Origin of the sequence: Corynebacterium lujinxingii, from assembly GCF_014490555.1 — a bacterium.
Classification (GTDB): Bacteria; Actinomycetota; Actinomycetes; order Mycobacteriales; family Mycobacteriaceae; genus Corynebacterium; species Corynebacterium lujinxingii.
This window is the reverse complement of sequence record NZ_CP061032.1, coordinates 171,316-395,319: the sequence shown is the minus strand read 5'-3', so window position 1 is coordinate 395,319 and position 224,004 is coordinate 171,316. Positions and strand designations below refer to the sequence as shown.

The following is a 224,004-nucleotide window of genomic DNA, read 5'->3' as shown; positions in this document are numbered from 1 at the left end:
GTAGCAAAACGGCGAACGCCGCCGCCCACGAGGTGGGACAGCGGCGTTCGGTAAGTAAGCCAGCGATTAACGCTTGGAGTACTGCGGTGCGCGACGGGCCTTGTGCAGACCTGCCTTCTTGCGCTCGACGGCACGTGCGTCACGGGTGAGCAGGCCAGCCTTCTTCAGGGTGGTGCGCTCAGCCGGGTTGTAGACGTTGAGTGCGCGAGCGATCGCCAGGCGCAGAGCACCGGACTGGCCGGTCGGGCCGCCGCCGGAGATGTTTGCCTTGATGTCGAACTGGCCCTCGCGCTCGAGCAGGGTCAGCGGGGTGAGGATGTCCTGCTGGTGCAGCTTGTTCGGGAAGTAGTCCTCGAACTCGCGGCCGTTGACAGTGATCTTGCCCTCGCCCTCGACGACGGTCACGCGGGCAATGGCGCGCTTACGGCGGCCGACGGTCTGGATCGGGCCCTCGTGCAGCGGGGCGACCTCGGCGGTCTCCTCGGTGGCCTCAGCCTCGGGAGCGATCGCGTCACCGATGGTGTAGTTGAACTCCTCGGTGGCTGCGGTTGCGGCGTCGACGTCGGTGTCGGCGGCGATGTTGTCGTAGTTGTTCGGCTCGGTCATTACTGTGCCACCTGCTTAAACTCGTAGGTTTCCGGCTTCTGAGCAGCGTACGGGTGCTCGGAGCCGACGAAGACGTGCAGCTTCTTGATGGACTGGCGGGAGAGCTTGTTGTGCGGCATCATGCCCTTCACAGCTTCCTCGATCACGCGGTCCGGACGCTCGTCCAGGGCGCGGCCCAGGGTCATGGACTTCAGACCACCCGGGTAACCGGAGTGGCGGTAACGCATCTCGCGCTCGCGCTTGTTGGAGGAGATGTGGATCTTGTCGGCGTTGATCACGATCACGTGGTCGCCGGTGTCGACGTTCGGTGCGAACTGCGGCTTGTGCTTACCGCGCAGCAGGTCCGCTGCGGTGGAAGCAAGCTTGCCCAGCACCACGTCGGTTGCGTCGATGACGTACCAGTTACGGGTCACGTCACCGCTCTTCGGGTGGTAAGTAGACATGCATGACTCCTTAAAGTCTGTCTAGATGGCTGCCGGCCAATCTTCGTATGTACCTCGACGGTTCCGGCGGCCGGTGGAGACCCGAAACGCGCGTCAGTGGCGACACACAAGGATCAAAGCCTACGCGACGGCGCGGGCAAAACAAAAACGCCTCCGCAGGTGTTCCCCTTGACACCTGCGGAGGCGTTTTCTTCCCCCGAGTCCCCCTTTTTTGTTGTTGCGCCGGGGTGGGTTTACCGCGCCCTATCCCCCGATGGTCGGTAAATGGATCCCCAACGCAAGATTGTTGTTAGCCCCAGCTGTTCGCGGCGGCGTTGTTGACGGCGAGCATGGTGGAGTTGCCGTCTTCCACGGTTTGCGCGATCTGGGTGAGGATCTGGTTCAGATCCTCGGCCGCTTGGTCCCACTTGGCCTGGTGGGCCTGGTAGGCGGTGGCGGCGGTGCCTTCCCAAGTCTGCGCCATGGGCTGGAGCATCTGTTTGAGTTCGGCCAAATCGCCGTTGATGCGCGACGCGGAAGCGCGCATGTCCTCGGATGCACCGGCGATCTGGGCGAAGTCGTATTTAATCTGCATGGTTTCCCCTTTTGTTTAGAGTGCGAGCCCGCCAGCGAGCTGGCGGAGGCTGTCGGTGTTGGTGGCGTCGGTGGACTCGTAGTGCTTCGCGTTGTCGCGGATGTTCGCGGCAATTGCGGTGAGTGCCTCGGACAACCGTTTTTGGGCGTCGTCGTAACGCACCATCAGCTCGTCGAAGCTGCGCTGCGCGTTGCCGACCCAGAAGTTGCGGGTGGACTCGGCCACCTGCTGGATGCGGTCGATTTCGCGGTTGACGTCGGCGTTGGTGTCGTCGGTGCGGTCGGCAGCGGCGCGCATGACCTCGGCTTCGGTTGCGAACTGCTCCATGGTTTTCCCCCTCGTGTGGTGTGCAAAGTGCGGGCAGTGTGTTTTTTCTGCCCATGTATTGGACTGACAAAGTGGCCGTTCGGTTCCCTCGAACCGGAAACTTTTTTAAGTTGGCAGGTCAGCCCCCTGATATTCGGCGGATTCCATGGCCATGCGGCACGTCGCTCGCTGGACGTTGGTGGGTTCGGCGCGCGTGTGGCAGCCGACGAAGAGTTGCGTCTGCCCGTGCGGCCATGTTTTCCATAGCGCTTGGGAGCCGTCGCTGGCGCGTTCGAGGTAGGTCACAGCGGTGCCATCCGTATCGACGAGTTCAGTTTCCGGGTCGGCCTCAATATCGGCGAGCAGTTGCTCCGCCATGGTTTGCGCGGGCAGTTGGTAAAGGTGCTCGACGGCGATGTGCAGGCGGAAGTTCGGGTCTTCGCCGGTGGCGCGCCAGGTGCCGTCGTCGGCTTCGAGCGCGAACCCGGCGGGCAGTTCGACCCGCAGGCCGTCTTGTTCGAGCATGACAGTCTGCGGGGCCGCTTCGATTGCCGACGACACCACCTCCGGGACGGGTCGCGCTTCCGTTTCCGGTTGGGCTTCCGCTTCGGTTTTGGCTTCGGCTTCGACTTCGGCCGGAGCGTCGTCGCCGCCGCGGACGGTGAAGTAGATCGCGCCGGCAACCACGGCGGCCACCACCGCGACGATGACGGCGACGACCCACACCGACCCGTTGGATTCGTGTTCGACGGGTGGGAAGGAGTCGGTGGGTGGGTCGTCGGCAAGCGGTGCGGGCGCGGTGTCGAGGATGTCGGTGGTTAAGTCGATGTCGTAGTCGGCGAGCGCGTACTCGAGTTCGCGCAGCCGCACCTGGTCCGCGCTGATGTGCACGGCGGCGCCGGCCGGGTTGGGACCGAGCACGGTTTTGATGGTGCCGGCGATTTCGCGGCTGCTTGGCGTGTCGAAGCGGTGCACGTTGGCGGCGCCGGTGAACACGGTTGAGGCGTCGGTGGCGGTGATGCGCAGATCGGTCATGGTTGCTCCTGAAGTTGCGGCAGTTGGATGCTGCCTTTCGGCTCGCCTTGGACAAGAGTTGCGCGGCCTGGCGGCAGGGGCGCGGGACGCACGCCGAAGATGGACCCCTCGTCGCGTGTGCCGTCCATGACCAAAACGTCCGGGTGCAGGTCCTTCACGGCGGTCAAAAATGGGGCGAACAGAGCGCGCGAGATGCCACCGAATTTGCGGGCGGCGACGATGTGCAGGCCGATGTCGCGGGCGTGCGGGATGAGGTCCAATAGCGGGCGTAGGGGTTCTTCGCCGACGAGGTCGAGGTCGTCGATAAGCAAGTAGAGCTCCGGGCCCTGCCACCAGGAGCGCTCCGCCAGTTGCGCAGGCGTGACGTCCGCGCCGGGCAGCCGCAAGGTCAGCGTGGTGGCCAGGGCGCGCACGGCGTCGGTGATCGCGCTCGACGACGCCGCATACGCCGCCACCATGTCCTCGTTCGGCCGGCCAAGGTGCGCGCGGCGCGGGTCGCAGATGATCATGCGGGCGGCGGCGCGGTCCATCGCACCCACGGCCGCGATTGCGCTGGCGATAAACGTCGACTTGCCCGCCCCGCCGGCGCCAATCGCGAGCACGTGCCCGGTGGAGTAGAGCGGCGCCAGGTCGGGACCGCCGACGCCGAGTGGCACACGCGCGCCGTCGATAAGCGAGTGCGCGTCGACGACCTCCGGCAGCACGCGCAACCTTGGCACCGGCGGCTGCGCGGCAACCTGGCTGGCGATGTACGCGACGTCCTCCGCCGTGGTCAGCGCGATCTGCATGACCTTGCCGTCCGGGGTCAGCGCCCGCCCTGGCACGGCATCGAGACGTTCTTGGGCCTTGCGGTCGATCAGCGAATCCATCGGTTCCGTCAGCCGCATCTCGATGCGCGTGCCGATCAGGTCGCGCACGTTCGCGCGCACCGCGCTCCACCGCTGCGTGGTCAGCACGAGGTGCACGCCCGCGGCCGGTCCCTCGGAGGCGATGCGGGCGAGCGGGTCGCGCAGATCCTCCAGTTTCGAGTCGTTGGCCACCAGCGCGTGCCACCCGTCGACTACGAGCACGGTCGCGCGACCGGGGTTGTCGAGCAGCCCCAGCACTTCGTCGATTACGCGCCGCGTGCGCTCCTCGTCCTTCGCTGCCGCCACGCCCGCCACGTGCGGCAGCGCCGCGAGATCCGCGTAGTCTCCCCCGCCGGCGTCGATGATGTACACCGCAATCTCGTCGGTGGTGTTCGTGAGCGCTAGCTTTGCGACGAACGACCGCACCGCCATCGATTTACCCGTCTGCGGCCCGCCCGCGATCGCGACATGGCCGCCGGCGACGGCGAGGTCGATGGCGAAGGGTGTTTGGAGTTGGCGGTAGGGCTCGTCGACAAGCGCGATGGCGTCGTCGTCAAGCGAAGACAGCGCGAGCGCGGCGGAAAGCGGCGGCAGCCACACTTGGTGGGCGCGCATACCGCGGACTTCGGCGACCTCGCGGGCCTTGTCCACCACAGCGTCGAACAGGGTGGTCGAGTAGTCGGTGTCGGTCACGGTCGCCGGCTCGATCTCGACCTCGTCGCCGGTGAACAGGCGCACCCCCGGCGCGTCGGCGGGATGCGAAAGCACCTGCCGGGTCAGCGGCCCGGAGACGTACGCGGCGCGGAAGCGCGTCAGCTCCATGCCGGATTTGAGGTAGCCGGAGCCGGGTTCGCTGGGCAGTTCGTACGCGTCGGGCACCCCGAGGACCTGACGCGACTCGCCCGCCGAGAAGGTCTTCAGACCGATGCGGTACGACAGGTGCGAATCCAGCCCGCGCAGCTTGCCTTCCTCCAGCCGCTGGGAGGCGAGCAGCAGGTGCACGCCGAGCGAGCGGCCGAGGCGGCCCACCGCGACGAACAGGTCCGCAAAATGCGGGTGCTGGGACAACAGCTCGGAGAACTCGTCGACGATGATCACCAGCGCCGGCAGCGTATGCCCGGCGCTGGTGTAGTCGGTGATGTTGGCGAAGTTACCGGCCGCGCGCAGCAGTTCCTGGCGCCGGTTGAGCTCGCCGGAGATGGCGTCGTACATGCGCTCGACCAGCACGGCTTCGTCTTCCAGGTTGGTGATCACCGCGCTGGTGTGCGGCAGGCCCTCGCAGCCGAGGAACGTCGCGCCGCCCTTGAAGTCGACCAGCACCAGGTTCAACTCGTCCGGCGAGTGGGTGGCGGCAAGTGCCACGACCAACTCTTTGAGCAGTTCCGACTTGCCGGACCCGGTCGCACCGATGCACAGCCCGTGCGGGCCCATGCCGCCGTGCGCGGACTCCTTTAAGTCGAGGTAGACCGCCTGCCCGTCGGGGGTTGCCCCGATGGGCACGGCGAGTTTGTTGCGCACCCCGGGCCACATCGTGGTCGCATCCAGCGCGTCCAAGTCCGCGATGCCGAGCATGGAAAGCAGGTCGCCAGTGTCGTCGCCGGCGTGGTCCGGTCGTCGATAAAAGCCTAAGTGCCGCGCGATGAACTCGGCTTCGGCGTCGGTGAGCGCGTCCGGCACCCCGAGGCGCTCGGTGCCCTGCTCGGTCACGGCGTCGAGGGTGTCGGTGCAGATGAGGTGGAACGCGTCCGGGTCGACGAAGTAGTGCTCGTCCGGGTGGATCGTGATCACGCAGTCGGCGTCGGGGTTGGGATGCGTTTGCGTGGTGGCGTCGACAAGCGCGACGCGGAAGCTGGCATGGTCGGCGCGGGCGTGCGGCAGCCACTTCGCCCAGTCGAACGGCGCGTCCACGGATACCAGCTCCGGGCCGTGGAAAAACGCGAGCTGGGCCACGATCGAGCGCGCCACGTCCAGTGCGCCGGGCCCGGCCAGCGTAACGGCGGGAAACGCGTCGAGTTGCACCACGATCGGCATGCCGGGCACGGTGCTCACCGCGGCGACGGTGCGGCGCAGACTCACCGCACACACCGGGTCAAGGTCCTCTGGGCTGCCCGGATCATCCACCTCGACCGGGGTGCACAGCGCGCCGGTGCCGGTGCCGAGGCGCACCGTGAGCGCCATTGACGACGACGCCACACGCTCCCACACCCGCTCTACCGGCGTCGCCGCAACGAGGTCGGTGGGCGCGGGGTGCAAGGCGGTGGCGTGTTCGCGCTGCAGTTGCGCATTGTCGCGGGCTTTGCGCGCAAGGGCGTCGAGGTGGCGCAGGTAGACCCGGCGCGTCTCGTCGATGTCGCCTTTGTTGTCCTGCGGGTTGACCATCCCGAGCAGCCCGAACAGCATCATCAGCGGGAAGATGAGCATCATGGGGCTCACGGCTCGGCCGGACATCATCATCAGCACCATCACCGCGCCGACGGCGACGACCATGATCACCGGCAGCAGAATCTTCATCACCGGCTGCGCCTGCGGTTTCTGTGCTGCGGGCACCGGTTCGGCGCGCAACTGTCCGGCCGGCGGCGCGGGCACGTCGGTGGTTCCCGCGGTCGGCGCGAGCACCGGGTCGTAGTCGAGACCGAGCATGAGTGGTTGTCCCCCCTGGTATCCCCGCCGTTCCCCCGAACCGCGGTTGTTGCATGCGCAGTGTAGACCAGCGCCACCGCCCGCGCGCGTCGAGTGGACGAGGCCGGCGTGCTGGGTCATACTGTCGGGGTCACGCGCGGCGATGGGGGCCGCGCATGAGACGAGGGGGAAAATTTTGGTTGCCACTTCGGCGCACCACATTGTGCGCGTCACCGTGCGCGTGTCCGTCGCCGCGTTTCACCGCGACATCGACGTCACGCTGCCGACGTCGTCCACGTTCGCGGAGGCGCTGCCGGAACTCGCGCGGTTAGTCGAGCTGCCGCAAATCCACCGCCCGTGGGAGATCTCCACGCCCGGCGGCGCGCCGTTAGACATGCACGCGCCGCTGTATACGCAAAAGCTTCACGACGGCGCCGTGATCGTGTTGCGCCCCAAAGAACCCGTCGCCCCGCCGGTGGTGCGCGACGCCGCCGACGCACTCGCGCACGCAGGCGAGTCGGCCCGCAACGTGCGGGGCTTGGACACCGCGGCGACATACGCGGGGTTGGTGTGCATCGGGGTGCTGGCCGGCATCTTCGCGCCGGTACCCGTGACGTTCGCGCTCGTCGCGGCGGTGGCGCTGACCCTAGCGGCGGTGAGCCGGAGCCAGGCGGTGTTTTTCGCCGCCCCCGTGTGCGCGGCGGTCGCGGCGGCCGCCTGGGTGGCCGGGCCTAGCGCGGATTGGCACGGCGCAGACCCCGCAATCGGCGCGCTGGCCGGGGTGCTCGCCGCGCTGGTCGTGGTGGGTCTCGGCGTCGCGCTGCGCATCACCGGGGCGGCGCTGACCGCGTTTTTCGCCACCACGGGTGTGCTCGGCGCGGCCGGTGCGCTCGGTGCGTGGTTGCCCGGCCCGCTCGCCCCGGCCGCGTTGACCGTGCTCACTGGTGTGTTCGCCGTCGCGGCCACGCCGGGTGTGGCCACGCGCGCGGCAGGCCTGACCGTTGCGCGCGTGCCCACCGCCGGCGAGGAGTTCGACCGCTCCGACGCCTACCAACCCGACGTCGACGCGCGAAGCCACACCGCCGCCACCGTCGCCGGCGCGATCTCCGCTGGCATCGCCGCCGCGACCATCCCTGCACTGCTCGCCCTCTCGGCCCGCGGCAGCGCGTGGACGTTCGTGTTTTGCCTCTGCGTCGCCGGCGCGCTGATCATCTACGCCTCGCGCCACCACTGGGCACTCGCACGCGCGTGTTTAACGGCGGTGGCGTTGGTGGCGGTGGTGGGGTCGTCGATAAGCATTTCGCGTATCGACGACGCGCACCCCGCCCTCATCACCTGCGCCGCACTCATCACACTCGCGGCCGCGACGACGGTGCTGTGGGCCAAGCGGGTGCCGGACCTCGAGCCGACGACGGTGGTGTGGTTCGAACGCGCCGAAATCGCCGCGATCATCGCCGTCATCCCGCTCGCGGTGCACCTGACCGGGCTGTTCGACCTGATCCGGGGGCTGTGACATGCGCGCCCTGTTGCCGCTGGCGCTGCTCGCGCTGCCAGTCGTTGCCGCGCCCGCGTCCGCCCAAGACATCGCCTGCGCGGTGCCTTCCGTGGTGCAGGCCCCTGCGGAAACCCCGCCCGAACTGGCCGAACTACGCCGCTTCGCCACCGGCGCCGGGGTGCGCGTGGCCGTGATCGACACCGGCGTCGCCCCGCACCCGGAACTGCGGCACCTTCGCCCCGGTGCGGATTACGTCGCCGACGACGCGCTTTTCGACTGCGACAGCCACGGCACCGTCGTCGCCGGCATCATCGCAGGCAACACGCTCGGCATCGCGCCGGGGGCGGAAATTATCTCGGTGCGGCAGACCTCCGCGCACTACCGCGGCGCCGAGGGGGAATCCGTCGCCGGAGACCTCGCAACACTTACCGACGCCATCAACAACGCCCTCGACGAAGGCGCGCACGTGCTCAACCTGTCCGTCGTCTCCTGCGTGGAGTCGGGGCTGGCCGAGCGCATCGACACCCGCGCTCTCAACGCGGCGCTCACCCGCGCCGAGCGTGACGGCGCCGTCGTCGTCGCAGCAGCCGGCAACACGGGCGCGGACTGCGAACCGGGATTTACCGTCATCCCGGCCAACGCCACGACCGTGCTCGCCGTCGGCGCCCGGGAAGATGCTCACACTATCGCCGGATACTCCATGGCAGCCGACCTATCCGCGCCAGGGCACGTGCCGTACGCACTCGCCTCCGCCGGCGGCGGGTGGGCGGACGGCACACACACCCGCGACGGCACGCGGCCGTACGCCGGCACGAGTTTCGCCGCACCGGTGGTCAGCGCCTCTGCGGCGCTGTTGCTGCAGCGCTACCCCGGCATCACACCTGCGCGCGTACGCGAACTGATCTACGCCGCGGCCGAGCACGGCGGCGGCGCAATCGACCCGGCAGATGTGGTGAGCCAACTCCACCCCGACGAGCCCACCCCGCGTGCGACGCTGACAATCGCGCCACAGTCCAACGAAGCTTCGCACACCGCCGCCCGCTTCGGCACCGTCGCGCTCGGGGTGATCGCGCTCGCCGCCTTGTGCGCGGTGGCGGTTAGTACGTCGCCGTCAGCGCGGCGTCGCGGGTGAGTTCCTCGCCTTCGGGCAACAGGCTCACAATCTCCCACGGCACGCGCTCCACGTGCACCGCGCCGACCGTGGCCAGCGCCTCCGCGTCCGGCGCCCGGTGGCGCAACCCGTTGCCGGCGACGACGTGGAAGCCGTGGCCGGAGTCCACGCCGACGGAACCGTCGCGAAGCCCCGCGAAGTGGGTCGCCACCGACGCGCCGGAAAGCGCAATCGCTTTCACATCCGCCGCCTGCACCGCCGCGCCGCGGTCCTGATTGACGCACACCGGTGCCGACTCCGGATCGAGCCACCGCGGCCGGCGCTCCGGCAGCGCAAGCCCCATGTCGCCGTCCTGGTACGTGGCCAACTGGGTGCGCGCAACCTGGCGGCGCTGCGCACCTGCGTCCAACAGCACCGCGCGCTGCACGTCCGTGACCGGCTGCACCCGGCCGTTCGACAGCGCCCAAGCGCCGGCGTCAGTGTCCAGCACCTCCGGCAGCGGTGTCGGCAGGGCCACCGGCGGCAACTCCTTCAGCGCAGTGAGCACCGGCACCGGCGGCGACCACACCGGGGTGGTGTGCGTGATCCCCAGCGCGCGGCGCACCACCCGGCCCGTCGCGGAGGTGGCGTCCGGCAACATCTGGCGGCCCTGCCCGGTGACCACCCACTGGCGGGTGCCGTCGGTGGCGAGCACGGCGTCGTCGTCAAGCAAAGGCTCCTGCGCCTCACCCGCGATCACCGTGACCCGGTCGCCCGCAACGCACACGGACCACGCCGCCTCCGCAGCGCGCTCCGGGGCGAACATCGCGGGTGCGGCGACAATCCCCACCGGCACCCCGCGCGGCATCGCAGCGAGGTGCTCATCGCCCACCCGCGCCGGATCCGCGGCCGTGCCGGTAATCAGGCGGGCCGACGCGAGGTTGGTCACCGGGTGCACCGCGTCGTTGACGCGCACGTACAGCGACCCGTCCGCCGCACGCAGAATCGGCGCATCGCCCGGATCCGCGTTCGGGCGCATCCACGCAAACAACCCCATCACCGCCGCGATCATCACCACCGCGGCCACCCCGAACACGGTGGCGCGGCGTCGCGACGACAACGGGTCATGAATCATCCGGATATCGCCGAACAGAAGGCCGTGTTCCATCCGACGGCGCATGAACTGGTGCCCTGAAACCTGGGCACGCGTAGTGGGCAAAAGTTTTGCCATGATTTCCCCTCCCCCGAGTAGAACCGGGTTCGAGGCTACCCCGCCGGGCGGAAACCTGCAGCGCTACTGCCAGGCGTCGTCGAGCTCGAAGAGCTCGTCCGAGCCGTGCTCCGCCCCGTCGGACTGCATGTCGCGCAGCTCGGCATCCGTAAACGCGCTGTTGACCGCAAACACTGCAGTGGAACCCTTGCGGAACACCGGCGTGACGCCGTTAGAGGCCCAAAATGCGCGCAGCAGCTCGTACTGCGGTTTCTGCCCCGGCCAGAACGACGCCGGACTGAGCACGAAAAACCGCACATCCAGGTCCTCGATCGCCTGCTCGACGGGGCCGTTGTGGCCCTCACCGATGAAGTCAGCGTGGGAGAACAACGTCTGGTGTGCCGAACCGTCGCCGCCGGCCGGCCACAAGTAGTGGCGTGCAATCGAGGGCAGGCCGTTGTAGGCGTACATCCACGAATACCCGTCGGCCGGATCGCCCATGATGGTGCCCTCCCACGCTGCGGGCTGCTTAGCGAGCCAGTCGAAGGCCTGCAGGTCGTCGGCACTGACCATGCGGCCGTTGTCGCGGGCGTCGGTAAACGCGTGCTTGGCGCCGTCCGCGGTGTGGGCGCGCACCTGCGGCGCCGCCGTCGCCCCGACGATTACGGCGAGCAACACCGACGCCACCGCCGACACGCGCTGACCTTTGCCGGAGCGCGCGGCCAACGGCGCCAGCGTGACCAACCGGATCATCGCGGCCACGGCGATCGCGGCGGCGGCCCACACGCACATCACCACCGGCATGACCAAGCGGTGGCCGGTGTTGTAGTGCAGGTTGCCCACCGCAGCGAGGATGTCGCCGAATGCGTTGTCGAACGGCTCCAGCGCGTTGGCCGTCACCGCAAGCGAGATGAGGTACAGCAGCAGCGGCCACACCTGGCCGCGCCACAGCACGAGCACGAGCGCACCGGCGCCGGCCAGCCACAGCATCACGGTCGGGTCGAAGTCGGGGAAGAACTCGGCGACGTGGCGGGTGTCCATCGAAAACGCGCTGCCCCATGCGCTGTTGCCCAGGGTTTCCTTCGGCGACCACGAGGCGACCTCGCCAGCCTGGGTGGACCCGGCGAGCACCTGCGGAATGAACGCCAAGGCGGCCCCCGCGGCCGGCAGTGCGAGCCACAGCGAGTCCGACACGCGCGAACGCACCGGCCGCACGAGCAGCGAAGTCGCCCACGCCAGCACTACCCCGAGCACCACGATCGTCACCGCGGACGGGTGGACGCACAGCAGTCCGAGGAACCCGGCCGCGGCAGGCAACGCGGCGGCATGTCGCACGGGCACCGAAAGGAATTGCCAAATCACAATCCCGGTCAGCGCCACCGCGAGCAGATACGGCCACATGCCGACGAAATCCGGCACCCACAGCAGCTGCGGTGCGCCGTAGCAGAACACCGCCGCAAGCCCCGCCGCGATCTGCGCGGTCACCCCGCGCGAGCGCACGAACACGAACACGAGGCATGCCATGGTCAACGGCAGCGCAATACCGGGCAGCACGATCGAGGCGATGTTCACCGCGCGGATCGGCTCCAGCCCGGCGGCCTCGCCGAACAGGGCGGTGCCGGCGTGGAAGGCGGACGGGTAGAGCAGTTTCGCGTGCGTTTCCACGTTCTGCAGCTCGCCCATGCGTGTCGACGACGCCACGCCCTCGTCCATCACAAACCGCACCAGGTTCGCATGCCACTGCGTATCCCACCCTTGGACGATGTTGTCGGCGCCGTTTGGCAGCCGCGCCAACCAGCGCAGCCGATCCGTAATCGACATCGCCGCGCCGGTGACCACACCGGCCGCCGGGATGATCCACGAGACCCAGTCAGCCTGTCCCGGAAAGAGCGCGCGGCGCCACGGCACCGCCCCGCCGCGTCTGGCTTTGCGGGCGAACAGGTAGCGCCACCCCGCGGCGACCGCCAGCGCCAGCACCATACTGACGCCGAACGTCCAGAGGTTGAACGGTGCTGACGTGACTCCCCACATCCAGGCAGACAAGCCGATGATGCCGAAGGTCACCGGCAGCGCGCTCGCTATAGCCGCCGGCAGGCGCAACCCCGCCACCCAGGACACGGCAAGCCCCGGGAGCAGGAAAAACACGACACAAAACCATGCTGCGGTCGCTGTGGTCATGACACCTCCCGGTTCGTTTTCGACCCAAGCATGCTACATCTCGCGCTTGGCTCGGGTCGCTTCGGCGCGCGCCGCGAGTTGATCCGCCGGCGGGTATTCCACCCCCACCAGCGTGAGTCCGCGGGCGGGTGCGAGGGGCACTTCGGGGGCGCGGGCGTCGCGAAGCAACAGCCCGTTAGGCCACGATGCTTGACGACGACCCTCCCCCACCGTCAGGCACGTCGCCACCAGCGCGCGCACCATGTTCCAGCAAAACGCGTCGGCGGTGATGCGCGCCTCATAGATATGCGGCGAGACCCGCGCCCAGTCGAAGCTGTGCACGTCGCGGATGGTGGTCGCGTGCTCCTTAGGGCGGCAGAACGCGGCGAAGTTGTGCAGCCCCACTAGCGCGTCCGCGCAGGCCTGCGTGGCCTCCAGGTCGACTGGTTTCGGCCACACCGCGGTGTCCCGCGCCCGGGTGGGCAGCGCCCCCGCTGGGTGGGTGGTCACCCGGTAGACGTAGGTGCGGGTCAGCGCAGAAAACCGCGCGTCGAACCCTTCCGGCGCCTCTTCCACTGCGAACACCCGGACGTCTTCTGGGAGCAGTTTTGCTAATCGACGAACCAACCGCCCCGGATCCCCCTCTATCGAGCGTTGCTCAAGCGACGCGGGATGCACATCGGCGTGGGCGACCTGGCCCGAGGCGTGCACGCCTGCGTCGGTGCGACCGGCGACGGTGAGCGTGATGTCGTCGCGAAGCACGAGGCTCAGCGCCTCCTCGATCGTCTGCTGGACGGTCCTGATGCCGCCTTTCTGACGCGCCCAACCGTGGAAATCGGTACCGTCGTATGCGATGTCAAGGCGCAGGCGCATCGTGTCCATGGCGGTTGATTCTATCGGCACACGGCAAAACGCCCAGCCACACGGTGTGACTGGGCGTTGTTGCGCGGAAAACGAGCGGTTTACTTCTCGTCCTCTGCGGTCTCCTCTGCCGGAGCCTCTGCAGCCTCGGTAGCCTCCTCAGCCTTGGCCTCCTCGGCCTGGCGGGATGCTGCGGCGCGGGCTGCGCGGGTCGCCTCAGACGACACGGTCTCCTCGAGCACCAGGGAAATCTGGGTCATCGGAGCGTTGTCGCCGGAGCGGTTCGGAAGCTTGATGGAGCGGGTGTAGCCGCCATCGCGGTTCTCGAACTTCGGCGCGAGCTCGTTGAACAGGTAGGTGACGACCTCCTTGTTCGGCAGCTCAGCGAGGACTGCGCGGCGGTCTGCCACGGTGCCCTTCTTCGCCTTGGTGATCAGCTTCTCAGCGTACGGACGCAGGGTGCGGGCCTTTGCGTCCGTGGTCTTGATGGAGCCGTTCTCGAACAGGGACTGCGCCAGGTTGGCCAGAATGTGCTTCTGGTGCGAGGCGGACCCTCCGAGACGGGCACCCTTCTTCGGGGTAGGCATATTCGTACTCCTCGTATGCGGTTAGTTGAGCGCGTGCTCTGGGGTGTTACTCGGTCTCGTCCGCGCTGGGATCCACGAAGTCGCCGGTCTCGGCGTCGTAGCCCTCAAGCTGGGTCGGATCGAAATCTTCCGGAGCATCCTTCAATGTCAGGCCCAGGTTGGCGAGCTTGATCTTGACCTCGTTGATCGACTTCTGGCCGAAGTTGCGGATATCCAGCAGGTCGCTTTCGGTGCACTCTGCGAGTTCACCGACGGTGTGGATCTCCTGACGCTTCAGGCAGTTGTAGGAACGCACGGAGAAGTTCAGGTCCTCGATCGGCGTGGAGTACGCGGCGATGTACTCGGACTCCTGCGCCGACGGGCCGATCTCGATGCCCTCCGCCGCGGTGTTGAGCTCGCGCGCCAGGCCGAAGAGCTCCACCAGGGTGGAACCCGCCGACGCGAGTGCGTCGCGTGCGGTCATCGAGTTCTTGGTCTCGACGTCGATGATGAGCTTGTCAAAGTCGGTGCGCTGCTCGACACGGGTCGCCTCAACCTTGTAGGCGACACGGGTAACCGGCGAGTAGATCTGGTCGACCGGGATACGGCCGGCCTCACCACCGGAGTTCGGCATGGCCGGGACGTAACCGCGGCCGCGCTCGACAACAAGCTCCATCTCCAGGCGAGCCTGCTCATTGAGGGAGGCGATGTGCAGATCCGGGTTGTGGATCTCCACGCCGGCCGGCGGCTCGATGTCGCCGGCGGTGACGTCGCCCGGGCCTTCGACAGCAAGCGTCATGACGACCGGCTCGTCAAAGTCAGACGACAAGACGATGTCCTTGATGTTGAGGATGATCTCCGAGACATTCTCCTTGACACCGTTGATCGTGGTGAACTCGTGGAGCACACCATCGATCTTGATGGAGGTCACGGCCGCGCCCGGGATGGACGACAGCAGCGTGCGGCGCAGGGAGTTGCCCAGGGTGTAACCGAAACCAGGCTCGAGCGGCTCGATGACGAACTTCGAGCGGTTGGTGTCGATGTACTCCTCGGTCAATTCAGGACGCTGTGAGATGAGCATGAACTTCTCCTTTGGCTCCCGCTATATGAAGCCGGTAGGGACGGATGTGAAAGATTCCGAACACCGTGGACGGTGCGCGGGGTGAAGCAAGTGGAAGCTTACTTCGAGTAGAGCTCGACGATGAGCTGCTCCTGCAGCGGCACCTCGATCTGAGCGCGCTCGGGCAGCTGGTGCACGAGGATGCGCAGGGTGTCCGGAACGACCTGCAGCCAAGCCGGAACGACGGCGTCCAGGAGGTTGTCCTGGGCCTCTTCGAACCACAGCATGTTGCGGGACTTGTCGCGGACATCGATGATGTCGTACTGCGTAACCGCGAACGACGGGACGTCAATCTTCTTGCCGTTGACGGTGAAGTGGCCGTGGGAGACCAGCTGACGTGCCTGGCGGCGGGTCTTGGCCAGACCGGCGCGGTAGACGACGTTATCCAGACGCGACTCCAGGAGGATCAGCAGGTTGTCGCCGGTCTTGCCCGGGCGACGGTTCGCCTCTTCGTAGTAGCGGCGGAACTGCTTCTCCATGACGCCGTAGGTGAAGCGAGCCTTCTGCTTCTCCTGCAGCTGGAGCAGGTACTCGGACTCCTTGATGCGAGCGCGGCCAGCCTGCCCCGGGGGGTACGGGCGACGCTCGAAGGACATGTCGCCGCCGACGAGGTCGACGCGGAGGCGACGGGACTTACGGGTAGCAGGGCCGGTGTAACGAGCCATGTCTCTTTACCTCTTTTCCTTTCAGCCTTAAACGCGACGACGCTTCGGCGGACGGCAGCCGTTGAACGGCTGGGGCGTCACGTCGGAGATCGAGGACACCTCCAGGCCGGCAGCCTGGAGCGAACGGATAGCGGTCTCGCGGCCGGAGCCCGGACCCTTGACGAAAACGTCAACCTTCTTCATGCCGTGGTCCATTGCCTTGCGGGCAGCGTTCTCGGCAGCCATCTGGGCAGCGAACGGCGTGGACTTACGGGAGCCCTTGAAGCCGACGTGGCCAGAGGACGCCCAGGAGATCACGTTGCCCTGCGGGTCCGTGATGGACACGATGGTGTTGTTGAAGGTGGACTTGATGTAAGCGTGGCCTGCGGCCACGTTCTTCTTTACGGTACGGCGTCCACGACGCGCACCGGAACGAGTCTGAGCAGCCATAGGTTACTTCTTCTTTCCTGCGATGGTCTTCTTCGGGCCCTTGCGGGTGCGTGCGTTGGTCTTGGTGCGCTGACCGCGAACCGGCAGACCACGACGGTGGCGCATGCCCTGGTAGGTGCCAATTTCGATCTTGCGGCGGATGTCAGCCTGCACCTCGCGGCGCAGATCGCCCTCCACGGTGTAGGAGTTCTCGATCGCGTCACGCAGAGCGGAGAGCTGGTCGTCGGAAAGATCGTCGGTGCGCAGGTCCGGAGAAATGCCCGTCTTCTCGAGCAGTTCCTTGGATCGGGTTGCGCCGATGCCGTAGATGTAGGTGAGAGCGATCTCCATGCGCTTGTTGCGCGGGAGATCAACACCAGCTAGACGTGCCATAAGGTACGTGCCTTTCGGGTTGTTACGGTGGTTTTCTCCCCACCCGTCCACGCCAGCCAACGCTTTATCCGGGCCGTGCCGGAGGATGGGTTGGGATTCACGCGGCTCCAGCCACCGTGGCCGGAGGTAGTCGACCCGCCTTGTCGGTAGGTCTGGGTGAGGAGGCTTAAATGCTTACTTGTAGCGGTAAGTGATACGCCCGCGGTCCAGGTCGTACGGGGAAAGCTCCACGACGACGCGGTCCTCAGGGAGGATGCGGATGTAGTGCTGGCGCATCTTGCCACTGATGTGGGCGAGAACTTCGTGCCCGTTGTCCAACTCGACACGGAACATCGCGTTCTTCAGGGGCTCGATAATGCGGCCCTCAACCTCGATTGCGCCTTCTTTTGCCATACACTCCACTTCCTACACTGCCCGCAAAAGCGCAGGCAGATAACGTTTTCTTACCGTTCCAAACGGTGCCTACCACGTATTTGTGGCAACACCGTTTGATCACTGTAGTGTTTCACCTGCGAAAACGCAAAAGGCCCCAGCGATGAAGCTGGGGCCGGAGCGGACAGGGTTAGAACACGTAGACCTTGTCGCCGACCTGCAGGTCGTTGAAGTAGCGCTGCGCGTCCTGGCGGTAAAGGTGGATGCACCCAGCGGACGGCACGTACGGGTCGTCCTGGTGGAACGCGATACCGTTATTGGTGAAGTACACGGAGTACGGCATAGGGGCATTGTTGAACTCGTAAGAGATTTCGTCTTTGACCTTGCGGTTGACGTAGTGCGTGCCCTTCGGCGTTTCCTGTCCCGGGCGACCGGAGCTGATCTGGACCGGGCCGTAGTAGATAACGCCGTTGTTCTGCAGCCAGGACTTTTGGTTGGTCAGATCAACGCACGCCTTCGCGTCAGCCGGGCACGGGTTCGCCGGGCGCTGCGCCGGCGCGGGCTTCGGAGCCGGCTTCGGCTTCGGCTTGGGCTTGGGCTTAGGGGTCTTCTCGGCGATAAGGCCGGGGAAGAAGACCTCGACGATTTCGTCGATACGCTTCTTCGCCTGCGCGGGCAGATCCGGGTTGATCGTTGCCAGGTTATCGGCCTGCTTGCGCAGGTTGTTGCGCACGTCCCAGGCGGTGTTGCGGGCGGACTTGTCCAGGTTGGCAAACGCCGCGTTGGCCTGGGTGGACAGCGCGTCGAGGCTGGAGGTGGCCACCGGGTTCTGGGCGGGCGCGGCGTTCGCAGTCACCGGAGCGGCGAGCGTTGCGACGACACCGAGACCGGCGGCGAGCGTAGTTGCGCGTCGCTTCAGCGGCGACTGCTTTGCGTGGCGGGGGCGGTAAGACATGGCGGAAGTATAACCCCACCGCCATGCAATGCACGACAACGCGCCAGGGGTTTATGCGCGAGGTGTCAGGATTCGCGGACCATCAGCGGTTGCTGCAACGGTGTGTTCCCAGTGGGAGGCCGGGGCGCCGTCGAGGGTGATCACAGTCCAGTCGTCGGCAAGCACCTGCGTGTCATAGCCGCCGCCGAGGATGAGCATGGGCTCGATCGCGAGAACCGATCCTTCCTGGATGCGCGGCCCGCGGTTCGGCTTGCCCTCGTTGGCTAGAAACGGCTCCTCGTGCATCGTGCGGCCGATGCCGTGGCCGCCGTAGCCGTCGACGATGCCGAGCTCCACCCCGAAGCGCTCTTCGGCGGCGTAGGTCGCCTGCTCGAGCGCGTGGGAGACGTCGGTGAGCTTGTTGCCCGGCACCATCGCTTTCAGTCCTTCGGCAAGCACCCACTCGGTCGCACGATTCAGCGCGTCGACCTCCGGGGCCAACTCTCCGATGCCGAACGACCAGGCGCTGTCCCCCACCCAGCCGTCGAGGGTCGCGCCACAGTCGATGGAGACCAGGTCGCCCTCGCCAAGCACGACGCTTGTCGACGGAATCCCGTGCACCACAACGTCATTCACCGACGCGCAGATCGACGCCGGGAACCCCTCATAACCGAGAAACGTCGGCACCGCGCCGTGGTCGCGGATCACGGTTTCAGCCACCTTGTCCAGATCGAGCGTGGTTGCGCCCGGTTTCGCTACCGCGCGCACTTCCCGCAGCGCAGTGCCGACGATGCGGCCGGCAGCCTCCATCGCGTTGAGTTCCTCGGCGGTTTTCGCCGCGATTTTGCGTTTCCGGAATGCCATGGCGGGTGTGTCTCCTTGCAGGGGTTCGTCGAAAAGCAAATGCGAAAGGCCGGTGCGAACACCGGCCTTGAAGCGCGAAGCGGGCTTACTTGCCCAGCTTGTCCATCGCGCGCTGGTTGATCTCTTCGACGTCGCCCACGGCGTCGATGGAGATGATCTCGTCGCCGTAGTGCTCGATGAGCGGGGCGGTTTCGTCGCGGTAGACGCCCAGGCGGGTGCGGATGGTCTCCTCGTTGTCGTCGGCACGGCCACGGGCGAGCATGCGCTCAACCACGACGTCCTCGTCGACCACGAAGTTCAGCACACCGTCGAGCTTCTCGCCGCGCTTTTCCAGCAGCTCGGTGAGGATCTCAGCCTGCTCCACCGTGCGCGGGAAGCCGTCGAGCAGGAAGCCGTTCTTCGCGTCGTCCTGATTCAGACGGTCCTCCACCATGCGGGCGGTGACGTCGGTGGGCACAAGCTTGCCGGCGTCGATGTAGCTCTTCGCCTCAACGCCGAGCGGGGTGCCCTCGCCGATGTTGGCGCGGAAGAGGTCGCCGGTGGAGATGTGCGGAACGCCGAGCTTGTCGGACAGGATCGCAGCCTGGGTGCCCTTGCCGGCACCGGGAGGGCCAAGGAGAACGAGACGCATTATCGCAAAAGTCCTTCGTAGTTGGATTGCAGGAGCTGGGATTCAATTTGCTTGACCGTGGTCAGGGCCACGGAAACCATAATCAGGATCGCCGTACCGCCGAACGCGCTCATGCCCATCCGGCCAGAGCCGGTGATGCCGGCGTCCATGGCCAGGTTCGGCAGGACCGCGATCATCGCGAGGTAGATCGAGCCGACGAACAGCAGGCGGTTCATCACGAACGCCAGGTACTCAGCCGTCGGGCGGCCCGGGCGGATACCCGGGATGAAGCCGCCGTACTTCTTCATGTTTTCCGCCTGCTCGATCGGGTCGTACTGGATCGAGACGTAGAAGTAGGAGAAGAAGATGATCATGACCACGTAGGTCAGGATGTACTGCCACGAACCCGGGTTCTGCAGCCACGCCATGACGTGGTTCATCCACCAGTTGTCCGGCGGGGTCGGGTTGTTCATGGTGACGATCTGCGTGATCAGTACCGGCACGTACATCAGCGACGACGCGAAGATGACCGGGATGACGCCGGCCTGGTTGACCTTCAGCGGCAGGTAGGTCGAGGACCCGCCGTACTGGCGGCGGCCCACCATGCGCTTGGCGTACTGCACCGGGATGCGGCGCTGGCCCTGCTCGATGAAGACGATGCCGACCACCAGCGCAATCAACGCCAAGACCACGAGGGTCAGCGTCAGGCCGCCGGAGTTCTGCAGGATGAACGCGCCCTCGGACGGGATCTGGGTGGCGATACCCGCGAAGATGAGCAGGGACATACCGTTGCCCACGCCCTTTTCGGTGATGATCTCGCCGAGCCACATGATCAGCACCGCACCGGAGGTCATGACGACGACCATCATGAGGAGCGTCCAGATGTTGCGGTCGTCGACAAGCACCGGGGTGCCCTCGCCAAGCAGCTGCTCGCGGTCCGCGAGTGCGACGATGCCGGCGGACTGCAGCAGCGCCAACGCCACCGTGAGGTAGCGGGTGTACTGCGTCATCTTCGCCTGGCCGGCCTGGCCTTCCTTCTTCAGCTCCTCAAAGCGCGGGATAACCACGGTGAGCAGCTGCACGATAATCGACGCGGTGATGTAGGGCATGATGCCGATCGCGAAGATGGACAGCTGCAGAAGCGCGCCGCCGGAGAACAGGCCGATGATGGAGAACATCGTCGCGCTGTCGCCCTGGGCCACCTCCTCGAGTCGCTGGTTGATCAACGCGTAATCAACACCCGGGGAGGGAATCTGCGCACCTACGCGGTAGAGGAACATCAGCGCAAGAGTGATCAGGATCTTCTTGCGAAGGTCAGGATCCTTGAACGCCTGAGCAATTGCGGACACATAGCCTCCTGGCTTCCACCCCGCAGCGGGCGAAAGGTAGTGGACAGTGCAGCGTCGACTCGTGCATGAGGGCACACAAAACGGGCCGTCGCCGTGTTTGACCCCACTACCCTACCAGCCGGGCTTAAAAAGTTGATATTCAAGGTGCGTTTGGGCATTGCTTAACGACGAAAACCCCCGCACCGGACTCGAAAGTCTGGTACGGGGGTTTCGTCGATTAGCGAAAGCGCTTACGCCTCCGGGGTCTCCTCGTTCTTCGCGCGCTTGGAGAACTCCTCAGCCTTGGCGGAACCGCCAGCGGCCTCGAGCTTCTCAGCGGCGGACTTGGAGAACTTGTTCGCGGTGACGTTGAGAGCAACGGTGATGTCGCCCTCGCCGAGAACCTTCACCGGCTGCTTCGGGCGCACAAGGCCCTTAGCGGCGATGTCGGCAACGGTGATGTCGCCGCCCTGCGGGAATGCCTCCGCGAGGTCCGCGACGTTGACCACCTGGTACTCAACGCGGTTCGGGTTCTTGAAGCCCTTGAGCTTCGGCAGACGCATGTGCAGCGGCATCTGGCCACCCTCGAAAGCAGCGGAAACCTGCTTGCGAGCCTTGGTGCCCTTCGTACCGCGGCCGGCGGTCTTGCCCTTGGAAGCCTCACCGCGGCCGACGCGGGTCTTGGCCTTGTTGGCGCCCTGTGCCGGGCGCAGATCATGGAGCTTGATGATGTCAGCCATGTTGTATCTACTCCCCTGCAACTTCTTCAACGGTGACGAGGTGGCGCACCTTGAGGATCTGGCCGCGGGTAGCGGCGTTGTCCTGCTTGACCACAGACTGGCCGATCTTGCGCAGACCGAGAGCCTCGAGGTTCTTGCGGGTCGCCGGCTTCTCGCCGACCTTGCCGTGGTGCAACGTAATCTTCAGTGCCATTGTGCTTAGGCCTCCTGTCCTGCGCGTGCGCGCAGCATACGTGCCGGAGCAACGTCCTCGACGGCCTTGCCGCGCTTCGCAGCGACCTCTTCGGGGCGCACGAGCTGCTTGAGGCCTGCAACGGTGGCCTGAACCACGTTGAGGGCGTTGTCGGAGCCGAGGGACTTCGCCAGGATGTCCTGGATACCAGCGGCCTCGAGCACCGGGCGGACTGCGCCACCGGCGATAACACCGGTACCCGGAGCAGCCGGGCGGAGCATGACGATGCCGGCAGCCTCTTCGGCCTGGACCGGGTGCGGAATGGTGCCGCCGATCATCGGGACGCGGAAGAAGTTCTTGCGAGCCTCTTCGGCACCTTTCTGGATTGCGGCCGGGACTTCCTTCGCCTTGCCGTAGCCGACGCCGACCATGCCCTCACCGTCGCCGACGACGACGAGTGCGGTGAAGGACATGTTGCGGCCGCCCTTGACGGTCTTGGCAACACGGTTGATGGTGATGACGCGCTCGATGTACTTATCGCGCTCGTCGTTCTGGTTGCGACGGTCGTCGCGACGGCCACGGCCGCCGCGGTTACCGCGGTCGTTGTTGTTCTGGTTGTCGGCGGAGCGCCCGCCGTCACGCCGTTCACGTTCGGCCATTACGCGATCCTTCCGTTGATGGTGATGTTTGCCGTGATCATTAGAACTTCAGACCACCTTCACGAGCAGCGTCCGCCAGGGCCGCGACGCGGCCGTGGTACTTGTAGCCGCCACGGTCGAAGACGATCTCCTCGATGCCTGCTGCCTTGGCGCGCTCAGCAACGAGCTGGCCAACCTTTGCGGCCTTGTCCTTCTTGTCGCCCTCCAGGTTGCGCACGTCCGGCTCGATGGACGACGCGGAAACCAGGGTGTGGCCTGCGAGGTCGTCGATGACCTGGACGTGGATGTGGCGAGACGAGCGGTGCACAACGAGACGCGGGGTCTCCGGGGTGCCGCGCAGGGTCTTGCGGATGCGGTTGTGGCGACGTGCGCGGGCCTCGCGGCGGCGGGACGAGATGTCCTTGCCCACCGGGGTGCGCTTGGTGTTCTCTGCAGAATTGCTCATGATTACTTACCCGTCTTTCCGACCTTGCGGCGGACCTGCTCGCCGGCGTAACGGATGCCCTTACCCTTGTACGGGTCATCCTTACGCAGACGGCGGATGTTTGCCGCAATCTGGCCAACCTGCTGCTTGTCAGTGCCTTCGATGGCGAACTTGGTGTTGCCGTCGACGGAGAACGTGACGCCTTCCGGCGCCTCGATCAGGATCGGGTGCGAGTAGCCGAGGGCGAACTCGAGGTCCTTGCCCTTCTGCTGCACGCGGTAGCCGACGCCGAAGATCTCCATGTTGATCTTGTAGCCCTCGGTCACGCCGATCACGAGGTTGTTGATCAGCGAGCGGGTCAGGCCGTGCAGCGAGCGGTTCTCTCGGTGGTCGTCCGGACGGGACACCACGACTTCGTTCTCCTCAACGGAAGCCGTGATCGGCTCCGGCATGTTCAGGTCCTTGGTACCCTTCGGGCCCTTGACCTCAACGTGCTGGCCGTCGATCTTGACCTCAACGTTGTTCGGGATAGCGATGGGTGCGTTACCTACACGCGACATAAGTCTTTCAACCTCCCTTTACCAGACGTAAGCGAGGACTTCCCCGCCTACACCCTTCTCTTGAGCCTGGCGGTCGGTGAGCAGGCCGTAGGACGTGGAGATGATTGCCACGCCCAGGCCACCGAGCACCTGAGGCAGGTCGTTGGACTTGGCGTACACGCGCAGGCCCGGCTTGGACACGCGGCGCAGACCAGCGATGGAAGACTCGCGGGTCGGGCCGTACTTGAGGTTGAGCGTCAGCGACTTGCCGACCTTCTCGTCCTCAACTTTGTAGTCTTCGATGTAGCCTTCCTGCTTCAAGATCTCAGCGATAGCCGCCTTGATCTTGGACGAAGGCATAGACACGACGTCGTGCTGCGCAGTTGTTGCGTTGCGCACGCGCGACAGCATGTCCGCGATCGGATCAGTCATGGTCATGGTGGTGACCGTTCCCTTTCTCGTTACGGTTCCCCTTCCACCGGGTGACCTGCGACGCTCGGAATAACTCCGGAGCGTTTTCGGTCGCGTTTTCCGCGTGGTCTCTCGGGGGCTACTCACGCTGCCCATGCTCAATAGCGTGGGCCGCTCGCCGCCTCCCTTGCACGCGGTCCGCATCTTGGCGGGGGGCCTGCAACAAAGTTGGATGTTCAGATGTACTTCTCGGCTTGAGCACGCCGAACACTCGGCGCACAAGTCCGACCGAATAACCTACCTGCTCAATCCCCCAGCGCCAAATTGCTTATCGACGACCCCTCGCCCCGTCAGAACGGCAGCGCCGGTCTCGCCTGCACCCGCGTTTGCCCCAGGTCCGAGTTCTCCCCCGCCGCGTGCCCGCTTAAGTACGCATCCGGGTCGAAGGACCGGTTCGTTGCGTGCGGGGAGAGAATATAGCCCTGTTCCTCGACGAACTTGGCGCGGGCTTGCTCGGCCTTGGCGGCGTCGTCGATAAGCACGAGCGCGTATTCGCCGTCTTCCTGCCCAGCATTGTTTTCGGCTTTGGTCAGACGTGCCGCGATGCTGGACGCGAACCCCTCCATGAATGATCGGCGCATCACCACCGTGGACTCGGCGAAACTCGTCGCGCGGATCTTTTGGGATTCAGCGAGCATCACCGGCAGCAGCAGCGCGTAAAGCAAGTCGACGCGATCCAGGTGCCGCTCGAGGCCGAAGATAACGGCGTCTTTGACCCGCGTGGAGTTGTACACCCGCTGCGTGAACCCGGTGCAGTGCAAGGCCCCGGAGATGGCATGCAGCAACGTCGCCTGCATGTCGGTGTACGCCCCGCGGAAGTCGTACTCACGTTTGCCCAGGGCGTCCCCAGCATCCGGGTTACCTAAATCGCGTTCGTCGTAGCCGTACTGCGCCATGAGCTCGAAGGCCCGGGCGTAGAATGCGTCGCCTTCCGGCGTGCCCTCCCTGTCGGCGGCCTGGTTGAGCAGTTTCTGCACTCGTTGTTTGATCTTGTCTTCGGTACGCATCGGACGCACCCACCCCTTCCCCAATATGTTTTCGGATGTGTGCCTGTAGTTATAACCAACCGCCACGACACGACCCATCAAACTTGTGGAATTTCGGTTTTGCCCCCTGTGGATAACCACTATCGTCACAGGTAAGCAGGCTGCGGGTTTGGATATCGTCGGCAAGCGCTAGCATCGTTGCAATGAGCCGGACCAAGCGCAGCTTCGCTGTAACCAAGATTGCCGCCGACGGCACCCGCGACACCCGCGCGGGACAGGTGGAGGCCGAAGAGCCACTAGAGATCCGCGCCGGCGGACGTGAGATCGCCCACTTGTTGCGCACCCCGGGCCACGACATCGAACTCGCCCACGGCGTGCTACTCACGCAGGGGCTTATCGGAGGCGCAAACGACGTCGTCACCGCCCGTTACTGCGAAGGCGCGGTCGGCGGAGAGAACACCTACAACCTACTCGACATCGATCTCGCGCGCCCCACCACCGCCCCGCAGTTCATCGACCCGATCCCCGCGCAGGCCTGCGGGATCTCCGCCGAACAGCGGGTGCGTGAACTCGCCGTGCGGCTCAACGTGCGTGTCGAGTTCGCGCCAATTGACCCGGATGAGGTGTTTGCGGTGCCGGGGGTCGTCGCTAAGCATCGCTCCCGCGACCTGATCACCGCTGTCGCCGGCGATATCGCGCGCCAAGACATCAACCCCGTCAACGCGGTACAGAAAATCTCCGGGCGATTGCTTATCGACGACACCCTTCCCGCCAACCGCACCCTCACCCTGGACACTCGCGTGACCTTTGAAGTGATGCGCGCCGCGGCGGCCGCCGGGTTTACCGCGGTGGCTACGACAAAGGACGTGACCTCCATGGCGGTGCAACTCGCGCGGGAGACGAACACCGTGCTCATCGGCGATATCACCGCGGAGCGTTTCAGCGTCTATTCCGGCGCCTAACCAGCCCCCTTACCGCTGTCTTGCGGTATTCGACAAACGAAAGCGCCCCCGGTTCAAGAAGAACCAGGGGCGCCTGAACGCAAGCCGAAGCTTAAGCGCGCTTCATCTTGCCGTCCTTGTCCGCGAACGGGAAGCCGAGGTGCGTCAGCAGAGCGCGACCCTCGTCGTCGTTCGTGGCGGTGGTCACGAGCGTGATGTCCATGCCGCGCACGCGATCGATCTTGTCGATGTCAATCTCGTAGAACATGGTCTGCTCGGACAGGCCGAAGGTGTAGTTACCGTTGCCGTCGAACTGCTTGTCGTTCAGACCGCGGAAGTCGCGAATACGCGGCAGCGCCACGGTCAGCAGACGATCCAGGAACTCCCACATGCGGTCGCCGCGCAGGGTCACCTTCGCGCCGATCGGCATGCCTTCGCGGAGCTTGAAGTTCGCGATGGACTTCTTCGCGCGACGCAGCTGCGGCTTCTGGCCGGTGATCGCGGTCAGGTCCTCGAGCGCGCCGTTGATCACCTTGGAGTCGCGGGCAGCGTCGCCCACACCCATGTTGACGACGATTTTGGTCAGGCCCGGGATCTGCATGACGTTCTCGTAGGAGAACTGGTCGTTGAGCTTGGTGCGGATCTCGTCCTGGTAACGGGTCTTCAGGCGGGGGGTGTAGTTCTGAATGCTCTCAGTCATTAGATGTCCTTCCCGTTCGACTTGGCCACGCGGACCTTCTTGCCGTTCTCGTCGAAGCGGTAGCCGACGCGGGTCGGCTTGCCGTCGGAGTCCAGGATCATCACGTTGGACACGTGGATCGGAGCTTCCTGGCTGACAATGCCGCCGGACTCTGCGCCGCGCTCGTTGTAGGAGTTTGCGACGTGCTTCTTGATGCGGTTAACACCCTCGACGAGGACCTTGTCACGCTGCGGGTACGCCTCGATGACGCGACCCTGAGCGCCCTTGTCCTTGCCGGCGATGACCTGCACCATATCGCCCTTCTTGATCTTCATACTTAGATCACCTCCGGTGCGAGAGACACAATCTTCATGAAGCGCTTGTCGCGCAGCTCACGAGCGACCGGGCCAAAGATGCGGGTGCCGCGCGGCTCGGTGTCGTTCTTGATGATCACGGCAGCGTTCTCGCCGAACGAGATGTAGGAGCCGTCCGGGCGACGGGTCTCCTTCTTCGCACGGACGATGACAGCCTTGACGACCTCGCCCTCCTTGACGTTGCCACCCGGGGTGGCTTCCTTCACGGAGGCGACGATCGTGTCGCCGATGCCGGCGAAGCGTCGAACGGAGCCACCGAGGACGCGGATGCACTGAATTTCGCGTGCACCCGTGTTGTCGGCGACCTTCAGACGCGATTCTTGCTGAATCACAGTTGGTCTCCTGACCTGGTTCAATGTGCGCCAGATTTCCGTCCTGTACGCACGTGGTCAATGTTCACTGTGCCTATTGCTTATCGACGAACCGTTGACGGTCGAAGGGTCTCGGACACTCCACTCGGAAACGCGTGTCGCGCCCGACCAGCAGTAGACAACTGGAGTATTCAATCACGGAGCTCGAGCTTTCACCAAATCTGCGCTGCGCTGCAGCTTTAACCCTGTGAAAATGGACACACTTCGCGCTATAGAAATTAAAAGTGCAGGTCAAAGGGCTGTACAAAACTTGTCTATATTTCGCCCTAAGGTATTACCTCTTGTACATTGAGTCTCGTGAGTTTTTACGAAGCCGCCCCAAGGGCCATCCTGAATAAGACCGAGCTCTTTGCCAAAGAGCCAGCTCGCATCGCGATCCGTGCCATCATGGCCGGTGTTTACCTCGGCATCATGACCGCCTTCGCTCTGGCGACCGCAGAGTTGCTGGAAGGGTACGCACCCGGCTGGGGAAGGTACGCGTTCGCCGCGATCTTCGCCTCAACCCTCTACATCATTATCGTGCTCCAAGGTGAGCTAGCCACCGGCAACATGATGTTCATGACGTACGGCGCCATCCACAAGAAGGTGAGCCCGTGGACGGGGTTCCTGCTTGTCCTATACGTCACCATCTTCAACTTCATCGGTGCCATCGTCATCTCGTGGCTGATTTCCCGCACCACGATGGGCCAGGCTGTGGACGTGGACGGGTTCTTGCACACGTTGCTTGTCGCCAAGTTGGCGAAGCCGAGCTCGACCCTGTTCGTCGAGGCCATTCTGGCCAACATGGTCGTGAACATCGCCTTCATGCTGTCCACCCAGGCGGGCCAGGACTACAGCGCCAAGCTCTGGGGCGTCATCATTGTCATTCCTTCGTTCGCAACTATGAGCTACGAGCACTCGATCGCTAACTTCATCCTGACCGCCCTGGGCGGCTTCTCCATCGGCCCGGAGCACATCGAGGGCTTCACCAACTGGAACGTCATCCGCAACTGGGTGATCGTTTGGCTGGGTAACTTTGTCGGCGGCGGTTTCATCATGGGCGGCATTTACGGCTGGCTCAACCGCACTAAGACCAGCTACAAGGATTAATCACCCCGGCAGAGACTGTTTCTGCCAAAATGAGACGGGTGAATACCCAAGCACCCGATGTCCTTCAAGCAGTCCGCAGTGTCCGCGACTTTGTCGCGGACACTTCTTTGCCTGTAGACGTCGCGCCGGATGCCCGCGCGATTGTCAACCAGTTGGACGACTACGTCCTGCCGCGTCTGGCAAATCTTGACGCGCCGCTGCTCGCCGTGATCGGCGGCTCCACCGGCTCCGGCAAGTCCACGCTCGTCAACGCGCTTTTGCGCGAGCGGGTCTCCAACCCGGGCGTGATCCGCCCCACCACACGCCAGCCGGTGCTCGTAGCCAACCCGGCCGACACCGAATGGTTTAACTCACCCCACGTCCTGCCTGGATTGACACGCTCCCACGGGGCGGGCAACGAGCAGTCGACGACGCTGCGTGTCGTCGATACGCAAAGCGTCCCTGAGGGGCTTGCGCTTCTCGACGCCCCCGATTTCGACTCCATCGACGACCAGAACCGCGCCCTAGCGTCCCAGCTACTGGCCGCTGCGGATCTGTGGATCTTCGTCACCACCCCTGCGCGTTACGCCGACCAGCTGGTCTGGAACTTCCTCAACGACGCTGCCGGACGCGGCATCGAGGTTGTGGTCGTACTCAACCGCCTCGACGAGAAGGCTGCGGAAACTGTGCCGGACGACCTGCGCCGCATGATGAACGACGCTGGCCTCACCGACGCCACCGTGTTCACCGTGCCATTCGTCGCGGATCTCGGCGGCGAAAACACAAGCGAATTCCTTGGCGACGAGCTCGTCGCTCCCCTGCGCGACTACCTGACCACGCTTGCCGACGACACCGTCGCCCGCCGCGACGTCGCCGGCAAAACCGTCGCAGGGGCGGTGCAGTCTGCGTTGTCGCGGGTGGACGCGCTCGTCGTCAGGCGTGAGCGCCAGGAAGCGTTTGCCAACCAACTCGACGAATCAATCCACGAGTTCTACACCGCCGCCAACCGGCAGGTCATCGACGCCACCTCCGACGGGCAGCTGCTGCGCTCCGAGGTGATGGACCGGTGGCAGGACGTCATCGGCACCTCGGATGTGTTCCGCGGTTTCGAACGCTGGTTCTCCAGCGCCGTGGACAAGGTGGGCAGCTTTTTCACCGGTCAGCCCGCACCGCTGCGTGAGGTGGAAACCGAGATCGAGTCCGGCCTACACGCGGTGATCGTGGACGCCGCCGAAACTGCCGCGGCGCGCGCCTGGTCGCACACGGGCGCCGTCGCCCCGGAGTTGCGTGGCGGCGCCGACCCCGCGCTCGCGCGCGCCAGCGCCGACATCTCCGAGCAGGCCGCGAAACTCGTTCGAGACTGGCAGGCTGCGCTGGTCGATCGCATCCAAGGCACTGCCGGCGACAAGCGACAGCGCGCCCGCATCATGTCGTTTGGCCTCAACGTGGTCACCGTCGCGCTCATGCTCACGGTGTTCGCCTCCACCGCGGGCCTGACCGGCGGCGAGGTCGCCATCGCCGGCGGCTCCGCCGTCCTCGGCCAGAAGTTGTTGGAGACCATTTTCGGTGAGGACACCGTGCGCCGCATGGTCGCCGACGCCCGCGCCGACTTGAATGAGCGCCTCGGCGAGCTGTTCGCCGCGGAGCGTGACCGCTACCACGTGTTCACCGATCCGCTGCTTGACGGCGCCAGTGCGGAGCAGATCCGCGAGGCATCCGACGAGGCACGCCGTGCGGTGGATGCGAAGCTGCTGGGGGTCGTCGATAAGCAAGCGCCCACGCGTATCGACGACACCAGCACCGAAGAGAGCTTCAACAACGGCACCCTGCGCGGCCTGTTCGACCAGCTGCGCGGCACGTTCGGGAAGGGGCCAGACAATGTTTAGGAAGAAGCCCAACCTGAACGAGCGCCTCGATGCGCTGGAGGACGCCGCGCGCATTGGGGAGCCCTACCTGACCGACGAGCACCGCGAACGCCTCGAACGCGTGGCCACTGCGGGGGCCGAACGCCGCGCCCTGTCCGCCGAGCACACCGTCGTGGGCTTTTTCGGCGCGACCGGCTCTGGCAAAACCTCGCTGTTCAACGCGGTTGTCGGCGAGGACCTGGGCAAAGCCGCCGCGCGCCGCCCGACGACGTCCTCTCCCCTGGCGGCGATCTGGCACCCGGATGGATCCGAGGAGCTGCTCGATTGGCTCGGTGTGGAAGACCGCCGGGAACGCCAAGGCGAGTTCGCGAAGAACGCCGGCCCGCTGATCCTGCTGGACCTGCCCGACTTCGACTCAGTCGAGGCGTCGAACCGCGCGGTCGCGGAACGCCTCGCCGGCCAGGTGGACGTGCTTGTGTGGGTGTCCGACCCGGAGAAGTACGCCGACAGCGTCATCCACGACCAGTTCATCCGCCCGCACGCGAACCATTCCGCGGTCACGCTCGCGGTGCTGAACAAGTCGGACCTGTTGGCGGAGCGCGACATCGACACCGTCGCCGACTCCTACGCGGGCTTGCTTCGCGACGACGGCCTCACCAACGTCCAAGTCGTCGCCACCTCCACCCTCACTGGGGCGGGTATCGACGACCTGCGCGGCGCCATCGCGCGTGTCGCCAAGGCGCACAACGCGCAGACCGCCCGTATCGAGGCGGACATCGTCTCCGTCACCGAGCGCTACACCGGCGCCAAGGGTGGGGGCGGCGTGGACAAGCACGCCAAGCGCGACCTCGACGCCGCGCTGACCAAAGCCGCCGGCGCCGACCGGATCGCCGAGATCACCGCCGCGGCCTACCGCAAGCGGCTGCGCCAGCGCACTGGGTGGCTGTTGACCTCCTGGATCACCCGCTTCAAGCCCGACCCGCTGCGCCGGCTGGGCCTACGCGAAGAAGCCGACGAACTCGGTGTGCACCGCACCTCCATGCCGGAACTCGACGCCGCATCGAAGGCCGTGGCGAACACCGGTGTGCGCAACTACGCAGCTGCCGTCGGCGAGGGCCTGCCCCACGAGTGGTCCGCAGCCGTTGCCGACCGTTCGGAGAAGATCTCCGCCGCCCTACCCGCCGAGCTCGACCGCGCCGTGGCTCGGGCGAAACTGCCTGCAGAACCGTCGAAGGGCTGGTCGATCCTCACCGTGTTCCAATGGTTCGCCCTGCTCGCGGCGCTTATCGGCGTGCTGTGGTACCTGCTCGTCGCGTTCGTGCCGGGCGTGCTCACCCCAGTCCTCGGGACCGATCTCGTGCCGGACGTGGAGGGCTGGCCGCTACCGACGTTGCTCATCATGGCCGGACTGCTCATCGGCATCCTTATCGGACTCATCACCGCGGTGTTCGGCGGCGCGCTAGGTTCCGGGGTGAAGCGCCGGACCCGGTCGGCGATCCAGAAGGAAGTTGCCTCCGCCTCCGAGACAACCGTGGTCGAACCGCTGTTGGCCATCCGCGAGGATTACTCCCGCTTCGCCGAACGCATCGCCGTCGCCGCTGGCTAACTTCCGGGTAGCGTCGGGCCCATGGCACGTATCCCGAGAGTCCTGTCCATCGCCGGCACCGACCCCACAGGCGGCGCCGGTATTCAAGCGGATTTGAAGTCCATCGCGGCGGCCGGCGGCTTCGGCATGTGCGTGGTCACCGCCCTCGTCGCCCAGAACACCCAGGGTGTGCGCGAAATCCACACCCCTCCACAATCGTTTCTGCGCGCGCAGCTAGACGCGGTATTCGACGACGTCACCGTCGACGCCGTGAAAATCGGCATGCTCGGCGACGTGGATACCACCACCACGGTTTCCGACTTCCTCTCCTCCCACGACGTGCCCGTCGTCGTGGTGGACCCGGTGATGGTGGCGACCTCCGGCGACCGCCTGCTCACCGAGGACGCCGAGGAGGCGCTTCGCGGACTCATCCGCGACCACGCCACCGTGGTCACCCCGAACATTCCGGAACTTGCGGTGCTCACCGGCGAAAACCCCGCCGCCACGTTCGAGGAGGCGCTTGAGCAGGGGCGTCGCTACGCAGCGAGTGCGAATGTCGCCGTGCTGGTCAAGGGTGGTCACCTCACCGGCGAGCACGCTTCCAACGCGCTTGTCACCCCCGCAGGCGACGTGCATACCGCCGAAGTGCCTCGCGTATCGACGAAAAACACCCACGGCACCGGCTGCTCCCTCTCCTCTGCACTAGCCACGCGCCTGGTGACCGACAGTGACATTGCCGCCGTCGAGTGGGCGTCCGACTGGTTACACGAGGCTATTGCGCACGCCGACGAGCTCGAAGTGGGACAGGGCCACGGCCCGGTGCACCACTTCCACCGGCTCTACCGCCTCGCCGACGGAGTATAGACCGCCGCAGGTGCGAATCGTCTAGCAGCTGAAGCACAGCACTAGACGATCCCGCCTCTACTGACAATCATTTCCATCATCACCTGCGGAAACGCGAGCGCAACAGCCTGATCGTCTAGCACCGCCGGTGCAGGTGCTAGACCATCACCTACACTATGCGGAGGCGGCCCGCCAAAGCGCAGACAACGGCGCAATTGTCTGCTTGGACCCGAACCTGCGCCCCGCATTCATGTCGGAGAAACACAGGCTGTTTCTACGGGGGCTGATGGAATCAGTGACGGTGCTGAAACTGTCGGACGAGGAGGTCGACCTTCTTGGCGACACCTCACACGTCCCCGTCGTTGTCACCACCATGGGCGGCAACGGCATTCAGGTGCGCGCCCCCTTCGGCACCGTTGAAGTCGCCGCACCAGCCGTCGACGTCGCGGACACAATCGGCGCCGGCGACACCGTAATGGCCGCGCTAGTGCACCAATTCGACACGCGTGGCCTCGACCGGGGGGCTGCTTGCACTCGGCGAGGACGAATGGCACGACATCCTCGACTTCGCCGCCCGCGCCGCGGCGATCACCGTCTCGCGCACGGGTGCGGACACGCCGTACTTGCACGAGCTGGGGTAGACGACTCGCGCCCACGACGAATCGTCTAGCAACGAGCGTGCCGTCCTAGACGAACCGCTCCTTACTGCTAATCGTTTCCAATATCACCTGGCGAAATGCATCAGCGCAACGGTGATGGTCTAGCTCCGCTCGAGGCGAAGCTAGACCATTGACTACTCCACCGTGACGGACTTGGCCAGGTTGCGCGGCTGGTCCACGTTCAAACCGCGGGCCTCAGCGACGGCGCAGGCGAAGATCTGCAGAGGGATCGTCGCCAAGAGCGGCTGCAACAAGCCCGGGGACTCCGGGATGCGAATGACGTGGTTGGCAAACTGCTCCACATCCTCGTCACCGTCTTCCGCGATCACGATGGTCACCGCACCGCGGGCGCGCACCTCCTGAATGTTCGAGACGACCTTGGCGTGCAGGTTGTTGCGCGACTTCTTCGACGGCACGATCACAAACACCGGCTGGCCCTCCTCCACGAGCGCGATCGGGCCGTGCTTCAACTCGCCGGCGGCGAAGCCCTCGGAGTGCAGGTACGCAACCTCCTTGAGCTTCAGCGCGCCCTCGAGCGCGACCGGGAAACCGACGTGGCGGCCGAGGAAGAGCACGGACTTCGCGTCCGCCATGTCCTGGCCGAGCTGCTTGACCTGGCCTTCGTTGTCCAGCACGCGCTGGATCTTGTCCGGCATCGCCTCGAGCTCGGTGATGATCTGGCGGATCTCGTCGGCGTACTTGTTGCCACGCACCTGTGCCAGGTACAGCGCGAGCAAGTAGGCAGCGACGATCTGGGAGATGAACGCCTTCGTCGACGCCACCGCGATCTCCGGGCCGGCGTAGGTGTACAGCGACGCGTCAGCCTCGCGCGGAATCGAAGAGCCGACGGTGTTGCAGATCGCAACAACCTTCGCGCCCTGCTCGCGCGCGTGACGCACCGCCATGAGCGTGTCCATCGTCTCGCCGGACTGCGACACGGCGACGACCAGGGTTTGCTCGTTGACAATCGGGTCGCGGTAGCGGAACTCGTGCGCGAGCTCGACTTCCGTCGGGATACGGCACCAGTGCTCGATGGCGTAGCGCGCCACCTGGCCCGCGTACGAGGCGGTGCCGCAGGCGACGATGATGATTTTGTTGATGGAGCGCAACGTGGATTCGTCGATACGCAGCTCGTCGAGTACCAGCTTGCCGTTTTCGTCGAAACGCCCGTACAGGGTGTCGCGCACGGCGGACGGCTGGTCGTGGATCTCCTTTTCCATAAACGAGTTGTAGCCGCCCTTCTCCGCGGCGGTGACATCCCACTCGACGGTGAACGGCTTCGCCTCAGCCGGGGTGCCGTCAAAATCGATGACGTCGTAGCCGTCTGCGGTCAGAGTGACAATCTGGCCGTTGTCCATCTCAACCGCGTCGCGGGTGAATTCGATGAAGCCTGCGACGTCGGAGCTGAGGAAGTTCTCGCCCTCCCCCACGCCGATGACCAGCGGGGAGTTCCAACGCGCGGCGACGATGCGGTCCGGGTGGTCCGCGTGGATAGCCAGCAGCGTGAACGCACCCTCGAGGCGGTTCGCGGTCAACTGCATCGCGCGAGTGAGGTCGCCGTCAGCCTCAGTATCGTAGATGTCCAACAGCAGCGTGCCAGCAACCTCGGTGTCGGTCTCGGACTTGAACTCGTAGCCCTTATCGACGAGCTCCGCCTTGAGATGAGCGAAGTTTTCGATGATGCCGTTGTGCACCACCGCCAGGCGCCCATTGCCGACGACATGCGGGTGCGCGTTGGCGTCCGTCGGGCCCCCGTGCGTCGCCCACCGGGTGTGCCCGATGCCCAGGTTGGAAGCCGACAACGGGTTGTTGGCAATCTCGGCCTCCAGGTCCGCCACTTTGCCGGCCTTCTTGCGGCACTGCACGGCGCCGTCGTCGACGACCGCCACACCGGCGGAGTCATACCCGCGGTACTCCAGGCGTCGAAGCCCCTCGACAATCACATTTTTCGCGTCGCGCTCGGCAGCTCCGGCGCCTACGTATCCCACGATTCCACACATGGGAAAAATCGTACGCCTGCAGAACCCCGCGAGAAAAGCTGCGCTGTCAGTCCTCGAGCGTAATGTCGCCTGACTCCGCGATTGTCACCGGGTAGGTGCGAATCGACACGCTATCGCCCTGCAACGACTCGCCCGAATCCAAGTAGAACTTCTGCTTCAGTAGCGGCGATGCAATCGTGGGGCGTCCCTCGACATCCCCCACAATGCCGCGGGACAACACACCTGCGCCGGTGTACGGGTCAACGTTGTCCACTGCAAACACCTGCTCGCCGTCGTTGGTATCCACCCGGAAGATGGCAGCCTGGCGGTTTTCGGACAGCAACGCGGCTACGCCGACGCCCTCGGTGAGGTCCGAGAGCTTGCACACGGTAATAGACATCTTTTGTCTCCTTTTTCGCTACGGGGCTCGTTACCGGGCGCCCACGACCGGCGTCATGAGCGGAACCTTTCGGCCGCCCTGTGGGTGCTCCTCGAACTGTACGGTCGGGTCCGGCGTGTCGGGGGCGTTGACGAAGCTGACGAAGCGCTTCAGCTTCTCCGGATCCTCGAGCACATCCTTCCACTCGTCGGAGTAGTTCGTCACATGGTGCTTCATGAACTGCTCCAAATCGTCGACGATACCCAGAGAGTCGTCCACCACGACATCACGCACGTGGTCCAACCCGCCTTCGATCTCCGCCTGCCATGCAGCGGTGCGCTGGAGGCGATCAGCGGTGCGGATGTAGAACGACAGGTAGCGGTCGATGTAGCGCAGCAGGGTTTCGTCGTCAAGGTCCTTCGCCAGCAGCTCAGCCTGGCGCGGCGTCGCGCCGCCGTTACCGCCGACGTAGAGGTTCCAGCCGGTCTCGGTTGCAATCACGCCGACGTCCTTGCCGCGGGCTTCCGCACACTCGCGAGCGCAACCCGAGACACCCATCTTGATTTTGTGCGGGCTGCGCAGACCGCGGTAGCGCAGCTCGAGGCGCACCGCCATCGCCACCGAATCCTGCTGGCCGTAGCGGCACCAGTCGGTGCCAACGCACGACTTCACAGCGCGCAGCGACTTGCCGTAGGCCTGGCCGGACTCCATGCCGACAGCGATCAGGCGACGCCAAATCTCCGGCAGGTCTTCAGCGCGCGCACCGAACATCGCGATACGCTGCGCACCCGTGACCTTGAGGTAAAGATCGAAGTCCTCTGCGATGCGGCCAATTTCGACCAGCTGCTCCGCGGTGACATTGCCGGCGGGCTGGCGCGGAATGACAGAGTAGGTGCCGTTTTTCTGCATGTTGCCCAGCATGCGGTCGTTCGTGTCCTGAAGACCAGCGTTGCGGCCCTCGAGCACGTGCTGTTCCGTGTGCATCGAGGCGACGATGTTGGAAAACGTCGGCTTGCACACCTCGCAGCCGCGGCCTTCTCCGAAGCGCGCGATGAACTCGTCGAAGTCCGTGATGCCGGTGGACTGCGCGATCTCGAACAGCTCAGCGCGCGACTGCGGGAAGTGCTCGCACACTGCCTTCGACTGCTCGATGCCCTCGCCTTCCAGGATGCCCTTCAGCATGGGGATGCACGAGCCGCAGGACGTGCCCGCGCGGGTGGCGCCCATGATGGTCTCCACCGAGTGGCAGCCCTGACCGATGGCGTCGCGTATCTGGCCCTTGCTCACGTTGTTGCAGGAGCAGATCTGCGTCGAATCCGGCAAGTCGCTCGCGCCGATCGCCGAGGAGCCAGCGCCGGATTCAGGCGCGATGAGACTCACCGGATCACCAGGCAACTCGCTGCCGACCATCGGGCGCAGCAGCGAGTAGCTCGACGCCTCACCGACGAGGATGCCGCCGAGCAGTCGCTTTCCCTCGGAGTCGAGGATCAGCTTCTTGTACACACCGGACACCGGGTCCTGGATGTGCAGTTCTTTGCGTCCCTCAAGCTCTGAGAACGCGTCGCCGAACGAAGCCACATCCACGCCCATGAGCTTCAGCTTGGTGGACATGTCCGGATCCTCGAAGTCGTCGACCGGCTCGCCAGCTAGGCGCGCAGCCGTTATCTCCGCCATGGTGTAGCCGGGTGCGACCAGTCCGTACGTCTTGCCGTCCACGGCCGCGCATTCGCCAATCGCGGAAATGTGGTCGATCGACGTGCGGCACTGCCGGTCCGTCAGGAATCCGCCTCGGCCACCCAGCTCCAGCCCAGCATCTGGGCCCAGAGAGTCGCGCGGGCGAACACCGGCGGAGAAGATCACCAGATCCGTCTCCAGCTCGCCCTCGTCGCCCATGTCGAGCATGACCGCGCCCGCTTTGCTTGACGACGACTCAATCGCCCGGGTCACAGCACCAACGTGAATGTCAACGCCCATCGCCCGGATCGCCTGCGAGAGCATCTCGCCGCCGGCGTCGTCAACCTGCAACGGCATCAGCCGCGGCGCCATCTCGACAACGTGGGTCTTCGCCCCCATCGCCTGGGTTGCACCTGCAGCCTCCAGACCGAGGAGACCGCCGCCGACGACCACCGCGGTGACGTCACCGTGCTGCTCCTTCGCCTGCTCGATCGCCTCGCGGATGCCGTCCATGTCATCCAGCGTGCGGTACACGTGCACTTGGTCCAGGTCGTTGCCCGGCAGGCGCGGGACAAACGGGCGCGAACCCGTAGCCAACACCAGTTCGCCGTATGCGTAGACCGCGCCGTCCTCCAGCACGATCTCCTGGACGTCGGGCTTGATGGACACCACGCGCCCCGGGGTGACGGTCACATTGTCCGGTAACTGGTCCAAGTAGAGGTCTTCGCGGTTCCAGCTGCCGACATAGGAGGAGAGCTGGACGCGGTCGTAGGCGTAATCCTCCGTCTCCCGGTTGATGATGGTGATATCGAGGTCAGGACGTCGCTCTGCGAGCTCTTCGGCGAAGCGATGGCCTACCATGCCGAAGCCGACAACCACCACGTCGCTGCGATGCAAACTATTCGTCATACTTTTGGACTATAGCGGTCACTCGCTTGAGCTGAACCCCTATTTTGTAGTGGTCTTAACCACAACAAAAACCGCCCCGGGCTGGAAACCAGTCCGGGGCGGTATGTCGTCGAAAAGCGACTTGCGTTTAGCGAGCCTTCTCGATGATCTCAACGAGACGGAAGTGCTTGTCCTTGGACAGCGGACGCGTCTCTTCGATGCGGACGAGATCGCCGATGCCGGCGGTGTTGTTCTCGTCGTGTGCCTTCACGCGGGTCGTTGTACGGACGATCTTGCCGTACAGCGGGTGGGACTTGCGGTCCTCAACCTCGACTACGATCGTCTTGTCCATCTTGTCGGACACGACGTAGCCACGACGGCGCTTCTGCACAGCCTTGGTGTTCTCAGTCACGTTTGCCTCACTCATGGTTATGCCTCAGCTCCCGTGGACTCGGGGACGACGGACAGGCCAAGCTCGCGCTCGCGCAGCACCGTGTAGATGCGAGCGATGTCGCGCTTCACGGTGGAGATGCGGCGGTTGTTGGTCAGCTGGCCGGTCGCGAGCTGGAAGCGCAGGTTGAACAGCTCTTCCTTCGCCTCGCTGAGGCGTGCCTTCAGCTCGTCGTCGTTGAGCTCGCGGAACTCGGATGCGGGGGTACCGTTAGCCATTAGAACTGGTCCTCCTTCTTGATCACGCGGACCTTGCACGGCAGCTTCGCACCGGCGCGGCGCAGAGCCTCAATGGCAGTTTCCTCGTTGGGGTAGGACATTTCGAACAGGATGCGGCCAGGCTTGACGTTGGCCACCCACTTCTCCACCGGGCCCTTACCGGAACCCATACGCACGCCGAGCGGCTTCTGGGTCAGCGGACGATCCGGGAAGATGTTGATCCAGACCTTGCCACCACGCTTGACGTGGCGGTTGATGGCGATACGAGCGGACTCGATCTGGCGGTTGGTGATGTACGCCGGCTCCAGAGCCTGCAAACCGTAGTCGCCGAAGTTGATCTTGTTGCCACCCTTGGACACGCCGGAACGGTTCGGGCGGTGCTGGCGGCGGTACTTCACGCGCTTAGGGATGAGCATGAATTAGCCCTCCTTCTTCTGCTCTGCCGCCCGGCGACGCTGGCCGCCGCGGCGCGGGCGACGGTCGCCACGCCCGCGACGGTCGTTGCTCGGTGCGTTGAGCTCGGACTCGCGGACGCCACCGACGACGTCACCCTTGTAGATCCACACCTTGACGCCGATGACGCCGAAGGTGGTGTGTGCTTCTGCAGTGCCGTAGTCGATCTCCGCGCGCAGCGTGTGCAGCGGAACGCGACCCTCGTGGTAGCGCTCGACACGGGACATCTCGGCGCCGCCAAGGCGACCGGACGTCATAACCTTGATGCCCTTGACCTGCGGGTTACGCATAGCCGACTGGATAGCCTTACGCATGGCGCGACGGAACGCGACACGGTTGACCAGCTGCTCGGCGATGGACTGAGCAACCAGGGTGGCGTCTGCGTCGACGTTCTTCACCTCGAGGATGTTCAGTGCAACCATCTTGCCGGTCAGCTTCTCCAGCTCACGGCGGATGCGGTCAGCCTCAGCGCCGCGACGGCCGATAACGATGCCCGGACGAGCGGTGTGGATGTCCACACGCACGCGGTCACGGGTGCGCTCGATGACAATGTCAGAGATGCCGGCGCGCTCGACGTTCTTCTCGAGCCACTCACGGATCTTGATGTCCTCGGCGACGTAGTCGGCGTAGTTCTTGTCGGCGTACCAGTGGGACTTCCAGTCGGAAGTGATACCCAGGCGCAGGCCGTGCGGGTGAATCTTCTGGCCCATTAGTTGGCCCCTTCCTTGGACTCGACAACAACGGTGATGTGGGAGGTGCGCTTCCGGATCTGGAAGGCACGGCCCTGTGCGCGCGGCTGGTAGCGGCGCATGGTCGGACCCTCGTTTGCGTAGCACTCGGAGATGACGAGCGTGCGCGGGTCCAGGCCGAAGTTGTTCTCGGCGTTCGCTGCTGCGGATGCAACAACCTTCGCAACGTCCTTCGACGCACCCTGCGGGGCGTACTTCAGGATGGCGAGTGCCTCAGCAACAGACTTGTTGCGGATGAGGGCAAGCACGCGGCGGGCCTTCATCGGGGAGACGCGAACGAACTTGGCAGTCGCGGATGCAGTGGTGATTGTGTCAGCCATTGCTTATCGACGTCCCTTCTCTGCCTTGACGTGACCCTTAAAGGTCTTGGTGGGTGCAAACTCGCCGAGCTTGTGACCGACCATGGACTCGTCGACAAACACCGGGACGTGCTTCCGGCCGTCGTGGACGGCGAAGGTGTGGCCGATGAAATCGGGGAGAATGGTCGAGCGGCGGGACCAGGTCTTAATGACCTGCTTGGTGCCGGCCTCGTTCTGAGCATCCACCTTGTTGAGGAGGTGCTCATCGACGAACGGGCCCTTCTTCAGGCTGCGTGGCATGTCTGTTTACCTCCTCTTAGCGCTTCTTCGAGCGACGACGTCGCACGATCATGTTGTTGGAATAGCGGTTCGGGTTGCGGGTGCGGCCTTCCTTCTGGCCCCACGGCGAGACCGGGTGACGACCACCGGAGGTCTTGCCCTCGCCACCACCGTGCGGGTGGTCGACCGGGTTCATGACCACACCACGCACGGTCGGGCGCCAGCCCTTCCAGCGCATACGGCCGGCCTTACCCCAGCGGATGTTGATCTGGTCCGCGTTGCCGACCTCACCGACGGTCGCGCGGCAGCGGATGTCCACGCGGCGGATTTCGGAAGACGGCATACGCAGCACTGCGTAGTTGCCTTCCTTACCCAGCAGCTGGATGGACGTGCCGGCGGAGCGGGCGAGCTTCGCACCAGCGCCCGGCTTGAGCTCCACAGCGTGGATGGTCGTACCGGTCGGGATGTTGCGCAGCGGCAGGTTGTTGCCAACCTTGATGTCCGCGTTCGGGCCGGCCTCAACGACGGTGCCCTGCTTCAGGCCCTTCGGGGCGATGATGTAGCGCTTCTCGCCGTCGTAGTAGTGCAGCAGCGCGATGTTCGCGGTGCGGTTCGGGTCGTACTCGATGTGAGCGACCTTGGCCAGCACGCCGTCCTTGTCGGAACGGCGGAAGTCGATGACGCGCCAGCGACGCTTGTGGCCGCCGCCGCGGTGACGGGTCGTGATGTGGCCGTGAGAGTTACGGCCGCCCTTCTTCGGGAGCGGGCGCAGCAGCGTCTTCTCCGGGGTCGAGCGAGTGATCTCGTCGAACGCGGAAACGGAGCTGGCACGGCGACCCGGAGTTGTCGGCTTGTACTTACGAATAGCCATAGTGGTTCCTTTTCTATCGTCTCTTCAGCGAGCCGCTTACGCGGTCGCACCGCCGAAGATGTCGATGGAGTCGCTGCCCTCGCGGAGAGTGACGTAGGCGCGCTTGGTGTCCTTGCGCTTACCGAAACCGGTGCGGGAGCGCTTGCGCTTGCCCTCGCGGTTGACGGTGTTCACCGAAGCGACGTCGACGCCGAAGATCTCTTCCACGGCAATCTTGATCTGGGTCTTGTTCGCGGACGGGGACACGTAGAAGGTGTACGTGTTCTGCTCCATCAGGCCGTAGCTCTTCTCGGAGAGCACCGGAGCGATGATGATGTCGCGCGGGTTAGCGAACTTTGCCATTTACTTCTCCTCCTCCGCAGCGGCGACAAGCGCGTTGCCGCGGTTGATGAAGGTGTGGAGTGCCTCGACCGAGAAGACGACGTCGTCTGCGTAGAGCACGTCGTACGCGTTCAGCTGCGCCGGCTCAATGACACGGACGCCCGGCAGGTTCCTTGCGGACAGACGGGAATTCTGGTCATCACGGCCGATCACGAGCAGAACAGACTGACGGTCAGTGAGGCGCTCGATGAATGCGCGCGCGGACTTCGTCGACGGGGTCTGGCCCGGGACGAGATCCTCCACAACGTGGATGCGCTCGTTCTGTGCACGGTTGGTCAAGGCGCCAGCGAGGGCAGCCTTGATCATCTTCTTCGGGGTGCGCTGTGCGTAGGAACGCGGCTGCGGACCATGCACGGTGCCACCACCGGTGTAGTGCGGCGCACGGATCGAGCCCTGACGGGCGCGACCGGTGCCCTTCTGGCGGAACGGTTTCTTGCCGCCGCCGGAAACCATGCCGCGGGTCTTCGTTGCGTGGGTGCCCTGGCGAGCAGCAGCAAGCTGTGCATTCACAACCTGGTGCATGAGCGCCACGGAAGCCTCGCGGTCGAAGTACTCGGCCGGCAGGTCAACAGAGCCCTTGGTGGCTCCGTCTGCGGTGTGGACGTCAAGCGTCAGCTTCGTCATGCGTGAGCACCGCCCTTCACTGCGGTCTTGACGGTAACAACGGAACCCTTCGCGCCCGGGATGGCGCCCTTGATCAGGATGAGGTTGTTGTCGCCGTCGATGCGTTGGATCTTCAGGTTCTGGGTGGTAACGCGGTTACCGCCCATACGGCCAGCCATGCGGGTGCCCTTGAACACGCGACCCGGGGTCGCGCAGCCACCGATGGAACCCACGCGGCGGTGGGCGGCCTGGTTACCGTGAGCGGCACCCTGGCCTGCAAAGCCGTGGCGCTTCATGGCGCCGGCGTAGCCGTGGCCCTTGGTGGTGCCGGCAACGTCGACGAAGGTGTCGCCCTCGAAGATCGTCGCGTCGAACTCCTGGCCGATCTCGTACGCCGAGGTGTCATCCATGCGGATCTCAGCGACGAAACGGCGCGGGTTGACGCCGGCCTTCTTGAAGTGGCCAGCCTGCGGCTTGTTTGCCTTACGGGGATCGATGTCGCCGTAGGCGATCTGGATGGCGGAGTAGCCATCAGTCTCAGGGGTGCGGATCTGGGTGACAACGCACGGCCCAGCCTCGACGACGGTCACCGGGATAACACGGTTCTCCTCGTCGAAGATCTGGGTCATGCCGAGCTTCTTGCCCAGAATGCCCTTGATCTGGTTGTCAGACATGTCTTAGTTCTCCACTACTTACGTTGGGGATTGCTCTACTGGATGTTCACGTCGACGCTGGCCGGAAGGTCGATGCGCATGAGCGCGTCCACCGTCTTCGGCGTCGGGTCGAGAATGTCGATGAGGCGCTTGTGAGTGCGCATCTCGAAGTGCTCGCGAGAATCCTTGTACTTGTGGGGAGAACGAATCACGGCGTACACGTTCTTCTGGGTTGGCAACGGCACCGGGCCAACGACGCGGGCACCCGTGCGGGTGACCGTCTCGACAATCTTCTTCGCGGATGCGTCGATCGCCTCGTGGTCGTAGGCCTTCAGCCTGATGCGGATCTTCTGTCCCGCCACGCTTACCTCTTCCTCGCATCCCCACGTTCAACTCTCGCTTCGCTCGACGTTGAACGAAGTGAAACGAGAGAGAAGCGGTGGGGTTTGTAGCTTCTAGTTTCTCTATAACGTTGTCCGGGCTGGGCCCTTGGCTCAACGCCAGTGTCGTTTCTGACTGCCATGACACATCCGGAAGGTGAAAGCCGCGCAAAAAACGCGTCGACGCTCAGTGCTTCCGCCGGTGCACGTTGGCCTGCGACATGGTGTCGTCGTCAAGCAATATGCACGGGTGTCAGACTCGGAAGGGTGCGTGACCCTCGCGTACTGCCGCTGTTTATTTGCCATGGCCCTTCACCGGTCTTCCGGTTGGAAGTGTCATGTTTGCCGAGCCACCGACCAGCTCGCGCCGGCCCATGTCAAGGCAACCCGGGTATTAAAACACAAGGTAGTTTCCAGCGCAAGCCCGCTTGACGACGACAACCTGTGTACCCTTGTTCAATGAACCGTGCGCGTCATCTATATAGGCGCACTCGGTAGTACAAACTCACCGCTAGAAAGGACCGTCATGGCCGACAACAACGCAAACAACACCAACAAGAACGCGACCGAGAACACCCCGGCAACCTCCTCCACCGCTGTTGAGCCGGAGCAGCTGCGTCCGCGCAACGAGAACCTGGAGACCGACCACGGCTCCACCGTCATCGACGACAACGTTGTGGGCAAGATCGCCGGCATCGCCGCCCGCGAGGTGTCCGGCGTGCACAACCTCGGTGGCGGCGCTGCCCGCATGTGGGGTGCCGTGCGTGAGTCCCTGACCTCGTCGACCAACGTCCAGCAGGGCGTTAACGTCGCCGTCGAGGAGGGCCACGCCTCCGTCGCTGTTGCCATCATCGCTGAGTACGGTGTCGCCATCCACGAGCTGGCAAACGCGATCCGTGAGAACATCACCGTCGCCATCACCCGCATGACCGGCCTGATCGTCGACCGCGTCGACGTCACCGTCCACGATGTGCACCTGCCGGAGCAGGAGAACGCCGGTGAGAACTACGACGAGGCGAACGGCAACTACCAGGCCGTGAACCAGCCGATCAACCAGCAGATCCAGTAGCCATGGCGAACACCCCCGTTACCCGAGAGGTTGCGGAGGGCGTACGCGACGCGGTCCTGGCCGTCGACGGGGTTGCGTCCCTGCACGGCGGCCGCGTCGGCGAAATCGCGACCTACCTACCGCACCAGCGCATCGAGGGTATCAAGTCCGCGTTGCGCGACGGCAAGGACGGTCTCGAAGTCCACTTCACGTTCGACGTGTCCTCCGGGCGGGATGTCCGCCAGGTGGCTGAGGATGTCCGCGCCGCGGCCCTCGGCGCGTCGGAAGCGCAGTTTGTGGACGTCGTCGCCGGCGACGCGCAGTAGCGGCCCTTCCGGTCGCCACGGCCCACGCCCCCGCACCCGCACCCCAAACCGAAACGTGGTTTCACAATGAATCTCTTTGCTAACAAGGCACTGACCGGCATCCTCACTGGCATTGTCGTCGCCTTCTTCGTCACCTTCGGCGGCTGGGCAGGCCTGCTCTGGCTGCTGCTCTTCACCGTCATCGGCGGTGTCGTCGGAGCGCAGCTCGACGGCCGCGTCGACCTCGCCAGCATCATCGGCAACGGAACAGGCCGGAGCAGCAGCTAATGGACACTTCCTTCTACCACGTCAGCGAACGCACCATTGAGCGCGTGGCGGAAGTGGCGGCTGCGGCCGTACCGGGCACCCGCACCATCGACGCGAAACTCGCCGGCCTCGCCGGACGCAGCTTCCCGCGCATTGAGGTGCGCATCGACCGGAACAGCGGCACCGCAGCCGTCGACGCCGAAATTGCGACGTCGTACCCGGCGCCCGTCGCCGCGATTACCGATGCTGTGCGCGCGACGATCATCGCCCACATCCGCACACTTGCGGGCTTGGATGTCTCGCGCGTGAACGTCACCGTGGCCAACGTCGAATCGCTCGGCGCCGGTACCCGCGTGAGCTGGGAGGAAGTTGCCTCCCACGACGCGTTCGTCATCCCGGAGGACATCGAGGTCCACCCCTCCGAGGTCACCCACCCTGTGACTAAAGAGCGCCAGGAGCTCGACCCGGTTGTCGCGCGTTCGCTTGTCGACGACATGCGTAGCGTGGTCACACCCGCTCCCCCGAGCGTGTACAGCCCGGAACAGCCGGCCCCTGTCACGGTCTCCAGTGTGGACACGCCCGAGCCACTCGAACCGTTCTCCCCGCATACCCCTGCGCCCCAGGCGCTGGCGGAAGTACGCGCGTACCCCACCGAGGCCCGCGTCCCGTTCCCGCCCGAACCTGTAAACCCCTGGGCGCCGGAGTCCCGCGACTTCATCCCGCGCCAGCCCGAACTGCCGCCTCTGCAGTCGCTCGCACCAGTCTCGGTCGAGCGCGCCGCCCGGCCGCGAAAGGTCGAGGCACCGTGGCGCAAGCCGCTGCGCGAGATCACCGTCAACCGCAAGCCGCTGAAACCGGTGACGGTGAACCGCTTCGTGCCGCCAGCAAACGCCGTTGCGCCCGCCCCGCAGCCGGTGATCCGCCCCGCCGCGCCCGCACCGAAGCCGCTTAAACAGATCAAGATTGAACCGGTGGTGAAGTACTATGACCGAGCCGACTAACGCCCGCCCCGTCGGGCCGCACCCCGGCGACGAGCCACTGGGCAACCCAATCTCGCGCTGGCTCGCGGTGCTGACCAGCCTGCTGCTTATCGCGCTCGCCGGTATCGGCGCCCGCGACCTTTGGTACAACTACTACGAAAACGAGTCGCCGAGCGACTCCTGGCTCGGCCAGACCTTCGAGTTTTTGGGCACGTTCACGTCCGAGATCCTCGCCGTTGTCATCGCCTGCGCGCTTATCCTGCTCGGCCTCTGGCTCATCGTGGTGTCGTTCACCCGCCGCCCCCGCAGGTTCGTGCGCGTGAACTCGCCCGTGTCCATCTGGACTCGGCCCGTGGACATCGCGCGCAAGTCCACCCGCACTGTGCACGGCGACCTCGGCGGCGAGCAGGTGCGGTCGAAGGCGACGCGCAAGGCAGTCAAGGTCGAGGTTGCCGATGACGGCTCCGGACCAGCACTGCAAGAACGCATTACCCGGTCGCTGAACAACGAATTGAAGAGCCTGGCGAACCCGCCCGCGGTCTCCGTGAAGATGACGCCCAAGCCGGCCCCGCAGCAACCGCAGCCGGCACCGCAGGCGCCGTCGACGGGGACTCAGCCCGAGCCACACACCATGGAGGTGCCGCGATGACCAAAACCTTGAGTTTCTTCAACCGGCTCACCACATTCCTGCTTGGACTCTTGCTCGTGTTCGTCGGTCTCTTTCCCATCGCCGAGTACTGGGATGTCCCCTACCTCAGCGACTTCATCGAAACCGTCAACCGCAGTCGCCTCGCGGACCTGCCCTACGAGGGCTGGTACGTCAAGGCGCTGATCGGCGCGTCGATCGTTCTGCTGATCATCGGACTGTGGATTCTACTCGCCAACATCAGCTCGCGAGCATTCTCCAATGGCAACATCGTCCCGGCGGACGCCACCCACGGCGACACGGTGATCAACGTCCAGCGTGTCTCTGAGGCCGCCTGCGACACCCTCCAGGGTCTCGACGAGGTACTGCACGCCGACAGCCGCGTCGCAACCGTGATCAACCGTCCGACCGCCACGTTCACGGTCACGGCGAACCCGTCGTACCCGCTCGAGGATGTCATCCGCATCATCGAGGCGGCCGACGACGACTTCCGCATGGCGAGCCACACGATGGACATCGACACCGTGTGGAAGCTCCAGTTCGACCGCGTAACCGCCTAGCGCGAGTCAACCCCCTCGAGCGGTAGCACCCGCTCAACACGCCCCACCGTCACCGACGCAGCACCCGACGGTGGGGCGATTCTCATGTCTTCCCCCGGCTCACAGGCCAGGATGCGATCCCAGGCGTACACCGCCTCGCCGACGTTACGACGATGCTGCGACCACACCCTGATGCGCTGCCCCACCACTGCGCGCGAGCCTTCGTCAAACAGCACGCACCAACGCGAAGCCCCAAGTTCACCTCGCGTCAACCCAGTGAGCGCGTTGCCCACCTCGAAGCGGCTCAGCAAACTCACCACGCCGAGCCGGTGCTCCACCCCGGCCTCGTCAGTGATCACGAGCGGCAAACCAGGACCCGTTTTGCGTATCGACGACGCCCTCCACACCGACGGCATACGCCCCGGCGCCGAAGCACTGCGGACGACGACGAATCCGTCCACGAGCGTGACCAGCTGCTCGGGTGCGATGGTGGTGGCGGTGATAGGGCCGGCGGTGTCGTCGATAAGCGCGGGGTGCTCGTGAAGGAGGCCGTCGATGACTGCCTCTGCTTCCTCGTCCGGCGTCGACCAGGACACGCCGCGATGCTGCAGAACAGCGATCAACTGGCCCAGGCTAAGGTCAGGCTGGCCCTCCCAGAGATCCTGAAGGCTGGCGAGCAGGCGCGGGATTCTTGTTGGGTCTTCCACCCGTATGAGCCTAACCAGCGGAAGTTGCGCATGCGAAAAGCCGCCCTTCCCGGGCGGGAAGAGCGGCTTTATCCGACTGCGTCAGATCAGACTCGAATTAGTCGAGGATCTTGGTGACGCGGCCAGCGCCGACGGTGCGGGAGCCCTCGCGGATAGCGAAGCGCAGGCCCTCGTCCATTGCGACCGGCTGGATGAGCTCGACGGACATTTCGACGTTGTCGCCCGGCATGACCATCTCGGTGCCCTCCGGCAGCTTCACAACACCGGTGACGTCGGTGGTGCGGAAGTAGAACTGCGGACGGTAGTTGTCGAAGAACGGGGTGTGACGGCCACCCTCGTCCTTGGACAGGACGTAGACGGAGCCCTCGAACTTGGAGTGCGGGGTGTACGCGCCCGGTGCGATGACGACCTGGCCGCGCTCGACGTCCTCGCGCTTCAGACCACGGAGCAGCAGTGCAGCGTTGTCGCCAGCCTCAGCGGTGTCGAGAAGCTTGTTGAACATCTCGATGGAGGTGACGGTGGTCTTCTGGGACTTGTCGCGAATACCGATGATCTCGACCTCGTCGTTGAGGTTGAGCACGCCACGCTCCACACGACCGGTAACCACGGTACCGCGGCCGGAAATGGTGAAGATGTCCTCGATCGGCATCAGGAACGGCTTGTCGGTCTCGCGCTCCGGATCCGGGATGGAGTCGTCGCAAGCCTGCATGAGGTCGAGAACCGACTGAACCCACTTCTCGTCGCCCTCGAGAGCCTTCAGAGCAGAGATGTGAACGATCGGAGCGTCCTCGTCGTAGTCCTGCTCAGCAAGAAGCTCACGGACCTCCATCTCGACGAGCTCGATGATCTCTTCGTCATCGACCATGTCGCACTTGTTCAGCGCAACCAGGATGTACGGAACGCCAACCTGGCGAGCCAGCAGCACGTGCTCGCGGGTCTGCGGCATCGGGCCGTCGGTAGCGGCAACCACGAGGATCGCGCCGTCCATCTGAGCAGCACCGGTAATCATGTTCTTGATGTAGTCGGCGTGGCCCGGGGCGTCAACGTGTGCGTAGTGGCGCTTCGGGGTGTTGTACTCCACGTGGGAGATGTTGATGGTGATGCCACGCTCGCGCTCCTCCGGAGCCTTATCGATGGAGTCGAAGGCGAAAGCCTTGTTCTCCTCCGGGTAAGCGTCAGCCAGCACCTTGGTGATAGCGGCGGTGGTGGTGGTCTTGCCGTGGTCGACGTGACCGATGGTGCCGATGTTCACGTGCGGCTTAGAGCGCTCGAACTTTTCCTTTGCCACTGTTGTCCTCCTGGACTTCATGGTGGCTACGACCTTCGCAGCCACGTGGTTTACATACGCCCCGACCCGTGCCCTACACGGAACACGGAAACGGGAGCCATTTCACAATGTGCCAGTTACAAGATCCTAGGTTCAGGAAGGCCGTTTTTCAAACTGGCCGATCCGCCTCCCCGGACCAACCTTGGGAGTAACGGCCGACTCGGACAACGCGTCGAAGCTTCGCTGCCCCAGTCCGACCGCTACCCCGCAGGGTTCCTCCCGGTTGCTGGCCGCTGGCACGCGACCGGCGGGAGGGTTTACGGCTTAGGCGCCAGCGCCGCCGTTTCGCTTCTCGACGATCTCCTGCGCGACGCTCTGCGGAACCTCAGCGTAGGAATCGAAGACCATGGTGAAGTTAGCGCGACCCGCGGTCGAGGAACGCAGGTCACCGATGTAGCCGAACATCTCGGACAGCGGGACCTTCGCACGGACGACCTTCGCGCCGGAGCGGTCCTCCATGGCGTAGACCTGGCCACGACGGGAGCTGATGTCACCGTTGACGGTGCCCATGTACTCCTCCGGGGTCACGACCTCAACGGCCATGACCGGCTCGAGCAGAACCGGCTTCGCCTTGGCGACAGCTTCCTTCAGCACCTGGGAACCAGCGAGCTTGAACGCCATCTCCGAAGAGTCGACGTCGTGGTACGCGCCGTCTTCCAGGGTGGCCTTGATGTTCACCAGCGGGTAGCCGGCAAGGAAGCCGTACTGCATTGCGTCCTGGATACCAGCGTCGACGGACGGGATGTACTCCTTCGGTACGCGACCACCGGTGACGGCGTTCTCGAACTTGTAGGTTGCGGACTCGCCGTCTTCCAGCGTCTCCGGGTCGACCTCGTACGGCTCGATGGTAACGATTACCTTTGCGAACTGGCCGGAACCACCGGTCTGCTTCTTGTGCGTGTAGTCGAGGGACTCGACCTTCTTGCGAATAGTCTCGCGGTACGCAACTTGCGGGGAACCGATGTTCGCCTCGACCTTGAACTCACGCTTCATGCGGTCGACCAGGACGTCGAGGTGGAGCTCGCCCATGCCGCCGATGACGGTCTGGCCGGTCTCCTCGTCGAGCTGGACGGTGAAGGTCGGGTCCTCCTCGGCGAGCTTCTGAATAGCGGTGCCGAGCTTCTCCTGGTCAGCCTTGGTCTTCGGCTCGATGGCCACCTGGATAACCGGGTCCGGGAAGTCCATGGACTCGAGGATGATCGGGTGATCCGGGTTGCACAGCGTGTCACCCGTGGTGGTTTCCTTCAGGCCGATGAACGCGTAAATGTTACCGGCGTCGGCGTGCTCGACCGGGTTCTCCTTGTTCGCGTGCATCTGGAAGAGCTTGCCCACGCGCTCCTTCTTGGACTTCGTGGAGTTGAGCATCTGCTCGCCCGGGATCGCCTGGCCGGAGTAGACGCGCACGTAGGTGAGCTTGCCGAAGAACGGGTGCACGGCGATCTTGAACGCCAGTGCGGAGAACGGCTCATCGACGGACGGCTTGCGGGTCAGATCCTCGGTGCCGTCAACGTTGGTGCCGTGCACCTCGCCGATGTCCAGCGGGCTCGGCAGGTAGTCAACGACAGCGTCAAGGAGCGGCTCAACGCCCTTGTTGCGGTAAGCGGTACCGCAGTACACCGGGTAGATCTCGGAGTTGACGGTCAGCTTGCGGATCGCGCCCTTGATCTCCTCGATGGTGAGCTCTTCGCCACCGAAGTACTTCTCCATGAGCTCTTCGTCGGACTCAGCCACGGTCTCGAGCAGCTTCTCGCGGTACTCGTCTGCGAGCTCCTTGAGGTCCTCCGGGATCTCCTCGATTTGAGGCGGGGTGCCGGTCTCGACCTTGCCCGGCCACAGCATGGCCTTCATCTCGAGCAGGTCGACAACGCCGTCGAAGTTGTCCTCGGCGCCGATCGGGATCTGCATAACCAACGGCTTGGCGCCGAGGCGGTCGACGATGGTGCCGACGGTGTAGAAGAAGTCAGCACCGAGCTTGTCCATCTTGTTGACGAAGCAGATACGCGGAACGTCGTACTTCGCAGCCTGACGCCACACCTGCTCGGACTGCGGCTCCACGCCCTCCTTGCCGTCGAACACGGCAACTGCGCCATCGAGCACGCGCAGGGAGCGCTCCACCTCGACGGTGAAGTCCACGTGACCCGGGGTGTCGATGATGTTGATCTGGTTGTTGTTCCAGAAGCAGGTCACCGCGGCGGAGGTAATGGTGATGCCACGCTCCTTCTCCTGCTCCATCCAGTCGGTGGTCGCGCCGCCGTCGTGGGTCTCGCCAACCTTGCGGTTGAGACCCGTGTAGAAGAGGATGCGCTCGGTGGTGGTGGTCTTACCGGCGTCAATGTGGGCCATGATGCCGATGTTGCGGACCTTGTTCAGATCCTTAAGCACTTCTTGTGCCACGTTTATTACCCCAACTTAAAGTCGTCGACGCCTAGTGGCGCCTGTGTCGGTCAGTTGTCCTTTGTCAATTCTGCCACTTCGTTACCCAAATGGCAGCGCGAGGCTGTGCTTATCGACGAAAAACCCCGAAAAGGCTTCGCCCCAAACCGGGGCCGATATGCAATTTCGGGGTTCGCCGACGAGCAACTCGCTTCCAGCTCCTACCAGCGGTAGTGGGCGAAGGCGCGGTTGGCCTCGGCCATCTTGTGGATGTCCTCGCGACGCTTCACGGAGGCACCGAGACCGTTGGACGCATCCAGGATCTCGTTGGCGAGACGCTCGATCATCGAGTTCTCGCGACGCTGGCGGGTGAAGGTGACCAGCCAACGCAGCGCGAGGGTGGTGGCGCGAGCCGGCTTCACGTCGACCGGGACCTGGTAGGTCGCACCGCCGACGCGGCGGGAGCGGACCTCAAGGTCCGGGCGGACGTTGCCGATGGCCTTCTCGAGGGTGCCCACCGGGTCAGTGCCGGTCTTCTCGCGGCAGATCTCGAGAGCGCCGTAGACGATGCGCTCTGCGGTGGACTTCTTGCCGTCCTGCAGGACCTTGTTCACAAGCTGGGTGACCAGCTCAGAGTCGTAAACCGGATCCTTGACGATGGGACGCTTCGGTGCTTGCTGCTTACGCATTGTTTACTGTCCCTTCTTCGCGCCGTAACGGGAGCGAGCCTGCTTGCGGTCCTTGACGCCCTGGGTATCCAGCGCGCCGCGGACGATCTTGTAGCGGACACCCGGAAGGTCCTTCACACGGCCGCCGCGCACGAGCACCATGGAGTGCTCCTGCAGGTTGTGGCCTTCGCCCGGGATGTAGGCCGAAACCTCGATACCGGAGGTCAGGCGGACACGCGCGACCTTACGCAGAGCGGAGTTCGGCTTCTTCGGGGTGGTGGTGTACACGCGGGTGCACACGCCGCGGCGCTGCGGGGAGCCCTTCAGCGCAGCGGTTGCCACCTTGGTGGACTTATCGTGGCGGCCCTTGCGGACCAGCTGCTGAATAGTAGGCATTCAAGCCCTTTCTGGTTGCGCGTCCCGCCCACACGTGGCCATACATGCAAAAATAGGGGCTCTTCTTCGGGGCCCTGCCGTTTGCATGAACTACCTTGTGAACGAGTCGCATGGAGTTCGTCGTACTTCGCTGCCGTAAATTACGGGCGAAACCTCGCCAAACTTACAACATCACGCGAGCCACACGCAAATCCCGTCTAGTCTAAAGGCTATGAGCGAGTCCAACCTGCCCCGCAAACGCGTGACCAACGCCGAGCGCGACCGCGCCGCCTCCCTGCTTCACGACGCCTTCGCCGACGGCCAGATCACCATCACCGAATTCGACGAGCGCTCCCGCGCGCTCTACGCCGCGACTTTTTCCGACGAGTTGCCCGCGCTTATCGACGACCTCTCCCCCGTCGAACACCCCACCGCACCGACCTGCGCTGAAGACCCGGTCACTGGCGAACGCGGAGGCTCAGCGTTCTCGCTAGCCGTGATGGGCGGCAGCGAACGCACCGGTCAGTGGCTGATCGCTCCCACGCACACCACATTAACGGTCATGGGCGGCACGGTCCTCGATTTGCGCGAGGCTCGACTCGCCTCGGAAACCACGGTCATCAACGCGCTCGCCGTCATGGGTGGTGTGGACATCATCGTGCCGGAGAACGTGCGCGTCGTAAATTCCGGAATCGGCATCATGGGCGGGTTCGGCACCGAGGATCACCCGTCCTGCGCCGTATCCCAGTCGGACGTGCCTGCCGACGCCCCAGTCGTGCATGTGCGCGGGCTTGCGCTCATGGGCGGAGTGGGCGTCATCCGAGCAGCGCACGGCGCACATGTGGAATAGAAAAGGCCCGGCCTTCCCGCAAAGTGAACTGCTCCCCACTAGTTGGACTGAGAAATCAGTTACCGACTAGTGGGGAGTAGTTTTCTGTGAGGGCACGAAGTTCGCTGAGTGAGCATCAGCGCGAGCAGTTGGTTGAACTGTTTGAGCAAGGTATGGGCTATCAAGCCGCTGCGAATGCTCTTGGTGTCTCCAAATATGCCGCCCGTAAGTTCTATCGTCGGTTTAAGCTGCATGGCAGGCTATGTCTTGTGGAGAAACCGACTAAGCAGCAGTATTCGTTCGATATCAAAAAGGAAGTTGTCCAACGCCACCTTGCTGGTGAGACAGCGATGGATCTTGCGCGCGAATTTGGACTGTCATCAGAGCAGCTGGTCAGCGGGTGGTCATTGAAATGGCGCAAAGGTGGCGATGAGGCACTAAAACCGAAGCCGAAGGGCAGGCCCAAAGGCTCGGTCACGCCGAAGCCGCTCTCGGAGGAAGCGAAGCTGCGTCGCCAGATCGCACGGTTGGAAGCGGAAAACGCATATCTAAAAAAATTGCGGGACTTGAGGAATCAGGGACGCGCCTGAAAGTCCAGGCGATTGTCATCCTCAAGTCACAGCATCGTCTGCAATATCTTTTGGATGCGGCAGGCATACCGAGATCGACGTTCTTCTACCACCAGAAACGACTCAGCGAGCCGGATAAGCACGCTGCGCTCAAAGCCGCGATCCGGGAAAGCTTCGAGCGTAACAAGCATCGCTACGGCTACCGACGAGTGCTGCTTGACCTACGCAACCAGGGCTGGGTGGTCAACCACAAACTCGTCTACAAACTCATGTGCGAGATGGGACTTCGAGCCAAGATCCGCCAGCCCAGGTCATATGTTTCCTACACCGGGACGATCAGCCACATTGCCGACAACACACTTGACCGCAAGTTCACCCCAGATAAGCCGAATACTGTCTTTGTCAGCGACGTCACCGAGTTCAGGGTCGCAGGCCGCAAGGTCTACCTGTCACCGGTGATGGATCTGTTCGACCGTTCAATCGTTGCCCACACCGTGGCCACATCGCCGTCGACAGCGTTTACCGCCGATTCTTTAGCCAAGATGATTAAAACGTGTGCGCCTGAACCTGGGTGGATGATGCACACCGATCAAGGTTTCCAGTACCAGCATTCGTCCTGGCGCAACCTGATTCATGACAACGGTGGTGTGCAGTCGATGTCGCGTAAAGGCAACTGTTACGACAACGCGGTCATGGAGAATTTCTTCGGGCATTTGAAAACCGAGATGTACCACGGAGAAGTCTTCGCCACCGTCGCAGAGTTCAACCAGGCGATCGACGAGTACATCCAGTGGTACAACACCGAACGCATCCAACAACGACTCAAGGGCCTGACCCCGATGCAATATCGGAATCAGACCCTTGAAGACCTAACCGCCTAGAGTTAAACCGGTCCAACTTTCGGGGGCCAGTTCAAAGGGAGGCCGGGCCTTTTTAAAAGCAGACCTAGCTAAAGCCAGAACGCTGGGGCTGCTTTAGAGCTCCTCGTAGCCGAACTCGTCCATCGGCACGGATGCGCCGGTGAACTCGCCGTAGCCTTCGTCGCCGTAGATGGAGTCGCCGAAGGTCGGGATGGCATACGCCGCGGAGCGCGCCGCCTCGGTCGGCTTGACCTGGATATTGCGGTAACGGGAGATACCCGTACCGGCCGGGATCAACTTACCGATGATCACGTTCTCCTTCAGGCCGATGAGCTTGTCGGAGCGCTTGTTGATCGCGGCGTCGGTAAGCACGCGGGTGGTCTCCTGGAAGGAGGCCGCCGACAGCCAGGACTCGGTAGCAAGCGAGGCCTTGGTGATACCCATGATCTCGGAGCGCATCTCGGCCGGCTCGCCACCGTCTGCCACTGCTGCGGCGTTGACCTGGCGTGCCTCCGACAGATCCACGAGCGTGCCCGGGAGGAACTCGGTTGCGCCCGAGTCGATCACGGTGCCGCGACGCAGCATCTGGCGGATGATGATCTCGATGTGCTTGTCGTGGATGGACACACCCTGGGTGCGGTAGACAGCCTGGACCTCGTCGATAAGGTGCTTCTCCACACCGCGGCGGCCGAGGACCTCGAGCACGTCGTGCGGGTCAGCCGCACCGCGCAGCAGACGCTCGCCAACCTCGACGTGGTCGCCCTCGCGCAGGCCGCGCTCGATCATGGCGTCCGGGTTGGACTCCATCGGGCGGCGCACCTGGGCCAGGCCCTGGCGCTTGGACAGCTTCTCGTAGACCACGTCGTCGGAGCCGTCGTCCGGGTGGATGGTCAGGGTCCAGAAGTTGCCCTCGTCCTCCAGCGAGATCGTGCCCGCAACGGACGCGATCGGGGCGCGGTTCTTCGGCACGCGGGCCTCGAACAGCTCCTGGACACGCGGCAGGCCGCCGGTAATGTCGCCGCCGACACCACCCTGGTGGAACGTACGCATGGTCAGCTGGGTACCCGGCTCACCAATGGACTGGGCAGCCACGATACCGACAGCCTCGCCGATATCGACGAGCTGGCCGGACGCCATGGACTTGCCGTAGCACTTCGCGCACACACCAGTCGGGGTCTGGCAGGTCAGCACGGAGCGGACCTTGATCTCGGCGACACCGGCGTTCACGAGGTCGTCGATACGCTCCTCGCTCAGCTCGGTGCCCGCCTCGAGGATGACGTTGCCGTCGGCGTCCTTCACGTCGGCCGCGACAACACGGCCGGACACGGAGGTCTCGACCAGGTCGTGGCGGACGAACTTGCCGCCGACCTCGTCAGCAACCGGAACCTTGACGCCCTGGCGGGTGCCGCAGTCCTCTTCGCGGACGATGACGTCCTGTGCCACGTCCACCAGACGACGGGTGAGGTAGCCGGAGTCCGCGGTACGAAGCGCGGTATCGGCCAGGCCCTTGCGGGAACCGTGGGAGTTGTTGAAGTACTCCATCACGGACAGGCCCTCGCGGAAGGAGGTCTTGATCGGGCGGGTGATGTACTCACCACGCGAGTTCACGACCATGCCCTTCATGCCGGCCAAGGTCCAGATCTGGCGCATGTTACCGGCAGCACCGGACTTCACGATCATCGGAATCGGGTTGTCGTCCGGGTACAGGTCCTCGACAGCCTGACCAACCTTGTTGGTGGCGTCCTGCCACAGCTCGACCAGACGGTCGTAGCGGTTTTCCTCGGTCAGCGCACCCTTCTCCCAGAACTTGCGCTCGATGGCCTCGGCTTCCTTCTCGTATTGCTCGAGGACTTCGGTCTTGTTCGGGAGGATGAGCACGTCGGCCATGGAGATGGTCACGCCGGAACGCGTGGCCCAGTAGAAGCCGGCGTCCTTCATCTTGTCCAGCACCTGGGCGACGGTGATCATCGGGTACTTCTCCACCATCGACTGGATGATGTCGCCGAGCAGCACCTTGCCGCCGCCACCGCCCTTACGGACCATGGCGCCTTCCTGATACGGGAAGTTGAACGGCAGCAGCTCGTTGAACATGATGCGGCCGAGGGTCGTCTCGGTCGTCCACGCCTGGCCCTTCGACCAGCCGTCCGGGAACTGCTCTGCCTCGATCTCCGGCGTCGGACGCAGGTGGTCGATGCGCACCTGGATCGGCGCCTGCAGGCCGAGCACGCCCAGGTCGTAGGCCATGATGGCCTCGCGGTAGGACGAGTAGACACCACGTGCCGGGCCGTTCTCGTCGGCCGGGGCGTAGGCGCCCTCGCCGCCGATCTCCTGCGGGCCCTTCAGCATGGTCAGGAAGTACAGGCCGGTGACCATGTCCAGGCGCGGCATGGCCAGCGGCTTGCCGGACGCCGGGGACAGGATGTTGTTCGACGACAGCATGAGCACGCGGGCCTCAGCCTGCGCCTCGGCGGACAGCGGCAGGTGGACTGCCATCTGGTCGCCGTCGAAGTCGGCGTTGAACGCCTCACAGGCCAGCGGGTGCAGCTGGATGGCCTTACCCTCGACCAGCTTCGGCTCGAAAGCCTGGATGCCGAGGCGGTGCAGCGTCGGTGCGCGGTTGAGCAGCACTGGGTGCTCCGAAATCGCCTCTTCCAGCACGTCCCACACCTCGGGGCGCTGGCGCTCCACCATGCGCTTCGCGGACTTGATGTTCTGCGCGTAGTCGTTGTCCACTAGGCGCTTCATCACGAACGGCTTGAACAGCTCGAGCGCCATACGCTTCGGCAGACCGCACTCGTGCAGCTGCAGCTGCGGGCCGACGATAATCACAGAACGGCCGGAGTAGTCCACACGCTTACCCAGCAGGTTCTGGCGGAAGCGGCCCTGCTTGCCCTTGAGCAGGTCGGACAGGGACTTCAGCGGGCGGGTGCCCGGGCCGGTGACTGGACGGCCGCGGCGGCCGTTGTCGAACAGTGCGTCGACGGACTCCTGCAGCATGCGCTTCTCGTTGTTCACGATGATCTCGGGGGCGCCGAGGTCGATCATGCGCTTGAGACGGTTGTTGCGGTTGATCACGCGACGGTACAGGTCGTTCAGGTCGGAGGTGGCGAAGCGGCCACCGTCGAGCTGGACCATCGGGCGCAGTTCTGGCGGGATGACCGGGATCGCGTCCAGGATCATGCCGGCCGGGTCGTTGCCGGAGCGCTGGAACGCTGCGACGACGCGCAGGCGCTTCAGCGCGCGGACCTTCTTCTGGCCCTTGCCCTCGGCGATGATGCCGCGCAGCTCCTCGGCCTCGGCGTCGAGGTCGAAGTTGCGAATCAGGGTCTGGATGGCCTCTGCACCCATGCCGCCGGTGAAGTAGTCCTCGTAGCGGTCGACGAGCTCCTCGTAGAGGTTTTCGTCGATGATCATCTGCTTCGGGGCGAGCTTCTGGAAGGTGGTCCAGATCTCGTCGAGACGCTCAACCTCGCGCTCGCCTGCCTCGCGCAGGTGCTGCATCTCCTTGTCGGCCGCGTTCTGCACCTTCTTGCGGGCGGCAGCGGTCGCGCCGGAGGCCTCGAGCTCGGCGAGGTCCTCCTCGAGTTTCTGGGCGCGGTCGGCGATCTCGGAGTTGGTGTCGTCTTCGACTTCCTTCTTCTCCATCAACATCTCCGCCTCGAGGGTGGACATGTCGTTGTGGCGCGCCTCGTCGTCGACGGACGTGACGATGTTCGCCGCGAAGTAGATGATGCGCTCGAGGTCCTTCGGAGCCAGGTCGAGCAGGTAGCCGAGACGGGACGGCACACCCTTGAAGTACCAAATGTGCGTCACCGGGGCGGCGAGCTCGATGTGTCCCATGCGCTCGCGGCGCACCTTGGACTTGGTCACCTCGACGCCACAGCGCTCGCAGATGATGCCCTTGTAACGGACACGCTTGTACTTGCCGCAGGCGCACTCCCAGTCGCGGGTGGGGCCGAAGATGCGCTCGCAGAACAGGCCGTCCTTTTCCGGCTTGAGCGTGCGGTAGTTAATGGTTTCAGGCTTCTTGACCTCACCGTGGGACCAACGGCGGATGTCGTCGGCGGTGGCCAGGCCGATGCGAAGCTCATCGAAGAGGTTTACGTCAAACACGTAAAAGTTCCTTTTCTTTCAGTGGTTGGGCTAATGCGTTCGTTTGGTCGTCGTGAAGCGAGTGCTTGACGACGACCACCTGGCGCCTTAAGCAGTATCCGCCGCTGCACCCTCGTCGCGGGACAGGTTGATGCCGAGCGAGGAGCCTGCCTGATCGAACTCGTCGTCGTCGCCGTCGAGCTCCATCGGGGTGCCGTCGGTGGAGAGCACCTCCACGTTCAGGCACAGGGACTGCAGCTCCTTGAGCAACACCTTGAAGGACTCCGGGATGCCCGGATCCGGGATGTTGTCTCCCTTGACGATCGCCTCGTAGACCTTCACGCGGCCGACCACGTCGTCCGACTTGATGGTCAGCAGCTCCTGCAGGGTGTAAGCGGCGCCGTACGCCTGCATTGCCCACACCTCCATCTCGCCGAAGCGCTGGCCGCCGAACTGGGCCTTACCGCCCAGCGGCTGCTGCGTAATCATGGAGTACGGGCCGGTGGAACGGGCGTGGATCTTCTCGTCGACGAGGTGGTGCAGCTTCAGCATGTACATGTAGCCGACCGAAATCGGGTACTTGTACGGCTCGCCGGAGCGGCCGTCGAACAGCGTCGTCTTGCCCTCGCCGTCGACCATGACGTCGCCGTCGCGGTTCGGCTTGGAGTTCGCCAAAAGGCCAGCGATCTCGTCGTTGGTCGCGCCGTCGAACACCGGGGTTGCGGTGAGCGAATCCGCCGGCACATCGTAGAGGTGCTCCGGCAGGGTCTCCAGCAGCTTGGCGTTTGCCGGATCGTCCGGGTTGACGGTCCAGCCGGCCTTGGCCAGCCAGCCGAGGTGGATCTCCAGGACCTGACCGATGTTCATACGACGCGGCACACCGTGGGTGTTCAGAATGATGTCCACCGGAGTGCCGTCAGCCATGAACGGCATGTCCTCCTGCGGCAGGATCTTGCCCACGACACCCTTGTTGCCGTGGCGGCCGGCCATCTTATCGCCGTCCTGGATCTTGCGCTTCTGAGCCACGTACACGCGGATCATCTCGTTGACACCCGGGGACAGATCGTCATCATCCTCGCGGGAGAAGCGGCGCACGGCAATGACCTTGCCCTGCTCGCCGTGCGGCACCTTCAGGGAGGTGTCGCGGACCTCACGGGCCTTCTCGCCGAAGATGGCGCGCAGCAGGCGCTCCTCCGGGGTCAGCTCGGTCTCGCCCTTCGGGGTGACCTTGCCGACGAGGATGTCGCCGTCGCGCACGTCAGCACCGATGCGGATGATGCCGCGCTCGTCGAGGTCCTTGAGCACGTCCTCGGAGACGTTCGGGATCTCGCGGGTGATTTCCTCGGCACCGAGCTTGGTGTCGCGGGCGTCGATCTCGTGCTCCTCAATGTGCACGGAGGTGAGGATGTCCTCCTCCACCACGCGCTGGTTGAGGATGATGGCGTCCTCGTAGTTGTGGCCTTCCCACGGCATGAACGCAACCAGCAGGTTGCGGCCGAGCGCCATCTCGCCGTCCTTGGTGCCCGGGCCGTCGGCGATGACCTGGCCGGCCTCGACGCGGTCGCCAGCAGACACGATCGGGGTCTGGTTGTAGCAGGTGCCCTGGTTGGTGCGCTCGAAGGTGCGCAACATGTAGGTGTCGCGGCCGCCCTCATCGTCCATGACGGTGATGAAGTCGCCGGTGACGTTCTCGATCACACCGGCCTTCTTGGAGATGACGGTGTCACCGGCGTCGTACGCGGCGCGCTGCTCCATGCCGGTGGCCACGTACGCGGACTCGGCGCGCAGCAGCGGCACAGCCTGCTTCTGCATGTTCGCGCCCATCAGCGCACGGTTCGCGTCGTCGTGCTCGAGGAACGGAATCATCGCCGTTGCAACAGAAACCATCTGGCGCGGGGAGATGTCGAGGTAGTCCACGCCCTGCGGGCCGACGACGCCGATGTCGCCGTCCTTGAGGCGGACCTCGATGCGCTCACCGGTGAGGTTGTTGTCCTTGTCCAGCGGGGTGGCCGCCTGCGCGATGGCGTAGCGGTCCTCCTCGTCGGCGGTGAGGTAGTCAATCTGGCCGGTCAGCTTGCCGTCGTTGACCTTCTGGTACGGCGTTTCGATGAAGCCGAACGGGTTGACACGGGCGTAAGTCGCCAGCGCGCCGATCAGGCCAATGTTCGGGCCTTCCGGGGTCTCGATCGGGCACATGCGGCCGTAGTGCGACGGGTGCACGTCTCGCACCTCGATGCCGGCGCGCTCACGCGACAGGCCGCCCGGGCCAAGCGCGGACAGGCGGCGCTTGTGGGTCAGGCCGGACAGGGAGTTGTTCTGGTCCATGAACTGCGACAGCTGCGAGGTACCGAAGAACTCGCGGATTGCTGCCGAAACCGGACGCACGTTGATCAGCGACGTCGGGGTGATGGACTCCGCGTCCTGGGTCGTCATGCGCTCGCGCACGACGCGCTCCATGCGCGACAAGCCGACACGGACCTGGTTCTGGATCAGCTCGCCGACGGTACGCAGGCGACGGTTGCCGAAGTGGTCGATGTCGTCGGTGTTGATCGGGATGATCTCGCCCTCCGGGGAGGTCATCTCGGTCTCGCCGGCGTGCAGGCGCACGAGGTACTCGAGCGTGGTGGCGATGTCCTCTTCGGTCAGCGTCATCAGACCGTCGTGGTCGCCGCCGAGGCCCAGCTTGCGGTTGACCTTGTAGCGGCCCACGCGGGCCAGGTCGTAGCGCTTGGCCTTGAAGAAGGAGTTCTCCAGCAGGGACTGCGCAAGATCGCGCGTCGGCTGCTCGCCCGGGCGCTGCTTGCGGTAGATCTCCAGCAGCGCCTCGTCGGTGTTGGACACACCGTCGTTTTCCAGGGTGGACATCATGATCTCGGAGAAGCCGAAGCGCTCCGTGATCTGCTCGGTGGTCCAACCGAGCGCCTTGAGCAGCACGGTGACCGGCTGGCGGCGCTTGCGGTCGATGCGCACACCGACGGTGTCACGCTTGTCCACGTCGAACTCGAGCCACGCGCCACGCGACGGGATGACCTTCACGGAGTGCAGCGGGCGCTCCGTGGACTTGTCGATGGTCTCGTCGAAGTACACGCCCGGAGAGCGCACCAGCTGGGAGACAACGACACGCTCGGTGCCGTTGACAATGAAGGTGCCCTTGTCCGTCATCAGCGGGAAGTCGCCGATGAACACGGTCTGGGACTTGATCTCCTGCGTGTCGTTGTTAATGAACTCCGCGGTGACGTACAGCGGCGCGGAGTAGTTGATGTCCTTGTCCTTGCACTCGTCGATCGTGTACTTCACGTCTTCGAAGCGCGGCTCGGACAGCGTCAGGCTCATGTTGCCGGAGTAGTCCTCGATCGGGGAGATCTCCTCGAGGATGTCCTCCAGGCCGGACGTGATGCGCGCATCATCGCCGCGGTTGGCCTGCTCGCGCTCGCGCCACTCTTGCGTGCCGACGAGCCACGCAAACGATTCGAGCTGCACATCTAAAAGCCCCGGGACGGTGATGGGCTCGTTGATCTTCGCGAACGAGTAACGTTCCGGAGCCCCCGGGATTTCAGCCATATTCATGGTCTGGTCTGAGACTGCCAAGTTGGGTCCTTCCAGCACCTCTGGCGGATGCCACCGGACCACGTCTGGCTTCGCGGCCCAGCAGCATTTCCGCAGGATAAGTTAGCATTTGGTCTGCTTCGGAAGATCCGCCCCCAGAGACAACAAAATCACCTTGTCAAATCGGAAAATTGCTATCCGTTGCACAAGGTTTCAATGACGTACTGGAGACGGCTTCCAGCGCAACGAGCAAGCTTATACAACAGCTCATAGTTTGTAAAGGCCTAGAAATCGGCCAATGACTCCCCCGTGTTACAACTCGCGGGCGAACCGGTGCCGTCTGGTGCCTGCGTCCAAGTTGCTGCCGGAAGCCTACCACTTCAACGGCGAAACTCGTCAACCGCGACGCGCCGGACGCCGCATCGGGCGCAGCGCCACAATGAGCCCGATGAGCGCTATCACTGCCCCGGCACCGGCGACGCTCCACCACAGCACCTTGTTGGTCCACCGCGGCTGTGCATCGGCCACACGCTGGGCAAATTCGGTGATCTGCGCTTCGTCCATCTGCCCGTCGTAGGTCACGATGTTTCGCACGCCGCGGCCGTCAGCGTCGGCGTAGTAGTCGTCGACACGCTCGTTGATCCCGACGACGACGCCGGTTTGCTCGTCGACAAGCAACTCGCGCTCAGCAGCGTGAGTGAGAAAGGTGCGCTCGCCGTCGATGGTGAGCGTGTTGCGCGGATCGGCGTAGCGCTGCGCGATGTTCGTCGGCGCGATCGTCTGCTGGTAGCGGTTGACGGTGCGCCCGCCGATCTCTTGTGTATCGACGAACCGCGCCGGCGCCGTGTCCCGCAATACCGGATCGAACACGTCCACGTCCGTCTCAGGTGCGGGCGACGGGAATTTCAGCCAGGCGCCGTCCACCGGCACCTCAGCGGCGGGCATGCCGAAGATGACCTGGGCCTGTGCAGGTCCGACAGCCCCGCCGCTGATCCGATCCATCTCGTACGACCAGGTGGTGGCGGAAAGCAGGTTGTCAAAGTCGCCGGCGGCCTCGCCTGCGCGCACGGTGTCGCCGATGCGCACCGCCGCCACGTCGTCGCTGGCCGGCTCCATGATCTCCATGTGCAGCTGGCGCGTCACCGGTGCAGGCTTGCCGTCGCGGGTGCCGTCCGGGTCTTCGATGGTCCAGGTGGCCTGGCCGAGGCCGAGCGGGAGCCGCTCGTTGGACAGCAGCACGTTCGGTGCGAGCAAACCCGCGACCAGAAGTGCGACGCCGCTGCCTGCGACGAGCGCTGCGATGGGACGGGGTGTGGCTGGCATGGTGCGCAAGCTTAGCGCAGGCGCCGGCGCGCGAAATCCATCACGCCACCGACGGTCACCCCGCGCATGCGTGTGACGTTACGCGGCTCGGTGAACTTCGTGATGCCGTGCTCGCCGTGGCGCCGCCCCGCCCCGGACTGTTTCCAACCGCCCATCGGCGCGCCCATTGCCGACCACGCCGGCGCGTACCCGTCGTTGATGTTCACGGTGCCGGCCTCAAGGCGTTTTGCTAATCGACGACCCGTCGCCGCCGACGCCCACACCGACGCATTGAGCCCGTACTCGGTGTCGTTCGCCTTTTCCACGGCCTGATCGAGCGAGTCCACCACCTCGATATAAACGACCGGTCCGAACACCTCCTGGGTATACAACGCAGCGTCGGCCGGCACATCCGTCAAGATGGTCGGCTCGAAAAACGTCTCGCCGGTGCGATGTCCACCGGTCAGGGCGCGGGCGCCGTGGGTGAGGGCGTCGTCGACAAGCATCGCAATTTTGTCGGTGTGCTCCTTCGAGATCTGCGAGCCCATGTCGATCCCCCAGTCGCGGCCCGCGCCGACGCGCATCTGAGTAGTGCGGTCGACAAAGCCAGCGATGAAGTCGTCCGCAACCGCCCGGTGCACGTAGATGCGCTCAATGGAGATGCACAGTTGCCCGGAGTTGGAGAAGCACGCGTGCGTCGCCGCGTTGATCGCGCGCTCGAGCGGGGCGTCGTCGGCGACGATCATCGGGTTTTTGCCGCCGAGCTCCATCGAGTAGTCGATCAGCCGCTCCCCCGCCTGCGCCGCCAGCTTCTTACCCGTCGCGGTGGAGCCGGTGAACATGAGGAAATCGCACTGGCGCACAATCGCCTGCCCCACCTCCGCGCCGCTGCCCGGCACGACGATGAACACATCCTCCGGCAGCCCCGCCTCGCGCAGCAGCTCGGCGGCGCGAAGCGCAGACAGCGGCGTTTGTGAATCCGGCTTCACCACCACCGCGTTGCCCGCGATCAGCGCCGGCACCGCATCCGACACCGCAAGCGCGAGCGGGTAGTTAAACGGCGCGATCACCCCCACCACGCCTTTCGGCGGGCGCTGCTCTCTTGTCGACGACACCAGCGGCAACGCCGTAAACCTCCCGCGCGTCCGCGTCGCTTTCGGCCCAGTCTGCGCGTAGTACAGGCTGGTCAGCGCGACATCCATGACCTCTTCCAGCGCGCTCGCCCGGTTCTTGCCGTTCTCACTCTGGATGAGGTCCAAGAGCTCGTCTCGCTTATCGACGACCACCTTTGCAAACCGCCGCAGCACCCGCGCCCGCTTCCGCGCCGGAAGCGCCGCCCACTGCCGTTGCGCCCCACGCGCCCGCGCAAACGCCTCATCGACGTCCGCTGCCGTTGCCTGCTGCACCTCGCCCACCGTCTCGCCGGTCGCCGGGTTGGTCACTGTGATCGTCGCCATGGAGCCAAGACTAAACCCCCGCCCGCCGGTTGGTACCGGCGGGCGGGGGTGTCGTCGTCAAGCAAAAGCTCTTACTTGAGGGTGACCTTTGCGCCAGCCTCCTCGAGCTTGGTCTTGGCAGCCTCGGCGTCGTCCTTGTTGGCGCCCTCGAGGATTGCCTTCGGAGCACCCTCGACCATTTCCTTGGCGTCCTTCAGGCCCAGGCCCGGAACCAGCTCGCGGACAACCTTGATCACGCCGATCTTCTTGTCGCCAGCGTCCTCGAGAACGACGTCGAACTCGTCCTTCTCCTCAGCGGCAGCCTCGCCGCCAGCGGCCGGAGCGCCTGCAGCGACAGCAGCAACCGGAGCGGCTGCGGTCACGTCGAAGACCTCCTCGAACTCCTTGAGGAACTCGGAGAGCTCGATGAGGGTCATTTCCTTGAACTGCTCAATGAGCTCGTCCTTGGAGAGCTTAGCCATGATGGCATCCTTTCTGTTGGTGGGCGCTTAGCGCCCGGGTGTAAAAGTTTGTTTATGCGGCTTCCTGCTTGTCCTGCAGCGCAGCGACAAGGCGGGCCGTCTTGGAGGCCGGAGCCTGGAACAGGCCGGCAGCCTTTGCCAGAGAACCCTCGAATGCGCCGGCGATCTTCGCCAGGGTGGTCTCGCGGTTGTCCATCTCGGCCAGCGCGTCGATCTGGGAAGCGTCCAGGACGTTGCCGTCCATGAAGCCGCCCTTGATCACGAACGCGTCGTGGTCCTTGTTGAACTTCTTCATCACCTTCGCAGCGTCGACAGCAGCGTCGCCCTTGATGAAGGCAACGGCGGTCGGGCCGGTGAGAAGATCATCGAGACCCTCGATACCCTGCTCGTTCGCAGCGATCTTGATGAGGGTGTTCTTGGCGACGTGGTACTCGACATCGAAGCCCATATCGCCGCGCAGCTGCTGGAGCTGGCCGACGGTCAGGCCACGGTACTCGGTCAGCACGAGGGAATCCGCCTCAGCGAACTTCTCCTTCAGAGCTGCAAGTTCCGCAGTGTTCTTCGGGTTTGCCATGACACACGCCTCCTTCCGATACTTCATGTCGTTCAATCCGCCCGGGGCACTCATGAAAAATACCCCGTGCAGAAGGCACGGGGCAGACGCAGCGTCTGGCCTCGTTTCTCCTGCGTGGGTCGATCCCTTTCCAGGGATACCTTCGACTCCCTTCCGGGAGCGACCGACGGTCTTCGGTGAAACTTGAGGTCGGCCGTGTTACGGGCCGTTCAAACTTCGGTTGGGTATGTTAGCCCGTGATTGTGCGCCTTCCAAATCGCGGCGTGATCTGTGGATAACTTTCGGTTGATGTAGGGCGGGTTATCCACAGTTTTTCGGTAGGGTCTTGTGCTTTGGGGTGGGGTGTTTAGTCTCTGGGGCATGAATTCGTTTGCAGCACTCGTGGAGGCGATGTCGGCGTCGGCGTTAGAGACGCTGGCCGGCTTCGACCTCGACATTGCGCTAGCCGCAGGCTTCGCCCCGGACCGGGCGCGGGCGTTATCGCGGCTGCAGGCGGTGTATTTCGGGCCCACGAAGTTCACCCGTAAACAGCGTGAGGCGCGATCGCGTGCGAGCGGGTTTTCGTTGGATGAGTTGCTGCTGATTGAACGCCGCATCGCGAAGGTGTCGGATGTGGCCGCGCGGTGGGGGCTGCGGCTGGCGCTGTTGGAGGTTGAGGGCGGCTACCGGGCGATCGAGCAGGCGGCGCGCGATCTGGTGCCTTCCGATGATTCACCTGCGGCGGATGCGGCGAAGTTTGGCCCTGCCCGCGGCGGGAAGAAGACGCTGCATTTAACCCTCGACGAACGGGAGATCACCGATATCGAGTACGCGGGTCGGCAGGGTATCGACCCCGCGAAGCCGGCCGCGGAGCAGATCGCGCGAAACCTGGCGTCGATCTTTTTCGGCGGTGGCGGGGTGGCGCGCGCGGTGCCGCGGCCGATCCTCGCGGTGGGGCTGCCGGACTTTGTGCGGATTATGGCCGGCGAGGGCGACGACGTCGTGTTGGCGTTGTCGGATGGGACGACGATGACGGGTGCGGAGTTTTTAGCGGCCCAGTTCGGCGACATCCTCGAGGTGGCCGCGTTTCACCCGGAGGCCGGGGCGGTGAATTTGTACCGGACCGAGCGGCGGGCGAATAAGAAGCAGCGCGATTTGGCGAAGATGGTCTCGCCGGTGTGCGCCTTCCCCGGCTGCCGGCACGGGGCGGATGCTTGCGAGTTGCATCACGTCACCGCGTGGAAACACGGTGGGGAAACCAACATGGATAATTTGGCGCCGCTGTGCCGGTATCACAACCGCATCAACGACGATGACCCGTGGCGGAAGAAGCGCGGCCGGATCGTGATGATCCGGGGCGCCCCAGTATGGATCTCACCCCGCGGCTACCCGGTGAAAAACACCAACCACGGGGTGATGGACAAACTATTTGGGCACGAAAAAGCGCCCCGGCACTAGGTGGTGCGCTAGGCCGAGGCGCTCAATCAGAGGTGGGAACTAGTCCTTCTTGGCGTAGTTCTTCTCCACAGAGGTGTCCACCGGGACGCCCGGACCCTGGGTCGCGGCGACGGTGATCTTCTTCAGGTAAACACCCTTGGCCGATGCCGGCTTGAGGCGGATGACCTCGTCCAAGAGTGCGCCGTAGTTCTCGGCGAGCTGCTCCGGGGTGAAGGATGCCTTGCCGATGATGGCGTGCAGGTTCGACGCCTTGTCGACGCGGAAAGCGATCTTGCCGCCCTTGGAGTCCTGGATCGCCTTAGCGACGTCCGGGGTGACGGTGCCGGTCTTCGGGTTCGGCATCAGACCACGCGGGCCGAGCACGCGGGCGACGCGGCCGACCTTGGCCATCTGGTCCGGCGTCGCAATGGCGACGTCGAAGTCGAGCTGGCCGGCGTTGATCTGCTCGATGAGCTCGTCGGTGCCGACGATGTCAGCGCCTGCTTCCTTCGCCTTGGTCGCGTTCTCACCCTCGGCGAAGACGGCGACGCGGACGGTCTTACCGGTGCCGTGCGGCAGGTTGACGGTGCCGCGGACCAGCTGGTCAGCCTTGCGCGGGTCGACGGACAGGCGCATTGCAACGTCGATGGTCGCGTCGTACTTGTCGGAGGAGGTCTCCTTCGCGAGGGTGACCGCATCCAGCGGGTGGTAGAACGCGTCGCGGTCGACCTTGGCGAGCTGCTCGATGTAACGCTTGGACTTCTTAGCCATGTTGGATTCCTTTCAGGAGTTGTGGTTTGCGGGCCTGGCTAAAGGCCCTTCCACGTGAAGCGGAAAACCGCTCTTACTTCTCGACGTCAATACCCATGGAACGGGCGGTACCAGCGATAATCGCGGCGCCAGCCTCGATGTCGCGGGCGTTGAGGTCGTTCTTCTTGGTCTCGGCGATCTCCTTGCACTGCTCCCAGGTGACCTTGCCCACCTTGTCGGTGTGCGGGACGCCCGAGCCCTTCTGCAGGCCAGCGGCCTTGAGCAGCAGGGACGCAGCCGGCGGGGACTTCAGGATGAAGTCGAATGAGCGGTCTTCGTAGACCGTGATCTCCACCGGGATGATGTTGCCGCGCATGGACTCGGTTGCGGCGTTGTACGCCTTGGTGAACTCGACGATGTTCACGCCGTGCGCACCAAGCGCCGGGCCGACCGGCGGAGCCGGGTTCGCCATGCCTGCTTCGATCTGAAGCTTGATCAGGCCAGTGACCTTCTTCTTAGCCATCGCAATTACCTCCTAGATACAGCCTGCACCGCCGCGATGAACAGCGGTAAGGCTTCCGGATGCCGGGGATAAATCCAGCCACCGGGGATAGAGAAACGAAAACGTCGCGTGTGCGAACACACGCGACGGGTTAGGTTACGCGAAGGGGTCGTCGAGAAGCAAAAAGCTCCTACATGATCCGTTCGATCTGGTCGGCGGTCAGCTCCACCGGGGTCTCGCGGCCGAAGATGGACACGAGTGCCTCGATCTTGCCGGTCTCCGGGTCGATCGCGTTGATCGTCGCGGACACGGACGCCAGCGCGCCGGACAGGATGGTGACGGCCTCGCCGACCTTGTAATCGTGCGCGACCTGCTTCGGGGTGTCCTCCTCCGGCATCGCCACGACGGTCTCGCCGTCGGCGTTGACCTCCGGCTTGGTGCCCGTGGCGGCGGACTTAGGCAGCAGGAACTTCGCCACGTCGCGGTGCTTGACCGGGGTCGCGTTGCCCTCGTTGCCGACGAACGACGTCACACCCGGGGTCTCGCGGACCACCGACCAGGCGGCATCGTTCATGTCCATGCGCACCAGCACGTAACCCGGCAGCAGCTTGCGCTTGACCAGCTTGTTCTTGCCGTCCTTGTTCTTCTCCAGCGCCTGCTCGATCGGCACGACAACTTCGTAGATGGAGTCTTCCACCTCGAGGGTCTGGGAGCGCATCTCGAGGTTGGTCTTCACCTTGTTCTCGTAGCCCGAGTAGGACTGGATGATGTACCAGTCGCCCGGCTGCTTCTTCAGCTCGCGGGTGTACTCGCGCAGGCGGCGGCGGTACTCGCCGTCGTCGTCGGCTTCGGCGTTCTCGGCACCCTCGTTACCTTCAGCCGCGTTCTCCGCCTCTGCTGCGATGTCGAGGTCGGTCTCCTGGACCGGCTCCTCGGGAAGTTCGGAAGCGTAGGAGGCGCTACTGTCAGTCTCCTCGTCGGAGGAGTCACCGCCCTCTTTGCCGGCCGGGTCGTCGTCGCCGCCGTTGAGTGCCGGGTCGGTGGACGGCTGCACGGGGGCGCCCTCGTCGATCATTTCCTGCTCGTTGTTCTCGATTGCGCCGGTGACGTCTTTGTTCGCCTCAGTCATGTCTATCTCCTCACGCGGGTAAAAATTCTGCGCCCCAGGGTACCGGGGCAAAAAGTATCCCGCCTTCCTCGGTGTCCGAGGCGGCGGGAAACGTTACGCGTGAAATTGTACTTACCGGATGAGGATCCAGCGAATCGCTATGGAGGCCAGCGCGTCGGTACCCCACACGAAGATGGTGAGGATGATCAGGAACGCGAAGACGATGAGCGTGTAGTTGAGCATCTGCTTGCCGGTCGGCCAGATGACTTTGCCCATCTCGGAGACGACTTCGCCCGGGAAGGCGGTGATGTTGCCGGACTTTTCGTCGTCTGCGTCGGTCTGGGCGGGGGTGCGCTTCGCTTCGTACCCCTCGGAGGATACGGGTGAAACCCCGCGCAGCTGACGCTTTCCGGTCGGCTGTGCCGGGTTCTGGCCGTTGGGGTTAGTCACGAAAACTCCTCCACGTTGATTTGGCAGGGGCGACAGGACTCGAACCTGCAACCTACGGTTTTGGAGACCGTTGCGCTACCAATTGCGCCACGCCCCTAGGGCACCGCGGTACGCAGTGCGCCTAACCCTACCACGGGCCCTTGCGGTCCCCGTTTGAGGTGAGTAGCGATGGAGAGAATTGAACTCTCGACACAGCGATTATGAGTCGCTTGCTCTACCACTGAGCTACACCGCCATGTGTTTGCCTAAGCAAACAACAGAGCCCCCTGACAGAATCGAACTGTCGACCTTTTCCTTACCATGGAAACGCTCTGCCGACTGAGCTAAGGGGGCACAGCCTCGTTGTTGTGGATCTTCGCTTTCGCTCTGACCCGCTCCGTTGAAGCCTTGAGAAGATTAACCCGATCGCGTTTATAAACACAAATCGCCTGGTTGATACCGCTTTTCGCGAGTGCTTAACGACGACTACAACGCCCCGAAACACAACACCCCGCACCAGGCATCCGGCAACGGCAAAACCCCGCCCATTCCGGTGTGGAATCGACGGGGTTCGTCTGTGCCAGGTAGAAGATTCGAACTTCTGAAGGCGAATGCCGGCGGATTTACAGTCCGCTCCCTTTGGCCGCTCGGGCAACCTGGCGCGCACGTTCAAAGTGCGGGATTTACTCTACAACACCGCACCGCATTCAAAGCAAATCGGCAGGTTATCCCACACGATCGACGGTCAGGCGGGTCATGGTGCGCAGGGCCTCGCGAGCGGGGATGTCCGGCAGCGCGTCGAGTTCGCGCTCGACGGTTGCCAGGTAGCCGCGTGCGGTCTCGAGCGCGCGCTCGCGCCCGCGCGTCTGGCTGAGCAGGTCGAGGGCACGGTCGACGTCGGTGTCGTCGGTAAGCGGGCCCGTGAGCAGGCCGCGAAGCGCCTCGCCGGCTGGGGAGTCCTCCTCGAGCGCGTACAGCACGGGCAGGGTAAACACGCCTTCGCGAAGGTCGGTGCCGGGGGTCTTTCCGGATTGATCGGGGTCGGAGAAGATGTCGATGATGTCGTCGACGATCTGGAAGACCATGCCCACCGCGTCGCCGATCCGCGCGCAACGCTGGACCACCTCGTCGGACGCGCCGGAATGCCGCGCGCCCAGGTAGGCAGCGGACGCGATGAGCACGCCGGTTTTCTCGTCGATGACCTTCAGGTAGTGCTCCACCGGGTCGGAACCTTCCGCGCCGACGGTTTCGCGCATCTGGCCGGTGACCAGCTCCTCGAAGGTGTCGGCGAAATGCGCCACGGTGTCCAAGTCCATGCGGCTCATCAGCCGCGAAGCGTGGGCGAACAAGATGTCTCCGGCCAAGATGGCCACGGTGTTCGTCCAGCGCGCGTTGGCGGATTCGACGCCGCGGCGGCGCTCGGCTTCGTCCATCACGTCGTCGTGGTAGAGCGTGGCCAGGTGCACCATTTCGGTCACGGTCGCGCCGCGGATCACGTTCTCTGCGCGCGGGTCGGGCCCGAATTCGCTGCACAGCAGCGCCATCATGGGCCGGAAGCGCTTGCCACCGGCTTCGGCGAGGTGTGTGACTTTGTCGGTGAGGAACTTCTCGCCGCGCGAGAGTTCCGCCATCAGCAGGTCCTCCACCGCCTCCAGCCCGGAGTTGAGCCGGGCGTTGAGTGCGTCGTCGCCAAGGTCCAGCTTGAATCCGTGGCGCGGTGACGGGGTGGTGCCGTACGTCATCTATAACGTCCTTGCAGGTTGGAGGGGCACATGGATAACGCACTAACCGTAGCCCAAGACACCTGCCCTCTGCAGCAGCGGGTGGCGCTGGCACAATGTGCGGGGTGAGTGAGTATTTCGACCTCGTCGTTGTGGGCGCAGGCCCCGCCGGTTCGGCCGCCGCGATCGCCGCCCAGCGCGCCGGTTTGGACACATTGCTTCTCGACGCTCAGTCCCCCAACCGCGACAAAACCTGCGGCGACGGACTGACCCCGCGCGCCGTGGAGACGCTGCGCGCGCTCGATTTGGAGGTGCCTGCCTACCGCAACAAGGGGCTGAAACTGCACGGCTACGGCGGCCACGTCGAGGCGCCTTGGCCGCGCGGGGAGGGCTCCGCGTCGCCGCGTGCGGTGTTCGACGCGATGCTTGTCGACGACGCACGCGCCGCCGGCGCCACCGTCCGCCAACACTGCGCCGCCACCGGCGTGCAGTTCGACCGCGGCTCGATCTCCGCGGTGGAGACCGACCAGGGCGCGGTGCGCGCGAGGTGGGTCGTGGTGGCCGACGGGGTGCGCTCCCCCTTCGGCAAACTGTTGGGCCGGAAATGGCACAAGGGCGAGGTGTTCGGCATCGCGGCGCGCTCGTACTGCGACTCGCCGTTTTCATCGGAGCCGTGGATGCATTCGCACGTGGAGCTGCGCGACGCCGAAGGTGCGATTCAACCGGGTTACGGCTGGATCTTCCCGCTTGGCGACGGCACGGTGAACCTCGGCTGCGGCGCACTCTCCACGGACAAACGCCCGGCGAAGGTGAACACCAAGAAGTTGCTCGCCGAGTACGCCGCCCAGCAGCGCGACGCGTGGGGGCTCGGGCCCGAGCAGCACGTGACGTCGGCGCTGCTGCCGATGGGCGGGGCGGTATCGAACGTCGCGGGGCCGAACTGGGCGCTGATCGGCGACGCCGCCGCGTGCGTGAACCCGCTCAACGGCGAGGGCATCGACTACGGGCTGGAAACCGCCGTGCTCGCCGTCGAGCTCATCGCCGCAGAAAAGGACCTGACCTTAGCGTGGCCGGCGCTTCTGCGCGAGCACTACGGCGAGGCGTTCACGCTTGCGCGCACCCTGGCACGGCTGCTGACCTACCCGCAGTTTCTGCCGCTGGCCGGCCCGGTCGCGCTGCGCGGCATCGGCGGGCGCTACCTCATGCCGGCCGCGGCACGGCTGATGGGCAACCTTGTGCTTGACAGCGACCGCGACCTCGTCGCACGCGCCTGGCGCGCCGCGGGCCGTGCGGTGCCGAAACAGGCACCGCTGTGGGATGTGGCCTAAGCGGGCTTAACCGCGCTGTGCAGCGCCACGATGCCGGCGGTCAGATCCTGCCAGCCGGCGTTTTCCCAACCGTTGGCGTTGATCGCCGCGGCGAGCTCCTCCTGGTTGGGCCATGCGCGGATGGATTCGGCGAGGTATTCGTAGGCCTCCGCGTTGGAGGAAAACACCTTTGCCAGCGCCGGCACGGCACGTGGCAGGTATTCCTTGTACAGGGTGCGGAAACCGGGGATGACGGGGGTGGAGAACTCGTTGACTGCCAGGCGCCCGCCAGGCTTGGTCACACGCGCCATTTCACGCAGGCCGGCCTCGAAGTCGTGCACGTTGCGCAGGCCGTAGGAGATGGTCACCGCGTCGAAGGTGTTGTCGGCAAACGGGAGATACATCGCGTCGCCAACCACCTTGGGTACGTCGCGGTCCTTACCGGCGGCAAGCATGCCCTGGGAGAAGTCGCACGCCACAACCCACGCGCCAGATTTGCCCAGTTCGACGGTGGATACGGCGGTGCCTGCGGCGAGGTCGAGCACCTTCTCCCCTGGTTTGAGTTCGAGGCGTTCGCGGGTGCGTCGTCGCCAGTATTTGTCCAGCCCGAACGACAACACGGTGTTGGTCTTGTCGTAGTTCTTTCCGACGTCGTCGAACATTCCGGCAACGTCGAAGGGCTTTTTCTCCAGATCCGCCTTGGCCATGGTGGGCAAGTCTACTTCGCCACCCACAAAAGTAGGCTGTACGGCCATGCCCCAGTTGCAAGTTCGGTGACACGAACTTTATTATTCGCCAACATGGACACGCGGGTAGTGTGCTCCTTCTCCCGATTCCCCAACGCAAAGGAACCACATGATGAAAACCAAGGTGCTTGCGCTCGTCGCTACGGCTGCTCTCTCCCTCGGCCTGGCGAGCTGCTCTGAAGAAAGCACGGACGCAGCAGGCAGCTCGGACACCCCTGTTGTGCTCACAACGTTCACGGTGATCCAAGACATCGCTGCGAATGTTGCTGGCGATCACCTCCAGGTGGAGTCCATCACCAAGCCGGGTGCGGAGATCCACGGCTACGAGCCCACCCCCGGCGACATTTCCCGCGCCGCCGATGCGGACCTGATTTTGGATAACGGCATGAACCTGGAGAACTGGTTCGCCCAGTTCGTCGCCGACCTGGACGTGCCCCACGTCGTGGTCAGCGAAGGTGTCGACCCGATCGACATCGCCGAGGACGCCTACGCCGGCAAGCCCAACCCGCACGCGTGGATGAGCCCGGTGAACGTGCAGAAGTACGTGGACAACATCGTCGACGCGTTCAGCGAACTCGACCCCGAGCACGCCGCGGATTTCAAGGCCAACGGCGAAACATACAAGCAGGAACTGCAGGCTGTGCAAGACGAGCTGGAAACCAAGCTCGCCGCTGTCCCCGACAAGCAGCGCGCCTTGGTCACCTGCGAAGGTGCGTTCTCCTATCTGGCTCGCGACGCGAAGTTGACCGAGCGCTACATCTGGCCGGTCAATGCTGAGCAGGAAGCTACCCCGCAGCAGATCGCCGGCGCGATCGAGTTTGTGAAGGAAAACAACGTCCCGTCTGTGTTCTGTGAATCCACGGTCTCTAACGCGCCGATGATGCAGGTCGTGAAGGCCACCGGCGCGGAGTACGGCGGCACCCTCTACGTCGATTCGCTTTCTGAGGAAAACGGTCCGGTGCCGACCTACCTGGATCTGATTCGCCACGACACGAAGGTGATCATCGACGGTTTGAACGGGGGCAAGCAGTGATCCCCGCAATCGCGGTTGACGATGTTGCGGTGCGCTACGGCGACGTCGTCGCGCTCGACGGCGCAACTTTGAGCGTCCAACCAGGCCGTATCTGTGGGCTGATCGGGATGAACGGCGCGGGCAAATCCACGCTACTCAAGGCGATCATGGGGTTGGTCAAGCCGGATCGCGGCACGGTTCGTATCAACGGCATCGACCCTCTGCGTGCTCGCAAGACGCAGGTGTTGGGCTACGTCCCGCAGAGCGAGGAAGTGGACTGGCAGTTCCCGGTCACAGTGCGTGATGTGGTCATGATGGGCCGCTACGGCCACATGGGCTTTACCCGCCACGCGCGTGCGGAGGACATTGCGGCTGTGGATCGCGCGCTTGAGCGCACCCACCTTGAGTCGTTCGCAGACCGCCAGATCGGTCAGCTTTCGGGTGGCCAGAAGAAGCGTGCCTTCATCGCCCGCGGTATCGCTCAGGGTGCGAGCATCATGCTTCTCGACGAACCCTTCGCCGGCGTGGACAAACACTCCGAGGCCACCATCACTGAGCTGCTGCGTGACCTCGCGGCAGAAGGCACCACTATTTTTGTGGTGACGCACGACCTGGTTGCCTTGCCCCAGCTCGCGCCGGAGACAGTGCTGTTGAACCGCCGGGTGTTGATGCACGCCCCGACTGAAGTGGTGTTAGAGCCGGACAATTTGGTACAGGGCTTCGGTATGGGGGTGTCAGCATGATTGCGCTGCTTACGGAGCCGTTTGGGTACGAGTTCATGATGCGTGCGCTTGCGACCTCGCTGGTGGCGTCGATTGTCTGCGCGCTGTTGTCGTGCTGGCTGGTGTTGGTTGGCTGGTCGCTGATGGGCGATGCGGTAAGCCACGCTGTCCTGCCCGGCGTGGTGCTGGCCTACATTCTGGGCGTGCCGTTTGCCGTCGGCGCGGTGGTGTTCGGGTTCCTTGCGGTGGCACTGATCGGGCTGGTGCGCGATACGTCCCGGGTGAAGGAGGATGCGGCCATTGGCATTGTGTTCACCACCATGTTCGCGCTGGGGCTCGTGCTCATTTCGGTAACCCCTTCGCACACGGATCTGAACCACATCATCTTCGGCAATCTGCTTGGTGTGTCCCGTGGGGACCTGCTGCAGGTGGCCATCCTGGGAGCGATCGTGTTGAGCGTGCTGGTGCTCAAGCGGCGCGACTTCACCCTCTACGCGTTCGATCCCACCCATGCACACGCGATTGGGTTGAATCCGCGTCTGCTCGGTGCGGCACTGCTGGCGCTCCTGGCACTGACGTCCGTTGTGGCGCTACAGGCTGTGGGTGTGATCCTGGTGGTGGCGATGCTGATCATCCCGGGTGCGACCGCCTACCTGCTCACCAACAAGTTCGGCACAATGCTCATCATCGCCCCGACCATGTCGGCGGCGTGTGCAATCGTGGGGTTGTACTGCTCCTACTACCTAGACACAGCCTCTGGCGGCATGATTGTGCTCGCCCAGGGTGTGGTGTTTGCCGTGGTATATCTGTTCGGCCCGCATGGGGTGCTGCGCGGTCGTCGTTACGCATCTACGCGCACGAAGACGGAATCTGTGGCTTCCTCGCCGAGCGGAACCGCCTCCGCTGCACCGGCCAACCGGACCGCGACCGCGCCGGAGTAAGGAGCGCCCTCGCCCACCTCGAGGGTTGCGCCGACGACGAGCCCGTGACTGTCGAAGAATTGCAGCAGTTTCGGGTCGTCGTCGGCAATGCGTTCAATCGTGGCCTTCTGCCCCGGCTGCACGCCGGTCAGTGGGACGGCCTCGGGGGCATCAACACGCCCGCTGGCTGAGGGGATGGGGTCACCGTGGGGGTCGCGGGTGGGATGGTCAAGAAACGCGTCGATGCGCTCCACCATGAAGTCACTTACAGAGTGCTCGAGGTTCTCAGCCTCGTCGTGCACTTGGTCCCAGGTGTAGCCGAGGGCTTCCACCAAAAACGTTTCAATGAGGCGGTGGCGGCGGATCATCGCCACCGCATACGTGTGGCCGAGTTCGGTCAGTTCGATCGTGCCGTAAGGCTTGTGTGCGACGAGCCCTTGCTCGCCAAGTTTGCGCACCCCGTCCGACACTGTGGACTTACGCAGCCCAAGGTGCTTTGCCACTGACGACGACGTCACCGGCGCATCCGACCACTCCGACAGGGCCCAAATGCCCTTGAGGTAATTCTGAGTGCTGGTAGACAGGTCGCCGACAGACATGCCCGTCAGTCTACTTTGCGCTTCACCGGTACCCAGCGAGGCAGTGCGACATCGCGGCCGAACAGGTGAATCACCTTGCGCTCGTAAGAGTCGAGGACCTCCGTGTAGTAGCCGAGGAGTTGCTGCCCAAGCGCCTCCCAGGTTTTGTCGGCCACGGACTCCCGGGCGGTGGTGGTGAGTTCGGCGTGGCGGGTGTCGTCGAGAAGCCAGCGCGCCGCGTCCGGCAGATCGGCGGTGAACGTGTCCACGTCGAGCAGGATGCCGTTGTAGCGCTCCTGGATCAGGTCGATGGGGCCGCCGGCGCGAGGGCCGATCGTGGGCACGCCGGACGCTTGGGCCTCCTGGATGGCCTGGCAGAACGTCTCGAACTCGCCGGTATGCACGAACAGGTCGAGCGACGCGTAGGCGCGGGCTAACTCCTCTCCGGACAGCGGGCCGGTAAACACGGCGCCCGGCAGCGCCTCTTCCAGCGCGTCACGCTCCGGACCGCCGCCGACAATGACCAGCTGGATCGACGGGTCCCCCACCAACGGGGCCAGGCGGTCGACGGACTTCTCCGCGGCGAGACGGCCGACGAAGCCGACGATCTTCTTCGCGCCGGTGGGATCCCACGCGCGGCGGAGGACGTCGGAACGCTTCGACGGGTGGAACAACTCGGCGTCCACGCCGCGGCCCCAATGGCGGACGTTTTTGATGTTGTGGCCCTCGAGCTCGCGGATCGCCTCCGACGACGGTGCAAGCGTCATCTCGCACATGTTGTGGATGGTGCGCGTCCAGTCCCAGGCGATGGAGGCAAGCGTGGAGACGTGGTATTTCGTGGCAAAGCCCGCAACGTCGGTCTGGTACAGCCCCACCGCCGGCACCCCCAGCTGGCGAGCGGAAAACGCGCCCGCGCCGCCGAGGACGAACGGGCTCGCCAGGTGGATGATGTCCGGTTTGAACCGCGCGAGCGCGTTGGTGACTGTGGTCGTCGGCACGCCGACCGGCAGCGAATCCACCAGCGGGATCATCACGGTGGGCACGCGGACGATCTCAAAGCCTTGGTACTCCGGGATCTCCACCTGGAAGTCGCGGGCGCCGGGTGCGACGACGATCGCCTCGTGACCTTCGGCCTTGAGGTGCTCGAGCACGCGCAGCACCGAGTTGGTCACACCGTTGACGTTAGGCAGAAATGATTCCGCGACGATTCCTACTCGCATATCACCGCACCTAACCACGTGTTGTGAAACTTGCCTCGAATTCCGGTTGAACCGGACGTGAACTTTTTACGGCACCCACCTGCCTACCGCGAACCAGGCCAGCGCGGCGATGAGCGTCGACACCGCCAGCACGGATAGCGCCGGGATGAGCGATAGTGCCCACCCGCGGCCCTCCACCTTGACCAGTTCGTTGTTCTGCTTCGCGTACGTCACCCACACCTGCTGGCCCGGGCCGAGGCCGGTCGGGTACAAGACGCCGTCGCGTGGGGAGACGAGCCTGCCGTCTTCGGTTTCGTAGTCGATGTAGGTGCGCAGCCAGGTCTGGTCGGTGACGGTGGCGATGCCGCGGCCGGGGTCGGCGTGGATTGTGGCGTCGTGAAGCGCAGGGCCCGCCACCATCGCCACAGAGCCGAGCACGGCGCAGGCGTAGAGCGCCATCACACCCTGGTGGGCACGCCTGCGCCACTGCAGCATTACTTTGCCAGCCTCTGCGCCAGCGCACGGCGCGTCTCACGGGTGGTCACGGCTTCGACGACGGTGATGCCGTCCGGCTGCGCCTCCAGCTCGAGCAGCACCTCGTTGAGTTCCGCGAGCGTTTCAGCACGCCGGTAGTTCGCACCGTACGCGAGCGCTTGCTTTTCGACGACCACCCCATGCGGCGTCCCAAACACCCGCTCGAACACGTCGCGCACCGGCTCGGAGCCCGGCTCGAGGGCTTCGAAGATGCCGCCGCCGTCGTCGTTGGCCACCACGATGGTGAGGTTGCCGGGGCGCGGCTCGTCGGGCCCGATGAGCAGGCCGTTGATGTCGTGCAAAAACGTCAGATCCCCCATCAACGCGACGGTGCGCGGGGCGCGGATCTCGTCGGGGCGCAACGCTTGGGCGGCCAGCGCCACGCCGACGGCCTGGGAGACGGTGCCGTCGATGCCGGCGGCGCCACGGGCCGAGTAAGTGTCCACGCCGTCGAACGGCATGCCGACAAAGGACGCGTCGCGCACCGGGTTCGACGAGCCGAGCACGACCGTGTCGCCCACCGCCAGGGTGTCGCACACGGCGGCGGCGACGTGCAGGCCGGTGAACCCGAACTCCTTGTCCGCGAGCGCCTGGCGCACGGTGTCGGCACCGACCTCGCCGGCGGCCTCGCAGACCTTGATCCAGGTGTCGGTCGGCTGGCCGGTGGCGTTGACACGCGAGCCGCGCTTGTCCGGCTGACCGGTAAACGTCTCGGTGCGCGAGATGCCGATGACCTCGATGTCCGGGTCCGCCAGCAGCGCCATCACGTCGCGGTGCAGCGTCGGGTGGCCGACCACGACCACCTGGTCCGGCTTCGTGGAGGCGGCGAAGTCGCCCCCGTCGTGGGAAATGGCCACCCGCGACTGGGCGAAAAATCGCGCGGCGAGCGGGTGCACCTGGTGGAACGGGGTCGGCGCGGTCGGCTCAGCGATGGTGGGCACGTGCTCAAGCCCCGGCACGTCCCAGGCTTCGTCGCCGGCGATAACCAACGTGTCGCGGGTCAGGTCGATGTCCACCGCGCCGGCGCCTTCCCCGTCGGCGCCCGAGCGTGCGAGGGCGTCGACGCCTGCGAGCACGCCCGGCCCCACCCGGCGCGGGCTCCCCACCTGCTCCGGCAGCGCCTCGGGCACGAGCGGGGTGTCTAGCGCGACGTTGACGTGCACCTGGCCGGCGGCAAACGAGACCGCCTCGGCTTCCTCGACGCTGGTGACCTGCTGGGTCTCGGCGTAGCCGGCGAAGATACCCTGCTGCCAAATGGTCTGCGAGGCACCCGTGCCTACGAGCCGCTCGGGGCGGTCGGCGCTGACCACCGCAAGCGGGGTGTGGGACATGTGCGCTTCGATCAGCGCCGGGTACGCGTTGGCCACGGCGGTGCCGGAGGTCATCACCACGGCGACGTGGCGGCGCTGCACGCGTGCGAGGCCGAGTGCGGTGAAGGCGGCGGAACGTTCGTCGATACGCATGTGCACCGTGATGTCGCGGCGCGCGAGCAGCGCGTACGCCAGCGGGGAGTTGCGCGAGCCCGGGCTCATCACCACGTCGGTGCAATGCTTAGCGACGACCCCAGCCACCGCATGAGCTACTTCCATCGCCTGCATCTACTGCTCCTGGAGGTATTCGTCCGCGCCTTCGCGGAGCTGGTCGAGAATGTCGCGGGCTTCGTCGCGGATGTCGCGTGGGAGATCTTCGCCGGTGGGCACCGGTTCGGTCGGTGGCAGCGACGCGGTCGGGTCCTCGCGGTCGCGGAAGATCGACGGCATCTTCGTCGTCGTTTCCGTTGACGTCTCCGTTTCCGTGGTGGTCTGGGTGACCGTCTCGGTCAGCGGGGGTTTGTCCGCCTCGGCCGCCGCGCCGCGCCACAGCGTGAACAGCACGACCGCGGCGATGAACGACAACGCCGCGAACACACCGAGTGCGATCGACGCAGCGTTGGAGCCTTTCGGCGGCTCCGGAGCGTACTGGGGTTGCGGGGCGTACTGGGGCTGGTCGTAGCCCTGGTCGTAGGCGTAGTCCTGCTCGTAGTACTGCGGTTCGGACTGGTCCGGGAAGTACTGCTGGGGGCGCTGGCGCTGCGGCTCGTCGCCCGGCCTGCCGTACTGTCGCGTCTCGTTATCCATGGTGCACACACTAGCGCGCCCCGCCGGGAAGACCGGCGGGGCGTCGTCGTCAAGCGAAATGCTCCTAGAGCACCAGACCGAACACTGGGACTGCGATGAAGTAGGTGGCCAGCGAGATCAGCACCATGGCGATCGCGTTGAGCCAGATGCCACCCTTGATCATCTCGCCCATGGTGACGTAGCCGGACGAGTACGCGATCGCGTTCGGCGGGGTCGCCACCGGCAGCATGAACGCGCAGGTGGCGGCCAGCGCGACCGGAATGGCCAGCAGCAGCACGTTCATGTCGGTGGCGTCCGTCAGGCCGATGCCCACGGCCACGCCGCCCATGATCGGCAGGAACGTCGCCGCCGTCGCCGTGTTCGAGGTCAACTCGGTGAGCAGCAGCACGAGCGCGCCGACCGCGAAGATGAGCAGGAAGATCGGCAGCCCCGCCAGGCCCTTGGCCTGCTCACCGATCCACAGCGACAGGCCGGTAGCGGTAAACATGGCCGACAGACTCAGGCCGCCGCCAAAGAGCAACAGCACGTCCCACGGCATGTCGTTGGCGGTCTCCCAATCCAGCAGGCGTTTGCCGTTCGCTGCGCCCGGCACGATGAACATGAGCAGGCCCGCAATGATGCCGACGACCGCGTCGTCGTACGGGAAGTCCCAGCCGTAGGCGTTAATCCCCAGCGGGATGAAGATCCAGCACAGCGCAGCGACGAGGAAGATCACGCCGACCGCGACCTGTGGGAAGGTCCAGCCGCCGAGCTTCTTCAGCTCGTCGTCGATGAGCTCTTTGCCGCCCGGGATCTGGTCGATCTCCGGCTTGAACACGGTGATCAGCACCCACCAGGCGACGAATGTGAACACGATAGCCACCGGCATGCCCACCAGCATCCACTCGCCGAAGCCGATGGTGATGTCGTGCGCCTCTTCCATGTAGCCCTTCAGCAGCGCGTTCGGCGGGGTGCCGATAAGCGTGCCCAGCGAGCCGATCGACGCCGAGTACGCGATGGCGAGCATGAGCGCGGTTGCAAACTTCTTCTGGTTTTCCATGCCGCCGACAGTGTCCGCGGTCAGCATGAGCACAGAGGTGCCGATCGGCAGCATGACCACGGCCGTCGCCGTGTTGGACACCCACATGGACATGAATCCGGTGGCGAGCATGAACCCCAAAATGATGCGCTTCGGGGAGGTGCCGACTAGCTTGACGACGACCAACGCCAGCCGCCGGTGCAAATTCCAGCGCTGCAGCCCCAGCGCCATAAGGAAGCCACCCATGAACAGGAAGATCGTGGCGGACGCGTACGGCGAGGAGACGTCTTTGAACGGGGCAACGCCGGCGATCGGGAAGATCGCGATCGGCAGCAGCGCGGTGGCGGCCAGCGGGATCGCCTCCGTCATCCACCACGCGCCCATCAGCACGGTCACGGCCGCGACGATGCGCATCGTGTCCGCGGAGTACTCCACCCCCTCCTTCGCGCCCGGGGACTGCGCGACAGTGTCGGCGGCACCGGATGGGAAGAAGAAGTACACCAGCAGCGCGAGTGCGACGCCGGCGATCAGTCCGATGAGTTGGCGGCGCCACTCGCCTGGCTCTGGCGCCTTCGCCTTGTCGCCGTCGGACAACGCGGCGGAATCGTGGATCACGGGAGTTGACATGGCCGAAAGGTTAGCGGACTGCCCCCGGTTCCCACATCAAAACCCAAGGATTGTTATGCGAGTACACCCATACAGGCCTGGACCCGCGCAAACCACCAGTCCTTGCGATCGCCCGGCGCGCGCAGTTCGTGGAGCCGTTCCGGGTCAGGCGTGGTGCGGGTGATTGCCATGCGGCCGTCAACGATGGGGCGCGGCGCGGCGACATCCTCGACGAACAGGCGTTGGGTGGCCAGGCCCGCCGCGCGCGAGCCGGTGAGTTTCGCGGCGATCAGCCCCGCGTCCATGCCGACGGCGGTGTCCAGGGCGCTCGCGACAGTGACGTCGAGGTGGAGATCGCCCGCGATACGCCGCAGGTTCGCCACCCCGCCGAGTGGCGCGACCTTGCACACTGCCACGTCGGCGGCGTCGAGTTCTGCCACGCGGTACGGGTCGGCGGCGCGGCGGATTGACTCGTCCGCGGCGATCGGCGTGCTCACGCGACGCCGCACCTCCGCCAACTCCTCCACCGTGGCGCAGGGCTGTTCGATGTACTCCAGCTCCCCCAACTTTTCGGCTGCCTCGACGGCCTGGTCGACGCTCCAGCCCCGGTTGGCGTCCACGCGAAGCGTTGCGTCGGGGCGCAGTCTGCGGACTGCTTGGACGCGGCGGATGTCGTCGTCAAGCGACTGCGACGGCTCCGCGACCTTGATCTTGAACGTTGTCACTCCGGGATAGCGCGCGAGGACCGGCTCGACGTCGGCGACCGCGGGGATGGTGCCGTTGACCTCGACGTCGCCGTGTGCTTCGGGCAGGCCCGTGAACGCAGCCTCGAGCCCGGCGCGCAACCACGCGGCGGACTCGCGCGCGTCGTATTCGAGGAAGGGGGAGAACTCGCCCCAGCCGGCGGGGCCGTCGATAAGCAACGCTTCGCGGGTGGTCACACCGCGGAATTTCACGGCCATGGGCAGCGCGACAACATGGGCGCGTTCGAGAATCTCGTCGACGGTGGGGGTCATGGGGCAAAGTGTAGGCATGAGTTACTCCACCGCCCAGCCCTTCGACCCCAGCCAATGGCGCGAGGTCGAGGGCTTCGATTTCACCGACATCACCTACCACCGCCACGTGGGTACATCGCGTGCCGACGGCACCGTGCGCATCGCCTTCGACCGCCCCGAGGTGCGCAACGCGTTTCGCCCCCACACCGTCGACGAGCTCTACCAGGCGTTGGATCACGCCCGGCGCTCCCCCGACGTCGGCGTGGTGCTGCTCACCGGCAACGGACCTTCTGAAAAAGACGGCGGCTGGGCGTTTTGCTCTGGCGGCGACCAGCGCATCCGTGGCCGCTCCGGCTACCAGTACGCCGGCGGCGAGACCGCGGAGACCGTCGATACCGCGCGCGTGAAAGCCGAGGGCGGACGCCTGCACATTTTGGAGGTGCAGCGACTGATCCGCACGATGCCGAAGGTAGTCATCGCGGTGGTGAACGGCTGGGCGGCCGGCGGCGGGCACTCGCTGCACGTGGTGTGCGACATGACCATCGCCTCGCGCGAGGAAGCCCGGTTCAAGCAGACCGACGCCGACGTGGGCTCCTTCGACGCCGGCTACGGCTCGGCGTATTTGGCCAAGATGGTCGGCCAGAAGTTCGCCCGCGAGATCTTCTTTTTGGGCCGCACCTACTCGGCGGAGGAGATGCAGCGCATGGGTGCGGTGAACATTGTCGCGTCGCATGCTGCTTTGGAAGAGGAAGCCATCCAGGTCGCCCGCGAGATCAACGGCAAGTCCCCCACCGCCCAGCGAATGCTGAAGTTCGCGTTCAACCTTGTCGACGACGGCCTCATGGGCCAGCAAGTCTTCGCCGGAGAAGCCACCCGCCTGGCGTACATGACCGACGAGGCCGTCGAGGGCCGCGACTCGTTTTTGGAAAAACGCCCGCCACGCTGGGACGACTTCCCGTTCTACTACTAGGTGGGGTTTCGCCGGTGGGGTCTTGCCTGCCCGCTCCCCCGCCCGCCAAAATAGTTCCCCGGCCGGGAACTTTCTTGGGTTTCCACCCCGGCCACGAGGATGTTTCCGCAGGTCGCCCTTCCCGGCAGGCAAAATAGTTCCCGCTTTCGGCGAAACTCCGGGAACTTTTTCGTCATCAGCACCCGCCACTGACAGATCACGGCGGAATCTGTCAGGCGGCCGGCGGGGTAAGGCGGGACCTACTTGTTCAGGCCGGGGATCTTGGGCAGGTCCGGCACGTTGAATCCGGCAGTCTTCAGCAGAGCGAATAGGGCCCCGAGTGCGGTGAGGACGGCGGCGATGATGCCGATGACCTCGGCAAGTTTGGCGTCAACAGTCGCCGGCCGCTCAGGCGCAGGCGTATCCGGGTCCGGGTTCGAAGGATCGGTCGGAGTCGGCGCAGGATCAGCCGGATTACCAGGCAACGTGTTCGCCAGCGCAGGCGGAGTAGGCAGGTCCACGTTCTGCATCGGGAAGATGACGTGGGTGGTGCCCTCGTTGCACTTCTGAGCCTGCATGAGTGGGTAGTGGAACCCGGATTCGAGCGCGTCGAAGGCCTGGGCGAAGTAAGTTGCAGACATGTTGGAGGCGAACGCGGAGCGTTTCCAGTCCGGCATGTGGTTGAGGAAGCGGGCGGTGTTGGCGCCGGTGCGGCCGAATTCGTAATCCGGGCCAAGGTCGTTGGCCTTAGGCACGGAGCCGTCGATGCCGATGTACCAGCCAGCCGAGCCCTTCAAAGAAGTGCCGGCTGGTGAGAGCGGGATCTGGGCGCCTTCCTTCATGTCCAGGTAGAAGTCGGCGTCGGTATATACCAGGCCCAACTTCGCCAGCTTCGCCTTTGTGGCTGCACGGGCGGCGTTGTAGTCGGGGCGGGCCCCGGGCTCGTCGTTTGCCAGGCGGATTTCCTGGGCGGTGGTGATGGCCGGTTGGGTGAGGTGGTCGTCGCCAAGCGGTTTGAGCCCCTCGAAAGTGGCCTCGAACGCTTCGGCGACGGCGACGGCGTACATGCCGTGCGTGAGCGTTTTCGCGATGCGTTCGGCTTGCCAGGCGGGGCCGCGTTCGGCGTCGTTGAGGGTGACGCGACACTGGTTTTGGTCGGTGGGGGTCAGCGTGGCGGCGTGGGTTGTCGGGACTGTGGCGGTGAAGGCGGTCGCCGCGGCGACGGCCGATGCGATGAACTTCTTCATGGTTGTTATATCGGCAACATCACAGACAGCTGTTACACATCGCGGCCGTCGCACCACCCCGAAACGCACCGGCTACTCTCGTACCCCGTGACCAACCTCCTCGAACTTTTCTCCGTCGACCCCGCGAACCCGCTGGCCATCATGCCTGCGCTCGAGGAGGCCCTGACCGGCCAGCGCGCGCTGTTGCCGGTACCGGCCAACGACCCGGCGCGCACGAACCTGCTGCGCAACACGCTTGAGCCCGGCTCGCCTATCGACGACGACATCGCCCTGGTCGTCTCCACCTCCGGCTCCACCGGCAAACCGAAGGGAGCGATGCTCACCCCGGCCAACCTCATCTCCAGCGCGGATGCCACGCACCAGGCGCTCGGCGGGGAGGGCCAGTGGCTGCTTGCCATGCCCGCGGCATACATCGCGGGCCTGCAGGTGCTCGTGCGCAGCATGGTCGCCGGTGTCGAGCCCGCAACCATCGATCTGACCCGCGGGTTCAACGTCGCGGAGTTTGCTGAGCGCGCCAAAGAACTGGCCACGACCGGCGAGCGCACCTACACCGCCCTGACCCCGATGCAGCTGGCCAAAGCCACCTCCACGCTCAAGGGCATCGACGCGCTGCGCACGTTTTCCGCGGTGCTCGTCGGCGGCGCCGCCACCAACCCGCGCCTTTTGGAATCGGCGGCGAAGCTGCGCATCAACGTGATCACCACCTACGGCTCCAGCGAAACCTCCGGTGGCTGCGTGTACGACGGCCGCCCCATCGCCGGCGCGCGCGTGAAAATCGTCGACGGCCGCATCCACCTCGGCGGCCCGATGGTCGCCCGCGGATACCGCCAGCTCGACTCCCCCGACCTCAAGGACGGCTGGTTCCGCACCTCGGACGCAGGTTCGCTTATCGACGACCACCTCACCGTCCACGGCCGCATCGACAACATCATCGACTCCGGCGGCCTCAAACTCCACCCCGAAGTTCTGGAGACGTTTTTGCTCAAGGTGGGTGGGGTGACGGGCGCGTGTGTCGTCGGCAAGCAAGACGCCCGCTTCGGCGAACGCATCTGCGCTGCGTACACCGGGTCCGCGACTGTTGCCGACATTATGGACGCCTTCGACAACGCCGAGGACGCCGGCGAGATCGCGCGCTGGCAGGTGCCGAAAGAGGTCAAGGTCGTGCCGGCGCTGCCGCAGTTGGGACCGGGCAAAGTCGACCGGGCGGCGGTGCGGGAACTTTTTTAGGCGGCTGTCGTCTACCCCGCTGCCAACTCCGACGCCCGCTGGTACGACACTCCCAGCACCTGCCCCATCTCGCGCAAGGTGAACCCCTCTGCCTTCAGCTTGCGCGCCAACGCAGACCTCGCGGCGGTAGCCTCATCCGAGGCTGCCTTCGCTTTCACGCCAAGGTCGTCGGCACGCTTCCGCAGCGACTCGACCTCCGCGGACAGGATTGGCACAACCTTGATGTCGAACTCACCTAGCTTCAGCCCGGACTGAAACGCGATAGCCTCTGCGACCTCGTCTGCGGCACGATCGAGCCTCCGCGTCTGCGACACCACCCCAAGTTCGTCGCACTCGAGCACCCATGCGCCACTTGCTCCACGCTCTGCGGTAACTGTGAACACCCTCATCTCCACCACCCTTTACCTAGCTCCTCTTCGAATTGATCAAAGAACTTACGCGCTGTGAGATCGTCAATTTCACGGTGCCGTCCGAGAGTCCGAGTCGTGCTCCCGACGCGAAACGCGTCGTGTTTCCTGAGTGCGATTGCTTCAAATTCCAGGCCACGCCGTTGCGCCTCTTTACGCAACTTCTTTATTACTGCAGAACGCTGCACACTTCAATCCCCCATTGCACTATCTTGTCAACCACGAATTGACAACTCGTTGAGCCCTACATCTGTTAGACGTCACAACCCACCCGCCGGTTCCATCGAACATTCGCTCGCCTGACCCTAACCCGTGTCGGCGCGTGCCCTAGGTTCAAAGGCAGCAACGACGAAGCACAGAAGGAGCAGTAATGGACCGGCAGCCAGGGTTTGCGGTGGTCGATCTGGAAACGACGGGGTTCAGCAACACGGACCGTATCGTGGAGATTGGCGTGGTGCTGCTGCGCCCCGACCTCACGGTGGAGCGCACGTGGGAGACACTCATCCAGCCGGGGTGCGACATTCCGAACAGTTACATCCACAAGATCACGGCGACTGATGTAGTGGATGCGCCCGCCTTCCGCGAGGTCGCCGCATACCTCGGCTCCCTGCTCAACGATCGCATCTTGGTGGCGCACAACGCTGCGTTCGAGCGCCGCTTCTTGACAAACGAGTTCGCCCGAGCGGGTGCGGAGGACGGCATGCGCGAATGGCTGGACACGATGCGCCTGACCAAGCAGCACCTGGGGGTGGGCAGGCTCAGCGAGGCGCTGACGATTGCAGGGATCCACAACCGGTTGGCGCATTCCGCGCTTGCCGACGCCCAAGCCACCGCCGATCTGTTGTCCTACCTTCATACGAACTATCGCGCGGTGATCGCCAACGTCCCACCGGCGCTGTTTACCACCCCGGCAGCTGAAGTCCAGGTGCTCCCCCGCGGTGGAGCGGCCTCGTGGGCGGGGCAGCTCTCACGCACCTTGCCGACGACCGGCACCAAGGACGAAGCCGCGTACCGCGCGGAACTGACCCGCGCGCTTATCGACCGCACAATTTCCCGCACCGAGATACGCCAACTCGAACACACCGCCATCGCAGCGGGCTTGAGCGCCGACGATGTGGACGCCATCAACGAGGAGTTCACTCGCCAACTCGCCGTCGAAGCCTGGTCCGACGGCGTGATCTCCGACGACGAGCGCACCACCCTGCTCAACATCGCCCAAGCACTCGGCGTGGAGCCCGTACTCGTGCGTTCGCTTCTCGACGACCCCGTCACCGGCCCCACCCCATCCAACTTCACACTGCGCCCCGGCGACCGCATCGCGCTCACCGGCGCGATGGACATCCCGCAGGAAGAGTGGGCTTACCGCGCCACCGCCGCCGGTCTGGACGTGGGCGACGTGACAAAGAAGTGTGCTCTGCTGGTTGCCGCCAACCCCGACTCCATGAGCGGCAAGGCGCAAAAGGCACGCAAGTACGACATCCCGATCGTCGGTGAGACGACGTTCGCGCAGCTCCTGAGCGCGATCGACCATAACTCCGTTACAGAGGAATCTTCGGAACAAGTTGAAGACAACACCGAGTACGAGGCGCCAGAGCAGTTCTCCTGGCTCTCACCGGAACACGTTCGAACGACTGGCACATCCACCTCGCGCATCGCGGCAGCCTGGATCGCGCTGCACCCGACTAAGCCGCTGCACGAGATGGCGGACAACCTCCAGCCCCACCACGTCCCCGAAGTCACAGGCAGGGGCATCGACCGCTACCTGGCCGTGTGGAGCCTCGAACACCCCGAGATGCTGCACGCCAGCGCGGACGATCTGCTCGACCTGCCCGGCGTCGGCCCGAAACGCCGCAGCCAGCTGGTGGAGATGGTGGTGGACCTCGCCGCGGACGGTGTCCCCGACGACGTCGCAGCCACCGAGCCAGCCTTCACGCAGCCGTCGCCCAATCCGGTTGCCGCACCCCGACCAGTAGCGGATCCGCCCGCGCAGGCGCCTACCGCCCCGACTCCGGAAGAACTCCTCGCCGCAGCCAACGCCCCGCACTACACCCCAGCGCCGGTGCAATCCTCCTGGCATGCTCCGGCTCCGGCGGAACCTGCTCCCGTGCCGGTGAAACGGCCAAACGCCGCAAAGGTGTTCAAGTGGTCCGCGGGCCTCGGCGTGGCCTGCTTCTTTCTGTTCGGCCTGTGCATTGAAACCTTCGACCCAGACGCCGAGTCCTTCATCGCTGGCGTCTTCGTCATGGGTGTTCTTCTCAGCGGGCTTACCGCGGCGATCTCGGGTGTGATGGCGCTGATCAACCTTATACGAGGAAAATAAACACCCCTGAAGGCCAAACTGCCGAGGTTTGTGGGCACAATAATGCCTATGTCCTCTTTCAGCGAAGTCCTCGACCAGCTCCGTGAGAACCAGCCCCAGGGCAAGTACGGGATTGCGTTTGAAAAGTTGATGGCCAATTTCCTTTAAGCAACATCGTGAACTACCAGCTCCAATCTGTCGGAAACCTTGTAGTTGGCGACCTCAGCCCGCGAGAACATGTACCGCCCTAGGTTGAGCCGCAAGAAGTTGATCAGAGCGGAATGGGAGAACTCGTTGTCAGGCACTGCAAGGCGGAACAGGCATAGTTCCTAAGCGTTCGTCTACCCGGGTGTGTGTTGGTGTTCGACCTCGGCGCAGGTCGAGCGGAACCAGCTGTCGCGCGATGCGCGGACAGCGGGATAATCAGCTGTTCGCCTGAACCCAAGATGCCTGCGTCCTCCGGGCTCTATTTACAGCTGCTCGAGGATTCTGAAGAACTGCGAGCTGGTGTACGCACCTTCCAGCGGAGTGACACCGTCTTGGAAGACCATGTAGTAACGAAACTTCTCGCCAGCCATGGACGCCCACTTAGTACCCAATCGAACCTTGCGACGAGAGTCATCGTTCTTCAGCTGTGTGCCCTTTGGTTCTACGATCACGATGGTTCCCCTGGTGGTCATGACGATGAAGTCTGGGTAATGGTTGATCGGGCCGTTGATGCAGAAGCCCTTGCGATCGATGTTGCGGTGCCACCACCGGACATTGTCCAGACCCGAGAAACGACCAGCGAACTCCATTTCGTCGTTGTTCATCCGGTCTTCGGCCTCATAAAGCGATCCACCAATCAGTGAGCTGGACTGTACAGGTTGAATCACGGATGGGAACGTGAATGACGGCCCGACGCCAATGTGGCGAGTTTCGATGTCCTGGTAGAACTTCTTGAACTTGTGCTCTTCAAGCAGGCCTCGGATCTTCACCCGAATCTTCTCAGCCACCGCACCTGGATGCTCCTGGTAGGTCAGCAACTCTTCAGCCCCGAAATTGCCGGTGACCCGCTCAATGTAGCTGCGAAGATCCAAGTCACCCACCGAGTTGATCGGCTTGAGTCGCTCATAAATAGCTCCGGCAGCGTTGTGCTTTTGCGTCTCGACACTGAGCTTGCTGAAATGCTCACGCATGAATCTCTGATCAGCTGCCGTCATGCGGAAAGCACGCGGAACGTCGGACTTCTTTCTAACATCGATGCGATACATCTGCTCGTCAGCAGTACTCAGATCAAGGCCAGTGTCCTTATCCTGCAGTGTGAAGCTTACTGCCAGCGCATCGTTGTGCAGCAAGTCCACGCCTTCTGCCCCTGTGGAGAACAACGCAGAAGGAGGGGTCTGGATGAAGAATTGCGGCAACTTCAACCCGGCGACTTCTTCTCGGAATTCTTCGAACATCTGAGCCGTATTCACAGCCCCCTCCAAATCTGCTGGAACGAAACCGCCGCCAAGCTCGGCAGCTTTTTCGGCTTCCTTCTCGTAATCGGAGCCCTTTTGCTGCGCTTGATCCAGCATTCCAGCAAGACCTGTCGAACCAGAGGTTGAACTCGTAAGCTCGGTTGCCGTCGTGCCACGCTCCTCAAGACCGGTTGCCACCTCGGTCTCGTCGAAGTCCAAAAACTCCGCAGGCTCCTCATCACCAGAGTCACCGGTATCTGAAGTTGTTGTAGCGGCGGACGGTGGTCCGGGCGGGTTCGTGATATCGAGTTGGGCTTCGTCGACTGCACGGAAGTCCCGCTTGCTAAACCCTGCACTGTTCAGCCCAGCGACGATCTGGTCGAGAGTGGATTTGAAGTCATTCGACGACGTCAGCACGTAGCTCATGTTCAACAGCTGGTTTCGTTGCCGGGCAGCGTGAGGCTGGCGAAGCACACGTCCAAGAATCTGCTCGACTTCCACTTGACTGGTCTTATTCGCCAGCGATGCCAGGATGTAGGCGAAGGGACAATCCCAGCCCTCTTTCAGCGCGTTGACCGTAATGATGAATCGGATCTCACACTCGGAACTCAGCAAATCAACACCCTTGAGCTCGTCGATGTTTGCGGTCTTGATCGCAATCTGGGGTTCAGGGATGCCCACCGCTACCAGCTTCTCCCGCAAACGCTCAAACGAGGTCGCATCCTCACCCGTCTTCGGCTGAGCCTGGAACAACACGATCGGACGAATGTAGCGCCCACCCATTTCCTGTTGCTGGCGGGCTGCCGCCTCAAGCGACTGGCGCAAGTCGATCGCATCAGTGATGACCTCGGCCTGTGAAGTCCGGTTATAGGCAATCACAGGCAGCTTGACCATGTTCTCGTTTTTCAACGCCAACGCATCAACATAGGAGATGATGTTCGCCTGCTTCTTCGGCGTTGCGGTCAGATCAAGAATGAACGCCGGGTTGAAATTCACCAGCATCTCGGTGCTCAAGTTACTGGTAGCGTGATGAGACTCGTCAACGATCACCACCGGGTTGAGCTGGTTGATTACCTGGAACAGGGCTGTCTCATCCGCGTTCTCGATTGGCTGCTCCGGCGCACCCAACGCGGTCGCAAACGGCGCCAGATTCCCATTAGCCTGATATGCCTTGCGGCCCTCCTTGTTAGCGGAACGGAAGGAGTCATATGACAGCACCATCACCGACAATTGCTCGGCCACGGTGGCTGGACTGAAGTTCTGGCCCGCGAGTAGTTCTTCTTTGGAATACACCTCCACCCGGCTACCAAAATCAGCATTCAATCGTTGGCGGTACGGGTGCGACGGATTTTTCAGCGTTTCAAGCGTCTGCGTCAAAATCGCATCGGAGGGCACCAACCACACCACCACCTGGCGACGCACCGGTGGTAACGCAGCAAAGATCGGCTTCACCGAGGCACACGCAAGGTATGTCTTACCGCCACCGGTGGGCACCTTGTAACACACGTGTGGAACACCATCGATGATGTTCTGGTATCCCTGAATCCCATCCTGCCCCACGGGGATCTGTCGGGACTCCCAGTAAGCACTAAAGGCTCGGCCCAACGATGATTGTTCGTTGAGCTGGTCGAGGTAATCCATAAGGTCGGCGATCACCCGTTTTTGATACTTTTTCAGTTCCATAACAACTCTGCTCCTGTCACAAGCGGGTGATGTCCCGAGGGATCTTCTTGAATGTGATGTTGTGCTTGACCAGATCTTGCTCGGTCAACAAGCAGGTGTCGGCATAAATCACGTATGACTCTGCCTCGCAACCAGCGGGGATTGACGAAAGATACACCCGATCCAATACAGTGAGAGCGCCACCATCGAAAGCGAAGAAGAACGATGTGTTGTTGCTAGAGCGGCCTAGGTAATCCGCGTGTTCCTGTCTAGCTTCGGGGCGGTATGCCTCACCGGTCTCCGTGAACCAGATGTACTCACGCACGCGTTCCAACGGAACCTCATGGTTCAGATTCCCTTCAACGAGTAGGGGCGCGCCCAGCTCATAGAATGAGAAACTGCCTCCCGTTCCCTCCACGCGCTTCTTGCCCTCGCCGTATCCATCGATCACGCGTTTCACTCGCCCAGCGGTAATCGACTCTGCGTATTCCCCCAGCTCTACAAGAATGAACGAGCGATGCGACCTTTCCTCCTTGTTCACCTTCAGAACCGCATGCGCTGTTGTTCCCGACCCGGCGAAGGAGTCAAGAATGATGCCGTTAGTGTTTTCATGGAGTAGAACGATCCATTCCACCAAGCTTAGTGGCTTGGGTGTGTCAAATTCCTTTGAACCAAAAAGCGATTTAATCAACGTCGTTGCATCCGCATTGGTTCCATAGCCGTCAAGCCACGTATTCCACCCGAAAGCTTTCTTGGCATCACGAATTTTTTCATACGGAACCCATCGCGCCGTCTCTCCCTCGACAACCACACCATCGTCGTAAGAGGTTTGCTCCCAATGTGCAACTTCCGGATCTAAAAGCAGCTCTTGCATAACGGGATTGCTCAACCCCCAACGCCACCTACCTTCGGTGCCATCGTTCTTAATTGGAGTAACAACCGTGCCGTCGGGAGCAGTAATTTCAAACCACATACTTGGACGATCCCCTCTATCCGATTTAGAGCCCCATTTACGCAGCTCCCGCCCTTTTCGGTACGGCCCCCGTGAATCCTTGAGATCGAGCTTGCCTACCGACTTTTCTTCTTTGACGAGCGCTGATTGATCGCCCTTACTGTAGAAGAGAAGATACTCATGCCCTGTCCTGAGAGCCTTCTTGCCTTTTCCTCCGCTAGGTTCTGAGCGCACCGGAGCGCAGGCAAGCCGGTTCATTGAGCCGAATATCTCATCCATGATACAACCCAAATTAGTGAGTTCATTGTCATCAATTGACACAGCAATGAGACCATCCTGCTTTAGGAGTCGGTGAAGCAGGCGCAGGCGCGGGTACATCATGCACAGCCACTTGTCGTGGCGGCTCAGATCCTCACCTTCCTTTCCGACGACTTCACCGAGCCATTTTCTGATGCGCGGGTCATTTACTGAGTCGTTGTAAACCCATTGCTCTTCACCCGTGTTGTATGGCGGATCGATATATATGCAGTCGATCTTTCCTTCGTACTTCGGCAAAAGTGCTTTGAGCGCCTCAAGGTTGTCACCGTGGATGATCATGTTGTTGGAGCCGTTGTCGGTCTCGTGCTGTCCGTCCTCGTCAAAGGAGTACTGGCGGTCGAGCACCCGGAAAGGCACGTCAAGGTGGTGGGTGATGACTTTGTCTTTACCAACCCAAGTCAGTTCAGGCATGCAGATTCCTTTCGCCGCGTCCAGTGAGGTGCTCGTCATCGGCTGCACCGCCGGAGCGCACCCATTCGTCTATATCGCTTAGTTTGATTTTCAGTTGTCTGCCTACTTTGTAAGCAGACATGTTTCGTTTTCCAACCCACCGGGCAATCGTCTCACAGCGTGCTCCCAAGTGTTCTTGAACGTCTTTCATTGTGACCCATGGCTCGATGTTGCCTGTCATTCCCACCTCTACTGCTCGTAGCGTTCGGGTTAGCTACCGTCGCTACCACGTCGAACTGTGGCCGTTCACTGAGAAAACAGTCCTCGCCGTTTTCGTTATACATGCGCCATTACTGGTCGCCCGGGTCAAGTCCCGTGTAGTGGTGTAGGGCACGGCAGACGGAGGGAAATGCTATGGTGCGTTCCTCTCTGTTGCGGGTCCCATAAACAGTCCCAGAAGTCCCACTTTCTACATCCTTGACGCGTAGGAAGTCCTTTTTCTGCCGAGTCTCATACAGGCGTGAGTAGATCACAGGTCAGGCGAAGAAGGATCGAAGCCATTACCCCACAAGACCCGACGTCAAAGCTCACGAACACGCACTATCCGTGCGTTGCCAGTCGAGCAGATGAAAAGGTGATGGCGGTGGCGAAGAACAGTAAGCAGATCTCGCGTCGAGTGGCTCGCAAGGCCTCGGACGCTCTGCGTGATTGTCACTCGTCTGCCAGGACAAAGTACCTCGCAGGCTCGGCCTTTTAGCAGACCCGCCTATCGAAGATATCGCAGGTAATTAGCCCGCCCGGCTTCGCTTGTATACCCCTCCAGAACTCGTGCACTCCTGATTGTAAGGACCCTCTTTTTCTCGCTAGTGGGATTTGTTCGGCAAGCGCTCGACAGGTCACCTGACCGCCCCATAAGGGCCCTGTTTATGAAAACAGGCAATCACCTGTCCGAACGCGACCGGACCGCTACCGCACTCCCGGACGCGGGGTTGACGATCACAGCACGCATATGTGCCGGCTTCGAGGCCGATACCGGTTTTCACCACTACATGTTTGATGTAGCAGTAGCTGCTAGTTGGGATTAGGCCAGTTCGTCGTCCTCGAAAAAGTCGTCGTTGATTTCGTAGAGCGTGAATTCGTGAGCCTTATGTACAGCTACTCCGTAGGAAAGCATCAACGAAGTGAGCTTGATGCCGTCGATCAGCACAATCTTGCCGTGCCGGTAGCCTGCTGCGGTCTTTTCTGCTGCAGGCTGGAACGAGGAGGTTGTGATGAAGACACCCAGGTTCGCGCCTTTGGCATCGAGTGAACCGATAAAGTTCCGTACTTCGGGCTCGCCGACTTTGTTTGAGTCCGCGTATCGCTTAGCTTGGATATAAATATTCGTCAATCCCAGGGCATCTTGGCGGATGACCCCATCGATGCCACCATCGCGCGTACGACCCACGTGCTTTTTCTCCCCGTGCGTACCGCCGTAGCCCATCGCCCACAACACATCGATGACCGCGCGCTCGAAGAACTCCGGAGATGACTCTTGGAGCCTTTTACGCAGTTTGGTTTCCGTCTGGGCGTTAAACGTACGTTCACCAGCGGTGAGGGATTCGACCGGGTCAACCAAATCTTCACTACTAGGGCTAATGCTAGGAACAGTATCGTCTGCGCGACGACGCTGGGAGATCTCTTCCTGATAGGCCCGCCACACCCGCCATTCCAACATGTCCTTCTCGGAATATTCATTTAAAGAACGCTGATCAACCTCCTTGCCATCGTCGGTGATGCGGTAGTGACCACGCCGTGGCCGCTCGAGCAGCCCTGCTTGAGTCAGAGCGGAACAGGCCCAGTGGATGCGGTTAATGTAACGGTGCTGACCCGAGGCGATCCGCTCGCTGCGAACCTCCTGGGGCAGCTCCATGTGATTGGCGACCATCTCGCAAACGTCCCTGACAGCGTGTTCCTCGCCATTGTTCAGTGCCCGTAGAACAATTGGACGGAACCGGTCAATTGTTGGGGTGTTGTCAATCGTCATCGCCACGCGTCGCCTTCATTTTCGACATCAATCAAATCCTATTGATTCTAACGAGCACTTTTGGTGCGCCTGTGACTTCGACAACCTCGCCCCCAAACAACCTAGCCATGACCATGATCGGCCCCAACAAGCGCTACTACGCCACCAACACCGAAGAAGGAGAAGCATGCAAAGTTGGTGAAGTAACCGGTAGTCACGTTGTTCTAGTGGTTCGCAGCCATAGGCACCATCTCGTTCCTGTCGTACAGATTGCGCCGAAAAACCTTCATCCAAGATGGTCAGTCGCCTTTCACGACGATTCTCGCCATTGGATTCTTCCTTGGCTTGGTCACTGCCGTATGAGCACGGGTCTATTTGGTTGTGCGAAGATTTTCACGGAAATAGTCGACTAGCTGCAATGAATCCTCGAGCATCTCGGTGCGCGATCTCGCTTTCACCCGGTTGCGTCCCTTAGTGTGGTGTAACGCTTGCTGATGGTGGGCCCTTGAAAATACAAGGGCGGCCATCGTCAGTAACCTTTCGACTCAACTACCACATCTCACCGAAAAGCACATGACGATGACCGCTGCTCCGCATTCTATCGACCCGACAACCTATCTGGATGATCTGCTCGCCCAAGCCTCCCCGGATTTGATGCGGCAGATGCTGCAAGGGTTTATCAACCAGATCCTCTCCGCCCAGGCCGATACCGTCTGCGGGGCTGAGTACGGCGTTGCTTCCACCGAGCGGGTCAACCACCGCAACGGGTACCGCCACCGCGACCTCGACACCCGTGTCGGCACGATCGACGTGGCAGTGCCGAAGCTGCGCCACGGCGCGTTCTTCCCGGACTGGCTACTCGAGCGCCGCTCACGAGCCGAACGGGCACTATCGACTGTGATCGCGACGTGCTATCTCAAAGGGGTCTCCACCCGCCGAATGAACGACCTGGTGGCAACCCTTGGGATTTCCAACATGTCGAAATCGCAAGTCTCGCGCATGTCGGAAGAACTCGACGAGATGATCGCAGACTTCAAAAACCGCCCCCTGGATCCCGGCGGGTACGCCTACCTGTCGTGCGACGCGCTGACGATCAAGGTGCGTGAAGGCGGCCGGGTGGTCAAATGCTCCGTGCTGCTAGCTACCGGGGTCAACGCCGACGGCTACCGCGAAATGCTCGGCATGCACGTCGCCACCGCGGAATCCAACGCGTCGTGGAAAGGCTTCTTCCAAGACCTGAAAGCCCGCGGGCTTCGAGGTGTCTTCCTTATCACCAGTGATGCTCATGAGGGCATTCAGCATGCGATATCTGAGGTGCTGCCGGATGCGTCGTGGCAGCGGTGTCGTACCCATTTCGCGAAAAACCTCTACGAGAAAGTCCCGAAAACCCAGTGGCCGATGGTCTTAAGCGAAGTTCCAGACGATCTTCCAGCAACCCGACGCTCAATCCACCTGGGGACAAGCCCGCGAAGTCGTTGACTTGTTGGAGCCGAAGTTCCCCCAGGTTGCGGCGTATCTGGAGGAATCACTCGATGAGGTGTTGGCGTTTACCGCAGCGCCGAAACCAGTCTGGACGAAGGTGTGGTCCAATAACCCCACCGAGCGGTTAAACCGTGAGATCCGCCGGCGCACCGACGTTGTGGGTATCTTCCCGAACCGCGAATCCATCATCCGGCTTGTTGGCGCCGTCCTTGCCGAGCAACACGACGATTGGATCCAGCAAAAACGCTACATGTCACTATCTGCACTCGAACAGACCAAACACCTCATGCACCACCCAGGAGACGACCATGGCGACCACCACCAGCTAACCGCCTAACAAAACCCCCAACTTCATACCGAGCCGAAAGCACAAACGGCTACACCACTACACGGGACTTGACCTTTCACCCCCGTGTGCCGCCCTTACCAAAACACAATATTCGCCATTTTGTTCGAAGTCTGAGTTGTCGTGTCGGCCCGCTGCGTAATGTCACACCAGGTACTTGCCCATGACGGCCAATTGCTGGCAGAAAGGACCTCGGAATGATAGAGCGCGACTACGTTGAAAAAGTCATGAAAACGTGGAATCCCCACGTCCCCGACAGTGAAGTCGAGTCCACATACAAATACATGCAGGAGGAGTGGCAGGAACACGTAAAGCACTCGCTGCAGTCCAAGATGGAAGAGTACGAAGCTGCGGGAATTCCTCCAGGGCCGGCGATCGAACAACTCGAAGGCGCATTCATCGAGAAAGCAGCCCTCAAGTCCGTCATCGACATCCATCTGGGCGAATACCTCGAAGAGATTGAAAAAACGCCGTCGGGGACACAACCGCGACTACTACGCACACCTCTGGACCATTCAAGATCCAGACGGCTGGAGGAAAACACCCTGGGAGACGGACATCAACCCACAACTTGCCGTTGCGTTGATACAGAGTTTTCCCGAGGAGGGGCCCGAATTCTATGTCTTCACAGCAGCCCGGATCGAGCGTGAGCTCTATGAGACGGGTGAGATGCCCGAAATCAGCGAGACCTTTCTGGAGGAAGTTCGCGAAGCAATCGCGGAGTGGGAGGCCGCAGGTGCCCCACGGGAGAGGCTCTCGTTCGCAGACGTGCGCGTCTAGCCACGGGAGGAAATGCTCGAAGGCCTTGGGCTGCCCCTGCTTGGTCACGTTCCAGCGGACGCCGAAGAGGTAGTCCCTGGTTGAGGCGGGGCTCGTTACGCTCCGCGAGCTTCGTCGATGAGGCGGAGAAGCTTACTCACAGGGATTGAGGCTTCACTCTCAACCAGAGCATTCGCTCCAGCTTCGAGAAATCTGCGAAGCACATCATTGGTAGAAACACCTTCAGCAGCCGCAATCTCACGCGCGCCCCTGAGCACACGGTTGGGCATGCTCACCGTGAATGCAACTGTGGCGTCCGGGTCGGCCACATCGCCGAGATCCACGCGTTCGGCATCTTCCATGAGCGCAGATGTGTCGTTGTTGTCGTAGTAGGAACGTATATCTTCCAGTTTTTGTTCGTTCATCGTTACCCCTTTTATCGGAACCGCCGGATTTCCTGCACCGTCTTGTCACGCGAAGTCACTATATAGGCCCTTCCGTCTTCGGCTTCGGCCATAGCTACGAAGAGATACCGGCCAGCATCGGTTTGCCCATAAGACAGACACGTGCCTTCCCGCCCATTCAACAACAGATTGCTAAGTAGCCATGTTTGGCTCCCTCTAAGAGTCAGGTGTGACGTGAATTCCAGCAAGCCACGCGTATGACCGCGTCGGACTCGCATGTATACGCCGTTGATTCTGTAAGAATCCGAACAGCGTGCACGATCACCGTTGCAAATCGGGGGCGCAGTGGTATATAGTTGGTGGCGATAGATCCCCGGTCAGGCCTCTTTCCCTTTGCGGGCAATGCACAAATGACCGGGGCCTTTCTCTTTCTATGGAGGCATGCCCGTTGCCGAAAAATTGGCTGAGCTACGACCAACAAGTAGATCTACTCAGCCAGCGTGGTATGCGCGTAGATGACAACGTCGCAGCAAGCGAGTTCCTATCGAGGGTCAATTACTACCGTTTCTCTGGGTTCTTTCGGCATTGGCAGCATGACCCAGCAAAAGGCGACAATCGATTCTTTGAAGGCACTTCATTCGACGATATTCGTTCGCTTTACGATTCCGAGCAAGAACTTGCGAGCGTTTGTGATGAACTGCTGCACCCTCTGGAGATTCTTCTCCGCACCAAGTTCGCTTATGCCTATGGTCGACATGTTGGGGTAACCGGAATGTTCGCTCGCGGTGAGGGGTTTACTCAATCGCCCCAACAGGACGCTGAACGCGTCGAAGAGCACGCGCTTTCCAACCTAGATCGCAGCAAAGAAGCTTTCGTCGCTCACTACCGCGATGACGTCAAACAAGGTCGCACTTACAAGCCTGAAGCCTATGACCGAATGCCGATATGGGTTGCTGTGGAGGCATTCTCATTTGGAACCTTGTCTCGTCTCATAGAGGCTTCCGGAGACTCTGGCGTACTCGACCACATCGCAGACTCGATGAATACATCGCGCAAATTGCTGCCCGGCCAGGTCAAGTCATTCGTATACTTACGTAACCGAGTAGCCCACTGCGCTCAGCTATGGAACCATCGTGTGCTTGATGTTCCCGGTCTACAACCGAAAACTTCAAGACGAATCAAGCGCACTTACCGCAACTTCTCGGATCACTCGGTTTACAAAATCCTTGTTGCTCTTGACGACGTCGCTACCCGTTCAGGCATTTCGACCAACTGGCTAGAAGACACAATCGAGCCGCTATTGGACAACCACCCGTTGCTCGCGAAAGGAATCACCCAACCGGCGCGATACGGGGAAATGCCCTCTAACACCCTTATCGACTAGTCCTTTGTGTCCTCGAACGTGGTCAGCAGCCCTACCCCTGCTTGGTCACGTTCCAGCGGATGCCGAACTTGTCCTCCACCACGCCGAAGTGGTCGCCCCACGGCGCGAGGGCGAAGGGCATGACGGCGTTGCCGCCGTCGTCGGCAAGCGTTGCGTAGAGCGCCTCACCTTCCTCCGGCGTCTCCACGTACGCGGTGAAGCCGAAGTCGCCCCGGTTGAGGCTGGTTTCATTGCGCTCGAGGTCGTCTCCGCCCGAAATGGAAAACGGACCGGTAAGCGTGGCGTGGGCGATAGCCTCGCACGGCGGGTCGAAGGGGAACTTCACCCCTTGATCCAGCTGTTCGCCGTAGGTGAGCAGCTCAAGATCGCCGCCGAAGACGGATTGGTAGAACTCCAGCACCTCGCGTGCGTTGCCGGGGAAAGAAACATAGAGCTGTGTCGTCGTTGCCATGTGCGCCGAATCTAACAGGACATGAGAAACACCCGCCGACGCTCGACGGGTGTTTGGGTGGAGACAACCTACGCGGTCTTCTCCTTCGAACGGTCGAAGGCCAGCAGAATCAGGCCAACGACGATCCAGCTGCACAGGACGATCCAGGAACCCTGCGCGTCCGCGCCGTCGAAGAAGCTCAGCGAGCGCACGAGGTAGCCGGTCGCACCAATCGGCATGAGCTGGCCCAGTGCGGACCAGCCGGCCGGCAGCAGCCATGGGCCTGTGGCCAGGCCGGCCAGCGGGTTAGCCACAAAGATGGTCAGCACCGCGCCGAGGCCAGCACCCGGCACGCCAAGAAGTGCGCCAAGACCGGCGGTGACCGACGAGGTTGCGGCGATGCCGGCAGCGATAGCCAGCCACTCCATGCCCACGCTGCCGCTGAGCGAGCCGTAGATGCCGTGCAGCATCCAAACCGCAACACCCGCGCCGAGGATGGACACACCCGTGATGACTGCGACCTTCGACCACTTGCGGCCACGAAGCAGCACGGTTGCAAGCATTCCGGAGATCACGCCACCGAACGCGAGCGGCAGGCCGAGCAACGCGAGGCCCTGGGCCTGCGGGTCATCCTCGGTCGTGGGGGCGAGATCCTCGGTCTCCACCGGCATGCCGGAGGACTGCATGTTCTGGGCAAGGCCATTGAGCATCTGCACGTACGGTGCACCGTTACCGGAAGCGGTGTAGACCGTGGCGCTGCCCTGCCCGATTGCGATCGCGCCGACCGCGTCGCGGTTTCGCACCATATCTTCAGCCTCGTCCTGTGAGCTCACCACGACGAAGTCCGGGTGCTCCTCCTGCTGCTCCGCCTGAGCACGCAGCTTCTCAACGACCGGCTCCGGCCCCGCCACTGCCACCGGCACCCCGTCCGGGCCGGAGGCGAAGGTGGGCGCAAGAAACGCCCACAGCATGAGGCCGAGGATTATCGGCAGGCCCAAAATCAGGGCGATGGTCTTTTTCACGGTGCTGTTGGTGTTGTTGATGCGGCTGCCATCGGTGGTGGCGGTTTCCTGTTGCACCACGGTTGTGCTCATCGTTTCCTCCAAGTGGAACAGACTGTTTCGCTTTTACGAAGTGGATCATATTGTTTCATTTTTCGGTTGTCAAGGGTAAAGTGCCGGATATGCGAAAAGATGCTGCTGAAAACCACAAAGCGCTTGTAGAGGCGGCCACGACGCTCATTGCCCAGATGGGGCCGAAGGTCTCGCTGCGCACCATTGCGAAGGAAGCAGAGGTGGGTGTTGCCACCGCGAGCCGCCACTTCCCTACCAAGGATGACCTCTACCGCGCGGTGCTGGAAAACATCATCGACAAGATGCGCGCGATCGTAGACAAGCACGTTCCCCGCCTCCCCGGCGCCCCCGAGGCGACGTGGCGCTGCGCCATCACTGAGATGGTGGACAACGGCTTCCCTGCCGTCGGCCAAGAATTCCTGCCCGTGTTCGCACCCCACATGGGCCAAGAGGAACGAAACATACTGATAGAAAAGGTAAAAGCCCTCTACCGTCCCCTCCTCACGGAGGCGAAAAAGTACGGGCTGTGCCCCGGCGACCTCGACGTCCTAGACTTCCATTTCGGCATCATCACACTGTCGCGGCCGCTGCCAACCATCGCAGAAGAGGTGTTCGCCCGTAGCAGGGGGTGGCTCGTAGACGTGTTTATCGACGGGCTGCGGGCGCAGGCCGAAGGGTCACAAAGCAACCACTCACAAAGCACAATCGTGTAATTCGTGCCACAATGCGGCGGTGTGAGGATCGAGAAGCAACGCTCCCGAAAACCGTCCAGCAATCCGAAGTACGCAACCTCCCCCTCCACCACCCACTACCGCGGCACGTCGCCGGCACGCATGCAGGCGTCACGGTTCCGCAATAAGCAGCGCATCCCGATGACTCCGGCGTATTAAAGGCCGTTACAGGAGTTCGTCGATAAGCGAGCGCACGCGAGTGTCGATGTCATCGCGCACGAGACGCATGCGCTGCATGCCTTCGATGCCGCGGAGCGAGGGTTCGTCGGTAAGCCAGCGTTCCAGCGTGCCGCGGGCGTCGTCGGGCATGTCCACCTGTTCGTCTTCGCCGAGCACCACAACGCGATCAACGCTGCGCAGCAGGTCAGGATCGATGGATTTAGGAGTGCCGTGCGACATGTCGGCGCCGGCCTCTGCGATCGCCTCGACCGATTCCTGGTTCAGTGACGTACCAGGTTTGGTCCCGGCGGAGTGAATGCTGAGCTGGCTGCCTGCGTGCTTCTCGGCGAGCGCCGCCGCCATCTGGGACTTTCCGCCGTTGCCGACGCAAACAAACAACACGCTGGGTTTCATGTGAAGCTCCTTTGAGGTGGAAGGGTTGGGTCACCCGGGAACAGTTTCGGCCCGATCCCCCGCATGAGGTAGACGAGGCCGACGAGGACGGGGATCTCGATAAGCGGCCCGATCGTGCCCGCCAGCGCCTGGGCGGAGGTGGCGCCGAACGTGCCGATGGCCACCGCGATGGCCAACTCGAAGTTGTTGCCCGCCGCGGTAAAAGACACGGACGCGGACTGGGCGTAACCCATTCCGGACGCTTTGGACACTACAAGCGCGATGGCGAACATGCCGACGAAGTAGCACAGGAGCGGAATGGCGACTCGAGCCACCGTCCACGGCTGGGAGAGAATCTGGTCGCCTTGCAACGAGAAGAGCAGGACGATTGTGTACAGCAGGCCGATCAGCGCGAGCGGGGAGATCCGGGGCAGGAAGGTGTTTTCGTACCAGTCGCGGCCCTTGGTGCGCTCACCGATGATGCGAGACAGCAGCCCGGCGAGCAGCGGGATACCCAAAAAGACCAGCACGGAGGACACGATCGCCCAGAAGGAGAACTCCACCGAGGTGGTCTCCAACCCCAGCCAGGCGGGCAGGATTTGCAGGTAGAACCAGCCGAGTACCCCGAACATGAGGACTTGGAACACCGAGTTGATGGCGACGAGCACTGCGGTAGCTTCGCGGTCGGCGCAAGACAGGTCCGACCACACCAGCACCATAGCGATGCAGCGGGCGAGACCGACGATGATCAAACCGGTGCGCAGCTCCGGGGCGTCCGGCAGGAAGATCCAGGCGAGCGCGAACATGAACGCGGGGCCGACAATCCAGTTCAAGATGATGGAAACTGTCATTAACCGCTTGTCGGTGGCAATCTCGCGGGTCTTGTCGTAGCGCACCTTGGCCAAAGGCGGGTACATCATCACCAGGAGGCCGAGCGCGATCGGAAGCGAGATGCTTCCGACTTCGAGACTCTCAAGTGCGCCCGAAAGCCCCGGCACCGCTCGGCCGAGGGCGAGACCCGCCGCCATGGCGAGCATGATCCACACCGGCAGGAAGCGGTCAAGAAACGACATACGCTCTACCGGCTGAGAGGTTGTGTCTTCCATCTGGAATCCTTATCTATTGACAGCATTCAAAACGAACACTAAACAGCATATTTATCACTGTCAATATGACGAGGTAGGAAGAATGAACGATTACGTCGCCACCACAGAAAACACCGGCCTCGACTGCTGCTCGCTGGGCTCCGGCTTGCTCTCCGAAGACGACGCGACGCGTTACGCGGACCTGTTCAAAGTTTTAGCGGACCCCGGCCGGCTACAACTTCTCTCCAGAATCGCCGAAGAGGGCTGCGAGCCGATGAGCGTGGGCGAACTCACGCAACGCTCCGGGCTAAGCCAACCGACAGTTTCCCACCACCTCAAAATGCTTACCGAGGCCGGCCTCCTAGAAAAGAGCCGCCAGGGCAGGACGGTCATACACCGGCTGCGCCCGGAGCTATTCGCGGAACTTCGCGCCGTGCTGCAGATGGACTGAGACTAACGGGCGCAGACCCCGTTACTCCGCGGCGCGTAGCTTGGCCACGTCCTCAGCTGAATACGTCGCCGCAATCTGGGTGTCGTTACCGCCGGAGAGGTTCACGCGCGATAGCCGCACGCGCTGCGACCCTGGTACCAGGGGGAACGACGCCGGCCGGTCTTCGACCTGCTTGACGCGGTACCCGGCGCGCAGCGCGCAGTGGTTGAGCCAGACGTCGTCGGCACGCGGTGCGACGTCCAGAAAATCGGTGCCGCGCGAGGAGACGAACTCGACCATGCCGGGCGGGTAGAGCACGCCGTCGACGCCGGTGGCGAAGTTGAGGTGCGACGGTGTTGTGGTCCGCACGGGGCGCCATTTTTTGTAGGGGGCGATGGTGTCGTCGTTAAGCATGATGCGATGGGCGCGGAATGCGGTGACGTGTGATGCGTCGGCGGCGGCGAGGAGGGTTTCAGCGAAGTCGCGCGGGTAGAGCACGTCGTCGTCGACGGTGATTACGCTGTGGCCGGGGAACTTGCGGAAGGTGCCGAAGTATTTGGTGTGCGGGCCGTAGCCGCCGGGGGATTCGTGGATTTGTAGGCCGCGGTCCACAAGCCCGCGAAGGGCGCTCGGCCAGGCAGCGTGGTAGTCGACGGGGTCGAGCCAGAGGTGCACCGGAAGACGCAGCGTGCCGACGAGCAGGGAGGCGATCGCCGTGGACGCGGACTTCAACCGAGTGCCGTGGGTGGTGAGCGAAATGACGGTCTCGCCCGTTTCGGGAAAGGCGGCGTCGGCGTTTTTGGCGGCATGCTGCAGCACCGGAAGGCGCACGAATGCCCCCGTGGCGGCGACACCCTGGCGCACGGCGTAGTCGATCCACATGGCGAATAACCCTAGCCCACGGCCGGTGGAGGGTGCATGATGGAGACCATGACTGACACTGGGACTGAAACCGCCCCGTTCCACCACTGGTGGCATGCCGCCCGCCCCCACACCTGGCCCAACGCGTTCGCGCCCGTCATCGCCGGCACCGGCGCCGCCGCCTCGTACGGGCAGGCGCACATCGGTCACGCCGTCCTCGCGCTGATTGTGGCGTGGGCGCTGATCATCGGCGTGAACTTTGCCAACGATTACTCGGACGGCATCCGCGGCACGGACAAGGACCGCACCGGCCCGACGCGCCTGACCGCGTCGGGGCTTGCCGAGCCGGAGCAGGTGAAACTCGCCGCGTTCGCGTGCTTCGGCGTGGCGGCGCTATTCGGCATCATCCTGTCGGTGGTCTCCGGCGCGTGGTGGCTCATCCTGGTCGGTGCGCTGTGCATCGCGGCAGCGTGGTTTTACACCGGCGGCGAAAGCCCCTACGGCTACTCCGGGTTGGGCGAGGTGTCCGTGTTCATCTTCTTTGGACTCGTCGCGGTGATGGGCACGGAGTTCACTCAGTCCGGGTTCGTGTCCTGGGAGGGTTTCCTGTGCGCGATTGCTGTCGGCGCGATCTCGGCGTCGGTGAATCTGGCCAACAACATCCGCGACATCCCCACAGATAAAGAGGCCGGTAAGAACACGCTCGCAGTCAGGCTTGGCGACGACCACTCGCGCCGCCTGTTCACCGCCCTGACCTTTGCCCCGTTCGCGGTTTCCATCCTGCTGGCGGTCTCCGCCACCCCGGCGCTGGCCGCGTTTGCCGCGCTGCCGTTCGCGGTGGCGTCTGTATTGAAGGTCCGCGGCGGCGCTTCCGGGAAGGAGCTCATCCCGGTGCTGGGTATGAACGGCAAGGCGATGTTGATCTGGTCCGTGGTCACTGCGCTTGCCATGGCGTGGGTGGGCTGGCAGATCTTCGGCGGCGCCGGCGGGCCAGTACCGTACACCTCCTAGACCGATTGGTCTTGATTTAACGGACAGATGAGTTTATTCTTCGGCTCAGCGTAAAACCTGATGAAAGGAACGACCATGCTGAAGAAGCTCACCGCCATCACCGCGGCAGCCGCGCTTACCCTGGGCCTTGCCGCCTGCTCCGAGGATTCCGCGGACACCAACGCCGCGGCCGACGGCGACCTGCAGACCATCCGCGTCGCCACCTCCCCTGGCCCGTACTCGGAGCTGTTTACCGACGCCGTCGGCCCGATCCTGGAGAACGAGGGCTACGAGGTGAAGTACCAGTCGTTCACCGACCTCACCCAGGCAGACACCGCGCTCAACGAGGGCTCGGCGGACCTGAACGTGGACCAGCACACCGGCTGGATGAACGTGTTTAACGAGGAAAAGGGCGGCAACCTCGCCTCTATTACTGAGGTCCCGACCGTTCCGGCCGGTCTGTACTCCGACAAATACACGGACCTTGAAGAGGTCGCCGACGGCCAGAAGGTGGGTATCCCGCAGGACGGCTCCAACAAGTCCCGCGCGCTGCACCTGCTGGTGGACGCTGGCTGGATCACCCTGAACGACCCGGACGCCGACCTGGTGGCCGAGGCCGACATCAAGGACAACCCGCACAACCTGGAGATCGTGGCCATGGACTCGGGCAACCTGTCGCGTTCCCTGCCGGACCTGGACTGGGCCGTGATCCCGGGCTCGATGTCCTACTCCGCGGGTCTTGACCCGAAGCTGCAGGTCTTCCAGGAGAACCTGCGCCCGGAGCTCATCCTCGTGGCTGTGACCACCGAGGACAAGAAGGACCAGCCGTGGGCTCAGGCTGTGGCGGACGCGTACCGTTCGGACGAGTTCAAGCAGTACTTCGACGAGCACAACGAGAACAACTACTGGTTCCTCCCGGATTCCCTGAAGTAGCCCGATTGCCAGAAAGGTTCGCATGACCACATCCACCGGCCGCGGCAACGCTGTTGTCTTCGACGGCGTGACCAAGGTCTTCGACACCGGAGACTCGTCCTTTACCGCACTCGACGACATCACGTTCGCGGTGCCGGAGGGCGGCATCTCCGGCGTGGTCGGCACCTCTGGCGCCGGCAAGTCCACCCTGATCCGCACGGTCAACGGGCTGGAAACCCCGACCGAGGGCACCGTGGAAGTCCTCGGTGAAGAGCCGGCGAAACTCAACCCCAAGCAACTTCGCGACCTGCGCCGCAAGGTGTCCATGGTCTTCCAGAACTACAACCTGCTGGAAACCAAGACGGTCGCGGAGAACGTCGCCACGCCCCTGCTGCTTTCCAAAACGCCGAAGGCGGAGGCGAACAAGCGCGTCGCCGAGGTCCTCGAGATGGTGGGCCTTTCCGACCGCGCCGGCCACAAACCGCGCCAACTTTCCGGCGGCCAGCGCCAACGCGTGGGCATTGCGCGTGCGCTGGTGACCAATCCGAGCATTTTGCTTTGCGACGAACCCACCTCCGCCCTCGATCCCCTCACCACCACCCAGATCCTGGAGCTGCTGCGCAAGATCAACGCGGACCTCGGCGTGACCATCTTGTTGATCACGCACCAGATGGACGTGGTGGCACGCCTGGCCGACGAGGTCGCGGTGCTCTCCGGCGGCCGGCTCGTGGAATCGGGCCCCGTCGCCGAAGTGTTCGCCGACCCGCAGGACCCGCTGACCAAACAGTTCGTGGAGACGGTCGTGCAGCGCGAGATCCCCGACAACGTGCGCGAGACCATCCGCACCGGCGGCTTCGACCGTGTGGTGCAACTGGTGCACACCGGTGACGCGGCGCAGCAGGTGTTCACCGGTCTCGTCGGCAAGTTCGGCGTCGATGCGCAACTGCTCGCATCCTCCGGCGCGGAACTTGCGGAGACCACCGTGGGCACAACCTTGATCGGCCTACGCGGCAGCGAGACGAGCGCGGCCGCGGACTGGCTGGCATCCCTGGACGGCGTAACTGTCAACGAGGTGGAGGCGTAAATGGATCAGCTCAACTCCTGGTGGCGCGACACCACAGGCTCGCGCGTGACCCCGTCGATGTACCTCGACTCCTTCGGCGAGACGGTGTACATGGTGGGCATCTCCCTGTTCATCGGCGCGCTCGTCGGCATCCCGCTCGCGCTCGCGCTGGTGATCACCCGCCCGGGCGGGCTGCGCCCGAACAAGTTCATTTACGGCATCTTGAACGTCGCGGTGAACATCATCCGATCGCTGCCGTTCATCATCCTGCTCGTGGCCATCTCGCCGTTTACCCGCTCGATTGCGGGCACGGCCATCGGCACCACGGCGGCGCTGGTGCCGTTGACGCTGTACATCGCCCCGTTTATCGCCCGACTTATCGAGCAATCCCTGCTCGAGGTCAACCCCGGCATCACCGAAGCCGCCGAGTCCATGGGCGCAAACATGTGGCAGACCATCCGCCACTTCCTGCTGCCCGAGGCGAAATCCTCGATCATCCTCGCCGTGACCACGGCCACGGTCGGCCTCATCTCGGCGACCGCCATGGCCGGCACGATCGGCGGCGGCGGCGTGGGCGATCTCGCGATCTCCTACGGCTACCAGCAGTTCGACTCCGTGGCCATGCTTACCACCGTGATCATCCTGATCATCGTAGTCCAAGCGATCCAGTCGCTGGGCAACTCCCTGGCACACAGGGCCCGAGCCTAAGGCCCGCGCTTAGACTGCAGGCATGCTCGACGTCCTCACCGGCTTCGCCATCATTTTCACCGTCATCGCGGCGGGGTGGTGGCTCGCGCATAAGGGCGTCATCGGCCCGGGCGAGGCGCGCCTGCAGCTCAACCGCATTGCATTCCACGTGGCCACCCCGGCGCTGATCTTCTCGTCGGTGGCCGTCTCCGACACGGACGCGTTCTTCTCCCCGGTCATCCTCGTCATCGCGGTGGCCACGGTGCTGACCATGCTCATCTACTGGGCAATCAGCGCCGTGTGGTTCAAGCAGGACGCGGCGGAAACGATGGCGGGTGCGGCGTCGTCGAGTTACTACAACTCCGTCAACATCGGCCTGCCGATCGCCACCTACGTGCTCGGCGACCCGACCTACGTCATCCCCGCGCTCGTGCTGCAGATGGCGGTGCTCTCCCCCATCGTGATCGCTGGCCTGGACCGCGGCGCCTCCGGGTTCGTCAAGTCCGTCCTCTCGGGCCTGACCGCACCCGTGGTGGTCGCGGCGTTCGCGGGCTTCGCCGTCTCCGCAGCCTCCTGGCAGGTCCCCGAACCCGTCCTTGCACCCCTGGAAATCCTCGGCGGCGCCTCCATTCCGCTGATTCTCATGAGCTTCGGCGCGTCGCTGACCGGCGAGAGAGTCCTGCAAAGCCACCGCTTGCCGACGACCACCGCCACCGCCCTCAAACTCATCGGGATGCCTGCCGTTGCGTGGGTCGTCGCAAAGCTACTGCACCTCGGACCCGAGGAGACCTACGCGGCGCTCATCCTGTGCGCGCTGCCGACCGCGCAGAACGTGTACAACTACGCGGCGACGTACCGCTCCGGCGAAGTGATCTGCCGCGACACCGTCTTCCTCACCACCTTCCTCGCGCTGCCGGCGATGCTGCTCATCGCCGGGGTCTTCTAGCTGTACTGACCTCAAACGTTGGTCAATCGTGAAAACCCAGTGCAACCAGCCGTCGAGCTCGCCGCGGTAGCAAAGCGGTGGAGAGGCGTGAGGATGATGTTGGCGTGTCTTAGGTCTCTCATGCCTCGGCCAGCGTCTTCTGTGGCATCTTGAGTTGACCCAGGGCTAGGAGCAGTGCTGCCGTGGCCAGTGGCACCAGGCCGGCGGTGATGAACAGAGTTCTGGAGTCGATGAAGCGGCTGAAGAGTCCGGTGAGGGCGATGGACAGAGGCATGAAGGCGATGGAAATGAAGAAGTCGAGGCTGGCGACCCTGCCGAGCACCTCCAAGGGGACGTGCTCTTGAAGCACTGTTCCCCAGATGACCATCCCGATCCCGATCAGCGCCCCGTAGAACGCGAGTCCTGCACCGATGGCCCACGGATTGCTGGTGAGCGCCGGGATGGACAAGGGCAGACATCCGAGCGCCCAGACGCCGACCATTGCGGGCAGGAAGCGTTCCGGTGTGCGCCACGACCCCGCCAGCAGGGAGCCCACCAACCCGCCCGCGCCGAGGGCAGCCAGGACGGCCCCGTAGAGGGCAGGTCCATTGTCATGCGAGGAGCGCATAAGAGCGGGTAGGAGGACTTCGAGTGGTCCGGTCACGACCAGTCCCATGACGGCCGCGAACAGGACACTGGAGCGAACCCAGCGTGTGCGGGAAACATAGCGGAAGCCATCGAGCAGATCGGTGATCGGTGAGTCGGCCGCAGCGTCGGCATCGGCCTCCGTTTCGGCGCGGGTGGGGGTGGGAAGCCGCAGGGCCGCGAGCAGGCCAAGTCCGATTGCTGCTGCGATGAGGTACCCGCCAGCGGCGGGCATGCTTGCGCCGATGAGCGCTCCGACGACAGCGGGCGCAAGTGCCTGCCCGACCAAGGGACGGGTGGCGCCTTCGAGGCCGTTGACGGCCATGAGATCGTCGCTATCCACCAGGACTGGCACCAGTGCCGTGTAGGCGGGGAAGAAGAAGGCGGTTGAAGCGCCACTGATGAACGCGGAGACCGCGAGCATCCAGAAGGTGACAAAGTCGAGGATTGCTGCTGTGGACGTCGCGGTCGCGATGGCGAGATTCAGGGCGAGCACACCCACGATGACGGATTTGTTGGGGAACCGGTCGGCAATTACGCCAGCTGGGAGGGATCCCGCAAGCAGGCCGATGCCGCTCCAGGCCACGACACCCGACAAGGTGGCTGGCGTGGCGCCCAGGTCGAGGGTCTGCATGGTCAGGTAGAGGGCCCAGGCGCCCTGGGCGAAGATGGTCAGCACCATCGCTGCGAACAACTGGCGGTACGTGGGGATGGTCAAGGGGTGAAGCGGGTTCATGGCATGTCCTTCAAGTCAAGGTTCAGATGGGGCCAGTCGGAAAAGTCGTGGAGCATCTGCCGGTCATGGGTGGCGACGATCACCGCGCAGGAGGCCTGTTGGAGCTCGGTGGTGATGTCGTCGACGAGGTTCGATGACAGATGATTGGTGGGTTCGTCCAGGAGCAGCAGGTCTGGGTCCTGTGCCAGACACATGGCCAGGTGAAGTCGGCGTTGCTGTCCTTGCGACAGGCGCCCCACGGGCGTGTTGGTTGCAGAGGCCTCGAGCAGCCCGAGCGAGCCGAGAGTAGGCGCCTGAGATCGGCGGCCCAGCTTGGTTAGGTACGCCTCGTAGAACTCGTGTGCGGGGCTGGAGTGATCCCAGTCGGAGACCTCTTGAGACAGCAGAGTGATGCGTGCTCTCGGGTTCACTCGCACATGTCCCGTGGTGGGGGCCAGACGCTGTGCAAGAACTGCCAACAAGGTGGACTTTCCCGCGCCGTTTGGTCCGGTGACCACCAACCGGTCACCGCCGTTCACGTCAACCGACACCGGAGTGTCCAACCGGTCCTTCACAGTAACTTCGGTGGCGTTCATGATGCTCTGCCCGGCACGAGTTGTCGAGGCGGGCCACGCTAGACGCAGTGGCGGTGCCGGCACGTCGATCTCATGACGTTTCAGGTCTTCTATACGTCGGTTGAAGGCTTGGACCACTCCAGCAGCGCGTGTGGCGCGTTGGTGCTTGCCTGTGCCCTTGTCAGGTCTCCATCCCCCCTGAGACAGGCGGGAGCGTGCCTCGGCTGCAGCGCGTGTCAGTTCATTGTGCCGGGCGACCTGGGCGGCGTGGTCCTGTTCCCACACGAGGCGTTCTCGTCGGCGGCCTTCAATCCAGCCTTGGTAGCCGCCCGAGTAGGTTCGCGGCACGCCATCTCGGGTCGGGTCGAGATCCAGGAAGGTAGTCGCCACATCACGCAGCAGAGCGCGGTCGTGACTGACCAGAGCCAGGCCACCGGGGTGATCACGCAGTCGTTCGGTTAGGAAGGACAGTCCTGCAGCGTCGAGGTGGTTCGTGGGCTCGTCCAGCAGGAGCAGGTCAGGGGTCGATCCAAGTGCGACGGCAAGCCGGACCCGGTACCGTTGCCCGACCGACAAGGTCGACAGTATGCGAGCGCGGTCGCTGCAAGCGTCAAGGCCTGCAAGTGCGATGTCCACGCGCCTTTCTGCATCCCAGGCATCCAATAGCGTGGCGGTCTCGAGCGCTGCGGAATAGGCATCGGCCGCGTCGTTTCCTGCGGCGAGTGCTGCGCTCGCCACGTCGAGTGCCTCAAGTGCAGCCCTGGAGGGAGCTGTCGCTTCGGCGATGAGATCGCCGACGGTGCGGTTGCCTTCAGTGGGCATGTCCTGCTTGACCAGGACGAGGGAACCCATCTGGGTCACTACTCCCGAGTCAGGGGTCAGGAGCCCCGCCAAGATATGGAGCAAGGTGGTCTTACCACGGCCGTTGTCGCCGACGATCGCCAGGCGTGAGCCGGCGGAGACGGTGACATCCAGCCCGTTCAGGAGGTGCCTGTCTCCCAAGGTGATGTGGATTGATTCGGCACGGATGTGTGCGACTGGCCCGCGGGGCGTTCCGTTCCACACACATGACCGCAAGGTTGGTGTGATTGGCATTTCGTACTCTCAGCTCGTCATGGAGCCGGGCAGCATCAAATGACCGCCCGGCAGATGGCCAGGACGGCAGACGAGAGATCAGAAGGGGTCCCGCCGCCGTCAGCGGGCGGAACGCAGCTTCATGGAAGCGATGCCTGAGTACATGAGGCAGAGTTTACCCAGCGTGGCGGATCTCGGCCAATTAACGTCTCCGGTCAATACGTCTAGTCCGCTTGACGCACCCGAGTGCGGTGGTTCACACTTTGGCAATGAAGAAGTCCAGGAAGGCAGCCGTTTCGGCGTTATGCCTTGTTGCAGCGGTGTTGGGCGGATGCTCGTCGACAGGCGGGGCGCCCCGGAGTGAGGGCGGGGGTGCCACCGCCGGCGGCGTGGACACCCCGCGATACGTCGTGGCCATGGTCACCCACGGCGCCCCCGGCGATACCTACTGGGACCTCGTGCGCAAGGGCGCCGAAGACGCAGCGAAGAAAGACAACATCGAGCTGCGCTACTCCTCCGACCCGCAGGCACCCAACCAGGCCAACTTCATCCGCTCCGCCGTCGACGCCGGCGTGGACGGCATCGCTGTGACCATGCCGAACGCCGAGGCCATCGGACCCGCCGCGCAAAACGCCGTCAACCACGGCATTCCTGTCGTGGGCTTGAACGCCGGCATGACCGCCTACCAGGACTACGGCATGACCGGCTTTTTCGGCCAGGACGAGACTGTGGCCGGCCGCGCAGCTGGCGAACGGTTGAAGGACGAGGGCAACAAGCGCGTGCTGTGCGTCGTCCACGAGCAGGGCAACTCCTCGCAGGAGGCGCGCTGCGCCGGCGTGCGCGAGGGCCTAGGCGGCGAGGTGGATCTGCTCTACGTTAACGGCCAGGATCTCACCTCGGTGCAGTCCACCATCACGTCGAAGCTGTCGCAGGATCGCGGCTTCGACACCGTCTTCGCCCTGCAGGCGCCGGTGGCCATGCGCGCGGTGGAGTCGGTGCAACAATCCGGCTCCGAGGCGCAGGTCGCCACCTTTGACACCAACGCCGAGCTCGTCGATGCGATCTCCGACGGCCGCGTCGCGTGGGCTGTGGACCAGCAGCCGTATCTGCAGGGCTACCTCGCAGTGGACTCCCTGTGGCTGGCGAAACGCAACGGCGCTACCTTGGGTGGCGGACGCCCGGTGTACACGGGCCCGTCCTTCGTGGATCAGACCAACGTGGACACAATCGAAGAAGCCGCGAAGGCAGGTATGCGATGAGTAGTACGGTCACTGAGCCCTCCGGCGACGACCGGCTGCGCACCCACACCGGGCTGGCGAAACTTATCCGCCGGCCCGAATTCGCGTCCCTGCTCGGCTTCATCGCCATCTTCGCGTTCTTCCTCGTCGTCGCTCCTGCGTTCCGCTCCTTCGAGGCGTTTTCGACCACCCTGTATGCGTCGTCGACGCTCGGCATCGTCGCGCTCGCCGTGGGGCTGCTCATGATCGGCGGGGAGTTCGACCTCTCCTCCGGCGTGTCAGTGACCACCGCCGCGCTCGCCGCGACGATGCTGAACTACAACCTGCACCTCAACTCGTGGGTCGGTGCGTTTCTAGCACTCGGCATATCGCTTGCGATCGGCGCGGTCAACGGCTTTTTAGTCACCCGCACCGGCATCGACTCATTTCTGATCACCCTGGCGGCTTTCCTCATGCTGCAGGGGTTAAACCTCGCGGTGACCAAACTCGTCACCGGCCAGGTGGCTACCCCCACCATCGCCGACATGGAAGGCTTCCCCTCGGCCCACGCCGTGTTCGCCGGCACCTTCACCATCGGCGGGGTGACCTTCAACGTCACGGTGCTGTGGTGGATTCTGTTCGTCGCCGTCGCCTCCTACGTGCTCTTCCGCACCAAACTGGGCAACTGGATCACCGCAGTCGGCGGCGACCAGGACGCAGCCCGCGCCGTCGGCGTGCCCGTGCGCCGCGTGAAGATCCTGCTGTTCATGGGCGTCGGCTTCGCCGCGTGGTTCGTAGGCATGCACACGCTGTTCGCGTTCGACTCCATCCAGGCCGGCCAAGGCGTGGGCAACGAGTTCCTCTACATCATCGCCGCGGTCATCGGAGGCTGCGCCATGACGGGCGGGCGTGGCACCGCGATCGGCACCGCCATCGGCGCGCTGATCTTCGGCCTAACCAACCAAGGCATCGTCTACGCCGGCTGGAACCCAGACTGGTTCAAGTTCTTCCTCGGTGCGACGCTGCTCGTCGCCGTGTTCACCAACACGTCCTTCGCCAAATTCACTAAGGGGCGCTAGTGGCCGTCATCCAACTTCGCGACATCACCAAGTCCTACGGCAGCTTCAACGCCCTGCGCGGGGTCAACCTCACCGTGCGCGAAGGGGAAGTCACCTGCGTGCTCGGCGACAATGGCGCCGGCAAATCCACCCTGATCAAAATCCTTGCCGGCCTGCACCAGCCCACCTCGGGCGAGTTGCTTATCGACGACTCCCCCACCACCTTCACCACCCCCCGCGACGCCATCGACGCCGGGATCGCTACCGTGCACCAGACCCTCGCGATCGTCGACGAGCTAAGCGTCTGGCGCAACTTCTTCCTCGGGCAGGAACTCACCGGCCGGTTCGGCAGGCTGCGCGAGGACGAGATGAAGCGGATCTGCGCCGAACAACTGCGCGAGATGGGCATCGACATCCCCGACGTGGACGTCGATGCCGGCAACCTCTCCGGCGGCCAGCGCCAAGTCGTCGCCATTGCCCGCGCCGTCTACTTCGGCGCCCGGGTGCTCATCCTCGACGAGCCAACCGCGGCGCTTGGCGTAAAACAATCCGGCGTGGTCCTGCGCTTCGTCGCCGCCGCGCGCGACCGGGGCATCGCCGTCGTGTTGGTCACCCACAACCCCCACCACGCCTACCTGGTGGGCGACCACTTCACCATCTTGAAACTCGGCCGCCAGGAGCTCGATGCCCCGCGTGCCGACGTCACCCTCGAGGAATTGACCCACCAAATGGCCGGCGGCGGCGAACTGGAGGCCTTAAGTCACGAGTTGGGCCGGCGGTAGCTCGTCGTCAAGCACTACCGCTCCGCGAGCTCGCTTTGGATCCAATCCTTGCGCTGGTCGCGTTGGCGCTTGAGCTCTGCCACCGCCTCGTTCGCCTCGATGCGGCGGCGCTTGAATACCAGCATCGACAGCGGGAACGCCACAATCAACGCCAACAGCGCAGACATAATCACCGGCACCGGCGCACCGATCAGCATGGCGAACCCCTGGATCACCACAGTCAGCCCAATAAACAGCAGCAGACGGTACAGGCCGTAGATCGCGACCGCTTTCGTCGCCCGCGACTTCGCCTGGGCATCCACCTGCGGAGAAGTTTCCTCATTCACATGGCTAACCCTAACCGGCGCATTAGTATGTTTAAAACCATGGGACGACTACTTCTCCTCGCTTTAATCATCCTGGCCGCCGTGCTCATGTGGCGCGCCTTCGGCCCCGGTTCCGCGCAGCGCTACGGCACCCAGCGCGGGGTGCAAGAGTCCCAGAAGCCGGTGATCAAGGGCCCTGACGACGACGAGGAATTCCTCTGGAACATCGAGAAGAACCGGTTCAAGGAGCGCCGCGCGCGCGAAGAGGCCGAGCGCAAGCGCCGGGAGGATGAGGAACGACGCCGGCGCCGCGGGGAACTGGACTAGGGCGCCTCTCCCGACCCCTTCCAGCGCAAAAAGTTCCCCGGCCGGGAACTTTCTTGAATTCAGCGGGGCGACCTGGTGTGATTTCCCCAGTTCGGCGTGGACCGGAGGCAAAATAGTTCCCGCTTTCCGGCGCCGGTGTGGAACTTTTTAGCGTGACCGCCCCGTACGCTGACAAACCACTTGACACAAAGCGAATGTGTCATTGTCCTGGGGATTTAGGGGCCGATTGGCGGATTCCGGCGGAAAGTGTCAGGAATCGGCCTCCAGGACGACCTTCAGCCCCAAGGTGTTGGCCACGGCGACGACTTTTTCCCAGCGCACCCCTGCCCCGCCGTGCTCAATGGTGTGCAGTGTCGAGCGGGACACCCCGGCGGTATCGGCGACTTCTTGTTGGAGACGGTCGGTGTCGCGTCGTCGGGAGGCAATCTGCTCGCCGAGCGCGATGAGCACCGGGTCGTCGCTGGCCGGTTTGCCCTGCTTGTGGCGGGGTTTGCGCTGTGGGCCGCTCATCGGGAGGCCTCCGCTTCCAAGATCGTGGGTAGCTTTTCGGACCAAGCGAGGGAGTCGCGCACACCGTCGACAACGTCGAGTTCGGCCTTCCAACCCAGCACAGATAACGCCTTGTCGGTGCGGGTGGCGCAGCCGACGACGTCGCCGGGGCGGGCGGGGCCGGTGCGCACGGTCAGCGGCGTGCCGGTGGCTTCGCCGAAGGCGTCGGCGAGCTCGAAAACGGTGGTGCCGCGGCCGGTGCCGAGGTTGATCACGTCGTAGCCGGTGGAGATGGTGTCGAACCGCTCAAGGCACGCCACGTGCGCGCGGGCGAGGTCCCACACGTGGATGTAGTCGCGCAGGCCGGACCCGTCGCGGGTGGGCCACCCCGTGCCGGTGACGGTAAACGGCTCGCCGGCGGCGTGCGCGGAGATCATCTTGCCCAGCGCGTGGGTGGGCGCCGGGTTTTGCAGCCCGGTGCGCAAGGCGGGATCGGCGCCGATCGGGTTGAAGTAGCGCAGGGCGATGGCGTTGAGGCGGCCGGTTAAGGAGGCGTCGGCAAGCACGCGCTCCAGCAGCCACTTCGACGCGGCGTAGGGGCTTTGCGGGGCGACGGGGCTGGTTTCGTCCACCATGGAGTCGGGGCCGGGCTCGTACATCGAAGCCGTCGACGACAGGATGAACCGCCGCACCCCGAACCGGTCCATGGCGCGCAGCAGCGTGATCGCCTTGCCCAGGTTGTTGTCGTAGTAGTCCAGCGGCTGCTCCACCGACTCCGGCACGATAATCTTCGCGGCGCAGTGCACCACGGCGAAGATGTCCGGGTGGTCGGTAAAGACTCGCTCGAGCAGCTCAACGTTGGCCACGTCGCCTTCGTAGCACTCAAAGCGCTCGCCGAAGACGTGGAGGCCGGTGGAGAAGTCGTCGAGAATCACCGGGGTGATGCCGGCATCCGCGCAACACGACGCGATGGTGGAACCGATATAGCCGGCCCCACCCGTGATCAGGACTTTCACTAGTTAAGCCCCGCGTAGGAGTGCAGGCCGGCAATGACGGTGTTCACGTACGTCATGTTGAAGATGGTCATCAGCATCGCGAACACGTTGATCCAGGCCGCCGCGGTGGATTTCCAGCCGGCGGTGGCGCGGGCGTGGAGGTACGCGGCGTAGAGGATCCAGGTGATCATGGACACGGTTTCCTTCGCGTCCCAACCCCAGAAGCGGCCCCAGGCCACCTCGGCCCAAATGGCGCCGAAGACGATGCCGATGCCGAACAGCGGCAGGGTGACCACCGCGGTTTTGTAGGCGATCTGGTCGAGTGTCTTCGCGCTCGGCAGCGGTCGTGCGATCGCGCCGAAGAAACCGTGCTCCTCGCCGCGCGGCTGCCACATGCGCAGCAGGTACAAAAGCGCGAACACACCGGAGACCAGACCCACGGACGCGCCGATGGACACCGAGGAGACGTGCACCGGCAGCCAGTAGGACTGCAGCGCGGGCACGACGGGCGCGGCCTGCATGTGGAACACGGTGGAATTCAAGAACATCGCGACAACCATCGGGAACAGCAGCCACGGCCAGATGGTTTGCCAGCCCTTGCGCTGCACCACCACGGCGGCCACGACCATGATCACGGCGGTCATGAACAGGATGTATTCGTACAGGTTGCCCAGCGGGAAGCGCTTCGCGCCGAGTCCGCGGGTGACAAACGCCACCACGTGTAGCGCGACGCCCACCCACACGAGCGCCTGGGTCATGCCGGCCCATTTGCGGGCGGAGGCGACGCGCGCGGTGTACTCGGGGTCGTCGTGAAGCGATTGCTTATCGACGACATCGGGGCCGCCCGCGCCCACCAACACTTTCTTTTCCGCCAGGGCTTCCCGGCGGGCATCGATGATTGCCGTGACGCGGCCGTAGTAGATGAACGACATAATCAGCGCCACGATGTACACGATGAAGGCGGTGCGGAACGTCAGGTCCGACAGCTCCGCCATGGTGGTGTTGACAAGCATGGGTCTTAACCTACTCCACCGGCCCCCTGTTATCCAAGGTCATAGGGGTCGAATTCCTCTTCGTCGTCGCGACGGTCGAGGTGGGTGTCGTCGTGAAGAAGCTCCGCTGCGATCTCGTCGAACTCGCGGCCCCAGCCGGCGCGGTCGGTGCGGGCCAGGCCGGCGATCTCCACGAGTGTGTGGCCGGGGGTGTCGGCGGGGCGCAGGCGCACCCAGATGCGGCGGCGTTTGATCGCGAGCGAGCCGGCGAGCGCGAGCAGCATGATCGTTGTGGCCACCAGTGCCCACACCTGCGTCGGGTCGTGCGAGATTTGGTAGTTGGCGTACTCGGCGGCGCCGTCGAAACGCACCTTCACCTCGCCGTCGCCGGTGTCCACGGTGGCCTCCGACCCGGGGGTGAGTTGGACGCGGGTGACCTTCTGCAGCAGGCCTTCGGCGACAAGCGCCTGGTCGAGCGTGAAGATGTTCTGCGGCCGGCCGGTATCCAAGCCGGCGTCGCCGACGTAGACGTCGACGGAGATCGCCGGGTCGTCCATCGTCGGGAACGCAGACTGCAGCTGGTCGCCGTTCGGGCCGGTCCAGTCGGCCGTGGGCGCGAAGTTGCCCTCGATGGCGATCTGGTTCTCGCGGCGCTCCGCCAGGTCCGGGTACATGCCGGCCGGCGGGTCGAAACGCATCACGCCGGAGGACAGGAACGTGGTCACATCGGTGGGCCTAAATTGCACCATCTGGGTGCGGGTCTCCCCGTTCGGCCAGATGATGGTGATCTGCGGGGCGAAGCCGTGGCCCTGAAGGTAGATGCGGTCGCCGCCTAAGCGCAGCGGGCTGTTGACCTGCAGGCTGGCGTGGTCCCACTCGTCCTGCGGGCGGTTCACGTCGTCGGTGTAGGTGACATCGGAGCTGAACTCGTTGGCCTGGCCGTTGTTGAGGTACTTGGCCTTGAAGTCTTGGGATTCGAAGCAGAACGGGGTCAGGCCGGTCCCGTCGAAAAACGGCCCGGCGCGGAAGACGTCGAAGTTGGCGGGCGAGGTGTTGCAGAACACGCGCGATTGCTCAACGGGGATGGCGTTTTCGGATTCGGAGTTGGTGACCACAATCGCCTGCCCCTCGTAGAACACCATGCGGCCGGCGGCGAAGGTGACGATCATGCCGACGATGCCGATGTGGAAAATCAGGTTCATCAGCTCGCGGGTGTAGCCACGCTCCGCGGAGATGGAGTACACGCCTGCGCGGTCCTCGTCCGGTTTGTAGGAGGCGGTGTGCCAGCGTTTCAACACCGAGCGCACTCGCTTATCGACGACCTCCCGCTCCCCGTCAACCTCCCCCTCCGCATGCATGGGCATGCGGGTGAGGTAGCGCGGCGCGCGGGTCGGCTTGGCGTTGTAGGCGCGCCAGTGGTCGATGGAGCGCGGGATGATGCAGCCGATCAGGGAGATCATCAGCAGCATGACGATGGCAACGAACCAGGTGGAGCTGAACACGTCGAAGAGTTGCAGCCGGTCGTAGATCGGGCCCATCGCCGGGTTGGCGCGCAGGTAGTCGTCGACCAAGGAGGCGCTGACCTGGCGCTGCGGCAGCAGGGCGCCCGGCACGGACGCGAGCGCGAGGATGAACAGCAGGATCAGCGCGGTGCGCATGCTGGTGAGCCAGTGCCACGCCTTGCGCAGCCAGGTCTGTGCCGTCTTCATTTAGATGATCACCCCTCCGAATCCGTCGACCAGCTCGCGGCTCCAACCGATGAACAGGTCCCAGGCGCCGGTGAGCAGCATGATGCCGACAGCGATCATGGCGATGCCGCCGGCGATCTGGATGCCGCGCGAGTGGCGGCGCAGCACGTCGATGCTGCGCACGGCTTTTGACGAGCCGAGCGCGACCAGCAGAAACGGTAGGCCCAGCCCGATGCAGTACGCGATAACGAGCACCACGCCGCGCACCGCGGTAAAGCCCTGGGTGCCCACGGACACCGAGATGATCGAGGCGAGCGTCGGGCCGAGGCACGGCGTCCACCCGAGCGCGAAAATCCCGCCGAGCAGCGGCGCGCCGAAGATGGTGGTCCATTTCTTCGGGCTCATGCGGGTGTCGCGCTGCAGCGCGGGCACGGCCCCCATGAACACCAGGCCCATGAGGATGGTGACCACCCCGCCGATGCGGGTGAGTGTTTGCGCGTTGAGCTGGATCGCGCTGACCGCGCCGAACACGGTGACGGTGGCCAGCACGAACACGACGGTGAACCCGGCGATGAACAACATCGCGGCACCGGCGACGGCCCAGTGCTTTCGGGAGACGCGGGGTCCGTCGTCGTCAAGCGTCATCTCGCCCCCGACGACACCGGTGAGATAGGAGATGTAGCCCGGCACCAGCGGGATCACGCACGGCGAGGCGAAGGAAACGAGCCCGGCGAGTGCGGCTGCGAGTAGTCCGAGCAGCAGCGGGCCGTCGGCGACGAGATCGGCAAACCCCACCTACGCCTCCCCGGCGAGGCGGTCGACTACCTCGATCAGGTCGTCTGCGGTGATCTCACGCAGGAACACCGCGGCCGGGCGGTGCTGTTTATCCAGCACGATCGTCGTCGGGATCACCGAGGACGGCACGCCGCCAAGCGAGGCCGCGGTCTTAAACGGCGGGTCGTAAATGGACGGGTAGGTCACGCCGTTGTCTTTGACGAAGTCCCGGGCAATTTCCGCGTTGCTGTCGCGCACGTTGATGCCCAGCACGGTGCCGTCGCCCTGAGCCTGCAGGCGCTCGTGGACTGCTTGCAGGTCGTCCACCTCCGCACGGCACGGCGCGCACCACTGACCCCAGGCGTTGAGCACCACGATCTGGCCCGCAAAGTCCGACAGCGCGATGGTCTTATCCGGCTCCATGAGCGACTCGCCCTCGAAACCGGCAAGCGGCTGGCGATCGGCCTCGTCGTAGGTGATCTCGGTCTGCCCGCCCGGGGAGTGGAACGAGAAGGTGCCGCCCTGGTCCGTCGATGCGTTGGAACACGCTGACACAGCCAACGCTGCCGCGCAGCACACCGCGGCGACGAGCTTTCGCTTCTCGGTCATACCTTTTTAAATCTCCTGGGCTGGGGTGTTGTACGCCCAGTCAACAACACGGCCGCCTTCAAACACAAGTGACGTCACGCTGGCCAGGTCGCACTTGCGGCTCATGTGCGCCAGCGGCTTGCCCTGAACCTGGCGCTGCACCATGACGATGGGCAACTGGTGGCTCACCAGCACCGCCTCATGGCCGTCGGCGATGTCGCGGGCGTCGATCAAGGCGCCCCACATGCGCTCGAGGATCTCGTCGTAGGACTCACCCCAGCTGGGTTTAAGCGGGTTGGTCATGTGCCGCCAGCGGATCGGGTTGGCCAGCTGGGTGCGCAAACCCTTGGTGCGCAGGCCTTCGAAGGTGTTACCGGCCTCGATGATGTCGTCGCAGGTCTGCAGTTCGCAGCCGGTGACCTCCGCGATCGGGTAGGCGGTCTCCTGCGCGCGCTCCAGCGGGCTCGCCGCCAGGTAGGTCACGTCGCGGCCCTCGAAGAATTGAGAGGTCACCCGCGCCATGGACTGCCCGCGCGACGACAGGTGGTAGCCCGGCATGCGCCCGTAGAGGATCCTCTGCGGGTTGAACACCTCGCCGTGGCGCACGAGGTGCACCGTGGTGCGGGCGGCACCGCCCGGGTTCAGCGCATCGCTCACGGGTTACGCCTCCGCCTGCGCTGCGGCCTTGGCGGCCACGGCCAGTGCGTCCTCGATACGGCCGAAGTCCTCGTCGGTCAGCGCCGTGGAGACGAACCAGGTCTCGAACGCGCTCGGCGGGGCGTAGACGCCGTTGTCCAGCAGCGCGTGGAAGAACGGGGCGTAGCGGAAGGTGTCCGCGGCCTGCATGTCGGCGAAGTTGTGGCCCTCGCCCTCGGCAAAGCGGACAGACAGCATTGTCGCGGCGCGCTGGATGTGGTGGGCGACGCCTTCACGGGTCAGCGCATCGTCGACAAGCTGCGCCAGCGTGTCGGCGTTGCGCTGGAGCACCGGGTAGATGGTTTCGTCAGCAAGCTTGAGTGATGCCAGACCCGACGCCATCGCCACCGGGTTACCGGACAGCGTGCCTGCCTGATAGACGGGTCCGTTCGGAGCGAGGTGCTCCATGATGTCGCGGCGGCCACCGAACGCCGCCGCCGGCAGGCCGCCGGAGACGACCTTGCCAAACGTGGTCAGGTCCCCCGCGACGTGATCCACGCCGTACCAACCGGAGTAGGAGGTGCGGAAGCCGGTCATCACTTCGTCGATAATGAGCAGCGCCCCGTTGAGATGCGCGACCTCTTTCAGGCGCCCGTTGAAGTCGTTCTGCGGCGCGACGGTGCCCATGTTGCCGGCGGCTGCCTCGGTGATCACTGCGGCGATCTCGCCTTCGTTCTCGCGGAACGCGCGCTCGACGGCCTCGATGTCGTTGTACGGCACGACGATCGTGTCCGCGGCCTGCGCGCCGGTCACGCCCGGGGAATCCGGGAGGGAAAACGTCGCGATGCCGGAACCAGCGCTGGCCAGCAGTGCGTCGACGTGGCCGTGGTAGCAGCCCTCGAACTTGATGATCTTCGACCGGCCCGTGAATCCGCGCGCCAGCCGCACCGCGGACATGGTCGCCTCGGTACCGGAGTTGACCATGCGCACCTCGTCGACAGACGTGCGGGCCACGATGTGCTCGGCGATCTCAATCTCCGCCTCCGTCGGCGCACCGAAGCTTAAGCCCTTGACCAGGGCTTTCTCCACGGCTTCGACGATCTGCGGGTGCGCGTTGCCGTGCACCATCGGGCCCCAGGAGCAGACGAGGTCGACATAGGAGTTGCCGTCGACGTCGATAAGTTTCGAGCCGTGCGCGCTCTCGATAAAGCGGGTCTGGCCGCCGACCGAGCCGAAGCCGCGCACCGGGGAGTTCACACCGCCCGGGGTATACCGTTGTGCACGCTCGAACAATTCGGCCGAGCGCTGGGTGTTGCCTGAAGTCGGGTTCTGCGAAGTCATGGTTGTCTATCGTAGGCCATATGAATATCGCGTTTTTAGGCCTCGGCCGCATGGGAACTGAGCTCGCGCTCAAGCTTGTCGACGACCACACCCTCACCGTCTGGAACCGCACCGCCTCCAAGACCGAACCGCTGGTGGAACGCGGCGCAACGGCTGCCAGCTCGCCCGCCGAGGCGGTTGCGGGCGCCGACCTTGTCATCACTTCCCTGTTCGGCCCGGACACGGTGCGCGAGGTCGTCATCGAGCCCGGGCTGATCCCTGACGGCGTGACCTGGGCCGATGCCACCACGATCTCCCCCGCCGACGCCGCCGAGTTTGCAGACGCCGTGCCCGGCTACGTCCACACCCCGGTCGTCGGTTCGCTGCCGCCCGCCCGCGCCGGCAAGTTGGGCGTCTACGTCGGCGGTGCCGATGCTTCTCGACGATCCCACGTCGCCGACGTCGTCGCCCCCTGGGCCGCCGCCAACCCGGAGCGTCTCAAAGTGGTCGACACCGCCGCCGCAGCCGCCACCGGAAAGCTCCTGGCCAATCTCGCCCTGGCCGTGACCATCGAGGGGTTCAAGGAGGCATTGGTGTTGGGCGAATCCCAGGGGTTGTCGGAGGAGCAGGTTGTGGACATGCTCGGCTCCACCGGCCTGGAATTCATTGTGAACATGAAGGCGCCGTTCTTGCTCGGCGAGCGCTCCACTTCCCCCGGCGACTTCACCGCCGACGCCATCGCCAAGGACGCGAGGTTGATGCTCGACTCTGCCGACCAGGACCTGCCGGCCGTCGCCGCGGCGCTCGCGTCGCTGGAGCAACAGCAGGATGCCGGCCGCGGCGACGAGGACTTCTCCACCGTCGTGGTCAACCGGGACTAGCGCCCCTGGCCCGCCTAGCCGGCCGAAAAAGTTCCCGGCCGGGGAACTTTCTTCACTACATCGCGCCACCTCGGCTGCGTTTCCCCAGGTCGTCGGCGAGTAGAACCAAAAAAGTTCCACACCTTCTCGCACCAGTGTGGAACTATTTTGCGGACCCAGTCCCCGGCTACTTACCTGCCTCGAGTTCGTTGCCCACGGCCTCGGCGGCGGACTTTTTCTTCGACTGGTTCCTGAAGATGCCGACAAACACCACCACGAGCAGCGCAATCGCGACCCAGTTGGCCACCTTCGCGTACTGGTCCAACACGTCCACGACTGGCTCGCCGATCCACCAGCCCAAACCAAGGTAGAGGAACGACCAGATGGTCTTTGAGATGAAGTTCAGCACCATGAACTTCCACAGCGGCATACCGGAGATGCCCATGAACACGAACACCACAAAGGCGATCGGCAGCGGGATGGGCACATAGGCCAGGAAGATGCCCACCCAGCCGAGTTTGATCGCCCAGGATTCCACGCGCGCGATATTCTTCGCGGTCCGTTTCGAGTTCGCAGCCTGGACGTCCAAGATGCCGCGGCCCCACAGTTTGCCGGCCCACCAGTAGATCCAGTCGAACTTGATGTTCACGAGCGAACCGATGAGCAGGTAGATCAACCAATAGGGCGCCTCCCCCACCGCCGCCAACGCGCCGGTAGACGCGGCACCCACGCGCGAGCCGGTCAGCGCCAGCAGCACCGGCGGGTGCAGGCCGAGCAGCCAGGCACGCAGCGGGATCATCGCTAGGCCGAAGATGCCGACGAAACCGAACCAGCCAAGGCACCAGTAGTCAGCCTTGGTGGGCTTGCCGTTCCACGGCAGGCCTTCTTCTTCCCACCATTCCTTCTCGGCGGCTTCGGCGGTGCCGCGCTCGTTGGCGTGTTGCTCCATAGGTGTTCAACCTAGCGGACAAGACACTTTTGCCCCTAGCCGCATGTCGCGCGCGGTTGCTAGCATTATGACTGCATCAATGCGGGATGAGGGGAGAGATCATGACGACGATCGATAAGGGAACCGAAACTCGCTCGGTGAAGCGGACGGCGACCACAGTTGCAGAGAAGCCGGCAAAGACCGCCACGCTCACCATTCGAGGGGTGGATGAAAGGGTACGGCGCAAGATCAAGCTTCAAGCGAGCATGAACGGTCGATCTATGGAGGCGGAAATCCGGCATATCTTGGAAGAAGCCGTCCGCCCAGTAAACGTAGGTCTCGAGTTCTACCAGCTCGGCCGAGATTTTGGCGGATTGGATGACTTCGCAGATGCCGTGGATGAGGTTATCGCTGCGCGTCGTGGCGGTCGATGATGATCGTTCTCGACACGAACGTTGTTTCAGAACTGAGTCGCAAGAATCCGGACGGAAACGTCATACGTTGGGCCACCAATGCAAATGCCCAACAGTTCATTACCGCGATCACGGTCGGCGAAATTGTTCGTGGCGTGAAACGTCTACCAGATGGTTCACGTCGAAACGAGATTCAGCACGCTGTCTTCTGGCAGCTATCCAACTTCGAGTACCGACGCGGCATTCTCCCTTTCGGCACCGAGGCTGCCTGGGAGTACGGCGAGATAGTAACCACCCGCAGCGCCATGGGGCGACCCATCCACGACGCGGATGCGATGATCGCCGCGATTTGCCGCGCCCACGACGCGCCACTCGCCACGCGCAACCAGAAGGACTTCGAGGGCGCGGGCGTCGAACTCATCGACCCGTGGGCTTAGAGCAGTTGCTTGGCGACGACACGCGCGTCCGCCACTACAGCCGGCACGCCCACGCCGCTGGCCCAGGCGCCGGTGACGGAGATGCCGGCGACGTCGTCGAGAAGTGAGCGCACGGCGGCGACGGTGTCTAGGTGGTGTTCGTCGAAACGCGGAAGCCCGCCGAACCAGCGCTGCACGTAGATCTCCTCAAGGCCTGCCTCGCGGCCGTCGAAGCCGGTGACGGTTTTGAGGTCGTCGAGGGCCCAGTCGACGAGGTCGTCCTCGGTCGCGGTGAGTGCGATGTTGTCGCCGAAGCGGCCGAAACTTGCGCGCACGAGCGCCCCGCCGCGCTCGGCGAGGTGCGGCCACTTACGCGACGACAGGGTAAACGCCTTCGCCTTCACGTCCTCGGCGCCGTTTGCGACGAGCACGCCGGAGTTTTCCGGCAGCCCCTCGTCGGTGGCGAACCGCATGCCGACGACCGCAGAGTTGGCCAGTTGCACCGTCTGCAGCTTCTCCGCAGCCTCAGGTGCGATCTCCTTGAGCAGCAGCGCCGCGGTCGGTGCGGGCACTGCGAGGATGACGTGGTCGTAGACGGTGTCCTCGCCGCCCTTGATCCGGAAACCCTCGCCTTCGCGGCTTATCGACGACACAAACGCGTCGATGTATATATCCGCCCCCGACTTCTCCGCCAGCGTTTCGTAGAGCTCCTGGTAGCCGTTGCGGAACGCGTTGAACACCGCGCCCTGACCGGTTGGCATCTCCTTACGGGAGCGCTCCAGGTTGGCGATGGCGGTGGACAGGTGCACGGTGCGGTCGCCGGCCTCGGCCAGCCGGTCGAGCTCGGCGGCGAGTTGCGGGATGGTGGCGCGCACGCCGAGGTCGTCGGCGGTGCAGGAGTACACCCCGCCAAGCAGGGCGGAGACGATGTTGTCCACCACCTCGTCGCCGTAACGGTCGCGCACAAGCTTGCCGGCGTTCATGTCGCCGCCGGTGTCCCAGGTGAAGCCCGCGCGGTTGGCTTCGTCGTCGATACGCTGCGCGGTCTCGTCGCTGACTAGGTGCTTGACCGTTTCCGAGTGGGATGGGATGCCCATCACGCCGCCGGTGGGCAGGCCGCGGGCTTCGCCGTCGACCCAGACCAGCGAGCGCAGGCCGGACGGCTCGACCAGGGAGTCGCCGACGCCGACCTCGGTGAAAAACTCCACGGCATCCTTGCGTCGTGCCATGAACGCTTCGGCGCCCATGTCGGTCGGGCCGGCCTCGAACGCGACGGTGTAAAGCTTGCCGCCGAGGCGGTCGGTCGCCTCGTAGACGTCGACCTTGTTGCCAGAGTTGCGCAGTTCGTAGGCGGCGGTCAGCCCTGCCAGGCCTGCGCCGATGATCGCGATGTTCATTAGTGCTCCTCGTGGATGATCGCCACGGCTTCGGTGACCGCGTCCGCATCGGTGGTGGGCAGCACGCCGTGGCCCAGGTTGAAGATGTGCCCCGTTGCGTCGCCGGCTTCGATCGCGCGGGCGGCCTCAGCCTTGATGCGGGCGACCTCGCCGCGCACCACACCCGTGCCGGCGAACAGCAGCGCCGGATCCAGGTTGCCCTGCAGCACGCGCGGAGAGGCGAAACGCTTCGCCGCCGTGTCCAGCGGCACGCGCCAGTCCACGCCCATGACCTCGCTGCCAGCCTCGGACATCGCGCCGAGCAGCTCGCCGGTGGAAACGCCGAAGTGGATGCGCGGAATCTCGTCGGCGACGGTTTCCAGGATCTCGACCGAGTACGGCAGGACGAATTCGCGGTAATCGGCCTCGGTGAGGAAGCCGGCCCAGGAATCGAAGAGCTGCATCGCGTCGATGCCGGCCTCGACCTGGGTGTTCAGAAACGCCGTGATCGTCGGCACGAGGCGGCGCATCAGCGCATGCCAGGTCTCCGGATCAGCGTGCATCATCGCCTTGGTTGTTTCGTGGTTCTTGCTCGGTCCGCCCTCGATGAGGTAGCTGGCCAGGGTGAACGGTGCGCCGACGAAGCCGATGAGTGCCTGGGTGTCGGTCAACTCGTCCAGGATGATGCGGATGCCGTCGGCGACTTCGGTGACGGTGTCGTCGAGAAGCGGCAAGTTGTCCACGTCGGCACGGGAGCGGATGGGGGTGTCCATCACGGGGCCGCGGCCCGGCACGATCGCCACGCCCACGCCTGCGGCCTTGAGCGGGACGACGATGTCGGAAAACAGGATCGCGGCGTCAACGTCGTGGCGGCGCACCGGTTGCAGCGTGATTTCCGCGAGCAGCTCCGGCATGAAGCAGGAATCCAGCATCGGGATGCCCTCGCGCACCTTGCGGTACTCCGGTAAGGAGCGGCCAGCCTGGCGCATGAACCACACCGGGGTGCGGGACGGGGTGCGGCCGTGGGCGGCCTCGAGAAGCGGGGCGTTGGCGAGGTCGCGTCTAGTCATGGTCCCCTACCCTACCGGCGAAAACCCTAAATCTTGAACCTGCGGGCCCGGCGCGACTTCGCCTCGATGAACAGCGAGCTGCCGAGCATGAGCAGTGTCGCGCCCACCGGTGGAAGCACACCTGCAGCGGCGAGCACGATCGCGGCGGCGTTGTAGATGCCTGCGAAGGCGAGGTTGCTGCTGGCGATGCGCTTGATGCGCCGTGCGTGTTCGATCAGTTGCGGCACGGACATGACGTCTTCCCGGATGAGCACCACTTCGGCGTCATCGCTCCAGCGTGGCTCCTTGGAGCCGAACAGGTCGTCTTCGGCGAAGAGGAGGCCGGAGTCGGCTACGCGTAGCGACGGCAGCACCGATGCGTCCCCAATCATCGCCACATTCGCGCCCTGGGTGTGCAGGGAGCGCACCGCGTGGGGCTTGTCGGGGCTGCGGATGCCGGCGAGCACGTGGGAGATGCCAAGGAAGTCCGCGAAGCGGCGCGCCACCGGGTAGGTGTCGCGGGTGAGCATGACTGTTTCCACGCCCATGGATTCGAGGCGGTCGATGGCCTCGATGGCGTCGTCTTTGGCCGGATCGTACAAGGTGATCACGCCGCGGTCCTTGCCGCCCCAGCGCACTACGACTGGGGTGCCGCCGGTGGTCGCCGCGACAGAGAGTTTGCCGCGCAGCTGCGACAGGTTGGTCGGGCGCCACAGCGAGGCCGTGAACGTTTCGCTGCGCGCGTTGTCACCGTTGCCCCAGGTTGCTGTGATCGGGCCGCGGAACTCACCGTCGGGTGAGCATGTGTCACCGGACGCTTCAATCCAGTCCGGCACGCACGGGTCCCCGGAACGGGAGTCGCGGGCGGCACGGGCGGCTTTCACGATCGCCTTCGAGGCGGGGTGGTCCGAATCCGCCGACAACACACCGGCAATGCGGATGACCAATTCGCTGCTTTCCCCGGTCACCGCGGTGACGGTCTCCACGTGCATTTCCGGCTTCACCAGCGTGCCAACCCGGTTGAACACCGCGGTATCGGTGTCGGCCAGGGTGCGCAGCGCGTTGCCGTCGCGCACGAGCATGCCGTTCCGCACCGCGGCATCTAAGCCTTGGCGCATCGCGAGTGCCGGGGAGATTGCGAGACTCACCGGCGCCACAACCACCAGGATCGCCAGCGCCGTGGACACTGCAGTATTGATGTTGCCGGTAAACAGCAGCCACAGGCCGAAGTCCAGCAGCGCGATCACGTAGGCGAACGGGATGAGCAGGCCCGCGGTACGGGTGGAGACCATGGTGGCCGCGTTTTGGTAGCGGGAGGCGTCGTCAAGCCAGCGCTGCACCGCGGTCAAAAGCGTAGTGTGGCCGACGCGGTTGGCGCGCACCTTGATCTTGCCTTGCGCCAGCACCGATCCCGCGGTGACCACGGAGCCGACCTTAAGCACGTCGTCGCGGTGCGTATCGACGAGCTCCGCACCGATATGGCCCGAGCCACCCACCACTTCTCCGTCGACCGGAATGATCTGGCCCGCGGTGAGCACCACGTCGTCCCCGCGGCGGATCTCGGTGGCGGGCAGTTCTTCCGGCGATGGGCCGTGGCGCTTATCGCGGTGGTCGACCTTGTACACATCGTCTTGGCTGGGCCTGCGCGCCTCCAGCTCCTCGCGCAGGTCGGTGCGCACCCACATGGACGCGTACCGGCCGGCCAAGAGCAACAGCGTCACCGCGCAGGAGACCTCGAAGTAGAGCTCGGGCCCGTCCGACATGCGTAGAGGCACCCAACTTCCGGACGTGGTGAAGTCCAAGTCCCCGGCTTCGGTGAACAGCAGCATGGCGAACGACCACACGTACGAGGCCAAAATGGCGATCGAACTCGCGCCGTCGAGCGCCGGCATGCCACGGCGGACACCGCCTGCCATCGCACGGTGGAACGGGGAAGCGCACCACAGCGCCACCGGGGTGGTCAGCGCGAGGCACACCCACTGCCAGCCCGGGAAATCCAGCCGCGGGATGTAGGTGAGCAGCAGCACCGGGATGGTGAGCAAGAACGCCACCCACAGCCGTGTCGGGGTAACCAGGTCGCGGGCGGTAAACAACACGTCGCCCTCGCGGCGGGAGCGGCGCGTCGACGGGCGCACGAACCCCTGCGCGCGGGCGATGAGGTTGGCTTCCTCGTTGCGACGGTGCTTCGCCCGTCGCGGCATCGGGTGCTCCTGCCAGTAGCGGCCGTGCGCGCGGCGCTGCAGGGTGGAATCGGTCACTATAGCCCCGACGCCGAATTGTTCGATGGTTTCCGTGATCACGCCGAGCGGGGTGCTCGCCGGGGCGGTCACCCACGCCATACGCGTGGGATACACCAGGCGTGCGGACACGCCGGGCAGCGCCTCGAGCGCCTCTTCGATATCGATCAGTTGCGGGCCGTCTTCCAGCCCGGAAAGTTCGAAGGCGTAGGAGGCGTTGGGGCGCACCAGTTCGCCGTCGAGGTCGCGCTTCGCCGTGTTCGGGTCGATGCCGGCTTCGCGCGCGGCGTGCCGGGCCTCCTCGATGCACGCCTCAAGCCCGTCGTGGGATTGCACCTACTTCACGCCTTTCCACACATCGCCGCTGCGCGTATCGACGAACGCGTTCGCATCCGGGCGGAATGCGAAGAACAGGGCGAACACCAGCGCAACGACCACCGCGATGGAGGCCCAGCCGGCAACGCCGACGAAGAAGCCAGCGAGGTTCACAAACACAGCGCAGGCGGTGACGATGCCGGCGACACGGCGTGCTGTTTTCGACCCGCGCGAAAAATACGAGGCTGCCCCCGACAGGACCAGGCCCAAGATGATGTTGCTCCAGGCGAGAATCCGCAGGTTGGACGCGAAGCGCTCGACCAGGTCCTCGTCGGCGCCTTCAATCATCCAGGTGTCCGGCAGTCTGTCCGGCACACCGTTGGCCAGCGACACGAACCCGATGACAAGCATGAGCACGGCGGCGGCCAGGGCCAGGTAGTAGCCGATGCGCAGCGAGCGCGGCCACTGCGGGCCGACTTCGCCGGAAAAACGCCGGTTTCTATCATCCGGGTCCGAAACCATCGTGGGGAACATGCCTGCCATGGTGTTTACGGCTCCTTTTTCGCCTGCGGTTCAACCCAGTCCACGGAAGCTTTATCCGTGGAATACACGATGCCAAGTATGCCCGCCACGCCCAAAATGATCTGGACAACGCCGTCGATGCCGTAGAACACCACCGGGATTGCGGTGGACGCCGGCTGCATCATGAACAACGTGAGCATGCGGATGGCAAAAAACGCGGCGAAAATCTGCAGCAGCCGGCGCGCGTTAGCGGCCCACGAGCCCTGGGTTTTCACCGCGCGCAGCGCGAAGACGAAGAGCAGCAGCACCGCTAACTGGATCAGCCCCATGAACACGATGGCGCCGTAGACGCCCATGTTGAGCAGGCCGTCGGACACCTCGTCTCCGCTCGCCTTCGCCTGCTCCTTGGCCGCCTCGCGCAGCGGCGCAGGGTCGGCGAAGGAGAACACGACGGTGAGGATCTGGTGAATCAGCTCGCCGATGAGCATGACAGCCCAGCAGCGCACCATCAAACGCACCGGCTCCGGCGGGCCGGACGGCTTCTTAACGCCCTCGGCGACAGCGTCGGTGTCGACGTGGCTCGGGCTTTGCGGGTTGACCGGCGGGAGGCTAACCATTGAGCTGCTTTGCTGCTTCGATGGCGTAGTAGGTCAGAATCTGGTCGGCGCCGGCGCGCTTGATGGACACCAGCGACTCCATCATCGTCTCCTCGAAATCGATCCAGCCGTTCGCGCCGGCCGCCTTCATCATCGCGTACTCGCCGGAGACCTGGTAGGCCGCCACCGGCACCGGGGAGGTTTCCGCGACCTTGGCCAGCACGTCCAGGTACGGCAACGCGGGCTTGACCATGACGATGTCGGCACCTTCCGCGATGTCCAGTTCGGTCTCCAGCAGGGATTCGCGCACGTTGGCCGGGTCCTGCTGGTAGGTGCGGCGGTCGCCCTTGAGCGAGGAGCCGACGGCGTCGCGGAACGGGCCGAAGAACTTCGAGGCGTACTTCGCTGAGTAAGCCATGATGACCACGTCGTCGAAGCCCTCGTTATCGAGCGCCTTGCGGATCTGGCCAATCTGGCCATCCATCATGCCAGACGGGCTGACCATGTGCGCACCGGCGCGGGCCTGGGACACGGCCATGTCGCAGTACAGCTTGATGGTCTCATCGTTGTCCACATACTCGTTGCCGCGCGAATCGGTCCTGATCACACCGCAGTGGCCGTGGTCGGTGAACTCGTCGAGGCACGTATCCGCGATGATGACCAGGTCGTCACCGAACTCGTCGCGAAGCGCCGCGATCCCGCGGTTCAAAATGCCGTCCTCGGCCCAGGCCACGGAGCCGGTGGCGTCCTTGTCTTCCTCCAGAGGCACACCGAACAGGTCGATGGCCTTCACGCCGGCGTCGAGCGCCTCGTGACAAATGGTTTTCAGGGAATCTTCGGTGTGCTGGTACACCCCCGGCATCGAGGTGATCTCGCGCGGGGCGTCGAGGCCGTCCGCGATAAACAGCGGGAGGATGAAGTCGGCCGGGTGCAGCCTCGTCTCCGCCGTCAGGGTGCGAAGCGCCGGGTTCTGGCGCAGTCGTCGGGGTCGTCGGGTGAGCTCAAAATCTGCCATGCGCCACATCTTAGAACGCTGCCCCGACACGACCCCAGCCGTGCCGGTTACTCCCCGGCAGCTGCCTTGCTTTTCGACGACGCCGACGCCGCCGTTTTACGACGCTTCTTGCGCGGCGGCGGCAACTGGCCGGCCGCGCGTAGGCCTGCGACGTGCTCGGCCAGCGCGTCGACCAGCGACGGGATGTCGGCGACCTCGGGCACGACGTCGACACGCAAGCCCTGTTCGCGCGCTTCCGTCTCAGTCACCGGGCCGATGCACGCGATGATCGTGCGCGAGTGCGGCTTGCCGGCGATGCCTACAAGGTTCTTCACCGTGGACGGCGAGGTGAAGCACACCGCGTCGAACCCGCCGGATTTGATCATGTCGCGCGTTTCCGGCGGTGGCGGGGCGGCACGCACGGTGCGGTAGGCGACGACGTCGTCAACCTCCCAGCCCTTCTCCTGAAGCCCGTCGACCAGCACGTCCGAGCCCAAGTCGGCGCGCGGCAGCAGCACGCGGCCCACCGGGTCGATGTCTTCGACGTACTCCGGGAAGATCTCCGCCAGGCCGGCCGCGTTCTGCTTCGTGCGGTGCGGGATGAGTTCTGCCTGCATGCCGCGGGCACGCAGCGCGTCGGCGGTCTTCTGCCCCACCGCGCCCAGGTGCACACCTGCGAACGAGCGGGCGTCCAGGCCCAGTTCCTCAAACTTGCTCCACACCGACTCAACCGCGTTGACGGAGGTGAACAGAATCCAGCGGTAGCGGCCCTCGACGATGCCCTTGATCGCGCGGTCCATCTGGGCGGGATTGCGCGGCGGCTCGAGCGAGATCGTCGGCACCGACTGCGGAATCGCGCCGTACTGCGTCAGGCGCGCGTTCATCGGACCGGCCTGTTCCTTCGCGCGCGGCACGAGCACGCGCCAGCCGTACAGAGGCCGGTTTTCCCACCAGGAGTACTTCGAGCGGTCGTCGGCAACCGTGCCGAGCGTGACCACCAGCGGGCCTTCCAGATCCGCGTCCAGCTTGCCCAGGGTCTGCAGCGTCGCGTCGAACGTGCGCTGCAGGCGGGTCGTGCCGTTGGTGGTGATCGTCACCGCGGTGGAGCCCTGGAAGCCGCGCTCCATCAGCTCGGAGGCCATCTCGTCTAGTTGCTCCTGGGAGGCCTGGAACACCAGCGGCTGCGGAGCTGCCGCCAGCTGGTCCCAGTCGACCGGGCCGTTCGCCAAGTCTGCCTCGGTGTAGGTCGAACCGAGCGCGATGCCGGCGAACGACGGCACCGTCGACGGCAGCGACATGCCCGGGACCACGTGGAACTCGAAGCCGGCCTCGGCGACGGCGGAGATTTCCTCCATCACCGCGTCGCGGGTCAGCGGGTTGCCGCACACGAGCCGGATGACGTCGCCGTCACCAGCTTCGCCGTCCTCGATGGACTGCGCCGCATCCTCGAGTGCTTTTCGCACCTTGTCGACGATCCCCTCACCCGAGAGTTCAACCTCTTCGATCTCGGCTGCGGTCGGGTCGTCCGGTTTTGGCGGTTTGCGCCGTGCACCTGCGGCTTTCGCGTCCGCACACATTTGCTCGTACACGGCTTTTGCCTCGTCGAGCTTGGCCTGTGGCACCGGAAGCGCCGAGCCGACGACGGTTCGGACCCCCGCCGACACCTCCGGGTCGACGAGTGCGATAGCGTTAGCTTCCATCACCTCGCGGGCGCGGACGGTGAGCAACTCCGGGTTGCCGGGTCCAGCGCCCACGAAGATCACCTTCCCCGGCTGGGGGGTGTGAGAGGGCAATGTCATAGAGGAATCTCTTCTAGGCACAAATAACGTCCCCCGCGCATGCGGACGCCGCTTGGCGACCCCTTGCGCGGAGGGAATCGAACGTATGGTATCTACACCATAAAAGGGATGTGCCCCAGAACAAAACCACCGCTAGTCCATGAGCTCGGCGGCACCGCGCTCAAGCAGCGCCTCGGCTGCGCGGCGGCCCACGTCCTCCGGGTCAGTGCCGGTGACGTCTTCCACGATCTGACGCGATCCGTCCAGCGCAAACACGCCGGCGCGCAGCTCGATTGCACCATCGTTGACGCGGGACATCGCTGCAACGGGTGCGGTGCAGCCGGCTTCGAGCACGGCGAGCACGGTGCGCTCGGCGCGGGCTTGGACGGTGGCGGTGTCGTCGATAAGCGTCGCAATGGCTGCGCGGGTGTCCTCGTCCCCTGCCCGGCACTCGACCGCAAGCGCCCCCTGCGCAGGTGCCGGGACGAAGCGCTCCGGGTCGAACACCTCGGTCGGGCGGTCGCCGTAGCCGCCGCGGACCAGACCCGCGTACGCCAGCACGATGGCGTCCAGCTCGCCGGATTCGACGTAGCTCATGCGGCGCTCGATATTGCCGCGTAGCGGGCGAATGTCCAGGTCGGGGCGCATCGCGCGCAGCTGCGAGATACGCCGCGGCGCAGATGTTCCCACGCGCGCGCCTTCGGGCAGGTCGGCGAGTGTGAACCCGTCGCGGGCGATGAGCGCCTCGCGGTTGTCCTCGCGCTCGGGCACGATCAAGTACGAGCGCGGCTCGTCGGCAGTCGGCAGGTCCTTAAAGGAGTGCACCGCCACGTCGACCTCGCCCTTGAACAGGGCGTCGCGCAGCGCGGAGGTGAACACGCCGACGCCGATGCGCTCCACCGGGGCCTGCGACAGGTCGCCCGGCGTGACCACAATTTCCAGCTCCGCCGGGTATCCGGCGTCCTTCAACGCGTCGCGCACATGCCCCGCCTGCGTGGTGGCCAGGTTCGACCCGCGAGTTCCAACTTTGAGCATCTACTTCTCCTTACCGCGCAATTCCTCGGGCAACGGGAGGCGCTGCGCCTCCACCGACACCGCAGGCTGGTCCAGCCCGAACAGCTCGGTTACCGCTTCTTCCACGCTCACCGTCTCAGATGCGGCGGCGAGCTCCTTGATCTTCACCGTCGGCGCGTGCAGCAGCTTGTCGACGACACGCCGTACCGTCCGCTCCACCTGCTCGAAGTCCTCTTCGGCCATGTCCGGCAGGCGGGTGCGTAGTTTCTGCAGCTCCTGGCCGGAGATCTCCGCGGCGTTGCGACGCAGCCGCGTCACCGCAGGGGCCACCCCGCGAACGCGCTGTTCGGAGGAAAAGAGCTTGACCTCTTCGTCAATGATGTCCCCCGCCTCGCGCAGCGCACGGGAATCCTCGGTGCCGGCGTTGCGGATGTGCTCGTGCAACGACTCGATGTTGACCAGGTGCACGCCCTCGATATCGGTCACGGCGTCGTCGATGTCGCGCGGCAGCGACAGGTCCGCCAGCATGACCGGGCCGGCGATGTCGGCCGGGGTGACGGTGTACTCGTCGGACGCGGTCGCCGAGACGACGATGTCCACCCCGCCCATCGCTTCGGTGCGGTCGGCGAAGTCGACCACCTCGGCCGGCACGCCCGCCTCGATGGAGTGCTGGGCGAGCCGCTCCGCGCGGTCGCGGGTGCGGTTCGCGATGACCAGCGAGTCCACGCCGCGTTTGCCCAGGTGCGTCGCCGCAAGCGAGCTCATCGCACCCGCACCCAAGACCAGGGCTTTCTTGCCGGAAAAGTCCGGCACGCCCATGACGTCCATCGCCTCGTCGAGCGCCGCGGTGACCATGGACGCACCGGAGTCGTCGATACCCGTCTCCGAGTGCACGCGCTTGCCGGTGTGCAGCGCCATCTGCGCCAGCGAGTGCAGGTTCGGCCCCACTGTGCCGCGCTCCACCGCGTCCACGTAGGCGGAACGCACCTGGCCGATGATCTGCTGCTCTCCCACCACCATGGAGTCCAGCCCCGAGGCGACGGTGAACATGTGCTCCGCGGCGGCGTCGGAGTAGCGCACGTACAGGTAGCGGCGCAGCTCGGTGACGCCCACCCCGGAAATCTCCGTCAGCACCGCCAGCACGTCCTCCACACCTGCGTGGAACGCGTTGGCCACCACGTAGACCTCTAAGCGGTTGCAGGTGGAGATGACCATCGCCTCCGACAGGGAGGGCCGCGCAACCAGCGCCGCGGCCGTGCCGTGCTGCACGTCGGCGTCCATGCTGAGCCGTTCTAGCAGGGCCACAGGAGCAGACCTGTGGGACATCCCCACAACAAGAACACTCACAAATTCCTCCAGTCCGGCTCGAAAATCAAACTAAAGGATAGCCCCCTAGCGCAGAAGTTCCGCTTCGAGGTCGTTGTTGTCCACTTCCCAGCAGGCGAACTCCTCGCCGTCAATGACGACCACCGGCACGCGGTCGCCGTATTCGGCTGCATTGTCGGGGTCCGCGTCGACGTCGACAAGCACAAGCTCCGCGCCGCACCGTTCCACCACGGGTGCGATCTGAGCTGCGACCCGCTCGCAGGATCCGCACGTTTCGCGCACCATCAGTTCGACCATTTTCATCCCCGCTCCTCCGTGTCTTACGGCGTTGTACGATTGCTCACGCTAACACCGCCAGCGGAAGGGGCCCGATCGACATGTCAGAACAGCGGGAATTCCTCGCACAATGGTCCGTCTCGCAGGGCAACCTGCGACGCTTTCTTGAGGACCTCGCGTTGCCCCCGCTTGACGACGACGCCCAGCGCACCGCAGGCCAAGCCGCCGCAGCCGCCGCTGTAGAAGAAACCTTCGGCATCGCAATGGAGGACTTCGCCCTCGGCGTGGACTCCGTCGGTGGCGCGTTCAAGACCGCGGGCCGCCACAAGATCACCCCGCCGGACCCGTCGGTCCCCCAGGACACTGAAGCCGCGGCGTTTTTCGACATCGACAACACGCTCATCCAGGGCTCCTCGCTCATCCTGCTCGCCCAGGGGCTGTTTACTAAGCGCTTTATCACCCTGCGCGAACTCGCCCCGGCGCTGTGGAAACAGATCCGCTTCCGTGTGTCCGGCTCCGAGAACGCCGACGACATTGCCCAGGGCCGCGAGCAGGCGCTTGCCGTGGTCAAGGGCAAAAGTGTCGACGAGCTCAAGGAGGCCTGCCAGGAGATCGTCGACAAGCAGATGCTCAACAAGTCCTATTCGGACGTCATCGAACTGGCCTCCATGCACATCGCCGCCGGCCAACAAGTCTGGTTGGTTTCCGCCACCCCGGTCCAAATCGGCCAAGCACTTGCGGAAACTCTTGGGTTTACCGGCGCACTGGGCACCGTGGCCGAAGAAGAGGACGGCAAGTTCACCGGCCGCCTCGTCGGTGACATCCTCCACGGCCCCGGCAAGAAACACGCCGTGGCCGCCCTGGCCGCGCTGCAGCAACTCGACCTGAAGCAGTGCACCGCCTACTCCGACAGCATCAATGACCTCCCCATGCTGGAGATGGTCGGCTCCCCCGTCGCGGTAAACCCGGACCGTGCGCTGCGCCGCCACGCGAAAGCCCAAGGCTGGGCCATCCGCGACTACCGTCCGGTGCGCCGCGCCGTACGCCTGTCCGCCCTGCCGGTACTGGGTGCCGCGGGCGCGTTTTCTTTGTGGCGGTTGTGGAGCAAGCGGCAGGACAGGACTCACCATGCCTGATGCGTTTGCCCTGCGCACCCCGCGGCTTGAGTTGTCGGTGCCGACACATGCGGATATCGATGCCATTTTTGCGATTCACTCAGATCCCCGCACCTACGAGCACCGACCCGAGCTGACAATGAAGACCCGCGATGAGGCTGTCGAGCTTGCGCGCGCGTGGCAGAACAATTGGGCCGATCAGCAATTGGGCTACTACACAGTGCGCACCCTCGACGGCGCGACCATTGGCTTTACCGGGGTAAGGCACAGCGAGGAAGCCGACGAAGAAGTCCTGAACCTCTACTATCGGTTCGCACCCGAATCGCAAGGCCAGGGCTACGCCAAGGAAGCCGCAGCCGCCGCGATTGCCAGTGCCCGCGAGCGCTTCCCGACGCTCCCCATCGTTGCCATCATCGACCCAGCGAATCAGGCATCGATTGGCCTGGCGGTGCGGCTCGGACTACAGCACGTCCCTGGAGCAGGCTTTCCCGATGATTACGAGGTGTACCGACTTTCCTAGGTGGGAAAGTCGGCGTTGGTTGGGACTGTTCGGCCTCAGCCACGCCACGGCTCCAATGCCTTGATCGGGTAGCGCTCATCAACGGCAAAGCGTTGACACACCACTCGGGTGTCGTCGCTAATTTCGAGTTCCCCGATGTACTCCACAAATTCTGGCGAGTGCCAATACCGTTCATGTCCGATGCGCCATTCCCTGGCATCCGCGTAGCCCTCCCCTTCGGCGATGGCATGCTCGTCACTCACGTCCACCAGCCGACAAACCTGCACGTCGGTCGTACGAATGACGCACACCACGTTGTCATGTGAGTCAAGGACGGCCTCGAGGGAGCCCACTACCTCGAGTGGCCGATACAGGCTAAAACCAGAACTCGGGAAGCAAAAAGCCCGCCTCCCAAAACGGAGGCGGGCAACGCTTGGCTTACTTGCCGAGCTTACGACGCTGCACACGAGTGCGGCGGAGCATCTTGCGGTGCTTCTTCTTCGACATGCGCTTGCGGCGCTTCTTAATCACTGAACCCATGAGGTTTCCTCTTTTCTAACGTTGAGTACGACCGTACGTGGCCGGCGCGACCGCTCGCGCGGCCCCGGAGAAGGTGCACACTCCACCAGGTGGCGGCCGACCTGAACACGCCAATCATACAGGCGGGCATACCCCCGGCCAAAAATGCGAAGTGCCCGCCTCCTCCCGAATAGCGGGCGGGGACGGGCACCGAGCGGCTGGTTTACCCCACGTCGTAGACGGAGGACTCCAGGTATTCGTTCACCGCGTTCTCGTTGACACGGAACGAACGGCCTACGCGGACGGCAGGCAGTTCACCGGAGTGAACGAGGCGGTAGACGGTCATCTTGGAAACGCGCATGATCTCCGCGACCTCGGCAACCGTCAGGAACTTTCCTTTATCTTCATTAACCACTTATTCATACCTCTCGGCACGCAAACGCGCTGCAGGCTTCCCCTCCCGCAGGACGAACACGCACGTGCTTGAACCACCCTAACGTGAAAAGTGGGCAGAGTGCGACTTATGAGAAGAATTTTTTCAGTGTGCAGGTAGTGAACTCACAGCGACGGGTGTGACGAGTGTGACTACTCGCCGAGCTCGGCGGAACGGCGCGCGCACGCCTCCATCGCACGGTAGAACGCACCCCGCAGACCGGACTCCTCCAGCTCGCGGATCGCACGCGCAGTGGTACCTGCGGGCGAGGAGACCTTCGCGCGCAGATCCACCGGGTTGTCCGCGTCGTCGAGCATGGCGCCGGCGCCGGCTGCGGTGGTCGTCGCCAAGCGTTGCGCTAGATCGCGCGGGAGGCCAAGCGAGACTGCGGCATCCACCATCGCCTCGGTGACCAAAAAGAAGTACGCCGGTCCGGAGCCGGACACCGCGGTCACGGCGTCCATCTGGGACTCCTGAACCACGACGACCTCGCCGGCGGCCGCGAGCAGTTCCTCGACTGCCTCGCGCTGCTCGTCCTCAACGAAACGCCCGTACGCCACCGCAAGCACACCTTTACCCACCAGCATGGGGGTATTCGGCATCACGCGCGCGATCGGGGCACCCGCGGAGGCGACGGCCTCATCCATCGCGGCGAGCGTCACGCCCGCGGCCATGGACACGAGCACCGGCGTGTCGTCGGAATCGGCGAAGCCTTCGCTGACCTCCTCGATCACGTCGAGAAGCCCAGCCGGCTTCACGCATAGAAACACCACGTCGCAGTTCTGCACGGCCTCGTGGTTGTCACTGGTGGTGCGCACGCCGTAGCGCTCACGCAGCTCCGCGCTGCGCTCCGGCGAGCGGTTGGTGGCGATGATCTTTTCCGGGTCGAACCCCGACTTCACAAGGCCGGACAGGAGTGCTTCGCCGATGTTGCCGGCGCCGATGACCGCTACGCGACGCATTTAAATCAGCGCCGGTCCGAACGCCATCACGGCCGCGGCGAGGCCCGCGAGCACCATGTTCAACCCGTCGCGGCCAGTGCGCATCGCACGCACGCCCAGCACGACACCAACGACCGCAACCACCGCGAGCAGCGCGGCGATGACCGTCATCACGTTCGCCCACAGCCACTTGAACGCGAGGAAGCCGAGCATACCGAGCGCAACCCCCAGCCCCACGAGCAGCACCATGAGGATCGGGTTGACGGAGGCCTCCTCGACCTCGATGTCGCGCCCATCCTCGTCGAAGGTGTCCAGATCCGCCTCGCGCTTATCGACGACATCCTCGCGCACCGGCTCATCCACCAGCACAGTCGTATCCGCTTCAGCCGCCGGTTTCTGCTCAGCCGCCGGCTTCTGCTCAGGCGCTGGCTTCTGTACCGGGGCCGACGTCTGTACCGGCTTGGGCGCTGCAGGCGCTGCGTCCTCGCGCACGACCGGGATGACGTTCGTGTCGTCGTCAACCGGGCGGGGCGCATCGGTCTTCGTGATGGCCTCGGTACGCTCGGCCTTCGGCTCCACCGGCTCGTCGGCGGGCTTGGTCGGGACAACCTTGACCGACGCGGCCTCCTGCTTCGGAGCCTCCTGCTTCGGGGCGGGCTTTTTTACCGGTTCTTCGGCGGGCGCGTCGATGGGCACGCTGGAGTGCTTCACCTCGGTCGGCTTGACCTCGACCTTCTTGAAGGAGTCGGTCAGTTCCGCAACGGACACACCGCCGTCTTCGAGGCTGCGGCGGCGCCGCGGGCGGCGCGCAGCGGAGGGGTTTTCCTTCTCCGCACGGGCGAGAAGCTCGGCAACCGTGAGCTGCTTGTCGGCCATTTAGTCGTCGTCTCCTTCATCGGCGTTCAGGTCGCCCTGGTCGATTCGTTTCAGAATTACGCCTTCGCGCAAAGCCCACGGGCAGATCTCCAACTTATCAACATTCAACGCGCGCATCGCTGCTTCAGCGACCAGCGCGCCGGCGACGATCTGGTGGGAGCGGTCCGAGTTGATGCCCTCGAGCTCCGCGCGGTCGGCTGCCGTCATACGCGAGATGAACGCGATGAGCTGGCGCAGGCCCGGCGCGGTGAGCGTGCGCTTGACAAACGGGCCGGCCGACGACGGCGCGGCACCGGTCAACCGGGCCAGGGAGCGGAACGTCTTCGACGTGCCCACCGCCAGGCCGTGCTCGCCGAGCGCCTTGAACTCCTCGGCCGGGCCGGCGAGTTCAGCGTCGATGTAGTCGCGCAGCATGTTGATCTTCTTGCGCTCCGGCGGGTCGGTGTCGAACCACTCGTGGGTCAACCGGCCCGCACCCAAGTCGAGCGAGACGGCGAGGTCCGGCATTTCCTCGGTGCCGGAGGAGATCTCTAGTGAGCCGCCGCCGATGTCGAAGTTGGTGATGCGGCCGGCGGACCAGCCGTGCCAGCGGCGCGCCGCCAAAAACGTCAGGCGCGCTTCTTCTTCGCCGGGCAGGATGCGCAGATCCACCCCGGTTTTCTTCTTTACCTGCTTGAGTACGTCGTTAGCATTGGTCGCGGAACGCACCGCGGAGGTGGCGAAGGCGAGCATTTCCTCGCATTTGAGGTTGCTTGCCAGATCGGAGGCCTCCTGTACGGCGTCGACAAGTTTGTCGATGCCCTTCGGCTCGATGTTGCCCTTCTTGTCCACCAGCTCGACGAGCCGGAGCGGTTGCTTCCAGTCGCTCATCGGGGTGGGGCGGGCACCACCGTACGCATCGACCGCCACAAGGTGGACGGTGTTGCTGCCGACGTCTAATACACCTAATCGCACTACCACAGGGTAACGGGTCTACGGTGTCCAAGTGTGAATCAACCAGCCCCGAAACAGGTTTTTCTCGGCTTTCCCACGGATTCCCCGGCGGGACGCTCCATCATTTCCGGGCGTGAAGTAGCCCCAGATTTCCCCCGCGAATGGTTCGAATTCGTCGACCCGGATGACCCAGAGCGCATCTTTTCCATCGACCTGACCTGGGTGGAGTCGACCTGGTCGTGCCGGTTCGGCACCTCTCAGTGCTTAGGTATCGACGAATCCAACCAGGCGGTCGGCTGCTGCATCCACGGCGCCTACATTGCCGACGATGAGGATCGCGACACCGTCTACAACGCGGTGGCGCAAATGCCCCCGAAATACTGGCAGCTGCGCCCCGCGGAGACCGACGCCTTCTTCAAAGCGGCCGACCCGACGTGGCTCGAGCCGTGGCTGGAGTGGGACGAGGAGGTCGACGAGGCCTTGGAGCCGGAGACTGACGACGAGGACGCCGGCCCCCACATCAAGACGAAAGTCGTCGACGGCGCATGCATTTTCGCCAACCGCCCCGGCCACCCGACCGGCCCGGGGTGTGCGCTGCATCAGTGGGCGATGGCAGAGGGCCGCAACATCGTCGGTTCGAAGCCGGAAGTGTGCTGGCAGGTGCCGTTTTCCCGCGAGGACGAATGGCAGGAGCGCAGCGACGGCCAGGAGATTTTGCGCACCACCATCGGCGAGTACGACCGCCGCCAGTGGGGCGGCGGGGGCGAAGACTTCGATTGGTGGTGCACCGGTGCGCCGGAGTGCCACACGCCCAACGGCGGCACGCTGGAGCCGATCTGGAAGTCGATGAAAGACGAGTTAACCGCGTTGATTGGCGAGACGGCATACGGTGTCGTCGCTAAGCACTGCGAGACACGGGCGGAACTGCCGCGCGAAGCGAAAGCCACCCACCCGGCGGCGGATCAGGCCTCGAACTTGTAGCCCAGCCCGCGCACGGTGACCAGCTGGGTGGGCCGGGACGGCTGCTCCTCGATCTTGGTGCGCAGGCGCTTGACGTGCACGTCGAGGGTTTTGGTGTCACCGACGTAATCGGCGCCCCAAATGCGGTCGATCAACTGGCCGCGGGTGAGCACGCGCCCGACGTTGCGCATGAGGTACTCGAGCAGGTCGAACTCTTTAAGCGGCATGGGCACCGGCTGGCCGTCGACAAGCACGGTGTGGCGCTCGACATCCATAGTCACGCGCCCGCCCTGGAGCAGTTGGTCGTCCGCCTCCTCCACGACCTCGGTTTCCGGGCCGCGGCGCAGCACCGCGCGGATGCGGGCGACGAGCTCGCGGGTGGAATACGGCTTGGTCACGTAATCGTCCGCGCCGAGCTCTAAGCCCACAACCTTGTCAATCTCGCTGTCGCGTGCGGTGACCATGATGATCGGCACAGACGACTCGGCGCGCAGCTTCTTGCACACCTCGGTGCCGCTCATGCCCGGCAGCATGAGGTCGAGCAGAACAAGGTCGATATTCTCGGTATCGAACATCTGCAGAGCAGTCTGGCCGTCGGGCGCGACCTTGGCCTCGAAGCCCTCCTTACGCAGGAGAAAGGCCAACGGGTCCGATAAAGACTCCTCGTCCTCGACGATGAGAATGGTCGTCACTGCTCCTCAATTTCCTTTCTGCCGTCAGCGGCGCGGGCGGTTTCCGGATCAAAGATCGGCAATTCGATGGTGAAGGTCGAGCCCGTCCCGGGACGCGACCACAACTTGATCGTACCGCCATGGTTCGCCACCACATGCTTCACAATGGCCAATCCGAGCCCGGTGCCGCCGGTGGAGCGCGAGCGCGCCTTGTCCACGCGGTAGAACCGCTCGAAGACGCGCTTCTGATCCTCCGGTGCGATGCCGATACCGCGGTCGGTGACACGGATGAGCACCGCCTTGTCGCGCACGGTTTTCTGCGACACGCTCACCGGTTTGCCGTTGGGCGAGTAGTTAATCGCGTTGGAGATCAGGTTGGCCACCGCCACGGTGAGCATGGCCCTATCCCCCATCACGCGCAGGCCGCTCGGCTCGCCCCGGTTGATCTCGATGTCCCGGTTTTCGGCGGTGACGTGGTTGCGGGTGATCGCCTCGTCGATGATGTCGTCGACACGCACCGGCGCCATATCGGGTAACGCCTCGGCGCCCTGGAGCTTCGACAGCGCGATTAGGTCCGTGATCATCTCGCCCATCCGGTGCGACTCTTTGTGCAGCTTCTCGCCGAAGTAGACCACCATTTCCGGGTCGGTGGGGTCTTGCAGCAACGCCTCGGCGAGCAGCGAAATGCCGCCCACCGGGGTTTTGAGCTCGTGGGAGACGTTGGCCACGAAGTCGCGCCGCGCCGATTCCATGCGCACATTCTCGGACTCGTCGGAGCCGTAGATGATGGCGTAGGAATTGTCCGTCAGCGTCAGCGGGGCGATGACCGCGCGCACGTTGCGGATGCGGTTTCCGGTGGTGCGCTGCGGCAACACCAGGTCGATCACGCGCTGCTCGGTGTCGTCGAGCACCTGTTCCGCCACCTCGAACACGCGCGGGTTGACGGTGCCGTCGTGCACGAGTGACATGTCATGGGCCCGCGCGTTGGACATGAGCACCTTGCCGGAGCGGCCCACCACCACGATGCCGGTCGGCGAGCCCTGCGTGACCAGGTGCAGCACCTGGCTGATCGTGTTCACACCGGAGTCCTCGCCGCCGTCGACCGCACGGTTGCGGGCACGCCAGCGAAGGGCACGCTGGCCGAGCAGCACGGCGGGCACCGTCAGCGCGGCGCCGAGGAAAAACGCGAGGACCGGCGACACAGTAAAGTGGCTACTTCTGGCCCTGGTTCGCCACTGCGGCAGCACCGGCTGCGGCAGCCTCCGGGTCGAGGTAGGTTCCGCCCGGGTTGAGCACACGGCCGCGTTCGCCGATCTCGTAGACCAGCGGCATGCCTGTCGGGATGTTCAGCCCTGCGATGTCCTCGTCGGAGATGCCGTCGAGGTACTTCACCAGCGCGCGAAGCGAGTTGCCGTGGGCTGCAATCATGACGTTTTTGCCCTGCAGCACCTGCGGCAGGATCGCGTCTTCGTAGTACGGCTGGAAGCGGCGCACGACATCCTGCAGGCACTCGGTGCGGGGCACCTCCGGCAGGAAGGCGTAGCGCGGGTCGTTCGTCTGCGCGTACTCGTTGTCGGTGTCAATGGCCGGCGGCGGAGTGTCGTAGGAGCGGCGCCATTCCATGAACTGGTCTTCGCCGTACTGCTCGCGGATCTCCGCCTTGTTCAGGCCCTGCAGCTTGCCGTAGTGGCGCTCGTTGAGGCGCCAGTTGCGGACGACCGGGATCCAGTGGCGGTCCGCGGCGTTGAGCGCGATGTTGGCGGTGCGGATCGCGCGGCGCAGCAGCGAGGTGAACACGATGTCCGGCAGCACATCCTTCTCGGCGATGAGCTTGCCGGCATTGACGGCTTCACGCTCGCCTTGCTCGGTGAGGTCCACATCCACCCAGCCGGTGAACTGGTTGGATTTGTTCCACTCACTTTGGCCGTGACGTACGAGAATCAACTTTCCGTTACCCATACTGTCCAGCATGCCACGGATGGGGTTTAGTGTCGTGGGCATGCTTAAGGTTTTTCGCTTCGTCGCCGCGGCCGCGATGGCCGTCGCGCTCACCCCTGCCCCATCCGCCGCCGCTGCCCCCGCGCTCGCCGCACCCGGCGCGCCCATTGCCACGCTTTTCGACGACACCACGTCATTTACTCACACCGGCCGCTGCACCCAGGGTCCCGCGGGCACGGTGCGCACCCCGGACGGGAAGACAAAGCAGGTCATGATCACCGCGGCGCACTGCTTCGAGGTGAAGGGCGAGACAGTGCTGCCGGTGGTCTACGCGCCGGTGCACCGCAACGGCAAGGTCACCTACCCACGCGTGGGCGAGATCGACACCCAGCGTACCGAGTTTCCGCTGGGTAACGGTGAGTTAATGGACTTTTACCGCATCATCGACGAGCCCGATTGGGCCATGATCCGCCTCGACCAGGGCGTGGAGGCGTCCACCTGGTCGACGTCCCGCAGCCAGTGGGGCGGCGCCGCCTCGCCGGCGGTGGCGATCACCGGCGTGAAGGACTACCCGTCGCTGGGCAACCAGTTGATCGCCTTCGACAACTTCGGTCAGCCGATCTGCAAGGACGGCATGCGCACGGGCCGGTCGTGCGGCACGCAGGTGGCGCGTACCCAGAACTTCGTGTGGCACGTCGGGTTGGATTTCGCCTCGGGCGATTCGGGCGGCATCAACTACGACCCGCGCACCGGCGAGGCGGTGGGGCTCAGCGTCATCGGCTTCGGTCCGATCGGCAACTCGCAGCAGGTCGACCGCGCGCTCGAACAGGCCTACGACATCCCGGACGGCCAGGTGAACCAGGCCTTCACCCCCGCCCCGAAGGCGCAGCGCGCGGAGTTTGCCACGCTGCGCGACGAGATCGCGCAGGAAAACCCGGCGGCGGCAGACCGCCCGGCACCGGCGCCGAGCAAGTACCACCGGCTGAACGACGCGGTCGGTGCGGCGCAGGCCGACGCGGCCCGGCTCGCCGGCGAGGCGGGGCAGTTGCCGAAGGCGGACAATCCGGTTGCGGCGGCGCAAGACCTGGCGGGGCGCGCGAATGCGGCGGCACGCGGGCACGCCGGAGAAATCCGCTCCGCAATCGACGCCTTCGTGAAATAACCCACGCCGCCACCCCCGGTCTGAGCGTGCTGGCGGGGTTAGACTCGAAGTATGCGAACACCTGCATTTTTCGCCGCCGGCGCGCTACTGCTCGGCCTTGCAGCCGCCCCTACCCAGGCGGCCTCGCCCGCGCTCGTCGCCCCCGGCGCGCCGTTTCGCACCTTTCCTGCCGACCCGCCGACCACACGGGAACTGCCCACCGGCGAGCACATCAAGATCCCGCCGACCGCCAACGCCATGGACTGCTCGCAAGGCCCCGCCGGCACCGTGCGCGGCACACGGGTCATGCTCACCGCCTCACATTGCGTGAACACGCTGCCCGGCTTTCCGGAGATCACCGGCGAATTTTCGGTCCCCGTCGGCGACGGCTACACGCGCATTGGCACGCGTGAGGCGTCGAACCATGTACCGCTGGAAGCCATGCTGATTTTCAACCCGCTCGCCGCCGCGCGCACTGCGGACTGGGGCATTGTGCGTATCGACGACACCGTCACCGACACCAACCTGTCCCACTCCCACGACGCCGCCGGGCACACCCGCGGCAACCCGGTGAAACTCACCGGCATCCGCGACTTCCGCACGCTGCGCCCGGGCGAGGTGTCGGTGGACAACTTCGGCCAGCCGATTTGCAAGGACGGTGCCACCACCGGGCGCACGTGCGCCACCCAGATCGGGCGCAGCCGCAACGCGGTGTACTCGTGGAACCTCGGATATAAGCCAGGCGATTCCGGCGGCGTGAACTTCGACCCACGCGACGGCGCCGTTATCGGCATCTCCTCGATGGCCGTGGGACCGGTGGGCAAAGCGCAGCCGGCCGACCGCATCATCGAAGACGCCTACGGCGTACCGGACGGCCAGGTCAACGAGGTATTCAAGGTCACCGAATCCTCCGCCCCGCGCGCCGAGTTCACCCCGTCCGGTGTGGAGGAGCAGCGTGTCGATGACGAGATCCGCCGCCTCAACCCCGGTTACGAGCCACTCGAGCCGCGCGCGGAATTCCGCAAGGCCGTTGGCGCGGCCCAGCGCGATGCGCGCCACCTCGCTGACAAGGCCGTGCGCGGCCAGTTCAACCGCACCGAGGTCGAGCAGGCCGTGGACCACCACACTGAAGAGCTCACGTTCTGGGGCAGCGGCGTGATCGCCGAAAACCTCAACGAGGCGCTCGGCCGCTAGTTGCCGCCGGCGTTCCGTGCCGCGCCGCAGGGCACGTAGCCGTCGAGTGTGGCGGCGTAGACCTCGGCTAACTGCTCGGCCGACGCGGCCCAACTGAACCGTCCCGCGTGTTCGACTGCGGTTTCGCCCATCTGGATACGCGTGGGGTCGTCGATAAGCAGCTGCTCGAGCGCGTCCGCCCAACTCTCTGGCACGTGACCGTCGACAAGCAGACCCGTTTCGCCGTCGACGACAGCCAGCGGCAGCCCGCCCACCTTCGCCGCGACGACCGGGGTGCCGGTGGCCTGCGCTTCCACGGCGACGAGCCCGAAGCTTTCGTTGTAACTCGGCACCGCGACGATGTCCGCAGCCTGGTAGATGCTGACCAGCTCCTCCGGCGGGCGCGGGCCCAAAAAGCGCGTGATCCGGCGCAACCCCTCCTCGTCGGCAATCTCGCGGTAGCGCTCCACCGACGAGCCGGCTCCGCTCGCCCCGCCACAGATGATTACGCGCAGCGGGCCGTCGACACGGCCGCGGCGCACAACCTCGCCCATCGCGCGCAGCAGCACGTGTGGGCCCTTGAAATCCTGCAGGCGACCGACGAACGCCACCACCTTCGCGTGCAGTGGGATGCCCAGGTGGCGCCGCGCGAGCTCGGTGTTGCGGTTCGTACCCGGGGTGAACAGTTCCGTGTCCGCGCCCGGGCTGACGACGGAGATCTTCCCGGGGTTGACGTCGTAAAACCGAGCCAGCTCCGCGGTTTCATCCTCGGTGTTGACCACGAGCGACTCCGCGTTATCCACGAGTTGCTGCTCGCAGATACGCCGCGCCTCCGACTCCGAACTGCCGACCCCGTAGGCGTTTTTCACCGCCGCCCACGTATGCCCGGTGTGCACGAGCGGCACACCGGCGAGATCCGCGAGCAACCACCCCACCTGGCCAGAGAGCCAGTAGTGGGAGTGGATCAGGTCGTAATGCTCGTCGTTCGCGCGCGTGAACTGCACCACCCCACCGGCAAAGGCGGCGAGCTGGGTGGGCAGATCCTCTTTTTCCAGCCCCTCATACGGGCCAGCGACGACGTTGACCACCCGGTAGCCCGGCTCCACCTCCACGATCTCACCCTGACTCGGACGGGTGGCGCGGGTGAACACGTCCACCGTCGTGCCCTGCCGCGCCAACTGGGTGGCGATGTTGTGGACGTAAACGTTCATGCCGCCCGCATCACCGGTCCCCGGCTGCTCGAGCGGGGAGGTGTGCATGGAAATCATGGCGACGCGCATACGCGCCAGACTACCGCGCGGCTACTCCGCGGTCAGGGCGCCTGCTTCTTCCCGTGCGTCCTCCTCCGCGAAGCGCTTCAACAGCTCCTTCAACCGTGTGCGCGTTCCGTCATCCTGCACACGCGCACGACGGAGCAACTCGCGGTCAGCGACCTGTTCGATCTCCTCCAACAGCAGCAGATCTTCCACTGGGACAATCGCTGCAGCGGACTTTCCATTCCGCGTGATGAGCACCCTTTCGCCCGCGTAGTTTGCGCGGTCGACCGTCTCCCCGAGTCGGCCCCGCAGATCGGCCAGTGCTATCGCCTCACCTGAGTTGCCCACAATGCCACCTTCCCTAAACTTCAATGTGTACAGTTTGTACATACTGTACACTTTTTTGCGGAGGGGTCAATGCAATACCGAATCGAGCTGACCAACCAGGCCGGTCGCGACCTTAAGAAAATAAGACGCGGTGACCGAGCGAATTTCGAACGAATCGTAGGCGCACTGCAGAGCCTCGCTCGAAACCCGTTTCCGACCGGCTGCGTCCGGCTGACCGGGCATAACGACTTTCGTATCCGCGTCGGTGGATTCCGGATCATCTACTCGGTAGACCAAGACGTTGTCATCATCGAGGTCCTCCGCATCGCCCCTCGTGGTGAGGTCTACAGAGGATTTTGACCGTGATTAATGCGCGGCGTGGCGGTGCCAGGCACCGAAGTCCTGCGCCACCGTGGCCGCGAGATACTGATAGGCCTTCAACGTCGCGGGAGCCATGCGTTCCAAGTCGACGACCGCACCTTCTGCCAGGTGGCGGTCGTACGGAATGGTGTGCACGGCTCGGGTGCGTGACGCGAAGTGCTCGGCGACTTTCTCCATATCGATCGTCGGTTTACCCGGCGCGGACGCGGACACCACCACGACGGCGTTTGCCGCCAGTTGGTCGTAGCCGTGCAGGTTGAGCCAGTCCAGGGTGGCGGATGCCGATTGCGCGCCGTCAAGAGCTGGAGAGGTGACCAGCACGAGCGCGTTGGCCAGGTCGAGCACACCCGCCATCGCGGAGTGCATCAGGCCAGTGCCGCAGTCGGTGAGGATGACGTTGTAGTGGTGCTGCAGGATGTCGATTGCACGGCGGTAGTCCGCCTCCGAGAACGCCTCCGACACGGCCGGGTCGCGCTCGGACCCGATGACCTCGAGACGCGAGGCGGCCTGGTTGGTAAAGGCGCGCACCTGCGGGTAGCGGTGTGTTTCAGGAGCGTGCAGCAGGTCCCTAATGGTCGCCGGCGGCGCGGTCGCGGCGCGCTGAGCCAACGTCCCTAAGTCCGGGTTGGCGTCGATGGCGATCACACGGTCGCCGCGGGTTTGCGCGAACACGCCGCCGAGCGCGACCGTGGTCGTCGTCTTACCCACCCCACCTTTCAAGCTCATCACCGCGATGCGGTAGTCGCCGCGAAGTGGTGCGCGGATGGCGTCGATAAGCTGCTGCTCCTCGAGTTCTTTGCGGGAGCCGCCCGGATTGATCCGGCCGCGGGTGGCGGTGTGGACGAATTTGCGCCAACCCTGCTTCGGCGGCGACTTCACCGGGTCCACCAGGTTGGTCTGGTCGAGCACGGCAGGCGGAGTCAGTTCGAGCTCCGGCATGGCGGCGTCGTGGAACGTGGTCATGAAATCCCCCAAAAATCCCCCGATTGATGTTCGGCGGCCAGTGTAAAGCAACTCGCGGGCCCGTGCAGTGCAACACAACCTACGGTTCGCAATCCGCCGCCGCGAGGTCCGCGACACCCTGCTCGAGCTCCTTACGCAACCGTAGGTTTGGGCGTAGGGTGGTGCGCATGACTTCCACCGCCAACGTCAACGAAGAAAAGCCCTGGCTGCGCTACTACCCCGAATGGACCGCCCACTCACTGGAGTACGGCGGGAAGACGCTCGGCGAGCTTTACGACGACAACCTCGCCGCCAACGGCAACAACGTGGCTACCCGGTTTTTCGGCCGCACCCAGACGTTTTCCGAGCTCGACCGCGAGGTGCGCCGCGCCGCCGCCGGCCTGAAAGCCTTCGGTGTGCGCCCCGGTGACCGCGTGGCCATCATGCTGCCGAACTGCCCCCAGCACGTCGCCGCGTTCTTCGCGGTGCAAAAAATCGGCGCAATCGCCGTGGAGCACAACCCGCTCTACACCGCCCACGAGCTGCGCCCGCAGTTCATCGACCACGGCGCGCGCGTGGCCATCGTGTGGGATAAAACCGCCGACACCTTGGAAAAACTGCGCGCCGACACCCCGCTGGAGACCGTGGTCAGCGTGAACATGACCAAGGCGATGCCGCGCGTCCAGCAACTTGCGCTGCGCATTCCGCTTCCGAAGATCCTCGAGACCCGCGCCGCGCTGACCGGACCGAGCAAGCACACCGTGCCGTGGGAGGTGCTGACGAGTTCCGCCATCGGCGGCTTCGGCAGCGACCTGGAAGCCCCAGAGGACATCACTCCGGAAAGCACTGCGGTGATCCTCTACACCTCCGGCACAACGGGCACCCCGAAGGGCGCGGCGCTGTCGCACTCGAACCTCATCGCCAACCCGCTGCAGGGCCAGGCCTGGGTGAAGGAACTGCAGCAGGGCAACCAACGCATGCTGGCCACCCTGCCGTTCTTCCACGCCTACGGCCTGACGTTCTCACTGACGCTGACGGTGCTCATCGGCTCCGAACTCGTGTTGCTGCCGGCACCGAAGATGGATTTGATCATGCAGGCGGTGAAGAAGACCCCGCCGACGTTCGTGCCGGGCGTGCCCACCGTATTCGAGCGCATGCTCAAGGCCGCGAAGAAGAAAAACGTCGACCTGTCGAAGGTGCAGATCGGCTTCTCCGGCGCCTCGTCGCTGCCGAAGGAAATCATCGAGGAATGGGAGCAGTCCACCGGCGGCCACCTCGTCGAGGGGTACGGCCTGACCGAGACCTCCCCGATCATCGTGGGTAACCCGGAATCAGCCGACCGCCGCCCCGGCTACATCGGCATCCCGTTCCCGGACACGCAGATCCGCATCGTCAACCCCGACAACCCGGACGAGGACATGCCGTTCGGCGAGACCGGCGAGATCCTAGTCAAAGGGCCGCAGGTGTTCAGCGGCTACTTCAACAACCCGGAGGCCACCGAGAAGGTCTTCCACGACGGCTGGTTCCGCACCGGCGACATGGGTGTCATGGAGGAGGACGGCTTTATCAAGCTCGTCTCCCGCATCAAGGAGCTCATCATCACCGGCGGGTTCAACGTCTACCCGGCGGAGGTCGAGGAGGTCATCCGCACCCACAAGGACGTCGCGGATGTCGCCGTGGTGGGCCGCCCGCGTTCCGACGGCTCCGAGGACGTCGTCGCCTGCGTCGTGCTCAACGACGGCGCAGCCCTCGACCCGGACGGTCTCAAAGAGTTCGCGCGCGAGAACCTCACCCGCTACAAGGTGCCCCGCACCTTCTACCACTTCGACGAACTGTCGAAGGACCAGATGGGCAAGATCCGCCGCCGCGAGGTGCGCGACGACCTGCTGGAAAAACTCGCGGAGTCTTAGAGTCCCACCCAGACCGGCTCGGGGTGCAGCTCAACGCCGAATTGCTTCTCGACGACCCCTTGCACCCGCCGGGCCAACGCGGCGATGTCGTCCGCCGTTGCCGCGCCGCGGTTGGTCAGGGCGAGGGTGTGCTTCGTCGATAGGCGAGCCGGCGCATCCTCGCCGGGGAAGCCGCGGTGGCATCCGGCGCGCTCGATAAGCCACGCAGCCGACAGTTTCACCTGACCGTCACCGGCGGCAAAGCGCGGCATGCGGTCCTCGCCGACTATCGCCTCAATGTCGTCGGCGAGTGCGGCCGGCACCACGGGGTTAGTGAAAAACGACCCGGCCGACCAGGTGTCGTGGTCGGCGGAATCTAGCACCATGCCCTTCGCCCGGCGCGTCTCAAGTACCGATTCGCGCGCCTCGGCCAGCGAGACACGCTCGCCGCCTAAGTGCCGCAGCGGGATCGACTGCTCTGTCTTCTCCAGCTCCAGCTCGATTTCTAGCACCACGGCTCGCGAGGTGAACTTCAAATTCGAGTACCGATACGCCAAATCCAGCGACGACGCCGGCACCCACTCGTCCGTCTCCGTCTCGCGGTTGTACAGCCGCACGCGGGTCAGCACGTCCGCGATCTCCGAGCCGTATGCGCCGACATTTTGCACCGGGGTCGCACCCGCCGATCCCGGGATGCCGGACAGCGCCTCGATACCGCCGAGGCCGTGCTCCACCGCGAAGGCGACCACGTTGTCCCAGACGGTGCCGGCTTGGATGCGCAACGTGATGTCGTCGACAAGCGAAATGCCCGTGTTACGCACCAGCACGGCCGTAAGATCCAGCGCACCTTCCGCGACGAGCAGGTTGGAGCCGCCGCCGACGATGATCAGTGGGGTGCCGGCGGCGTCGAGACGCGCGACGGTTGCCGCGAGCGCTTCAGCCGTGGTGCACTCGACAATGTCGGCCGGGGTGCCGCCGACGCGCAGCGTGGTCAGGGAGGCGAATGATGGGGTTGACACGCCAACAACGGTAGTCTGTCCCCCATGACTGCACGTAGTGAGATCACCGTGACCATCAACCAGCCGATCGAAAAGGTCGCGCAGGCGTACGCCACCCGCGAGTACTGGGAGTACATCGCGGAGAAGCTCTCCCCCGAGCCGGGCGAGCTCCACGAGTTCGCGGACAACACCGCGACCCTGTTCGAGATCCTGCCGACCTCCATCCTCCCGCCGGCCGCGCAGGCGATGGTGTCCCAGGACCTGAAGTTGAAGCGCGTGGTCACCGTCGGCGATCTCGACGGCGACAGCGCCAAGCACACCATGACCGGCGACGTGAAGGGCACCCCGGTGTCGCTCGGTGCCGAGTACACCGCCACCCGCGACGGTGAGGCCACGAAGCTCGACTACGAGCTCGAAGCCAAGGTCGACATCCCGTTCATGGGCGCCGCACTCGAGCCGAAGGTGGCCGAAGCGCTCGAGGAGATCGTCGAAAACGAGGCGAAGCTCACCGACCAGTGGATTAGCGAGAACCTCTAATTCCCCACTACCACAACCTGCGCGCCACCCCGGGCGCGGGAAAACCCTACGGGGTGATCACCCGCGGCACCACCGGGTTCAACCGGCTGCGCAGGTCAGACCGCTGGACCCGCTACAACCCGCGGGTCCAGTGTCTTTTGCGCTCCGTGCCTTCCCCGTTGGCGGTCGATGTGGGCTACGGCGCGTCGCACACCACCACCGTCGAATGGGCGCGTTGGCTGCGCGAAATCCACCACGGCATCGAAGTCGTGGGGCTAGAGATCGACCCCGCCCGCGTCCTGCCGCCGCGCGACGGGGTGCGCTTCGAACTCGGCGGCTTCGAACTCGCCGGCTACCGCCCCCACCTCGTTCGCGCCTTCAACGTGCTGCGCCAGTACGACGTCGACCAAGTTGCCGACGTGTGGGACACCGTCTGCTCGCGCCTCGCCCCCGGCGGGTTGTTCATCGAAGGCACCTGCGACGAGGTGGGTCGTCGTTGCGCATGGTTGCTTCTCGACGGCACCGGCCCCCGCTCCCTCACCCTGTCCTGGGACCCCCACCACACCCCCACCCCGTCCGATGTGGCGGAGCGGCTGCCAAAAGCGCTGATCCACCGCAACGTCCCCGGCGAGGCCATCCACGCGTTTTTATCCGACGCCGACGCCGCCTGGGAGCGCGCCGCCGGCTGGGCACCCCACGGGCCTCGCGTGCGGTGGCGGCACGCGCTTGCCGACTTGGCCGCGGACTGGCCGGTGACACCCCAGCGTCGGCGGCTCAGCGACAACACGGTGACCGTCGAGTGGTCTGCAATCGCTCCAAGTTCCTAGACTGTTCCGCATGAGCAAAGCCTGGAAAGTCACACTCTCCATCATCGCCGGAGTACTGCTCCTGTTCGCCATCGCGGAAGGCGGCATCCGCGCGTTCATTTCCCACCAGGTCACCTCGCAAGCCCCCGAGGGCACATCGGTGTCCTTCGGCGCGAAGCCGGTCACCCTGGGGCTGCTCGGCGGCAAGTTCCCCCACATGACGGTCGACCAGCAGTCGACGCTGGTCGTCGACGGCAACCAGTTCACCGGCAACCCGGCCGCAGTTGTTGAGATGGACAACGTGCGCGTCGCCGGCAACGATCCGGTGGCCGAAGAGCTACACATGACCACCACGCTGCCCAACGAATACGTGCGCGCGATGCTCAACCAGCAGCTCGAGGAGCAGATCGGCGACCAGGGCTTTTTGTCCAACCTGATTACCGTCAGTGCCGTCACCGCCAACCCGGAGAAGGAAACCTTCACCATCGAGTTCACCGGCGGACTCGCGGGCATCGAGCTACGCCCGACGATGCGCGACGGCCAGCTTGCGCTGGAGGCAGAAAACACCGCGCTGTTCGGCTTCGACCTGCCGGACGAAGTGGCCAACGCGGTCAGCGACGCCCTGTCCCAGGGCGTCGAGGGAAACACGGTGGGCACCATGCGTGTCGACGACTTCCAGGTCGTCCCCGGCGGCATTCAAATCACGCTCGCCGGCACCGATGTGAACTTCAACGAGTTGCAGATGATGACCGAGCAGCCGCAGCAGGTCGAAACCCGCAGCAGCTAACCCCCGTGTCGCGGCTGGTTCTGCCTACCAGCCGCCGTTGCCGTCGAGAATGTCCGCGATCTGCGGGCGGACATCGAAGTAGTAGATGCCGATCGCCACTGCCCCGATCCAGGCGATAAATGGCAAGCCGAGCGCGGCGGCGATCGAGGCGATGACAAGGATGCCGAGCCACGCGCCCTTCGACTGGCGGCCGGCAGCCTCGAACGCGTCGGAGCGGGTCATGCCGACCATGACGGCCGCCGCGATACCGGCGAGCCCCACCGCGAGCATCAGCACCTGCCCCGTCAGCGCGGGGATGCGCATGATGGTGACGAGCTGCTCGACGGAAGCGGTATCCATATCCAAACCTTCTAGTTCGCGGTGGTGCCGGAGCCGGGCTGATTGTCCGACTCGATAATTTCGCCGTCGATGATATCGCCGTCGGCGGTGGAGTTGGAGACCTGGTCCTGGATGCGCGCCACGAGCTCCTCAAAGCGAGCACGGATCTCGGAGACCACACCCTGCGCCTCAGCGTTGCCGGATGTATCGGTCTTGGCCAGGCGGTCGTTGAAGTTCGCGCGAGCCTCGTTGATCTTCGCGGTCACGGTCTCCTTCAGGTCGTCGGTGAACTGCAGGTCGCGCTCGCGCAGGGAGTTGAGCAGCTTCTCCGCCTCTTCGGTGAAGCTGGTGGCGGCGCTGCGCACCTCGCCCTCGGTGGTCGCGGAATCAAAGTTCGCGCGTGCCTCATCAGAAGTGGACTTGAAACGGTCCGTCAGGTCACCCGCGACCTTGCCCAGCGCGGCACCGATGGACGAGCCGGCCATCAGCAGCGCTTCGCCTGCATCGCGCAGGTTGTCGCGGACCTCGTTGTTGTTGTTCGCGGTGTTGTCAGTCATGGTTTGCACCTTTCATTTAAAAGAACAGCAGTTGTGTCACAGTGTAAATAACCAGGCCCGCAAGCGCACCGACCACGGTGCCGTTCAAACGGATGAACTGCAGGTCCTTGCCCACCATCAACTCAATTTTCTCCGCGGCCTCCTCGCCGTCCCAGCGTTGGATGGTCTCCGCGATAATGCCCACGATCTGGTCCGCACCGTTTTCTGCGGCGTAGTGCGTGACCTTCTCCAGGCGACGCTCGGCGTCGGCGCGCACCGCCGGATCGTCGCGAAGCTTGGCTCCCCACTCAACCGAGGCCTCCGCCACTTTGCGACGAAGCGTGCTCGCTGGATCCGACGCCGCCTCCACCAGCGAGCTCGACACCTGCTCCCAAATCCCGGCGGAGGCCGAGCGCACCGCATTCGACGCCATGATGTCGCCCTTGAGCGCCTCCACCCGCGAGATCATCTCCCCGTCGAACTGCAGGTCTTGGGCGAACTGGTTGATCTGGCGGCGCACCGCGCGGCGGGCCTCATGGTCGTCGTCGGCATCCACATCCGCCATAAACGACACCAGCTCGTCGTAGACACGCTGGCCGACCAGGTCTTTGGCAAATTGGGGTGCCCAGCGGGGCATGCGTTCGTCGATAAGCGAAACGACCGTGCCCTCCATTCCGTCGACCTTGCGACGCGCCCACGAGACAATGTCGTCGACAACCGGCTCCACCTTGCCGTCCGCGATCAATCCCTCGAGCGCCCGGCCGAGCGGCGGCGCCCAGATCGGGTCCGCGAACCGGTCGACCACTTGCGTGTCGATGAACGCCTCCGCCTCACGCGTGTCGATGCCTTCGACCATGCGCACCGTGAACGCGCCCACTTCCTCGCTGACGCGCCCCGCGTTTGCCGGCTGCGCCATCCAGCTGCCCACCCGCTCCGGGATGCCGGCCTCCATCACCTTCTGCGTGATCGTGCGGGCGTTGAGGAAGTTCTCGCTGACGAACTCGCTGAGCGCGTCCGCCACCTGGTCCTTCTTGTTCGGGATGATCGCCGTGTGCGGGATCGGAATCCCCATCGGGTACTTAAACAGCGCAGTAACGGCGAACCAGTCCGCCAAACCGCCGACCATGCCAGCCTCCGCGGCGGCGCGCACGTAGCCGATCCACGCAGCCGATGCACCGCGCGACTGCGCCCACGAGCACGCCAAGAAGATCACGGCCATGACGCCGAGCAGGCTGGTCACCGCGATCTTGTGGTTGCGCAAGACCCGGCGGCGCTCCGCCTCGTTGGACGGTGTGGGCATGAGCTGATCTGTCATACCCCCGATTAAAGCAGCCGCCCCGACACGGGCATGAAAAATGCCCCCTCCGCTGGTGGAGAGGGCACTTGACGACGACCGCTAGTTCACGCGGCCGGTGCGCTTACGGTACGCCTTGTAGTCTTTGCGGCCGATCACGATGAGGATCGCGCCGACCACAGCGGTGATGACCGCCTCAGCGATACCGAGGATCAGCAGGCGCTGTGCCAGATCGTGCGTCTGCGAGCCGAAGCCATACGCCATCGCGCCAGCGCCCCACACTGCCAGGCCAATGCCGAACAGGGTGGACAGGATCAGACCCATCGCAACCCAGGTCGGGACGCGGTTGAGCGACGAGTGCGGCGCACCCAGCGAAACCGGGTCGTAGCCGTCGATATACGTATCTTCAATCCTCGCCTGGTACTCAGGGAAGGACTCGTTGCGGATGTCTGCAACTGCGTGGGAACCCATTATCTTGCTTCCTTCTTTTGCTGCGGGAACTGCCGGAACTCCAATGACTTGGAGTATACGGCAGGCCTAGTCGTCGCCGCCCTTGAAGGCAGCACGGGCACGCTCGGCGTTGATCGCGCCGACCGCATCCAGCGGGATGCCAGCCGGGCACACGTCCGCGCACTCGCCGTACAGCGAGCAGTGGCCGAAGTTGGTCTCCAACTCGTCGACCATGTTGCGCGCACGGCGGGAACGCTCCTGCTTACCCAACGGCAGCAGCTTCAGGTGCTTGAGCTTCGCGCCGGTGAACAGGTGCGCCGCACCGTTCGGGCACGCAGCCACACATGCGCCACAGCCGATGCAGGCCGCGTAATCCAAAGCGGTTTCCGCGTCGTGGTGGTTGACAGCTAGCGTGTCCGCGTCCGGCGCGGTACCAGCGTTGACGGACACGTAGCCGCCCTGCTGCATCACGCGGTCCAGCGCGGAACGATCCACGGTGAGGTCCTTGATCACCGGGAACGCGCCGGAGCGGAACGGCTCAATCTTCAGGGTGTCGCCGTCCTTGTAGTTGAACAGGCGCTGCAGACAGGCCGTGGTGTTCTCGCCGGCGCCGTGCGGGCGGCCGTTGACGGTCACGCCGCAGGTGCCGCAGATGCCCTCACGGCAGTCGGATGCGAAGACGAACGGCTCTTTGCCCTCTTCGACGTAGTTGTTGTTGACGTGGTCGAGCAACTCCAGGATGGACATCTGCTCTACAGCGTCGTCGACCTGGACGGTCTCGAAGCTGCCCTCAGTGTCAGGACCAGCCTGGCGCCAGATTTCAAGTGTCAGTTTCATTACTTGTAGTTCCTTGCCATCAGCGGGATCGAATCGAAGTACAGGGGTTCAGCGTGGCGGATGAACTGGCCGTCGCCAGCCGGCTCCCACGCGGAGACGAAGCACCAGTTGTCGTCGTCACGCTCTGCCTCGCCGTCGTCGGTGAGGTGATCCATACGGTAGTGCGCACCGCAGGACTCGTCGCGGTCGAGCGCGTCGACGCACATGAGCTCGCCCAGGTTGATGTAGTCGACGAGGCGGAGCGCAGCCTCGAGCGTCTGGTTCATGTCGTTCGGGGAACCCGGGATGTTGATGTTGGTCCAGAAGTCCTCGCGCAGGGCGCGGATCTTCTTGATGCCCTCCTCCAGGCCCTCGACGGTGCGGGACACACCGCAGTGCTCGTAGAGGATGTCGCCCAGCTTCTCGTGGAAGTACTCCGGACCGTGCGGATCCGGGCCATTGATCGACATGATGCGCTCGATACGGTCGGTGACCGCCGCGACGACGTCCTGCGCCTCGCGGGAATCCTCCGCCAGCTTCTCCTCGCCGAGGTGGTCGGCGAGGTAATTCGGCACCGTGAACGGCAGGGTGAACCAGCCGTCGACGGACGCGGACAGCAGCGAGTTCGCGCCCAGGCGGTTCGCGCCGTGGTAGGTCCAGGAGCACTCGCCGGCGGCGAACAGGCCGTCGATCGAGGTCATTTCGTTGAAGTCGGTCCACAGGCCGCCCATGGTGAAGTGGACGGTCGGTGCGATACGCATCGGCACCTCGTACGGGTTCTCACCGGTGGAGTCCTCGTACATCTCGAACAGGTTGGAGTAGCGCTCGCGGATCGTGTCCTCACCGAGACGCTCAATCGCCTCTTTGAAGTCCAGGTACGCCGAATTGTGCAGCGGGCCCACGCCGTAGCCGGCGTTGAGCTGCTGGGAGATCGCACGCGATGCGACGTCGCGCGGCACCAGGTTGCCGAAGGCCGGGTAGCGGCGCTCCAGGAAGTAGTCGCGCTCCTCTTCCGGGATGGTGTTCGGGTCGCGGTCGTCGCCCTTTTCCTTCGGGGTCCAGATGCGGCCGTCGTTACGCAGCGACTCGGACATCAGCGTCGTCTTCGCCTGCCACTTCGCGTTGACCGGAAGGCCGGTCGGGTGGAACTGCACGAAGCACGGGGACGCGAGGTAGGCGCCACGCTCGTACGCGCGCATCATGGCGGACGAGTTGGAGTTCTTCGCCAGCGTCGTCTTGTGGTACACGTTGCCGTACCCGCCGGTAGCGAGGATGACAGCGTGGCCGGTAAACGGCGTGATCTCACCGTTGATGAGGTTACGGGTCACAATACCCTCGCAGTGCTTCTTGCCGTCCTTTTCGGTGATGATCAGATCCATCAGGTCGTGGTGGGTGAAAATCTCCACGTTGCCCAGGTGGATCTGGCGCTGCAGCGCCGACGCGGTGGACAGCTGCAGCTGCTGACCTGTTTGGCCGCGGGTGTAGTAGGTGCGGGAGACCTGCACACCGCCGAAGGAGCGGGTGGCCAGGGTACCGCCGTACTCGCGGGCGAACGGAGCGCCGATCGCGTTCATGTGGTCGATCACGCGGACCGACTCAATGGCCAGGCGCCAGCAGTCGGACTCGCGGCAGCGGTAGTCGCCACCCTTCACGGTGTCCTTGGTGTGGCGGTAGGCGCCGTCGTTATCCACCTTCTTGCCACGGGCGGAGTTCACGCCGCCCTGGGCTGCAATGGAGTGCGCACGACGCGGTGCGTCGTGGTAGGTGAAGGACTTGACGTTGTAGCCCAGCTCGCCAAGAGCCGCGGCTGCGGCACCGCCGGATAGGCCGGTGCCGACGACGAGAACGGTGAACTTGCGGCGGTTCAGCGGCGAGACCAGGTTCATGTGGTCCTTGTGGTGCTGCCACATGTCCTTCATTCGCACTTCGTCGCGGTTCGGCTCAGCAGAGTCGAGGATCTCACCCGGGGTCACGCCAGCGACGGCGGACTCCGGCTGGCGGAACGCCTGCGGCTGGGCGCTGCCGTTGGCAGTGGTCTCGGTGGACGCCTGCTCGCCGTGAGAGCCCTTATTCGAGGAAATAGAGGTAGTCATAATGTTTCTCCTATTTAGCCATTACCGGGCGAAGTCCGGGACCCAGCCGGCCGCCAGCGCGATCGGCATGATGACGTTTCCGGCGACGACGATGAACGGGAGGATGTACGCGAGCACGACCATCAGGCCCTCGCCGCGCTTGCCCAACCAACCAAGGTCGGACACGGCGAGGTAGATGCCGTGGGTCAGGTGCAGCAGCAGCGCCAGGTTAGCGACGACGTAGATCAGCGTGACCCACCAGCGACCCGGGCCGAAGGTGGCCAACAGGTTGTTGCGCACCGCACCGTGGACAAACTCGTCGGAGGCGACAGCCTCGCCGAGGGTGAGGTCCAGGATGTGGAACACGATGAACAGCAGCAGAATGATGCCGGTGACCAGCATCGCGCGGGTGGCGGTGGACTGCCAGCCGCCCATCAGGTTCGTGCGCTTGAAGCGGCCACGGGACGTGTTCGAGCGTGCGCGCAGCGCGAACGCGCCCCACACGTGGAGCACGAGGCAGACGAGCAGCACGATGCGGACGATCCACAGGAAGCCCTCGCGCGGGAACAGCGGCTCGCCGATCGTGCGGAGGAACTCGCCGTAGTCGTCGATCGGCGCGGAGCCGTCGGCAGCCAGCGGCATAAAGATCTTCAGGTTGCCCACCATGTGGCCGAGCACGAAGAGACCGAAGATGAGGCCGGTGATGGCCATGGTCAGCTTGATGGCCCATGTCGGGAAGGACGGCCGCTCGCGCAGCGGCTTCTCAGTAATTTTTCCGTGACGAATGGCTTCACGGTCTGCGTTTTGTACAGTCATGGCACCTCCAGTGTCGCTAATACTCTATGAGACGTTGGACGCTTCCACACACTCAAATTGCAGGCCCGTACGTGTTTTGCCAAGTTTCAACCGCGGCTTGACCCCTCTCCCCAGCACGCTCGGCATGTGTGACCTTTCCCACTCGAAGTTGAATATGGCGAATATCCAACAGTTTTTACCCCTTTAAGTGTCAATCTTTGGTTGGTTAGTTTCACCTAACTGCCGGCTCCGGCCGAAGTCTGTACGCTGGCACCCATGGCTATTGATAAGAACACCGAAAACTCCGCTACCCGCCAGATCGACGCCCCCGCGGCCGCGATCTTCGACATCCTTTCCAACCCGCAGCGCCATGCCGAGACCGACGACTCCGGCATGGTCGTCTCCGCCGACCAGGGCGAGCGTCTGAAGGAGGTTGGCGACACCTTCACCATGAACATGACCAAGGAGGACGGCGACTACCAGACCGTCAACGAGGTCTTCGCCCTCCAGCCGGACCGCATCATCGGCTGGAAGAACCTGGAAAACACCACCGCGGAGGTCAAGGTCGGCGCGAAGTGGCTCTACGAGCTCGAGCCGATCGACGCCGATAACACCACCGTGAAGCTGACCTACCAGCGCGACGAGCTGGAGGAGAACCTGCTGTCCATGACCGAGAAGTTCGACGACGAGTTCCTGGCCAAGTCCCTCGACTCCCTCGCCGCAGCTGTCGCGGGCACCGACAACCCGACCCAGAAGCACTAGTCGCTTAACGACGACTCCACGCGGCGCCCCGCCTGACGGGGCGCCGCGTTCTGATTTTTGCCGATCGTCTAGCTACCTCGGCAGCACAACCAGACGATCAACGCACCTCGCCGGCGTTTTCCCAGGTGATAACGCAACCCATGTTCAATATGGTGCGGATCGTCTAGTGGTTGCTAGACGATCCGCACCCAACATGAAAAAGGGCGCGACCGAACCGGTCGCGCCCCTATTTGCGTCGATCAATTAGAGGTTGATCATGTGGCCCTCGACGCCGTGGGAGATCTCCTTGAGCACCTCCGACAGGGTCGGGTGAATGTGGATGGAGCGTGCGATCTCACCTGCGGTCAGATCGAAGCGCTGTGCAAGCACAACCTCCGGTATGAGCTCGGAGACGTTCGCGCCGACGAGGTGGCAGCCCAAGATTTCGCCGAACTCCGCATCGGCGACGAGCTTGCCAAAGCCAGCGGTCTCCGCCAAGCCCACTGCCTTGCCGTTCGCGGAGAACGGGAAGGTGGCAACCTTGATGTCCTTGTCCGGCCACTTCTCCTTCGCCTGCTCCTCGGTGTAGCCCATGGAGGCTACCTGCGGGTTACAGAAGGTGGCGCGCGGGGTCATCATGTAGTCCTCGATCTCGAGGGTCTCCGCGTCCGCGATGGTCTCGGCGGCGATGATGCCCTGGGCCTCAGCGACGTGAGCGAGCTGGAGCTTCGCGGTGACGTCGCCGATGGCGTAGATGCCGTCGACGTTGGTGCGCATGCGCTCGTCGATAGCAATGGCGCCGCGGTCGGTCAGCTCGACGCCGGTGTTCTCCAGGCCGTAGCCCTCGGTGCGCGGAGCGAAGCCCACGGAGATCATCACACGGTCCGCGGTGAGGGTCTCAACGTCGTCGGAGCCGTTCTTCTTCACGTCCACCTCGACGGAGTCGCCGTTGTCGCGCACCTCGGTGGTGGCGTGGCCGGTCAGCAGCTTCACGCCGAGCTTCTTGTAAGCCTTGGCGATCTCCTTTGAAACGTCCTTGTCCTCGTTCGGCAGGACGCGGTCCATGTACTCGATGACCGTGACGTCGACGCCGTAGTTGGACAGCACGTACGCGAACTCCATGCCGATGGCGCCAGCGCCGACGATGACCATCTTCTCCGGTGCCTCCGGGTTGAGGATCTGCTCTTCGTAGGAGACGACGTTCTCGGAAAGTTCGATGCCCGGCAGGGTGCGCACGACCGCGCCGGTGGCGATGATGCAGTCGTCGAAGGTGACGGTCATGCCCTTGTCGTCGCCCTCGGTGATCTCGATGGTCTTGGCGTCCTTGAACGAGCCCAGGCCGTTGATCTCCTTGATCTTGTTCTTCTTCATCAAGTAGTGCACGCCACCGACGATCTTCTCGGAGACCTTGCGGGAGCGCTTTTGGGCGTCCGTGTAATCGAACTCCACGTCACCCTTGATGCCGAAGGTCTTCGCGTCGTGGTTGAAGATCTCCGCGACCTCTGCGTTCTTAATCAGAGACTTCGACGGGATGCAGCCCACGTTCAGGCACACACCGCCCCAGTACTGCTTCTCGATGACAGCCACTTTCTTACCAAGCTGAGCTGCACGGATAGCGGCAACGTAGCCACCGGGGCCCGCGCCGAGGACAACAACGTCAAAATGTTCTTTACTCACAATGCATAGTGTACGTGGCCGTCTGGCAAAATGTGGCGGAGGTTCTCCCATAGTTTTCAGGAAAGCGAGTTCAGTCCAGTGAAACTCACCCGTCCGGCGATCGCCGTCGCTGCCGCGGCCCTTGTCGCGGCAGGCTCGATTCCCGTCGTCCACCACGTCTCCGCCTCAGGCGAGGACGCTCCCGCCGTGCTGAGCGCGGCGCAGTCCACGGTGCAGTCGTCGCTGCCGGAGGCGACGACCGAAACCACCGCGCCGACCGAGACCTCGACCGAGCCCTCCCTTAGCGAAACCACCACTTCGGGGGAGACGACGACTTCGGTGCTGGAGTCGTCGACAAGCGTTGCGACGACTGAACCCGCCCCCGAAGGGGCCAGCAAGCCGATCCCCGAGAACGCGGACCTGACCGTCGACGACGCCGACAACACCTCCGGCGCCACCGGCAACACGGTCCTCGAACTGGGCGACGCGCCGAGGGCCATGGGCGGCAAGAACCAGCGCTGGGTGGGCATCCTCCAGCGCGCACAGTCACAGTGGCCGAACGCTGCGGTTCGCGTGCACTCCGAGTCGATGGGCCGCGACATCCCGGTCGCCGTCTTCTTCGCGCAGGACGCACAGGGCAAGCGCGTGGACAACGCGCCGACGGTCTACCTGCTCAACGGCGCAGGCGGCTCCGAGCAGGACACCGACTGGGTCTCGCAGTCGTACAAGGAGCTCTACGAAACGTACGGCCATTCCGGCGCAAACGTGGTCATCCCGATGGAGGGCGCGTTTTCCTACTACGTCGACTGGGCAGCTGAGCCGCCAGTGGAGGAAGGCCACCTCTTCTACAAGGGCAAGCAGATGTGGTCGACGTTCCTTGCCGACGAACTGCCGAACGCCATCGAGCCGTACATGAACGCCGACCGCGAGCGTCGCGGCATCGCCGGCCTGTCGATGGCGGCGACGTCGGTGCTGCTGCTCGCCGAGCACAACCCGGGCTTCTACGACGCCGTCGGATCCTTCTCCGGTTGCGCGGCGACGTCCACGCCGATCCCGAACTTCTTCGTCCAGCTCACCGTCGACCGCGGCGCGCCGGGCAAGATGACGCCGGAGCACATCTTCGGTCCGATGGGGTCCGACTACAACCGCCACTACGACGCGCTGGTCAACGCGCCGAAGCTGGCCGGCACGGGCACGAAGCTCTACGTCTCCACCGGCACCGGCCTGGCGGCTGAGACGGATATGCCGGGCACGCTAGCGAAGCGCTTCGAGGACGCCGGCCTGAACTCGTCCGACGCGTTTATCAAGGGCTCCGCAAATGCAGCGACGCTCATCCTTGAAGGCGGCGCGATCGAGGCCGCTATGAACTCCTGCACCCACGACCTGCTAGTCAAGCTGCGCGCAAACGGCGCGGAAGTCGAGCACGCTGAGCTGCGCAACGTGGGCACCCACGCGTGGCCGGTGTGGCGCGACGACCTGAAGAAGTCCTACGACACCGTGTTCAAGTCCGCACTGGGCCTGTAACGCGGATATGAAAAAGGGGCGCCGGGTGCGCCCCTTTTTTGCTGTCCTGGTTAGAACATGCCCAGGCCGTAGGCGATTGTCGACGACATCGACGAGCCGGTGTGGATGAGGTAGCCCAGTGCCTCGTTGATCTGCAGCTGGATGGTCTCAATCGGGTTCATGGCGGTTTCCTTTCAGAACGTGCAACTGCTGTAACAATAACCACAGCTTTAACGTATGTAACGTACAATGACGCTTCGAATGTCGTCAGACAGCATAACTTCGTTACAGAAACGGGACTTTATGAAGTCGTTGAAGAAAGCAGCACTTGCCGCGCTGACCGCACTCACCGTCGCCTGCGGCACCACCCCGGCCATCGCCCAGCCGGCCGGCGTGGTCAAAAGCTGGAACGCGCCCGCCACCCCGCCGATCTCGCCGGCCACCGGCCAGCCGCAGAAGTGGGTCGAACAGGTCGACCACAACAACGTGCTGTCCTACAACGTCTACTCGCCGTCGATGCGACGCGACATCCCGATTGCTGTCATCCCGGCCACGGACCGCGCCGGCAAGCGCGTGTCGGGCGCACCGACGCTGTACCTGCTCAACGGCGCCGGCGGCGCGGAGCAGAACCAGGACTGGCTGACCCTGCACACCACGAAGGACTACTTCAGGGGCAAGCGCGTCAACGTGGTCATCCCGCAGGCCGGTGCGTTTTCCTATTACACCGACTGGGTGGCCCCCAACGTGCGCTCCATGTATCTAAACGGCCCGCAGAAGTGGGAGACCTTCCTTACCCACGAGCTGCCCGGCCCGATCGAGCGCACCCTCGGCGCGAACAGGAACCGCGCGATCGCCGGCTTTTCCATGTCCGGCACCTCCGCGCTCGTGCTGCCGGAGCACAACCCGGGCATGTACAAGGCGGCGGCGTCGTTTTCCGGCTGCGCGGCAACGTCCACCCCGGCCGGCTACAACTTCGCGCGCTTGACCGTGAACCGCGCCTCCAGTGTGCCGGACTTCAAGACCGTCACCCCGGAGATGATGTGGGGTCCGATGGGCGGCAAGTACAACCGCTGGAACGACGCCCTGCTGAACGCGGAGAAACTGCGCGGCACGAAACTCTACGTCTCCTCCGGCACCGGCCTGGCCGGCCGCCCGGACCAGGTGAGCTACCTGCTCGGCATCGGCGCCCCGGAACCGGCCGCGCACCTCGGCGCGGCAACGCTGCAGATCGAAGGCGGCGTGATCGAAGCCGCGATCAACTCCTGCACCCACGACTTGAAGGCCAAGCTCGACGGCCTCAAGATCCCGGCGCACTTCGAACTCCGCAACGTGGGCACCCACTCCTGGCCGTACTGGCGCGACGACCTGGATAAGGCCTGGCGCACCACGATCGCACCGGCACTCGGGGTCTAGGAGCACCCAGGGGTAGACTTCCCCGCGATGAGAAACCTCCGACTGCGCTCCACCCCAATCCCCGGCACCCGCGACCGCTACACGGGCGTGGAGTTCAACCTGGGGTTCCACGTCACGCACTACGACCTGGACTTCCACTACATCGTTAACCCGAACCGTCTCAACGCGACGGCGACGCTGACGATGACCACCTGGCGCGCGCTGAACCACCTGACGCTGGATATGGCGCAGGGGTTGGCGGCGCGGCGCGTGGAGTCGTCGTTAAGCATCGGCGTGAAGCGCTTCCGCCAATCCGGCGGGAAACTGCGCATCACGTTCAACGAGGAAATCCCGGTAGACACCGAGTTCACGCTCACCATCCGCTACGGCGGCAACCCGCGCCCGCGGCGCACCGCGTGGGGCGAACTCGGCTGGGAGGAACTGGACAACGGCGCGCTCACCGCGAACCAGCCCAACGGCGCGCCGACGTGGTTTCCTTGCGACGACACCCCGGACGAGAAAGCGACGTACAACTTCCGCGTGCGCACCGACCGGGACTACACGGCGGTAGCGAATACCACCTCACGGCCCATGCCGACGTACCTGGCGACGATCCAGGTCGGCCAGTTCCGCCACGTCTCGCTCGGGCGCAACACGTCGGCGTGGCTACCCGGCCCAAACGTGGGCGATCTGTCGAAGCAGCAGGCGATGCTCGATTACTTCGAGACCGTCTTCGGCCCCTACCCGTTTGAGGACTACCAGGTGGTCGTGCACGAGGACCCGCTGGAGATCCCGCTCGAGGCGCAGGGGCTGTCGATTTTCGGCGTCAACCACCTGCACAATAACGAGCGTCTGATCGCGCACGAGTTGGCGCACCAATGGTTCGGCAACTCGCTCGGCATCGCGCAGTGGGAGGACATCTGGCTCAACGAGGGCTTCGCCTGCTACGCGGAGTGGCTGTGGGCCGATTTCGCGGGCCGGAAACCGGTCGACGTCTCCGTGCGCGAGCACTACGCCAAGATCACCCCGATGCGGTTCACGCTCGCGGACCCGGGCCCGCGCGACATGTTCGACGACCGCGTGTACAAGCGCGGCGCGATCACGCTGCATGCTTTACGACGATCCGTCGGCGACGAAACCTTCTTCAACGCAGTGCGCGATTACGTGGCGACGAACGCACATGGCGTCGTGGAAACCTTCGACCTGGTCAACGCGTTCAAGCGCCACGGCGCGGACATCTCGCCGATTTTGGACGCGTGGACGCAGCACCGCGAACTCCCGGTGTGCCCGTGAAGCACCTGTCGCTGGCGACGGTGTTCGCCGCGGTCAGCGGGCTGGTCGTCGTCTGGGTCGCCGGCTGGGCGCTCGATGTGGAGACCAGCTACCGCTACTTCCTCGCCTATTGGGGGCTGTTTTTCGCCTGCACCGGCGTAATCGACGGCATCACGCACGAAACGACCCGCGCCGTCGCCGCGTCGCGCACCGACGGCAAACAGGGGCGGGCGAACCCGTGGCGGCTCGGCGCGACGCTCGGCGGCGTGGCACTCGCGCTGGTGGCGGTGTGCGGGTTGTTCTTCATGGGCGCGATCGTCCCGCCCGATCCGTCGGCGGCGACGGCGCTGCTCGCGTTCGGCCTGTTGTCCTACGCGTTCCAGGCGGTGCTTTCCGGGGTGCTCTCCGGCGCGGGCCTGTGGAGCCGCTACGCCGCCCTGGTCGCGCTGGATTCCGGCGTGCGCCTCGTGCTGGCGCTGCTCACGCTCGCGCTTGGCGGGGGGCTGCGCGAGTTTCTGCTCATCACCGTCATCGGCGCACTGAGCTGGATTGCAATCCTCGCCGCCGCCCCGGTGCGCGTCACCCTCGACGTCGACCGCGCCACGTTCGTCCGCCGCGTCGTGTCCGCCATGGCCGCCTCCGGCGCCTCCGCCGCGCTCATTACCGGGTTTCCCACCGCCGTGAGCGCCGCGTTTCCCGACGACCCGGAAACATCGCTCACCGTCGCCGCCATCGCGAACGCCGTGATGCTCACGCGCGCGCCGGTGCTCATGCCGCTGCAGCGTTTTCAGTCGGCGTTGGTGGTGCGGTTCGTCGAGAAGCGGGAGCGCATCTACGCAGCGCTGGCCGCCCCGATCGGTGCGGTGCTCACGCTCGGTGTGGTCGGGTTCGCGGCGGCGTGGCTGATCGGCCCGTGGATTCTGCGGCTCGCGTTCAAACCGGAATTGTTCGTCGCCGGCCTCACGCTGGGCCTGCTCACGTTCGCGTCGGCGTTTATGGGCATGCTCATGATCACCGGCGTGGCAGTGCTGGCGCTGGAAAAGCACGCGTTTTATGTCGCGGGGTGGGTCGTCGCTACGCTTACCGCGTTCGCCGTGCTCTTTCTCGCGCCGTGGGGTGTGGCCACCGCCGTTATCGTCGCGCTGTTCGCCGGCCCGATCGCCGGTGCGCTCGTCCACCTCGCCGGCCTTGTAAAGTAGCCGGATATGGAGTCTTTGCTGGTCACCGGTGGCGCCGGTTTCATCGGGTCGAACTTCGCGCGCATGGCGTCCGAGCGCTACCGCGTAATCGTCGTGGACAAGCTCACCTACGCCGGCAACCGCGCCAACGTGCCGGAGGGCGTCGAGTTCGTCGAGGGGGACATCTGCGAGCAGTCGCTTATCGACGACCTCGTCAACCGCACCGACGCCACCATCCACTTCGCCGCCGAATCGCACAACGACAACTCGCTGCGGGACCCGTCCGCGTTCGTGCAGTCCAACGTCGTGGGCACGTTCACGCTGCTCGAGGCGGTGCGCAAGTTTGAAAAGCGCCTGCACCACATCTCCACCGACGAGGTCTTCGGCGACTTAGAACTCGGCGGCACCGACGCGTTTACCGAGACCACGCCCTACAACCCGTCGTCGCCGTATTCCGCAACGAAGGCTGGCTCCGACCACCTCGTGCGCGCCTGGGTGCGATCGTTTGGCATCAACGCGACGATCTCGAACTGCTCCAACAACTACGGCCCGTACCAGCACGTGGAGAAGTTCATCCCCCGCCAGATCACCAACATCCTGACCGGCGAACCGGCGAAACTGTACGGCACAGGCGCGCAGGTACGCGACTGGATCCACGTCGACGACCACAACGACGCCGTGCTCGCCATCCTGGAACGCGGCCGGACCGGCGAGACCTACAACATCGGCGCCGGTGACGCTCGCTCCGCTCACATCACGAATAAACAGGTCATCGAGAAAATCTGCGACATCATGGGCGGCGACTACGTCCACGTCAACGACCGGCCCGGCCACGACCAGCGCTACACCATGGACGCCACAAAGATCCGACGCGAACTCGGCTGGGCGCCGACGCGCGACTTTGAAACCGGGCTGCGCGAGACCATCGCGTGGTACCGCGATAACCGGGAATGGTGGCGGGGCGATAAGGGTGTCGTCGAGAAGCAATATGCGGAAAGGGGCCAGTAATGATCGCAGGGTTGGAAGTCCACGACCTGACACTGCACGAGGACAACCGCGGCTGGTTCAAGGAGAACTGGGCCGGCCAAGCGCTCGTGCCACGGCAGCAAAACGTCAGTTTCAACGCCCGGCGCGGCGCCACCCGCGGCATGCACGCGGAGCCGTGGGACAAGTGGGTCTCCGTCGCCTCCGGCCGGGTGTTCGGCGCGTGGGTGGACATGCGCGCTGGTTCCGCAACGTTTGGCGAGACGTTCACCTGCGAAATCGGGCCCGACACCGCGGTGTTCGTTCCGCGCGGGGTGGCCAACGGCTTCCAGGCGCTCGAGGACGACACCACGTACATCTACCTGGTCAACCAGCGCTACTCCCCCGGCGGCGCGTTCTGCTCGTACAAGGAGATCAACTGGCCGCTCGAGCCGACCGAACTCTCCGCCGCCGACCAGGCGCACCCCATGCTTGCCGACGCCACCCCCCTGCCGCCCCGCCGCATCCTGGTGACCGGCGCGAACGGACAGTTGGGGCGTGCGCTGCGCCAGATCTGGTCCGACGACGAAGCCGTGTTTTACGGCCGCGACGAGTTCGACATCTGCCACGCCGCTGACGCGACGGGCAGCGTGGATATCGACTGGAGCGATTTCTGGGCGATCGTGAACTGCGCCGCCTACAACGACGTCAACGGCGCCGAGATCGACCGCGCCGCCGCCTGGTCCGTCAACGCCTCCGCCCCCGCCACGCTCGCCCGGCTTGCCGACGACCACGACCTCACCTTCGTCCACGTCTCCTCCGACTACATCTTCGACGGCACCGTCGACGTCCACGACGAAACCGAGGTGCCCTCGCCCCTGTCCACCTACGGTGCGTCCAAGGCCGCCGGCGACACCGCCGCCCAGACGGCGCGCAGGCACTACGTTGTGCGCACGTCATGGGTGTTCGGCGACGGCGCGAACTTCATGGAGACGATGGCGCAACTGGCCGCCAAGGGTGTGTCGCCAAAGGTGGTCTCCGACCAGCGTGGCCGCCCCACCGCCGCCGAAGACCTGGCCAAGGGCATCGCGCACCTGCTTTCCTCGGGCGCAGACTACGGCGTGTACAACATCACTTCCGACGGCGACACCGCCGGACGCGACGAGATCGCCATGGCCGTCTACATCGCCATGGGCGGCGACCCTTCCGACGTCCACCCAGTGACCACCGAGGAGTACGGTCTCGACGCCGCGGTACGCCCACGCGAGTCCACGCTGTCGCTGGACAAGATCAAGGCGACCGGGTTCGCGCCGTCGAACTGGCGGGCAGCGCTCGCGCTGTATGTGGCGATGCGCTAGCTAGACTTCGCCAGCAACTCAACACCCAGCTTCACACATTCTTAACACCGTGCGAAGTTGGGTGTTAAGTTCGGTGTTATGTTGCACGAAGACTTGGCGCTGATGCTTGAACAACATCGGACTATCGGTGCCGAGAGTTCCCGGGTTGAGGTGAAATCTGGCGTAGGGAAAGCAGTATTGGAGACACTGAGCGCCTTTTCCAACCACAGCGGCGGAACTCTAATTTTCGGTGTAAGTGAGACCGATGGGTTCACTGTTCTACCAGACTTTGACCCCAAAGCCGCGCGCGATTCCCTGACCACGTTCTGCGAACGCCTTACTCCACCGGTACGACCGGACATTTCGATTGTGCCTTTCGAATCAGCGCACGTTTTAGTCGCTGAAGTTCCTGAGATGGTGCCCGAGGACAAGCCCTGTTACGTCACTGAACGGGGTCTCTACAAGGGCAGCTACACGCGAACGGGCGACAGCGAACGGAGATTGACTCCATATGAAGTTGATCGAATCGTAGAAAATCAGGGACAACCGTCATGGGACCGGGAGCCCGTAGCGGAAGCATCAGTTGAGGATCTCGATGAAACAACCCTCACGCACTACGCCGAACGACAGCGCGCTGCGCGCGAAAAAACCTTTGCGGACGGATTGCCAACGGCCTTGCGTCGTCTCCAGGTCTTACGTAACGACGCGCCTACCCTGGGAGCGCTCCTTACGATGGGCGACTTTCCGCAGCAATTCTTTCCACGGCTTGTAGTGAATTTCGCACTCTATCCCGGCACCTCCAAAGGGGATGTAACCGAGGGATTTCGCCTCCTCGACAGTGCAAGAATCACCGGTCCAATCCCTGAAATGGTGGAGCAAGGTGTACGCCTCGTCGAAAAGAACATGCGGACCGCGGGATTAATAGAAGGCGTTTATCGCAAAGATGTCCCAGATTACCCGCCAGTGGCTTTACGAGAGGCATTAGTCAATGCTCTGATGCATCGCGACTATTCCCCAACCGCGCTCGGCACACCTGTACAAATCGACATGTTCGTGGATCGACTCCAGATTTCGAATCCGGGTGGCCTCTTCGGGGGAGTGACCCCAGAAAACCTAGGTCAGCCGGGTGTAACCACCTCGCGCAACCAGTTGCTCTCAACGCTTTTGGAGGATTTACGATTTTCTGGTGGCGGGACGGTAGCGGAAAACCGCGGCACAGGAATCGCTGTCATGCGGTCCGCGACCGCGGACGCACTCATGCCACCCCCGGAGTTCACCAACACCTCAACTCACTTCACCGTTACATTTCACAAACGCAAAGTTGCAGCCGAGGAAACTCATGAGACCGCCTACGATCAAGTTTCTCGCCTCCTCCGAGAGAAAGCCTCGTGGTCTACAACAGAACTCCTTGAAGCGACTGGTCTCAGTCGAACCGCGGTGCAAAAGAGCCTGAATAAACTCATCAAGGAAGGAGCGGCAGAGGTTACTGAGCCTTTGCGAAGTCCACGTCAGCGCTACCGTCGGACAAAGTGAAGGCTTAACACCCTGCTTCCCACAGACATACCACCGTGTGAAGTACCCACCCATTAAACTTCGCTTCCATGAAGGGCATCATTCTCGCGGGCGGGTCGGGCACGCGTCTGTACCCGATCACGCAGGGCATCTCGAAGCAGTTGATGCCGATTTACGACAAGCCGATGATCTACTACCCGCTGTCCACCCTGATCAGCGCGGGTATCCGGGAGATTTTGATCATCACCACGCCCGAGGACCGCGCGAACTTTGAGCGCTTGCTTGGCGACGGCTCCCACCTCGGCATCATGCTCCACTACGCCGAACAACCGAAGCCGGAGGGGTTGGCGCAAGCGTTTTTGATCGGCGAGGACTTCATTGGCGACGACTCCGTAGCGCTTGTGCTCGGCGACAACATCTTCGACGGCAACGGCATCTCGGAAGCACTCGGCCGGGTGCGCGACATCGCGGGCGGGGCCATTTTCGCCTACGAGGTCTCGGATCCGCAGCGCTACGGCGTGGTCGAGTTTGACGCCGCCGGCACCGCGCTGTCCATCGAGGAAAAACCGGACGCGCCGAAGTCGAACTTTGCGGTGGTGGGGCTGTATTTCTACGACAACGAGGTGGTGGAGATCGCGAAGAGCATCAAACCCTCCGCGCGCGGCGAGTTGGAGATCACCTCCGTCAACGAGGCCTATTTAAACCGCGGCAACCTTAAAGTCCACCGCCTGCACCGCGGTGACGTGTGGCTGGACACCGGCACCATCGACTCGATGAGCGAGGCCAGCGCGTACGTCGAAGTGCTGCAAAAACGCACTGGCACCGTGATCGGCTCGCCGGAGGTCGCCGCCTACCGCGAGGGCTTCATCGACGCCCGCCACCTCGAAGCGCTCGGCGAACAGGTGCTCAAATCCGGCTACGGCCGCTACCTCATCGACGCCGCAAGGGACTGACATGGCAACACTCGCAGCGCTGATCACCGTCTACCACGGCACCGACGCCGCCGACCTCGAGCGCGCCCTGGCTTCCCTACAGGCGCAGACGCGGCCGGCGGACGAGCTGGTCATTGTGGTGGACGGGCCGGTGGGAAAGGCGGTGGAGGGGGTCGTCGAGAAGCAAAAAGCCCGGGTGATCCGGCTGCCGGAGAACGTGGGGGCGGGCCCGGCGTCGCAGGCCGGCTTGGAGGCAATCGGCGCCGACTACACCGCGCGGCTGGACTCCGACGACGCCGCGAAACCCGAGCGGTTCCAACGGCAACTGGCGTACCTGGAGGCGCACTCGGGCGTCGGCGCGCTGGGCACCGCCGTGGAGGAATTCGCGCGCACACCGGGCGATACGGGGCGGGTGCGGGCACTGCCTGAAGATCCGCATGCGTACGCGAGGATGAACTCGCCGGTGAACAACCCGTCGGTGATGCTGCGCACCCGCGCCGTCAAGGAGGTCGGCGGCTACCGGGACGTGCACTTCATGGAGGACTACGACCTCTACGCGCGGCTGATCGCCGACGGGTGGCAGGTGCGCAACCTGCCGGAAGCGCTGACGGATTTCCAGGTCACCGACGCGCAGTTTTCGCGCCGCACCGGCCGCGAAATGTTCGCCGCCGAAGTACAGATGCAGCGCAACCTGGTCGCCTACGGGCTGATCTCGCGTCCGCGCGCTGTGTTTAACCTGGCTGCGCGGTCGGCGTACCGCATGCTTCCCACAGGTTTACTTAAGCGCGTGTACGCCGTGTTGTTCCACCGCGGGGAGTAACCTGACTTCCGACATGAGCGCATTTTCAGACACCTGGCTGATCGTGCCCTGCTACAACGAGGGCTCGGTCATTTTCGACGTGCTCTCGCACGCCCGCGAGACGTTTCCCAACATCGTCGCCGTCAACGACGGCTCGCGCGACGACTCCGCAGCGCAAATCCGCGCCGCCGGGGCCCACCTGGTTAACCACCCGGTGAACCTGGGCCAGGGCGCGGCGATCCAAACCGGCGTGGAGTACGCACGTGCGCAGCCCGGCGCGCAGTTCTTTGTCACCTTTGACGCTGACGGCCAGCACCAGGAAAAGGACGTGGTGCGGATGATCGAACGGTTGCGTGCGGAGCCGGTGGATATTCTCGTCGGCACGCGGTTTGCGGGACAGGACAACTCGCAGGTGCCGTGGATCAAACGCATGGTGCTGAAAACGGTGGTGATGCTCTCGCCGCGCACCCGCAAACTGGGGCTGACGGACGCGCACAACGGGCTGCGCGCGTTTAACAAGCATGTCGCCGACGAGATGAATATCCGCATGAACGGGATGTCGCACGCGTCGGAGATCGTCGCGATGATCGACAAGCACGGCTGGCGTGTGAGCGAAGAACCGGTGGACATTCTCTACACCGAGTACTCGATGTCGAAGGGCCAATCCCTGATCAACGGCGTGAACATCCTCGCCGACGGGCTGGTTGCGAGGAGGCTGCCGTGATTCAGGCGCTGCTGTTGGCCGCGATTGTGGCGTTGGCGTGGTTTTTCTTGGCGAATCGTCGAAAAGCAAACGCGAAAGCGTGGGTGAAGATCGGATTCGCGGTCATGGTCGTGGCCGCCGTGTGGGCGATCGTGCGCCCCGACGACGTGACGGTGCTCGCGAACTGGCTTGGCGTGGACCGCGGCACGGACTTGATGCTTTACGTGCTGGTCATCGCGTTTTTCTTTACGACGATCTCGACCTGGACCCGCTTCCGCGAACAGGAATTGCGCTACGCGCGCCTCGCGCGCGCAGTCGCGCTGCAAAACGCCGAGGCGCCCGAAGACTAGAACCCGCGGCGGATCCACTCCTCCAGGTGCGGGGCTTCATCGCCGATGGTGGTGTGGTCGCCGTGGCCGGTGCGCACCACCGTCTCCGCCGGCAGGTCCAGCACGGACTTCTGCAGGGAGTGGATGATGGTATCGAAGGATGAGAACGACCGGCCCGTCGCGCCCGGGCCGCCCTGGAACAGGGTGTCGCCGGAGAACAACTCGCCGGCTTCCTCAGCGTAGATGACCACAGAGCCCGGCGAGTGGCCCGGGGTGGACATGACGCGTAGATCGGTGCCGGCGATGTTGAACGTGGCGCCGTCGAGGAGTTGGCGGTAGTGCGCGTTCGGGTTCTGGCGCTGCCAGAGGAATCCGTCGGTGGGGTGCAGGTACACCGGGGCGTCGACAAGCCGCGACAGCTCCGGCGCGGCGTCGATGTGGTCGGAGTGGCCGTGGGTGGCCAGAATGCCCTTGACGCGGCGGTCCCCCACTGCTTCGGCGATGGCTTCGGCGTTGTGGGCGGCGTCGATGATGTAGACCTCCGAATCGTCGCCGACGATCCAGACGTTGTTGTCCACCTCCCACTCGCCGCCGTCGAGTTTGAACAGGCCGGAGGTGACGACGTTATCGATGCGCATTAGAACTCCACCACGCTTCGCAGCACGTCGCCGCGCTTCATCTTCTCGAATGCTTGCTCAATATCTCCCACGCCGATGCGTTCGGAGACGAACTCGCCGAGCGGGAACCGGCCCTGCTTGTACAGTTCCACGTACGTCGGGAAGTCGCGCTCCGGCAGGCAGTCGCCGTACCAGGCCGGCTTGATGGACCCGCCGCGGGCGTACAGGTCGATCGCGGGGATGTCCACGTGGTCGGTCTGGTTGGGCACGCCGACCATGACCATGCGCCCGGCCAGGTCGCGCGAGTAGAACGCCTGGCGCCACGTCGGCTGGATGCCCACGGCGTCGATGGCCACGTCCGTGCCGAAGCCGTCGGTGAGCTCGCGCACGGCCTCGATGACCTCGTCTTCGCTCATGTCCTTCGCGCAGATCGCGTGCGTTGCGCCGAACGTCTCGGTGGCGGCGTCGCACTTTCGCTTGTCGACGTCCACCGCAATCACCGTCGTCGCCCCCGCCAACGCAGCCCCCGCGACGGCAGCCAGACCGACGCCGCCCAGGCCGAACACGACGACCGACTCGCCGCGCTGCACGTCACCAGTGTTCACGGCTGCGCCGAGGCCGGCCATGATGCCGCAGCCGAGCAGGCCGGCAGCCGCCGGGTCGGCGTCCGGGTCGACCTTGGTGCACTGCTTTTCGTGCACAAGCGTCTTCTCGGCGAAGGAGCCGATGCCGAGCGCTGGGGTGAGCGGGGTGTCGTCGTCAAGCGTCATGCGCTTGGACGCGTTGTGGGTGTTGAAGCAGTTCTTCGTGTCGCCCTTGCGGCAGGCGCGGCACTCGCCGCACACCGCGCGCCAGTTCAGCACCACGAAATCGCCGGGTTGAACGTGGGTGACGTCCTCGCCGACCGTCTCGACGACGCCGGCGGTTTCGTGGCCGAGCAGGAACGGGAACGCGTCCTCGATATCGCCGTCACGGTAGGCCAAGTCCGTGTGGCACACGCCGGTGGCCTGGACCTTGACCACGACGTCGTTGGGGCCGGGCTCCGGGATCACAATGTCCACGACCTCGACCGGGGCGCCTTTCTCGCGGGCGATTACTCCTTGAACAGTCTGTGTCATGCCCTCCCACACTAGGAGCGGGCGATCACATTCGCCACGTGCTCGTGGCCGCGCTGGTTGACGTGGATCGGCAGGTTGCCCGGGCCGCCGTAGAAGTCCACCAGACCGGCCCACATGCGCTTGTTATCCGGTGCGCACATGTTGTTGTGCCACGTCGACGGCTTCAGGTCCAGAAACTCCACGCCCGTCGCGCGCGCCAGGTCGACCTGTGCCCACTGGATCGAGCCCTCCCACTCCTGCACGGCGGCAAAGCGGGTGGCGTCGGCGACGTTCGGGGCGATGTGGAACAAGCACACGCGGTCGCCGGCGGTGATCTTCGGGTAGCCGACGATCTGGATACGCGCGTTCGGGGCGGCGGCGCGGATGCGGCGGATCTGCGGGGCCATGGCGGCGACCCAGTCGCGTCGGAACGCGGCGCGGTCACGGCCGTCGTTGTGGTACGTGTCGTTGAAGCCGGTGGTGATGATCACCCGGGCCGTCGCCGGCGACAGGCCCCGGTCGTTCACCGCGCGGGTGACCTCGGAGGCGAACTGCGGACCCTTCTGAATGGACACGGTGCCGGTGCAGGAGTAGTCGCGCACGGGCAGGCCGAGTTTCGCGGCGGAGCGCTTGCCCCAGCTCGTCGGCGACGTCGGGCACCACGTGCGGATGTCCGACGGCCCGCGCGGGTCGAGGCCGAGTTTGCCGGCGGCCCACTGCCCCATGTTCGGGTCCGAGATGACGGAGTCGCCGAAGATGACCATGTTGCGCTCCTGCGCCTGCGCGGCCGGGGCGATCGGGGCGAACAATGCGGCGGCGGCGACAAGCGCGGCGACGATACGGCGGGTTATAGACACGGCAAACCTTTCACTCTAGACACAAGCGCAACATAGGTTACATTATTTTCATGCGACCGACTCAACGTCCGCTCTTTCTACTCAAATCTTTCGCGCGCTTCGCCGCCGCCGTTACACGCTCCGGCATGGTCAGCGCCGAAGGCGGCCCGCGCGCCGCGCTGAAACTCGTGCCCAACCTCGCGCGCTACTGGTTCACCACCGCCCGCGAAATCGAGCAAGGCGCCGCTGCTGTTCCCGATCGCCTCGCGCTTATCGACGACACCGGGGCCCTGACCTACCGCCAACTGCGCCACGACGCCCGCAAGGTGGCCAAATGGCTGCTACAGGAGCAGGAGCAGCGCGAGCTCGACGAGCTGCGCATCGGCGTGATGGCCCGAAACGGCCGCGGCATCATCCTGCCGCTGGGCGCGAAGGGTTACGCCGGCGGGCACATTTACCTGCTCAACATCGGTTCATCGCCCCAGCAGCTGCGCGGCATCATCGACGAAAACGACATCAACGTCCTGTTCATCGACGACGAATTCCGCGACCGCCTCCCTAACGACCTCACCGGCGTGACGGTGGTGCGCGCGTATGAGGATGTGGTGGTGAAAGGGGTCGTCGATAAGCAACTGCCCGTGTGGCCGAAGCATGGCAACCTCGTGCTGATGAGCTCGGGCACCACCGGCATCCCCAAAGGCATCGTGCGACCCGAACCGAGGCTGCCGTTCGTGGTCGCCGGCTACCTCGAGGCGATCCCGTGGCGCGCCGGCGACACCGTGCAACTGACCGCGTCGATCTTCCACACCTGGGGCTGGTCCGCACTGCAGGTCGCGCTGGCGACGCGCTCCACCATTGTCACGCAACGCGTCTTCGACGCCGAGAACTGCTTCCGCCAGATCGAGGCGTTTCGTTGCGACGGCCTCATCTCCTCGCCAATCTTTTTCAAGCAGATGCTCGACCTCGACGAGAACTACGACACCTCTACCCTGCGCTACCTCGCCACCGCCGGCAACGCCGTCACACCTGCGCTGTTGCGCCGCACCACCGAACGATTCGGCCCGATCCTGGCCAACATCTACGGCTCGACCGAACTCGCGCTCGCCGCCGCCGCGTCGCCGGAGCAGATGCAGGCCGACCCCACTACCGTCGGCAAGATTCCGCCCGGCACGGTGCTGAAGCTTTACGACGACCACGGCACCGAAGTGCCCACCGGCGAAACCGGCCGCATCTTCCTGCACAACGAAACCGCACTGCGCGGCTACACCAACCCCGACACCCCCATGGTGGAAATCGACGGGCTCATCGAGATGGGCGACATGGGCTATATCGACGCCGACGGGTTCTTGCACGTGCAATCGCGCAGTGACGACATGATCATCGTCGGCGGCGAAAACGTCCACCCCCAATCCGTCGTCGAAGTGCTCGACGACATGCCGGGTATCGACGAGGTCTACGCCCACGGCGTCGACGACGACGAAACCTTCAAACGCATCGCCGTATGGATCGTGCGCGACGACAACAGCGCCGGGGTCACCGCCGACGATGTGCGCGACTGGGTGCGCGAACGCTTGGCCGATCACTCGGTGCCGAGGGATGTGCGCTTCGTCGATACGCTACCGCGCAACGCCGTGGGCAAAGTCGTGCCGCGGTTCCTGCCCGGTTTAGGGCAAAAAAATTGAGCCACCAGCGAGAATCGAACTCGCGACCTTCTCATTACGAGTGAGATGCTCTACCGACTGAGCTATAGTGGCCGGGCAGCAACGCTGCACCGAGAAGCAAGCTTAACCCAGCGCGCCCGAGCCGCGAAACCCGCAGGTTAAGACACGTCGCAGGCGAGTCTGATCCGACCGAGCATCCCGTTAAACGCCACCGCCGGCGTCACGTTTTGGCCGAGACGCTCCCGGCACTGCGCGATCGCCTCCTGGCACTCCACCAGCCCCTCCGCCGAGACCTGGCTGGCGATCTCGCGCGCCAAGCCCTCGAAATCCGGATGCGTGAGCCCGATCTCTGCGCCGGACTGCACGACCATCGCGTCGCGGTAAATCCCCGCCAGATCCACCAGCACCAGATCGAGCATGTCGCGCTTGCGGCGTGTACCGCGGCGCTTCTGGTCGTCCTCCAACTGCTTCACCGACGATGCCATGCCCCGCAGCACCTTCGCCGCGCCCTTGCCCTTCGCACCCTTGCCCAGTGCGTTTTCCAGCTTCGCGCGCTCCGCTTCGTCATCGGCTTTGTGCGCCTCGACCGCCTCTTTCTCCGCCGCCTTAATCAACGCGCCGACCGCCTGGAACGCCTGCGCGCCGTGGAAGACCAACTCGGCCAGGTTGATCGCCATCGCGCGTCGTTTTTGCACCTCCGGGGTACGCACGAGCAGCCGCGCCCGGCCGACGTGGCGCAGCGACGCCGTCGCGGCCAGGCGTGCGTCGTGTTCGGTGGCGCCTTCTTCGTCGACAAGAATGCGCACTATCTCATCCTCCGACGGCGACGGTACATACAAATGGCGGCAGCGCGAGCGCAGCGTCTGCGAAAAATCGCGCGGATCCGTCGACGGGGCGCACATGATGATCACCGTGCGCTCCGGCGGCTCCTCCACCGTCTTGAGCAACACGTCCGCCGCGCGCGGGTGGAGGCGGTCGGCGTTTTCGATGATGATGACGCGCCAGGGGGCGACCGTCGGTAAGCGAGCTGCCTTTGCGACGATCTCGTCACGCACGAAATCCGCCGAAATCACTACCTCGCGCGGCACCACGTGCACCAAATCCGTGTGCGCGCCAGCCAACGCGTCGCGGCACCCCTTGCAGCGCCCGCACCCGATCTCGTCCGGGTTCTCGCACATGAGCGCCGCCGCGAACGCCAACGCCGCGTTCGACCGCCCCGCGCCTGGCGGGCCGGTAAACAGCCAGGCGTGTGTCATCGCGTACGCCGCGCCATCGCCTCGCGCCGCGGTCGCTGCGGCCATGATCGTCTCGCGCACCGCCGGGGTGCCGGCCAGGCGCTCACTCACGCTGCGGGTAGTCACGGATAGCCAGACTACCCGCGCGCTAAGGTGATACACCATGGAACGTTTGTGGCGCTCGTTGCGGTGGGTGTGGGGCACGTCGTGGCCCCTCTACGCCGCTACCGTGTTGGGCACGAACCTGCTCGGCGCGGTCGGCTGCATGCTGTTCGTGCGCTACCTCATCCCGATGCCGGCCGTCGCCGAACTGGACCTGAGCGGCCAGCTCGGGCTCATCGGCGTGATTTACGCAGCGGTCGCGGTGTTCGCCGGCATCATCGTCACGTTCTTCCTGTTCAGACCCGTGCTCGAGTGGCAGCGCAGCCCCCGCGACCACGACCCGAACATGGTGCGCCACCTGGTGATGCGCCTGCCCGTGCTGCAGACAATCATCGTGGTGGCGGTGTGGGGGCTCGGCATCGCGATTGTCACGGCGCGCACATTGCTTGTCGACGTCCCCCTTGCCGTCGTCGTCCTCGTCACCACGATCCTGGCGTGTTTCGTCGTCAGTGTGCTCACGTATCTGCAGGCGGAGCGGCTCGTGCGCCCGATCGCGGCGTCGGCGCTCGCGCGGCGGTTCGAGGACGCCACCTTGCAGCCGCCGATCAAGTTCCGGCTGTTTTTGACGTGGTTCACCACTTCCGCCGTGCCGATGGTTGGTGTCATGCTGCTCACCGTCGCGCAGCGCGTCGGCTACTTCACCGGCACCGTCGGCGAACTCACCGGCGCGGTCATCGCGCTGATTGCGGCGGGGCTGCTGACCGGGTTCGTCGGCACGTGGTTTGTGGTCATGAGTGTTGTCGACCCGATTAAGGAGCTGCAGAGCGCGATCAACCGGGTGCGCCGCGGTGAGCGCGACACGCAGGTGGACATTTACGACGGCTCCGAGATCGGCGTGCTGCAAGCCGGCTTCAACGAGATGATGCGCGGGCTTCGCGACCGCCAACGCGTGCGCGACGTCTTCGGCCAGTACGTCGGCGCCGAAGTCGCGCAGAAGGCCCTGGAGGAGCGCCCCGAGCTCGGTGGCGAGGAGCGCAAGGTCGCGGTGTTATTCATCGACGTCGTCGGCTCCACCACCTACACCGTGCAGCACACCCCGGAGGAGGTCGTCGAGGCGCTCAACGAGTTCTTCGACATCGTGGTTGAGGTGGTGCACCGCAACAAGGGCGTGATCAACAAGTTCCAGGGAGACGCGGCCCTTGCGGTGTTCGGGGCGCCCGTCGCGCTTCACGACGCCGCCTCCCACGCCCTCCAAGCCGCCCGCGAAATCCAACGCGACCTGGCGGGCCTGGAACTCAAGGCGGGCATCGGCGTCGCGTCCGGTCACGTGGTGGCCGGCCACATCGGCGGCTCGGACCGCTTCGAATACACCGTGATCGGCGACGCCGTCAACGGCGCGGCGCGCCTGACCGACCTTGCGAAGGAAACCCCGGGCATGGTGCTCACCAACGCCGCGACCTTGCGCGCCGCCAACGAGGTCGAGCAGCAGCGCTGGGCGCTGATGAAGTCGGTGGAGTTGCGCGGGCGCAACAAGATGACGCAGCTGGCTCGCCCAGTGCGCTCGACAATGGCGGATCGCTCCTAGGCGCCGAACAGGAGCTGCATCGCCCCGGGTGTGTCGTTCGGCACCTCGTACCCGTTCGGTGACACCCACACCGGGGTGCCGTCCCGGATACATATTCGGCCCCGCCTGACCATCCAGGGGTCGTCGTCGTTCGTGCCGTTGTGGTAGCGGCACAGCGGCACCAGGTTGTTCAGGTTGGTCTCCCCGCCGTGCCGCCACGCGGTGACGTGATGCGTTTCGCAGTGGTCAGCGCCGTGCCGGCAGCCGGGCAGCGGGCAGGTCGGTGACATCATCGACGCCAGCGTGCGCTGCTTGTCGTTGGCAAAGCGCTGCGTGCGATACAGGTTCACCGCACCCTCCGCCGGGTGGAACGCCGCCACCTCCAACTCCGCACCGAACTCGCGGGCAAGGAACTCGGCGCCGGACATCGTGGTGCCGTCGGTGAGCACCAACTGCACCTCCTCGCCCGCACCGGACTGGATGCGGGTCCACTCCGGCAGCGGAACCAGGACGATCGGGCGCGGCACGGCGTGCGGCACCCCGCCCTCCTCACCGCGCAGCAGCCGCACCAGCGCGTCGGCCATTTGCTCGGCGGCGGGCAAGGACGGGTCGATGAGCGAGCGCAGCAGGTGCTCCAGATCGGCGATGTCGCGCTCCGCGTACGTCAGCGACACGCTGCGCATGCCCGCGCGCGAGGAGGAGAAGCGGCACTGCTTCTTCGGGGTGGGCTTGGGTGTGGTGACGGTGTCGTCGATACGCTGCGACAGCGCCTTGTACGAGCCGCGGAAGCGCAGCAGTTCGAGGCGCAAACGCCAGCGCTCGGCGGCGTCGCCAACCGCGGCGAGTTTGCGCTCGATCAGGCAGATCTGGTCGAGTGGCATCCCGGCGGCGAGTTCGCGCGCGTCGGCCTGCTTGCGGGTGAACTTCGTCGCGCCGTAGTAGACGCGGTGCGCCTGAGTCCACTTCCGCTTCACGGCCGGGTCGAGTGCGGCGAACGCGGGCGCAGACGCGTCGAAGCCCGCCAGGACGCTGATGTCTGCGCCTGACAGGGCTTCGAGAAATTCGCCGAACGTCATGGCCTGCACGTTAAACGCGCAACAGGCCAGACGTAAAGGGTTTGTCCACTATATTGCGCATTCGCTTAGCGCTTGCGGGCCTTGACCACGCGTTTCGTGGTCCGCTTCTTCTTGGTCGCCTTCTTCTTCGTGGCCTTCTTGCCGCCGCCCTCGGCCTCGCGAGCGCGGCGTGCGGACAGCAGCTCGTTGGCGCGCTGGTCCGTCATCGTTTCGGGGGTGTCGCCACGCTGCAGCGACGCGTTGGTCTCGCCGTCGGTGACGTACGGGCCGAACCGGCCGTCTTTGACCGTCATCGGCTTGCCGGAGACGTCGTTGTCGCCGAGCATCTTCAGCGGCGGCTTCGCGGCGGCGCGGCCCCGGCGCTTCGGCTCGGCGTAGATGCGGCGCGCCTCGTCGAGCGTGATCGAGAAAATCTGGTCCTCCGACGCCAGCGAGCGCGAGTCGGAACCCTTCTTCAGGTACGGGCCGTAGCGGCCGTTTTGCGCGGTGATGACCTCCCCGTCGGCCGGGTCCACGCCGACTTCGCGTGGCAGCGACAGCAGCTGCAGCGCCTCCTCGAGCGTCACCGACGACGGCTCCATCGAGGCGAACAGGGATGCGGTGGCGGGCTTCAACTGTTCGTCGACAAGCTGCGCCATGCGCTTTTCCTTCTGCGCCGCGGCCGTCTTCGTCTCCCAGTTCTTGGCGCGCTTGCCTTCCTCGGCGCGCTGCTTATCCTCTTCGGCGCGCTCAGCGGCGATGACGTCCTCGGCGTGGGCTTCAGCGCGCTCGCGTTCGTCGTCACGCACGAGCTCCGTGACGTACGGGCCGAAGCGGCCTTCCTTAGCGACGACCACACGGCCGTTGGCGGGATTCTCACCGAGTTCGCGGCCCGACTGCGGGGTGGCGAACAGTTTCTCCGCCATCTCGAGCGTGATCTCGTCCGGCGTGGCGGATTCCGGCAGGTTGGCGCGCTGGTACTCCGGCTCGCCGTCCTTTTCGCCCACCACGCGCTCGATGTACGGGCCGTAGCGGCCGACGCGGACGACGACGGGGCGGCCCTCCGAGTCGTCGAAAAGCTGCAGCGAGTTCGCCGCACGGGCGTCGATGGATTCGAGGTTGTCCTCGATCATGTGCTTCAAACCGCCGCGGCGGGCGAGCGCCTGCGCCATGGATTCGCGCGCGTCGGCGTCGCCGAAGTAGAACCCGGACAGCCACTTGGTGCGGTCCTGGTTGCCGTGGGCGATCTCGTCGAGCTCGTCTTCCATCGACGAGGTGAAGTCGTAGTCCACCAGCGCGTCGAAGTTGTTCTCCAACAGCCCGACGACGGAGAACGCGACCCACGACGGCACCAGGGCGTTGCCGCGCACGACGACATAGCCGCGGTCCTGGATGGTCTTGATAATCGACGCGTACGTCGACGGGCGGCCGATGCCCAGATCCTCCATCTTCTTCACCAACGACGCCTCGGTGTAGCGCGCCGGCGGGTTCGTGGAGTGCCCGTCGGCGGTGACGGACTTGGTGGCCAGTTCGTCGCCCTTGGCCAGCTGCGGCAGGCGCGTTTCGTTGTCCTGCTTGTCCGAGTAGGCACGCAGCCAGCCCGGGAACGTCACGGTGCGGCCGGTGGCGGTGAACTCGCAGGCCTCGCCGGCGGCGTCGACGGCGATGGTGACCTTGGTGGAGTTGCCGCGCGCGTCTTCCATCTGGGAGGCGACTGTGCGCTGCCAGATCAGTTCGTAAAGTTTGAACTCCTCGGCGTCCAACGCGCCGGCGAGTTGGCCGGGGGTGGCGAACCGTTCGCCGGCGGGGCGGATCGCCTCGTGGGCCTCCTGCGAGTTTTTCACCTTGCGGTCGTAGATGCGCGGCTTGTCGGCGACGAAGTTCGCGCCGTAGAGTTCGCGCGCCGCGGCGCGGGCGGCGTCGAGGCCCTGCTTGGACAGCGAGGTCGAGTCCGTACGCATGTAGGTGATGTGGCCGTTTTCGTACAGCCGCTGCGCGATGCGCATGGTGCGCGCGGAGGTGAAGTGCAGTTTGCGACCGGCCTCCTGCTGCAGCGTGGAGGTCATAAACGGCGCATACGGGCGCCGCGAGTACGGCTTTTCCTCGACGGCGGTGACGTGCATGGGTGCGGTGCCGATGTCGTCGGCAAGCGAATGCGCTTTTTGCTTATCGACGACCACCGCATCCGACACCAACTCACCACGGTCATTGAAATCGCGGCCCTGCGCGACGCGCTTGCCGTCGAGCGCGACGAGTTTGGCGTTGAAGTCCTCTTCCCCCTTGTGCAGCTCCGCCACCAAATCCCAGTATTCGGCGGAGATGAACGCCATGCGCTCGCGCTCGCGCTCGACGATCACGCGGGTGGCCACGGACTGGACGCGGCCGGCGGACAGGCGCGGCATGACCTTCTTCCACAGCACCGGGGAGACTTCGTAGCCGTAGAGGCGGTCGAGGATGCGGCGGGTCTCCTGGGCGTCGACAAGCGCCATGTCCAGCTCGCGGGTGTTTTCGGCGGCCTCGCGGATGGCGGACTCGGTGATCTCGTTGAACACCATGCGCTCCACCGGCACCTTCGGTTTGAGCGTTTCCAGAAGGTGCCACGCGATCGCTTCGCCCTCGCGGTCGGGGTCTGTCGCCAGCAGCAGTTTGTCGGCCTGCTTCAGCTTGGATTTGAGGTCGGTGACCTTCTTTTTCTTGTCCCCGGAGACGACGTAGATGGGGGTGAAGCCGTCCTCGGGGTTGACGCCGAGTTTCGCCCACGCCTCGTTTTTGTACTTCGCGGGGATGTCGGCGGCGCGGCCGGGGAGGTCGCGGATGTGGCCGACGGAGGCCTCGACGATGAAGTCGTCGCCAAGATATTTCTGGATCTTCTTCGCCTTCGTCGCGGACTCCACGATCACTAGAGTCTTGCCGTTTTCAGTCACGCTGACAGGTACCTCGATTCCCACTAATGCTTATAAGCGGTAAAACTCACTCATTCTTATCAGACAACTAGCACACCTATATACGGCCGGGTGGGTTCTTGGCGCGAGGGCACTACACTGCGTTGGGGCCCTAGCGCCAGAATGGGCAGGGCGGAAAGGAGAACGCAGCGTGGTCGATTCGCTCATCGATTTCCTGCACACCCTGATGGGCATGTGGGTGTTCTACCCGCTGGTAATCGTGCTGATCATCGCCGACGCGCTCGCGCCCGTGGTGCCGTCCGAAACCGTGCTCAACTTAGCTGGCGCGTTTTCCGCCTCGCGCGGTGTGCCGAACGTGTGGGGTGTCATCCTCGCCGCAACTATCGGCGCGATCATCGGTGACAACATCTGTTTTGCGCTCGGCGGCAAGCTCATCCACCGGGTGGACAACCTGGACCCGGAGTCGAAGTCCGGCCAGGCGATCACGTGGGTGCGCCAGAACATGAACCGCGGTGCCGGCGCGATGATCATCGTCGCCCGCTTCATCCCGTGGGCGCGCTGGGTGGCCACGATTGTGCTGGGGTCGGTGCGCTACAACTGGTTCAAGTTTTTCTTCTTCGACACCGTCGGCGTGATCTTGTGGGCGAACCTGAGCGTCGGCATGGGCTATCTCGGCGGCCGGATTTTGCAGGACTATCCCCTGCTCGCGATGCTGCTCGGCGTGCTGCTCGGCTCCCTAGTGGGTTTTTCCATTCAGAAGCTGCAGAACCAGATCTTCGAGCGCCGCGATATCCGCCGCGGCATTTCCGCGGTATAGAAAAATCCCCGCCCTGTGCAGAGCGGGGACGAAATCCGGGGTTTACAGTGCGCGGACCTGCTGCGCCTGCGGGCCCTTCGCGCCCTCGCCGACCTCGAACTCGACCTGCTGGTTTTCCTCCAGGGTGCGGAAGCCCGAGCCCTGGATTTCGGAGTAGTGGACGAAGACGTCGGAGGAGCCGTCGTCCGGTGCGATGAAGCCAAAGCCTTTTTCGGCGTTGAACCACTTAACAGTTCCGGTTGCCATGGTGAAACCTTTCAAAAATTGTTCGTAAAATATGCCGTCCACCAGGGCCAAAGCGGTCCTGGCGCCCGCGTGCACAATCCGCGCGAGCACCTTTGGGGGCGCGCACAACATCTGTGACCGGCTCTCAGTCTGCCATGATTTGTTGGCCGCGGCACTGCTTTGCCGGGCTAAGGTTTGATGCCATCATGGTTTCCCCTTTCGGCAGCGATTTAATCGAGGTGCTGCAGCGCCGTTTCCCCGACGCCACGCTCACGCATATCGAGCACGAACCCGCGCGCCAAGCGGTGTTTAGCTCTTGGCCCGAGTGGGTGGAGCCGGGCCTCAAGCAGTTGCTTATCGACGACTCCGTCACCCGCCCCTACACCCACCAAGTCCAGTGCGCGCAGTTGGCGTGGCAGGGCCGTGACGTTGTCGTCGCTACGGGCACCTCGTCCGGGAAGTCGTTGGGGTATCAGTTGCCGGTGCTTTCCGCGCTGGCTGAGGATCAGAAGGCCTGCGCGATCTATCTCACGCCGACGAAGGCGCTGGGGTCGGACCAGTTGCAGGCCACGATGCGCATGACGCGCGGCAACGAGGCGCTCGCGTCGGTGCACCCGGCGCCGTATGACGGCGATACTCCGCAGGAGTCGCGCGCCGGTATCCGCGAGCACACCCGCTACGTGTTCACGAATCCGGACATGCTGCACGCAGGCCTGCTCGGCGCGCATGCGCGGTGGGCGCGGTTGCTGCGGCATTTGCGCTACATCGTCGTCGACGAGTGCCACACCTACCGCGGTGTGTTCGGGGCGAACGTGTCGCTGGTGCTGCGCCGGCTGCTGCGCATTGCCAAGGCGTACGGCGCGGAGCCGACCCTGATTTTCGCCTCTGCCACCGCCGCCGATCCGGCGGGGCAGGCGTCGCGGCTGTGCGGTCGGGAGGTCGTCGCGGTGACCGACGACGCCGCACCGACCGGCGAGCGCACCATCGCCCTGTGGGAGCCGGGCTTTATCGAGGGCGCCGAGGGCGAAAACGGCGCGCCGGTGCGCTACCCCGCGACCACGGAGGCGGCGTCGATAATGTCGACGCTGCTTCTCGAGGGCGCGCGCACCTTGACCTTCGTGCGCTCGCGCCGCGCCGCCGAGACCGTGGCGATGCGCGCCCAGGAGGATCTGGTGGTGGCGGGCCGGACCGATTTCGCGGACCGCGTCGCCTCCTACCGCGCCGGCTACCTCGCCGAAGACCGCCGCGCACTAGAACAGCGTTTGGATAACGGCGACCTCCTCGGCGTGGCCACCACCAACGCACTCGAGCTAGGCATCGACGTCGGCGGCCTCGACGCGGTGGTCATGGCGGGATTTCCGGGCACGGTGGCGTCGTTTCGCCAGCAGGCGGGCCGCGCTGGTCGGCGCGGCCAGGGTTCGGTGGTGGTGATGGTCGCCCGCGACGAGCCGATGGACACCTACCTGGTCCACCACCCGCAGGCGCTGCTCGGCCGGCCAGTGGAAAACAGCGTGTTCAACCCTGCCAACCCCTACATTCTGCGCGGGCACATGTACTGCGCCGCGGTGGAGCGCCCGCTTACCGACGACGACGTCGCCGCCTTCAACGCCTCCGACGTCGTCGCCGAAATGACCGCCGAGGGGCTGTTGCGCCGCCGGCCGCAGGGGTGGTTCGCGGTGCCGCAGTTGGAAGGTGTGGTGACGCCGGAGACGGCGCATTCGTCGGTAAGCATCCGCGGCGGCGTGGGCGAGCAGGTGATGATTGTGGACATCACCGACGGTCGCCTGCTGGGCACCGTGGACGCCGGCCGGGCGATGAGCCAGGTCCACGACGGCGCGGTGTACATCCACCAGGGCGAATACTTCGTCGTGCAGTCGCTTGACCTGGACGATTACGTGGCGCTGGTGGCGCCGGAGCGGCCGGACTACTCCACGCAGGCGCGCTCGACGACGGACATCACGATCCTGGGGAAACCGGACGCGCTGGACAACCCGTCGCCGGGGCTGTGGGTGGCAAACGTGGACGTGGAGGTCATCGACCACGTCACCGGGTACGTGGTCCGGCTTGCCGACGGCACCGTTTCCGAACACATCCCCCTCGACCTGCCCGAGCAGCGCCTGGTCACCCGTGCCGTGGCGTACACGATCGACCCGATGGTGCTTGACGAGATCGGCATTACCGCAGGCGAGATCCCCGGCGCGCTGCACGCCGCGGAGCACGCCGCGATCGGGCTGCTGCCGCTTCTGGCCACCTGCGACCGGTGGGACATCGGCGGGGTGTCCACCGCCCTGCACCCGGACACGATGCTGCCGACGGTGTTCGTCTACGACGGCCACCCGGGCGGCGCGGGCTTTGCCGACGAGGGCTTCACCCGCTTTCCCGAGTGGATCGCCGCCACCTACGAGGCGGTGCGCTCCTGCGGGTGCGAGGACGGCTGCCCGTCGTGCGTGCAGTCGCCGAAGTGCGGAAACGGCAACCAGCCGCTGGACAAGCACGCGGCGTTGAAGCTGCTCGGCGCGCTGGTGACCATGACGGCCTAAGGGCGGGGTAACCGTTACGGCCCGGCGCGGGCGGTGGCTTCCGCCTCGCGCAGGCGCACCGCGACCACGACGTCACCGGCGACGAACTCGCACGAGGTGACCTCCGCGCCGTTGTGCCCGGCGGTGGTGCGGCCCCATTCGCAGGCGTCGTGGCCGCGGTACAGTGCGCTGGCTGCGGCGACGGCGGATAAGTCCGCGGCGACGCGGGCCCGATGCGAATCCGCTGTGCGCACCCCGATCAGGACCACGGCCAGCGCCAGCGACACCACTGCGGTGGCGATGCCGGCGGTGGTGACGGTGGCGGAGCCGTGGTCGTCGTCAAGCACACGCGCCATTTAGAACTCCACGGGGAAGATCGCGGTGGCGCGCATGGTGCCGATCGGGGCGGGCACGGACGCAGTGACGGTGGCCAAGCCGGCGGATTCGGTGAACGCGACCTCGCCGCGCGGGGCGGTGTAGTCCACGCCAAGCGCGTGCGCACGGGCGGCGGCACCGGCGATGTCGACGGCGGTGATGTAGGCCGACACTGTCGCTATGCCGCCTACCACCGCCGCGGCGACGACAACCAGTGTCGCCAGCGACAGCGCCGTTTCTACCGTGGTCATCAGCCCGGGGTGTTGGACAGGGCGTCGGTGATCACGCCTTCGATGGCGCTGACCACCCCGTCGCCGTTGACCACGAGGTAGAGCACTCCGGCCAGGGCGGCGGCAGCGAGTGAGCCGAAGGCGTATTCGATGGTGGACATGCCGTCGTCGTTACGCAGACGCTCAGTCAAAGAGATGTAGATGCGGTACATGGTTGGTTTCCTTTCATGAATTGATGAGGTTGGTTCCCAGGCTGATCACCACGGGCGCGAGCCCGAGGACGAAAAACGCCGGGAGGAAAAACGCGGTCAACGGGATGGCGATGAGCACGCCGGCGCGTTCCGCTTTGGCTTTGGCGTGGTCGGCGGCGTCGGCGCGCAGGTTCGAGGCGATGCGTTCGCACCCCTGCGCAAGCGCCGCGCCAGACGAGTTGGTCATTGTCACAAGGCCGGCCAGGTCTTCGCCGCCGGGGATGGCGTGAAGTTCCGACCAGGCGCGCTCGGGCTCGACCCCGAGCGCCAGAAGTGCCGCGACGGTGTGCCACGGGCTGTCGGCGTCGTGCGTTTCGGCGACGGCGGCGGCAGCGGTGGCCACCGGCAGGCCCGCCTCGAAACACGCGGCGAACAGCGTGATGTCGCTAGCGGCGCGGTCCGGGCGCACGTATGCGGGACCGTCGCGGGGATTTTTCGGCGTGGGCGCGGGCGTATCGACGACACGCCGCCCCGGCACGGCCGGCCCAATGACAAGCGCCGCCGCGAGAAGCAGTGCAGGGGTGAGGCCGATCATGTCGCGGCTCCTTCGATGATGCGTTGCGAGACCACCACGCCAGCGCACACCAGCGCCGTGCCCAGCGTCAGCAGCACCCCGCCGAGCCCGCCGCCGGTGAGAAACGCGACCGGGTTCGCCCCCATCGCAGCCCCCATGAGCAGTCCGGCCAGCGGCAACAGTGCGAGCACCACCGCGGTCGTGCGCGGGCCCGCCAGCGCGGCGTTGGTGGTGGCGCGGTGGCGCCGGGTGTGGTCGATGTCGTCGCGCGCAGCGGCAACCAGGCGTGACAGCGGCACGCCACGGGTGGCGGCGAGCGAGAACAACGTGCCGATGCGCGCGAACTCCGGGGTCTCCGGCGCAACCGCGACACCGCTACCCACGTGGTGGATCAGGTGCGCCACGTCGCGGGCGACGGCCGGCGGGGCGTGCTCGGCGGCGCGGGCCAGTGCGTCGAGAAGCGGCGCGCCCGCCTCCACGTTTGTGCCCAGGTGCCCGAGGAACACGGCGGCGGCATCGCTACGGCGCTCGCTGGCACGAGAGCGCCGTCGCGTATCGACGACCCACACCACCGTCGCCGCGGCACACGCCCCCGCAATGACCAGGCTCGCTCTGTCGAACACCAACGCCGCGAGCACCACAGCGCCGACCACCACCGGGATGGCGACTGCGGCACGCACCCGAAACGCCCGCGCCGACACGCGTTGGAAAGGCGCAGGCGGCGGGCACGCCACCGCACCGGCGAGAAGGAGCAGCCCGTTCATCGCAGCAGCTCCTCGTATCCGTCGGCGGGGCCGGTCTCGGCGTCCCACACCACCCGCGCGCGCACCGGCTGGCCCTCGAGCACGCCGATCTGATGCAGGCGCCGGGTGCCGTCGGCGAAGCGCTTCACCACGATTACCACGTCGATGGCGGCTGCCAGTTGGGCGTGCAGCCCGGCGCGGTCCATGCCTCCGAGCGCGGCGAGCGCCTCGAACCGCGCGGGCACCTCGGCGATCGAGTTGGCGTGCAGGGTGCCGGCGCCGCCGTCGTGACCGGTGTTCAGTGCGGCGAGCAGGTCGACAACTTCCGCGCCGCGGATCTCGCCGACGACGATGCGGTCGGGCCGCATGCGCAGCGATTGGCGCACCAGATCCGCGATCGAAATTTCGCCCGCACCCTCGGAATTCGTGCCGCGGGTGGTCAGGTTGACCACGTGGGGGTGGTCCGGGGTCAATTCCAGGGTGTCTTCGATGGCGACGATGCGCTCGGCCCTATCCACCTCCGTGAGCAGTGCGGACAGCAGCGTGGTCTTGCCCGATCCGGTGCCGCCGACCACCACGAACGCCTTTCGCTTGGCGACGACACCGCGCAGCACCTCCGCGCGCTCAGCATCAAGCGCGCCGCGTGCCGCCAAGTCGTCCAACGTGGCAGAGGCGGTGTGCAGCACGCGCAGCGAGATGCACGTGCCGGCCTGCGCGGTTGGTGCGAGCACGGCGTGGAAGCGCAGCAGGGTGCCGTCGTCGCGGGTGACGTGGCCGTCGCAAAACGGGTGCGCGTCATCGAGGCGGCGCCCGCAACTCGCCGCCAGGCGGGAGGCTAACCGGCGCACTGCCGCCTCCGACTCGAAGCGCAGCGTGGAGCGCTCCAGCCCGCTGCCGGAATCAACGTAGACGGCGTCCGGGCCGTTGACGCAGATGTCGGTCACGGTGTCGTCGGCAAGCAAGGCTTCCAGTGGCCCGGCGCCGGTGGTGTCGTCGCGCAGTTTGCGCATCACATCCAACACGCCGATATCGCTGATCACCACGGCTTCCTCGCGGATGAGCGCGGCGATGCGGGCGGGGTCGGGGTTGGCGGGCTCGTCGGCAAGCCTGCGCTTGACACGCGCGATCAAGTCCGTCATCTACGCCACCTCCCCCAGCACCGCCTGGGCGGCGGAGGAAAGCCCGCGCGGCAGGCGCTGCGGCAGGCCGGATTTCTCCAGCGTACGGGTCAGTCCGCGCACTTCCGGCAGGCGCGTAGCCACGGACGCACCGGTGGTCTGCTCGATCTCCTCCACCGTCAACGCCGCCCACGCGTTGTCGCGCACCACCAGCGTGCTCGGCAGGCCGGCAGCGTTGCATTCGGCGACGACGCGGGTGGCCGCGGCGACCGCGCGTACCTCGGGTGTGAGCACCACCGCGACCAGGTCACTGCGGCCGGGGACAAACGCGGCCGGGGTATCCACCACCGTCACACCCGCCGCACCCGCAGCAGCCACGACGTTCTCCAACGCCTCCGCATCCACGCGGAACGGGTCGGCCACGCGCTGGCGGGCGAACGTGAGCACCGCAATGTCGTCGGCGGTGGCGGGCAACGCGCGGCGCACATCAGGACGCGCGACCCCTTCGCCGATCTCAATCTCGCCCCAACGCGCGCCGGGCGTGTGCTCGATGCCGAGCAGCAAGTCCAGCCCGCCCGAACACCAGTCGGCGTCGATCAGCGTCGGCGACTCCCCCGCCTCCCGGCACAGCGCCGCCGACAACACCGACGCCCCCGCACCGCCGCACGCGCCGACGACACTAACCACCTTGCCGCGCCCCGCCGCAACCGCAGGACGCACTGCCAACGCCCCAAACGCGCGCAACAGGTCCGCCGCCTGGGCGGGCAGGACGAACGCGCCGGGCGCGCCGGGCTCCGACCCGACGACGAACACGTTCGGGGCTTGCGGTGGTGGCAGATCGGGGGCCCGGGTGTCGTCGATAAGCACGGCGAACGCTTTGGGCGCGTGCCGGGCGAGCTGCGCGGCGTCGGCTGCGTCGATGACGGGGCGCCCGGTGGCGGCGGCGAGGTGGATGGCTTCGGAGTGGCACGCGTTGTCGGCGACGGCGACCACGATGGCTTGTTTCGTCTGTGTCATGTGTATGAGTCTTTTGCACCCGCGTAACCGCAGCAACCACCCTGTGGATAACCCGCCGTTTGCGTGACACCGCGACAAAACCCCTGTGGAGAAACCGCCACAAACGTTTACTGGTTTCACAGCGGTCATGGAAACCGAACCCAGCTTCGCGGAGCTAGACTTTTTAACTATGTCTCCCACAAAGCCGGTGGCGGCGTTCTTCGACCTGGACAAGACGATCATCGCGACGTCGTCCGCGTTCGCCTTCGGCAAAGAATTCCGCAACAACGGAATGATCACCCGCCAGGAAGCGTGGGACCTCTACCTGACCAAGGCGCAGTACATGCTCGTCGGCCAGTCCAGTGAGAAAATGGACGCCACGCGCGATTCGCTCGCCCAGCTGGTCAAAGGCTGGTCCGTTGAGGACATCCAGCGCATCACCCAGGAGACAATGCGCACCGTGGTCACCCCGGCGATCTACGCCGAGGCGCGCGAGCTTATCGACGACCACCGCGCCCAGGGCCACGACGTCATCATCATCTCCGCGTCCGCGTCGATTCTGGTCGAGCCGATCGCCAAGGAGCTCGGCGTGGACACCGTGGTGGCCACCGAACTGGCGGAAGAGGACGGCAAACTCACCGGCGAGATCACCCGCTACCTCAAAGGCGGGGCGAAGGCGGAGGCCGTGCGCCAGTTCGTCTCCGACCACGACTACGACCTGGCTGGAAGCTACGCCTATTCCGATTCCGCCACCGACATCCCGATGCTCGCGCTGGTGGGCAACCCGGTGGCGGTCAACCCGGACCGGCCGCTGAAAAAGCACGCGCTGGCCAACGGCTGGCAGACCCGCACCTTTAAAAACCCGGAGCCGCTCATCCAGATGCCCAACGCGCGCGAGGTGGGCATCGGCGCAGGCGTGATCGCCGGTGTGACTGCGTTGGCTGTGGCTGGTGTGTTCATCGCCCGCGCGGTGACCGGCAAGTCCGACAAGCGCAGCGCCTAGGCGTAAGTTTCACCCCGATTCGGGCGAACACCGGCGGGTATCGCTAACATCGTTGGAAGAATTTCCAGGCACCTTCCGGGTGCCGTGTATAAAACCACCCAGGAAGGTGAGCAAACAATGAGCAACGAAGGTCTCTACACCAGCGGCTCGACCGCCGTGTCCGCCAAGGTGGATTCCATTCCGCTGCGCGACACCGACGTGACGGTGCCGGGCCAGCAGTCCATCGGCACGCTGATCTCGAACGCCTCCGAGCAGGTCTCCACCCTCGTGCGCGGCGAGATCGAGCTGGCCAAGGCCGAGGTCATGGGTGAGGTGAAGAAGGGCGCCGTCGGCGGCGGCATGTTCGGCGCGGCCGGCGTGATCGCGCTGTACTCGTCGTTCTTCCTCTTCTTCGCGCTGGCGGAGATGCTCGCGTCCTGGATGCACCGCGGCTGGGCGTTTCTCATCGTCTTCCTCATCATGATCGCGCTCGCCGGCCTGCTTGCGTTCCTGGGCTTTAAGAAGGTCAAGAAGATCAAGGCCCCGGAAAAGACCATCGAGTCCGTCAACGAGCTGAAGAACCTGAAGCCGGGCGAGGCGCAGAAGAACCTGAACAAGAACGAACAGGGCCTCTACACCGGCGCTGGCTCCACCGCGGTTAACCGCTAACGCACGATTGCGTATCGACGACGCCGGAAAGCCTCGTCACATCCCCTACGCGCTGCTGCACCTGACGTGCAGTCAGCGCGTAGCCTGTTTCTGAGGCGTCCAGCGACGCCCCAAAGATCATCCCCACGACCTCGCCCGCCGGTGTGAGGAGCGGCCCGCCGGAGTTGCCCTGGCGGATGTCGCCCCGCACGGTGTAGGCCTCGCGCTCCACCCGGCCTGTGGTGTAGATGTCCGGGCCGGCGATGGTGAGTTTGCCGCGGATGCGCGCAGGTGCCGCCTCGAACGGCCCGGAATGCGGGTACCCCATGACCACGGCGTCGTCGCCGGATGCCAGCATCGTGTCAGACCACGGCAGGGCTGGCAGGCCGAGGCCTTCGGCGCGCAGCACCGCGATGTCGGTGTCCGGGTCGTAGAGCACAACGTCCGCAGGCTTCACGCCGACGACGGTGTCCAGGGACACCCGTTCCGTCCCGGCGACGACGTGGGCGTTGGTGAGCACGTAGCCGTCCTGGATCACGAAACCGGATCCCATGAGGCGGCGCCGGCAGGTCTCCGAGTCGCCCATGACGTGCACGACGCTGGGACGCACCGCCTCGATCACCCCGGGGCGAAGCGCCGCCTCGTCAGGAGCGTCAACCTTCGAGCCGTGGGGCGATTGGAACGGGGAGACGAGCGGGGGCAGGCCGGATTCGTCGAGAAGCGCCGCGAACCTGGCGGGCAGTTTCCCGGCGCTGTCGGGGGCGACGTCGTGGACCTGCGCCAGGATGCGCGAGTTGCGGATGCCGTCGCCGAGTTCGCCCGGCACCGCCGCGGCCAGCGGGATGGAGATAAACCACACGACCAGGGTGAACGCGACGGATTGGAACACCGCGCCGAGCACCGAATCCACGAACCGGGACAGCCTGCTGCGCACCCGGCCCCGCATGTTCGCGCCGAGCGTGACGCCGAGCAGGTTGCCCAGACCGACGAAGAGCACTACCACCGCCAGCAGGAGCATGATGCGCACGGACTGGGAGTCGGTCAAGTCGAGCAGAAACGGCGCGAGCGCCAGCCCCACGATAAGTCCGGCGACGATGCCCACGGCGGAAATGACGGCCGAAAACGCCCCCTGGCGCCAGCCGCCCACAAACGCGGCGACGACAGCGAGCGCGAGCAGTACGTCAACGACCAGGTGCATTTCGCAAATGTTACAGCTCGCGGTTGTCGGACCGGGCGAGCGCCTCGGTGAGATCCGCGGGTTCTTTGTCCCAATCCACCGCCCAGCCGGCCACCTCCAGCACGGCGGACAGCAGCACGCCGGTAAAGCCCCAGATGAGGTAGCGCCGCGCCCAAAAGGCCGGCCCGGACCAGTACGACCAGCCCAGCATCGCCCGGTTTGCCGGATCGATCAGGTCACGCACTGGGACGAAGAACACGTCGTCGGTTTCGAACTCGCTGGCCGGATACACCTCGTTCGGGTTCGGCGTATACGCCACCACGGGCCGCACGCGCCGGTTGCTGCCGCCGGTGGTCGCCGCCCCCATCACCGCCAACGGCACGACGCGCGCAGGCTCGAGGCCGGTCTCCTCCTCCGCTTCGCGGATCGCGGCGGCGACTGGCCCGGAGTCTTCCGGGTCGATGTGCCCGCCCGGAAACGCCATCTGCCCGGAGTGGCTGCGCATCGACGGGGTGCGGTGCGTGATCAGCACTCGCGCGTCGTGAGGCAACTCGGTGGCGTGCGGGTCGCCGGCGAAGACGATGAGCACCGCCGCCTGGTCGTCGCCGCCCTTCTGGTGCACGCGCGCGCCCAGGGTTTCGCGGATGACACGGGCGCCTTCGCCGGCATGGAGGGCGTCGACAAGCGGACGCAGCCACGCCGGCGCGCGGTGGGGTTGCAGCTGCACCACTACAACGCCCCCGCCACAGCGTCGGCCAGTTCGTCCGCGGAGGTGAATTCCTTTGCGAACACTGCGACCTGCTCGCCGCCTTTAAATACCACCGTCACCGGCACCACCGGCGGCAATCCGAGCGTTCCCGCGAACGTGCCGGACTCGTCGGCGAAGCTGGGCAGGTCGACGCCGATGTCGTCGAGAAGCGCCGCCCCGCGCGCGCCGTCACGGTCCGCATGCACCCCCACCACGGTGTATTCGGGATGCTCGGCGGCGAACTGCTCCACCACGGGCAACTCCGCACGGCACGGCTCGCACCACCACGCCCACACGTTCGCCACCACGACGTCCTGCTGCGCGCCGCTGACCCCGCCGCCGAGGCAGGCCAACTCCACCCCGCCGAGCCCGCCTTCCGGGCAGTCCGGGCGCTCAGCCACAGTTTGCTTATCGACGACCTCCTCACCGGCCTGCGGGGTGTCGTCGATAAGCAATGCCCGCGCGCCCGCGATCACGAGCACGGTGACCGCAATGATCGCCGCAATACTGACCCAGATTGCGCGCTTCATCGGCCGGCCATCTCCAGGATGTGGTCGCGCTCGTGACCCGTGACTAGGTCCGCGGCCTGCTCGGGGTCGGTGGGGCCGGCACCGAAACTGGGGCAGTCGAACGCGATCGGGCACGCGCCGCAGGCGGGTTTGCGGGCGTGGCAGACGCGGCGGCCGTGGAAGATGATGCGGTGGGAGAACATGGTCCACTCGCGACGCTCGATGAGTTCGGCCACGGCGTGCTCGATCTTTACGGGGTCGGTCTCCTCGGTGAACATGAGGCGTTTTACCAGGCGCTGGAAGTGGGTGTCCACCGTCAGGCCCGGCTTACCAAACGCGTTGCCGCGCACCACATGCGCTGTCTTGCGCCCCACGCCGGGAAGCGTGACCAAGTCCTCGAGCCTTTCCGGCACCTCACCGTCGAAATCCGCGACCAGCTTCTGCCCCAGCCCGATGACATTTTTCGCCTTCGAGCGGTAGAACCCGGTCGAGCGGATGATCTCCTCCACGTCCGCCTGGTCAGCCGCGGCGTAGGCGGCCGCGGTGGGATATTTGGCGAACAGCGCCGGGGTGACCATGTTCACCCGCGCGTCCGTGGTCTGCGCGGAGAGTACCGTAGCGACGAGCAACTCCAGCGGATTAGTGAAGTCGAGCTCCGCATGCGCGTCCGGGAACGCCTGGGCCAGCGTGCGGTTAATCCGGCGGGCGCGGCGCTTCAGGCCGATCGGGGTCTCCTCCCCCTTCGCTGCGGGGTGCGCCCCCGGGCGGCGGAGCTTCTGCGGGGTGAGCGAATCGGACATGCCTGACATGCTAGCCCGTACAATATCCTCATGACCCTTCTGCTTGTGGTGATAGTTCCACTGATTCTCGGGGCCTTTCCCCTCATGATGGAGCGGTTGGAAACCGCCGTCGTCGGATAAGTACGATTTTTCAAAGAAGCTTCGCGACACAGGTCGAAGTGGTACAGTTCCACTGCAATGTGATCATCACACCGAAATCGCGAAGCCGTGACCGATACCACGAGTAGCGCGATACTCGAGGAGGACGAAATGGTAGGCGTACAGGACACTCTCGCCCGCGCCGGCATCTTTCAGGGGGTCGACTCTGAGGCAGTCGCCGCGCTGATCAGCGAGATGGACACCGTCGAATTTCCGAAGGGCACCACGATCTTTGAGGAAGGCGAGCCTGGCGACCGCCTCTACATCATCGTGGACGGCAAAATTAAGCTCGCCCGCCACGCCCCGGACGGTCGCGAAAACCTGCTGTCCGTGATGGGCCCGTCCGACATGTTCGGCGAGTTGTCCATCTTCGACCCGGGCCCGCGCACCTCGTCCGCAGTCTGCGTCACGGACGTCACCTGCGCGACCATGGATTCCACCATGCTGCGCCAGTGGATCGACAACCACCCGGAGATTTCCCAGCAGCTGCTGCGCGTACTGGCCCGTCGCCTGCGCCGCACCAACGCGTCGCTGGCGGACCTCATCTTCACCGACGTGCCGGGCCGCGTGGCCAAGACCCTGCTGCAGCTGGCAAACCGCTTCGGCGTGCACGAAGGTGGCGCGCTGCGCGTCAACCACGACCTGACGCAGGAAGAGATCGCCCAGCTGGTGGGCGCCTCCCGCGAGACCGTGAACAAGGCACTTGCCACGTTCGCGCACCGCGGCTGGATCCGCCTCGAGGGTAAGAGCGTGCTCATCGTCAACACCGAGCACCTCGCCCGCCGCGCGCGCTAACCGGCGCGCAGCGACACCCCGGCGCTAGCGGTTGTTCAGGTAACGCAGCGCCACACGAGTCGACTGCTCGGCGGCACCGCGCAGGACCGGGTCGACGTCGTCGTAAATCGCGTCGACGAGCGTGTTGATGTCCACGTTTTCGCCGTGTTCCTTGAGCGCCTCACGGATCTGATCCAGGCGCTGGTTACGGCGGTCGATGTACTTGCGGGCGTAGACCGAAAGATCCTCACCCTCCGGGCCGTGACCCGGCAGCAGCGGCACGCCCTTGCCCTGCTCCTCCAGCATCTCCAGCGAGTCGAGGTACGCACCCAGGTCGCCGTCGGTCTCCGAAATCATGGTGGTGTGGCGGCCTGCGATCGTGTCGCCCGTGATAATCGCCTCCGGCGTGCCGGAAGTGTCCTCGCCCGGGTAGACGAAAAACGACACGGAGTCGCTCGTGTGGCCTGGCGTTGCGACGACCTTCAGCCGCGGCGTGACGCCCTCGACCGCAATCACTTCCCCGTCCGCAAGCGGCGCCTCGTTGCCGGAGCAGTGCTGCGGAGAAAAGGCGCGCACCGGTGCGCCGGTCAGTTGACGGAAGCGCTCCGCGCCGTCGGCGTGGTCGTGGTGGCGGTGGGTCAGAAGCGTCAGCGCGACCTTGTCGGCCTTCGCCTGCAGCACATTGAGGTGGCCTTCGTCGGCCGGGCCCGGGTCGATGACGATGCTCGCCACGTCGCCCTCGCCCCGAACCACCCAAGAGTTCGTGCCCTCGAGCGCCGCGTAGCTGGGGTTCGGCGCCAAGACCACCGCGGCGTTGGGGGTCACTTGGCGCAACTGGCTGTATGCGGGATGCTTCATGGCTCCCACCCTACCTGGTAGAGGTGTCGTCGCTAAGCGAACTAGCCCTCGAGCTCGACGACGAGCTCAACCTCGACCGGGGTGTCCATCGGCAGCACCGCAACGCCGACAGCGGAACGGGCGTGCGCACCGGCATCGCCGAAGACCTCGGCGAGCAGCTCGGAAGCACCGTTGATCACGGCCGGCTGGCCGGTAAAGGCCGGGTCGGAGGCGACGAAGCCGACGATCTTGAGCACGCGGGAGACGTTGTCGATGCCGACCAGGTCATCCACCGCAGCCAGCGCGTTCAGCGTGGCCTGGCGGGCGTAGCCGTACGCGTCGTCCTCGGAAACCTCGGCGCCGACTTTGCCGGTGGCGGGCAGCTTGCCGTCGACAAACGGCAGCTGCCCGGAGGTCCACACCTGGTTGCCCACCTTGGTCGCCGGGACATATGCGGCCACCGGCGCGGCGACGGCCGGAAGTTCGATGCCCAATTCCTTCAGGCGGTTGGTCCACTCAGCCATTTATTCAACCTCCCGCTTCATGTAGGCGACAACGTTGTCCGGGGTCGGGCCCGGGGTGACGGTGACAAGTTCCCAGCCGTCCTCGCCCCACGTATCAAGAATCTGCTTGGTGGCGTGCGTGAGCAGCGGAACTGTTGCGTATTCCCATTTCGTCATGGGGCTCACCCTACCTACAGCCCGATTACTTCGCCGCCGGCGGACAGGTGTTCGGCCCAGTCGGTCACGTGCGGGTTCTTGCGCAGCACAGCGCGACGCTGACGCTCCGTCAGGCCGCCCCACACACCGAACTCCACCTTGTTATCCAGCGCGTCGGCGCGGCACTCGGTGAGCACCGGGCAGCCGCGGCAGATGCTGGCGGCCTTGCGCTGCTCCGCGCCACGAACGAACAGGGCATCCGGGTCCCCGCCGCGACAGTGAGCCTGGGTGACCCACTCACCACGGTCGAAGACCAATTCACCCGCGGAGTCGCACTTCTTCGAGGTGACAGGTCGCAAGTTGGTAGCCGGTGCCTTTTTCAAACTCGTGGTCATCGTGCGTCTCCTTGACATCCAATCCCAGTCCGGAGGGCGGACTCCTTTTATACGTTCCACCGCATATCCGCGGTTCAATGTAAATGTAATCACAGCGTGAAAATGCTGTCGAATGGATCACAATTTTGGGGGGAGTGGCCTATTCCGCAGTCTCGCCATATCAATTAAGGTATGGGCGTGTCTGCGCTTCGATCTCTAGGAAACCTGCTGGCCGCGCTCGTCGCCGCCGCACTGGTCCTCGCGCTTTGCATGGCGCCCATCGCGGGTTTATCCGGTGCCGCGATCGCGCGTACCGACGACACCATGCAGTCCAACCTCTCCGACCTCACCCACGGCGACGTGCCCGGCGTGACCACGATCACCGACGTCAACGGCAAACCCATGGCCTGGCTGTTCAAGCAGCGCCGCTACGACGTGCCCAGCGAGCAGATCTCCCAGTACGTCAAGGACGCCCTGGTGGCCACGGAGGACCGCCGCTTCTACGAGCACGAGGGCGTGGACATGCAGGGCTTCGCCCGCGCGCTGGTGACCAACGTGCTCGCCGGCGGCGTGGAACAGGGCGCCTCCACGGTGAACCAGCAGTACGTGAAGAACTACCTGTGGCTCATCGACGCCGAGAACGAGGAAGAAGCCAACGCCGCTACCGAGCAGTCCATCCCGCGCAAACTGCGCGAGATGCGTATGGCCTCCGACCTGGACAAAACGCTGGACAAGGACGAGATCCTCACCCGGTATCTCAACCTGGTGTCCTTTGGCAACCACTCCTATGGCATCGAAGCGGCCGCGCGCACGTACTTCGACACCTCCGCGGCCAAGCTCAACCCGGCGCAGGCGGCGCTTCTGGTGGGCACCTTGCAATCCGTCGAGGCGCTCAACCCGTACACCAACCCGGACGGGGCGGTGCGCCGTCGCAACCTGGTGCTGACCAATATGGCTGCCCAGGGCTACATCGACCAGTCTGAGGCGGACCGGTGGGCTGGTGCGCCGCTCGGGCTCGTCGATAAGCCAAAGATGATCCCGGAAGGGTGCATCACCGCAGGCGACAACGGTTTCATGTGCGACTACGCCCTGCGCTACCTGGCGGATAAGGGCCTGGACCTAGAGACGATCAAGAACGGCTCCTACACCATCCGCACCACCCTCGACCCGGCCATCCAACAAAGCGCGCTGGATGCGGTGCGGCGCAACGTCAGCCCACACACTGCCGGCGTGGCCGAGGTGTTAAACATCGTCGAGCCGGGCACGGATTCGCGCGACATCAAGGCGATGGTCTCCTCGCGCTACTACGGACTCGACCTGGACCAGAGCCAGACGATCCTGCCGCAGCCGGCCTCCCTGGTGGGCAACGGCGCGGGCTCGGTGTTCAAGATCTTCACCGCGGCCACGGCGCTTGAGCAGGGCTACGGGCTGGACACCATGCTCAACACACCGGCGCGCTCCGTGGTCTACGGCATGGGCGAAGGCGGCGCGAAAAACTGCCCGCCGGGCGCGTACTGCGTGGAAAACGCCGGCAGTTACGCGGCGAAGATGAGCCTGCAGGATTCGCTGGCCCACTCCCCCAACACGACGTTTATCGAGTTAATTCAGACACTCGGTGTGGGTCCGGTCGTCGATACGGCAGTGCGCCTGGGGCTGCGCTCCTACCAGGACGCGAACTCGTTCGGCGACGGCCGCTCCATCGCCCAAGCCGCCAAGGACGAGAACATGGGCTCGTTTACCCTCGGCCCGCTGGCCGTCAACGCGCTTGAGCTGTCGAACGTGGGCGCAACGCTGGCGTCGAACGGCCGCTGGTGCGAGCCGAACCCGATCGCGGAAGTGACCGACGAGCACGGCCGCCAGGTGTTCATCGACCGCCCCGCTTGCGAGCAGGCCATCGATCCGGAGATCGCCGGCGCGCTGGCCGCGGGCATGTCCCACGACATCGTCGAAGGCACCGGCGCCGCCGCGGCCAAGGCGAACAACTGGTCCGCCCCCACCGCGGCGAAGACCGGCACGACGGAATCGCACCAGTCCTCTGCCTTCCTGGGCTTCACACGCGGAATGTCGGCGGCGCCGTACATCTTCAACGACGGTACCCAGACCACCCCGCTGTGCACCGGTCCGGTGCGCCAGTGCCCCGACGGCGACCTATTCGGCGGCAACGAGGCAGCCAACACCTGGTTCCAGGCCGCCGCCGGCGTGCCGGGCGCGGCCTCCGCGGGCCTGCCGGCCGCCAGCTCGAAGTACCAGTCAGGCGCCAAGCGCGCGGCCGTGGATTCCGTGGTCGGCCAGTACTCCTCCGCCGCGAAGTCGCAGCTGGAGTCGCAGGGCTACAAGGTGGTGCTCAACACCGTGCCGGGTGGCGGCGCGGCCGCAGGCACGGTTGTCTCGGTGGTGCCGGCGGACGACTCGCTCGCGCGCGGTTCGACAATCACGCTGAACGTCTCGGACGGCTCCGGCCCGTCCACGTCCCCGGCACCGTCCTCGTCGGCTCCCCCGAGCCCCTCGACTTCCACGTCGGCGGCCGCACCCGATTTCAGCGGCATTGAGGAATCGCTTAACGACGCCCGCGACGCGATCGCCGACGTCTTCGACAACTAACCGTTCAGGCGGGCCTTGACAGCCTCAGAGATGCGCTTGCCGTCGGCGCGGCCCTCAGCCTTGGCGGTCGCAGCCTTCATGACCTGCCCCATCTGGGCCATGGAGGTGGCGCCGGTTTCGGCGACGGTGTCGTCAATAAGCGCGGCGAGCTCGTCGTCAGTCAACTGCTTCGGCTGGTACGCCTCGAGCACGTTCGCCTCCGCCAGCTCGGTTTCTGCGAGGTCCTCACGGCCGTTGGTCGTGTAAATCTCGGCCGACTCGCGGCGCTTCTTGATCTCGCGGGCGATGATCTTTTGAATCTCCGCGTCGTCGACTTCGTGCTTGGAGCCCTCGGTTTCGGCGGTCTGGATCGCGGCCAGCAGCATACGGATCGTGCCGGTGCGCTCCTTCTCCTTCGCCTTCATGGCTTCCTTGAGGTCTGCGCGGATCTGGTCTTTCAATGCACTCATGGCAGCGAGATTACAGTGGTGCGGGTGAAGAAGTTGAAGCAATTGGCCCTAGCAGGCCTCACCGCGGGCTCATCCGCGCTCGCGTGGGGGTACACCGAACGAAACAACTTCCAACTGCGCGAATACGAACTCCCCCTGCTGAAGCCGGGCGTGCTGCAGGGCCGCGACGCGTTTACAATCCTGCACGTTTCCGACCTGCACATGATCCCCGGTCAGCAGGCGAAGGTCGACTTCGTCTCCAGCCTCGACGCGCTCGACCCGGACCTGGTGATCAACACCGGCGACAACCTTTCCGATCTGGGCGGGGTCCCGTGGGTGCTCGACGCCCTCGGACCACTGTTGAACCGGCCCGGCGCGTTCGTCTTCGGCACCAACGACTACTGGGCGCCCCGCCCGGTCAACCCGCTGAAGTACCTCACCGGCGCCAAACGCGAACCGTCGTACGTGGACCTGCCGTGGGAGGGCATGCGCGCCGCGTTCATCGAGCGCGGCTGGCAGGACGCCACCCACCAGCGTCTCGAGTTCAAAGCCTCCGACGTGCGCCTCGCCCTCGCGGGTGTCGACGACCCCCACCACGACCTGGACCAGTACTCCAAGATCGCCGGCGCCCCGCACCCGGACGCGGACCTGGCCATCGGCCTGCTGCACGCGCCCTACCGCCGCGTGCTGGACGCCTTTGCAACCGACGGCTACCAGTTAGCCCTGGCCGGCCACACCCACGGCGGCCAGATCTGCCTGCCGGGCGGGCGCGCGCTGGTGACCAACGCCGACATCGACCGCAAACGCGCCTCCGGCCTCCACCGCTACGGCGACATGTGGATGGAGGTGTCCAACGGGCTCGGCCAATCCAAGTACGCGCCGGTGCGGTTGTTCTGCCCGCCGTCCGCGGCGTTGATCCGCGTGGTGGAGCGGTAACGGGGCGTCCGGTTGCGGGGCAGCCTGCCCGTTCGCCTGCTCGTCTGCTCTGCCTGCTCGTCTGCTCCGCCGCAGGTCGCGCGAACTGCCTAAAAGACAATATCGTCGTTTACCGATTTTCCCGGAACGCGACCTGGGCTTTTGCAAAAACGAGGCCACAAAAGACGATATCGTCTTTTGCAGCGGTGGATCCAGGCCGAGCCGCACCACACCGCAGCGACCACCGCACCACACCGCCACCCCATGCTGGCAGCAAAACGCACACAACCTGCCGTTTTGGCCAAACCGGCCCCCGGGGGTATTGTGTGTCGAGTACCGCGGGCAAGCGCCCGAGATACGCCGGGATATGGCGCAGCTTGGTAGCGCGCTTCGTTCGGGACGAAGAGGTCGCAGGTTCAAATCCTGTTATCCCGACCAACACAAAACCCGCCTTTCAAGGCGGGTTTTTTCATGCCTCTTAACCCTTAACGCTGTCGTAACATGTCTTCTTGGACACTGTGGTTGTACATTCCGTACGTTCTCACACACCTCAAGGAGGACACCATGAAAAACACCACCCGTACGGTCACTTTTGTGGCTGCTAGTGCGCTGTTGCTTGGCTCGATTGGAGCAGCCCCGGCTCACGCCGCAACCGTCGCGGCAAAAGACAATGACGGCATGTGTGCTGTGAAGCTCACGTCTGCTGAGAAGCGTTTCATTGAGTCGTGGTTTGACGAGTCGAAAGCAATTGGTGACTACGAGCAGGCACGCGACCTGATCGCGGCTGTGGAGTCCACTTTCCCTGGCGTTGTCGCTGAGAACGAGAAGGCACTCAAGGGTGAGAAGGCGGAGTTTGGCAAGGTGTTGCCGGAGGGGCTCGTCGCAAAGTATGTGGATGCCCAGAAGACGATGAAGGAGTCTGAGCCCACGGTCGCGAGGACATTGGAGGGCATTGATGTGGACGCGTGGCGTGTCGGGCCGGATACGAAGCGTGTTGAGATGCCGCTGACTGCCAAGGATGGCAAGGTGTTCGAGGCGTGGACGGCGACGCCGTCCGGCAAGGTTGCAGCGAAGCGCATGCTTATCGACGACGCCGACGCCGCCGCCGCCAAGGCCTGCACTACCGGTCGCCAGGCGGATGTGCAATACCCCACCGCGAAGGCGGACGTGAATGTGCCGGCCATCGTCGGTGGGGTGATTGCGGCGCTGCTGGTTATCGCAGGCCTAGTTTTTGCGCTGCCACACTTTGGCGTGGCACTGCCGATGTTGGGTAAGTAGTGCTGGTTAGAACTTAGCGATCGGCCCGAGCACACCGTCGACAAAACATACCCGCCTTTTCGAGGCGGGTTTTCGCGTTGCGTGCTAACGCTGCTCCATCAGCTTCGGCACCGCGACTGCTGCGATCCCGACTACGGCGAGAATCGCCAGGATTGCGCCGATCACCGCGCCCGTGCTGCTGCCCTCCGACTTGGTGCCGTCGTCAGCCGCCACGGAATCCTGCGCCACCGGAACCGATGCGGTCGCCACGCCAGACACCCGCGCCGGCGCCGGGGCCAGCGTTTCGACGACCTCCCGCTCGACAATGAAGTCATCCTCGGCCGGCTTCGCGGCGTCGATACGCTCGAGGGCATCTTGCTTGTCGACGACCGCCCGGTCCGCCTCAGCCAACCCTTCACGAGCATCTTCGAGCGCGGATTCGTCGTCAGCAAGCGCCTGCTCGGAGGCGGTGAGGTGGTCGTTGGCGGTGGCGAGGTCGTCGATAAGCGGCTGCTTCGGCGTGGCCAGCGCGACCTCGAGAGCCTCGTCGGCGGTGTTCTTCGCGGAAGCGGCGGCGTCGCGATCGTCGCGGGTCGCGTCGCGAGAGATGGTTGCGCGGTCGAGCCCGTCCTGGGCCTGGTTGACGTCGATGTGGGCGAGGTCGACCTTGGGCTCGAGCTCGTCGACGCCCTGCTGAGCGTGCTCCACAGCGCGCGTGAACGTGGAAACCCAGAACTGTGCGTACCTTTCGTCGTTATCGACCGCACGGAACTGCGCGTCGTAATCCACCTGGGTGATCACGGGGTCGAAGCCGTCGGCAGTGCGTCGCGAAAGCTCGCCGGTATCGCTGACAAGATCGCCGTACGAGGGGGTGACGCCCTTCGTGTCGGTCAACGGGTCGGTGATCGGGTCAGCCTGCATCACCTCGCGGGCACCCGACGGAAGGTAGAACGGGACGCCGCTTGCTTGAGCGCGACGCGTCGATTCGTCCCCGTCGCGGTACCAGCCGTCTTCGAAGTCGAGGTCGTCGTTGAAGAACATGGTCGTGGCGAACACGTTGCCGCTGTCGTCGACAGTGATGCCGAGTCCCATACCCTCGAACGTCGAGTCAAGCATGCCCCGGTTGTGACCCGGCGAGTTCCTCCACTGCTCGAAGAGCGCCACGGGCAGACCGACCCAATGCTTGCGCGTCCTGTCGCCCCTGATGCCCGGGTAACGCGCCGCGATGTTTTCGCCCGAGCGTCCGTATTCATCCGCATCGGAGTGGCGGAACGCATCCTTGCGCCCCATCACCGGCGTGTCGGCCGCCATCTGGTCAGACCACGCCTGCGCTTGCTCGATGTAAATCTCGTGGGTGACAAGCGGATGCAGCCCGTTCGCTTCGCGGTACTCGTTGATCAATTCCGCAACCGCCTGCCCGGTCAGGTGCCTCCAATCCTCCAGCGAGTAGTCCGCGCCGATGCGGATGCGCTCTTCGATGCGGGCACGCTCAGCGCGGGCCGCCGCGACATCCGCGTTTGCTTCCTCCAGCGAATTGGTCGCGTTCTCCAGCTCATCGCGCTTCGTCGCGAGCTGTTCACTCAAGTCGTCCAGCTCCGCCTGGGCGTTGTCGCGGGTGGTGCGGGCGTCGTCGACACGCTGCTGCGCTGCCGCGAGCCGGTCCTCGGCGGACTGCAGCTCGGCTGCCGCGTCGTCGACCTCCTGCTGACGGGCGTCGACGTCGACGGCGGCAAGCGCGGCCTCCGCATCGGCAACAGCGGCACGCGCCTTATCGACGACACCACGCGCCTGCCCAAGCGCCTCCCCCGCGTCAGTGACACGCTGCTCGGCCGAGGCGACCGCGTCGTGCGCCTCCTGCAATTCCGCCTCAGCGGCGTCGCGGTCGCGCTGCCACTCCTCCACCGCCTTGGAGTACGCGTCCTGATCCACCTCCGACACAGTGCGGGTCTGCACCGTCTGGGCAGTTGCTTCGGGGACAGCGACGTGGACGGTGGAAATAGACATGGTCGCTGCGAGCATCGCGGCGGTGAGACGTGTGCGCTTCATGGCATCCTTCTGCGGATTCGCTGGAAAAACAATGGATGCAATGAGAGTATTACGGCGTTGACCTGCGCGCATAATAACTTATGCACTTCTCAGCAACAACTTTGGTAACACTTAATAAAGGTCGGTTGGGGACGATGGAAATGCCCCCCATCTGTACGGTGTGAATAAATCTGCAATCAACGGGAAGGGGACCCGGTAAGGATGCATGATCACCTAAAACAACTTGCAACGCAGTGGTCGGAAGAGTTCGACAACCACCTCGACGACATTGCCGACCTGCGCAGAACGATCCACCAGAACCCGTGCGTCAGCGGCGAAGAACAACCCACCACCGACCTGATGCGGAATGCCCTCGGGATCGATCTCGAACCAATAGCGGGCACCGGCGCGATCGGCCGGGTCGGACCGCAGGACGGGCCGGCGGTGGGGATCCGCGGCGAGTTGGACGCGCTGCCGGTGACGGAGGAAACGGGGGTGGGGTGGTCGTCGACAAGCGAAGCGATGCACGCCTGCGGCCACGACGCGCACCTCGCCGCCCTTGCGGGCGTAGTCAAGGCAGCAAAGCGCCTCGACCTGCCGTTTGGCCTGGTGCCAGTGCTGCAGCCACGCGAGGAGACGTACCCGTCCGGCGCGCTGGACATTGCGGAATCGGGCAGACTGCAGGCAATGGATGTGCGCCACGTCATCGGCGCGCACGTCCACCCTGCGGTGCCGACGGGCGCGGTCGCTGCCGGCTCCGGTTTTGTCAACGCGGCCGCGGGCGAGATCTCCGTGACGGTGACCGGCAAGGGCGGGCACGGCGCGTACCCGCACAACGGACGCGACGCGGCGGCGCCCACTGCGCAGATCGCCGTCGGCATGCCGGAGGTCGTGCGCCGTGTGGCGGATCCGATGGAACCAGCGCTGGTGAGCATTGGCACCATTTCCGTCGGCCAAGGCGCGGCCAACGTGCTGCCCAGGACCGGGCGGATCTTCGCCACCGTGCGCTCCACGAACAGCGCGAAGAATGCCCAAATTGCGCAGGCGGTGGAAACGATGGCTGCCAACGTCGCCGCAGGTTACGAATGCGAGGCGGAGGTCTCCTACCGCCCAGGACTTCCCGAACTCGTCAACGCCCCGATACTCGCCGACCGCTTCGGCGCCTACGCCGGGCACCTGAACTTAAACAACGCGGAGACGATGCGCTCGATGGGCGCGGACGACTTCTCCTTCTACGGCGAGATCTGCCCGTCGCTGATGTGTTTCGTCGGCGTGGCGGACGGAAGCGAGATGCCGTCGCTGCACGACCCGACGTTTCTGCCGTCGGAGGCGGCGCTGGAAAACGTGGGCAAGGCGATGATCGCGGGCTACCTCGCCGCCGCCGACGCCATTCTCAGCGAGTAACTACCGCGGCTCGATCTCGCTTTCCACCAGCCATTTGTGGTTGCGGTAGGTCTTGTCGTTTGCCTCGTAATCCACCATGTAGACCGTCTCGCGGGTGGAGTAATTGATCGTGCCTTCCGCCCCGTCGAGGCCGTCTTCGTGGTTGGCGTGGATGGTCACTGGGGTGCCGTCGATAAGCTCGTTGGTGCCGGCGTTTTCAATCTCCTCCTGCACGACCCACTTGTGGTTGAGCACGGGCTCGCCGCCGTTGGTCGGGTAATAATTCACCGAGTACGCCGTGGTGTTGTACGCGCCGACGATGGTCGCCGGCGCGCCCTTCATCCCGTCGTAGTGGTCGGCTGTGAGCGTGACCTCCGTGCCCACCGGGAACCGCGGGTTCTGCGTCTGCTCGATGCCTTCCGGAGCCGGTCCGCCGTCAGCGAGCCCTTCGCTTATCGACGAACACCCCACCCCCAGCGCCCCCACCAAAAGAACCGACGCAATCGATACAGTTACACGGGAAAACATACTGCTAAGCCTACTCTTCGCGCAGCAAACGACCCCCAAAACCACTAAGTGATTTTGGGGGCCGGGAGCAGTTCTTAGGAGTTAGAACTTAGCGATCGGACCCAGGACGCTGTCCACCGGGAACGGGATCAGCAGGGAGATCAGACCAGCCAGGCCGATGATGCCTGCGATGGACAGGATGACTGCCAGCAGCGGGCTCACCGACGAGCCCTCGGAGGAGGCATCAGTGGAGCCGTCCTGCGTGGGCTGCTCCACCGGCTGCATCTTGTTCTCGAAGGTCAGGCCGTGGTTGACCGGATCGATGCCCAGCGCGTTGAGGCTGGCAAAGAAGAGGTCGGTCTGGTCGATCTGGCCGGTCAGGTTCGCGGCACCCGGGCCGGAAGCTGCGACACGGAGCTGTGCACCGGTGTGCTGCTGGCCGCCGAGGGCGTCCTCGTCCTCGTTGGTCTTGGAGGTAGCGAAGTTGACGGCCATGGTGGAGCCCTCAACCGTGGTCAGCTGGGTGACGCGGCCGGCGGTGTTCTGGTTCTCGTAGGTGATCTGCGCGGTGTGAGCGTGGTCGGCGGTGGCGACGATCAGGGTCTCTTCGCCGGTCTTTTCAACCCAGTCCTGCACAGCCTTCACAGCCTCGTCGAGCTGGCCGACCTCGCCGATCAGGCCACAGGCGTCAGCCTGGTGGTCAGCCTTGTCCGGGGATGCGGACTCGACCTGGAGCAGGAAGCCGTTGTCGTTCTGCAGCAGCTCGAGCGCCTTGGAGGTCATGGCTGCCAGACGCGGAGTCTCAGCGGTGAACTCCGGGTTAGCAACGCAGGTGGCTGGCTCGAGGTCGCCACCGTCGGTGGTCGGAATGGACTGGTTCAGCGCGCGCGGCATGTTGCCCTCGGAGAACAGACCGAGGACCGGCTTGTCGGCGTTTGCCTCTGCGATCGCGTCGAGCTCGGAGGCGTTGGTCACAACCTGGTAGCCATTGTCCTTCGCGTTTTCCAGGACAGTCTTACCTGCGGTCCAGGTGTTACCGTTCTCGCCCCACTGGCCGCCCTGGACGACCTCGGTGTTGAAGTAGCTGCGGCCGCCGCCGAGGGTGACGTCTGCGCGCAGGTCGACGATCTGCTCGGAGATGGAACCGAGGCCGCCGTTTTCACGCAGCTGCTCGCCCTCTGCGACCTTCTTGTCGCCGGACGGTGCGTAGTAGGAACGCTTGATTGCGTGCGCCGCGAAGGCCGCCGGGGTGGCGTCCTGGATCTCGGCAGTGGTGACGTTACCGATCTTCAGGCCCTTGGCCTTTGCGATCTCGCCGAGGGTTGCAACCGGCTTGCCGGCGTTGTCCACGCCGACCGCGCCGTTGTAGGTCTTCACACCGGAGTTCCATGCGGTGCCGGTTGCGGCGGAATCACCGACGTAGTTCGGCAGGCCGGTCTCCTTGTCCAGGGAGAAAGTAGTGAGGTAGCCGGTGTAGTCGAGGTCGTCAAGGCCCTCGAGGCGGCCCGCGGAGCCCTTGAGGTAGTTACGCGCTGCGGTGATCTCAGAGTCGCCGGTGCCGTCGCCGATGAGCAGGACGACGTTCTTGGCCTCGGAGTTGTCGATGCCCTGTCCCTCGGTGCCGAACTGGGCACAGTCGCCGACCTTCGGGGCCTCGCCTGGGGAGACGAGGTAGCAGAGCTCGTCGCCCGGCTTCGCCTTGGAGCGGTTCGCCAAGGAAGCAACCTTGGCGCCCTTGTTGATCTTCCACGGCTTCTGTCCACCCTCGGTGCCACCGTTGAGGCCAAGCGCGTTCGCCATCGCGTAGAAGGCGTCGGTCTGATCGAGCTGACCGTTGACGTTCTCGGAGCCCGGGCCGAAGCCTGCGATGCGCACCTGGGTGCCGGTGTGCATCATGGAGAAGTTCGGGGTGTCGAACGGCTCACCGTTTTCCTTCTTGTCAAAGACCGGGTTGCCGTTCTCATCCAGCCACGGCTGGGTGCCGAAACCGACGGACATGACCGCACCGCCGTCCTTCGGGGACTGCAGGCGGGTCACGGCGGACACAGACGGGCGACCGTCCGGAATGATCTCGGCGGTGTGCGCGTGGTCGGCGGTGACAACGATCATGGTGTTGCCGTCTGCCTTGGCAAAATCGAGAGCTTCCTTGATGACCTCATCGATCTGCTCGGTCTCGCCGATCATGCCGCAGGCGTCGGCTGCGTGGTCTGCCTTGTCGATGGATGCGGACTCGACCTGGAGGAAGAAGCCCTTGTCGGCACTCTTGTCGTCGAGAAGCTCAATGGCCTTCTTGGTCATTTCAGCTGCGGACGGCTCGTCGCCGCGATCAGCTTCCTTGCAGACCTCTGGCTCGGTGGTGCCATCGGACTTTACCGGCACGGTCTGCTCGAACTTGCGGGTCATGTTCTTGTCGTGGAACAGGCCGAGCACCGGCTGGTCCTGGTTCGCGACGGTGATGCCCTCCAGGCCCTGCTTGTCATCGACAACCTGGTAACCCTTGGCAATCGCGTTCTCGCGGACGGACTTGCCGGCCTCCCAGTCGGCGCCACCGTCGTTCTTGTCGGTCAGGAACGGGTTGCGGTTCTCGCCACCCTGCTGAACCTCAGCGTCGAAGTACTTGCGGCCGCCGCCCAGGGTGACGTCGGCGCGGGTATCGATGATCTGCTCGGAGATGGAGCCGAGACCGCCATTTTCGCGAGCTTCAGCACCCTTGACCGGCTTCGCGTCGCCGGACGGTGCGTAGTAGCCGCGCTTGGAGATGTGCGAGTGCAACGCGCCCGGGGTCGCATCCTGGATCTCGGCGGTGGAGACGTTACCGGTGCGCATACCGGCGTTCTTCGCCATCTCCAGCAGGTTCTCGTGCGGCTTGCCTGCGATGTCCACGGACAGCGCGCCGTTGTAGGTCTTCGTGCCGGTGGACCAGCCCGTTGCGGACGCCGCGGAGTCGGTGACGTACTGACGCTTGCCGTCCTGGCCGATGGCGAAGGTCGTGTAAGCACCTGCCGCGGTCAGCTCGTCGAGGCCCTCGAAGCGGCCGTTAGCGCCCTTGAGGTAGTTACGAGCGGCAGTGATCTCCTGGTGGCCCATGCCGTCGCCCAGGATGAAGATGACGTTGCGCGCCTGGGCGTCGGTGTTGCCCTGGCCGCCCTTGCCAAACTGGGTGCAGTCGCCCGGCTGCGGGGCGACGATGTTTCCGTTCGAGTCGATAGAGATGCAGGTGTCCTTACCGTTGAAGGACTGTTCCGCCGACTGCGCGACGGAAGTAGGTAGATTCGCCATAGCCAACGCGGATGCGCTGACTACCGCGGTAGCTGCTTTTAGCGAGAAACGCATGTTGGGTTCCTTATAACGAGAAGCCGAAGAATATGAAGCGGTTTTTGAACCGATGCACACCCTAGACACAGCAAATTTCTAATAAGGAACGCTCAGGTGAATTTTAGGTAACGGCTTCCCAGATGCGAAAAGGACGGCACCCAACCGGGTACCGCCCTTCGCTTACGCGCTCAGACTACTTGCTGGAGGAACCTGCGTTCTCCGAGGAGCCCTTGCTTGACGACGAGCCCGTCTCGCCCGAGGACGTCACACGCTCCGTCGAGCCGAGCACGGTCATGCCGTTGTCGAAGCCCTCTTCCTGACATGCCTGTGCGATGAGCACGCCGGTCAGGCTGATTGCTGCGACGGCGCCGAGCGCGATGCCCAGCGGACGCAGCTGCTCGCCGTAGGTGGCGAACTGACGGTTGACTGCGTCAGCCCTCATCTGCAGTTCGCGTGCCCACTCCGGCTGCGGGTTGTTTCGGCCGTGGCCGAAACCAAGGTCCGGCATGGACTCATGGAAGCGACGGTTCAGCTCTGCCGAAGCCTGCTGAATCTGTGGACCGAACGCCTCGTTCACGCCGTAGCCAATGCCGGCAAGGATGCCGACCGGCAGCAGCCACAAGATCGGGCTGTTCTTCGCAAACGCGTTGGTCACGCAGCGATTCGCCTTATCCGACGAACCGGCGGCGTCGTCCGCAGTGCCCCCGTCCGGCTTCGGAGCAGGCTGGTCCGGCTCCGGGTCCGTGCCAGGATCTTCCGTCTTCGCGCCTTCGAGCACGCCCACCACGGCGTTCACCACGTAGGACTCTCCGGTCGGCGTTGTCACGCGCACCGGGATCTGTACGGTCTCGCCAGACTTGGCGGTAGCCGGCGGCGTCGCGGTGACGGCGCCCGTCTCCGGGTCGACCTCGACAGTCCAGCCCTCCGGCACCTCGCCACCGAGTTCGTAAGCGTTGCTCTCATTGTGGCCGGAATTGATCTCAGCCGTAACGGAGTTGCCCACGTTCACCAGGCGCGGATCGTAGGACGGCGCCGGGCTGCTTACCTTGGTGCCCACACGGACGATCATGTTCTGTGGCGTCTTGGTCTGCTCGGTCGATTCGCGGGGCTCGCCCTGCTTTTGCCCGTTCTCAAAGGTCCAAGACTTCGTCGTGCGAGTCTCACCGAAAACGCCCTGCTGCTGCACTACGTACGCGCCGACCGGAAGGCTATCGTCCTCCAAGAACTCGACTTCGAACTCGACCGGGGTCACGGTGGTGTCGCGCAGCTCGCCATTGACGATGCCGGTGCCAACCTCGATGACCTCGTCGGTTGCGGGCCTGAGGATCTCAACCTCATCGCCCACGTGGCGTGCGAGACCAGCCTTACCCTCGACGACCCGCTTGTGCGTGCCTGCCGGCAGCTTCGGGTTTTCGCGGGTGATTACACCGAACGGGATCATCTCGTTCCAGGTCGGCTTCTCGCCTTCCTTCGCGCCGACGCGAATAATGCGCGGCTTCGCTTCCCGCACAGTCTCCATGCTGGTCGCACCATTGACAGTCGTTACACGCAGCAGTCCCGGCTCGCCCTCGGAGACAACTTCTTCCTGGCCGGGCTCAAGTGAGGTATCGAAGATGACCTCAGTCTTTTGCGGGACCTCAACATCCGTGGATGTCGACTTCGGTGCCTCAACCTTGGTGCCCACGCGGATTACCGCGTTGACCGGCTCCTTGGTGCGCTCGGTTGTGACCTTCGGCTCAGTCAGCTTGCCGTCAATCAGCTCGCGGGTGGTGGTTACCTTTTCCTCACCGAGCACGCCTTGCTTTTCGACGACCTGCTCACCCACCGGCAGTGTTTCATCCAAAATCACTGTGGTCTCAAACGGCACTGGTCGGTTGACTACCGAGATCAGATTAGCGTCATCGGCACCCGGGCCGTACTCGACAATCTTGTCAGTCGGCTCAGTGCGGTCCTTCGACTCGGTCACCGTGGCCTGGCCGTTAGTGCCCTCAAACGTCGCGGTGTAGGTCGCCTCGCCGTTGACGCCCTCCTGGACAGTCACAACCTCGCCCGGCTTCAGATCCGGGTTCGGGCGCACGACCGTGGAGAACGGAATCGGCTCCTTCCACTCGACCTTGTCGGTCGCAGTCGCCTGCTTGGTGCCAACCTTGATCACCTCGGTGGTCGGCTGCGTGGACACGTTCTCTTCACGCTGGGTGTCAGTGACCTCACTGTTGACGATGGTCTGGGTCACCTTGACGGTCTTCTCACCAGCCTTACCCGGTGTCACAACCTTGTACTCGCCAGCCGCAAGCGTCGGGTCGTACTCGATCTTCGTCTCGTACGGGACCGGCTCGGTGTACTCGAAAGCGTTAGTGCTGTCGGTCTTCGTGCCCACACGAACAACCGCGTCAACCGGCTCCTTGGTGCGCTCAGTGGTCACCTTAGGCTCGCCAACAGGCTTGCCGTCCTTGATCTCCTGGACAGAGGTGATCGTGTCGACACCGTTCTCGCCCTGCTTATCGACGACCTGCTCACCCGCAGCCAACGTCGGATCCGCCACAAACGTGGTGTTGAACGGCACCGGGTTCGTCGTCGTCGACGTCAGCGTCTGGTCATCGATCGTCGGACCGTACTCGATGATCTGGTCCTTCGGAGCCTTGGTCTGCTCTTCCGTCGGCGTCACGGTGGAATCCGCACCGACCGACTTAAAGTCAGCGGTGTACTTCTTCTCGCCGTACTCGCCCTCTTGGACGGTCTTCACCTCGCCCGGCTTCAGCTCTGTGTTCGGGCGAACGACGGTGTTGTACGGAGTGTCAACAGTCCAGGTCACCTGGCTGGAGGCCTCAGCAGGTTTGGTACCAACCGCGATGATCTTCTTGGTCGGCTCCTTCACAATCTCCTCGGTAGTGGTGGCCTCACCGTCCGGCTGGCTGTTCACAACCGGCTGCGTAACCGTCACCTTCTTAGTACCCGGAACACCCTCCTGAGTCACCTTCTGCTCGCCCGGGGCAAGGGTTGGGTCGTACACAACCTCAACCTCGAACGGAATCACGGTCTCAACCGAGTTCACAGTCTGGCCCTCGGTCTTTGTGCCCACACGAACAACCGCGTCGACCGGCTCCTTGGTGCGCTCAGTGGTCACCTTCGGCTCGCCAACCGGCTTGCCGTCCTTGATCTCCTGGACAGAGGTGATCGTGTCGACACCGTTCTCGCCCTGCTTCTCAACCTTCTGCTGGCCAACCGGCAAGTTCGGGTCAGCCACGAAGGTGGTGTTGAACGGAACCGGGTTCGTCGTCGTGGTGGTCAGCGTCTGGTCATCGATCGACGGACCGTACTCGATGATCTGCTGCGTTGGCTCAGTGCGGTCCTTCGACTCAGTCACCGTGGCCTGGCCGTTGGTGCCCTCAAACGTCGCGGTGTAGGTCGCCTCGCCGTTGACGCCCTCCTGGACAGTCACAACCTCGCCCGGCTTCAGATCCGGGTTCGGGCGCACGACCGTGGAGAACGGAATCGGCTCAGTCCACTCCACCTTGTCGGTAGCAGTTGCCTGCTTCGTGCCAACCTTGATCACCTCGGTGGTCGGCTGCGTGGACACGTTCTCTTCACGCTGGGTGTCAGTGACCTCACTGTTGACGATGGTCTGGGTCACCTTGACGGTCTTCTCACCAGCCTTACCCGGTGTCACAACCTTGTACTCGCCAGCCGCAAGCGTCGGGTCGTACTCGATCTTCGTCTCGTACGGGACCGGCTCGGTGTACTCGAAAGCGTTAGTGCTGTCGGTCTTCGTGCCCACACGAACAACCGCGTCAACCGGCTCCTTGGTGCGCTCAGTGGTCACCTTAGGCTCGCCAACAGGCTTGCCGTCCTTGATCTCCTGGACAGAGGTGATCGTGTCGACACCGTTCTCGCCCTGCTTATCGACGACCTGCTCACCCGCAGCCAACGTCGGATCCGCCACAAACGTGGTGTTGAACGGCACCGGGTTCGTCGTCGTCGACGTCAGCGTCTGGTCATCGATCGTCGGACCGTACTCGATGATCTGGTCCTTCGGAGCCTTGGTCTGCTCTTCCGTCGGCGTCACGGTGGAATCCGCACCGACCGACTTAAAGTCAGCGGTGTACTTCTTCTCGCCGTACTCGCCCTCTTGGACGGTCTTCACCTCACCCGGCTTCAGCTCTGGGTTCGGGCGTACGACGGTGTTGTACGGAGTGTCAACAGTCCAGGTCACCTGGTTGGAGGCCTCAGCAGGCTTGGTACCAACCGCGATGATTTTCTTGGTCGGCTCCTTCACCGTCTCCTCGGTAGTGGTGGCCTCACCGCTCGGCTGGCTGTTCACAACCGGCTGCGTAACCGTCACCTTCTTGGTACCCGGAACACCCTCCTGAGTCACCTTCTGCTCGCCCGGGGCAAGGGTTGGGTCGTACACAACCTCAACCTCGAACGGAATCACGGTCTCAACCGAGTGCACAGTCTGGCCCTCGGTCTTCGTGCCCACACGAACAACCGCGTCAACCGGCTCCTTGGTGCGCTCGGTTGTGATCGTCGGCTTGCCAACCGGCTTGCCGTCCTTGATCTCCTGCGTCGCAGTCACGGTGTCCACACCGTTCTCGCCCTGCTTATCGACGACTTGCTCACCCGCCGGCAGCGTCGGATCCGCCACAAACGTCGTGTTGAACGGCACCGGGTTTGTCGTGGTGCTGGTCAGCGTCTGGTCCGCAATTGTCGGACCGTACTCGACAATCTTGTCGGTCGGCTCGGTGCGGTCCTTCGACTCCTTCACCGCGGCCTGGCCGTTGGTGCCCTCAAACGTCGCGGTGTACGTCGCCTCGCCGTTGACACCCTCCTGCACGGTCACAACCTCACCCGGCTTCAAATCCGGGTTCGGGCGCACCACCGTGGAGAACGGAATCGGCTCCGTCCACTCCACCTTGTCGGTCGCAGTCGCCTGCTTGGTGCCGACCTTGATCACCTCGGTGGTCGGCTGGGAGGTCACCGTCTCCTCACGCTGTGTGTCGGTGACCTCGCTGTTGACGATGGTCTGAGTCACCTTGACGGTCTTCTCGCCAGCCTTACCCGGCGTCACAACCTCATAGGTGCCAGCCGGCATCTCCGGGTCGTACTCAACCTTCGTCTCATACGGCACCGGCTCCGTGTGCTCTACCGTGTTCGACCCCTCGGTCTTCGTGCCCACACGGATGACAGCATCCTCTTTCTGGGTCACGATGGTGGTCTCGACCACCGGGTCACCGGAGGGCTTGCCGTCGACAAGCTTCTGCTTCGAGGTCACGGTTTCTTCGCCGACGACGCCCTGCTTATCGACGACCTGCGTACCCGCCGCCAACGTGTCGTCCGGAATGATCTGCGTCTCGAACGGGATCTTTCGCGTGGTCTCAGTGACCAGCTCTTGCTCGTCCAGGCGCGGGCCGTACTCGATTTTTTCCTGGACCGGATCCTTCGTGTCGGTCGACTGGACAACGTACGACTCATCACCGACGGAGCGGAAGATAGCGGTGTAAGTGCGCTCACCGGCGGCGCCCTGCTGCACAACCTTGGTCTCACCCGGTGCGAGTTCCGGGTTCGGGCTAATGATTGTGCTGTACGGAATCGGGGCGGTCCAAGTCACGTTGGACGTCGCCTCGGCGGGCTTGATGCCTACGTGTACGACCTCGTTGGTCGGCTCCGCGGTGCGCTTCCAGGTGCCGTCGCGCTGTTGATATTCCTCGCCGGCAACGCCCTCGGTAACGACCTTGTACTCGCCGGCGGGAATTGTGTCGTCGTAGACGTATTCCACGTCAAACGGGATCGGTCGGGTCGACCGCTTCACGTTGACCACAGCCTCGGTCTCGTCGGCGGAGCCGTCTTCGTAGGTCACCTGCACCTTAACGGAGACAGTGTCACCGTCCTTCGCGGTCTCCGGGATCTCGGAGATGACGTTGCCCTCATCGTCCAGGCTGACTGTCCATTCGCCGTTCTGGGTCGAGACCTTGTAGGTCGGGTTGCCGAACTCGTTGTTCTCACCGGTAGCGGTGAAGTTGGCGCCCGGATCGATGACGAACGGCTTCTGTGCGGCGTATCCGACTTCGTCCGGTTTATCCACGCTCAGCGGGGAGGTGATTTGCTCACCCGGGTACGCGGTTTCCGGCGGGTAGTGCGGTTCCGCCTCGTAGTTGAAGGAGTGAGCGACAACGGTATCCACCGGCACGACGTCGGTGGTGCCATCCGGGTAGGTCACCGTCACGGTGTTCGCCTTCCGGTCGCCGCCCTGCGCGTCAGCGGGCGGGGTGACGGTGACGGCGCCGGTCGGGTCGATGGAGTAGGTCCAGCCGTCAACCTCGTCGCTGTCCAGGGTGAAGG

223 protein-coding genes, 6 tRNA genes and 3 pseudogenes (2 of these 232 cut by a window edge) are annotated in these 224,004 nt (G+C 64.6%); 78 read left to right on the top strand and 154 right to left on the bottom strand.

The genetic code is table 11. The features are described 5' to 3' along the window. Positions 1–4, top strand: the final stretch of a protein-coding gene (locus tag IAU68_RS01895) for an HNH endonuclease signature motif containing protein (protein WP_171194308.1). 1,064 nt of this gene lie to the left of the window's left edge; the window shows 4 of its 1,068 coding nt (coding positions 1,065–1,068); the start codon falls outside the window, past its left edge; it ends in the stop codon at positions 2–4. A 62-nt stretch (positions 5–66) separates the two neighbouring features. Here the strand turns inward: IAU68_RS01895 and rpsI are convergent, their stop codons facing one another. The 6 genes from rpsI to eccCb all read right to left on the bottom strand — a co-directional run bounded on the left by rpsI (position 67) and on the right by eccCb (position 6,452). Continuing rightward, positions 67–606, bottom strand: a complete 540-nt coding sequence (gene rpsI, locus IAU68_RS01890; protein ID WP_171194309.1) for a 30S ribosomal protein S9 — start codon at positions 604–606, stop codon at positions 67–69. Continuing rightward, positions 606–1,049 (bottom strand): 50S ribosomal protein L13, encoded by a 444-nt coding sequence (gene rplM, locus IAU68_RS01885; RefSeq protein ID WP_171194310.1) that lies wholly within the window; start codon positions 1,047–1,049, stop codon positions 606–608. Before rplM ends, rpsI begins: the two co-directional genes overlap by 1 nt. Positions 1,050–1,338: 289 nt before the next feature. Beyond that, positions 1,339–1,623, bottom strand: a complete 285-nt coding sequence (locus tag IAU68_RS01880; protein WP_171194311.1) for a WXG100 family type VII secretion target — start codon at positions 1,621–1,623, stop codon at positions 1,339–1,341. A 15-nt stretch (positions 1,624–1,638) separates the two neighbouring features. Further along, entirely contained in the window at positions 1,639–1,950 is a 312-nt protein-coding gene (locus tag IAU68_RS01875) for a WXG100 family type VII secretion target (RefSeq protein ID WP_171194312.1), read from the bottom strand. 105 nt (positions 1,951–2,055) lie between these two features. After that, the gene (locus IAU68_RS01870) at positions 2,056–2,964 is read right to left on the bottom strand and encodes a type VII secretion-associated protein (protein WP_171194313.1); all 909 of its coding nucleotides are present in this window, start codon (positions 2,962–2,964) and stop codon (positions 2,056–2,058) included. Then, positions 2,961–6,452 carry a type VII secretion protein EccCb gene (gene eccCb, locus IAU68_RS01865; protein WP_171194314.1) on the bottom strand — a complete coding sequence of 1,164 codons (3,492 nt, stop codon included), beginning with the start codon at positions 6,450–6,452 and terminating at the stop codon, positions 2,961–2,963. The genes IAU68_RS01870 and eccCb overlap by 4 nt, the downstream gene beginning before the upstream one ends. A 175-nt stretch (positions 6,453–6,627) precedes the next feature. On the opposite strand from eccCb, the gene eccD reads away from it, so the two are divergent. After that, entirely contained in the window at positions 6,628–7,944 is a 1,317-nt protein-coding gene (gene eccD / locus IAU68_RS01860) for a type VII secretion integral membrane protein EccD (protein WP_171194315.1), read from the top strand. A 1-nt stretch (position 7,945) separates the two neighbouring features. Then, complete coding sequence (locus IAU68_RS01855) at positions 7,946–9,058, top strand: S8 family serine peptidase (RefSeq protein WP_171194316.1); 1,113 nt, start codon at positions 7,946–7,948, stop codon at positions 9,056–9,058. On the opposite strand, the gene eccB is transcribed toward IAU68_RS01855, so the two are convergent. The 20 genes from eccB to IAU68_RS01755 all read right to left on the bottom strand — a co-directional run bounded on the left by eccB (position 9,024) and on the right by IAU68_RS01755 (position 24,516). Continuing rightward, positions 9,024–10,247, bottom strand: a complete 1,224-nt coding sequence (gene eccB, locus IAU68_RS01850; protein WP_171194317.1) for a type VII secretion protein EccB — start codon at positions 10,245–10,247, stop codon at positions 9,024–9,026. The two genes, IAU68_RS01855 and eccB, sit on opposite strands and share 35 nt — an antisense overlap. A 63-nt stretch (positions 10,248–10,310) precedes the next feature. Then, positions 10,311–12,404: a DUF6541 family protein gene (locus tag IAU68_RS01845; protein WP_171194318.1), complete on the bottom strand. Its 2,094-nt coding sequence runs from the start codon at positions 12,402–12,404 to the stop codon at positions 10,311–10,313. A gap of 33 nt (positions 12,405–12,437) precedes the next feature. Next, the gene (gene truA / locus IAU68_RS01840) at positions 12,438–13,265 is read right to left on the bottom strand and encodes a tRNA pseudouridine(38-40) synthase TruA (RefSeq protein ID WP_171194319.1); all 828 of its coding nucleotides are present in this window, start codon (positions 13,263–13,265) and stop codon (positions 12,438–12,440) included. Between the two features lie 80 nt (positions 13,266–13,345). Beyond that, positions 13,346–13,831, bottom strand: a complete 486-nt coding sequence (rplQ, locus tag IAU68_RS01835; protein WP_171194320.1) for a 50S ribosomal protein L17 — start codon at positions 13,829–13,831, stop codon at positions 13,346–13,348. Between the two features lie 46 nt (positions 13,832–13,877). Then, positions 13,878–14,891, bottom strand: a complete 1,014-nt coding sequence (locus IAU68_RS01830; protein WP_171194321.1) for a DNA-directed RNA polymerase subunit alpha — start codon at positions 14,889–14,891, stop codon at positions 13,878–13,880. A 98-nt stretch (positions 14,892–14,989) separates the two neighbouring features. Further along, a complete protein-coding gene (gene rpsD / locus IAU68_RS01825; protein ID WP_042405260.1) occupies positions 14,990–15,595 on the bottom strand; it encodes a 30S ribosomal protein S4 in 606 nt (201 codons plus the stop codon). A 27-nt stretch (positions 15,596–15,622) separates the two neighbouring features. After that, the gene (rpsK, locus tag IAU68_RS01820) at positions 15,623–16,024 is read right to left on the bottom strand and encodes a 30S ribosomal protein S11 (protein ID WP_171194322.1); all 402 of its coding nucleotides are present in this window, start codon (positions 16,022–16,024) and stop codon (positions 15,623–15,625) included. A 3-nt stretch (positions 16,025–16,027) separates the two neighbouring features. Beyond that, positions 16,028–16,396 carry a 30S ribosomal protein S13 gene (rpsM, locus tag IAU68_RS01815; RefSeq protein ID WP_171194323.1) on the bottom strand — a complete coding sequence of 123 codons (369 nt, stop codon included), beginning with the start codon at positions 16,394–16,396 and terminating at the stop codon, positions 16,028–16,030. 174 nt (positions 16,397–16,570) lie between these two features. Further along, the gene (gene infA / locus IAU68_RS01810) at positions 16,571–16,789 is read right to left on the bottom strand and encodes a translation initiation factor IF-1 (protein WP_042405263.1); all 219 of its coding nucleotides are present in this window, start codon (positions 16,787–16,789) and stop codon (positions 16,571–16,573) included. 169 nt (positions 16,790–16,958) lie between these two features. Next, entirely contained in the window at positions 16,959–17,723 is a 765-nt protein-coding gene (locus IAU68_RS01805) for a L,D-transpeptidase (protein ID WP_171194324.1), read from the bottom strand. A gap of 51 nt (positions 17,724–17,774) precedes the next feature. Further along, the gene (map, locus tag IAU68_RS01800) at positions 17,775–18,566 is read right to left on the bottom strand and encodes a type I methionyl aminopeptidase (protein WP_171194325.1); all 792 of its coding nucleotides are present in this window, start codon (positions 18,564–18,566) and stop codon (positions 17,775–17,777) included. A gap of 85 nt (positions 18,567–18,651) precedes the next feature. After that, on the bottom strand, positions 18,652–19,197 hold the full coding sequence (locus IAU68_RS01795) for an adenylate kinase (RefSeq protein ID WP_171194326.1): 546 nt from the start codon (positions 19,195–19,197) through the stop codon (positions 18,652–18,654). Then, positions 19,197–20,525, bottom strand: a complete 1,329-nt coding sequence (secY, locus tag IAU68_RS01790; RefSeq protein WP_171194327.1) for a preprotein translocase subunit SecY — start codon at positions 20,523–20,525, stop codon at positions 19,197–19,199. Before secY ends, IAU68_RS01795 begins: the two co-directional genes overlap by 1 nt. A 230-nt stretch (positions 20,526–20,755) precedes the next feature. Next, entirely contained in the window at positions 20,756–21,244 is a 489-nt protein-coding gene (rplO, locus tag IAU68_RS01785; protein WP_171194328.1) for a 50S ribosomal protein L15, read from the bottom strand. Between the two features lie 7 nt (positions 21,245–21,251). After that, positions 21,252–21,437 (bottom strand): 50S ribosomal protein L30, encoded by a 186-nt coding sequence (rpmD, locus tag IAU68_RS01780; RefSeq protein WP_171194329.1) that lies wholly within the window; start codon positions 21,435–21,437, stop codon positions 21,252–21,254. Between the two features lie 5 nt (positions 21,438–21,442). Then, complete coding sequence (rpsE, locus tag IAU68_RS01775) at positions 21,443–22,075, bottom strand: 30S ribosomal protein S5 (protein ID WP_171194330.1); 633 nt, start codon at positions 22,073–22,075, stop codon at positions 21,443–21,445. A gap of 40 nt (positions 22,076–22,115) precedes the next feature. Beyond that, the gene (gene rplR / locus IAU68_RS01770) at positions 22,116–22,520 is read right to left on the bottom strand and encodes a 50S ribosomal protein L18 (RefSeq protein WP_171194331.1); all 405 of its coding nucleotides are present in this window, start codon (positions 22,518–22,520) and stop codon (positions 22,116–22,118) included. Positions 22,521–22,522: 2 nt separating this feature from the next. Continuing rightward, a complete protein-coding gene (rplF, locus tag IAU68_RS01765; protein ID WP_171194332.1) occupies positions 22,523–23,059 on the bottom strand; it encodes a 50S ribosomal protein L6 in 537 nt (178 codons plus the stop codon). Positions 23,060–23,077: 18 nt separating this feature from the next. Then, positions 23,078–23,476, bottom strand: a complete 399-nt coding sequence (rpsH, locus tag IAU68_RS01760) for a 30S ribosomal protein S8 (protein WP_171194333.1) — start codon at positions 23,474–23,476, stop codon at positions 23,078–23,080. A gap of 323 nt (positions 23,477–23,799) precedes the next feature. After that, on the bottom strand, positions 23,800–24,516 hold the full coding sequence (locus tag IAU68_RS01755; RefSeq protein ID WP_171194334.1) for a DUF2786 domain-containing protein: 717 nt from the start codon (positions 24,514–24,516) through the stop codon (positions 23,800–23,802). 182 nt (positions 24,517–24,698) lie between these two features. Between IAU68_RS01755 and IAU68_RS01750 the strand changes: the two genes are divergently transcribed. Continuing rightward, a complete protein-coding gene (locus tag IAU68_RS01750) occupies positions 24,699–25,457 on the top strand; it encodes a formate dehydrogenase accessory sulfurtransferase FdhD (RefSeq protein ID WP_171194335.1) in 759 nt (252 codons plus the stop codon). A gap of 91 nt (positions 25,458–25,548) precedes the next feature. Here the strand turns inward: IAU68_RS01750 and rplE are convergent, their stop codons facing one another. Genes rplE through rplN form a run of 3 tightly spaced genes read right to left on the bottom strand, consistent with a single transcriptional unit; the run spans position 25,549 to position 26,821 of the window. Further along, positions 25,549–26,136 (bottom strand): 50S ribosomal protein L5, encoded by a 588-nt coding sequence (gene rplE, locus IAU68_RS01745; RefSeq protein WP_171194336.1) that lies wholly within the window; start codon positions 26,134–26,136, stop codon positions 25,549–25,551. Then, positions 26,136–26,450 carry a 50S ribosomal protein L24 gene (gene rplX / locus IAU68_RS01740; RefSeq protein WP_070422728.1) on the bottom strand — a complete coding sequence of 105 codons (315 nt, stop codon included), beginning with the start codon at positions 26,448–26,450 and terminating at the stop codon, positions 26,136–26,138. The genes rplE and rplX overlap by 1 nt, the downstream gene beginning before the upstream one ends. A 2-nt stretch (positions 26,451–26,452) precedes the next feature. Beyond that, positions 26,453–26,821, bottom strand: coding sequence for a 50S ribosomal protein L14 (rplN, locus tag IAU68_RS01735; RefSeq protein ID WP_171194337.1), 369 nt, complete (start codon positions 26,819–26,821; stop codon positions 26,453–26,455). A 336-nt stretch (positions 26,822–27,157) separates the two neighbouring features. On the opposite strand from rplN, the gene IAU68_RS01730 reads away from it, so the two are divergent. From IAU68_RS01730 to IAU68_RS11535, 6 genes and pseudogenes are all read left to right on the top strand, one after another. Next, positions 27,158–27,949 (top strand): formate/nitrite transporter family protein, encoded by a 792-nt coding sequence (locus IAU68_RS01730; RefSeq protein ID WP_171194338.1) that lies wholly within the window; start codon positions 27,158–27,160, stop codon positions 27,947–27,949. 38 nt (positions 27,950–27,987) lie between these two features. Continuing rightward, positions 27,988–29,814, top strand: coding sequence for a GTPase (locus IAU68_RS01725; RefSeq protein WP_231699062.1), 1,827 nt, complete (start codon positions 27,988–27,990; stop codon positions 29,812–29,814). Then, positions 29,807–31,399, top strand: a complete 1,593-nt coding sequence (locus IAU68_RS01720; RefSeq protein ID WP_171194340.1) for a GTPase — start codon at positions 29,807–29,809, stop codon at positions 31,397–31,399. The genes IAU68_RS01725 and IAU68_RS01720 overlap by 8 nt, the downstream gene beginning before the upstream one ends. A 21-nt stretch (positions 31,400–31,420) precedes the next feature. Continuing rightward, a pseudogene (gene thiD, locus IAU68_RS01715) lies at positions 31,421–32,230 on the top strand (bifunctional hydroxymethylpyrimidine kinase/phosphomethylpyrimidine kinase); the annotation flags it as partial. A gap of 139 nt (positions 32,231–32,369) precedes the next feature. Next, positions 32,370–32,672: pseudogene (locus IAU68_RS11455) on the top strand (carbohydrate kinase family protein); the annotation flags it as partial. A gap of 55 nt (positions 32,673–32,727) precedes the next feature. Then, entirely contained in the window at positions 32,728–32,862 is a 135-nt protein-coding gene (locus IAU68_RS11535; RefSeq protein ID WP_269434862.1) for a hypothetical protein, read from the top strand. 152 nt (positions 32,863–33,014) lie between these two features. Here IAU68_RS11535 and glmS read toward each other — a convergent pair whose 3' ends face one another. From glmS to rpsJ, 14 genes are all read right to left on the bottom strand, one after another. Continuing rightward, the gene (glmS, locus tag IAU68_RS01705; RefSeq protein WP_171194342.1) at positions 33,015–34,880 is read right to left on the bottom strand and encodes a glutamine--fructose-6-phosphate transaminase (isomerizing); all 1,866 of its coding nucleotides are present in this window, start codon (positions 34,878–34,880) and stop codon (positions 33,015–33,017) included. A 46-nt stretch (positions 34,881–34,926) separates the two neighbouring features. Further along, the gene (nirD, locus tag IAU68_RS01700) at positions 34,927–35,259 is read right to left on the bottom strand and encodes a nitrite reductase small subunit NirD (protein WP_171194343.1); all 333 of its coding nucleotides are present in this window, start codon (positions 35,257–35,259) and stop codon (positions 34,927–34,929) included. Positions 35,260–35,289: 30 nt separating this feature from the next. Continuing rightward, positions 35,290–37,821 (bottom strand): nitrite reductase large subunit NirB, encoded by a 2,532-nt coding sequence (gene nirB, locus IAU68_RS01695; RefSeq protein WP_171194344.1) that lies wholly within the window; start codon positions 37,819–37,821, stop codon positions 35,290–35,292. Positions 37,822–37,948: 127 nt separating this feature from the next. Next, on the bottom strand, positions 37,949–38,227 hold the full coding sequence (gene rpsQ, locus IAU68_RS01690) for a 30S ribosomal protein S17 (protein ID WP_171194345.1): 279 nt from the start codon (positions 38,225–38,227) through the stop codon (positions 37,949–37,951). Positions 38,228–38,229: 2 nt separating this feature from the next. Then, positions 38,230–38,469, bottom strand: a complete 240-nt coding sequence (rpmC, locus tag IAU68_RS01685; protein WP_171194346.1) for a 50S ribosomal protein L29 — start codon at positions 38,467–38,469, stop codon at positions 38,230–38,232. Then, positions 38,469–38,885 (bottom strand): 50S ribosomal protein L16, encoded by a 417-nt coding sequence (gene rplP / locus IAU68_RS01680; protein ID WP_171194347.1) that lies wholly within the window; start codon positions 38,883–38,885, stop codon positions 38,469–38,471. Before rplP ends, rpmC begins: the two co-directional genes overlap by 1 nt. 3 nt (positions 38,886–38,888) lie before the next feature. Beyond that, the gene (gene rpsC, locus IAU68_RS01675; protein WP_171194348.1) at positions 38,889–39,632 is read right to left on the bottom strand and encodes a 30S ribosomal protein S3; all 744 of its coding nucleotides are present in this window, start codon (positions 39,630–39,632) and stop codon (positions 38,889–38,891) included. After that, positions 39,632–39,991, bottom strand: a complete 360-nt coding sequence (gene rplV, locus IAU68_RS01670; protein WP_171194349.1) for a 50S ribosomal protein L22 — start codon at positions 39,989–39,991, stop codon at positions 39,632–39,634. The genes rpsC and rplV overlap by 1 nt, the downstream gene beginning before the upstream one ends. A gap of 3 nt (positions 39,992–39,994) precedes the next feature. Beyond that, complete coding sequence (gene rpsS, locus IAU68_RS01665; RefSeq protein WP_038588258.1) at positions 39,995–40,270, bottom strand: 30S ribosomal protein S19; 276 nt, start codon at positions 40,268–40,270, stop codon at positions 39,995–39,997. Between the two features lie 16 nt (positions 40,271–40,286). Continuing rightward, positions 40,287–41,120: a 50S ribosomal protein L2 gene (gene rplB / locus IAU68_RS01660; RefSeq protein WP_171194350.1), complete on the bottom strand. Its 834-nt coding sequence runs from the start codon at positions 41,118–41,120 to the stop codon at positions 40,287–40,289. Between the two features lie 36 nt (positions 41,121–41,156). Beyond that, positions 41,157–41,462, bottom strand: coding sequence for a 50S ribosomal protein L23 (rplW, locus tag IAU68_RS01655; RefSeq protein WP_171194351.1), 306 nt, complete (start codon positions 41,460–41,462; stop codon positions 41,157–41,159). Further along, complete coding sequence (gene rplD, locus IAU68_RS01650) at positions 41,463–42,125, bottom strand: 50S ribosomal protein L4 (protein WP_171194352.1); 663 nt, start codon at positions 42,123–42,125, stop codon at positions 41,463–41,465. Beyond that, positions 42,122–42,778 (bottom strand): 50S ribosomal protein L3, encoded by a 657-nt coding sequence (rplC, locus tag IAU68_RS01645; RefSeq protein ID WP_171194353.1) that lies wholly within the window; start codon positions 42,776–42,778, stop codon positions 42,122–42,124. The genes rplD and rplC overlap by 4 nt, the downstream gene beginning before the upstream one ends. Positions 42,779–42,813: 35 nt before the next feature. Then, on the bottom strand, positions 42,814–43,119 hold the full coding sequence (gene rpsJ / locus IAU68_RS01640) for a 30S ribosomal protein S10 (RefSeq protein ID WP_034997227.1): 306 nt from the start codon (positions 43,117–43,119) through the stop codon (positions 42,814–42,816). 544 nt (positions 43,120–43,663) lie between these two features. Between rpsJ and IAU68_RS01635 the strand changes: the two genes are divergently transcribed. The 6 genes from IAU68_RS01635 (at position 43,664) to IAU68_RS01610 (ending at position 46,943) form a co-directional block, all read left to right on the top strand. Beyond that, the gene (locus IAU68_RS01635) at positions 43,664–44,206 is read left to right on the top strand and encodes an Asp23/Gls24 family envelope stress response protein (RefSeq protein ID WP_171194354.1); all 543 of its coding nucleotides are present in this window, start codon (positions 43,664–43,666) and stop codon (positions 44,204–44,206) included. A gap of 2 nt (positions 44,207–44,208) precedes the next feature. Continuing rightward, the gene (locus tag IAU68_RS01630) at positions 44,209–44,511 is read left to right on the top strand and encodes a hypothetical protein (protein WP_171194355.1); all 303 of its coding nucleotides are present in this window, start codon (positions 44,209–44,211) and stop codon (positions 44,509–44,511) included. A 66-nt stretch (positions 44,512–44,577) separates the two neighbouring features. After that, positions 44,578–44,778 (top strand): hypothetical protein, encoded by a 201-nt coding sequence (locus IAU68_RS01625; protein ID WP_171194356.1) that lies wholly within the window; start codon positions 44,578–44,580, stop codon positions 44,776–44,778. Next, positions 44,778–45,758, top strand: a complete 981-nt coding sequence (locus IAU68_RS01620) for an Asp23/Gls24 family envelope stress response protein (protein ID WP_171194357.1) — start codon at positions 44,778–44,780, stop codon at positions 45,756–45,758. Before IAU68_RS01625 ends, IAU68_RS01620 begins: the two co-directional genes overlap by 1 nt. Next, the gene (locus tag IAU68_RS01615) at positions 45,742–46,386 is read left to right on the top strand and encodes an Asp23/Gls24 family envelope stress response protein (RefSeq protein WP_171194358.1); all 645 of its coding nucleotides are present in this window, start codon (positions 45,742–45,744) and stop codon (positions 46,384–46,386) included. The genes IAU68_RS01620 and IAU68_RS01615 overlap by 17 nt, the downstream gene beginning before the upstream one ends. After that, a complete protein-coding gene (locus IAU68_RS01610; protein ID WP_171194359.1) occupies positions 46,383–46,943 on the top strand; it encodes a hypothetical protein in 561 nt (186 codons plus the stop codon). The genes IAU68_RS01615 and IAU68_RS01610 overlap by 4 nt, the downstream gene beginning before the upstream one ends. Here the strand turns inward: IAU68_RS01610 and IAU68_RS01605 are convergent. The 5 genes from IAU68_RS01605 to rpsL all read right to left on the bottom strand — a co-directional run bounded on the left by IAU68_RS01605 (position 46,940) and on the right by rpsL (position 52,393). Continuing rightward, positions 46,940–47,545, bottom strand: coding sequence for a hypothetical protein (locus IAU68_RS01605; protein ID WP_187767830.1), 606 nt, complete (start codon positions 47,543–47,545; stop codon positions 46,940–46,942). The genes IAU68_RS01610 and IAU68_RS01605 overlap by 4 nt on opposite strands. Before the next feature lie 181 nt (positions 47,546–47,726). After that, positions 47,727–48,917, bottom strand: coding sequence for an elongation factor Tu (gene tuf, locus IAU68_RS01600; protein WP_171194361.1), 1,191 nt, complete (start codon positions 48,915–48,917; stop codon positions 47,727–47,729). A 303-nt stretch (positions 48,918–49,220) separates the two neighbouring features. Beyond that, positions 49,221–51,350 carry an elongation factor G gene (gene fusA, locus IAU68_RS01595; RefSeq protein WP_171194362.1) on the bottom strand — a complete coding sequence of 710 codons (2,130 nt, stop codon included), beginning with the start codon at positions 51,348–51,350 and terminating at the stop codon, positions 49,221–49,223. Between the two features lie 200 nt (positions 51,351–51,550). Then, positions 51,551–52,018 carry a 30S ribosomal protein S7 gene (rpsG, locus tag IAU68_RS01590; RefSeq protein ID WP_171194363.1) on the bottom strand — a complete coding sequence of 156 codons (468 nt, stop codon included), beginning with the start codon at positions 52,016–52,018 and terminating at the stop codon, positions 51,551–51,553. A gap of 3 nt (positions 52,019–52,021) precedes the next feature. After that, entirely contained in the window at positions 52,022–52,393 is a 372-nt protein-coding gene (rpsL, locus tag IAU68_RS01585) for a 30S ribosomal protein S12 (RefSeq protein ID WP_034997208.1), read from the bottom strand. A 211-nt stretch (positions 52,394–52,604) separates the two neighbouring features. Here rpsL and IAU68_RS01580 point away from each other — a divergent pair, with 211 nt between their 5' ends. Continuing rightward, complete coding sequence (locus tag IAU68_RS01580; RefSeq protein ID WP_171194364.1) at positions 52,605–53,222, top strand: DUF1707 SHOCT-like domain-containing protein; 618 nt, start codon at positions 52,605–52,607, stop codon at positions 53,220–53,222. A gap of 86 nt (positions 53,223–53,308) precedes the next feature. Continuing rightward, a protein-coding gene (locus IAU68_RS01575) for an IS3 family transposase (protein ID WP_231699061.1) occupies positions 53,309–54,651 on the top strand; the annotation gives its coding sequence in 2 pieces (ribosomal slippage) (positions 53,309–53,750 and positions 53,750–54,651; 1,344 coding nt in all). 93 nt (positions 54,652–54,744) lie between these two features. Here IAU68_RS01575 and IAU68_RS01570 read toward each other — a convergent pair. The 6 genes from IAU68_RS01570 to rplJ form a co-directional block, all read right to left on the bottom strand. Further along, positions 54,745–58,743: a DNA-directed RNA polymerase subunit beta' gene (locus tag IAU68_RS01570; protein WP_171193321.1), complete on the bottom strand. Its 3,999-nt coding sequence runs from the start codon at positions 58,741–58,743 to the stop codon at positions 54,745–54,747. Between the two features lie 87 nt (positions 58,744–58,830). Next, complete coding sequence (gene rpoB / locus IAU68_RS01565; RefSeq protein ID WP_171193320.1) at positions 58,831–62,328, bottom strand: DNA-directed RNA polymerase subunit beta; 3,498 nt, start codon at positions 62,326–62,328, stop codon at positions 58,831–58,833. Positions 62,329–62,664: 336 nt separating this feature from the next. After that, positions 62,665–63,591, bottom strand: coding sequence for a DUF3068 domain-containing protein (locus IAU68_RS01560; RefSeq protein ID WP_171193319.1), 927 nt, complete (start codon positions 63,589–63,591; stop codon positions 62,665–62,667). Between the two features lie 11 nt (positions 63,592–63,602). Further along, the gene (locus tag IAU68_RS01555; RefSeq protein ID WP_171193318.1) at positions 63,603–65,027 is read right to left on the bottom strand and encodes a succinic semialdehyde dehydrogenase; all 1,425 of its coding nucleotides are present in this window, start codon (positions 65,025–65,027) and stop codon (positions 63,603–63,605) included. A 71-nt stretch (positions 65,028–65,098) separates the two neighbouring features. Then, positions 65,099–65,488 carry a 50S ribosomal protein L7/L12 gene (rplL, locus tag IAU68_RS01550; protein ID WP_171193317.1) on the bottom strand — a complete coding sequence of 130 codons (390 nt, stop codon included), beginning with the start codon at positions 65,486–65,488 and terminating at the stop codon, positions 65,099–65,101. 52 nt (positions 65,489–65,540) lie between these two features. After that, positions 65,541–66,062, bottom strand: a complete 522-nt coding sequence (gene rplJ, locus IAU68_RS01545) for a 50S ribosomal protein L10 (RefSeq protein ID WP_171193316.1) — start codon at positions 66,060–66,062, stop codon at positions 65,541–65,543. A 360-nt stretch (positions 66,063–66,422) separates the two neighbouring features. Between rplJ and IAU68_RS01540 the strand changes: the two genes are divergently transcribed. Beyond that, a complete protein-coding gene (locus IAU68_RS01540) occupies positions 66,423–67,499 on the top strand; it encodes an HNH endonuclease signature motif containing protein (RefSeq protein WP_171193315.1) in 1,077 nt (358 codons plus the stop codon). A 39-nt stretch (positions 67,500–67,538) separates the two neighbouring features. Here the strand turns inward: IAU68_RS01540 and rplA are convergent, their stop codons facing one another. The 9 genes from rplA to IAU68_RS01495 form a co-directional block, all read right to left on the bottom strand. Then, a complete protein-coding gene (gene rplA, locus IAU68_RS01535; protein ID WP_171193314.1) occupies positions 67,539–68,249 on the bottom strand; it encodes a 50S ribosomal protein L1 in 711 nt (236 codons plus the stop codon). 73 nt (positions 68,250–68,322) lie between these two features. Continuing rightward, entirely contained in the window at positions 68,323–68,751 is a 429-nt protein-coding gene (rplK, locus tag IAU68_RS01530) for a 50S ribosomal protein L11 (RefSeq protein ID WP_171193313.1), read from the bottom strand. A gap of 169 nt (positions 68,752–68,920) precedes the next feature. Further along, entirely contained in the window at positions 68,921–69,859 is a 939-nt protein-coding gene (gene nusG, locus IAU68_RS01525; RefSeq protein ID WP_231699060.1) for a transcription termination/antitermination protein NusG, read from the bottom strand. A gap of 111 nt (positions 69,860–69,970) precedes the next feature. Then, positions 69,971–70,288: a preprotein translocase subunit SecE gene (gene secE / locus IAU68_RS01520; RefSeq protein WP_171193312.1), complete on the bottom strand. Its 318-nt coding sequence runs from the start codon at positions 70,286–70,288 to the stop codon at positions 69,971–69,973. Between the two features lie 21 nt (positions 70,289–70,309). After that, positions 70,310–70,385: transfer RNA gene (locus IAU68_RS01515), tRNA-Trp, on the bottom strand. A gap of 66 nt (positions 70,386–70,451) precedes the next feature. Beyond that, positions 70,452–70,523 (bottom strand) — tRNA-Met (locus tag IAU68_RS01510). Positions 70,524–70,548: 25 nt separating this feature from the next. Then, a tRNA-Thr gene (locus IAU68_RS01505) sits at positions 70,549–70,621 on the bottom strand. Positions 70,622–70,845: 224 nt separating this feature from the next. Then, positions 70,846–70,928, bottom strand: a tRNA-Tyr gene (locus IAU68_RS01500). 64 nt (positions 70,929–70,992) lie between these two features. Then, entirely contained in the window at positions 70,993–72,009 is a 1,017-nt protein-coding gene (locus IAU68_RS01495) for a polyprenyl synthetase family protein (RefSeq protein ID WP_171193311.1), read from the bottom strand. Positions 72,010–72,104: 95 nt separating this feature from the next. Here IAU68_RS01495 and IAU68_RS01490 point away from each other — a divergent pair, with 95 nt between their 5' ends. Next, on the top strand, positions 72,105–73,316 hold the full coding sequence (locus IAU68_RS01490) for a geranylgeranyl reductase family protein (RefSeq protein ID WP_171193310.1): 1,212 nt from the start codon (positions 72,105–72,107) through the stop codon (positions 73,314–73,316). Here the strand turns inward: IAU68_RS01490 and IAU68_RS01485 are convergent. Further along, complete coding sequence (locus tag IAU68_RS01485; protein WP_171193309.1) at positions 73,313–74,002, bottom strand: demethylmenaquinone methyltransferase; 690 nt, start codon at positions 74,000–74,002, stop codon at positions 73,313–73,315. The two genes, IAU68_RS01490 and IAU68_RS01485, sit on opposite strands and share 4 nt — an antisense overlap. Before the next feature lie 148 nt (positions 74,003–74,150). On the opposite strand from IAU68_RS01485, the gene IAU68_RS01480 reads away from it, so the two are divergent. From IAU68_RS01480 to IAU68_RS01470, 3 genes are read left to right on the top strand one after another with little or no spacing between them, the layout of a single operon-like run. Further along, entirely contained in the window at positions 74,151–75,074 is a 924-nt protein-coding gene (locus IAU68_RS01480) for a metal ABC transporter substrate-binding protein (RefSeq protein ID WP_231699058.1), read from the top strand. Further along, positions 75,071–75,796, top strand: a complete 726-nt coding sequence (locus IAU68_RS01475; RefSeq protein ID WP_171193308.1) for a metal ABC transporter ATP-binding protein — start codon at positions 75,071–75,073, stop codon at positions 75,794–75,796. Before IAU68_RS01480 ends, IAU68_RS01475 begins: the two co-directional genes overlap by 4 nt. After that, positions 75,793–76,716 (top strand): metal ABC transporter permease, encoded by a 924-nt coding sequence (locus tag IAU68_RS01470; protein WP_171193307.1) that lies wholly within the window; start codon positions 75,793–75,795, stop codon positions 76,714–76,716. Before IAU68_RS01475 ends, IAU68_RS01470 begins: the two co-directional genes overlap by 4 nt. On the opposite strand, the gene IAU68_RS01465 is transcribed toward IAU68_RS01470, so the two are convergent. From IAU68_RS01465 to IAU68_RS01435, 7 genes are all read right to left on the bottom strand, one after another. Next, positions 76,617–77,294, bottom strand: a complete 678-nt coding sequence (locus tag IAU68_RS01465) for a metal-dependent transcriptional regulator (protein WP_171193306.1) — start codon at positions 77,292–77,294, stop codon at positions 76,617–76,619. The genes IAU68_RS01470 and IAU68_RS01465 overlap by 100 nt on opposite strands. Before the next feature lie 5 nt (positions 77,295–77,299). Then, positions 77,300–78,493: a glycosyltransferase family 4 protein gene (locus tag IAU68_RS01460; protein ID WP_171193305.1), complete on the bottom strand. Its 1,194-nt coding sequence runs from the start codon at positions 78,491–78,493 to the stop codon at positions 77,300–77,302. Positions 78,494–78,559: 66 nt separating this feature from the next. After that, positions 78,560–78,967: a DUF3592 domain-containing protein gene (locus tag IAU68_RS01455; protein WP_171193304.1), complete on the bottom strand. Its 408-nt coding sequence runs from the start codon at positions 78,965–78,967 to the stop codon at positions 78,560–78,562. Beyond that, positions 78,967–80,604: a 2-succinyl-5-enolpyruvyl-6-hydroxy-3-cyclohexene-1-carboxylic-acid synthase gene (gene menD, locus IAU68_RS01450; protein ID WP_171193303.1), complete on the bottom strand. Its 1,638-nt coding sequence runs from the start codon at positions 80,602–80,604 to the stop codon at positions 78,967–78,969. The genes IAU68_RS01455 and menD overlap by 1 nt, the downstream gene beginning before the upstream one ends. Further along, complete coding sequence (locus IAU68_RS01445; RefSeq protein ID WP_171193302.1) at positions 80,605–81,123, bottom strand: hypothetical protein; 519 nt, start codon at positions 81,121–81,123, stop codon at positions 80,605–80,607. A 64-nt stretch (positions 81,124–81,187) separates the two neighbouring features. Beyond that, complete coding sequence (locus IAU68_RS01440; RefSeq protein WP_171193301.1) at positions 81,188–82,768, bottom strand: SLC13 family permease; 1,581 nt, start codon at positions 82,766–82,768, stop codon at positions 81,188–81,190. A gap of 53 nt (positions 82,769–82,821) precedes the next feature. Next, on the bottom strand, positions 82,822–83,763 hold the full coding sequence (locus IAU68_RS01435; protein WP_171193300.1) for an o-succinylbenzoate synthase: 942 nt from the start codon (positions 83,761–83,763) through the stop codon (positions 82,822–82,824). 16 nt (positions 83,764–83,779) lie between these two features. Here IAU68_RS01435 and IAU68_RS01430 point away from each other — a divergent pair, with 16 nt between their 5' ends. Then, positions 83,780–84,712 (top strand): 1,4-dihydroxy-2-naphthoyl-CoA synthase, encoded by a 933-nt coding sequence (locus IAU68_RS01430; RefSeq protein WP_171193299.1) that lies wholly within the window; start codon positions 83,780–83,782, stop codon positions 84,710–84,712. Positions 84,713–84,951: 239 nt separating this feature from the next. Here the strand turns inward: IAU68_RS01430 and IAU68_RS01425 are convergent, their stop codons facing one another. Continuing rightward, positions 84,952–85,938 carry a hypothetical protein gene (locus tag IAU68_RS01425; protein ID WP_171193298.1) on the bottom strand — a complete coding sequence of 329 codons (987 nt, stop codon included), beginning with the start codon at positions 85,936–85,938 and terminating at the stop codon, positions 84,952–84,954. Positions 85,939–86,025: 87 nt separating this feature from the next. Between IAU68_RS01425 and menE the strand changes: the two genes are divergently transcribed. Further along, positions 86,026–87,165, top strand: coding sequence for an o-succinylbenzoate--CoA ligase (menE, locus tag IAU68_RS01420; protein ID WP_171193297.1), 1,140 nt, complete (start codon positions 86,026–86,028; stop codon positions 87,163–87,165). A gap of 11 nt (positions 87,166–87,176) precedes the next feature. Here menE and IAU68_RS01415 read toward each other — a convergent pair whose 3' ends face one another. Further along, positions 87,177–87,554, bottom strand: coding sequence for a hypothetical protein (locus IAU68_RS01415; protein WP_171193296.1), 378 nt, complete (start codon positions 87,552–87,554; stop codon positions 87,177–87,179). A gap of 388 nt (positions 87,555–87,942) precedes the next feature. Here IAU68_RS01415 and IAU68_RS01410 point away from each other — a divergent pair, with 388 nt between their 5' ends. Next, positions 87,943–89,892 carry an exonuclease domain-containing protein gene (locus IAU68_RS01410; RefSeq protein ID WP_171193295.1) on the top strand — a complete coding sequence of 650 codons (1,950 nt, stop codon included), beginning with the start codon at positions 87,943–87,945 and terminating at the stop codon, positions 89,890–89,892. A 449-nt stretch (positions 89,893–90,341) separates the two neighbouring features. Here IAU68_RS01410 and IAU68_RS01405 read toward each other — a convergent pair whose 3' ends face one another. The 4 genes from IAU68_RS01405 to IAU68_RS01390 all read right to left on the bottom strand — a co-directional run bounded on the left by IAU68_RS01405 (position 90,342) and on the right by IAU68_RS01390 (position 96,661). Then, positions 90,342–92,996 (bottom strand): DEAD/DEAH box helicase, encoded by a 2,655-nt coding sequence (locus IAU68_RS01405; protein ID WP_171193294.1) that lies wholly within the window; start codon positions 92,994–92,996, stop codon positions 90,342–90,344. Positions 92,997–93,012: 16 nt separating this feature from the next. Next, positions 93,013–94,656 (bottom strand): site-specific DNA-methyltransferase, encoded by a 1,644-nt coding sequence (locus IAU68_RS01400; RefSeq protein WP_171193293.1) that lies wholly within the window; start codon positions 94,654–94,656, stop codon positions 93,013–93,015. Then, complete coding sequence (locus tag IAU68_RS01395; protein ID WP_231699118.1) at positions 94,649–94,846, bottom strand: excisionase family DNA-binding protein; 198 nt, start codon at positions 94,844–94,846, stop codon at positions 94,649–94,651. Before IAU68_RS01395 ends, IAU68_RS01400 begins: the two co-directional genes overlap by 8 nt. A gap of 870 nt (positions 94,847–95,716) precedes the next feature. Next, entirely contained in the window at positions 95,717–96,661 is a 945-nt protein-coding gene (locus IAU68_RS01390) for a restriction endonuclease (protein ID WP_171193291.1), read from the bottom strand. A 558-nt stretch (positions 96,662–97,219) separates the two neighbouring features. Between IAU68_RS01390 and IAU68_RS01385 the strand changes: the two are divergent. Together IAU68_RS01385 and IAU68_RS01380 are read left to right on the top strand one after the other, a co-directional pair. After that, positions 97,220–98,459: pseudogene (locus IAU68_RS01385) on the top strand (IS256 family transposase). A gap of 206 nt (positions 98,460–98,665) precedes the next feature. Next, positions 98,666–99,118: a hypothetical protein gene (locus tag IAU68_RS01380; protein WP_186337548.1), complete on the top strand. Its 453-nt coding sequence runs from the start codon at positions 98,666–98,668 to the stop codon at positions 99,116–99,118. A 225-nt stretch (positions 99,119–99,343) separates the two neighbouring features. On the opposite strand, the gene IAU68_RS01375 is transcribed toward IAU68_RS01380, so the two are convergent. Beyond that, positions 99,344–99,652, bottom strand: a complete 309-nt coding sequence (locus tag IAU68_RS01375; RefSeq protein ID WP_171193289.1) for a hypothetical protein — start codon at positions 99,650–99,652, stop codon at positions 99,344–99,346. A 484-nt stretch (positions 99,653–100,136) separates the two neighbouring features. Between IAU68_RS01375 and IAU68_RS01370 the strand changes: the two genes are divergently transcribed. Further along, the gene (locus tag IAU68_RS01370) at positions 100,137–101,015 is read left to right on the top strand and encodes an Abi family protein (protein ID WP_223111947.1); all 879 of its coding nucleotides are present in this window, start codon (positions 100,137–100,139) and stop codon (positions 101,013–101,015) included. 31 nt (positions 101,016–101,046) lie between these two features. On the opposite strand, the gene IAU68_RS01365 is transcribed toward IAU68_RS01370, so the two are convergent. Together IAU68_RS01365 and IAU68_RS01360 are read right to left on the bottom strand one after the other, a co-directional pair. After that, positions 101,047–101,466, bottom strand: coding sequence for a VOC family protein (locus tag IAU68_RS01365; protein WP_171193287.1), 420 nt, complete (start codon positions 101,464–101,466; stop codon positions 101,047–101,049). Positions 101,467–101,534: 68 nt separating this feature from the next. Beyond that, on the bottom strand, positions 101,535–102,539 hold the full coding sequence (locus IAU68_RS01360; protein ID WP_231699057.1) for an ABC transporter permease: 1,005 nt from the start codon (positions 102,537–102,539) through the stop codon (positions 101,535–101,537). Between the two features lie 89 nt (positions 102,540–102,628). Here IAU68_RS01360 and IAU68_RS01355 point away from each other — a divergent pair, with 89 nt between their 5' ends. Both IAU68_RS01355 and IAU68_RS01350 read left to right on the top strand, forming a co-directional pair. Continuing rightward, on the top strand, positions 102,629–103,231 hold the full coding sequence (locus tag IAU68_RS01355) for a TetR/AcrR family transcriptional regulator (protein ID WP_095536510.1): 603 nt from the start codon (positions 102,629–102,631) through the stop codon (positions 103,229–103,231). A gap of 21 nt (positions 103,232–103,252) precedes the next feature. Next, entirely contained in the window at positions 103,253–103,408 is a 156-nt protein-coding gene (locus IAU68_RS01350) for a hypothetical protein (RefSeq protein ID WP_158221608.1), read from the top strand. A 6-nt stretch (positions 103,409–103,414) separates the two neighbouring features. Here IAU68_RS01350 and IAU68_RS01345 read toward each other — a convergent pair whose 3' ends face one another. Next, positions 103,415–103,822 carry an arsenate-mycothiol transferase ArsC gene (locus tag IAU68_RS01345; protein WP_171193286.1) on the bottom strand — a complete coding sequence of 136 codons (408 nt, stop codon included), beginning with the start codon at positions 103,820–103,822 and terminating at the stop codon, positions 103,415–103,417. Next, positions 103,819–104,907: an ACR3 family arsenite efflux transporter gene (gene arsB / locus IAU68_RS01340; RefSeq protein ID WP_222129933.1), complete on the bottom strand. Its 1,089-nt coding sequence runs from the start codon at positions 104,905–104,907 to the stop codon at positions 103,819–103,821. The genes IAU68_RS01345 and arsB overlap by 4 nt, the downstream gene beginning before the upstream one ends. Positions 104,908–104,989: 82 nt before the next feature. Here arsB and IAU68_RS01335 point away from each other — a divergent pair, with 82 nt between their 5' ends. Next, a complete protein-coding gene (locus IAU68_RS01335) occupies positions 104,990–105,337 on the top strand; it encodes an ArsR/SmtB family transcription factor (protein WP_171193285.1) in 348 nt (115 codons plus the stop codon). A 21-nt stretch (positions 105,338–105,358) separates the two neighbouring features. Here the strand turns inward: IAU68_RS01335 and IAU68_RS01330 are convergent, their stop codons facing one another. Beyond that, positions 105,359–106,198: a glycosyltransferase gene (locus IAU68_RS01330; protein WP_171193284.1), complete on the bottom strand. Its 840-nt coding sequence runs from the start codon at positions 106,196–106,198 to the stop codon at positions 105,359–105,361. 48 nt (positions 106,199–106,246) lie between these two features. Between IAU68_RS01330 and IAU68_RS01325 the strand changes: the two genes are divergently transcribed. The 5 genes from IAU68_RS01325 to IAU68_RS01305 all read left to right on the top strand — a co-directional run bounded on the left by IAU68_RS01325 (position 106,247) and on the right by IAU68_RS01305 (position 110,775). Beyond that, positions 106,247–107,188, top strand: a complete 942-nt coding sequence (locus tag IAU68_RS01325) for a 1,4-dihydroxy-2-naphthoate polyprenyltransferase (protein WP_171193283.1) — start codon at positions 106,247–106,249, stop codon at positions 107,186–107,188. A 75-nt stretch (positions 107,189–107,263) separates the two neighbouring features. Then, positions 107,264–108,100 (top strand): MetQ/NlpA family ABC transporter substrate-binding protein, encoded by an 837-nt coding sequence (locus tag IAU68_RS01320; protein WP_171193282.1) that lies wholly within the window; start codon positions 107,264–107,266, stop codon positions 108,098–108,100. Positions 108,101–108,122: 22 nt separating this feature from the next. Beyond that, a complete protein-coding gene (locus tag IAU68_RS01315; RefSeq protein ID WP_171193281.1) occupies positions 108,123–109,163 on the top strand; it encodes a methionine ABC transporter ATP-binding protein in 1,041 nt (346 codons plus the stop codon). Further along, positions 109,164–109,850, top strand: a complete 687-nt coding sequence (locus IAU68_RS01310) for a methionine ABC transporter permease (RefSeq protein ID WP_171193280.1) — start codon at positions 109,164–109,166, stop codon at positions 109,848–109,850. Between the two features lie 22 nt (positions 109,851–109,872). After that, positions 109,873–110,775: an AEC family transporter gene (locus IAU68_RS01305; protein WP_171193279.1), complete on the top strand. Its 903-nt coding sequence runs from the start codon at positions 109,873–109,875 to the stop codon at positions 110,773–110,775. 118 nt (positions 110,776–110,893) lie between these two features. On the opposite strand, the gene IAU68_RS01300 is transcribed toward IAU68_RS01305, so the two are convergent. Together IAU68_RS01300 and IAU68_RS01295 are read right to left on the bottom strand one after the other, a co-directional pair. After that, positions 110,894–112,135, bottom strand: a complete 1,242-nt coding sequence (locus IAU68_RS01300; RefSeq protein ID WP_171193278.1) for an MFS transporter — start codon at positions 112,133–112,135, stop codon at positions 110,894–110,896. Continuing rightward, complete coding sequence (locus tag IAU68_RS01295; protein ID WP_231699056.1) at positions 112,132–113,766, bottom strand: ABC-F family ATP-binding cassette domain-containing protein; 1,635 nt, start codon at positions 113,764–113,766, stop codon at positions 112,132–112,134. The genes IAU68_RS01300 and IAU68_RS01295 overlap by 4 nt, the downstream gene beginning before the upstream one ends. Before the next feature lie 266 nt (positions 113,767–114,032). Here IAU68_RS01295 and IAU68_RS01290 point away from each other — a divergent pair, with 266 nt between their 5' ends. From IAU68_RS01290 to IAU68_RS01280, 3 genes are read left to right on the top strand one after another with little or no spacing between them, the layout of a single operon-like run. Next, positions 114,033–115,022 (top strand): substrate-binding domain-containing protein, encoded by a 990-nt coding sequence (locus IAU68_RS01290; protein ID WP_171193276.1) that lies wholly within the window; start codon positions 114,033–114,035, stop codon positions 115,020–115,022. Then, complete coding sequence (locus IAU68_RS01285; RefSeq protein WP_171193275.1) at positions 115,019–116,059, top strand: ABC transporter permease; 1,041 nt, start codon at positions 115,019–115,021, stop codon at positions 116,057–116,059. Before IAU68_RS01290 ends, IAU68_RS01285 begins: the two co-directional genes overlap by 4 nt. Beyond that, positions 116,059–116,820: an ATP-binding cassette domain-containing protein gene (locus IAU68_RS01280; protein WP_171193274.1), complete on the top strand. Its 762-nt coding sequence runs from the start codon at positions 116,059–116,061 to the stop codon at positions 116,818–116,820. The genes IAU68_RS01285 and IAU68_RS01280 overlap by 1 nt, the downstream gene beginning before the upstream one ends. 14 nt (positions 116,821–116,834) lie before the next feature. On the opposite strand, the gene IAU68_RS01275 is transcribed toward IAU68_RS01280, so the two are convergent. Then, positions 116,835–117,146 carry a DUF4229 domain-containing protein gene (locus IAU68_RS01275; protein ID WP_171193273.1) on the bottom strand — a complete coding sequence of 104 codons (312 nt, stop codon included), beginning with the start codon at positions 117,144–117,146 and terminating at the stop codon, positions 116,835–116,837. 39 nt (positions 117,147–117,185) lie between these two features. Here IAU68_RS01275 and IAU68_RS01270 point away from each other — a divergent pair, with 39 nt between their 5' ends. Continuing rightward, positions 117,186–117,452 (top strand): hypothetical protein, encoded by a 267-nt coding sequence (locus IAU68_RS01270; RefSeq protein WP_171193272.1) that lies wholly within the window; start codon positions 117,186–117,188, stop codon positions 117,450–117,452. Positions 117,453–117,701: 249 nt separating this feature from the next. Here the strand turns inward: IAU68_RS01270 and IAU68_RS01265 are convergent, their stop codons facing one another. The 8 genes from IAU68_RS01265 to hemL are packed head-to-tail and all read right to left on the bottom strand — an operon-like array spanning position 117,702 to position 124,955. Then, positions 117,702–117,962, bottom strand: a complete 261-nt coding sequence (locus IAU68_RS01265) for a helix-turn-helix domain-containing protein (RefSeq protein ID WP_171193271.1) — start codon at positions 117,960–117,962, stop codon at positions 117,702–117,704. Continuing rightward, positions 117,959–118,957, bottom strand: a complete 999-nt coding sequence (gene galE / locus IAU68_RS01260; protein ID WP_171193270.1) for a UDP-glucose 4-epimerase GalE — start codon at positions 118,955–118,957, stop codon at positions 117,959–117,961. Before galE ends, IAU68_RS01265 begins: the two co-directional genes overlap by 4 nt. After that, on the bottom strand, positions 118,957–119,949 hold the full coding sequence (gene ccsB / locus IAU68_RS01255) for a c-type cytochrome biogenesis protein CcsB (protein WP_171193269.1): 993 nt from the start codon (positions 119,947–119,949) through the stop codon (positions 118,957–118,959). The genes galE and ccsB overlap by 1 nt, the downstream gene beginning before the upstream one ends. Before the next feature lie 29 nt (positions 119,950–119,978). After that, complete coding sequence (locus tag IAU68_RS01250) at positions 119,979–121,637, bottom strand: cytochrome c biogenesis protein ResB (RefSeq protein WP_171193268.1); 1,659 nt, start codon at positions 121,635–121,637, stop codon at positions 119,979–119,981. Beyond that, positions 121,638–122,411, bottom strand: a complete 774-nt coding sequence (locus IAU68_RS01245; protein ID WP_171193267.1) for a cytochrome c biogenesis CcdA family protein — start codon at positions 122,409–122,411, stop codon at positions 121,638–121,640. It lies immediately after the preceding gene. Further along, positions 122,412–122,999 carry a TlpA family protein disulfide reductase gene (locus IAU68_RS01240; RefSeq protein WP_171193266.1) on the bottom strand — a complete coding sequence of 196 codons (588 nt, stop codon included), beginning with the start codon at positions 122,997–122,999 and terminating at the stop codon, positions 122,412–122,414. A gap of 6 nt (positions 123,000–123,005) precedes the next feature. Beyond that, complete coding sequence (locus IAU68_RS01235; RefSeq protein ID WP_231699055.1) at positions 123,006–123,635, bottom strand: histidine phosphatase family protein; 630 nt, start codon at positions 123,633–123,635, stop codon at positions 123,006–123,008. A gap of 3 nt (positions 123,636–123,638) precedes the next feature. Continuing rightward, complete coding sequence (gene hemL, locus IAU68_RS01230; RefSeq protein ID WP_171193265.1) at positions 123,639–124,955, bottom strand: glutamate-1-semialdehyde 2,1-aminomutase; 1,317 nt, start codon at positions 124,953–124,955, stop codon at positions 123,639–123,641. A gap of 20 nt (positions 124,956–124,975) precedes the next feature. Here hemL and IAU68_RS01225 point away from each other — a divergent pair, with 20 nt between their 5' ends. Continuing rightward, complete coding sequence (locus IAU68_RS01225; protein WP_171193264.1) at positions 124,976–125,815, top strand: NAD(P)-dependent oxidoreductase; 840 nt, start codon at positions 124,976–124,978, stop codon at positions 125,813–125,815. A 166-nt stretch (positions 125,816–125,981) separates the two neighbouring features. Here IAU68_RS01225 and IAU68_RS01220 read toward each other — a convergent pair whose 3' ends face one another. Next, positions 125,982–126,743, bottom strand: coding sequence for a DedA family protein (locus IAU68_RS01220; protein ID WP_171193263.1), 762 nt, complete (start codon positions 126,741–126,743; stop codon positions 125,982–125,984). Positions 126,744–126,844: 101 nt separating this feature from the next. Between IAU68_RS01220 and IAU68_RS01215 the strand changes: the two genes are divergently transcribed. Together IAU68_RS01215 and IAU68_RS01210 are read left to right on the top strand one after the other, a co-directional pair. Beyond that, the gene (locus IAU68_RS01215; protein WP_171193262.1) at positions 126,845–127,156 is read left to right on the top strand and encodes a FitA-like ribbon-helix-helix domain-containing protein; all 312 of its coding nucleotides are present in this window, start codon (positions 126,845–126,847) and stop codon (positions 127,154–127,156) included. Further along, entirely contained in the window at positions 127,153–127,572 is a 420-nt protein-coding gene (locus tag IAU68_RS01210) for a type II toxin-antitoxin system VapC family toxin (RefSeq protein ID WP_202880130.1), read from the top strand. Before IAU68_RS01215 ends, IAU68_RS01210 begins: the two co-directional genes overlap by 4 nt. Here IAU68_RS01210 and IAU68_RS01205 read toward each other — a convergent pair. The 10 genes from IAU68_RS01205 to IAU68_RS01160 form a co-directional block, all read right to left on the bottom strand. Next, a complete protein-coding gene (locus IAU68_RS01205) occupies positions 127,569–128,948 on the bottom strand; it encodes a protoporphyrinogen oxidase (protein WP_171193261.1) in 1,380 nt (459 codons plus the stop codon). The two genes, IAU68_RS01210 and IAU68_RS01205, sit on opposite strands and share 4 nt — an antisense overlap. Next, complete coding sequence (gene hemE, locus IAU68_RS01200) at positions 128,948–129,997, bottom strand: uroporphyrinogen decarboxylase (RefSeq protein ID WP_171193260.1); 1,050 nt, start codon at positions 129,995–129,997, stop codon at positions 128,948–128,950. Before hemE ends, IAU68_RS01205 begins: the two co-directional genes overlap by 1 nt. Positions 129,998–130,023: 26 nt before the next feature. Beyond that, complete coding sequence (locus tag IAU68_RS01195) at positions 130,024–132,549, bottom strand: heavy metal translocating P-type ATPase (protein ID WP_171193259.1); 2,526 nt, start codon at positions 132,547–132,549, stop codon at positions 130,024–130,026. Beyond that, complete coding sequence (locus IAU68_RS01190) at positions 132,550–133,071, bottom strand: DUF7144 family membrane protein (protein WP_171193258.1); 522 nt, start codon at positions 133,069–133,071, stop codon at positions 132,550–132,552. It abuts the gene before it with no gap. Between the two features lie 5 nt (positions 133,072–133,076). Beyond that, positions 133,077–133,667, bottom strand: a complete 591-nt coding sequence (locus tag IAU68_RS01185; protein ID WP_171193257.1) for a hypothetical protein — start codon at positions 133,665–133,667, stop codon at positions 133,077–133,079. Then, complete coding sequence (hemB, locus tag IAU68_RS01180) at positions 133,660–134,661, bottom strand: porphobilinogen synthase (RefSeq protein WP_407928717.1); 1,002 nt, start codon at positions 134,659–134,661, stop codon at positions 133,660–133,662. The genes IAU68_RS01185 and hemB overlap by 8 nt, the downstream gene beginning before the upstream one ends. Positions 134,662–134,708: 47 nt before the next feature. After that, positions 134,709–136,439, bottom strand: a complete 1,731-nt coding sequence (locus tag IAU68_RS01175; protein WP_171193255.1) for a bifunctional uroporphyrinogen-III C-methyltransferase/uroporphyrinogen-III synthase — start codon at positions 136,437–136,439, stop codon at positions 134,709–134,711. Positions 136,440–136,571: 132 nt separating this feature from the next. Continuing rightward, on the bottom strand, positions 136,572–137,453 hold the full coding sequence (gene hemC, locus IAU68_RS01170; protein WP_171193254.1) for a hydroxymethylbilane synthase: 882 nt from the start codon (positions 137,451–137,453) through the stop codon (positions 136,572–136,574). Continuing rightward, complete coding sequence (locus tag IAU68_RS01165) at positions 137,454–138,779, bottom strand: glutamyl-tRNA reductase (protein ID WP_171193253.1); 1,326 nt, start codon at positions 138,777–138,779, stop codon at positions 137,454–137,456. Between the two features lie 45 nt (positions 138,780–138,824). After that, the gene (locus IAU68_RS01160) at positions 138,825–139,061 is read right to left on the bottom strand and encodes a glutaredoxin family protein (RefSeq protein WP_171193252.1); all 237 of its coding nucleotides are present in this window, start codon (positions 139,059–139,061) and stop codon (positions 138,825–138,827) included. Positions 139,062–139,135: 74 nt separating this feature from the next. Here IAU68_RS01160 and IAU68_RS01155 point away from each other — a divergent pair, with 74 nt between their 5' ends. Then, complete coding sequence (locus IAU68_RS01155; protein WP_171193251.1) at positions 139,136–140,170, top strand: HAD family hydrolase; 1,035 nt, start codon at positions 139,136–139,138, stop codon at positions 140,168–140,170. Next, positions 140,163–140,669, top strand: coding sequence for a GNAT family N-acetyltransferase (locus IAU68_RS01150; RefSeq protein WP_171193250.1), 507 nt, complete (start codon positions 140,163–140,165; stop codon positions 140,667–140,669). The genes IAU68_RS01155 and IAU68_RS01150 overlap by 8 nt, the downstream gene beginning before the upstream one ends. Positions 140,670–140,704: 35 nt before the next feature. Here IAU68_RS01150 and IAU68_RS11450 read toward each other — a convergent pair whose 3' ends face one another. The 6 genes from IAU68_RS11450 to IAU68_RS01120 form a co-directional block, all read right to left on the bottom strand. Further along, entirely contained in the window at positions 140,705–141,115 is a 411-nt protein-coding gene (locus IAU68_RS11450; protein WP_171193249.1) for an ASCH domain-containing protein, read from the bottom strand. Further along, the gene (locus IAU68_RS01140) at positions 141,087–141,188 is read right to left on the bottom strand and encodes a 30S ribosomal protein bS22 (protein ID WP_003855542.1); all 102 of its coding nucleotides are present in this window, start codon (positions 141,186–141,188) and stop codon (positions 141,087–141,089) included. Before IAU68_RS01140 ends, IAU68_RS11450 begins: the two co-directional genes overlap by 29 nt. Positions 141,189–141,390: 202 nt before the next feature. Then, entirely contained in the window at positions 141,391–141,582 is a 192-nt protein-coding gene (locus IAU68_RS01135) for a helix-turn-helix domain-containing protein (RefSeq protein WP_070421497.1), read from the bottom strand. Positions 141,583–141,752: 170 nt separating this feature from the next. After that, positions 141,753–142,562: a pyrroline-5-carboxylate reductase gene (gene proC, locus IAU68_RS01130; protein WP_171193248.1), complete on the bottom strand. Its 810-nt coding sequence runs from the start codon at positions 142,560–142,562 to the stop codon at positions 141,753–141,755. Then, positions 142,563–143,417 carry a hypothetical protein gene (locus IAU68_RS01125; protein WP_171193247.1) on the bottom strand — a complete coding sequence of 285 codons (855 nt, stop codon included), beginning with the start codon at positions 143,415–143,417 and terminating at the stop codon, positions 142,563–142,565. It lies immediately after the preceding gene. After that, positions 143,418–144,371 (bottom strand): Ppx/GppA phosphatase family protein, encoded by a 954-nt coding sequence (locus tag IAU68_RS01120; protein WP_171193246.1) that lies wholly within the window; start codon positions 144,369–144,371, stop codon positions 143,418–143,420. Between the two features lie 33 nt (positions 144,372–144,404). Between IAU68_RS01120 and IAU68_RS01115 the strand changes: the two genes are divergently transcribed. Beyond that, positions 144,405–145,331 carry a hypothetical protein gene (locus tag IAU68_RS01115; RefSeq protein WP_171193245.1) on the top strand — a complete coding sequence of 309 codons (927 nt, stop codon included), beginning with the start codon at positions 144,405–144,407 and terminating at the stop codon, positions 145,329–145,331. Here the strand turns inward: IAU68_RS01115 and IAU68_RS01110 are convergent. Genes IAU68_RS01110 through IAU68_RS01100 form a run of 3 tightly spaced genes read right to left on the bottom strand, consistent with a single transcriptional unit; the run spans position 145,313 to position 147,940 of the window. Next, positions 145,313–146,002 (bottom strand): response regulator transcription factor, encoded by a 690-nt coding sequence (locus IAU68_RS01110; protein WP_171193244.1) that lies wholly within the window; start codon positions 146,000–146,002, stop codon positions 145,313–145,315. The two genes, IAU68_RS01115 and IAU68_RS01110, sit on opposite strands and share 19 nt — an antisense overlap. Further along, positions 145,999–147,183: a sensor histidine kinase gene (locus IAU68_RS01105; protein WP_171193243.1), complete on the bottom strand. Its 1,185-nt coding sequence runs from the start codon at positions 147,181–147,183 to the stop codon at positions 145,999–146,001. The genes IAU68_RS01110 and IAU68_RS01105 overlap by 4 nt, the downstream gene beginning before the upstream one ends. A 10-nt stretch (positions 147,184–147,193) precedes the next feature. After that, positions 147,194–147,940, bottom strand: coding sequence for a phosphoglyceromutase (locus IAU68_RS01100; protein ID WP_171193340.1), 747 nt, complete (start codon positions 147,938–147,940; stop codon positions 147,194–147,196). Between the two features lie 40 nt (positions 147,941–147,980). On the opposite strand from IAU68_RS01100, the gene IAU68_RS01095 reads away from it, so the two are divergent. Both IAU68_RS01095 and IAU68_RS01090 read left to right on the top strand, forming a co-directional pair. After that, positions 147,981–149,081, top strand: coding sequence for a chymotrypsin family serine protease (locus IAU68_RS01095; protein ID WP_186337547.1), 1,101 nt, complete (start codon positions 147,981–147,983; stop codon positions 149,079–149,081). 51 nt (positions 149,082–149,132) lie between these two features. Beyond that, positions 149,133–150,254, top strand: coding sequence for a chymotrypsin family serine protease (locus tag IAU68_RS01090; protein ID WP_171193242.1), 1,122 nt, complete (start codon positions 149,133–149,135; stop codon positions 150,252–150,254). On the opposite strand, the gene mshA is transcribed toward IAU68_RS01090, so the two are convergent. Both mshA and IAU68_RS01080 read right to left on the bottom strand, forming a co-directional pair. Then, positions 150,251–151,513 carry a D-inositol-3-phosphate glycosyltransferase gene (gene mshA / locus IAU68_RS01085; protein WP_171193241.1) on the bottom strand — a complete coding sequence of 421 codons (1,263 nt, stop codon included), beginning with the start codon at positions 151,511–151,513 and terminating at the stop codon, positions 150,251–150,253. The two genes, IAU68_RS01090 and mshA, sit on opposite strands and share 4 nt — an antisense overlap. A 21-nt stretch (positions 151,514–151,534) precedes the next feature. Then, on the bottom strand, positions 151,535–151,861 hold the full coding sequence (locus tag IAU68_RS01080; RefSeq protein ID WP_231699054.1) for a type II toxin-antitoxin system prevent-host-death family antitoxin: 327 nt from the start codon (positions 151,859–151,861) through the stop codon (positions 151,535–151,537). Positions 151,862–151,906: 45 nt separating this feature from the next. Here IAU68_RS01080 and IAU68_RS11590 point away from each other — a divergent pair, with 45 nt between their 5' ends. Next, positions 151,907–152,176 (top strand): type II toxin-antitoxin system RelE family toxin, encoded by a 270-nt coding sequence (locus IAU68_RS11590; protein ID WP_171193239.1) that lies wholly within the window; start codon positions 151,907–151,909, stop codon positions 152,174–152,176. Between the two features lie 6 nt (positions 152,177–152,182). Here IAU68_RS11590 and IAU68_RS01070 read toward each other — a convergent pair whose 3' ends face one another. Continuing rightward, a complete protein-coding gene (locus tag IAU68_RS01070; RefSeq protein WP_171193238.1) occupies positions 152,183–153,160 on the bottom strand; it encodes a MinD/ParA family ATP-binding protein in 978 nt (325 codons plus the stop codon). A 167-nt stretch (positions 153,161–153,327) separates the two neighbouring features. On the opposite strand from IAU68_RS01070, the gene IAU68_RS01065 reads away from it, so the two are divergent. Beyond that, a complete protein-coding gene (locus IAU68_RS01065) occupies positions 153,328–155,049 on the top strand; it encodes a long-chain-fatty-acid--CoA ligase (RefSeq protein WP_171193237.1) in 1,722 nt (573 codons plus the stop codon). Here IAU68_RS01065 and IAU68_RS01060 read toward each other — a convergent pair. Next, positions 155,046–156,047, bottom strand: a complete 1,002-nt coding sequence (locus IAU68_RS01060) for a UDP-N-acetylmuramate dehydrogenase (RefSeq protein ID WP_171193236.1) — start codon at positions 156,045–156,047, stop codon at positions 155,046–155,048. The genes IAU68_RS01065 and IAU68_RS01060 overlap by 4 nt on opposite strands. 24 nt (positions 156,048–156,071) lie before the next feature. On the opposite strand from IAU68_RS01060, the gene IAU68_RS01055 reads away from it, so the two are divergent. From IAU68_RS01055 to IAU68_RS01045, 3 genes are read left to right on the top strand one after another with little or no spacing between them, the layout of a single operon-like run. Continuing rightward, a complete protein-coding gene (locus IAU68_RS01055) occupies positions 156,072–156,563 on the top strand; it encodes a DUF2505 domain-containing protein (RefSeq protein ID WP_171193235.1) in 492 nt (163 codons plus the stop codon). After that, positions 156,563–157,369 carry a methyltransferase domain-containing protein gene (locus IAU68_RS01050; RefSeq protein ID WP_171193339.1) on the top strand — a complete coding sequence of 269 codons (807 nt, stop codon included), beginning with the start codon at positions 156,563–156,565 and terminating at the stop codon, positions 157,367–157,369. The genes IAU68_RS01055 and IAU68_RS01050 overlap by 1 nt, the downstream gene beginning before the upstream one ends. Positions 157,370–157,379: 10 nt before the next feature. Continuing rightward, positions 157,380–158,135 carry an LmeA family phospholipid-binding protein gene (locus IAU68_RS01045; RefSeq protein WP_171193234.1) on the top strand — a complete coding sequence of 252 codons (756 nt, stop codon included), beginning with the start codon at positions 157,380–157,382 and terminating at the stop codon, positions 158,133–158,135. Positions 158,136–158,159: 24 nt separating this feature from the next. Here IAU68_RS01045 and IAU68_RS01040 read toward each other — a convergent pair whose 3' ends face one another. The 7 genes from IAU68_RS01040 to IAU68_RS01010 form a co-directional block, all read right to left on the bottom strand. After that, the gene (locus IAU68_RS01040) at positions 158,160–158,474 is read right to left on the bottom strand and encodes a DUF2516 family protein (protein WP_171193233.1); all 315 of its coding nucleotides are present in this window, start codon (positions 158,472–158,474) and stop codon (positions 158,160–158,162) included. 11 nt (positions 158,475–158,485) lie between these two features. Continuing rightward, positions 158,486–159,010, bottom strand: a complete 525-nt coding sequence (locus IAU68_RS01035; RefSeq protein WP_171193232.1) for a CGLAU_01105 family protein — start codon at positions 159,008–159,010, stop codon at positions 158,486–158,488. A 16-nt stretch (positions 159,011–159,026) separates the two neighbouring features. Beyond that, positions 159,027–160,304, bottom strand: coding sequence for a DUF445 domain-containing protein (locus tag IAU68_RS01030; protein WP_231699053.1), 1,278 nt, complete (start codon positions 160,302–160,304; stop codon positions 159,027–159,029). 81 nt (positions 160,305–160,385) lie between these two features. Beyond that, positions 160,386–160,754, bottom strand: a complete 369-nt coding sequence (locus tag IAU68_RS01025; protein ID WP_171193231.1) for a hypothetical protein — start codon at positions 160,752–160,754, stop codon at positions 160,386–160,388. Between the two features lie 66 nt (positions 160,755–160,820). Next, the gene (locus IAU68_RS01020) at positions 160,821–161,570 is read right to left on the bottom strand and encodes a succinate dehydrogenase/fumarate reductase iron-sulfur subunit (protein WP_171193230.1); all 750 of its coding nucleotides are present in this window, start codon (positions 161,568–161,570) and stop codon (positions 160,821–160,823) included. Beyond that, complete coding sequence (locus IAU68_RS01015; RefSeq protein ID WP_202880128.1) at positions 161,570–163,642, bottom strand: fumarate reductase/succinate dehydrogenase flavoprotein subunit; 2,073 nt, start codon at positions 163,640–163,642, stop codon at positions 161,570–161,572. Before IAU68_RS01015 ends, IAU68_RS01020 begins: the two co-directional genes overlap by 1 nt. A 21-nt stretch (positions 163,643–163,663) precedes the next feature. Next, positions 163,664–164,437: a succinate dehydrogenase cytochrome b subunit gene (locus tag IAU68_RS01010; protein WP_171193229.1), complete on the bottom strand. Its 774-nt coding sequence runs from the start codon at positions 164,435–164,437 to the stop codon at positions 163,664–163,666. A gap of 255 nt (positions 164,438–164,692) precedes the next feature. Between IAU68_RS01010 and IAU68_RS01005 the strand changes: the two genes are divergently transcribed. Then, the gene (locus tag IAU68_RS01005; protein WP_171193228.1) at positions 164,693–165,178 is read left to right on the top strand and encodes an SRPBCC family protein; all 486 of its coding nucleotides are present in this window, start codon (positions 164,693–164,695) and stop codon (positions 165,176–165,178) included. 243 nt (positions 165,179–165,421) lie between these two features. Here IAU68_RS01005 and lpdA read toward each other — a convergent pair whose 3' ends face one another. Next, entirely contained in the window at positions 165,422–166,885 is a 1,464-nt protein-coding gene (lpdA, locus tag IAU68_RS01000) for a dihydrolipoyl dehydrogenase (protein ID WP_171193227.1), read from the bottom strand. A 27-nt stretch (positions 166,886–166,912) separates the two neighbouring features. Between lpdA and IAU68_RS00995 the strand changes: the two genes are divergently transcribed. From IAU68_RS00995 to IAU68_RS00945, 11 genes are all read left to right on the top strand, one after another. Further along, complete coding sequence (locus tag IAU68_RS00995) at positions 166,913–168,337, top strand: alpha/beta hydrolase (protein WP_231699052.1); 1,425 nt, start codon at positions 166,913–166,915, stop codon at positions 168,335–168,337. A gap of 282 nt (positions 168,338–168,619) precedes the next feature. Next, complete coding sequence (locus IAU68_RS00990) at positions 168,620–169,729, top strand: alpha/beta hydrolase (protein WP_171193226.1); 1,110 nt, start codon at positions 168,620–168,622, stop codon at positions 169,727–169,729. Between the two features lie 27 nt (positions 169,730–169,756). Further along, positions 169,757–171,001, top strand: a complete 1,245-nt coding sequence (locus IAU68_RS00985; protein WP_171193225.1) for a M1 family metallopeptidase — start codon at positions 169,757–169,759, stop codon at positions 170,999–171,001. After that, the gene (locus IAU68_RS00980; RefSeq protein ID WP_171193224.1) at positions 170,998–172,179 is read left to right on the top strand and encodes a hypothetical protein; all 1,182 of its coding nucleotides are present in this window, start codon (positions 170,998–171,000) and stop codon (positions 172,177–172,179) included. Before IAU68_RS00985 ends, IAU68_RS00980 begins: the two co-directional genes overlap by 4 nt. A 6-nt stretch (positions 172,180–172,185) precedes the next feature. Then, complete coding sequence (gene rfbB, locus IAU68_RS00975) at positions 172,186–173,166, top strand: dTDP-glucose 4,6-dehydratase (protein ID WP_171193223.1); 981 nt, start codon at positions 172,186–172,188, stop codon at positions 173,164–173,166. Beyond that, positions 173,166–174,479, top strand: a complete 1,314-nt coding sequence (locus IAU68_RS00970) for a sugar nucleotide-binding protein (RefSeq protein WP_171193222.1) — start codon at positions 173,166–173,168, stop codon at positions 174,477–174,479. Before rfbB ends, IAU68_RS00970 begins: the two co-directional genes overlap by 1 nt. Before the next feature lie 78 nt (positions 174,480–174,557). Continuing rightward, on the top strand, positions 174,558–175,991 hold the full coding sequence (locus IAU68_RS00965; protein WP_171193221.1) for an ATP-binding protein: 1,434 nt from the start codon (positions 174,558–174,560) through the stop codon (positions 175,989–175,991). A 68-nt stretch (positions 175,992–176,059) separates the two neighbouring features. Further along, a complete protein-coding gene (rfbA, locus tag IAU68_RS00960; RefSeq protein ID WP_171193220.1) occupies positions 176,060–176,923 on the top strand; it encodes a glucose-1-phosphate thymidylyltransferase RfbA in 864 nt (287 codons plus the stop codon). 1 nt (position 176,924) lies between these two features. After that, positions 176,925–177,722: a glycosyltransferase gene (locus IAU68_RS00955; protein WP_171193219.1), complete on the top strand. Its 798-nt coding sequence runs from the start codon at positions 176,925–176,927 to the stop codon at positions 177,720–177,722. 13 nt (positions 177,723–177,735) lie between these two features. Further along, positions 177,736–178,425 carry a glycosyltransferase family 2 protein gene (locus IAU68_RS00950; RefSeq protein ID WP_171193218.1) on the top strand — a complete coding sequence of 230 codons (690 nt, stop codon included), beginning with the start codon at positions 177,736–177,738 and terminating at the stop codon, positions 178,423–178,425. Next, positions 178,422–178,754 (top strand): DUF2304 domain-containing protein, encoded by a 333-nt coding sequence (locus tag IAU68_RS00945; protein ID WP_171193217.1) that lies wholly within the window; start codon positions 178,422–178,424, stop codon positions 178,752–178,754. The genes IAU68_RS00950 and IAU68_RS00945 overlap by 4 nt, the downstream gene beginning before the upstream one ends. Here the strand turns inward: IAU68_RS00945 and IAU68_RS00940 are convergent. The 3 genes from IAU68_RS00940 to IAU68_RS00930 are packed head-to-tail and all read right to left on the bottom strand — an operon-like array spanning position 178,751 to position 181,304. Further along, positions 178,751–179,371: an MBL fold metallo-hydrolase gene (locus IAU68_RS00940; protein WP_171193216.1), complete on the bottom strand. Its 621-nt coding sequence runs from the start codon at positions 179,369–179,371 to the stop codon at positions 178,751–178,753. The two genes, IAU68_RS00945 and IAU68_RS00940, sit on opposite strands and share 4 nt — an antisense overlap. After that, positions 179,371–180,468: an S-(hydroxymethyl)mycothiol dehydrogenase gene (locus IAU68_RS00935; RefSeq protein ID WP_171193215.1), complete on the bottom strand. Its 1,098-nt coding sequence runs from the start codon at positions 180,466–180,468 to the stop codon at positions 179,371–179,373. Before IAU68_RS00935 ends, IAU68_RS00940 begins: the two co-directional genes overlap by 1 nt. A gap of 11 nt (positions 180,469–180,479) precedes the next feature. Beyond that, positions 180,480–181,304, bottom strand: coding sequence for a GDSL-type esterase/lipase family protein (locus IAU68_RS00930; protein WP_231699051.1), 825 nt, complete (start codon positions 181,302–181,304; stop codon positions 180,480–180,482). 50 nt (positions 181,305–181,354) lie between these two features. Here IAU68_RS00930 and IAU68_RS00925 point away from each other — a divergent pair, with 50 nt between their 5' ends. After that, positions 181,355–182,965: an AMP-binding protein gene (locus IAU68_RS00925; RefSeq protein ID WP_171193214.1), complete on the top strand. Its 1,611-nt coding sequence runs from the start codon at positions 181,355–181,357 to the stop codon at positions 182,963–182,965. Here the strand turns inward: IAU68_RS00925 and IAU68_RS00920 are convergent. Both IAU68_RS00920 and IAU68_RS00915 read right to left on the bottom strand, forming a co-directional pair. Continuing rightward, a tRNA-Thr gene (locus tag IAU68_RS00920) sits at positions 182,965–183,037 on the bottom strand. The genes IAU68_RS00925 and IAU68_RS00920 overlap by 1 nt on opposite strands. A 65-nt stretch (positions 183,038–183,102) precedes the next feature. Further along, a complete protein-coding gene (locus IAU68_RS00915; RefSeq protein ID WP_231699050.1) occupies positions 183,103–184,305 on the bottom strand; it encodes a DNA polymerase III subunit delta' in 1,203 nt (400 codons plus the stop codon). 37 nt (positions 184,306–184,342) lie between these two features. Here IAU68_RS00915 and IAU68_RS00910 point away from each other — a divergent pair, with 37 nt between their 5' ends. Then, the gene (locus IAU68_RS00910) at positions 184,343–185,866 is read left to right on the top strand and encodes an adenylate/guanylate cyclase domain-containing protein (protein ID WP_171193212.1); all 1,524 of its coding nucleotides are present in this window, start codon (positions 184,343–184,345) and stop codon (positions 185,864–185,866) included. Here IAU68_RS00910 and IAU68_RS00905 read toward each other — a convergent pair. Together IAU68_RS00905 and topA are read right to left on the bottom strand one after the other, a co-directional pair. Continuing rightward, positions 185,863–186,921: an HNH endonuclease signature motif containing protein gene (locus tag IAU68_RS00905; protein ID WP_171193211.1), complete on the bottom strand. Its 1,059-nt coding sequence runs from the start codon at positions 186,919–186,921 to the stop codon at positions 185,863–185,865. The genes IAU68_RS00910 and IAU68_RS00905 overlap by 4 nt on opposite strands. A gap of 65 nt (positions 186,922–186,986) precedes the next feature. Beyond that, positions 186,987–189,824: a type I DNA topoisomerase gene (gene topA / locus IAU68_RS00900; RefSeq protein WP_171193210.1), complete on the bottom strand. Its 2,838-nt coding sequence runs from the start codon at positions 189,822–189,824 to the stop codon at positions 186,987–186,989. 169 nt (positions 189,825–189,993) lie between these two features. Here topA and IAU68_RS00895 point away from each other — a divergent pair, with 169 nt between their 5' ends. After that, entirely contained in the window at positions 189,994–190,620 is a 627-nt protein-coding gene (locus IAU68_RS00895; protein ID WP_171193209.1) for a DedA family protein, read from the top strand. A gap of 42 nt (positions 190,621–190,662) precedes the next feature. Here IAU68_RS00895 and IAU68_RS00890 read toward each other — a convergent pair whose 3' ends face one another. Then, positions 190,663–190,866 (bottom strand): cold-shock protein, encoded by a 204-nt coding sequence (locus tag IAU68_RS00890; RefSeq protein ID WP_034996968.1) that lies wholly within the window; start codon positions 190,864–190,866, stop codon positions 190,663–190,665. 185 nt (positions 190,867–191,051) lie between these two features. Here IAU68_RS00890 and IAU68_RS00885 point away from each other — a divergent pair, with 185 nt between their 5' ends. Then, complete coding sequence (locus IAU68_RS00885; RefSeq protein WP_171193208.1) at positions 191,052–193,385, top strand: DEAD/DEAH box helicase; 2,334 nt, start codon at positions 191,052–191,054, stop codon at positions 193,383–193,385. A 14-nt stretch (positions 193,386–193,399) separates the two neighbouring features. Here IAU68_RS00885 and IAU68_RS00880 read toward each other — a convergent pair whose 3' ends face one another. The 7 genes from IAU68_RS00880 to ssd are packed head-to-tail and all read right to left on the bottom strand — an operon-like array spanning position 193,400 to position 197,612. Next, positions 193,400–193,720, bottom strand: coding sequence for an Rv3654c family TadE-like protein (locus IAU68_RS00880; protein ID WP_171193207.1), 321 nt, complete (start codon positions 193,718–193,720; stop codon positions 193,400–193,402). Next, positions 193,721–193,990, bottom strand: a complete 270-nt coding sequence (locus IAU68_RS00875; RefSeq protein WP_171193206.1) for a hypothetical protein — start codon at positions 193,988–193,990, stop codon at positions 193,721–193,723. Further along, positions 193,990–194,181 (bottom strand): DUF4244 domain-containing protein, encoded by a 192-nt coding sequence (locus IAU68_RS00870; protein ID WP_171193205.1) that lies wholly within the window; start codon positions 194,179–194,181, stop codon positions 193,990–193,992. Before IAU68_RS00870 ends, IAU68_RS00875 begins: the two co-directional genes overlap by 1 nt. Before the next feature lie 13 nt (positions 194,182–194,194). Further along, entirely contained in the window at positions 194,195–194,755 is a 561-nt protein-coding gene (locus tag IAU68_RS00865) for a type II secretion system F family protein (protein ID WP_171193204.1), read from the bottom strand. Further along, on the bottom strand, positions 194,752–195,498 hold the full coding sequence (locus IAU68_RS00860) for a type II secretion system F family protein (RefSeq protein ID WP_171193203.1): 747 nt from the start codon (positions 195,496–195,498) through the stop codon (positions 194,752–194,754). Before IAU68_RS00860 ends, IAU68_RS00865 begins: the two co-directional genes overlap by 4 nt. Next, positions 195,495–196,616, bottom strand: coding sequence for a TadA family conjugal transfer-associated ATPase (locus IAU68_RS00855; protein ID WP_171193202.1), 1,122 nt, complete (start codon positions 196,614–196,616; stop codon positions 195,495–195,497). Before IAU68_RS00855 ends, IAU68_RS00860 begins: the two co-directional genes overlap by 4 nt. After that, on the bottom strand, positions 196,617–197,612 hold the full coding sequence (ssd, locus tag IAU68_RS00850) for a septum site-determining protein Ssd (protein WP_171193201.1): 996 nt from the start codon (positions 197,610–197,612) through the stop codon (positions 196,617–196,619). 169 nt (positions 197,613–197,781) lie between these two features. Between ssd and IAU68_RS00845 the strand changes: the two genes are divergently transcribed. Further along, entirely contained in the window at positions 197,782–198,594 is an 813-nt protein-coding gene (locus tag IAU68_RS00845; RefSeq protein WP_231699049.1) for an HAD family hydrolase, read from the top strand. 117 nt (positions 198,595–198,711) lie between these two features. Further along, positions 198,712–199,242, top strand: coding sequence for a phage holin family protein (locus IAU68_RS00840; protein WP_171193199.1), 531 nt, complete (start codon positions 198,712–198,714; stop codon positions 199,240–199,242). Here IAU68_RS00840 and IAU68_RS00835 read toward each other — a convergent pair. The 4 genes from IAU68_RS00835 to nth are packed head-to-tail and all read right to left on the bottom strand — an operon-like array spanning position 199,232 to position 202,455. Beyond that, positions 199,232–200,419 (bottom strand): MarP family serine protease, encoded by a 1,188-nt coding sequence (locus tag IAU68_RS00835; RefSeq protein WP_171193198.1) that lies wholly within the window; start codon positions 200,417–200,419, stop codon positions 199,232–199,234. The two genes, IAU68_RS00840 and IAU68_RS00835, sit on opposite strands and share 11 nt — an antisense overlap. A gap of 10 nt (positions 200,420–200,429) precedes the next feature. Next, a complete protein-coding gene (locus IAU68_RS00830) occupies positions 200,430–201,125 on the bottom strand; it encodes an NUDIX hydrolase (RefSeq protein WP_231699048.1) in 696 nt (231 codons plus the stop codon). 2 nt (positions 201,126–201,127) lie between these two features. Continuing rightward, the gene (locus IAU68_RS00825) at positions 201,128–201,676 is read right to left on the bottom strand and encodes a TlpA family protein disulfide reductase (RefSeq protein ID WP_171193196.1); all 549 of its coding nucleotides are present in this window, start codon (positions 201,674–201,676) and stop codon (positions 201,128–201,130) included. Next, on the bottom strand, positions 201,673–202,455 hold the full coding sequence (gene nth / locus IAU68_RS00820; protein WP_171193195.1) for an endonuclease III: 783 nt from the start codon (positions 202,453–202,455) through the stop codon (positions 201,673–201,675). Before nth ends, IAU68_RS00825 begins: the two co-directional genes overlap by 4 nt. A 249-nt stretch (positions 202,456–202,704) precedes the next feature. Here nth and glxR point away from each other — a divergent pair, with 249 nt between their 5' ends. After that, positions 202,705–203,388: a CRP-like cAMP-activated global transcriptional regulator GlxR gene (gene glxR, locus IAU68_RS00815; RefSeq protein ID WP_171193194.1), complete on the top strand. Its 684-nt coding sequence runs from the start codon at positions 202,705–202,707 to the stop codon at positions 203,386–203,388. Between the two features lie 24 nt (positions 203,389–203,412). Here the strand turns inward: glxR and IAU68_RS00810 are convergent, their stop codons facing one another. Genes IAU68_RS00810 through IAU68_RS00795 form a run of 4 tightly spaced genes read right to left on the bottom strand, consistent with a single transcriptional unit; the run spans position 203,413 to position 205,258 of the window. Continuing rightward, complete coding sequence (locus IAU68_RS00810; protein WP_171193193.1) at positions 203,413–204,225, bottom strand: MBL fold metallo-hydrolase; 813 nt, start codon at positions 204,223–204,225, stop codon at positions 203,413–203,415. A 41-nt stretch (positions 204,226–204,266) separates the two neighbouring features. Then, positions 204,267–204,728, bottom strand: a complete 462-nt coding sequence (locus tag IAU68_RS00805; protein ID WP_171193192.1) for a RidA family protein — start codon at positions 204,726–204,728, stop codon at positions 204,267–204,269. Next, positions 204,729–204,884 carry a DUF4177 domain-containing protein gene (locus IAU68_RS00800; protein WP_171193191.1) on the bottom strand — a complete coding sequence of 52 codons (156 nt, stop codon included), beginning with the start codon at positions 204,882–204,884 and terminating at the stop codon, positions 204,729–204,731. A 14-nt stretch (positions 204,885–204,898) separates the two neighbouring features. Beyond that, on the bottom strand, positions 204,899–205,258 hold the full coding sequence (locus IAU68_RS00795; protein WP_171193190.1) for a WhiB family transcriptional regulator: 360 nt from the start codon (positions 205,256–205,258) through the stop codon (positions 204,899–204,901). A 177-nt stretch (positions 205,259–205,435) separates the two neighbouring features. On the opposite strand from IAU68_RS00795, the gene IAU68_RS00790 reads away from it, so the two are divergent. Continuing rightward, the gene (locus tag IAU68_RS00790; protein ID WP_171193189.1) at positions 205,436–207,838 is read left to right on the top strand and encodes a transglycosylase domain-containing protein; all 2,403 of its coding nucleotides are present in this window, start codon (positions 205,436–205,438) and stop codon (positions 207,836–207,838) included. Here IAU68_RS00790 and IAU68_RS00785 read toward each other — a convergent pair. Next, positions 207,835–208,287, bottom strand: a complete 453-nt coding sequence (locus tag IAU68_RS00785) for a GatB/YqeY domain-containing protein (protein WP_171193188.1) — start codon at positions 208,285–208,287, stop codon at positions 207,835–207,837. The two genes, IAU68_RS00790 and IAU68_RS00785, sit on opposite strands and share 4 nt — an antisense overlap. 24 nt (positions 208,288–208,311) lie before the next feature. Here IAU68_RS00785 and IAU68_RS00780 point away from each other — a divergent pair, with 24 nt between their 5' ends. The 3 genes from IAU68_RS00780 to IAU68_RS00770 all read left to right on the top strand — a co-directional run bounded on the left by IAU68_RS00780 (position 208,312) and on the right by IAU68_RS00770 (position 210,459). Then, entirely contained in the window at positions 208,312–209,202 is an 891-nt protein-coding gene (locus tag IAU68_RS00780; RefSeq protein ID WP_231699047.1) for a metallophosphoesterase, read from the top strand. Between the two features lie 340 nt (positions 209,203–209,542). Beyond that, a tRNA-Pro gene (locus tag IAU68_RS00775) sits at positions 209,543–209,619 on the top strand. Positions 209,620–209,745: 126 nt separating this feature from the next. Beyond that, positions 209,746–210,459, top strand: coding sequence for a hypothetical protein (locus IAU68_RS00770; protein ID WP_171193186.1), 714 nt, complete (start codon positions 209,746–209,748; stop codon positions 210,457–210,459). Between the two features lie 84 nt (positions 210,460–210,543). Here the strand turns inward: IAU68_RS00770 and IAU68_RS00765 are convergent, their stop codons facing one another. Next, positions 210,544–212,484 (bottom strand): CAP domain-containing protein, encoded by a 1,941-nt coding sequence (locus IAU68_RS00765; RefSeq protein ID WP_171193185.1) that lies wholly within the window; start codon positions 212,482–212,484, stop codon positions 210,544–210,546. 201 nt (positions 212,485–212,685) lie between these two features. Between IAU68_RS00765 and IAU68_RS00760 the strand changes: the two genes are divergently transcribed. Next, entirely contained in the window at positions 212,686–213,867 is a 1,182-nt protein-coding gene (locus IAU68_RS00760; RefSeq protein WP_171193184.1) for a M20 metallopeptidase family protein, read from the top strand. On the opposite strand, the gene IAU68_RS00755 is transcribed toward IAU68_RS00760, so the two are convergent. The 3 genes from IAU68_RS00755 to IAU68_RS00745 all read right to left on the bottom strand — a co-directional run. Further along, on the bottom strand, positions 213,868–214,374 hold the full coding sequence (locus IAU68_RS00755) for a YdhK family protein (RefSeq protein ID WP_171193183.1): 507 nt from the start codon (positions 214,372–214,374) through the stop codon (positions 213,868–213,870). 81 nt (positions 214,375–214,455) lie between these two features. After that, positions 214,456–217,686, bottom strand: a complete 3,231-nt coding sequence (locus IAU68_RS00750; RefSeq protein ID WP_171193182.1) for an alkaline phosphatase — start codon at positions 217,684–217,686, stop codon at positions 214,456–214,458. A gap of 175 nt (positions 217,687–217,861) precedes the next feature. Continuing rightward, a protein-coding gene (locus IAU68_RS00745; protein WP_171193181.1) for a G5 domain-containing protein crosses the window boundary here: on the bottom strand, positions 217,862–224,004 show its 3' portion. Its footprint extends 1,876 nt past the window's final position; only the last 6,143 of its 8,019 coding nucleotides appear in the window; its start codon lies beyond the right edge, outside the window; it ends in the stop codon at positions 217,862–217,864.

What these genes read in the sequence shown, in the direction of transcription:
- rpsI (WP_171194309.1), bottom strand. Translation starts at nt 606, where the DNA reads ATGACCGAGCCGAACAACTACGACAACATCGCCGCCGACACCGACGTC.
- rplM (WP_171194310.1), bottom strand. Translation starts at nt 1,049, where the DNA reads ATGTCTACTTACCACCCGAAGAGCGGTGACGTGACCCGTAACTGGTAC.
- IAU68_RS01880 (WP_171194311.1), bottom strand. Translation starts at nt 1,623, where the DNA reads ATGCAGATTAAATACGACTTCGCCCAGATCGCCGGTGCATCCGAGGAC.
- IAU68_RS01875 (WP_171194312.1), bottom strand. Translation starts at nt 1,950, where the DNA reads ATGGAGCAGTTCGCAACCGAAGCCGAGGTCATGCGCGCCGCTGCCGAC.
- IAU68_RS01870 (WP_171194313.1), bottom strand. Translation starts at nt 2,964, where the DNA reads ATGACCGATCTGCGCATCACCGCCACCGACGCCTCAACCGTGTTCACC.
- eccCb (WP_171194314.1), bottom strand. Translation starts at nt 6,452, where the DNA reads ATGCTCGGTCTCGACTACGACCCGGTGCTCGCGCCGACCGCGGGAACC.
- IAU68_RS01855 (WP_171194316.1), top strand. Translation starts at nt 7,946, where the DNA reads ATGCGCGCCCTGTTGCCGCTGGCGCTGCTCGCGCTGCCAGTCGTTGCC.
- eccB (WP_171194317.1), bottom strand. Translation starts at nt 10,247, where the DNA reads ATGGCAAAACTTTTGCCCACTACGCGTGCCCAGGTTTCAGGGCACCAG.
- IAU68_RS01845 (WP_171194318.1), bottom strand. Translation starts at nt 12,404, where the DNA reads ATGACCACAGCGACCGCAGCATGGTTTTGTGTCGTGTTTTTCCTGCTC.
- truA (WP_171194319.1), bottom strand. Translation starts at nt 13,265, where the DNA reads ATGGACACGATGCGCCTGCGCCTTGACATCGCATACGACGGTACCGAT.
- rplQ (WP_171194320.1), bottom strand. Translation starts at nt 13,831, where the DNA reads ATGCCTACCCCGAAGAAGGGTGCCCGTCTCGGAGGGTCCGCCTCGCAC.
- IAU68_RS01830 (WP_171194321.1), bottom strand. Translation starts at nt 14,891, where the DNA reads ATGCTCATCTCACAGCGTCCTGAATTGACCGAGGAGTACATCGACACC.
- rpsD (WP_042405260.1), bottom strand. Translation starts at nt 15,595, where the DNA reads ATGGCTCGTTACACCGGCCCTGCTACCCGTAAGTCCCGTCGCCTCCGC.
- rpsK (WP_171194322.1), bottom strand. Translation starts at nt 16,024, where the DNA reads ATGGCTGCTCAGACTCGTTCCGGTGCGCGTCGTGGACGCCGTACCGTA.
- rpsM (WP_171194323.1), bottom strand. Translation starts at nt 16,396, where the DNA reads ATGGCACGTCTAGCTGGTGTTGATCTCCCGCGCAACAAGCGCATGGAG.
- infA (WP_042405263.1), bottom strand. Translation starts at nt 16,789, where the DNA reads ATGGCAAAAGAAGGCGCAATCGAGGTTGAGGGCCGCATTATCGAGCCC.
- IAU68_RS01805 (WP_171194324.1), bottom strand. Translation starts at nt 17,723, where the DNA reads ATGTCTTACCGCCCCCGCCACGCAAAGCAGTCGCCGCTGAAGCGACGC.
- map (WP_171194325.1), bottom strand. Translation starts at nt 18,566, where the DNA reads ATGGCATTCCGGAAACGCAAAATCGCGGCGAAAACCGCCGAGGAACTC.
- IAU68_RS01795 (WP_171194326.1), bottom strand. Translation starts at nt 19,197, where the DNA reads ATGCGTCTCGTTCTCCTTGGCCCTCCCGGTGCCGGCAAGGGCACCCAG.
- rplO (WP_171194328.1), bottom strand. Translation starts at nt 21,244, where the DNA reads ATGGCTGACATCATCAAGCTCCATGATCTGCGCCCGGCACAGGGCGCC.
- rpmD (WP_171194329.1), bottom strand. Translation starts at nt 21,437, where the DNA reads ATGGCACTGAAGATTACGTTGCACCACGGCAAGGTCGGCGAGAAGCCG.
- rpsE (WP_171194330.1), bottom strand. Translation starts at nt 22,075, where the DNA reads ATGGCCGAACGTGAACGGCGTGACGGCGGGCGCTCCGCCGACAACCAG.
- rplR (WP_171194331.1), bottom strand. Translation starts at nt 22,520, where the DNA reads ATGAGCAATTCTGCAGAGAACACCAAGCGCACCCCGGTGGGCAAGGAC.
- rplF (WP_171194332.1), bottom strand. Translation starts at nt 23,059, where the DNA reads ATGTCGCGTGTAGGTAACGCACCCATCGCTATCCCGAACAACGTTGAG.
- rpsH (WP_171194333.1), bottom strand. Translation starts at nt 23,476, where the DNA reads ATGACCATGACTGATCCGATCGCGGACATGCTGTCGCGCGTGCGCAAC.
- IAU68_RS01755 (WP_171194334.1), bottom strand. Translation starts at nt 24,516, where the DNA reads ATGCGTACCGAAGACAAGATCAAACAACGAGTGCAGAAACTGCTCAAC.
- IAU68_RS01750 (WP_171194335.1), top strand. Translation starts at nt 24,699, where the DNA reads ATGAGCCGGACCAAGCGCAGCTTCGCTGTAACCAAGATTGCCGCCGAC.
- rplE (WP_171194336.1), bottom strand. Translation starts at nt 26,136, where the DNA reads ATGACTGAGAGCATTCAGAACTACACCCCCCGCCTGAAGACCCGTTAC.
- rplX (WP_070422728.1), bottom strand. Translation starts at nt 26,450, where the DNA reads ATGAAGATCAAGAAGGGCGATATGGTGCAGGTCATCGCCGGCAAGGAC.
- IAU68_RS01720 (WP_171194340.1), top strand. Translation starts at nt 29,807, where the DNA reads ATGTTTAGGAAGAAGCCCAACCTGAACGAGCGCCTCGATGCGCTGGAG.
- glmS (WP_171194342.1), bottom strand. Translation starts at nt 34,880, where the DNA reads ATGTGTGGAATCGTGGGATACGTAGGCGCCGGAGCTGCCGAGCGCGAC.
- nirD (WP_171194343.1), bottom strand. Translation starts at nt 35,259, where the DNA reads ATGTCTATTACCGTGTGCAAGCTCTCGGACCTCACCGAGGGCGTCGGC.
- nirB (WP_171194344.1), bottom strand. Translation starts at nt 37,821, where the DNA reads ATGACGAATAGTTTGCATCGCAGCGACGTGGTGGTTGTCGGCTTCGGC.
- rpsQ (WP_171194345.1), bottom strand. Translation starts at nt 38,227, where the DNA reads ATGAGTGAGGCAAACGTGACTGAGAACACCAAGGCTGTGCAGAAGCGC.
- rpmC (WP_171194346.1), bottom strand. Translation starts at nt 38,469, where the DNA reads ATGGCTAACGGTACCCCCGCATCCGAGTTCCGCGAGCTCAACGACGAC.
- rplP (WP_171194347.1), bottom strand. Translation starts at nt 38,885, where the DNA reads ATGCTCATCCCTAAGCGCGTGAAGTACCGCCGCCAGCACCGCCCGAAC.
- rpsC (WP_171194348.1), bottom strand. Translation starts at nt 39,632, where the DNA reads ATGGGCCAGAAGATTCACCCGCACGGCCTGCGCCTGGGTATCACTTCC.
- rplV (WP_171194349.1), bottom strand. Translation starts at nt 39,991, where the DNA reads ATGGCTGACACAATCACCACTGCATCCGCGACTGCCAAGTTCGTTCGC.
- rpsS (WP_038588258.1), bottom strand. Translation starts at nt 40,270, where the DNA reads ATGCCACGCAGCCTGAAGAAGGGCCCGTTCGTCGATGAGCACCTCCTC.
- rplB (WP_171194350.1), bottom strand. Translation starts at nt 41,120, where the DNA reads ATGGCTATTCGTAAGTACAAGCCGACAACTCCGGGTCGCCGTGCCAGC.
- rplW (WP_171194351.1), bottom strand. Translation starts at nt 41,462, where the DNA reads ATGGCAAAGTTCGCTAACCCGCGCGACATCATCATCGCTCCGGTGCTC.
- rplD (WP_171194352.1), bottom strand. Translation starts at nt 42,125, where the DNA reads ATGACGAAGCTGACGCTTGACGTCCACACCGCAGACGGAGCCACCAAG.
- rplC (WP_171194353.1), bottom strand. Translation starts at nt 42,778, where the DNA reads ATGTCTGACAACCAGATCAAGGGCATTCTGGGCAAGAAGCTCGGCATG.
- IAU68_RS01635 (WP_171194354.1), top strand. Translation starts at nt 43,664, where the DNA reads ATGGCCGACAACAACGCAAACAACACCAACAAGAACGCGACCGAGAAC.
- IAU68_RS01630 (WP_171194355.1), top strand. Translation starts at nt 44,209, where the DNA reads ATGGCGAACACCCCCGTTACCCGAGAGGTTGCGGAGGGCGTACGCGAC.
- IAU68_RS01625 (WP_171194356.1), top strand. Translation starts at nt 44,578, where the DNA reads ATGAATCTCTTTGCTAACAAGGCACTGACCGGCATCCTCACTGGCATT.
- IAU68_RS01620 (WP_171194357.1), top strand. Translation starts at nt 44,778, where the DNA reads ATGGACACTTCCTTCTACCACGTCAGCGAACGCACCATTGAGCGCGTG.
- IAU68_RS01615 (WP_171194358.1), top strand. Translation starts at nt 45,742, where the DNA reads ATGACCGAGCCGACTAACGCCCGCCCCGTCGGGCCGCACCCCGGCGAC.
- IAU68_RS01610 (WP_171194359.1), top strand. Translation starts at nt 46,383, where the DNA reads ATGACCAAAACCTTGAGTTTCTTCAACCGGCTCACCACATTCCTGCTT.
- rpsG (WP_171194363.1), bottom strand. Translation starts at nt 52,018, where the DNA reads ATGCGTAAGCAGCAAGCACCGAAGCGTCCCATCGTCAAGGATCCGGTT.
- rpsL (WP_034997208.1), bottom strand. Translation starts at nt 52,393, where the DNA reads ATGCCTACTATTCAGCAGCTGGTCCGCAAGGGCCGCCACGATAAGTCC.
- IAU68_RS01580 (WP_171194364.1), top strand. Translation starts at nt 52,605, where the DNA reads ATGAGCGAGTCCAACCTGCCCCGCAAACGCGTGACCAACGCCGAGCGC.
- IAU68_RS01560 (WP_171193319.1), bottom strand. Translation starts at nt 63,591, where the DNA reads ATGCCAGCCACACCCCGTCCCATCGCAGCGCTCGTCGCAGGCAGCGGC.
- IAU68_RS01555 (WP_171193318.1), bottom strand. Translation starts at nt 65,027, where the DNA reads ATGGCGACGATCACAGTGACCAACCCGGCGACCGGCGAGACGGTGGGC.
- rplL (WP_171193317.1), bottom strand. Translation starts at nt 65,488, where the DNA reads ATGGCTAAGCTCTCCAAGGACGAGCTCATTGAGCAGTTCAAGGAAATG.
- rplJ (WP_171193316.1), bottom strand. Translation starts at nt 66,062, where the DNA reads ATGGCAAACCCGAAGAACACTGCGGAACTTGCAGCTCTGAAGGAGAAG.
- IAU68_RS01540 (WP_171193315.1), top strand. Translation starts at nt 66,423, where the DNA reads ATGAATTCGTTTGCAGCACTCGTGGAGGCGATGTCGGCGTCGGCGTTA.
- rplA (WP_171193314.1), bottom strand. Translation starts at nt 68,249, where the DNA reads ATGGCTAAGAAGTCCAAGCGTTACATCGAGCAGCTCGCCAAGGTCGAC.
- rplK (WP_171193313.1), bottom strand. Translation starts at nt 68,751, where the DNA reads ATGGCTAAGAAGAAGGTCACTGGCCTGATCAAGCTTCAGATCGAAGCA.
- nusG (WP_231699060.1), bottom strand. Translation starts at nt 69,859, where the DNA reads ATGACTGAGGCGAACAAAGACGTCACCGGCGCAATCGAGAACAACGAG.
- IAU68_RS01495 (WP_171193311.1), bottom strand. Translation starts at nt 72,009, where the DNA reads ATGACGTACGGCACCACCCCGTCACCGCGCCACGGATTCAAGCTGGAC.
- IAU68_RS01490 (WP_171193310.1), top strand. Translation starts at nt 72,105, where the DNA reads ATGTGCGGGGTGAGTGAGTATTTCGACCTCGTCGTTGTGGGCGCAGGC.
- IAU68_RS01485 (WP_171193309.1), bottom strand. Translation starts at nt 74,002, where the DNA reads ATGGCCAAGGCGGATCTGGAGAAAAAGCCCTTCGACGTTGCCGGAATG.
- IAU68_RS01480 (WP_231699058.1), top strand. Translation starts at nt 74,151, where the DNA reads ATGATGAAAACCAAGGTGCTTGCGCTCGTCGCTACGGCTGCTCTCTCC.
- IAU68_RS01470 (WP_171193307.1), top strand. Translation starts at nt 75,793, where the DNA reads ATGATTGCGCTGCTTACGGAGCCGTTTGGGTACGAGTTCATGATGCGT.
- IAU68_RS01465 (WP_171193306.1), bottom strand. Translation starts at nt 77,294, where the DNA reads ATGTCTGTCGGCGACCTGTCTACCAGCACTCAGAATTACCTCAAGGGC.
- IAU68_RS01460 (WP_171193305.1), bottom strand. Translation starts at nt 78,493, where the DNA reads ATGCGAGTAGGAATCGTCGCGGAATCATTTCTGCCTAACGTCAACGGT.
- IAU68_RS01455 (WP_171193304.1), bottom strand. Translation starts at nt 78,967, where the DNA reads ATGCTGCAGTGGCGCAGGCGTGCCCACCAGGGTGTGATGGCGCTCTAC.
- menD (WP_171193303.1), bottom strand. Translation starts at nt 80,604, where the DNA reads ATGCAGGCGATGGAAGTAGCTCATGCGGTGGCTGGGGTCGTCGCTAAG.
- IAU68_RS01445 (WP_171193302.1), bottom strand. Translation starts at nt 81,123, where the DNA reads ATGGATAACGAGACGCGACAGTACGGCAGGCCGGGCGACGAGCCGCAG.
- IAU68_RS01440 (WP_171193301.1), bottom strand. Translation starts at nt 82,768, where the DNA reads ATGTCAACTCCCGTGATCCACGATTCCGCCGCGTTGTCCGACGGCGAC.
- IAU68_RS01435 (WP_171193300.1), bottom strand. Translation starts at nt 83,763, where the DNA reads ATGACCCCCACCGTCGACGAGATTCTCGAACGCGCCCATGTTGTCGCG.
- IAU68_RS01430 (WP_171193299.1), top strand. Translation starts at nt 83,780, where the DNA reads ATGAGTTACTCCACCGCCCAGCCCTTCGACCCCAGCCAATGGCGCGAG.
- IAU68_RS01425 (WP_171193298.1), bottom strand. Translation starts at nt 85,938, where the DNA reads ATGAAGAAGTTCATCGCATCGGCCGTCGCCGCGGCGACCGCCTTCACC.
- IAU68_RS01415 (WP_171193296.1), bottom strand. Translation starts at nt 87,554, where the DNA reads ATGAGGGTGTTCACAGTTACCGCAGAGCGTGGAGCAAGTGGCGCATGG.
- IAU68_RS01410 (WP_171193295.1), top strand. Translation starts at nt 87,943, where the DNA reads ATGGACCGGCAGCCAGGGTTTGCGGTGGTCGATCTGGAAACGACGGGG.
- IAU68_RS01405 (WP_171193294.1), bottom strand. Translation starts at nt 92,996, where the DNA reads ATGGAACTGAAAAAGTATCAAAAACGGGTGATCGCCGACCTTATGGAT.
- IAU68_RS01400 (WP_171193293.1), bottom strand. Translation starts at nt 94,656, where the DNA reads ATGCCTGAACTGACTTGGGTTGGTAAAGACAAAGTCATCACCCACCAC.
- IAU68_RS01395 (WP_231699118.1), bottom strand. Translation starts at nt 94,846, where the DNA reads ATGAAAGACGTTCAAGAACACTTGGGAGCACGCTGTGAGACGATTGCC.
- IAU68_RS01390 (WP_171193291.1), bottom strand. Translation starts at nt 96,661, where the DNA reads ATGACGATTGACAACACCCCAACAATTGACCGGTTCCGTCCAATTGTT.
- IAU68_RS01380 (WP_186337548.1), top strand. Translation starts at nt 98,666, where the DNA reads ATGATAGAGCGCGACTACGTTGAAAAAGTCATGAAAACGTGGAATCCC.
- IAU68_RS01375 (WP_171193289.1), bottom strand. Translation starts at nt 99,652, where the DNA reads ATGAACGAACAAAAACTGGAAGATATACGTTCCTACTACGACAACAAC.
- IAU68_RS01370 (WP_223111947.1), top strand. Translation starts at nt 100,137, where the DNA reads ATGCGCGTAGATGACAACGTCGCAGCAAGCGAGTTCCTATCGAGGGTC.
- IAU68_RS01365 (WP_171193287.1), bottom strand. Translation starts at nt 101,466, where the DNA reads ATGGCAACGACGACACAGCTCTATGTTTCTTTCCCCGGCAACGCACGC.
- IAU68_RS01360 (WP_231699057.1), bottom strand. Translation starts at nt 102,539, where the DNA reads ATGAGCACAACCGTGGTGCAACAGGAAACCGCCACCACCGATGGCAGC.
- IAU68_RS01355 (WP_095536510.1), top strand. Translation starts at nt 102,629, where the DNA reads ATGCGAAAAGATGCTGCTGAAAACCACAAAGCGCTTGTAGAGGCGGCC.
- IAU68_RS01345 (WP_171193286.1), bottom strand. Translation starts at nt 103,822, where the DNA reads ATGAAACCCAGCGTGTTGTTTGTTTGCGTCGGCAACGGCGGAAAGTCC.
- arsB (WP_222129933.1), bottom strand. Translation starts at nt 104,907, where the DNA reads ATGGAAGACACAACCTCTCAGCCGGTAGAGCGTATGTCGTTTCTTGAC.
- IAU68_RS01335 (WP_171193285.1), top strand. Translation starts at nt 104,990, where the DNA reads ATGAACGATTACGTCGCCACCACAGAAAACACCGGCCTCGACTGCTGC.
- IAU68_RS01330 (WP_171193284.1), bottom strand. Translation starts at nt 106,198, where the DNA reads ATGTGGATCGACTACGCCGTGCGCCAGGGTGTCGCCGCCACGGGGGCA.
- IAU68_RS01325 (WP_171193283.1), top strand. Translation starts at nt 106,247, where the DNA reads ATGACTGACACTGGGACTGAAACCGCCCCGTTCCACCACTGGTGGCAT.
- IAU68_RS01320 (WP_171193282.1), top strand. Translation starts at nt 107,264, where the DNA reads ATGCTGAAGAAGCTCACCGCCATCACCGCGGCAGCCGCGCTTACCCTG.
- IAU68_RS01315 (WP_171193281.1), top strand. Translation starts at nt 108,123, where the DNA reads ATGACCACATCCACCGGCCGCGGCAACGCTGTTGTCTTCGACGGCGTG.
- IAU68_RS01310 (WP_171193280.1), top strand. Translation starts at nt 109,164, where the DNA reads ATGGATCAGCTCAACTCCTGGTGGCGCGACACCACAGGCTCGCGCGTG.
- IAU68_RS01305 (WP_171193279.1), top strand. Translation starts at nt 109,873, where the DNA reads ATGCTCGACGTCCTCACCGGCTTCGCCATCATTTTCACCGTCATCGCG.
- IAU68_RS01300 (WP_171193278.1), bottom strand. Translation starts at nt 112,135, where the DNA reads ATGAACCCGCTTCACCCCTTGACCATCCCCACGTACCGCCAGTTGTTC.
- IAU68_RS01290 (WP_171193276.1), top strand. Translation starts at nt 114,033, where the DNA reads ATGAAGAAGTCCAGGAAGGCAGCCGTTTCGGCGTTATGCCTTGTTGCA.
- IAU68_RS01285 (WP_171193275.1), top strand. Translation starts at nt 115,019, where the DNA reads ATGAGTAGTACGGTCACTGAGCCCTCCGGCGACGACCGGCTGCGCACC.
- IAU68_RS01270 (WP_171193272.1), top strand. Translation starts at nt 117,186, where the DNA reads ATGGGACGACTACTTCTCCTCGCTTTAATCATCCTGGCCGCCGTGCTC.
- IAU68_RS01265 (WP_171193271.1), bottom strand. Translation starts at nt 117,962, where the DNA reads ATGAGCGGCCCACAGCGCAAACCCCGCCACAAGCAGGGCAAACCGGCC.
- ccsB (WP_171193269.1), bottom strand. Translation starts at nt 119,949, where the DNA reads ATGCTTGTCAACACCACCATGGCGGAGCTGTCGGACCTGACGTTCCGC.
- IAU68_RS01250 (WP_171193268.1), bottom strand. Translation starts at nt 121,637, where the DNA reads ATGAAGACGGCACAGACCTGGCTGCGCAAGGCGTGGCACTGGCTCACC.
- IAU68_RS01240 (WP_171193266.1), bottom strand. Translation starts at nt 122,999, where the DNA reads ATGACCGAGAAGCGAAAGCTCGTCGCCGCGGTGTGCTGCGCGGCAGCG.
- hemL (WP_171193265.1), bottom strand. Translation starts at nt 124,955, where the DNA reads ATGACTTCGCAGAACCCGACTTCAGGCAACACCCAGCGCTCGGCCGAA.
- IAU68_RS01225 (WP_171193264.1), top strand. Translation starts at nt 124,976, where the DNA reads ATGAATATCGCGTTTTTAGGCCTCGGCCGCATGGGAACTGAGCTCGCG.
- IAU68_RS01220 (WP_171193263.1), bottom strand. Translation starts at nt 126,743, where the DNA reads ATGGAGCAACACGCCAACGAGCGCGGCACCGCCGAAGCCGCCGAGAAG.
- IAU68_RS01215 (WP_171193262.1), top strand. Translation starts at nt 126,845, where the DNA reads ATGACGACGATCGATAAGGGAACCGAAACTCGCTCGGTGAAGCGGACG.
- IAU68_RS01210 (WP_202880130.1), top strand. Translation starts at nt 127,153, where the DNA reads ATGATGATCGTTCTCGACACGAACGTTGTTTCAGAACTGAGTCGCAAG.
- IAU68_RS01205 (WP_171193261.1), bottom strand. Translation starts at nt 128,948, where the DNA reads ATGAACATCGCGATCATCGGCGCAGGCCTGGCAGGGCTGACCGCCGCC.
- hemE (WP_171193260.1), bottom strand. Translation starts at nt 129,997, where the DNA reads ATGACTAGACGCGACCTCGCCAACGCCCCGCTTCTCGAGGCCGCCCAC.
- IAU68_RS01190 (WP_171193258.1), bottom strand. Translation starts at nt 133,071, where the DNA reads ATGGCAGGCATGTTCCCCACGATGGTTTCGGACCCGGATGATAGAAAC.
- IAU68_RS01185 (WP_171193257.1), bottom strand. Translation starts at nt 133,667, where the DNA reads ATGGTTAGCCTCCCGCCGGTCAACCCGCAAAGCCCGAGCCACGTCGAC.
- hemB (WP_407928717.1), bottom strand. Translation starts at nt 134,661, where the DNA reads ATGGCAGATTTTGAGCTCACCCGACGACCCCGACGACTGCGCCAGAAC.
- IAU68_RS01175 (WP_171193255.1), bottom strand. Translation starts at nt 136,439, where the DNA reads ATGACATTGCCCTCTCACACCCCCCAGCCGGGGAAGGTGATCTTCGTG.
- hemC (WP_171193254.1), bottom strand. Translation starts at nt 137,453, where the DNA reads ATGCTCAAAGTTGGAACTCGCGGGTCGAACCTGGCCACCACGCAGGCG.
- IAU68_RS01160 (WP_171193252.1), bottom strand. Translation starts at nt 139,061, where the DNA reads ATGAAAATGGTCGAACTGATGGTGCGCGAAACGTGCGGATCCTGCGAG.
- IAU68_RS01155 (WP_171193251.1), top strand. Translation starts at nt 139,136, where the DNA reads ATGTCAGAACAGCGGGAATTCCTCGCACAATGGTCCGTCTCGCAGGGC.
- IAU68_RS01150 (WP_171193250.1), top strand. Translation starts at nt 140,163, where the DNA reads ATGCCTGATGCGTTTGCCCTGCGCACCCCGCGGCTTGAGTTGTCGGTG.
- IAU68_RS01140 (WP_003855542.1), bottom strand. Translation starts at nt 141,188, where the DNA reads ATGGGTTCAGTGATTAAGAAGCGCCGCAAGCGCATGTCGAAGAAGAAG.
- proC (WP_171193248.1), bottom strand. Translation starts at nt 142,562, where the DNA reads ATGCGTCGCGTAGCGGTCATCGGCGCCGGCAACATCGGCGAAGCACTC.
- IAU68_RS01125 (WP_171193247.1), bottom strand. Translation starts at nt 143,417, where the DNA reads ATGGCCGACAAGCAGCTCACGGTTGCCGAGCTTCTCGCCCGTGCGGAG.
- IAU68_RS01100 (WP_171193340.1), bottom strand. Translation starts at nt 147,940, where the DNA reads ATGGGTAACGGAAAGTTGATTCTCGTACGTCACGGCCAAAGTGAGTGG.
- IAU68_RS01095 (WP_186337547.1), top strand. Translation starts at nt 147,981, where the DNA reads ATGCTTAAGGTTTTTCGCTTCGTCGCCGCGGCCGCGATGGCCGTCGCG.
- IAU68_RS01090 (WP_171193242.1), top strand. Translation starts at nt 149,133, where the DNA reads ATGCGAACACCTGCATTTTTCGCCGCCGGCGCGCTACTGCTCGGCCTT.
- mshA (WP_171193241.1), bottom strand. Translation starts at nt 151,513, where the DNA reads ATGCGCGTCGCCATGATTTCCATGCACACCTCCCCGCTCGAGCAGCCG.
- IAU68_RS11590 (WP_171193239.1), top strand. Translation starts at nt 151,907, where the DNA reads ATGCAATACCGAATCGAGCTGACCAACCAGGCCGGTCGCGACCTTAAG.
- IAU68_RS01070 (WP_171193238.1), bottom strand. Translation starts at nt 153,160, where the DNA reads ATGACCACGTTCCACGACGCCGCCATGCCGGAGCTCGAACTGACTCCG.
- IAU68_RS01065 (WP_171193237.1), top strand. Translation starts at nt 153,328, where the DNA reads ATGACTTCCACCGCCAACGTCAACGAAGAAAAGCCCTGGCTGCGCTAC.
- IAU68_RS01055 (WP_171193235.1), top strand. Translation starts at nt 156,072, where the DNA reads ATGACTGCACGTAGTGAGATCACCGTGACCATCAACCAGCCGATCGAA.
- IAU68_RS01045 (WP_171193234.1), top strand. Translation starts at nt 157,380, where the DNA reads ATGAGCAAAGCCTGGAAAGTCACACTCTCCATCATCGCCGGAGTACTG.
- IAU68_RS01040 (WP_171193233.1), bottom strand. Translation starts at nt 158,474, where the DNA reads ATGGATACCGCTTCCGTCGAGCAGCTCGTCACCATCATGCGCATCCCC.
- IAU68_RS01035 (WP_171193232.1), bottom strand. Translation starts at nt 159,010, where the DNA reads ATGACTGACAACACCGCGAACAACAACAACGAGGTCCGCGACAACCTG.
- IAU68_RS01030 (WP_231699053.1), bottom strand. Translation starts at nt 160,304, where the DNA reads ATGACAGATCAGCTCATGCCCACACCGTCCAACGAGGCGGAGCGCCGC.
- IAU68_RS01025 (WP_171193231.1), bottom strand. Translation starts at nt 160,754, where the DNA reads ATGGGTTCCCACGCAGTTGCAGACATCCGCAACGAGTCCTTCCCTGAG.
- IAU68_RS01020 (WP_171193230.1), bottom strand. Translation starts at nt 161,570, where the DNA reads ATGAAACTGACACTTGAAATCTGGCGCCAGGCTGGTCCTGACACTGAG.
- IAU68_RS01015 (WP_202880128.1), bottom strand. Translation starts at nt 163,642, where the DNA reads ATGACTACCTCTATTTCCTCGAATAAGGGCTCTCACGGCGAGCAGGCG.
- IAU68_RS01010 (WP_171193229.1), bottom strand. Translation starts at nt 164,437, where the DNA reads ATGACTGTACAAAACGCAGACCGTGAAGCCATTCGTCACGGAAAAATT.
- IAU68_RS01005 (WP_171193228.1), top strand. Translation starts at nt 164,693, where the DNA reads ATGGCTATTGATAAGAACACCGAAAACTCCGCTACCCGCCAGATCGAC.
- lpdA (WP_171193227.1), bottom strand. Translation starts at nt 166,885, where the DNA reads ATGGGAGAACCTCCGCCACATTTTGCCAGACGGCCACGTACACTATGC.
- IAU68_RS00990 (WP_171193226.1), top strand. Translation starts at nt 168,620, where the DNA reads ATGAAGTCGTTGAAGAAAGCAGCACTTGCCGCGCTGACCGCACTCACC.
- IAU68_RS00985 (WP_171193225.1), top strand. Translation starts at nt 169,757, where the DNA reads ATGAGAAACCTCCGACTGCGCTCCACCCCAATCCCCGGCACCCGCGAC.
- rfbB (WP_171193223.1), top strand. Translation starts at nt 172,186, where the DNA reads ATGGAGTCTTTGCTGGTCACCGGTGGCGCCGGTTTCATCGGGTCGAAC.
- IAU68_RS00970 (WP_171193222.1), top strand. Translation starts at nt 173,166, where the DNA reads ATGATCGCAGGGTTGGAAGTCCACGACCTGACACTGCACGAGGACAAC.
- IAU68_RS00965 (WP_171193221.1), top strand. Translation starts at nt 174,558, where the DNA reads ATGTTGCACGAAGACTTGGCGCTGATGCTTGAACAACATCGGACTATC.
- rfbA (WP_171193220.1), top strand. Translation starts at nt 176,060, where the DNA reads ATGAAGGGCATCATTCTCGCGGGCGGGTCGGGCACGCGTCTGTACCCG.
- IAU68_RS00955 (WP_171193219.1), top strand. Translation starts at nt 176,925, where the DNA reads ATGGCAACACTCGCAGCGCTGATCACCGTCTACCACGGCACCGACGCC.
- IAU68_RS00950 (WP_171193218.1), top strand. Translation starts at nt 177,736, where the DNA reads ATGAGCGCATTTTCAGACACCTGGCTGATCGTGCCCTGCTACAACGAG.
- IAU68_RS00940 (WP_171193216.1), bottom strand. Translation starts at nt 179,371, where the DNA reads ATGCGCATCGATAACGTCGTCACCTCCGGCCTGTTCAAACTCGACGGC.
- IAU68_RS00935 (WP_171193215.1), bottom strand. Translation starts at nt 180,468, where the DNA reads ATGACACAGACTGTTCAAGGAGTAATCGCCCGCGAGAAAGGCGCCCCG.
- IAU68_RS00925 (WP_171193214.1), top strand. Translation starts at nt 181,355, where the DNA reads ATGCGACCGACTCAACGTCCGCTCTTTCTACTCAAATCTTTCGCGCGC.
- IAU68_RS00910 (WP_171193212.1), top strand. Translation starts at nt 184,343, where the DNA reads ATGGAACGTTTGTGGCGCTCGTTGCGGTGGGTGTGGGGCACGTCGTGG.
- IAU68_RS00905 (WP_171193211.1), bottom strand. Translation starts at nt 186,921, where the DNA reads ATGACGTTCGGCGAATTTCTCGAAGCCCTGTCAGGCGCAGACATCAGC.
- IAU68_RS00890 (WP_034996968.1), bottom strand. Translation starts at nt 190,866, where the DNA reads ATGGCAACCGGAACTGTTAAGTGGTTCAACGCCGAAAAAGGCTTTGGC.
- IAU68_RS00885 (WP_171193208.1), top strand. Translation starts at nt 191,052, where the DNA reads ATGGTTTCCCCTTTCGGCAGCGATTTAATCGAGGTGCTGCAGCGCCGT.
- IAU68_RS00880 (WP_171193207.1), bottom strand. Translation starts at nt 193,720, where the DNA reads ATGGCGCGTGTGCTTGACGACGACCACGGCTCCGCCACCGTCACCACC.
- IAU68_RS00875 (WP_171193206.1), bottom strand. Translation starts at nt 193,990, where the DNA reads ATGACCACGGTAGAAACGGCGCTGTCGCTGGCGACACTGGTTGTCGTC.
- IAU68_RS00870 (WP_171193205.1), bottom strand. Translation starts at nt 194,181, where the DNA reads ATGTACCGCATCTACATCTCTTTGACTGAGCGTCTGCGTAACGACGAC.
- IAU68_RS00865 (WP_171193204.1), bottom strand. Translation starts at nt 194,755, where the DNA reads ATGATCGGCCTCACCCCTGCACTGCTTCTCGCGGCGGCGCTTGTCATT.
- IAU68_RS00860 (WP_171193203.1), bottom strand. Translation starts at nt 195,498, where the DNA reads ATGAACGGGCTGCTCCTTCTCGCCGGTGCGGTGGCGTGCCCGCCGCCT.
- IAU68_RS00855 (WP_171193202.1), bottom strand. Translation starts at nt 196,616, where the DNA reads ATGACGGACTTGATCGCGCGTGTCAAGCGCAGGCTTGCCGACGAGCCC.
- ssd (WP_171193201.1), bottom strand. Translation starts at nt 197,612, where the DNA reads ATGACACAGACGAAACAAGCCATCGTGGTCGCCGTCGCCGACAACGCG.
- IAU68_RS00845 (WP_231699049.1), top strand. Translation starts at nt 197,782, where the DNA reads ATGTCTCCCACAAAGCCGGTGGCGGCGTTCTTCGACCTGGACAAGACG.
- IAU68_RS00840 (WP_171193199.1), top strand. Translation starts at nt 198,712, where the DNA reads ATGAGCAACGAAGGTCTCTACACCAGCGGCTCGACCGCCGTGTCCGCC.
- IAU68_RS00835 (WP_171193198.1), bottom strand. Translation starts at nt 200,419, where the DNA reads ATGCACCTGGTCGTTGACGTACTGCTCGCGCTCGCTGTCGTCGCCGCG.
- IAU68_RS00825 (WP_171193196.1), bottom strand. Translation starts at nt 201,676, where the DNA reads ATGAAGCGCGCAATCTGGGTCAGTATTGCGGCGATCATTGCGGTCACC.
- nth (WP_171193195.1), bottom strand. Translation starts at nt 202,455, where the DNA reads ATGTCCGATTCGCTCACCCCGCAGAAGCTCCGCCGCCCGGGGGCGCAC.
- glxR (WP_171193194.1), top strand. Translation starts at nt 202,705, where the DNA reads ATGGTAGGCGTACAGGACACTCTCGCCCGCGCCGGCATCTTTCAGGGG.
- IAU68_RS00810 (WP_171193193.1), bottom strand. Translation starts at nt 204,225, where the DNA reads ATGAAGCATCCCGCATACAGCCAGTTGCGCCAAGTGACCCCCAACGCC.
- IAU68_RS00805 (WP_171193192.1), bottom strand. Translation starts at nt 204,728, where the DNA reads ATGGCTGAGTGGACCAACCGCCTGAAGGAATTGGGCATCGAACTTCCG.
- IAU68_RS00800 (WP_171193191.1), bottom strand. Translation starts at nt 204,884, where the DNA reads ATGACGAAATGGGAATACGCAACAGTTCCGCTGCTCACGCACGCCACC.
- IAU68_RS00795 (WP_171193190.1), bottom strand. Translation starts at nt 205,258, where the DNA reads ATGACCACGAGTTTGAAAAAGGCACCGGCTACCAACTTGCGACCTGTC.
- IAU68_RS00785 (WP_171193188.1), bottom strand. Translation starts at nt 208,287, where the DNA reads ATGAGTGCATTGAAAGACCAGATCCGCGCAGACCTCAAGGAAGCCATG.
- IAU68_RS00770 (WP_171193186.1), top strand. Translation starts at nt 209,746, where the DNA reads ATGAAAAACACCACCCGTACGGTCACTTTTGTGGCTGCTAGTGCGCTG.
- IAU68_RS00765 (WP_171193185.1), bottom strand. Translation starts at nt 212,484, where the DNA reads ATGAAGCGCACACGTCTCACCGCCGCGATGCTCGCAGCGACCATGTCT.
- IAU68_RS00760 (WP_171193184.1), top strand. Translation starts at nt 212,686, where the DNA reads ATGCATGATCACCTAAAACAACTTGCAACGCAGTGGTCGGAAGAGTTC.
- IAU68_RS00755 (WP_171193183.1), bottom strand. Translation starts at nt 214,374, where the DNA reads ATGTTTTCCCGTGTAACTGTATCGATTGCGTCGGTTCTTTTGGTGGGG.
- IAU68_RS00750 (WP_171193182.1), bottom strand. Translation starts at nt 217,686, where the DNA reads ATGCGTTTCTCGCTAAAAGCAGCTACCGCGGTAGTCAGCGCATCCGCG.